This window comes from Streptomyces sp. NPDC048565 (assembly GCF_040650935.1).
Taxonomy (GTDB): domain Bacteria; phylum Actinomycetota; class Actinomycetes; order Streptomycetales; family Streptomycetaceae; genus Streptomyces.
Window position 1 is genome coordinate 1 of record NZ_JBEZIH010000014.1, and the last position, 191,686, is coordinate 191,686.

177 protein-coding genes, 2 tRNA genes, 1 pseudogene and 1 riboswitch are annotated in these 191,686 nt (G+C 70.7%); of the genes and pseudogenes, 98 read left to right on the forward strand and 82 right to left on the reverse strand.

All coding sequences use genetic code 11. The features are described 5' to 3' along the window. Positions 1-219: 219 nt before the first annotated feature. A pseudogene (locus AB0C75_RS18230) lies at positions 220-474 on the reverse strand (ATP-binding protein); the annotation flags it as partial. Between the two features lie 426 nt (positions 475-900). Between AB0C75_RS18230 and dapE the strand changes: the two are divergent. Both dapE and AB0C75_RS18240 read left to right on the forward strand, forming a co-directional pair. Further along, complete coding sequence (gene dapE / locus AB0C75_RS18235; protein ID WP_362891911.1) at positions 901-1,980, forward strand: succinyl-diaminopimelate desuccinylase; 1,080 nt, start codon at positions 901-903, stop codon at positions 1,978-1,980. An 85-nt stretch (positions 1,981-2,065) separates the two neighbouring features. Then, entirely contained in the window at positions 2,066-2,851 is a 786-nt protein-coding gene (locus AB0C75_RS18240; protein ID WP_362891913.1) for a TIGR00730 family Rossman fold protein, read from the forward strand. Positions 2,852-2,876: 25 nt separating this feature from the next. Here the strand turns inward: AB0C75_RS18240 and folP are convergent, their stop codons facing one another. Continuing rightward, positions 2,877-3,749: a dihydropteroate synthase gene (gene folP / locus AB0C75_RS18245; RefSeq protein ID WP_362891915.1), complete on the reverse strand. Its 873-nt coding sequence runs from the start codon at positions 3,747-3,749 to the stop codon at positions 2,877-2,879. Between the two features lie 196 nt (positions 3,750-3,945). Between folP and AB0C75_RS18250 the strand changes: the two genes are divergently transcribed. Together AB0C75_RS18250 and AB0C75_RS18255 are read left to right on the forward strand one after the other, a co-directional pair. Beyond that, entirely contained in the window at positions 3,946-4,335 is a 390-nt protein-coding gene (locus tag AB0C75_RS18250; protein WP_362892224.1) for a cell division protein DivIVA, read from the forward strand. Beyond that, entirely contained in the window at positions 4,332-4,916 is a 585-nt protein-coding gene (locus AB0C75_RS18255) for a DNA-3-methyladenine glycosylase I (RefSeq protein ID WP_362891917.1), read from the forward strand. The genes AB0C75_RS18250 and AB0C75_RS18255 overlap by 4 nt, the downstream gene beginning before the upstream one ends. Before the next feature lie 34 nt (positions 4,917-4,950). Here the strand turns inward: AB0C75_RS18255 and AB0C75_RS18260 are convergent, their stop codons facing one another. Next, complete coding sequence (locus AB0C75_RS18260) at positions 4,951-5,760, reverse strand: enoyl-CoA hydratase-related protein (protein WP_362891919.1); 810 nt, start codon at positions 5,758-5,760, stop codon at positions 4,951-4,953. A 328-nt stretch (positions 5,761-6,088) separates the two neighbouring features. On the opposite strand from AB0C75_RS18260, the gene AB0C75_RS18265 reads away from it, so the two are divergent. After that, positions 6,089-6,256 carry a DUF3117 domain-containing protein gene (locus AB0C75_RS18265; protein WP_003966491.1) on the forward strand — a complete coding sequence of 56 codons (168 nt, stop codon included), beginning with the start codon at positions 6,089-6,091 and terminating at the stop codon, positions 6,254-6,256. A 114-nt stretch (positions 6,257-6,370) separates the two neighbouring features. Here AB0C75_RS18265 and AB0C75_RS18270 read toward each other — a convergent pair whose 3' ends face one another. After that, entirely contained in the window at positions 6,371-7,036 is a 666-nt protein-coding gene (locus AB0C75_RS18270) for an O-methyltransferase (protein WP_362891921.1), read from the reverse strand. Between the two features lie 178 nt (positions 7,037-7,214). On the opposite strand from AB0C75_RS18270, the gene sigE reads away from it, so the two are divergent. The 5 genes from sigE (at position 7,215) to AB0C75_RS18295 (ending at position 12,136) form a co-directional block, all read left to right on the forward strand. Then, the gene (gene sigE / locus AB0C75_RS18275) at positions 7,215-7,976 is read left to right on the forward strand and encodes an RNA polymerase sigma factor SigE (RefSeq protein WP_362891923.1); all 762 of its coding nucleotides are present in this window, start codon (positions 7,215-7,217) and stop codon (positions 7,974-7,976) included. Next, positions 7,973-8,926: a zf-HC2 domain-containing protein gene (locus AB0C75_RS18280; protein WP_362891925.1), complete on the forward strand. Its 954-nt coding sequence runs from the start codon at positions 7,973-7,975 to the stop codon at positions 8,924-8,926. Before sigE ends, AB0C75_RS18280 begins: the two co-directional genes overlap by 4 nt. A gap of 100 nt (positions 8,927-9,026) precedes the next feature. Continuing rightward, on the forward strand, positions 9,027-10,760 hold the full coding sequence (locus AB0C75_RS18285; RefSeq protein ID WP_362891927.1) for a trypsin-like peptidase domain-containing protein: 1,734 nt from the start codon (positions 9,027-9,029) through the stop codon (positions 10,758-10,760). A 121-nt stretch (positions 10,761-10,881) separates the two neighbouring features. After that, on the forward strand, positions 10,882-11,349 hold the full coding sequence (locus AB0C75_RS18290; protein ID WP_362891929.1) for a sec-independent translocase: 468 nt from the start codon (positions 10,882-10,884) through the stop codon (positions 11,347-11,349). A 124-nt stretch (positions 11,350-11,473) separates the two neighbouring features. Then, the gene (locus AB0C75_RS18295) at positions 11,474-12,136 is read left to right on the forward strand and encodes a hypothetical protein (RefSeq protein WP_362891931.1); all 663 of its coding nucleotides are present in this window, start codon (positions 11,474-11,476) and stop codon (positions 12,134-12,136) included. A gap of 84 nt (positions 12,137-12,220) precedes the next feature. Here the strand turns inward: AB0C75_RS18295 and AB0C75_RS18300 are convergent, their stop codons facing one another. The 3 genes from AB0C75_RS18300 to AB0C75_RS18310 form a co-directional block, all read right to left on the reverse strand. Further along, positions 12,221-13,354 carry an Mrp/NBP35 family ATP-binding protein gene (locus tag AB0C75_RS18300; protein WP_362891933.1) on the reverse strand — a complete coding sequence of 378 codons (1,134 nt, stop codon included), beginning with the start codon at positions 13,352-13,354 and terminating at the stop codon, positions 12,221-12,223. 96 nt (positions 13,355-13,450) lie between these two features. Beyond that, positions 13,451-14,011, reverse strand: a complete 561-nt coding sequence (locus tag AB0C75_RS18305) for a DUF1003 domain-containing protein (RefSeq protein WP_362891935.1) — start codon at positions 14,009-14,011, stop codon at positions 13,451-13,453. After that, a complete protein-coding gene (locus AB0C75_RS18310; protein WP_362891937.1) occupies positions 14,001-15,275 on the reverse strand; it encodes a CBS domain-containing protein in 1,275 nt (424 codons plus the stop codon). The genes AB0C75_RS18305 and AB0C75_RS18310 overlap by 11 nt, the downstream gene beginning before the upstream one ends. A gap of 228 nt (positions 15,276-15,503) precedes the next feature. On the opposite strand from AB0C75_RS18310, the gene AB0C75_RS18315 reads away from it, so the two are divergent. After that, positions 15,504-16,256, forward strand: coding sequence for a hypothetical protein (locus AB0C75_RS18315; protein WP_362891939.1), 753 nt, complete (start codon positions 15,504-15,506; stop codon positions 16,254-16,256). Positions 16,257-16,265: 9 nt separating this feature from the next. Here the strand turns inward: AB0C75_RS18315 and AB0C75_RS18320 are convergent, their stop codons facing one another. Together AB0C75_RS18320 and AB0C75_RS18325 are read right to left on the reverse strand one after the other, a co-directional pair. After that, positions 16,266-16,784, reverse strand: coding sequence for a hypothetical protein (locus tag AB0C75_RS18320; protein ID WP_362891941.1), 519 nt, complete (start codon positions 16,782-16,784; stop codon positions 16,266-16,268). Between the two features lie 12 nt (positions 16,785-16,796). Next, entirely contained in the window at positions 16,797-17,912 is a 1,116-nt protein-coding gene (locus AB0C75_RS18325) for a magnesium and cobalt transport protein CorA (RefSeq protein WP_362891943.1), read from the reverse strand. A 412-nt stretch (positions 17,913-18,324) separates the two neighbouring features. Here AB0C75_RS18325 and AB0C75_RS18330 point away from each other — a divergent pair, with 412 nt between their 5' ends. Next, a complete protein-coding gene (locus AB0C75_RS18330; RefSeq protein WP_362891945.1) occupies positions 18,325-18,909 on the forward strand; it encodes a suppressor of fused domain protein in 585 nt (194 codons plus the stop codon). Between the two features lie 48 nt (positions 18,910-18,957). Here the strand turns inward: AB0C75_RS18330 and AB0C75_RS18335 are convergent, their stop codons facing one another. Next, the gene (locus AB0C75_RS18335) at positions 18,958-20,190 is read right to left on the reverse strand and encodes an MFS transporter (protein WP_362891947.1); all 1,233 of its coding nucleotides are present in this window, start codon (positions 20,188-20,190) and stop codon (positions 18,958-18,960) included. A gap of 156 nt (positions 20,191-20,346) precedes the next feature. Between AB0C75_RS18335 and AB0C75_RS18340 the strand changes: the two genes are divergently transcribed. From AB0C75_RS18340 to AB0C75_RS18350, 3 genes are all read left to right on the forward strand, one after another. After that, positions 20,347-20,991, forward strand: coding sequence for a DUF6758 family protein (locus AB0C75_RS18340; RefSeq protein WP_362891949.1), 645 nt, complete (start codon positions 20,347-20,349; stop codon positions 20,989-20,991). 89 nt (positions 20,992-21,080) lie between these two features. Continuing rightward, the gene (locus AB0C75_RS18345) at positions 21,081-21,947 is read left to right on the forward strand and encodes a PHP domain-containing protein (protein ID WP_362891951.1); all 867 of its coding nucleotides are present in this window, start codon (positions 21,081-21,083) and stop codon (positions 21,945-21,947) included. 111 nt (positions 21,948-22,058) lie between these two features. Then, positions 22,059-22,664, forward strand: coding sequence for a MarC family protein (locus tag AB0C75_RS18350; RefSeq protein ID WP_362891953.1), 606 nt, complete (start codon positions 22,059-22,061; stop codon positions 22,662-22,664). A 148-nt stretch (positions 22,665-22,812) separates the two neighbouring features. On the opposite strand, the gene AB0C75_RS18355 is transcribed toward AB0C75_RS18350, so the two are convergent. After that, a complete protein-coding gene (locus AB0C75_RS18355; protein ID WP_014154223.1) occupies positions 22,813-22,965 on the reverse strand; it encodes a hypothetical protein in 153 nt (50 codons plus the stop codon). Between the two features lie 212 nt (positions 22,966-23,177). Between AB0C75_RS18355 and AB0C75_RS18360 the strand changes: the two genes are divergently transcribed. Further along, entirely contained in the window at positions 23,178-24,086 is a 909-nt protein-coding gene (locus tag AB0C75_RS18360; protein ID WP_362891955.1) for an NYN domain-containing protein, read from the forward strand. A gap of 65 nt (positions 24,087-24,151) precedes the next feature. Here AB0C75_RS18360 and AB0C75_RS18365 read toward each other — a convergent pair whose 3' ends face one another. Together AB0C75_RS18365 and AB0C75_RS18370 are read right to left on the reverse strand one after the other, a co-directional pair. Then, the gene (locus tag AB0C75_RS18365) at positions 24,152-25,003 is read right to left on the reverse strand and encodes an alpha/beta hydrolase (protein ID WP_362891957.1); all 852 of its coding nucleotides are present in this window, start codon (positions 25,001-25,003) and stop codon (positions 24,152-24,154) included. Between the two features lie 105 nt (positions 25,004-25,108). Further along, positions 25,109-27,133 carry a DEAD/DEAH box helicase gene (locus AB0C75_RS18370; RefSeq protein WP_362891958.1) on the reverse strand — a complete coding sequence of 675 codons (2,025 nt, stop codon included), beginning with the start codon at positions 27,131-27,133 and terminating at the stop codon, positions 25,109-25,111. A gap of 450 nt (positions 27,134-27,583) precedes the next feature. Here AB0C75_RS18370 and AB0C75_RS18375 point away from each other — a divergent pair, with 450 nt between their 5' ends. Further along, positions 27,584-28,330: a ferritin-like fold-containing protein gene (locus AB0C75_RS18375; protein WP_362891960.1), complete on the forward strand. Its 747-nt coding sequence runs from the start codon at positions 27,584-27,586 to the stop codon at positions 28,328-28,330. A gap of 20 nt (positions 28,331-28,350) precedes the next feature. Here AB0C75_RS18375 and AB0C75_RS18380 read toward each other — a convergent pair whose 3' ends face one another. The 4 genes from AB0C75_RS18380 to AB0C75_RS18395 all read right to left on the reverse strand — a co-directional run bounded on the left by AB0C75_RS18380 (position 28,351) and on the right by AB0C75_RS18395 (position 30,250). Continuing rightward, positions 28,351-28,623 carry a hypothetical protein gene (locus tag AB0C75_RS18380; RefSeq protein ID WP_362891962.1) on the reverse strand — a complete coding sequence of 91 codons (273 nt, stop codon included), beginning with the start codon at positions 28,621-28,623 and terminating at the stop codon, positions 28,351-28,353. A 238-nt stretch (positions 28,624-28,861) separates the two neighbouring features. Then, complete coding sequence (locus AB0C75_RS18385) at positions 28,862-29,089, reverse strand: DUF3107 domain-containing protein (RefSeq protein ID WP_167526138.1); 228 nt, start codon at positions 29,087-29,089, stop codon at positions 28,862-28,864. A 135-nt stretch (positions 29,090-29,224) separates the two neighbouring features. After that, positions 29,225-29,866, reverse strand: a complete 642-nt coding sequence (locus tag AB0C75_RS18390) for a TetR/AcrR family transcriptional regulator (protein WP_099174612.1) — start codon at positions 29,864-29,866, stop codon at positions 29,225-29,227. Between the two features lie 168 nt (positions 29,867-30,034). Beyond that, positions 30,035-30,250 carry a hypothetical protein gene (locus tag AB0C75_RS18395; protein WP_362891964.1) on the reverse strand — a complete coding sequence of 72 codons (216 nt, stop codon included), beginning with the start codon at positions 30,248-30,250 and terminating at the stop codon, positions 30,035-30,037. A gap of 110 nt (positions 30,251-30,360) precedes the next feature. Between AB0C75_RS18395 and AB0C75_RS18400 the strand changes: the two genes are divergently transcribed. The 12 genes from AB0C75_RS18400 to moeZ all read left to right on the forward strand — a co-directional run bounded on the left by AB0C75_RS18400 (position 30,361) and on the right by moeZ (position 45,166). After that, positions 30,361-31,326, forward strand: a complete 966-nt coding sequence (locus tag AB0C75_RS18400) for an alpha/beta hydrolase (protein WP_362891966.1) — start codon at positions 30,361-30,363, stop codon at positions 31,324-31,326. 8 nt (positions 31,327-31,334) lie between these two features. Beyond that, a complete protein-coding gene (locus AB0C75_RS18405; protein ID WP_362891968.1) occupies positions 31,335-32,675 on the forward strand; it encodes a DUF3152 domain-containing protein in 1,341 nt (446 codons plus the stop codon). 89 nt (positions 32,676-32,764) lie between these two features. After that, positions 32,765-32,860, forward strand: coding sequence for an Ms4533A family Cys-rich leader peptide (locus AB0C75_RS18410; protein ID WP_362891970.1), 96 nt, complete (start codon positions 32,765-32,767; stop codon positions 32,858-32,860). A gap of 199 nt (positions 32,861-33,059) precedes the next feature. Further along, on the forward strand, positions 33,060-34,790 hold the full coding sequence (locus AB0C75_RS18415; protein WP_362891972.1) for an ABC transporter substrate-binding protein: 1,731 nt from the start codon (positions 33,060-33,062) through the stop codon (positions 34,788-34,790). Positions 34,791-34,958: 168 nt separating this feature from the next. Next, positions 34,959-35,981, forward strand: a complete 1,023-nt coding sequence (locus tag AB0C75_RS18420; RefSeq protein WP_362891974.1) for an ABC transporter permease — start codon at positions 34,959-34,961, stop codon at positions 35,979-35,981. Beyond that, positions 35,978-36,967 carry an ABC transporter permease gene (locus tag AB0C75_RS18425; RefSeq protein ID WP_362891976.1) on the forward strand — a complete coding sequence of 330 codons (990 nt, stop codon included), beginning with the start codon at positions 35,978-35,980 and terminating at the stop codon, positions 36,965-36,967. The genes AB0C75_RS18420 and AB0C75_RS18425 overlap by 4 nt, the downstream gene beginning before the upstream one ends. After that, the gene (locus tag AB0C75_RS18430; protein ID WP_362891978.1) at positions 36,964-38,604 is read left to right on the forward strand and encodes an ABC transporter ATP-binding protein; all 1,641 of its coding nucleotides are present in this window, start codon (positions 36,964-36,966) and stop codon (positions 38,602-38,604) included. The genes AB0C75_RS18425 and AB0C75_RS18430 overlap by 4 nt, the downstream gene beginning before the upstream one ends. 189 nt (positions 38,605-38,793) lie before the next feature. Further along, positions 38,794-40,617 carry a DUF3492 domain-containing protein gene (locus AB0C75_RS18435; protein WP_362892226.1) on the forward strand — a complete coding sequence of 608 codons (1,824 nt, stop codon included), beginning with the start codon at positions 38,794-38,796 and terminating at the stop codon, positions 40,615-40,617. Between the two features lie 37 nt (positions 40,618-40,654). Then, the gene (locus AB0C75_RS18440; protein WP_362891980.1) at positions 40,655-41,851 is read left to right on the forward strand and encodes a hypothetical protein; all 1,197 of its coding nucleotides are present in this window, start codon (positions 40,655-40,657) and stop codon (positions 41,849-41,851) included. A 160-nt stretch (positions 41,852-42,011) separates the two neighbouring features. Next, positions 42,012-42,977 (forward strand): NAD-dependent epimerase/dehydratase, encoded by a 966-nt coding sequence (locus AB0C75_RS18445; protein ID WP_362891982.1) that lies wholly within the window; start codon positions 42,012-42,014, stop codon positions 42,975-42,977. Continuing rightward, entirely contained in the window at positions 42,965-43,903 is a 939-nt protein-coding gene (locus tag AB0C75_RS18450) for a spherulation-specific family 4 protein (protein ID WP_362891984.1), read from the forward strand. The genes AB0C75_RS18445 and AB0C75_RS18450 overlap by 13 nt, the downstream gene beginning before the upstream one ends. Positions 43,904-43,987: 84 nt before the next feature. Continuing rightward, positions 43,988-45,166 (forward strand): adenylyltransferase/sulfurtransferase MoeZ, encoded by a 1,179-nt coding sequence (moeZ, locus tag AB0C75_RS18455; protein WP_362891986.1) that lies wholly within the window; start codon positions 43,988-43,990, stop codon positions 45,164-45,166. A gap of 108 nt (positions 45,167-45,274) precedes the next feature. Here the strand turns inward: moeZ and AB0C75_RS18460 are convergent, their stop codons facing one another. Both AB0C75_RS18460 and AB0C75_RS18465 read right to left on the reverse strand, forming a co-directional pair. Beyond that, positions 45,275-46,873 carry an alpha/beta fold hydrolase gene (locus tag AB0C75_RS18460; protein WP_362891988.1) on the reverse strand — a complete coding sequence of 533 codons (1,599 nt, stop codon included), beginning with the start codon at positions 46,871-46,873 and terminating at the stop codon, positions 45,275-45,277. A 266-nt stretch (positions 46,874-47,139) separates the two neighbouring features. Then, the gene (locus tag AB0C75_RS18465; RefSeq protein WP_362891990.1) at positions 47,140-49,860 is read right to left on the reverse strand and encodes a lysylphosphatidylglycerol synthase domain-containing protein; all 2,721 of its coding nucleotides are present in this window, start codon (positions 49,858-49,860) and stop codon (positions 47,140-47,142) included. 215 nt (positions 49,861-50,075) lie between these two features. Here AB0C75_RS18465 and AB0C75_RS18470 point away from each other — a divergent pair, with 215 nt between their 5' ends. From AB0C75_RS18470 to nudC, 5 genes are all read left to right on the forward strand, one after another. Then, positions 50,076-50,486 carry an MGMT family protein gene (locus AB0C75_RS18470; RefSeq protein WP_362891992.1) on the forward strand — a complete coding sequence of 137 codons (411 nt, stop codon included), beginning with the start codon at positions 50,076-50,078 and terminating at the stop codon, positions 50,484-50,486. Positions 50,487-50,728: 242 nt separating this feature from the next. Next, entirely contained in the window at positions 50,729-54,064 is a 3,336-nt protein-coding gene (locus AB0C75_RS18475) for an ATP-dependent DNA helicase (protein ID WP_362891994.1), read from the forward strand. An 81-nt stretch (positions 54,065-54,145) separates the two neighbouring features. Continuing rightward, complete coding sequence (locus tag AB0C75_RS18480; protein ID WP_362891996.1) at positions 54,146-57,613, forward strand: UvrD-helicase domain-containing protein; 3,468 nt, start codon at positions 54,146-54,148, stop codon at positions 57,611-57,613. A 10-nt stretch (positions 57,614-57,623) separates the two neighbouring features. Further along, positions 57,624-59,018, forward strand: a complete 1,395-nt coding sequence (locus AB0C75_RS18485; RefSeq protein WP_362891998.1) for a dipeptidase — start codon at positions 57,624-57,626, stop codon at positions 59,016-59,018. Positions 59,019-59,062: 44 nt separating this feature from the next. Further along, the gene (gene nudC / locus AB0C75_RS18490) at positions 59,063-60,010 is read left to right on the forward strand and encodes an NAD(+) diphosphatase (RefSeq protein ID WP_362892000.1); all 948 of its coding nucleotides are present in this window, start codon (positions 59,063-59,065) and stop codon (positions 60,008-60,010) included. Between the two features lie 79 nt (positions 60,011-60,089). Here the strand turns inward: nudC and AB0C75_RS18495 are convergent, their stop codons facing one another. Then, positions 60,090-60,332 carry a mycoredoxin gene (locus tag AB0C75_RS18495; RefSeq protein ID WP_362892002.1) on the reverse strand — a complete coding sequence of 81 codons (243 nt, stop codon included), beginning with the start codon at positions 60,330-60,332 and terminating at the stop codon, positions 60,090-60,092. A gap of 186 nt (positions 60,333-60,518) precedes the next feature. On the opposite strand from AB0C75_RS18495, the gene AB0C75_RS18500 reads away from it, so the two are divergent. From AB0C75_RS18500 to AB0C75_RS18520, 5 genes are all read left to right on the forward strand, one after another. Beyond that, positions 60,519-62,741 (forward strand): ATP-dependent DNA helicase UvrD2, encoded by a 2,223-nt coding sequence (locus AB0C75_RS18500; protein WP_362892004.1) that lies wholly within the window; start codon positions 60,519-60,521, stop codon positions 62,739-62,741. A 167-nt stretch (positions 62,742-62,908) separates the two neighbouring features. Continuing rightward, positions 62,909-63,241, forward strand: a complete 333-nt coding sequence (locus AB0C75_RS18505) for a hypothetical protein (protein ID WP_362892006.1) — start codon at positions 62,909-62,911, stop codon at positions 63,239-63,241. Between the two features lie 170 nt (positions 63,242-63,411). After that, a complete protein-coding gene (locus tag AB0C75_RS18510; protein WP_362892008.1) occupies positions 63,412-63,783 on the forward strand; it encodes a WhiB family transcriptional regulator in 372 nt (123 codons plus the stop codon). Beyond that, complete coding sequence (locus AB0C75_RS18515) at positions 63,780-64,139, forward strand: hypothetical protein (RefSeq protein ID WP_362892010.1); 360 nt, start codon at positions 63,780-63,782, stop codon at positions 64,137-64,139. Before AB0C75_RS18510 ends, AB0C75_RS18515 begins: the two co-directional genes overlap by 4 nt. Positions 64,140-64,346: 207 nt before the next feature. After that, entirely contained in the window at positions 64,347-64,550 is a 204-nt protein-coding gene (locus AB0C75_RS18520) for a hypothetical protein (protein WP_362892012.1), read from the forward strand. A 16-nt stretch (positions 64,551-64,566) separates the two neighbouring features. On the opposite strand, the gene AB0C75_RS18525 is transcribed toward AB0C75_RS18520, so the two are convergent. Continuing rightward, a complete protein-coding gene (locus tag AB0C75_RS18525) occupies positions 64,567-66,009 on the reverse strand; it encodes an AarF/ABC1/UbiB kinase family protein (RefSeq protein WP_362892014.1) in 1,443 nt (480 codons plus the stop codon). Positions 66,010-66,073: 64 nt separating this feature from the next. Then, positions 66,074-67,222 (reverse strand): ThiF family adenylyltransferase, encoded by a 1,149-nt coding sequence (locus tag AB0C75_RS18530; protein ID WP_362892016.1) that lies wholly within the window; start codon positions 67,220-67,222, stop codon positions 66,074-66,076. 181 nt (positions 67,223-67,403) lie between these two features. Here AB0C75_RS18530 and AB0C75_RS18535 point away from each other — a divergent pair, with 181 nt between their 5' ends. The 4 genes from AB0C75_RS18535 to AB0C75_RS18550 all read left to right on the forward strand — a co-directional run bounded on the left by AB0C75_RS18535 (position 67,404) and on the right by AB0C75_RS18550 (position 71,316). Then, a complete protein-coding gene (locus AB0C75_RS18535) occupies positions 67,404-68,027 on the forward strand; it encodes a M48 family metallopeptidase (RefSeq protein WP_362892018.1) in 624 nt (207 codons plus the stop codon). Between the two features lie 106 nt (positions 68,028-68,133). Then, complete coding sequence (locus tag AB0C75_RS18540; RefSeq protein ID WP_362892020.1) at positions 68,134-69,849, forward strand: TerD family protein; 1,716 nt, start codon at positions 68,134-68,136, stop codon at positions 69,847-69,849. A gap of 11 nt (positions 69,850-69,860) precedes the next feature. Then, a complete protein-coding gene (locus AB0C75_RS18545) occupies positions 69,861-70,541 on the forward strand; it encodes an AIM24 family protein (RefSeq protein ID WP_362892022.1) in 681 nt (226 codons plus the stop codon). Positions 70,542-70,560: 19 nt separating this feature from the next. Next, entirely contained in the window at positions 70,561-71,316 is a 756-nt protein-coding gene (locus AB0C75_RS18550) for an AIM24 family protein (protein ID WP_362892024.1), read from the forward strand. A 276-nt stretch (positions 71,317-71,592) separates the two neighbouring features. On the opposite strand, the gene AB0C75_RS18555 is transcribed toward AB0C75_RS18550, so the two are convergent. Beyond that, positions 71,593-72,141 (reverse strand): NUDIX hydrolase, encoded by a 549-nt coding sequence (locus AB0C75_RS18555; RefSeq protein WP_362892026.1) that lies wholly within the window; start codon positions 72,139-72,141, stop codon positions 71,593-71,595. Next, positions 72,138-73,598: a zinc-dependent metalloprotease gene (locus tag AB0C75_RS18560; RefSeq protein WP_362892028.1), complete on the reverse strand. Its 1,461-nt coding sequence runs from the start codon at positions 73,596-73,598 to the stop codon at positions 72,138-72,140. Before AB0C75_RS18560 ends, AB0C75_RS18555 begins: the two co-directional genes overlap by 4 nt. Before the next feature lie 191 nt (positions 73,599-73,789). On the opposite strand from AB0C75_RS18560, the gene AB0C75_RS18565 reads away from it, so the two are divergent. From AB0C75_RS18565 to AB0C75_RS18580, 4 genes are all read left to right on the forward strand, one after another. Continuing rightward, positions 73,790-74,932: an SDR family oxidoreductase gene (locus AB0C75_RS18565; protein WP_362892030.1), complete on the forward strand. Its 1,143-nt coding sequence runs from the start codon at positions 73,790-73,792 to the stop codon at positions 74,930-74,932. A gap of 108 nt (positions 74,933-75,040) precedes the next feature. Then, positions 75,041-75,502 carry a molybdenum cofactor biosynthesis protein MoaE gene (locus AB0C75_RS18570; RefSeq protein WP_362892032.1) on the forward strand — a complete coding sequence of 154 codons (462 nt, stop codon included), beginning with the start codon at positions 75,041-75,043 and terminating at the stop codon, positions 75,500-75,502. Positions 75,503-75,629: 127 nt separating this feature from the next. Next, positions 75,630-75,800: a hypothetical protein gene (locus tag AB0C75_RS18575; RefSeq protein WP_362892034.1), complete on the forward strand. Its 171-nt coding sequence runs from the start codon at positions 75,630-75,632 to the stop codon at positions 75,798-75,800. A gap of 205 nt (positions 75,801-76,005) precedes the next feature. Further along, the gene (locus AB0C75_RS18580; protein WP_362892036.1) at positions 76,006-77,112 is read left to right on the forward strand and encodes a PDZ domain-containing protein; all 1,107 of its coding nucleotides are present in this window, start codon (positions 76,006-76,008) and stop codon (positions 77,110-77,112) included. Positions 77,113-77,136: 24 nt separating this feature from the next. Here AB0C75_RS18580 and AB0C75_RS18585 read toward each other — a convergent pair whose 3' ends face one another. Next, positions 77,137-77,697 (reverse strand): PPA1309 family protein, encoded by a 561-nt coding sequence (locus AB0C75_RS18585; protein WP_362892038.1) that lies wholly within the window; start codon positions 77,695-77,697, stop codon positions 77,137-77,139. Positions 77,698-77,833: 136 nt separating this feature from the next. Here AB0C75_RS18585 and AB0C75_RS18590 point away from each other — a divergent pair, with 136 nt between their 5' ends. From AB0C75_RS18590 to AB0C75_RS18605, 4 genes are all read left to right on the forward strand, one after another. After that, on the forward strand, positions 77,834-80,755 hold the full coding sequence (locus AB0C75_RS18590) for a UPF0182 family protein (RefSeq protein ID WP_362892228.1): 2,922 nt from the start codon (positions 77,834-77,836) through the stop codon (positions 80,753-80,755). A gap of 42 nt (positions 80,756-80,797) precedes the next feature. Continuing rightward, positions 80,798-80,871: transfer RNA gene (locus AB0C75_RS18595), tRNA-Met, on the forward strand. Positions 80,872-81,082: 211 nt separating this feature from the next. Continuing rightward, positions 81,083-83,203, forward strand: a complete 2,121-nt coding sequence (locus AB0C75_RS18600) for a sel1 repeat family protein (RefSeq protein WP_362892040.1) — start codon at positions 81,083-81,085, stop codon at positions 83,201-83,203. Between the two features lie 121 nt (positions 83,204-83,324). Further along, positions 83,325-83,398, forward strand: a tRNA-Met gene (locus AB0C75_RS18605). Positions 83,399-83,504: 106 nt separating this feature from the next. On the opposite strand, the gene AB0C75_RS18610 is transcribed toward AB0C75_RS18605, so the two are convergent. Further along, positions 83,505-83,924 carry a Fur family transcriptional regulator gene (locus tag AB0C75_RS18610; RefSeq protein WP_362892042.1) on the reverse strand — a complete coding sequence of 140 codons (420 nt, stop codon included), beginning with the start codon at positions 83,922-83,924 and terminating at the stop codon, positions 83,505-83,507. Between the two features lie 169 nt (positions 83,925-84,093). Between AB0C75_RS18610 and AB0C75_RS18615 the strand changes: the two genes are divergently transcribed. Further along, positions 84,094-85,563 (forward strand): catalase, encoded by a 1,470-nt coding sequence (locus AB0C75_RS18615; protein ID WP_362892230.1) that lies wholly within the window; start codon positions 84,094-84,096, stop codon positions 85,561-85,563. A 78-nt stretch (positions 85,564-85,641) separates the two neighbouring features. Here the strand turns inward: AB0C75_RS18615 and AB0C75_RS18620 are convergent, their stop codons facing one another. Continuing rightward, on the reverse strand, positions 85,642-86,043 hold the full coding sequence (locus tag AB0C75_RS18620; RefSeq protein ID WP_362892044.1) for a CBS domain-containing protein: 402 nt from the start codon (positions 86,041-86,043) through the stop codon (positions 85,642-85,644). A gap of 133 nt (positions 86,044-86,176) precedes the next feature. Further along, entirely contained in the window at positions 86,177-86,977 is an 801-nt protein-coding gene (hisN, locus tag AB0C75_RS18625; protein WP_362892046.1) for a histidinol-phosphatase, read from the reverse strand. 125 nt (positions 86,978-87,102) lie between these two features. Between hisN and AB0C75_RS18630 the strand changes: the two genes are divergently transcribed. Beyond that, on the forward strand, positions 87,103-87,714 hold the full coding sequence (locus AB0C75_RS18630; protein WP_362892048.1) for a TetR/AcrR family transcriptional regulator: 612 nt from the start codon (positions 87,103-87,105) through the stop codon (positions 87,712-87,714). On the opposite strand, the gene AB0C75_RS18635 is transcribed toward AB0C75_RS18630, so the two are convergent. The 4 genes from AB0C75_RS18635 to AB0C75_RS18650 all read right to left on the reverse strand — a co-directional run bounded on the left by AB0C75_RS18635 (position 87,644) and on the right by AB0C75_RS18650 (position 91,311). Next, entirely contained in the window at positions 87,644-87,967 is a 324-nt protein-coding gene (locus AB0C75_RS18635; RefSeq protein ID WP_362892050.1) for a multidrug efflux SMR transporter, read from the reverse strand. The two genes, AB0C75_RS18630 and AB0C75_RS18635, sit on opposite strands and share 71 nt — an antisense overlap. 115 nt (positions 87,968-88,082) lie before the next feature. Next, positions 88,083-89,099 (reverse strand): ribosome small subunit-dependent GTPase A, encoded by a 1,017-nt coding sequence (gene rsgA / locus AB0C75_RS18640; RefSeq protein WP_362892052.1) that lies wholly within the window; start codon positions 89,097-89,099, stop codon positions 88,083-88,085. A gap of 4 nt (positions 89,100-89,103) precedes the next feature. Beyond that, positions 89,104-90,483, reverse strand: a complete 1,380-nt coding sequence (aroA, locus tag AB0C75_RS18645; RefSeq protein WP_362892054.1) for a 3-phosphoshikimate 1-carboxyvinyltransferase — start codon at positions 90,481-90,483, stop codon at positions 89,104-89,106. A gap of 114 nt (positions 90,484-90,597) precedes the next feature. Continuing rightward, on the reverse strand, positions 90,598-91,311 hold the full coding sequence (locus tag AB0C75_RS18650; RefSeq protein WP_362892056.1) for a M50 family metallopeptidase: 714 nt from the start codon (positions 91,309-91,311) through the stop codon (positions 90,598-90,600). Between the two features lie 86 nt (positions 91,312-91,397). On the opposite strand from AB0C75_RS18650, the gene AB0C75_RS18655 reads away from it, so the two are divergent. The 9 genes from AB0C75_RS18655 (at position 91,398) to AB0C75_RS18695 (ending at position 99,662) form a co-directional block, all read left to right on the forward strand. Further along, entirely contained in the window at positions 91,398-92,213 is an 816-nt protein-coding gene (locus AB0C75_RS18655) for an SOS response-associated peptidase (protein WP_362892058.1), read from the forward strand. Between the two features lie 18 nt (positions 92,214-92,231). After that, a complete protein-coding gene (locus tag AB0C75_RS18660; protein WP_362892061.1) occupies positions 92,232-92,885 on the forward strand; it encodes an alpha/beta family hydrolase in 654 nt (217 codons plus the stop codon). Positions 92,886-93,223: 338 nt separating this feature from the next. Continuing rightward, complete coding sequence (locus AB0C75_RS18665; protein ID WP_033298180.1) at positions 93,224-93,880, forward strand: sigma-70 family RNA polymerase sigma factor; 657 nt, start codon at positions 93,224-93,226, stop codon at positions 93,878-93,880. Then, positions 93,877-94,197 (forward strand): mycothiol system anti-sigma-R factor, encoded by a 321-nt coding sequence (gene rsrA / locus AB0C75_RS18670; protein ID WP_099174563.1) that lies wholly within the window; start codon positions 93,877-93,879, stop codon positions 94,195-94,197. The genes AB0C75_RS18665 and rsrA overlap by 4 nt, the downstream gene beginning before the upstream one ends. Before the next feature lie 142 nt (positions 94,198-94,339). Further along, on the forward strand, positions 94,340-95,728 hold the full coding sequence (locus AB0C75_RS18675; RefSeq protein ID WP_362892064.1) for an HD-GYP domain-containing protein: 1,389 nt from the start codon (positions 94,340-94,342) through the stop codon (positions 95,726-95,728). Next, a complete protein-coding gene (locus tag AB0C75_RS18680; protein WP_362892232.1) occupies positions 95,725-96,972 on the forward strand; it encodes a metal-dependent phosphohydrolase in 1,248 nt (415 codons plus the stop codon). Before AB0C75_RS18675 ends, AB0C75_RS18680 begins: the two co-directional genes overlap by 4 nt. Before the next feature lie 90 nt (positions 96,973-97,062). Continuing rightward, complete coding sequence (locus AB0C75_RS18685) at positions 97,063-98,055, forward strand: hypothetical protein (RefSeq protein WP_362892065.1); 993 nt, start codon at positions 97,063-97,065, stop codon at positions 98,053-98,055. An 82-nt stretch (positions 98,056-98,137) separates the two neighbouring features. Continuing rightward, positions 98,138-98,776 carry a peptide deformylase gene (gene def, locus AB0C75_RS18690; protein ID WP_362892067.1) on the forward strand — a complete coding sequence of 213 codons (639 nt, stop codon included), beginning with the start codon at positions 98,138-98,140 and terminating at the stop codon, positions 98,774-98,776. A gap of 148 nt (positions 98,777-98,924) precedes the next feature. Beyond that, entirely contained in the window at positions 98,925-99,662 is a 738-nt protein-coding gene (locus AB0C75_RS18695; RefSeq protein WP_362892069.1) for a D-Ala-D-Ala carboxypeptidase family metallohydrolase, read from the forward strand. A 57-nt stretch (positions 99,663-99,719) separates the two neighbouring features. Here the strand turns inward: AB0C75_RS18695 and AB0C75_RS18700 are convergent, their stop codons facing one another. Beyond that, a complete protein-coding gene (locus tag AB0C75_RS18700) occupies positions 99,720-100,694 on the reverse strand; it encodes a helix-turn-helix domain-containing protein (RefSeq protein ID WP_362892071.1) in 975 nt (324 codons plus the stop codon). Positions 100,695-100,775: 81 nt separating this feature from the next. Between AB0C75_RS18700 and AB0C75_RS18705 the strand changes: the two genes are divergently transcribed. Further along, positions 100,776-100,988, forward strand: coding sequence for a hypothetical protein (locus tag AB0C75_RS18705; RefSeq protein WP_362892073.1), 213 nt, complete (start codon positions 100,776-100,778; stop codon positions 100,986-100,988). 21 nt (positions 100,989-101,009) lie between these two features. Here the strand turns inward: AB0C75_RS18705 and AB0C75_RS18710 are convergent, their stop codons facing one another. The 6 genes from AB0C75_RS18710 to AB0C75_RS18735 form a co-directional block, all read right to left on the reverse strand. Next, positions 101,010-102,026, reverse strand: a complete 1,017-nt coding sequence (locus AB0C75_RS18710; protein WP_362892075.1) for a ribonucleotide-diphosphate reductase subunit beta — start codon at positions 102,024-102,026, stop codon at positions 101,010-101,012. After that, positions 102,026-104,461 carry a ribonucleoside-diphosphate reductase subunit alpha gene (locus AB0C75_RS18715; RefSeq protein ID WP_362892077.1) on the reverse strand — a complete coding sequence of 812 codons (2,436 nt, stop codon included), beginning with the start codon at positions 104,459-104,461 and terminating at the stop codon, positions 102,026-102,028. The genes AB0C75_RS18710 and AB0C75_RS18715 overlap by 1 nt, the downstream gene beginning before the upstream one ends. Positions 104,462-104,600: 139 nt before the next feature. Continuing rightward, positions 104,601-104,737: riboswitch (cobalamin riboswitch) on the reverse strand. Positions 104,738-104,778: 41 nt separating this feature from the next. Beyond that, positions 104,779-105,279 carry a GNAT family N-acetyltransferase gene (locus tag AB0C75_RS18720; protein ID WP_362892079.1) on the reverse strand — a complete coding sequence of 167 codons (501 nt, stop codon included), beginning with the start codon at positions 105,277-105,279 and terminating at the stop codon, positions 104,779-104,781. Positions 105,280-105,388: 109 nt separating this feature from the next. After that, positions 105,389-107,023 (reverse strand): monocarboxylate uptake permease MctP, encoded by a 1,635-nt coding sequence (gene mctP, locus AB0C75_RS18725; RefSeq protein WP_362892081.1) that lies wholly within the window; start codon positions 107,021-107,023, stop codon positions 105,389-105,391. Further along, positions 107,020-107,301: a DUF3311 domain-containing protein gene (locus AB0C75_RS18730; RefSeq protein ID WP_362892083.1), complete on the reverse strand. Its 282-nt coding sequence runs from the start codon at positions 107,299-107,301 to the stop codon at positions 107,020-107,022. Before AB0C75_RS18730 ends, mctP begins: the two co-directional genes overlap by 4 nt. Before the next feature lie 147 nt (positions 107,302-107,448). Continuing rightward, positions 107,449-108,213 (reverse strand): GntR family transcriptional regulator, encoded by a 765-nt coding sequence (locus AB0C75_RS18735; RefSeq protein WP_362892234.1) that lies wholly within the window; start codon positions 108,211-108,213, stop codon positions 107,449-107,451. A 283-nt stretch (positions 108,214-108,496) separates the two neighbouring features. On the opposite strand from AB0C75_RS18735, the gene AB0C75_RS18740 reads away from it, so the two are divergent. The 4 genes from AB0C75_RS18740 to AB0C75_RS18755 all read left to right on the forward strand — a co-directional run bounded on the left by AB0C75_RS18740 (position 108,497) and on the right by AB0C75_RS18755 (position 113,249). Beyond that, the gene (locus AB0C75_RS18740) at positions 108,497-109,777 is read left to right on the forward strand and encodes an extracellular solute-binding protein (RefSeq protein ID WP_362892085.1); all 1,281 of its coding nucleotides are present in this window, start codon (positions 108,497-108,499) and stop codon (positions 109,775-109,777) included. A gap of 118 nt (positions 109,778-109,895) precedes the next feature. Next, on the forward strand, positions 109,896-110,882 hold the full coding sequence (locus tag AB0C75_RS18745; RefSeq protein ID WP_362892087.1) for a sugar ABC transporter permease: 987 nt from the start codon (positions 109,896-109,898) through the stop codon (positions 110,880-110,882). Next, a complete protein-coding gene (locus AB0C75_RS18750; protein ID WP_362892089.1) occupies positions 110,879-111,718 on the forward strand; it encodes a carbohydrate ABC transporter permease in 840 nt (279 codons plus the stop codon). Before AB0C75_RS18745 ends, AB0C75_RS18750 begins: the two co-directional genes overlap by 4 nt. 7 nt (positions 111,719-111,725) lie before the next feature. Continuing rightward, the gene (locus tag AB0C75_RS18755) at positions 111,726-113,249 is read left to right on the forward strand and encodes a glycoside hydrolase family 3 protein (protein WP_362892091.1); all 1,524 of its coding nucleotides are present in this window, start codon (positions 111,726-111,728) and stop codon (positions 113,247-113,249) included. Positions 113,250-113,329: 80 nt separating this feature from the next. On the opposite strand, the gene nagB is transcribed toward AB0C75_RS18755, so the two are convergent. Next, positions 113,330-114,115: a glucosamine-6-phosphate deaminase gene (gene nagB, locus AB0C75_RS18760; protein ID WP_362892093.1), complete on the reverse strand. Its 786-nt coding sequence runs from the start codon at positions 114,113-114,115 to the stop codon at positions 113,330-113,332. A 555-nt stretch (positions 114,116-114,670) separates the two neighbouring features. On the opposite strand from nagB, the gene AB0C75_RS18765 reads away from it, so the two are divergent. After that, the gene (locus AB0C75_RS18765; protein ID WP_362892095.1) at positions 114,671-116,137 is read left to right on the forward strand and encodes a PAS domain-containing sensor histidine kinase; all 1,467 of its coding nucleotides are present in this window, start codon (positions 114,671-114,673) and stop codon (positions 116,135-116,137) included. Between the two features lie 169 nt (positions 116,138-116,306). On the opposite strand, the gene AB0C75_RS18770 is transcribed toward AB0C75_RS18765, so the two are convergent. Further along, a complete protein-coding gene (locus tag AB0C75_RS18770; protein WP_003953983.1) occupies positions 116,307-116,564 on the reverse strand; it encodes a WhiB family transcriptional regulator in 258 nt (85 codons plus the stop codon). Positions 116,565-116,884: 320 nt separating this feature from the next. Continuing rightward, positions 116,885-117,853, reverse strand: coding sequence for a diacylglycerol kinase family protein (locus tag AB0C75_RS18775; RefSeq protein ID WP_362892097.1), 969 nt, complete (start codon positions 117,851-117,853; stop codon positions 116,885-116,887). A gap of 149 nt (positions 117,854-118,002) precedes the next feature. On the opposite strand from AB0C75_RS18775, the gene AB0C75_RS18780 reads away from it, so the two are divergent. Beyond that, positions 118,003-118,455, forward strand: a complete 453-nt coding sequence (locus AB0C75_RS18780; RefSeq protein WP_362892099.1) for a hypothetical protein — start codon at positions 118,003-118,005, stop codon at positions 118,453-118,455. 110 nt (positions 118,456-118,565) lie between these two features. Here AB0C75_RS18780 and AB0C75_RS18785 read toward each other — a convergent pair whose 3' ends face one another. The 3 genes from AB0C75_RS18785 to AB0C75_RS18795 form a co-directional block, all read right to left on the reverse strand. Continuing rightward, positions 118,566-119,525: an RNA polymerase sigma factor SigF gene (locus AB0C75_RS18785; RefSeq protein WP_362892101.1), complete on the reverse strand. Its 960-nt coding sequence runs from the start codon at positions 119,523-119,525 to the stop codon at positions 118,566-118,568. Further along, positions 119,522-119,935, reverse strand: coding sequence for an anti-sigma regulatory factor (locus tag AB0C75_RS18790; RefSeq protein ID WP_362892103.1), 414 nt, complete (start codon positions 119,933-119,935; stop codon positions 119,522-119,524). The genes AB0C75_RS18785 and AB0C75_RS18790 overlap by 4 nt, the downstream gene beginning before the upstream one ends. Before the next feature lie 231 nt (positions 119,936-120,166). After that, a complete protein-coding gene (locus AB0C75_RS18795) occupies positions 120,167-120,427 on the reverse strand; it encodes a UBP-type zinc finger domain-containing protein (protein ID WP_362892105.1) in 261 nt (86 codons plus the stop codon). 68 nt (positions 120,428-120,495) lie between these two features. Here AB0C75_RS18795 and AB0C75_RS18800 point away from each other — a divergent pair, with 68 nt between their 5' ends. Beyond that, positions 120,496-122,097 carry a Na+/H+ antiporter gene (locus AB0C75_RS18800; RefSeq protein WP_362892107.1) on the forward strand — a complete coding sequence of 534 codons (1,602 nt, stop codon included), beginning with the start codon at positions 120,496-120,498 and terminating at the stop codon, positions 122,095-122,097. 16 nt (positions 122,098-122,113) lie between these two features. On the opposite strand, the gene AB0C75_RS18805 is transcribed toward AB0C75_RS18800, so the two are convergent. The 4 genes from AB0C75_RS18805 to AB0C75_RS18820 all read right to left on the reverse strand — a co-directional run bounded on the left by AB0C75_RS18805 (position 122,114) and on the right by AB0C75_RS18820 (position 125,608). Further along, positions 122,114-123,016, reverse strand: coding sequence for a pyridoxal-phosphate dependent enzyme (locus AB0C75_RS18805; RefSeq protein ID WP_362892109.1), 903 nt, complete (start codon positions 123,014-123,016; stop codon positions 122,114-122,116). Between the two features lie 87 nt (positions 123,017-123,103). Then, the gene (locus tag AB0C75_RS18810; RefSeq protein WP_362892111.1) at positions 123,104-123,694 is read right to left on the reverse strand and encodes an N-acetylmuramoyl-L-alanine amidase; all 591 of its coding nucleotides are present in this window, start codon (positions 123,692-123,694) and stop codon (positions 123,104-123,106) included. 115 nt (positions 123,695-123,809) lie between these two features. Continuing rightward, the gene (locus tag AB0C75_RS18815; protein ID WP_362892113.1) at positions 123,810-125,024 is read right to left on the reverse strand and encodes a globin domain-containing protein; all 1,215 of its coding nucleotides are present in this window, start codon (positions 125,022-125,024) and stop codon (positions 123,810-123,812) included. Between the two features lie 131 nt (positions 125,025-125,155). Then, the gene (locus AB0C75_RS18820; protein ID WP_362892114.1) at positions 125,156-125,608 is read right to left on the reverse strand and encodes an Rrf2 family transcriptional regulator; all 453 of its coding nucleotides are present in this window, start codon (positions 125,606-125,608) and stop codon (positions 125,156-125,158) included. A 99-nt stretch (positions 125,609-125,707) separates the two neighbouring features. Between AB0C75_RS18820 and AB0C75_RS18825 the strand changes: the two genes are divergently transcribed. Next, positions 125,708-127,135, forward strand: coding sequence for an FAD-linked oxidase C-terminal domain-containing protein (locus AB0C75_RS18825; RefSeq protein WP_362892116.1), 1,428 nt, complete (start codon positions 125,708-125,710; stop codon positions 127,133-127,135). Positions 127,136-127,147: 12 nt separating this feature from the next. On the opposite strand, the gene AB0C75_RS18830 is transcribed toward AB0C75_RS18825, so the two are convergent. Further along, entirely contained in the window at positions 127,148-128,158 is a 1,011-nt protein-coding gene (locus AB0C75_RS18830) for a questin oxidase family protein (protein WP_362892118.1), read from the reverse strand. Between the two features lie 220 nt (positions 128,159-128,378). Between AB0C75_RS18830 and AB0C75_RS18835 the strand changes: the two genes are divergently transcribed. From AB0C75_RS18835 to AB0C75_RS18850, 4 genes are all read left to right on the forward strand, one after another. Continuing rightward, the gene (locus tag AB0C75_RS18835; RefSeq protein ID WP_362892120.1) at positions 128,379-129,782 is read left to right on the forward strand and encodes a family 2B encapsulin nanocompartment shell protein; all 1,404 of its coding nucleotides are present in this window, start codon (positions 128,379-128,381) and stop codon (positions 129,780-129,782) included. Positions 129,783-129,915: 133 nt separating this feature from the next. Further along, on the forward strand, positions 129,916-130,959 hold the full coding sequence (locus AB0C75_RS18840; RefSeq protein WP_362892122.1) for a family 2 encapsulin nanocompartment cargo protein polyprenyl transferase: 1,044 nt from the start codon (positions 129,916-129,918) through the stop codon (positions 130,957-130,959). 102 nt (positions 130,960-131,061) lie between these two features. Beyond that, positions 131,062-131,655: a GNAT family N-acetyltransferase gene (locus AB0C75_RS18845; protein WP_362892124.1), complete on the forward strand. Its 594-nt coding sequence runs from the start codon at positions 131,062-131,064 to the stop codon at positions 131,653-131,655. An 80-nt stretch (positions 131,656-131,735) separates the two neighbouring features. After that, the gene (locus AB0C75_RS18850) at positions 131,736-132,404 is read left to right on the forward strand and encodes a DUF6304 family protein (RefSeq protein WP_362892126.1); all 669 of its coding nucleotides are present in this window, start codon (positions 131,736-131,738) and stop codon (positions 132,402-132,404) included. Between the two features lie 96 nt (positions 132,405-132,500). Here the strand turns inward: AB0C75_RS18850 and snpA are convergent, their stop codons facing one another. Next, positions 132,501-133,172 (reverse strand): snapalysin, encoded by a 672-nt coding sequence (gene snpA, locus AB0C75_RS18855; protein ID WP_362892128.1) that lies wholly within the window; start codon positions 133,170-133,172, stop codon positions 132,501-132,503. A 257-nt stretch (positions 133,173-133,429) separates the two neighbouring features. Between snpA and AB0C75_RS18860 the strand changes: the two genes are divergently transcribed. Further along, on the forward strand, positions 133,430-134,383 hold the full coding sequence (locus tag AB0C75_RS18860; protein WP_362892129.1) for a LysR family transcriptional regulator: 954 nt from the start codon (positions 133,430-133,432) through the stop codon (positions 134,381-134,383). A 135-nt stretch (positions 134,384-134,518) separates the two neighbouring features. Beyond that, complete coding sequence (locus AB0C75_RS18865) at positions 134,519-135,400, forward strand: SDR family oxidoreductase (protein ID WP_362892131.1); 882 nt, start codon at positions 134,519-134,521, stop codon at positions 135,398-135,400. 36 nt (positions 135,401-135,436) lie between these two features. Here AB0C75_RS18865 and AB0C75_RS18870 read toward each other — a convergent pair whose 3' ends face one another. The 5 genes from AB0C75_RS18870 to AB0C75_RS18890 form a co-directional block, all read right to left on the reverse strand. Then, positions 135,437-136,579: a hypothetical protein gene (locus AB0C75_RS18870; RefSeq protein WP_362892133.1), complete on the reverse strand. Its 1,143-nt coding sequence runs from the start codon at positions 136,577-136,579 to the stop codon at positions 135,437-135,439. 85 nt (positions 136,580-136,664) lie between these two features. Further along, entirely contained in the window at positions 136,665-137,474 is an 810-nt protein-coding gene (locus AB0C75_RS18875) for an aminoglycoside phosphotransferase (RefSeq protein ID WP_362892135.1), read from the reverse strand. Between the two features lie 80 nt (positions 137,475-137,554). Then, complete coding sequence (locus AB0C75_RS18880; protein ID WP_362892137.1) at positions 137,555-137,692, reverse strand: hypothetical protein; 138 nt, start codon at positions 137,690-137,692, stop codon at positions 137,555-137,557. A 3-nt stretch (positions 137,693-137,695) separates the two neighbouring features. Further along, positions 137,696-138,808 carry a radical SAM protein gene (locus tag AB0C75_RS18885; RefSeq protein WP_362892138.1) on the reverse strand — a complete coding sequence of 371 codons (1,113 nt, stop codon included), beginning with the start codon at positions 138,806-138,808 and terminating at the stop codon, positions 137,696-137,698. After that, positions 138,796-139,239 carry an ATP-binding protein gene (locus AB0C75_RS18890; RefSeq protein WP_362892140.1) on the reverse strand — a complete coding sequence of 148 codons (444 nt, stop codon included), beginning with the start codon at positions 139,237-139,239 and terminating at the stop codon, positions 138,796-138,798. Before AB0C75_RS18890 ends, AB0C75_RS18885 begins: the two co-directional genes overlap by 13 nt. 157 nt (positions 139,240-139,396) lie before the next feature. Between AB0C75_RS18890 and AB0C75_RS18895 the strand changes: the two genes are divergently transcribed. Beyond that, the gene (locus AB0C75_RS18895; RefSeq protein WP_362892142.1) at positions 139,397-140,707 is read left to right on the forward strand and encodes a helix-turn-helix domain-containing protein; all 1,311 of its coding nucleotides are present in this window, start codon (positions 139,397-139,399) and stop codon (positions 140,705-140,707) included. Between the two features lie 3 nt (positions 140,708-140,710). Here the strand turns inward: AB0C75_RS18895 and AB0C75_RS18900 are convergent, their stop codons facing one another. Continuing rightward, positions 140,711-141,250, reverse strand: coding sequence for an NUDIX hydrolase (locus tag AB0C75_RS18900; RefSeq protein ID WP_362892143.1), 540 nt, complete (start codon positions 141,248-141,250; stop codon positions 140,711-140,713). Positions 141,251-141,580: 330 nt separating this feature from the next. Next, on the reverse strand, positions 141,581-141,976 hold the full coding sequence (gene sodN / locus AB0C75_RS18905) for a superoxide dismutase, Ni (RefSeq protein WP_033298259.1): 396 nt from the start codon (positions 141,974-141,976) through the stop codon (positions 141,581-141,583). Positions 141,977-142,156: 180 nt separating this feature from the next. Here sodN and sodX point away from each other — a divergent pair, with 180 nt between their 5' ends. Beyond that, entirely contained in the window at positions 142,157-142,594 is a 438-nt protein-coding gene (sodX, locus tag AB0C75_RS18910; protein ID WP_362892144.1) for a nickel-type superoxide dismutase maturation protease, read from the forward strand. Here the strand turns inward: sodX and AB0C75_RS18915 are convergent. Further along, complete coding sequence (locus AB0C75_RS18915) at positions 142,498-143,127, reverse strand: CGNR zinc finger domain-containing protein (protein ID WP_362892146.1); 630 nt, start codon at positions 143,125-143,127, stop codon at positions 142,498-142,500. The two genes, sodX and AB0C75_RS18915, sit on opposite strands and share 97 nt — an antisense overlap. An 88-nt stretch (positions 143,128-143,215) precedes the next feature. Between AB0C75_RS18915 and AB0C75_RS18920 the strand changes: the two genes are divergently transcribed. Next, positions 143,216-143,977 (forward strand): class I SAM-dependent methyltransferase, encoded by a 762-nt coding sequence (locus AB0C75_RS18920; RefSeq protein WP_362892148.1) that lies wholly within the window; start codon positions 143,216-143,218, stop codon positions 143,975-143,977. 102 nt (positions 143,978-144,079) lie between these two features. On the opposite strand, the gene AB0C75_RS18925 is transcribed toward AB0C75_RS18920, so the two are convergent. The 3 genes from AB0C75_RS18925 to AB0C75_RS18935 are packed head-to-tail and all read right to left on the reverse strand — an operon-like array spanning position 144,080 to position 146,793. After that, positions 144,080-144,841: an amino acid ABC transporter ATP-binding protein gene (locus AB0C75_RS18925; protein WP_362892150.1), complete on the reverse strand. Its 762-nt coding sequence runs from the start codon at positions 144,839-144,841 to the stop codon at positions 144,080-144,082. After that, positions 144,838-145,785, reverse strand: a complete 948-nt coding sequence (locus tag AB0C75_RS18930) for an amino acid ABC transporter permease (protein WP_362892236.1) — start codon at positions 145,783-145,785, stop codon at positions 144,838-144,840. The genes AB0C75_RS18925 and AB0C75_RS18930 overlap by 4 nt, the downstream gene beginning before the upstream one ends. A 48-nt stretch (positions 145,786-145,833) precedes the next feature. Then, complete coding sequence (locus AB0C75_RS18935) at positions 145,834-146,793, reverse strand: ABC transporter substrate-binding protein (RefSeq protein WP_362892152.1); 960 nt, start codon at positions 146,791-146,793, stop codon at positions 145,834-145,836. 523 nt (positions 146,794-147,316) lie between these two features. On the opposite strand from AB0C75_RS18935, the gene AB0C75_RS18940 reads away from it, so the two are divergent. The 4 genes from AB0C75_RS18940 to AB0C75_RS18955 all read left to right on the forward strand — a co-directional run bounded on the left by AB0C75_RS18940 (position 147,317) and on the right by AB0C75_RS18955 (position 150,687). After that, the gene (locus AB0C75_RS18940; protein WP_362892154.1) at positions 147,317-148,552 is read left to right on the forward strand and encodes an NADP-dependent malic enzyme; all 1,236 of its coding nucleotides are present in this window, start codon (positions 147,317-147,319) and stop codon (positions 148,550-148,552) included. Positions 148,553-148,819: 267 nt separating this feature from the next. Further along, positions 148,820-149,785 (forward strand): zinc-binding dehydrogenase, encoded by a 966-nt coding sequence (locus AB0C75_RS18945; RefSeq protein WP_362892156.1) that lies wholly within the window; start codon positions 148,820-148,822, stop codon positions 149,783-149,785. Positions 149,786-149,905: 120 nt separating this feature from the next. Continuing rightward, positions 149,906-150,115, forward strand: a complete 210-nt coding sequence (locus AB0C75_RS18950; RefSeq protein WP_362892158.1) for a sigma factor-like helix-turn-helix DNA-binding protein — start codon at positions 149,906-149,908, stop codon at positions 150,113-150,115. Continuing rightward, positions 150,115-150,687 (forward strand): Clp protease N-terminal domain-containing protein, encoded by a 573-nt coding sequence (locus tag AB0C75_RS18955; RefSeq protein ID WP_362892160.1) that lies wholly within the window; start codon positions 150,115-150,117, stop codon positions 150,685-150,687. The genes AB0C75_RS18950 and AB0C75_RS18955 overlap by 1 nt, the downstream gene beginning before the upstream one ends. Positions 150,688-150,758: 71 nt before the next feature. On the opposite strand, the gene AB0C75_RS18960 is transcribed toward AB0C75_RS18955, so the two are convergent. Both AB0C75_RS18960 and AB0C75_RS18965 read right to left on the reverse strand, forming a co-directional pair. Beyond that, a complete protein-coding gene (locus tag AB0C75_RS18960) occupies positions 150,759-151,742 on the reverse strand; it encodes a helix-turn-helix transcriptional regulator (RefSeq protein ID WP_362892162.1) in 984 nt (327 codons plus the stop codon). Between the two features lies 1 nt (position 151,743). After that, positions 151,744-152,601 carry a DUF4097 family beta strand repeat-containing protein gene (locus AB0C75_RS18965; RefSeq protein ID WP_362892164.1) on the reverse strand — a complete coding sequence of 286 codons (858 nt, stop codon included), beginning with the start codon at positions 152,599-152,601 and terminating at the stop codon, positions 151,744-151,746. Positions 152,602-152,805: 204 nt separating this feature from the next. On the opposite strand from AB0C75_RS18965, the gene AB0C75_RS18970 reads away from it, so the two are divergent. Continuing rightward, positions 152,806-153,642: a hypothetical protein gene (locus AB0C75_RS18970; protein WP_362892166.1), complete on the forward strand. Its 837-nt coding sequence runs from the start codon at positions 152,806-152,808 to the stop codon at positions 153,640-153,642. On the opposite strand, the gene AB0C75_RS18975 is transcribed toward AB0C75_RS18970, so the two are convergent. The 5 genes from AB0C75_RS18975 to AB0C75_RS18995 all read right to left on the reverse strand — a co-directional run bounded on the left by AB0C75_RS18975 (position 153,643) and on the right by AB0C75_RS18995 (position 160,702). Continuing rightward, positions 153,643-153,822 carry a DUF6104 family protein gene (locus AB0C75_RS18975; RefSeq protein WP_362892168.1) on the reverse strand — a complete coding sequence of 60 codons (180 nt, stop codon included), beginning with the start codon at positions 153,820-153,822 and terminating at the stop codon, positions 153,643-153,645. A gap of 90 nt (positions 153,823-153,912) precedes the next feature. Next, positions 153,913-157,713: a multifunctional oxoglutarate decarboxylase/oxoglutarate dehydrogenase thiamine pyrophosphate-binding subunit/dihydrolipoyllysine-residue succinyltransferase subunit gene (locus tag AB0C75_RS18980; protein ID WP_362892170.1), complete on the reverse strand. Its 3,801-nt coding sequence runs from the start codon at positions 157,711-157,713 to the stop codon at positions 153,913-153,915. 259 nt (positions 157,714-157,972) lie between these two features. Beyond that, positions 157,973-159,049 carry a HAMP domain-containing sensor histidine kinase gene (locus AB0C75_RS18985; RefSeq protein WP_362892172.1) on the reverse strand — a complete coding sequence of 359 codons (1,077 nt, stop codon included), beginning with the start codon at positions 159,047-159,049 and terminating at the stop codon, positions 157,973-157,975. Then, on the reverse strand, positions 159,046-159,783 hold the full coding sequence (locus AB0C75_RS18990) for a response regulator transcription factor (protein ID WP_014154105.1): 738 nt from the start codon (positions 159,781-159,783) through the stop codon (positions 159,046-159,048). Before AB0C75_RS18990 ends, AB0C75_RS18985 begins: the two co-directional genes overlap by 4 nt. 232 nt (positions 159,784-160,015) lie before the next feature. Beyond that, the gene (locus AB0C75_RS18995; protein ID WP_362892174.1) at positions 160,016-160,702 is read right to left on the reverse strand and encodes a spermidine synthase; all 687 of its coding nucleotides are present in this window, start codon (positions 160,700-160,702) and stop codon (positions 160,016-160,018) included. Between the two features lie 279 nt (positions 160,703-160,981). Between AB0C75_RS18995 and lon the strand changes: the two genes are divergently transcribed. Then, the gene (gene lon / locus AB0C75_RS19000) at positions 160,982-163,414 is read left to right on the forward strand and encodes an endopeptidase La (RefSeq protein ID WP_362892176.1); all 2,433 of its coding nucleotides are present in this window, start codon (positions 160,982-160,984) and stop codon (positions 163,412-163,414) included. A 96-nt stretch (positions 163,415-163,510) separates the two neighbouring features. Here lon and AB0C75_RS19005 read toward each other — a convergent pair whose 3' ends face one another. After that, entirely contained in the window at positions 163,511-164,263 is a 753-nt protein-coding gene (locus AB0C75_RS19005) for a polysaccharide deacetylase family protein (protein WP_362892238.1), read from the reverse strand. 313 nt (positions 164,264-164,576) lie between these two features. Here AB0C75_RS19005 and AB0C75_RS19010 point away from each other — a divergent pair, with 313 nt between their 5' ends. Beyond that, the gene (locus AB0C75_RS19010; RefSeq protein ID WP_362892178.1) at positions 164,577-165,074 is read left to right on the forward strand and encodes a MarR family transcriptional regulator; all 498 of its coding nucleotides are present in this window, start codon (positions 164,577-164,579) and stop codon (positions 165,072-165,074) included. Between the two features lie 33 nt (positions 165,075-165,107). Here the strand turns inward: AB0C75_RS19010 and AB0C75_RS19015 are convergent, their stop codons facing one another. Further along, the gene (locus tag AB0C75_RS19015) at positions 165,108-165,893 is read right to left on the reverse strand and encodes a hypothetical protein (protein ID WP_362892180.1); all 786 of its coding nucleotides are present in this window, start codon (positions 165,891-165,893) and stop codon (positions 165,108-165,110) included. A gap of 368 nt (positions 165,894-166,261) precedes the next feature. Between AB0C75_RS19015 and AB0C75_RS19020 the strand changes: the two genes are divergently transcribed. The 5 genes from AB0C75_RS19020 to AB0C75_RS19040 are packed head-to-tail and all read left to right on the forward strand — an operon-like array spanning position 166,262 to position 171,966. Further along, on the forward strand, positions 166,262-169,183 hold the full coding sequence (locus AB0C75_RS19020; RefSeq protein WP_362892182.1) for a nitrate- and nitrite sensing domain-containing protein: 2,922 nt from the start codon (positions 166,262-166,264) through the stop codon (positions 169,181-169,183). Beyond that, complete coding sequence (locus AB0C75_RS19025) at positions 169,180-169,659, forward strand: roadblock/LC7 domain-containing protein (RefSeq protein ID WP_362892184.1); 480 nt, start codon at positions 169,180-169,182, stop codon at positions 169,657-169,659. Before AB0C75_RS19020 ends, AB0C75_RS19025 begins: the two co-directional genes overlap by 4 nt. Beyond that, positions 169,656-170,069, forward strand: a complete 414-nt coding sequence (locus AB0C75_RS19030; protein WP_362892186.1) for a DUF742 domain-containing protein — start codon at positions 169,656-169,658, stop codon at positions 170,067-170,069. Before AB0C75_RS19025 ends, AB0C75_RS19030 begins: the two co-directional genes overlap by 4 nt. Continuing rightward, positions 170,050-170,700: an ATP/GTP-binding protein gene (locus AB0C75_RS19035; protein WP_362892188.1), complete on the forward strand. Its 651-nt coding sequence runs from the start codon at positions 170,050-170,052 to the stop codon at positions 170,698-170,700. Before AB0C75_RS19030 ends, AB0C75_RS19035 begins: the two co-directional genes overlap by 20 nt. 24 nt (positions 170,701-170,724) lie before the next feature. Continuing rightward, complete coding sequence (locus AB0C75_RS19040; RefSeq protein ID WP_362892190.1) at positions 170,725-171,966, forward strand: styrene monooxygenase/indole monooxygenase family protein; 1,242 nt, start codon at positions 170,725-170,727, stop codon at positions 171,964-171,966. Between the two features lie 120 nt (positions 171,967-172,086). Here AB0C75_RS19040 and AB0C75_RS19045 read toward each other — a convergent pair whose 3' ends face one another. The 5 genes from AB0C75_RS19045 to AB0C75_RS19065 form a co-directional block, all read right to left on the reverse strand. Then, entirely contained in the window at positions 172,087-173,232 is a 1,146-nt protein-coding gene (locus tag AB0C75_RS19045; protein WP_362892191.1) for an NlpC/P60 family protein, read from the reverse strand. A 150-nt stretch (positions 173,233-173,382) separates the two neighbouring features. After that, a complete protein-coding gene (locus tag AB0C75_RS19050; protein WP_362892193.1) occupies positions 173,383-175,989 on the reverse strand; it encodes a PQQ-binding-like beta-propeller repeat protein in 2,607 nt (868 codons plus the stop codon). A 70-nt stretch (positions 175,990-176,059) separates the two neighbouring features. Next, positions 176,060-176,335 carry a hypothetical protein gene (locus AB0C75_RS19055; protein ID WP_362892195.1) on the reverse strand — a complete coding sequence of 92 codons (276 nt, stop codon included), beginning with the start codon at positions 176,333-176,335 and terminating at the stop codon, positions 176,060-176,062. A 34-nt stretch (positions 176,336-176,369) separates the two neighbouring features. Next, positions 176,370-177,134, reverse strand: a complete 765-nt coding sequence (locus AB0C75_RS19060) for a TetR/AcrR family transcriptional regulator (RefSeq protein WP_362892197.1) — start codon at positions 177,132-177,134, stop codon at positions 176,370-176,372. Positions 177,135-177,169: 35 nt separating this feature from the next. Beyond that, complete coding sequence (locus AB0C75_RS19065) at positions 177,170-178,105, reverse strand: diiron oxygenase (protein WP_362892199.1); 936 nt, start codon at positions 178,103-178,105, stop codon at positions 177,170-177,172. 201 nt (positions 178,106-178,306) lie between these two features. Between AB0C75_RS19065 and AB0C75_RS19070 the strand changes: the two genes are divergently transcribed. Both AB0C75_RS19070 and AB0C75_RS19075 read left to right on the forward strand, forming a co-directional pair. Next, the gene (locus AB0C75_RS19070; RefSeq protein WP_362892201.1) at positions 178,307-179,413 is read left to right on the forward strand and encodes a ferritin-like domain-containing protein; all 1,107 of its coding nucleotides are present in this window, start codon (positions 178,307-178,309) and stop codon (positions 179,411-179,413) included. Positions 179,414-179,530: 117 nt separating this feature from the next. Further along, on the forward strand, positions 179,531-180,085 hold the full coding sequence (locus tag AB0C75_RS19075) for a hypothetical protein (protein WP_362892203.1): 555 nt from the start codon (positions 179,531-179,533) through the stop codon (positions 180,083-180,085). A gap of 13 nt (positions 180,086-180,098) precedes the next feature. Here the strand turns inward: AB0C75_RS19075 and AB0C75_RS19080 are convergent, their stop codons facing one another. The 6 genes from AB0C75_RS19080 to ligD all read right to left on the reverse strand — a co-directional run bounded on the left by AB0C75_RS19080 (position 180,099) and on the right by ligD (position 186,965). Then, the gene (locus tag AB0C75_RS19080) at positions 180,099-180,404 is read right to left on the reverse strand and encodes a hypothetical protein (RefSeq protein ID WP_362892204.1); all 306 of its coding nucleotides are present in this window, start codon (positions 180,402-180,404) and stop codon (positions 180,099-180,101) included. A 148-nt stretch (positions 180,405-180,552) separates the two neighbouring features. Continuing rightward, positions 180,553-182,016 (reverse strand): penicillin-binding protein 2, encoded by a 1,464-nt coding sequence (locus tag AB0C75_RS19085; RefSeq protein ID WP_362892206.1) that lies wholly within the window; start codon positions 182,014-182,016, stop codon positions 180,553-180,555. After that, the gene (locus tag AB0C75_RS19090; protein ID WP_362892208.1) at positions 182,013-183,377 is read right to left on the reverse strand and encodes an FtsW/RodA/SpoVE family cell cycle protein; all 1,365 of its coding nucleotides are present in this window, start codon (positions 183,375-183,377) and stop codon (positions 182,013-182,015) included. Before AB0C75_RS19090 ends, AB0C75_RS19085 begins: the two co-directional genes overlap by 4 nt. Positions 183,378-183,460: 83 nt before the next feature. After that, complete coding sequence (locus tag AB0C75_RS19095) at positions 183,461-183,748, reverse strand: zinc-ribbon domain-containing protein (RefSeq protein ID WP_362892210.1); 288 nt, start codon at positions 183,746-183,748, stop codon at positions 183,461-183,463. Beyond that, positions 183,745-185,865: a PBS lyase gene (locus tag AB0C75_RS19100; protein ID WP_362892212.1), complete on the reverse strand. Its 2,121-nt coding sequence runs from the start codon at positions 185,863-185,865 to the stop codon at positions 183,745-183,747. The genes AB0C75_RS19095 and AB0C75_RS19100 overlap by 4 nt, the downstream gene beginning before the upstream one ends. A 206-nt stretch (positions 185,866-186,071) precedes the next feature. Beyond that, entirely contained in the window at positions 186,072-186,965 is an 894-nt protein-coding gene (gene ligD, locus AB0C75_RS19105; RefSeq protein WP_362892214.1) for a non-homologous end-joining DNA ligase, read from the reverse strand. Between the two features lie 59 nt (positions 186,966-187,024). On the opposite strand from ligD, the gene AB0C75_RS19110 reads away from it, so the two are divergent. The 4 genes from AB0C75_RS19110 (at position 187,025) to AB0C75_RS19125 (ending at position 191,628) form a co-directional block, all read left to right on the forward strand. After that, on the forward strand, positions 187,025-188,128 hold the full coding sequence (locus tag AB0C75_RS19110; protein WP_362892216.1) for a Ku protein: 1,104 nt from the start codon (positions 187,025-187,027) through the stop codon (positions 188,126-188,128). Positions 188,129-188,350: 222 nt separating this feature from the next. Then, positions 188,351-189,661, forward strand: coding sequence for a serine hydroxymethyltransferase (gene glyA, locus AB0C75_RS19115; protein WP_362892218.1), 1,311 nt, complete (start codon positions 188,351-188,353; stop codon positions 189,659-189,661). A 160-nt stretch (positions 189,662-189,821) separates the two neighbouring features. Further along, a complete protein-coding gene (locus tag AB0C75_RS19120) occupies positions 189,822-190,958 on the forward strand; it encodes a nuclease-related domain-containing protein (RefSeq protein WP_362892220.1) in 1,137 nt (378 codons plus the stop codon). Between the two features lie 211 nt (positions 190,959-191,169). Then, positions 191,170-191,628 (forward strand): nuclear transport factor 2 family protein, encoded by a 459-nt coding sequence (locus tag AB0C75_RS19125; RefSeq protein WP_362892222.1) that lies wholly within the window; start codon positions 191,170-191,172, stop codon positions 191,626-191,628. The last annotated feature ends 58 nt before the right edge of the window (positions 191,629-191,686 follow it).

Below are 191,686 nucleotides of genomic sequence, written 5' to 3' on the forward strand. Positions count from 1 at the left end.
CTTTTTTTTGTTTTGGCGGGGTGTTCAGCGGTGTGCTCTCCCTTTCTCAACCAACCCCCCCCGGGGGGGGGCGCCTGGGGGGCCTCGGGAGTGCGCACTCCCGAGGCCCCCTTCGCGCGCACGTGGCGCGTGTTCCGGCGTGGATCAGCCGAGGGGCAGGCCCTTGGTGGGGAGGGTGTCGTCGGTCAGCTCGCCGTCGGCCAGGGTGCCGGCCTTCTCCAGGGTCTGGCCGGCGGCGGGAAGGGCCGTGCCGACGACCTTGCCGCCGGTCTCGTTCGCCACCTGGGAGCCCTGCTTCGACGTGGAGTCCAGCGTGCTGCTGAGTCCGGCACCGTCGAGCGAGGTGAGGCCGCCGAGCGCGGGGGTCTGCGGGAGTCCCGCGGCACCGGCGGCGCCGGCCGCGCCGACCACGGGGGCCGCAGCGGCGATCAGCAGCGCGGCACGGGCGATCCGGCGGGTCAGGGGGAGGGACATGATGCTCCTTCGGCGGGACGTCAACGGGTTCTCGGCGGATGTGGAATCCGTCTGTCCGGTGATCGGACGCACTGAACAACCGGTCCGGGGGCGGGGAAGGTTGCGGGGCGTCAAGGTAAAGACTAGGTAATGCGTCGGATAATCCGCAACGGAGGAACCCGGGTGAACAGTGCATTCGGCCGGCACCTGATGAACCGTCACTTCGGGCCGTACGCAAGGGAATCCTTCCGTGCCGCGGGGCCGGGGGGAGCGGTGGTGGAAGCGGGCGTGCGATGGATGCCGAACGACCCGTACGGGTGACGGGGCGCACTGTTGAGCGAGCCGCATTCGGCCCAGGCCGGCACCCCGCGCGGCGCCGGCCGTGGACGGGAGGGCAGGAACGGGGCCGGGACGCGGGTCGCGCACCAGGTCGTTACGCTCGTGGCCATGGATGGACACACGCTTGACCTCGCCCTGGACGGCCCGGAGCTCACCGCCCGGCTGGTCGACTTCCCGTCGGTCAGCGGGCAGGAGAAGGACCTCGCCGACGCCATCGAGGCGGCCCTGCGCCCGCTGCCACACCTGACCGTCGACCGCCACGGCAACAACATCGTGGCCAGGACGCAGCTGGGCCGTGCCGAGCGTGTCGTGCTGGCGGGGCACATCGACACCGTCCCGATCGCGGACAACGTGCCGTCCAGGCTCGACGACGACGGGGTGCTGTGGGGCTGCGGCACCTCCGACATGAAGTCGGGCGTCGCCGTCCAGCTGCGCATCGCGGCGACGGTGCCCGACCCCAACCGCGACCTCACGTTCATCTTCTACGACAACGAAGAGGTCGCCGCCCACCTCAACGGCCTCGGGCACGTGGCCGAGGCGCACCCCGAGTGGCTCGACGCGGACTTCGCCGTGCTCCTGGAGGGCTCCAACGGCGAGGTGGAGGGCGGCTGCCAGGGCACGCTCCGTGTCCATCTGCGCTTCGAGGGTGAGCGCTCGCACTCCGCACGCGGCTGGATGGGGTCCAACGCGGTCCACGCCGCCGCCCCCGCGCTGGCCAAGCTGGCCGCGTACGAGCCGCGCCGCCCGGTCATCGACGGCCTCGAGTACCGCGAAGGCCTCAACGCCGTGGGCATCGAGGGCGGCGTCGCCACCAACGTCATCCCGGACGCCTGCACCGTGGTCGTCAACTACCGCTACGCCCCGGACATCACGGCCGAGCAGGCCGAGGCGCACGTCCAGGAGGTCTTCGCGGACTGTGGTGTGGCCGAGTTCGTCGTGGACGACCACACGGGCGCCGCGATGCCCGGCCTCTCGCACCCTGCCGCCAAGGCGTTCATGGACGCGGTCGGCGGCGTCGCGCGGCCCAAGTTCGGCTGGACCGACGTGTCCCGGTTCGGCTCCCTGGGCATCCCGGCGGTGAACTACGGACCGGGCGACCCGCTGTTCGCACACAAGCGGGACGAGCATGTAAAGGTCGAAAGGATCACGCACTGCGAGGAGCGCCTCCGCTCCTGGCTCAGCAGCTGACCCACGGCATTCCCCTGCGCGTAACCTTCGCCGATCTAGGCTTGACCGACACACGCACATCGCAGGTCGGCGGAGGGAGCAGGTCATGGGCAACCCGGAGGACGCACGGATCCCCGAGGGCGCGCAGATTCCCGAGGGTGCGGTGAAGCCCGAGGAACAGCGACTGGGCCCGGTGCTGCGCCGCAGGGACCAGGTCCAGCCGGGCACGACCGATCAGCGGCTGCTGGATTCGGAGGGCGACTCGGAGTGGGTCCACACCGACCCCTGGCGGGTCATGCGGATCCAGTCCGAGTTCGTGGAGGGATTCGGCGCGCTGGCGGAACTTCCCAGTGCCATCAGCGTCTTCGGTTCGGCCCGTACCCCGGTGGGCGGACCGGACTACGAGGCGGGCGTACGGATCGGCAAGGCGCTCGTCGAGGCGGGGTTCGCCGTCATCACGGGCGGCGGGCCCGGGGCCATGGAGGCCGCGAACAAGGGGGCCAGGGACGCCAAGGGCGTCTCCGTCGGGCTCGGCATCGAGCTGCCCTTCGAGTCGGGACTGAATCCACATGTCGACATCGGCGTCAACTTCCGGTACTTCTTCGTCCGTAAGACGATGTTCGTGAAGTACGCCCAGGGCTTCGTCGTGCTGCCCGGTGGCCTCGGCACCCTGGACGAGCTCTTCGAGGCGCTGACCCTGGTGCAGACGGGCAAGGTGACGCGCTTCCCGATCGTCCTGTTCGGAACGGCGTACTGGGGCGGTCTTGTGGACTGGCTGCGGGACACGGTGGTCGCGGGGGGCAAGGCGTCCGAGCGTGACCTGATGCTGTTCCACGTCACGGACGACGTGGACGAGGCGGTCCGGCTGGTCACGAAGGAAGTCGGCCGGTAGCCGGGGCGGTGCGCGGCGGTGAGGCCTACGCCAGGCCCCGCCGCGCGACCGCCGGCGGCCGGTGGCCCGCGATGGACGCCACCATGTCCAGGACCTGCCGGGTCTCGGCCACCTCGTGCACCCGGTACACCTGGGCGCCCAGCCATGCCGACACGGCCGTCGTCGCGAGCGTCCCGATCACGCGTTCCTTGACCGGCTTGTCGAGCGTCTCGCCGACGAAGTCCTTGTTGGAGAGCGAGACCAGTACGGGCCAGCCCGTGGCCGTCATCTCCTCCAGCCGGCGCGTGGCCTCCAGTGAGTGCCGGGTGTTCTTCCCGAAGTCGTGCCCCGGGTCGATCATGATCCCGTCCGGCCTGACCCCGAGCTCCACGGCCCGCTCCGCGAGACCCAGGGTCGCGCGCAGGATGTCCGCCATCACATCGTCGTAGGCGACCCGGTGCGGCCGGGTACGGGGCTCCGCGCCGCCCGCGTGCGTGCACACGAGCCCCGCTCCGTACCGCGCGGCCACCTCCGCCAGCTTCGGGTCGACGCCGCCCCAGGCGTCGTTCAGCAGGTCGGCCCCGGCCTCACAGACCGCCTCACCCACGTCGTGCCGCCAGGTGTCCACGCTGATCACGACGTCCGGGTGGCGGCGGCGCACCTCGGCAACGAAACCGACCGTGCGGCGCGCCTCCTCCTGCGCCGTCACCTCCTCGCCGGGGCCGGCCTTCACCCCGCCGATGTCGATGATCGCCGCGCCCTCCGCGACGGCCTGCTCGACCCGGGAGAGCGCGGGCTCGTCGCGGAACGTCGCCCCCTGGTCGTAGAAGGAATCGGGGGTCCGGTTCACGATCGCCATGATCACCGGCTCGCGCGGCCCGAACTCCCGCCGCCCCAGCCTGAGCGCATCGCTTCGCATGTCCCTGGTTCCTCCCTCGTAGCCCTTCGGCCCGCCTGCGACCCCTGGGGCGTGTTTCGAAAGTCCCGCCTGCCCGCCCTTCGGGCGGACGGCGCTACTTTCGAAACGCGCCCCAGGGTCTCTCCAAACGAAAGACCCTAACTGTCAGTGCCGCATGGCACGATCTGACCTGGACAGGTATTCCGTTACCCGGGAGATGCGCGTGTTCTGGTTCTTGCTGCTCACGATGGTCGTGGTCGTGGCCGCGGTCACGCTCGCGGTGGTCGGTGGAGGCAAAAGCGCGGTGCTGCAGGACGTCGAGCCCGAGCGGCTCACCGACCCGCTGCCCCTCGACCGCCCCGTCGGCCGCGCCGATGTCGAGGCCATGCGGCTGCCCCTTTCCGTGCGCGGCTACCGCATGACGGACGTGGACGAGGCCCTCGGCAGACTCGGGGCCGAGCTCGCCGAGCGTGACGCCCACATCGCCGAGCTGGAATCGGCGCTCGCCGGGGCCCAGGCCACCGCGGTGAACGGCCCCGACCTGCTCAAGCGGCCCGAAGGACCGGCCGCGGGAGACGGCCCGCAGGGCGAGGAGGGCGGGCGTTGAGCGGCGCCGTGCCCGCGGCGGACGGGCGGCCGCGCTGTCCCTGGGGCCTGTCCACGGAGGACTACCTCGCCTACCACGACACCGAGTGGGGCCGCCCCGTGCACGGGGACGACGCCCTCTTCGAGCGGCTCTGCCTGGAGGCGTTCCAGTCGGGCCTGTCCTGGCTGACGATCCTGCGCCGCCGCGAGGGCTTCCGCAGCGCGTTCGCCGGATTCAAGATCTCCGCCGTCGCGGAGTTCACCGATGCCGACAAGGAACGCCTCCTCGCCGACGCCGGGATCATCCGCAACCGCGCGAAGATCGACGCCACCCTCGCCAACGCCGAGGTGCTGGCCGGCTGGGGCGAGGGCGAGCTGGACGCGCTCATCTGGTCCCACGCACCCGACCCGGCCACGCGGCCGGCCCCGCGGACCCTCGCCGACGTCCCGGCGATCACCCCCGAGTCGGCCGCGCTGGCCAAGGACCTGAAGAAGCGGTCCATCCGCTTCGTCGGCCCCACGACCGCGTACGCCCTGATGCAGGCCTGCGGCCTCGTCGACGACCACCTGGCCGACTGCGTGGCCCGGCGCGAAGGGCTGTAGGGCCGGCTGCCGGGAGCCCTGCCGGCCGAGCGTCCTACCTGCCGAGATACTTCGGCGGCTGCTTGGCGAGGAACGCCTCGACCGCGATCGTGTGGTCCTGCGACGCGCCCGCCTTCGTCTGGAGTTCGTCCTCCTTCTCCAGGGTCTCCGCGAGCGAGCGCCCGGCGCCGTACGCCAGGGACGCCTTCAGGGCCGCGTACGCCACCGTCGGCCCGTCCGCCAGGGCGCGGGCCACCGCGTGCGCCTCCTTCGCGAGGTCGGCCGCGGGCACCACCTTGTTCGCGATGCCCAGCTCGTACGCCTCCTGGGCGGAGAGGGAGCGCGGGAAGAACAGCAGGTCGGCGGCGCGGCTCGGGCCGATCAGCCGGGGCAGGGTCCAGGAGACGCCCGAGTCCGCGGACAGCGCGACCCCCGCGAACGACGTGTTGAAGGAGGCGGTGTCGGCGACCACGCGGTAGTCGGCGGCGAGCGCGAATCCGAAACCGGCCCCGGCGGCGACCCCGTTGACCCCCGCGACCACGGGCTTCTCCATCTCCGTGAGGGCGCGGACGATGGGGTTGTAGTGCTCCCGCACCGTGCTCAGCGCGTTGCCGCCCTCCGACTCGCGCGCCTCGGCGAGCTTCGCGACGTGCTCCTTGAGGTCCTGGCCGACACAGAAGGCGCGCCCGGTGGCGGTGAGCAGAACGGCGCGCACCGCCGGGTCGTCCGCGACCGCCCGGAGGGAGTCGCGGAGTGCGGCCTTGGCGGCGGTGTTCATGGCGTTCATCGCGTCGGGACGATTGATCGTGATCGTCGCGAGCCCGTCGCTCACGTCCGTGAGCACCGTGTCAGCCGTGTCGGCCATTGCGGGGTCTCCTTCTGGGGTCCGGCAGCGTGTCCTGTCCAGGCAAGCATGGCGGACTTCAGGTGCCCCGGACATGTGCCGGGACATGTGACCTGCGTCTAACGATTGGACCTCGGCTGAGGGCCGACGGTGGCGCAGTATCGCAGCCGGATCGCCGAATTGGGTGGTTTTGAGAGAGCGCGTTGTTCAAGCGATGCCGACCGATGTTGCTCATCGGGGTCCCTGATGCGGGATAATGCGGAGGAAGCATTGTGTTCGACGCCGGTGAGGCAGCGCCTGTCATGGGGCCGCCGGCTGCGATGAGCTGGTTTCAGGAAGGGGAACGAGCATGGCGGCCATGAAGCCGCGGACGGGCGACGGCCCGCTCGAGGTGACAAAGGAGGGGCGGGGCATCGTCATGCGCGTTCCGCTCGAAGGCGGCGGTCGGCTTGTCGTCGAGCTGACTCCGGACGAGGCCGATGCACTCGGTGACGCTCTGAAGAAGGTCGTCGGCTGAGGCGGAGGCGCCCACACTTCACTGCTGCCCCGGCACGGACTCCGTGCCGGGGCAGAGTTGCGTCGGGATCCGGGTGACGGTGAAGCCCCGGCCGATGGCCGCCGGACGGGAGGGTCAGCCGCGCCGTACCGCGCACAGCAGGCCGTCGCCCACCGGCAGCAGCGTCGCCATGAGCTCCTGGCTTTCGCGCACGGCCCGCAGCAGTTCACGCAGGCGCAGCACCTCGGCCGGCTGCGCCGCCGAGTCGATCGTGCGGCCGTCGGCGAAGACGCCCTCGAAGCAGACCAGGCCGCCGGGCCGCAGCAGGCGCAACGATTCAGCGAGGCAGTCCAGGCTCTCCAGCCGGTCGCCGTCGCAGAAGACGAGGTCGTATCCGCCGTCCGCGAGCCGCGGCAGGACGTCGAGGGCGCGCCCCGGGATGAAACGGGCCCGGTTCGTGGCGAAGCCCGCGGCGCGGAAGGCCTCACGGGCGAACTGCTGGCGCTCGGGTTCCGGGTCGACGGTGGTCAGGACGCCGTCAGGGCGCATGCCCTGCAGCAGATAGATTCCGGACACGCCCGTTCCGGTACCGATCTCGGCCACCGCCTTGGCGTCCGCGGTGGCGGCGAGCAGGCGCAGCGCCGCACCGGTGCCCGACGACACCGGGCGCAGCCCTGTGTCCTGGGCCCGGTCCCGGGCCCAGAGAAGAGCCTCTTCCTCGGCGACAAAGGCGTCGGCGAATGCCCAGCTCGTCTGCCGGTTGGCGGTAATGACCCTCTCCTGTCCCCGTAGTTGGCGCAACGGTGACTGTATCCGCTGGACCCGGGAACCCGCAGATGGGACCGGGCGTTATGAAAGGGCGGAGGGGAACACATGGACCGGACCCTGCGGCCGGGCCCGGAATGTGCCTCTTGCTCCCGGGGACACCGGGACACCAGCAGGTAAAAAGGCTTATCCGGAGCTAACGGGCGAGGTGGCTATGGTAGGGGCTCCACTGGACACCACCAGAGCCGATAGGGGAGGTGCGGCTGCGCCTGTGGATCGGAGGGGCGCGCTGCGGCGGTTCCTCAGGTCGGCGGGTGAGCCGAAATCCGTGACCAACATTGCTGACCGTTCTTCCAACGATTCCGCACCGACCGCGACCTTCGCCTCAGATGCGGACTCCCAGGCGTGGACCCCGCCCTCATGGGAAGAGATCGTCAGCACGCACAGCGCCCGTGTGTACCGCCTCGCCTACCGGCTGACGGGAAACCAGCACGACGCCGAGGACCTCACCCAGGAAGTCTTTGTCCGCGTCTTCAGGTCGCTGTCGACCTACACGCCCGGCACCTTCGAGGGCTGGCTGCACAGGATCACGACGAATCTCTTCCTGGACATGGTCCGCCGCAAGCAGCGGATCCGTTTCGACTCCCTCGGGGACGACGCGGCCGAGCGGCTGCCGAGCCGGGAGCCGTCCCCGCAGCAGGTCTTCAACGACACACACTTCGACGCGGACGTGCAGCAGGCGCTGGACACCCTCGCGCCCGAATTCCGTGCCGCGGTCGTCCTCTGCGACATCGAAGGCCTCTCCTACGAGGAGATCGCCGCCACCCTCGGCGTCAAGCTCGGGACGGTGCGCAGCCGCATCCACCGTGGCCGCTCCCACCTGCGCAAGGCGCTCAAGCACCGTTCGCCCGAGGCCCGCGCCGAGCAGCGCCTTCTCGCGGACGCGGTCCTGGCAGGGGAGGGCGGCGCGGCGTGAGTGACACAGGCCCGACCCCCGCGGAGCAGCATCTGGGGGACCGGCTCGCCGCGCTTGTCGACGGCGAGCTCAAACACGATGCCCGGGAGCGAGTCCTCGCGCATCTGGCGACCTGCGCCAGATGTAAGGCCGAGGCCGACGCCCAGCGGCGGCTGAAGAGCGCCTTCGCGACCTCCGCCGCACCTTCGCCCTCCGAGGGCTTCCTCGCCCGGCTCCAGGGTCTCCCCGGGGGCCCCAGCAGCGGAGACGACGGCCCGGACGACGGTGCCGACGGCCATCGGCGCTTCGGCGACGGAGTCTTCCCCGTGCTTCAGCCCGGCGGGCCCGCGGAATCCGGGCGCTCACCCCTGGGCGGTTTCGGCTATCTCCCCACGGCCCACGGCCCGACCGCCGTACTGCCCGGCGGATCGTCCGGCACGGGTTTCCGCATCCATGACGTGAGCCGGGAGGCGGACCGTTCTCCCTGGCGCGCACGGCGCTTCGCGTTCGTCGCGGCCAGCGCGGTCTCGCTCGCGGCCATCGCGCTCGGAGGCGCGCTCCCGCTCGACCACAATCCCGAGGTACCGCTCAGCGCCGAAGGCGCCGGCAGCAGCACGACCCCGCTCGACGCCGACGAGCGGACCGGCGGCGGCAGTGCGGCGGCCGGCCGCAGCGGTGGCGGTGCCCTCGCCGCCGGAGTGGGCCGGGACGTCGGGCCGAGCGCCGCGCCGTCCTCCTCCGCCCAGCCGGCCTCGGCCCCCTCGCTGCTGAGCACCTCGGCGCTCACCGCGGGCACGTTCGCCTTTCCCGTGCTGAATGTGACCGTGCCGCCGCTGATACGCCCGACCGACGCGGGCCCGTTGTACTCCGCCACCTTCGGCGCGGACCCGGAGCCTTCCGCGACGGCCTCGGCAGCAGCCTCCACGCCGCCGCTGCACGACCGCGCGATGCCGCTCACCCCGCTGCGCTGACACCGCCCCGACCGGGAGCCTGCGCGCGGATTCGCAAACCTGGTTGAATTCCGGGAGGGACGCCCCTGTGGGGCGTGCAAGGGCCAGTTGCGGGGAGAGCATGGACGACGGGAAGCCCAGCGGGCCGAAGACGAAGTGGTGGAGCCGTCCCTCGACGGAGCGGAGCCGCCCGGCCGGACCGGAGGACGCCGTACCCACGGCGGCCGCAGAGCCGCCCGCACCCGTACCCGCCTCCGACCCGGCCGCAGGGACGGCGGACGGCGACCACACGCCGGCCGACCCGGTCGTAAGGACGGCGGACGGCGACTACATGCCCGCGCCCCCTGCCCCCGCCGCCGAGCCGCCGGCGCACCGTACGCAGCCGCTGCACGCGCCCGACGAGTACAGCACCCCGCCCTACGGCGGTCCGGGGCCATGGGCGCCCGCGCCGCCCGTGCAGCGCCCGGCGCCGACCCCGGCGCAGGGGACCCCGGTGCCGGCACCGGGGACTCACGTACCGCCGCCGTACTCCGGGACAGACGGGCACGGCGTCGCAGCCACCCCGCCACCGCCCCCGCACACCGTGCCGCAGCAGCCCACGGCGCCCCCGCCCGCGCAGGCGGCCCCAGGGCCCCAGCAGGGCCCTCAGCAGCCCTCCCAGTGGCTGCGGTACGACCCCTGGGGCGTGCCCCAGCAGCCGTTGAGCCACCCGGGCCCCGGCCAGGGGACCGAAGCCCGGCCGCGCGGAGGCCGTCGCGGGTCGTTCCTCCTCGGGGCCGTGCTGCTCGCACTCGTGGCCGGCGGGATCGGTGGCGGAATCGGTTCCTACGTCGAGCGCAACGGCGGTCTGACCACGGTCGAACTGCCCCAGGCCGACCGGGACAACGGCGGCCGGGCACCCGACAGCGTCGCCGGGATCGCTGCCAGTGCCCTGCCCGGCGTGGTCACCCTGCGCGTCAACGGCACCGCCGAATCCGGCACGGGCACCGGCTTCGTCCTCGACGACAAGGGCCACATCCTCACCAACAACCATGTGGTCGCTCCCGCGGGCTCCACCGGCGAGATCACCGTCACCTTCAGCAGTGGGGAGAGCGTGCCCGCCGAGCTCGTCGGCAAGGACAGCGGCTACGACCTGGCCGTCGTCAAGGTCAACGGCGTCTCGGGACTCAAGCCGCTGCCCCTGGGGAACTCCGACAACGTGCAGGTGGGCGACCCGGTGGTGGCCATCGGCGCACCCTTCGACCTGTCCAACACGGTCACCTCCGGCATCATCAGCGCCAAGCAGCGGCCCATCACCGCGGGCGGCGAGAAGGGCGACGGCAGCGACGTCAGCTACGTCGACGCCCTCCAGACGGACGCGCCGATCAATCCGGGCAATTCCGGCGGCCCCCTGGTCGACGCCGAGGCCCGGGCCATCGGCATCAACAGCGCCATCCGCGCCGCCGACAGCGGATCCGCTGCCGACGGCAGCCAGTCCGGCTCGATCGGCCTCGGCTTCGCGATACCGATCAACCAGGGCAAGCGGGTCGCCGAGGAGCTGATCAACACCGGCAAGGCCACCCACCCCGTGATCGGCGTCACGCTGGACATGGAGTTCACCGGCGACGGGGCCAAGGTCGGCGGCGAGGGAGCCGACGGCACAGCGGCGGTGACCGAGGGCGGACCGGCCGACAAGGCGGGCATCCGGTCGGGCGACATCATCACCGAGGTGGAGGGCCGGCGTGTGCACAGCGGTGAGGAACTGATCATCAAGATCCGCGCCCACCGTCCGGGTGACAGGCTCGGGCTCGTCCTGACCCGCGGTGGTAAAGACCTGTCCGTGACTTTGACGCTGGGTTCGGCAAGCGGTACCTGACGGCCACCGGCAGGTACCGCACGGACAGCTTCGCCGGGTACCGTGGAGCCGGTCCGGGCCCCCGATGACCTGGCGGCGGAATACACACGGAGACCACGCAGAGAACACGAGGAGCAGCAAGGTGTTCAATGACATAGGCGCACTCGAGCTGCTGACGCTCGTGGTTCTCGCCGTGCTCGTATTCGGCCCGGAGAAGCTGCCGAAGGTCATCCAGGACGTCACGCGCACCATCCGCAAGATCCGTGAGTTCTCGGACAGCGCCAAGGAAGACATCCGCTCGGAGCTCGGACCTCAGTTCAAGGACTTCGAGTTCGAGGACCTCAACCCCAAGACGTTCGTCCGTAAGCAGCTGATGGACGGAAACGACGACCTGGGGCTCAAGGAGATCCGCGAGAGCTTCGACCTGCGCAAGGAGATGGCCGAGGTCACCGACGCGGTGAACGGCCGTGAGAGCGCCTCGGCCGTCGCGTCCGCGGACATCGCCCCCGCCGCTGTGGAGGGGACCCCCGGGGCCAAGCCGGACCTTCTCAAGAAGCCCGCGCAGCCGGTCAAGGACGAGCGCCCGCCCTTCGACGCGGACGCCACCTGAGACCCGTCAATCCCGACTCGTCCGGACGGTATGGCTATTCTCCATCTGTCCGGTTGCGAGTTGCCCATGCCCACGGGGGGAGGGCCGCTCCGGATCAGAGAAGATCGAGGAGGCGGCCGGGCAGATGGAGACGACGAGTCGGGCAGGGGCGGACGATGCGCCCAACGCAGTCACCGCAGAGGGGGTGCAGGCGCCCCGGCGTTCTGTCGACGGCTATCTCAAGGCGCCGTTCCCCTGGTACGGGCTGGACGAGGCCTTCACGGGGCAGCGCTGGCTGATGCACGTCACCGCAGCCGCGGACGACACGGTGCAGCACGGTTCCACCGGGCACGGCGAGGAGCCCGTCGTACGGGCCGACGCGGGTGCGGAGAGGGCGCGTTTCGCGGTCGTCGTGACCGTGGGCAGCAGCCCTGTGCGGGACAGCGACGACGGTACGGGCGTGCTGGACGCCACCACGGTCTCGTCGGCGGCCTGGCTGGCGGGCTCGGGCCTGCTGGAATCCACCTGGCCCCCGCAGATGGACCACACCCTGCGTGGCGAATGGCTGAACCAGCAGACCGAAATCGCGTTCGAGCTCGCGGACGATCTGGACCGGGAGCCCTGGTCGACGCTGTCCCTCCCGGTGGACGGCGTGCCGGTGGACTTCCACTACCGCGAGTCCGAGTTCGGCTGGGTGCTCGCGGGCTCGGCCCCCGAGGGGGTGCACATCGGCGCGTACGGGCGCGGGATGAGCGCCTACGGCCTGGGATTCGCGGTGATCGGCGACATCGCCTCGTACGAGCACTGAGCGACGGTCCGGGCGCCACGCCCGGGCGCCACGCACAAGGGTGGGGCGGCCTCTTCCGGAGGCCGCCCCACCCTTGTGCGTGCTTCAGAACTTGTTGCGCGGGGTGAGCCCCAGCGACATACCCGACAGGCCGCGCTGACGGCCGCTCAGCTTGTCGGCGATGGAGCGCAGCGCGGAGCCCGCGGGGGAGTCGGGGTCGGACAGGACGATGGGCTTGCCCTCGTCGCCGCCCTCACGCAGCCGTACGTCGATCGGGATGGACCCCAGGACCGGCACCTCGGCGCCGACCGTCTTCGTCAGCCCCTCGGCGACCCGCTGCCCGCCACCCGTACCGAACACGTCGACGATCTCGTCGCAGTGCGGGCACGGCATGCCCGACATGTTCTCGACCACACCGACGATCTTCTGGTGGGTCTGCACGGCGATGGACCCGGCCCGCTCGGCCACCTCGGCGGCGGCCTGCTGCGGGGTCGTGACGACCAGGATCTCGGCGTTCGGGACGAGCTGCGCCACGGAGATCGCGATGTCACCCGTGCCCGGCGGCAGGTCGAGCAGCAGGACGTCCAGGTCGCCCCAGTACACATCGGCGAGGAACTGCTGCAGCGCGCGGTGCAGCATGGGACCGCGCCACACCACCGGGGCGTTGCCCGGGGTGAACATGCCGATGGAGATCACCTTCACGCCGTGCGAGGACGGCGGCATGATCATGTTCTCGACCTGGGTGGGCTTGGCGTCCGTGCCGAGCATCCTGGGCACGCTGTGCCCGTAGATGTCCGCGTCGACCACGCCGACCTTGAGGCCGTCAGCCGCCATCGCCGCCGCGAGGTTCACCGTCACCGAGGATTTGCCGACGCCGCCCTTGCCGGAGGCGACCGCGTAGACGCGGGTCAGCGAGCCGGGCTTGGCGAACGGCACCTCCCGCTCCGCCGTGCCGCCGCGCAGCGAGGAGGCGAGCTCCTTGCGCTGCTCGTCGCTCATCACGTCGAGCGTGACCTCGACCCGCGACACGCCCTCGACGAGGGCCACCGCGTCGGTCACGTTCTTGGTGATCGTCTCGCGCATCGGGCAGCCGGAAACCGTGAGATACACGGTGACAGCGACTACACCGTCAGGATCGATCTCGACCGACTTCACCATGCCCAGCTCGGTGATCGGTCGGTGGATCTCCGGGTCGTTCACTGTCGCCAGCGCTTCACGCACCGCGTCTTCCGTAGCCATACAACGATAGTACGGGTGCGCGCAGCGCTCCCTGAAAGGGCGGTGGTGGGCGACGGGAGGGCGATACGGCGCCGGGGGCTACGCGTGGGTAGCCCCTCAGCGGTCGGCTTCGTCACTCTCGGGCCGCTGGAGGATCCGGCGCTCCTCCATGTCCTTCACCATGGCCTCCAGCTCCGAACGGATCCAGTCCCGCGTGGCGACCTCCCCGAGGCCCATCCGGAGCGCGGCGATCTCGCGGCTGAGGTATTCCGTGTCCGCGATCGAGCGCTCGTTCTGCTTGCGGTCCTGCTCGTGGGTGACCCGGTCGCGGTCGTCCTGGCGGTTCTGCGCGAGGAGGATCAGCGGGGCCGCGTACGAGGCCTGGAGGGAGAGTGCCAGGGTCAGGAAGATGAACGGATACTCGTCGAACCGGACCTCCTTCGGGGCGATGATGTTCCACGCGACCCACAGGATGATGATCAGGGTCATCCAGACGATGAACCGCCCGGTGCCCAGGAAGCGGGCGATGCGCTCGGAGAACCGGCCGAACGCCTCGGGGTCGTACTCGGGCAGCAGCCGGCGCCTCGGAGCCCGCGGCTGGTCGAGCCGGGAACGCGGCGGGCGCACGATGCCCGACGCACCCGTCGCCGCCGCCCTCGCGCGGTCCTCAGCCGGCACCGGTGATCTCCTCCTCGCCCTGGAAGTCGGTCTCGCGCCAGTCGTCGGGCAGCAGGTGGTCCAGTACGTCGTCGACGGTCACCGCGCCCAGCAGCGAGCCGCTCTCGTCCACCACGGGCGCCGAGACGAGGTTGTACGCGGCCAGATAGCTGGTCACCGCGGGCAGCTCGGTGTCCGGCGGCAGGGGAACCAGATCACTGTCGACGATCGAGCTGACCAGGGTGAACGGCGGATCCCGCAGCAGCCGCTGGAAGTGCACGGTGCCCAGATATCTCCCGGTGGGGGTCTCGTCCGGCGACCGGCACACGTACACCTGTGCGGCCAGCGCGGGGGAGAGGTCCTGCTGGCGGACCCTGGCCAGCGCGTCCGCGACCGTCGCGTCGGGCCGCAGGATGATCGGCTCGGTCGTCATCAGCCCGCCCGCGGTCCGCTCCTCGTACGAGAGCAGACGCCGCACATCGGCCGCGTCGTCCGGGCGCATCAGGGCCAGCAGCCGTTCCTTGTCAGCCTCCGGCAGTTCCGCGAGCAGGTCGGCCGCGTCGTCCGGGTCCATCGCCTCCAGGACGTCCGCGGCGCGGTCCTCCTCCAGCTCGCCGATGATCTCCACCTGGTCGTCACCGGGGAGCTCCTCCAGGACGTCGGCGAGCCGGTCGTCGTCCAGCGCGGCGGCGACCTCGGCGCGGCGCTTCGGCGTCAGATGGTGCATGGCGTTGGCGACATCGGTGGGGCGCAGCCGTTCGAAGGTCGCCACCAGGTTCTCGGCGCCCTGCCCCTGCTCCTCCAGCGAGAAGCCGCTGATCGCCGACCACTCCACGGTCCGCGTCTCGCCCTTGCGGCGCAGGGCTCCGCCGCGTCCCTTGCGTACGAAGAACTTGTCGATCTCCCAGTCACGGCGGGCCGGGAGCTGCTGGATGGCGACGTCGAGGACGGTCACCTCCTCGTCCGTCTCCTTGAGGCGGACCCGCCGGTCAAGGAACTCGCCGAGGACGAGTCGCTCGGTCGGGCGCTGCTCGAAGCGCCGCATGTTAACCACGCCTGTGGTGATGACCTGGCCCGACTCGACGCCCGTCACCCGGGTCATCGGCAGGAAGATCCGCCGCCGGCTCACGACCTCGACGACCATGCCGAGCAGTCGTGGCGGCTTCCCGCCGACCCGGAGCATCGCCACCAGATCGCGGACCCGGCCGACCTGGTCACCGTACGGGTCGAACACCGGTACGCCGGTGAGGTGCGAGACGAAGACCCGGGGAGTGACTGCCGCCATCCTGTGCGCCTCCCTCTGTCCCTCACGTCCTCCTTTGCCGTGATCAGGCTAGCCCGTACCGGTCCGTGACGCCCTGACGAGCTCACCCGCGATTGTCAGCGCCGTCAAGGCGTCAATCGCGGGTGAGCTCGTTACGGGCCGTCCGTACGGAGCTCTGCCGAACGGCGTACGCGGCACGGGTACGCTGCCGTCTGCCAACCCCGACACACAGACGAGAGGCAGTGCGCCGTGACCTCTTTTGCCCCGGCCGTCCGGGCCCGCCGCCGGACCGCTTTCGCCGTGGTGCTCTGCGCGGGGCTGACCGTCGCACTCACGGCCTGCGCGGGTGACGACCCGGACGAGGGCACCAACGGTGTGGGCAAGCTGACGGCAGCACGGATCGAGAAGAAGACGCGGGCCGCCGCCGATGGCGCGGACGCCGTGCGGCTCACCGGCAAACTGGTCAGCAAGGGCGGCACGTACGCCCTGGACATGCAGCTCAGCAGCAAGGGCGGCACGGGATCGGTCACCGCCAAGAAGAACACGTTCGCGCTGCTGAGGGTCGGTGACGAGCTCTTCCTCAAGGCCGACGCGGGCTTCTGGAAGGCCGAGAAGGCCGACGACACGAGCGACCAGGCCGCCGACAAGCTCGGCGGCAAGTACGTGAAGGTCCCCGAGGACGACCCCACTTACAAGCAGCTGCGCGGCTTCACGGAGAAGGAGACGCTGCTCGACGGCATGCTGACCCTGCACGGGAAGGTCGGCAAGGGCGACCGGGACACGATCGGCGGGGTGCGCACCGTGCAGATCCTGGGTGGAAAGGGTGAGGGGGGCGCACTGGACGTCTCCCTCAAGGGCACTCCGTACCCCCTGCGGGTGGCGCGCGGTGGCGGTGGCGGGACCGTCACCCTCGCCGACTGGGGCAAGTCCTTCCCGCTGGAGGCACCGGCCGAGAACGCCACCGTCGACTACGGCGGCGAGCTGCCCAGGTCCTCCGGGTGACGGAGCCGGTCAGCGCTTCCCGCGGCGCTTCAGCAGCAGCCGGGGGAGCGCGGCCGGCGCCGTGTGCCGGGTGGTCGCCCCGGTGGGCAGCGGCGGCGCGGCCTGCGAGGTCCCCGGCAGGTCCGTGCGGGATTCACCGGGCGTCAGCCGTACGATCCGGCATTCACGCGCCCAGCGCTCCGTCATCAGGTCGGCGTCCGGGGCGTTCAGCCGCTTGCCCCTGAGCTCGCCGACCGCCGCCTCCCAGGCCTCGGAGTGCGGCTCCAGCACCTCGACGGCGGCGGACCAGACCACGAGCCTGCCGCCCTTGTCCTTGCTGCGCACGGTCACCTCGGCGACGGCGCCCGCGTCGACACCGGCGGGCAGCGGCTGCTCCCCGGGGCCGTCCCCCACGAGCACGGCCGTGCCCTCGTGCCACACGTGCCACAGCGCCCGGGAGGGGCCGGTGCCCCGTACCCAGATCAGGCCGGACTTCTTGGTGGCCTCCTCGACGAGAGCCCGGGCAAGCAACACGTCAGCAGCAGTCATGCACGCACCCTATTAGAGCCAGCCGTTGCGCTTGAGCGTGCGGTGGATGGAGAAGCAGACGGCACCGATGAGCGCCAGCACCATCGGATAGCCGTACGTCCACCGGAGTTCGGGCATGTGCTTGAAGTTCATGCCGTACACCCCGCAGATCATCGTCGGTACGGCGATGATCGCCGCCCAGGACGTGATCTTGCGCATGTCCTCGTTCTGCGTGACGGTCGCCTGCGCCAGATTGGCCTGGAGGATCGAGTTGAGCAGCTCGTCGAAGCCGATGACCTCTTCGTGCACGCGGGCCAGGTGGTCGGCCACATCGCGGAAGTACTTCTGGATGTCGGGGTCGACCAGCCGCATGGGGCGCTCGCTCAGCAGCTGCATCGGCCGCAGCAGCGGCGACACGGCGCGCTTGAACTCCAGCACCTCGCGCTTCAGCTGGTAGATCCGGCCCGCGTCCGACCCGCGCGAGCCGCCCTTCGACGGGGTGGAGAACACATCGATCTCCACCTCGTCGATGTCGTCCTGCACCGAGGCCGCCACCGCGATGTAGCCGTCGACGACATGGTCGGCGATCGAGTGCAGCACCGCGGAGGGACCTTTGGCGAGCAGCTCGGGGTCCTCCTGGAGCCGGTGGCGCAGAGCGCGCAACGAGCCCTGTCCGCCGTGCCGGACGGTGATCACGAAGTCCCGGCCGGTGAAGCACATCACCTCACCGGTCTCGACGACCTCGCTGGTCGCGGTCAGTTCGGCGTGCTCGACGTAGTGGATCGTCTTGAAGACGGTGAACAGCGTGTCGTCGTACCGCTCCAGCTTGGGCCGCTGGTGGGCGTGGACCGCGTCCTCGACGGCCAGCGGGTGGAGGCCGAACTCCCGGGCGATACCGGCGAACTCCTCCTCGGTCGGCTCGTGCAGACCGATCCAGGCGAAGCCGCCCTGCTCCCGCACGCGCAGGATCGCCTCGCGCGGGGTCAGGCCGGTCGCCTCGGTGAGCCGGCGCCCGTCCCGGTAGACGGCGCAGTCGACGACGGCGCTGGAGGCGGACGGGTCGCGGGTGGCGTCGTAGCTGTTGTACGGGGTGTTGCTCTTGCGCTGGGACGGGCGCACGGCGGCGCGCAGGTCACGGATCATCGACATGGCTGGCTCCTCTTCACGGAGGGCCGTCGGTGGGCGCGTGGAACAGCCCGGAATGGGGACGTGTGCTCACGTCCGCAAAGCGGGCGGCACCGCACGGGCACGGTGACGGCGTTCGCTACAGACAGGCAAAAACGCGGGGCTCTTCCGGTGCGCGAACTGCCGTGGTGACGGCCGGGAAGGGCGTCAGACCACAGAAGGAAGGCGTCCTGCGGAAGGGCGGTCGGTACTGCACGGTCGACTTGGATCCACCGCAGCCCCACCTCCTCCGGCCGGTCCCCCGTAGGGGATCACGTGTTGCCAGGACTGAGAGCGACGCTTCTGCGTGCTGTCCCGGCCGACGCCTCAGGCTACCAGCCAGGTGAGGAGCCAATCCCTTCCTTTGCCCGTTCGGTGCGCGTTCTATGCTCGCGGCATGGGAGAAATTCTTGATCTGGCCGAGGCCCGGCTCCGTACGGCGCTGGGCGAGCCGGACGCACGTGCCGATGTGACGTTCCTTGGCACGGACCGTATCGAGGTGCTCCGCTTCATCGACGGCGATGTGGTGCGCTACGCCACGCTCGGCATGTCCGCGCAGCCGATGGCCGATCCGACCTCGCCGCTCGCCGACCCCGTGAAGGGACCGCGCGCCGAGCTGGTCCTGTCCGTGCGGGCCGGGCTCGCCGACACCGACCAGGTGCTGCGGCCCCTCGCGGTCCTGGCGGCCTCCCCGCAGGTAGAGGGGCTGATCGTGGCCCCGGGGGCGTCACTGGACCTCGGGCAGCCACTGTGGACGGGGGCGCCCTTCAGCTCGGTCCTGGTCGCCGAGCCGGGCGGCCTGGTCGAGGACCTGGAGCTGGACGCTCCGATGGAGCCGGTGCGCTTCCTGCCGCTGCTGCCGATGACGCACAACGAGGCGGCCTGGAAACGGGTCAGGGGCGCGCAGGAGCTCCAGGAGCGCTGGCTCACGCAGGGCACCGACCTGCGCGATCCCCTGCGCGCGTCCGTGGCGCTGGACTGACGGCGCCGCTGACCCGTTTTCAGGCCGCCCGCGGCGTGACGGGCGCCGTCAGTCGGCGAAGACGGTGACGCCGTCCTCCGTGGCGTGACGCGGCTCCAGCTCCTGTGCCTCGTGGGTCAGTGCCGTACGCCGGACTCCGATGACCCCGGCGCCGACGAGCGCCGCGACGGCGGCGACGACGAACGGCATGTGGATGTCGCTCCACTCCTCGATCTTCGGAGCGAGGTAGGGAGCGGCGGCCGCGGCGAACCAGCGGACGAAGTTGTAACCGGCGCTCGCCACCGGGCGCGGCGCGTCCGAGACGCCGAGGGCCAGCTCGGTGTAGACGGTGTTGTTCATGCCGATGAAGGCACCCGAGACGATGGTGCAGACGATGGCCGTCGTGTGGTTGCCGTACCCGAGGACCAGCAGGTCCGCGGCGAGCAGCACCAGGGAGCCGCCGACCACCTTCAGCGAGCCGAAGCGCCGCTGGAGGCGCGGTGCGACGAGCACCGAGAAGACGGCGAGCAGCAGACCCCAGGCGAAGAACACCGCACCCGAGCGGTACGGCGACATGTCGAGCACGAACGGTGTGAAGGCCAGGATCGTGAAGAACGCGTAGTTGTAGAAGAACGCCGACGTCGCCACCGAGGCGAGACCGCCGTGACCGAGCGCCTTGACCGGGTCGAGCAGTGAGGTCTTCCGGGCCGGCCTGGGCTGCTCCTTGAGGAACGCGGTGATGCAGAGGAACCCGATCGCCATCAGGGCGGCGGTGCCGAAGAACGGATAGCGCCAGCTGGCGTCACCGAGCAGGGCGCCGACCAGGGGCCCGCAGGCCATGCCGAGGCCGAGCGCCGACTCGTACAGCAGGATCGCCGCCGCGCTGCCCCCGGCGGCCGCGCCGACGATCACCGCGAGGGCGGTGGAGACGAACAGGGCGTTGCCCAGGCCCCAGCCCGCCCGGAAGCCGACCAGCTCGGCGACGGACGAGGACGTGCCGGAGAGCGCGGCGAAGACGACGACCAGCGCCAGGCCGGCCAGCAGCGTCTTGCGTCCGCCGATGCGGCTGGAGACGAAGCCGGTCACGAGCATCGCGACGGCGGTGATCAGGAAGTACGAGGTGAACAGCAGGGACACCTGGCTGGGTGTGGCGTCGAGCCCCTTGGCGATGGACGGCAGGATCGGGTCCACGAGACCGATCCCCATGAAGGCCACGACCGAGGCGCCCGCCGTGGCCCAGACGGCCTTCGGCTGACGCAGCAGGCTCGTCGCCCTTTCGTCGAACGGATCCTCTCCCTGCATGGTTCTCTCGCTCTCCGCTAGATCGTTGCGTTATGCACAGAATAAGTTAGACATTCTAATAAGTGCAACTAGCATCTATCTCTGCCGGTCGGAGCCGCGCTGCGGACGGGTGATCGTCCTTGACGCGGCGACGGCCGGAGAGGACGGTTGGACGGTATGAGGGGCGAACCCAGTTGCCCGAAGTGCGGTGGCCGGGTCAGGGCGCCCGGCCTTTTCGCCGATGCCTGGCAGTGCGCGGCGCACGGCGAGGTGCACCCGATGCAGCCGGTGGTCCCGCCCAGCGTCGAGGCGCTGGGGGTGGTGGTCCACCGGGCCGAGGTGCCGGTGTGGATGCCCTGGCCGCTCCCGGTGGGCTGGCTGTTCACAGGCGCGGCGTACGCGGGCGACGACCGCAGCGGCGGCCGGGCCACCGTTGTCGCGTGCTCGGGCCCCGGGCCACTCGGAGGCATGGGGGAGCTGTTGCTCGTCGCCGAGGAGCTCGGCGTCGGGCTCGGCGCGCGCTACGCCGGCATCGACGGCCCCGACCCCGGCTCCGGGCTGAGCATCGATACGGCCCCGGACGCCAAGGTGATCGCGGCCGGCCACCCCACGGCCCTCTGGCACGTCAGGAACGCCCCCGCCGACCGGGCGGTCTTCGCCGGTGAGGCACGCGGCCTGTGGCTCTGGGCGATCGTCTGGCCCGAGCAGTCCGGGCTCCTGATGTACGACGAGCTGGTGCTGACCGACCTGCGCGAGGCGGGCGGCGAAGTGGACCTGCTGCCCTGCGGGGCGCTCACCCCCCGGCTGCTCACACCGCCCTGATCCGGGCCAGGTGGCAGGGGTCCTGAGGGGTGATGTCCGGCGGTTATCCTTGAGCGTCCCCTGTCCGTCCGCGAGCCCCGGAGTACGTCGTGCGCATCGATCTGCACACCCACTCCACCGCTTCGGACGGCACGGACACCCCCGCCGAGCTGGTGGCCGAGGCCGCGGCTGCGGGCCTCGACGTCGTCGCCCTGACCGACCACGACACGGTGCGGGGCCACGCGGAGGCGGCTGCCGCCCTCCCCGACGGCCTGACGCTCGTCACGGGCGCCGAGCTCTCCTGCCGCGTCGACGGCATCGGCCTGCACATGCTGGCCTACCTCTTCGACCCTGCCGAGCCCGAGTTCGCCCGTGAGCGTGAGCTCGTCCGGGACGACCGGGTGCCCCGGGCGCAGGCCATGGTCCGCAAGCTTCAGGAGCTGGGCGTCCCGGTCAGCTGGGAGCAGGTCGCACGGATCGCCGGAGACGGCTCGGTCGGCCGCCCGCACGTCGCGACCGCACTCGTGGAGCTCGGCGTCGTCGGTTCGGTCTCCGACGCCTTCACCCCGGCCTGGCTGGGCGACGGTGGACGCGCCTACGCGGACAAGCACGAGCTCGACCCCTTCGATGCGATCCGGCTGGTCAAGGCCGCGGGCGGCGTCACCGTCTTTGCCCACCCGCTCGCCGTCAAGCGCGGCGAGGTCGTGCCGGAGGCCGTGATCGCGCGGCTGGCCGCCGCCGGGCTCGACGGCATCGAGGTCGACCACATGGACCACGACGAGCCCACCAGGGCCAGGCTGCGGGGGCTCGCCGCCGAGCTGGGGCTGCTGCCCACGGGGTCAAGCGACTACCACGGCTCCCGTAAGACCGTCCGGCTCGGGGAGTACACCACCGACCCCGAGATCTACGGCGAGATCACCCGGCGCGCCACGGGAGCGTTCCCCGTGCCGGGCGCCGGCGGACCCGCACCCGCGTAACGGGAGCCCCCTCCGCACCTCCCCCGTCGCATCCACGTGCGCCCGGTGTCCTCATGGCGCGCCGGTGCGCACCTCCTCCTGTTCGGCCCCTCTTCTCTCGCAAGGCTCACCGTGTTCGACATCGCTGTCTTCGGATCCCTTTTTCTCACCCTTTTTGTGATTATGGATCCGCCCGGAATCACCCCGATCTTCCTGGCCCTCACCGCGGGCCGCCCCGCCAAGACGCAGCGCAGGATGGCCCTGCAGGCCGTGGCCGTCGCGTTCGGCGTGATCGCCGTCTTCGGACTGCTCGGCCAGCAGATCCTCGACTACCTGCATGTCTCCGTACCCGCGCTGATGATCGCGGGCGGACTCCTCCTGCTGCTCATCGCGCTGGACCTGCTCACCGGCAAGACGGACGAGCCGACGCAGACCAAGGACGTCAACGTGGCCCTCGTGCCGCTCGGCATGCCGCTGCTCGCCGGGCCCGGGGCGATCGTCTCGGTGATCCTCGCGGTGCAGAACGCCGACGGGACCGCCGGTCAGATCTCGGTCTGGACCGCGATCCTCGCGATGCATCTCGTGCTCTGGGTGACCATGCGGTACTCGCTGCTGATCATCCGTGTGATCAAGGAAGGCGGCGTGGTCCTGGTGACCCGGCTCGCCGGAATGATGCTCTCGGCCATCGCCGTGCAGCAGATCATCAACGGCGTCACCCAGGTCATCCAGAACTCCTGAGGTGACCGAGGCCCTGTACAGCCCGGCACACGGTCCGGTCCGCAGGGCCCGGACCGCACAGCGCCCCCGCACGGGCCTTCCGTGCGGGGGCGCTTCATCTTCAGCTCGTCATCCGCTCGAAACCAGCGACGCCAAGCGATACAAGGTGTTACGAAGCCGACGTGTCGGCCGGCCGGATGTAGATGCGCTGGCCCATTGCCGCGGCCTGCTGCACGATCCGGTTGACGGAGGCGGCGTCCACGACGGTGCTGTCCACGGCGGTACCGTCGACATCGTCGAGTCGCATGATCTCGAAGCGCATATGGCTTCCCTTCGTCTGATCCTCCTGCTGGAGAACTACTGGGAGGACGGGCTGGCCGTCCGCAAGGATGGGGAGCACAAGGCATCTGCCTGTCTCGCGCTCCTCAGGAGGTTCAACGGCTTGCCGTACGCAAACATTCCCTACGCTAAGGAAATTTTTTGGATGTCTAAGTACCCGTCGGTAATCAGCCATGCGCGGACAATGAGGTCCGTATGAGTCCGGACACATGGACGGACGAAGCGCCGGGCATCCGCGAGCAGCTGGACCGCACCAACGAGCTGCTCCAGCGCGTGCTCGCCGAGGTGTCGAAGACCCCCTCCACCCACGCGATCTTCGTGGACGCGGGGTACGTCTACGCGGCGGCCGGGCTGCTCGTCACCGGCACCGAGGACCGCCGGTCCTTCGACCTGGACGCGGAAGGGCTGATCGAGGCCTTCATCGACAAGGCCCGCACGATCTTCGCGGACAGCAGGCTGCTGCGCGTGTACTGGTACGACGGGGCGAGGCGCAGGATCCACACCGTCGAGCAGCAGTCCATCGCCGAACTCCCCGACGTCAAGGTCAGGCTCGGCAACCTCAACGCCAACAACCAGCAGAAGGGCGTCGACTCACTCATCCGCACCGACCTTGAGTCGCTCGCCAGGCACCGTGCCATCAGCGACGCGGCACTCGTCGGCGGCGACGAGGACCTCGTATCGGCCGTGGAGGCCGCCCAGGGCTACGGCGCCCGTGTCCACCTCTGGGGCATCGAGGCGGGCGAGGGCCGCAACCAGGCCGAGCCGCTGCTCTGGGAGGTCGACAGCCAGCGCACCTTCGACCTCGACTTCTGCCGCCCGTACGTGACGCGGCGCTCCGTCACGATGTACGAGGACGACGGTCCGACACCGCCGCGCGACGACGTCCGCTTCGTCGGTGCGCAGATCGCCGCGGGATGGCTCTCGTCGCGCGGCCGTGACGCCCTCGCCGATCTGCTGCCGGGGCACCCCTACCTGCCGGGTTCCGTCGACCAGGACCTGCTCGTCGAGGCCGAGCGTCTCCTCCAGCACTCGCTGCGCGGCCATGCCCATCTGCGCCGAGCGCTGCGCGACGGCTTCTGGCAGCACCTCCAGGCGCAGTACTGACGGAGCCGGACGTGGAGCCGGACGCGGAGCCGGGCACGGGATCGGGCGCGGCTTCGGACGTGGAGTCAGACGTGGTTCCAGAACGCGACGAGGGCCGCCGCGGTCTCCTTCGGCCTCGCCGTGTTGGGGGAGTGTTCGGCGCCCTCGATCACGGTGCGCCGGGCGCCGAGGCGCCTGGCCATGTCGTCGAACTGCGGCACCGGCCAGACGTCGTCGCGCTCGCCCGAGATCACATGCACGGGCAGGGGCAGCGCGGCCAGCTCGTCCACCCGGTCAGGCTCCGAGGAGAGCTGTGCGCCGGTGGCGATCAGCTGGGCCGGGTCGTGCCGCAGCCAGCGCCGGCGCATGTCATCGCCGCCGCCGGTGTCCGCGTCCTCGGGCGGGTCCATCGCGCGCATCAGCTGCCAGACCTCGTCCATGCTCCAGCGGCCCAGCGCGTCGCTGAGCAGCCGCGCCTTCTTCTGCTGGGCGGGGTCGATCTCGGCGGGGCCCGAGGACATCAGGGTCAGCGAGCGGAAGGGCGCCGGGTCCAGCAGCACCGCCGCACGGGCGATCTGGCCGCCCAGGGAGTGCCCCAGCAGATGGACACCGCCGGGCGGCATGGCATCGGCTGCGGCTGCCTGGGCCAGCACATCACGGGCCAACTCGACCTGTGTGTAAGGGCTTTCCCGTCCCGCCGCCCCGGTCTCGTACTGCCCTCGGCCGTCCACGGACAGCACCCGGAAGCCGGCCCCGGTGAGGGGTTCGAGCAGCGCGATGAAGTCCTCCTTGCTGCCGGTGTACCCGGGCAGCAGAAGGGCGGTGGAGTGTGCGCCCGTCGGCGGTGCGGCGTCCAGCACGGCGAAGTCCCCGCGCTCGGTACGCAGTACGCGGGCACGGGCACAGGGGGGCGGGGTGAAGGTGGGCGGCCTGCTCATGGGCCCGAGACTATCGCCGCCGTCCCGGACGCGCCCGGACAGCCGTACGGCCCCGGCCCCCGCAGTGCGGGAACCGGGGCCGTACGGGAGTGACTGCGGCCGGGATCAGCCCTCGGTCGTCCCCTCGGCGGACACCGCCGCGCGGGAACGGCGCCTGCGCGGCTTCGCCGGTGCCGCAGCGCCGTCCGTCACGGTCTCGGTCACCGCGGCGCTCTCCGCCTTCTCCGCGACCGCGGCGCGCGGCCGACGGCGGCGCGGCTTGGTCTCCGCCGCGTCATCGGTGGTCGTGGTGACGGCCACTGCCTCGGACTTCGGCTTGGCGGCGGCGCGCGTACGGCGGCGCGGCTTGGTCTCGGACACCGGCTCGGAGGCCGGAGCGATCTGGAAGTCGACCTCGTCGGCCGGCTTCACGACCCGGGTACGGCGGCGCGGCTTGGTGGCCACGGGCTCCGCCACGGGCGCGGTGACGGCCACGGTCTGGAAGTCGACCACCGGAGCGGCGGCGGCCTGCGTGGCGGCCGGCTGCGTGGTTGCGGTGGTGGGCTGCGTGTTCGTGGCACGTGCACGGCGACGGCGCGGCTTCGCCTCCGCGGCCGGCTCGGCCTCGGCCACCGGTGCGGCCTCGACGACCGGCGCCGGCTCGGCGGCCGGGGTCTCGGCCACGGCCACCGCGGCCTCCGTCACAGCCTCAGGGGCTACGGCGCGGGTACGGCGCCGACGGCGCGGGGTGCGCGGCTCGGCCGCGTCCTCTCCGCCAGCCTCACCGGCGGGCGCGGGCACCGTGCCGGCGGCGGACTCGTCGAGGACGCTGCCGTTCCGGGTGCGACGACGCTGACGGGGGGTGCGCGGCGCGCGCTCCTCGCGGGGAGCGGGAGCCGAGGAGGCGGCGGGGGCGGACTTGCGGCCACGGCCACCGGTCTCGCCGAGATCCTCGACCTCCTCCGCGCGCAGACCCGCACGGGTCCGCTCGGTGCGCGGCAGGACACCCTTGGTGCCGGCCGGGATGCGGAGCTCCTCGTACAGGTGCGGGGACGTGGAGTACGTCTCCGGCGGGTCCGGGAACTTCAGGTCCAGGGCCTTGTTGATCAGCTGCCAGCGCGGGATGTCGTCCCAGTCGACCAGCGTGATCGCGATGCCCTTGGCGCCCGCGCGGCCGGTACGGCCGATGCGGTGGAGGTAGGTCTTCTCGTCCTCCGGCGACTGGTAGTTGATGACATGCGTCACACCCTCGACGTCGATCCCGCGCGCGGCGACGTCGGTGCAGACGAGGACGTCCACCTTGCCGTTGCGGAAGGCGCGCAGCGCCTGCTCACGGGCGCCCTGGCCGAGGTCGCCGTGGACCGCGCCGGACGCGAAGCCGCGCTTCTCCAGCTGGTCGGCGATGTCGGCGGCCGTCCGCTTCGTACGGCAGAAGATCATCGCCAGTCCGCGGCCCTCGGCCTGGAGGATGCGGGAGACCATCTCGGGCTTGTCCATGTTGTGCGCGCGGTAGACGTGCTGCGCGGTGTTCTTGACGGTCGTGCCCTCGTCGTCGGGCGAGGTGGCGTTGATGTGCGTCGGCTGCGACATGTAGCGGCGCGCGAGGCTGATGACGGCACCGGGCATGGTGGCCGAGAACAGCATCGTCTGGCGCTTCGGCGGCAGCATGGTGATGATGCGCTCGACGTCGGGCAGAAAGCCCAGGTCGAGCATCTCGTCTGCCTCGTCGAGGACGAGGACACGGATGTGTGAGAGGTCCAGCTTGCGCTGGCCCGCCAGGTCGAGCAGCCGGCCCGGGGTGCCGACGACCACGTCGACGCCCTTCTTGAGGGCCTCGACCTGGGGCTCGTACGCCCGGCCGCCGTAGATCGCGAGAACGCGGACGTTACGCACCTTGCCAGCGGTCAGCAGGTCGTTGGTGACCTGCTGGCAGAGCTCACGGGTGGGAACGACGATCAGGGCCTGCGGCGCGTCCGTCAGCTTCTCGGGCGCGGCGCGGCCGGACTCGACGTCGGCGGGGACGGTCACTCGCTCCAGGAGCGGAAGACCGAAGCCGAGCGTCTTGCCCGTGCCGGTCTTGGCCTGGCCGATGACATCCGAGCCGGAGAGCGCTACGGGGAGCGTCATCTCCTGGATGGGGAAGGGGGACATGATGCCGACCGCCTCTAGGGCTTCGGCTGTCTCGGTAAGGATTCCGAGGTCGCGGAACGTAGTCAGGGTGCTGCCTCTTCTGTGAGACGCGGCCCGAGGCGAACGCTGGGGGTCGTACCGTGCCGGGGTTGGTCATCCGGCCGTGGATGGGCCGGGTGGCGCGGGACCACTGCCGTCGCTCGAGCGCTCGTGCCGCTGAGGGGGCCCCTCATCTGCGGTCGTACGTGGTGTACGGCCGGCGCGGAGGGCTGTCGGGTCGGAGCCGATCGGGCCACCGACCGGGCATCCTCATTCAAGGTCGCGCTCCTGGCACAGCAAAATGCTCAGTAAGCGCAATACCACTGTACCCCGGATTTGCGCATGCGTGTTGGGCGAATTCATCGGAACGGTGTGATGTCTCCCGCTGGCCAGGCCCTTCCGTACCGTCCCCGGCGGGCTATTCTGCGCTTCATGGAGACGCCTGACAACGCCACTGAAGTATCCGACGAAGCGCCCGCACCGACCGGAATCGCCGCTCAGGACTGGGCCACCGCGTCCGTCGAACCGCAGTACCGCGCCGCTGTCGTGGATCTGCTCGGCGCGCTCGCCTACGGGGAGCTGGCGGCCTTCGAGCGGCTCGCCGAGGACGCGAAACTCGCGCCGACACTCGGCGACAAAGCGGCACTGGCGAAGATGGCGTCCGCCGAATTCCACCATTTCGAGCAGCTGACCGACCGGCTCACCTCCGTCGACGAGGATCCGACCGCCGCCATGGAGCCGTTCGCCAAGGCGCTGGACGACTTCCACCGCCAGACGGCCCCGTCGGACTGGCTGGAAGGCCTGGTCAAGGCGTACGTCGGCGACTCGATCGCCAGTGACTTCTACCGGGAGATCGCCGCCCGCCTCGACACCGACACCCGCTCCCTCGTCCTGTCCGTGCTCGACGACACAGGCCACGGGAACTTCGCGGTCGAGAAGGTCCGGGCCGCGATCGAGGCCGACCCCCGCCTCGGTGGTCGGCTCGCCCTGTGGGCGCGCAGGCTGATGGGCGAGGCGCTCTCGCAGGCGCAGCGGGTGGTCGCGGACCGCGACGCGCTGTCCACGATGCTCGTGGGCGGCGTGGCGGACGGCTTCGACCTGGCCGAGGTCGGCAGGATGTTCTCCCGGATCACCGAGGCGCACACCAAGCGGATGGCCACGCTCGGTCTCGCGGCCTGACCCGTCCCGGCCGGGGGCTTCTACTGGGCCGCGGCCGATCGCACCGGGCGGCTGCCGCGTGGGCGGATCAGCAGCGACAGGGTCACCGCTCCGACCAGCACCGCGCCGGTGGGCGTCGCCAGGACATGGCCCGAGCCCAGCGTCGAATGCGTCAGATACGCGCCGAACAGGGCGCCGAGGCCACCCGTGAGGAACACCACGCGGGGGGACGGGAGCCGGCCGGGCAGGAAGCGGAGCACGACCCAGGACAGGACGAGTCCGAGCACGACGGAGCTGATGGATTCCCGGAGCACTGAGGGGTCACCTCGCTTGATGGCGCGGAGGTCGGTCGGTCGTAGGCCGTCCTACCCCTGGCCACCGGAATACAACCCTCACCCGGCCGTTGTGAACCCCACCGAGGGAAGAGTCCTGAGCGGATCCGGCGCAGGTCCTCGGCGGATCCGGAGGAGAAGAAGTGGAACGCCGGAGAAAAGGTGGAGGCCCGGCGGAATCGTCCGCCGGGCCTCCACCTCTGCTGCCGTGTCGCGCGGGCTACAGCGCGCCGAATCCCACCCGCCGGGTGCTGGGCTCGCCGATCTCCACATAGGCGATCCGATCGGCCGGCACCAGGACCTTGCGGCCCTTGTCGTCCGTGAGGCTGAGCAGCTGCGCCTTGCCGTTGAGCGCCTCGCCGACCGCGCTCTCGACTTCTTCGGCGGAAAGTCCGCTCTCCAGAACGATCTCGCGGGGCGTGTGCTGTACCCCGATCTTGACCTCCACGGCTATGTCCCTCCGACGGTCCGTCTCTGCGCGGTGAACCGCGCCGTACGCAGCACACATTAGCCCGGTGAAGGGACGGACCACGGGTGGACCGGCAACGCCCGCAGCGAACACCGGCCACGGCTCACGCCGGGCTCAGTGCTGATCGGCACCGTGCAGCGGGAATCCGGCGATGCCCCGCCAGGCCAGCGACGTCAGCAGCTGCACGGCGGAATCGCGCGGAATGCCGGACGGGCTGGAGAGCCAGTAGCGCGCCACGACCTGGGAGACTCCGCCCAGGCCGACCGCCAGCAGCATCGACTCGTCCTTGGACAGACCTGTGTCACCGGCGATGACGTCGGAGATGGCCTCGGCGCACTGCAGCGAGACCCGGTCGACGCGCTCGCGCACCGCGGGCTCGTTGGTCAGGTCGGACTCGAAGACCAGACGGAAGGCGCCGCCCTCGTCCTCCACGTACGCGAAGTAGGCGTCCATCGTCGCCTCGACGCGCAGCTTGTTGTCCGTGGTCGACGCGAGCGCCGTACGGACGGCCTGGAGCAGTGACTCGCAGTGCTGGTCGAGCAGGGCGAGGTAGAGCTCAAGCTTGCCGGGGAAGTGCTGGTAGAGCACCGGCTTGCTGACGCCGGCCCGCTCGGCGATGTCGTCCATCGCCGCGGCGTGGTAGCCCTGGGCGACGAAGACCTCCTGCGCGGCGCCCAGCAGCTGATTGCGTCGGGCACGGCGGGGCAGCCGGGTGCCCCGCGGGCGCGCCGCCTCTGTCTGCTCGATGGCTGTCACGCCGCCTCCCAAAGTCGTGTTCGAACACAGTCGTACCGTGCACGCTGCGCCGTGGGTCCATCGTACTTTTGGGTAACCCGCGTGTGCGCGGCGCGGACGCAGAATTTCACGGACCGGACGGCTGCGGTAGCCACAGATACGCAGGCCCATGCCGCAAAGCGGTGCGTTCTACCGGTAATCGTCCTCATCCTGTGGGACGACGCGGGCCTGTTCCGCCGCATCCGCCTCGTTCGCGGCCTCGCGGTCGACGTCGGTGAGCGGTTCGTCGTGTTCCGGCCGGACGGGGGCCTTCTGTTCGGCGGTGTCGGCTTCGGGTGCTTCGGGGTCCGGTTCGTCCGGCTCCGGATCCTCGAAGGTCTCCGGGTCGGTCGGGTCGACCGTCATGGTGGCTCCCTTCCCTCTCCTGAAGCCTAGGAGCAACCCATCGAGGGCGCTACGCGGTCTGTGACGGCGAACACATGAACCACCGCGTGATCGTCTCGTAACATTGCCGCATGTCTTCGACCGAGCTGCCCGGTATCCCCGCCGCCGCTGCCGCTGTGGCACCCACGGTCAGTGCCGTCCGGGTCGCGGAGGGGGAGACGCTGCGCTCCGTCGCGCTGCCGGGCCTCAGCCTGACCGTCCGTTCCCGCCCGGCGGAGACGGCGGCGCCCGCCCCCGCCCTCTTCGTGCACGGCCTGGGCGGCTCCTCCCAGAACTGGTCGGCCCTGATGCCGCTGCTGGTGGACACGCTCGACAGCGAGGCGGTCGATCTGCCCGGCTTCGGCGAGTCCCCGCCGCCGGACGACGGCAACTACTCCGTCACCGGACACGCCCGGGCGGTGATCCGGCTGCTGGACGCCGGCGGGCGCGGTCCCGTTCACCTTTTCGGGAACTCCTTGGGCGGCGCTGTTGTCACCCGGGTCGCGGCCGCCAGGCCCGATCTGGTGCGCACACTGACGCTGATCTCCCCGGCCCTGCCCGAGATCCGGGTGCAGCGGTCCGCCGTGCCGACCGCCCTGCTCGCACTGCCGGGCGTCGCATCGCTGTTCGTCCGTCTCACCCGTGAGTGGACCGCGGAACAGCGCACCCGTGGCGCCATGGCACTCTGTTACGGCGATCCGGCACGTATCTCCGACGAAGCCTTCCGTCACGCGGTGGCCGAGATGGAGCGCCGGCTTGAACTGCCGTACTTCTGGGACGCCATGACGCGCTCGGCACGGGGCATCGTCGATGCCTACACGCTGGGGGGACAGCAAGGGCTGTGGCGCCAGGCCGAGCGAGTGCTCGCGCCGACCCAACTGGTGTACGGCGGACGGGACCAGCTCGTCTCGTACCGGATGGCACGCAGGGCGTCCGCGGCCTTCCGCGACTCGCGCCTGCTGACACTGCCCGACGCCGGGCACGTGGCGATGATGGAGTACCCGGAGGCGGTCGCCCAGGCGTTCCGGGAACTGCTCGACGAACGCGGCGGGAGCTGATCCGGGGCGTGGGACGACACAGCCGAAAGGGCCCAGGGGCCACCCGGCGCGACACCGGCACAGCGACCGGCACCGGTACGGAGCGCGGCACCGGCCGGCGCGGACGGGATCCCGCCACGCCGCCTCCGCGCGAGGGCCAGAGCCCCTTCGGCGGCACCCCGCAGGTCCGCGGCGGGCACCCCGAGCAGCGTGAGCCGGGCGGTGGCTGGGGGACAGGGCCGCAACCGCGGTACGACGGCGGGCGGGACCCGGCAGGGCCTGGCGCCCAGGAGCTCTTCCGCGCAAGGCAGGCCGCCATGGCGCGGCAGCAGGCGGCGCAGCAGGCGATGGCCGGGCGGCGTACGGCCGGGCCGCAGACCGGCAGCACCCCTCTGATACCGGGCCCGCGCAGGGAGTTCCTTGAGGCGTTCGACACCGAACCCTCGCGTCCCGCGCCCCCGGTACCGCCCCAGGGCACGGGGCCGGCCTCGCAGGAGCCCGGCGAGCCCGACGGCCTCCTGGAGGCAGCCCCGGACGAGGAGGGCGCCCGGCCCAAGGGTGGCAAGGGCCGCGCCTTCACCGGGATCGCGGCCGCCGCGGTGACCACCGTCCTCGCGGTCGTGGTGGCCGGCCAGGTGGCGCAGGACTCCGGGAGCGCGGCCGACGGTTCGGGGAGCGTCGGGGTCGACCGGCAGGACGGCGAGGACGCCTCCCGCTCGGCGGGCCGGCCGGCTGCCGGGCCTACGAAGAAGCAGGAGGTCAAACCCCTGTCGTACGCGCAGAAGATGGCCACGGCCTATCTGCTGGCACCGGACCTGAAGGGGCCGGGGAAGTTCGAGGCGGTGCAGGGGCTGGCAAAGGCTCCCGGCAAGGGGCACAAGTACCGGTACCGCATCGATGTCGAGAAGGGACTCGGCCTGGAGACCGCGCTGTTCGCCGAGGCCGTGCAGAAGACCCTGAACGACGACCGCAGCTGGGCGCACGACGGCGCCATGACCTTCGAGCGGATCTCCTCCGGCCAACCCGACTTCGTGATCACCCTCGCGAGTCCCGGCACCACGGCCGTCTGGTGCGAGAAGTCCGGCCTGGACACGACCGAGGACAACGTGTCCTGCGACTCGGCCGCCACCGACCGCGTGATGATCAACGCGTACCGCTGGGCGCAGGGGGCCTCGACCTTCGGCCCCGACAAGATGCTGACCTACCGTCAGATGCTGATCAACCACGAGGTCGGCCACCGGCTGGGGCAAAACCATGTGAGCTGCCGCACCCCCGGCGCGCTGGCTCCCGTGATGCAGCAACAGACCAAGACCCTCGACCTGGACGGCATCAAATGCCGCCCCAACCCATGGGTGTATCCCGGAAATTGAACCGCCTCCGGGGCGTTCTGTCCGCATTGCGGGACGGCCGTCTCAGGGCGCGTTGACATCGGGGGAGTGGGGCGGCCATATTTCTCCGCATGTCACGCAGCCCCGCATCCTCCGAGAGCGCCGCCCTTGAGCTGGCGCTCTTCGGGGTGGCCGGGCACTGCGTAGCCGACATTCTCTGTCGCTGACGCCTGCCCGCGTGCGCGTCGGCCCCTGACGAGCCCTTTCCCGGCTCCTCGGCCCGTCTTCCCGCCGCGCCCGGGCGTCCTCCGTCCGCAGGCGCGGCACCTCGAGATCCGGTCCCCTCCCCGTCCACGGGCGGGACCCGCCGCGCCAAGGGCGGACCTGTCTCCTCCCCGCCGCAGCACACCGAGAGGTCATCTTCCGATGAGTCAGCCGTCCGTCATATCGCGCCGTGTGGCAACCACCGCCGCTGTCAGTCTCGCCCTGGTCGCCGGCCTCGCGGCCTGCGCGGGACCGCAGGACAACGGGGGAGACGACGGCGGCTCCGACGCCTCGGCGAAGCCCGGGAAGGGCGGAACCCTCACGGTCCTCAACAGCACCCCGCAGGAGGACTTCGACCCCGGACGGCTCTACACCTCCGGCGGCGGCAACGTCCCCTCCCTGGTGTTCCGTACGCTCACGACCCGCAACCGCGAGAACGGCGCGGCGGGGGCCGAGGTCGTCCCCGACCTGGCCACCGACCTGGGCACGCCCAGCAAGGACGCCACCGTCTGGACGTACACGCTCAAGGACGGGCTGAAGTACGAGGACGGCTCCGCGATCACCAGCGCGGACATCAAGTACGGCATCGAGCGGTCCTTCGCCCCCGAACTCTCCGGCGGCGCGCCCTATCTGCGTGACTGGCTGATCGGCGGGGCCGACTACCAGGGCCCGTACGAGGACAAGAAGGGCCTCGCCTCGATCGAGGTGCCGGACGAGAAGACCATCGTCTTCCATCTGAACAAGCCCGAGGGCGAATTCCCCTACCTCGCCACGCAGACCCAGACGACCCCGGTCCCGAAGGCCAAGGACACCGGCACCAAGTACGAGGAGCACCCCGTCTCCTCAGGTCCCTACAAGGTCGTCTCGAACGAGAACGACGGCGAGCGGCTCGTCCTGGAGCGCAACACGCACTGGTCGGCGAAGACCGACGAGGAGCGGAAGGCCTACCCGGACAAGATCGACGTACGCTCCGGCCTGGACTCCGCCGTCATCAACCAGCGGCTCTCCGCATCGCAGGGCGTCGACGCCGCCGCCGTCACGACCGACACCAACCTCGGCCCCGCCGAACTCGCCAAGGTCTCCGGCGACAAGAAGCTCGCGGCCCGCGTCGGCACCGGGCACTTCGGCTACACGAACTACATCGCCTTCAACCCGAAGGTGAAGCCGTTCGACGACCCGAAGGTGCGCCAGGCCATCGCCTACGCCGTCGACCGCTCATCGGTGGTCAACGCGGCGGGCGGCTCCTCGCTCGCCGAGCCGGCCACCACCTACCTGCCGAACCAGAAGTCCTTCGGCCACACGGCCTACGACCACTTCCCCGCGGGCGAGACGGGCAACGCCGCGAAGGCCAAGGAGCTGCTGAAGGAGGCCGGCCACCCCAACGGCCTGAAGATCACGCTCACGCACTCCAACGACAAGGACTTCGAGACCAGCCCGGAGATCGCCACGGCGCTCCAGGCCGCCCTCAAGAAGGCCGGCATCACCGTCGAGCTCAAGGGGCTGGAGCACAACGACTACGCCGACACCATCCACAGCGCGACGAAGGAGCCCGGCTTCTTCCTCGCGCACTGGGGCGCCGACTGGCCCTCCGGAGGCCCCTTCCTCGCGCCGATCTTCGACGGCCGCCAGATCGTCAAGGGCGGTGCCAACTTCAACACCGGCTTCCTGAACGACGCGTCGGTCAACAAGGAGATCGACGCGATCAACAAGCTCACCGACCTGGACGCCGCAGCCGCGCGCTGGGGCGCCCTCGACAAGAAGATCGGCGAGCAGGCGCTGACGGTGCCGCTCTTCCACCCGGTCTACAAGCGGCTCGTCGGCCAGGACGTCAAGAACGTGGTCATCAGTGACTGGACCGGCGTTCTCGACATCTCCCAGGCCGCGGTCAAGTAAGACCGTCCGGCGATCGGGGGCGGCGTCGCGGGGTCGGGCACGCCCTCCCCCAAGCTCTCGGCTTCGTTCGAGCAGGGGAGACCCCAACGGCCTCGATCGTCCGCCTTGCAGCTGCACGCACCCAACCCCGTTCCTTCACCCACCCCCCAATCGCCGGACGGTCCAAGCATGTCGGAAGCACTTCTGGTCCAGGAGGCGGGAGCGGCGGCGGTCGCCGCTCCCGCCTCGGGGGCCCGGCAGTTCTGGCAGCGGCTGCGCGCACAGCGCGCGGCCGCTGTCGCGGCCGCCGTGGTCCTCCTGCTCCTCCTGACCGCGATCGGCGCGCCCCTGCTCGCCGCGCTCGCAGGCCAGGACCCCGATACCTACCACCCCGACCTCGTCGACTCGGCGGCCGGCGGGGTCCCCGTCGGCTCCTTCGGCGGGATCAGCGCTGACCACTGGCTCGGTGTCGAACCGCAGACCGGCCGCGACCTCTTCGCCCGCATCGTCTACGGCGCCAGGGTGTCGCTCGGCGTGGCCGTCGCGGCCACCCTCCTCCAGGTGGCCATCGGCGTCTCGGTGGGACTCGCGGCCGCACTCGGCAAGCGCTGGGTCGACCAGGTCCTCAGCCGGATCACCGACATCAACGTCGCCCTGCCGCTCATGGTCATCGCCCTCGCGCTGCTCGCGATCGTGCCGGCCTCCTTCCCCAGGCCCGTCCTGATCGCGCTGGTCATCGGCGGCATCAACTGGGCGGGCACGTCGAAGATCGTGCGCGCCCAGGCGCTCGCCCTGAAGTCCCTCGACTTCGTCGCGGCGGCCCGGCTGGCAGGCCGAGGGCGGTGGAGCATCGCCCGCCGAGAACTGCTGCCCTCACTCGCGGCCCCCGTCATCACCTACGCCGCGCTGCTCTTCCCGGTGAACATCACCGTGGAGGCGGCCCTGTCCTTCCTCGGCGTCGGCATCAAGCCGCCCACACCGTCCTGGGGGCAGATGCTCACCGAGGCCGACACCTGGTACCAGTCGGCCCCCACCTATCTCCTGCTGCCCGCCGGGCTGCTCTTCGTCACCGTGCTCGCGCTGACCGTCGTCGGTGAGGGCGTCCGTACGGCACTCGACCCACGGGCGGCCTCCCGGCTGCGGGTCGGCACCGGACGCAAGGAACGCAAGCAGCCCAAGGGACGCGGACGTACGAAGGAGCAGACCTCGTGACCGGATTCCTGCTGCGGCGCCTCGGCGGCGCCGTCTTCGTGCTCCTCTCCCTGACCGTCATCCTGTACGCGGTCTTCTACGTCGCCCCGGGCGACGTCGCCCAGATCGCCTGCGGCCCGCGCTGCTCACCCGCCCAGGTCGCCCAGGTGACCGAGCAGCTCAGGCTCGACGACCCGGTGTACACGCAGTACTGGCACTTCCTCCAGGGCATCGTCGCGGGACGGGACTTCTCCACCGGCACGGCCACCGAGCACTGCTCAGCGCCCTGCCTCGGGGTCTCCTACCAGAGCGACCAGCAGGTCATGAAACTGATCCTGACCAAGCTCCCGGTCACCGGCTCGCTCGTCATCGGCGCGTTCGTCCTGTGGATCCTGCTCGGCGTCGGCACGGGCGTGCTGTCCGCCTGGCGCCGGGGCCGGATCACCGAGCGGGTCCTCACCTGGCTGACCCTGGCCGGCACGGCCACGCCGGTCTTCGTCATCGGACTGCTGCTCATCATCATCTTCTGCTCCACCCTGCGGTGGCTGCCCTCGCCCACCTACGTGCCCTTCACCGAGAATCCCGAGCAATGGGCCTGGGGACTCCTGCTGCCCTGGGTGTCCCTGGCGCTCATCGAGTCCGCCAAGTACGCCCGGCTGACCAGGAGCTCCATGCTGGAGACACTCGCGGACGACCATGTGCGCACCTTTCGTGCCTACGGCGTCAGCGAGCCCGCCATCATGGGGCGGCACGCCCTGCGCGGTGCGCTCGCCCCCGTGATCGCGCTGAGCGCACTGGACTTCGGCTCCATGTTCGGCGGCGCTGTGCTGACCGAGTCGCTCTTCGGGATCCCGGGCATCGGGCGCGAACTCGTCCACGCCGTCAAGGTCGTCGACCTGCCCGTGGTCGTGGGCATGGTGCTCGTCACCGGTTTCTTCGTGGTGCTCGCCAATGCCGTCGCTGACATGCTGTACGCGCTGGCCGACCGACGGGTGGTTCTGTCATGACAACTCCACTGGTCCAGGTCGAGGACCTCGTCGTCGACTTCGGAACCGTCCGTGCCGTGGACGGGCTCTCCTTCACCCTGGAGGCGGGCGCCGCCCTCGGCGTCGTCGGCGAGTCCGGCTCGGGCAAGAGCGCCTCCGCGTCCGCGCTGCTCGGGCTGCACCGGGACACCGGCGCCCGGGTCACCGGTACCGTCCGTGTCGCCGGCACGGACGTGGGGGCGGCGGACGAGGCGGAACTGCGGGCCCTGCGGGGCGCCAAGGCCGCGATGGTCTTCCAGGACCCGCTCTCCTCGCTCGACCCGTACTATACGGTCGGCGACCAGATCGCCGAGGTGTACCGGGTGCACAACTCCGGCTCCCGGCGGGCCGCTCGGGCCCGGGCCGTCGAGGTCCTCGACCGGGTCGGCATCCCCGACGCGGCCCGCCGGGCCCGGTCCAGGCCGCACGAGTTCTCCGGCGGGATGCGCCAGCGCGCGCTCATCGCCATGGCCCTGGCCTGCGAACCCCGGCTGATCGTCGCGGACGAGCCGACCACCGCCCTCGACGTCACCGTGCAGGCGCAGATCCTGGACCTGCTGCACGACCTGCGCCGTGAGACGGGCATGGGGCTGCTGCTGGTCACCCATGACGTGGGCGTCGCGGCGGAGAGCGTGGACGACATCCTGGTGATGCAGCACGGCCGCGCGGTGGAGCGCGGCCCGGTCGCCGATGTGCTGGGCGCCCCCCGGCAGCCGTACACCAGGGAGCTCCTGGCGTCGGTGCCCAGGATCGACGAGAAGCGGGCCGCGGTCCCCGGCCCGAGGACCCTGACCCCGGACACCGGACCGCTCGTCGAGGCCGACGGTCTTCGGCGTGAGTTCGGCCGGGGCGCCAACCGTGTCACCGCGGTGGACGGGGTGTCCCTCACCGTCCACGCCGGAGAGACCCTCGGCATCGTGGGGGAGAGCGGCAGCGGCAAGACGACGCTCGGGCGCATGCTCGTGCGGCTGACCGATCCGACGGCAGGACGGCTGCGGTACGCAGGCAAGGAGATCGGCTCACTGTCGGAGAGGGACCTGCGTCCCTTCCGCCGCGAGCTCCAGATGGTCTTCCAGGACCCCGTCGCCTCGCTCAACCCGCGCCGCTCGATCGGTGAGTCCGTGGCCGATCCGCTCCGTGCCGCGGGGGAGAGCGACGAGAGGCGGATCCAGGACCGGGTGCGCGAACTGCTGGAGAGGGTCGGGCTCGACGCCGGCCGGTACGCGCGCTATCCGCACGAGTTCAGCGGCGGTCAGCGGCAGCGGATCGGCATCGCGCGTGCGCTGGCTGCCGAGCCGAAGCTGATCGTGTGCGACGAGCCGGTCTCCGCGCTCGACGTCACGACCCAGGCCCAGGTGATCGCGCTCCTCGCGGAGCTCCAGCACGAACTCGGCATCGGACTCGTCTTCATCGCCCATGACCTCGCGGTCGTACGGCAGGTCAGCGATCGGGTGGCGGTGATGCGGCACGGCCGGATCGTCGAACAGGGTGCCGTCGACGAGGTGTACGGATCTCCCCAGGACCCGTACACGAAGCAGCTCCTGGCGGCGGTTCCCGCCCTCGATCCCGCACATGCCGCGGCACGCCGTGCGACCCGCTCGGAGCTGGCCGCAGCCTGACTCTGCGTCACCAAACGATCGCGTATCGCAACAGAACGCGACTCGGGTGGGAAAGTTACGCCGGTTCACCCCTTTCGGTGGTGCGACGGACAACCGTCCGTCGCACCACCGGTGTGTCCGCATACGGTCGTCCCGCTGTGACCCGCCGAGCAACGGCGGCTGTCGACAAGGGAGATCGGGGGTGTGCTCGTGCGGATCGGACTCCTCACGGACGGTGGTTATCCGTATGCGACCGGTGAGTCCAGACTCTGGTGCGACCGTCTGGTGCGCGGTCTTCCCCAGCACGAGTTCGATCTCTTCGCGCTCAGCCGCTCCGCCGACCAGGAACAGCGGGGCCGGGTCAGACTCCCCGACCGGGTCGGGCGGGTGCGGACCGCGCCGCTGTGGACCCACGACGAGGACGTCCGGCACACCGGCGGCAGGACCAGAGGCCTGACAGGCCGAATCGCCACCGGCCTGGGGCGCTCGTACGGACGGCGGGACCGGCGGCGCTTCACGGCGCACATGGCGGCGCTCGTCGGCGCGGTCTGCGCCGGACCGGAGGCAGGGCCCGAGGTCGGCGGCACCGAAGCGGGGGCGGCGGCCGGTCTCTTCACCGACGGCCTCTACGGCCTCGCCGAACTGGCCCGGGAGCGTGGGGGACTGCACGGCGCCCTGCGCTCCGAGACGACCGTACGCATCGTGGAGGCGGCCTGCCGGGCTCCCGGCACCGGGCGGACCGTCCACAGTGCCACCGTCCCCGACTACCTCTCCTTCGTGGCCGAGCTGGAGCGCGCCCTGCGCCCCCTCTCCCTCGACTGGTACGACGAGGACGGACTCGGCGCGGTCGACCTCTGTCATGCGGCGTCCGGCGGTGCGGCCGCTCTGCCGGGGCTCCTGGCCAAACGCTTCTTCGGCGTACCGCTTCTGGTGACGGAGCACGGTGTGCCGTTGCGGTCCCATTACCTGGCGGCGCCCGAGGCCCCGCTCGGTGCGCCGGTGCGCGCCCTGCTGGCCAACTTCCACGGGCTGCTCGCCTCCGAGGTCTACCGGCAGGCCTCGCTGATCACTCCCGGCAACACCCATGTCCGGCGCTGGCAGGAGCGGTTCGGCGCCCACCGGAGCAAGGTGCGCACGGTCTACCCCGGCATGGAGGCGGAGCGGTTCGGAGCCGTGGGGGAGGGCGACGACGACGGGGGGCCGGGCACGCTGGTGTGGATCGGGCGCATCGAACCCGCCAAGGACCTGATCGCCCTGCTCCACGCCTTCGCCGAGGTGCTCAGGGCCGAGCCGGACGCCCGGCTGCGGATCTTCGGCGCGCCGGTCCAGGGGGCCGAGGGCGAGGCCTATCTCGCCCACTGCAGAGCACTGGCGGCCCAGCTCTTCCCCGACGAGGCCGCGGACGCGCACGCCGTCGGCGACAACCCGGTCACCTTCGAGGAGATCGGTGGTCCCGAGGTGCCCGACCTCGCGGAGGCCTACGCCGCCGGCGGCGTGGTCGTGCTCTCCAGCGTCGTCGAGGGCTTTCCCATCAGCCTGGTCGAAGCGATGTTCTGCGGCCGGGCCACCGTCTCGACGGACGTGGGCGCCGTCGTCGAAGTCGTCGGCGGTACGGGCCTGGTGGTGCCCCCGCGCAATCCGCGGGCGCTCGCCGACGCCTGCGTCGCGCTCCTGCGCGACCCGGAGCGCCGTGCGCGCCTGGGTGCGGCGGCGCGCGCCAGGGCGCTCGAACTCTTCACCGTCGAGCAGAACCTCGCGGCATTTCGCGGCATTTACCTGGACCTGGCCGGCCACGCCCCGTCCCGTTGGACGACGCCGCCCGACCCCGAGTACCCGGCGGGCCGGCCCCGCCCCTTCGCCACACCCCCGGAGGCCCATGTGCTGGACGCTCTGCCTCCCGAGCGGATCGCCGCGGTGCTGCCCGTGGGGGCGGCGGCCAGGTCCGCCGTGGGTGCCTCCCGGGTGCCGACCTGGGCGGTCGGCGCGGAGGGCGTGTGCGCGGGCGCACGCGGGGCGGGGGACGGCGATGCGTGACGACGACATCAGCGGTCACGACCATGGAGGAGTTGAGATGGACGGACCGAACGGCGCCCCGGCCCCGGACAGCGTCGGCGGTGAGCCGGCGGACGAGGGCGGCGGAGCGGTCCGCTCCGCCGTCCGGGCGCCCGAGATCGCCTACCACCCCGCCCGCCGATCCGTGGCCAGGCGCGGCCCCGCCGACCCCGTGAAGGTGCTGATGCACCGGCACCGTGACCTCTGCGAGCGCGCCGTCGACCCGCTGGAGATCGCCGCCGGCCTGGAGGCGCACGGTCTGACCGACCGGACCGCCGCGCGCTACCGGCACCGCGACGTCTTCTCCCTCGCGGAGGAGCTCTACGCCCGCGTCCCCGGCTCGGGCAGGCCCGTACCCCGCGCCCCGGGCCCCGACCCGGGCGAGGAGGCGACCGGCTGGGCGCTCCCGGCGCTGCTGCCCGGCGCCGCCTGCCTCGCGACCTTCGGTGCCCTCAGGGTCACCGAAGGGGTGCTCGGCGGCGAGGCCAGGTTCGCGGTGACCGCCGTCGGGGCGCTGCTCGTCGTGCTCGGGCTCCGGCTCGCCCTGCGCTCGGGCCCGCTGCGCGCCCCGGAGTCCGTCGGCGGCGTCACCCTGTACGTCTGCTGGCTCCTCGGCTACACCGTGTACGGCGACGACCTGCTCGCCCAGGTCATCAGCGGCGGGCCCGACGGCCACTGGGCCGCGGCACCCGCCCCCCTGCTCGGGCTCACGCTCGCCCTGGCCCCCGCGGCCTGGTGCGCCCATCTGTTCTCCGTGCACGCGCGTCGCCGGCTCGCCGGATCCCACGGCCTTTCGGACTTCGGCGCCGGCGTGCGCCCCATGCTCTTCGGTGTCGTCGCGCTCTTCCTGTGCGCGCTGACCGCGCTGCTGTTCCTCGCCGCTCTCGGACACCCAGGCGCGGACGGTGCCGAGCTGGTGGCCCCCGTCGCCCTCGGTGGCCTGCTCTTCCTGGCCCGTCTGCTGGCCGTCCACGGCTTTCCGGAACCCGCCGCCACCGGGCTCGCCGCCGCCTGCGCCGTCGAAGTGGCGGCCCCCTTCCTCGTACTCGCCGGACGGCTGCCCGGCCTCGGGCTCGTGGCCCGGCCGGTCGACGCCCTCTACGCCGCGGCAGGACCCGGCGGCGTACCGATCATCGCCTGCGGTGTCGCCGCGTTCGGACTGCTGGTCCACGCCTCGGTCACCCTCACCAGGGCATCCGCCCACGCCACGGCCTAGGCCTGCCACGGCCCAAGTCCGGGGTGACGTTCGCCCCACCCCCGCGGAGCCGACGCCGCGGGTCTCCCGTACCGCACACCACCTTCCTCAAGGAGACACCGGACATGACCCCCCAATTCCCCGCACCGGCAGCACGCCGTCGGCACCGAGGGGGCGCGCGATGAGGGTTCTGCTGCTCGGAGCGAACGGATTCCTCGGACGCTTCGTCGCCGACCGTCTGCTCGCCGACCCCGCCGTGCACCTCACGGCGCTCGGCCGCGGCGACGACGCCGATGTGCGCTTCGACCTCGCGGGCGGCAGCCCAGGGGCGCTCACCCGCTTCCTGGACGCCGTCCACCCGGGGGTCGTCGTCAACTGCGCCGGTGCCACCCGTGGCGGTGCCCGCGACCTGACCCGCCACAACACCGTCGCCGTGGCCACCGTCTGCGAGGCCATGCGCCGCAGCGGGTGCAGCCCGCGGCTCGTCCAGGTCGGCTGCGCATCCGAGTACGGGCCCTCGCAGCCCGGCTCGTCCACCGCCGAGGACGCCGTACCACGTCCGGGAGGGCCGTACGGGGTCAGCAAGCTCGCCGCCACCGAGCTGGTCCTCGGATCCGGCCTCGACGCGGTCGTCCTGCGGGTCTTCTCGCCGGTGGGACCCGGCACCCCGGCCGGCTCCCCGCTCGGCCGGCTCGCCGAGACCATGCGCCGCGCCATGCAGACCGGCGACCCCGAGCTCAAGCTCAGCGGCCTCGGGGTGCAGCGCGACTTCGTCGACGTACGGGACGTGGCGCGCGCCGTGCACGCCGCCTCGCTCTCCGCGGCGCAGGGCGTCGTCAACATCGGCACGGGACGGGCCGTACGGCTGCGTGACGCGGCGGCGGTCCTCGCCAGGGTCGCGGGTTACTCCGGCGCACTCCATGAGCTCGACACTCCGCCGGGCAGGCTCCCCATCGGCGCCCCCCGCGCCTCCGCGGAATCCGTCGTGGAGCACCTCGCGGCGACCCCGTCCCCCTACCCCGACGGTTGCGGCGCCTGGCAGCAGGCCGATGTGCGCACGGCCAGGGACCGGCTCGGCTGGCGTCCCCGGATCAATCTGGAGGAGTCACTCGCCGACATCTGGATGGAGGCGGCATGCCGTATCTGACCAGCACGGGCTCCACGCTGCGGACCGGCGGCGCGGAACAGGTCGGCGTCGGTGTGCCCGGATACGCGCACCCGCTGCTCGCGCCGGCCGAATGGGCCGGGCTCAGCCGGCCCGGCACACCGCTGCACTGGGCCGTCCTCAACATCGACAACGGGCCGGGCGCCCGGCCCGACCCGCACTGTCTCGAGGCGGCCGGCCGGCTGCGCAACGCCCGCGAGAGGGCCCTGTGCGGAGAGGCGCCCGAGGACTCCGTCCGGGCCTCGGGCGGCAGACTGCTGGGCCACCTCGACCTCGCCTTCGGCAGCCGCTCCTTCGGCGAACTGATCGCCGACGCCCAGTCCTACGTCGACTGGTACCACGTCGGCGGCTTCTATCTGGACCGCTGCCCGGTCGGGCGCGACGCGCTCCCGTCGGTCCGCAGGCTGACCAGCACCCTCTCCGCCCTCCTGGCCGACAGCGACAGCGACAGCGCGGACGAGGGGGGCGGGTGGCTGGTCCTGGGCCATGACACCCATCCGCACCCCGGCTACGCCGAGGCCGCCGACCAGCTGGTCACCTTCAGGGGTCCCTGGGCCGACTACCGCTGGTCCCAGGTGGCCGAGTGGACGGCAGCCTACGAGCCGGGCCGCTTCGCGCACTTCGTCCACGGCGTCCCGCGCACCCACCTGGAGGAGGCCATGCGCATCGCCCGCTGGCAGGGAGCGGGCACGATCTTCTTCACGGACCGCGACGGCATGGGCCGCGATTGCATGGACCGCGACGGCACGGGCCGCGATTGCATGGACCGCGACGGCATGGGCCGCGACTGCACGAGCCGTGACGGCGCGGACCGTGACGGCACCAAGGGGCAAACCGACCCATTCGCGGCACTGCCCAGCTACTGGGACGAATTCGTCTCGCGGATCGGACCTGGTATCTCGGAATGAGGGGCGGCGTGGCAGTGTTACGGGAGAACAACCGTACGTAGATGAAGTACGTAGAAACCGACCACCTGCATTGTTGAGGTTCCTGTGTCGCTGCCACCCCTGGTCGAGCCGGCTGCCGAGCTCACCGTCGATGAGGTCCGCAGGTACTCCCGCCACCTGATCATCCCGGATGTCGGGATGGACGGACAGAAGCGGCTGAAGAACGCGAAGGTGCTCTGTGTGGGAGCCGGGGGCCTCGGCTCACCGGCTCTGATGTACATGGCCGCGGCCGGTGTCGGCACGCTCGGCATCGTGGAGTTCGACGAGGTCGACGAGTCGAACCTGCAGCGCCAGGTCATCCACAGCCAGGCCGACATCGGCAAGTCCAAGGCGCTGTCGGCCAAGGAGACCGTCCAGGGGATCAACCCCCTGGTGGACGTGGTTCTTCACGAGGAGCGGCTCGAAGCCGACAACGTGATGGACATCTTCGCCCAGTACGACCTGATCGTGGACGGCACGGACAACTTCGCCACCCGCTATCTCGTCAACGACGCCGCGGTCCTGCTGAACAAGCCGTACGTCTGGGGCTCGATCTACCGCTTCGACGGCCAGGCGTCCGTGTTCTGGTCCGAGCACGGCCCCTGCTACCGCTGCCTCTACCCGGAGCCGCCGCCCCCCGGCATGGTTCCCTCCTGCGCCGAGGGCGGTGTCCTCGGCGTGCTCTGCGCGTCCATCGGCTCCATCCAGGTCAACGAGGCCATCAAGCTGCTCGCCGGTATCGGTGACCCGCTGGTCGGCCGTCTGATGATCTACGACGCGCTGGAGATGCAGTACCGCCAGGTCAAGGTCCGCAAGGACCCCGACTGCGCGGTCTGCGGCGAGAACCCCACCGTCACCGAGCTCATCGACTACGAGGCCTTCTGCGGCGTTGTGTCCGAGGAGGCCCAGGAGGCGGCGGCCGGTTCCACGATCACTCCCAAGCAGCTCAAGGAGTGGATCGACGGCGACGAGAAGATCGAGATCATCGACGTCCGCGAGCCGAACGAGTACGAGATCGTCGCGATCCCGGGCTCCCGGCTGGTCCCGAAGAACGAGTTCCTGATGGGCAACGCCCTCCAGGACCTTCCGCAGGACAGGCGCATCGTCCTGAACTGCAAGACCGGCGTCCGCAGTGCCGAGGTCCTCGCGGTCCTCAAGTCGGCGGGCTTCGCCGACGCGGTGCACGTCGGCGGCGGCGTCATCGGCTGGGTCAACCAGATCGAGCCCGAGAAGCCGGTCTACTAGACCGGGCGCACGAAACAGGGCGCACGAAACAGTGCGCACCACATGCGGAAGGGCCGGCTCCCCGCGCGGAGCCGGCCCTTCCGCATGTCGCCCGTATGTCGCCGTATGTCAGGAGCAGGTGCGTCCGTCCGGCGGGACCTTGCCCTCCAGCAGATAGCCGTCCACGGCCTTCTGCACGCAGGTGCTGCCGCCGTTGTACGCCCCGTGGCCCTCACCCTTGTACGTGAGCTCGACCCCGACGCCCTTGCCGAGCTCGGTGGCCATCGCCTTCGCGCCGGCGTACGGCGTCGCGGGGTCCCCGGTGTTGCCGATGACCAGGATCGGCGCGGAACCCGGCGCGCTGACGTCCGGGGTGTCCCAGGCGCCCGCGACGGGCCAGCCCGTGCAGGACATCAGCCCCCAGCCCAGGTAGTCACCGAACACCGGGGAGGCCTTGCGGAATCGGGGAAGTGCCTTCCTGGTCTGCTCCAGGGTGAACCGCTCCTTGGAGTCCGCGCAGCTGATGGCGGTGTTCGCGGCATTCGAATTGTCGTAATGCCCGTCCTCGGAGCGGCCGTTCAGCGAGTCGGCGAGCGCGAGGAGCAGTCCGCCCCTCTTGCCGTCCGCCTCGTCCAGACCCTGTTCGAGCAGCGGCCAGGTCTCCTTGGAGTAGAGGGCCGACGCGATTCCGGTGGTGGCCTGGGTCTCGGTCAGTTCCCGGTCACCGAGCCCAGGGGCGGGCTTCTTCTCCAGCTTGGCCAGGAGCGCGATGATCCAGTCCTGCACCTCCTCGGAGGTGGCCCCGGGGAGCTTGCAGTCGTCACGCTCGGCGCAGTCGGCGGTGAAGTTGTCGAGGGCGAGCTGGAAGCCCTCGGCCTGGCCGAGCGAGGACTCCAGGGAGTTCTGCGTCGGGTCGACGACCGCGTCCAGGACGGCACGGCCGACGGTCTTCGGGAACAGGTGCGCGTAGACGCCGCCCAGTTCGGTGCCGTACGAGATCCCGAAGTAGTAGAGCTTGTCGTCACCGAGCACCTTGCGCAGCAGGTCCATGTCCCGGGCCGCGTTCGTCGTGCCGACGTAGGCCAGTTCGTCCCCGGAGTTCTTCTCGCAGTCCGCGATGTAGGACTTCTGGTCGGCGGCGAACGCCTTCTCCTCCTCGGCGTCGTCCGGGGTGCCGTCCAGCTCGTAGCGCTTGTCCAGCGTGCTGTCGTCCGAGCATTCGACGCCCTCGCTGCGGCCGACCCCGCGCGGGTCGAAGCTGACCAGGTCGTAGCGCGTGCGGAGCGCGTCGTAGTCGGGGCCGAAGGACGGCAGCGCGGCGACACCTGAGCCGCCGGGACCGCCGAAGTTGAAGATCAGCGAACCGATGCGCCGGTCCTTGTCCTTGGCGTCGGCGCGGATGAGGGCCAGTTCGATGGTGTCGCCCTCCGGGTCCCCGTAGTCGAGGGGAACGTCCATGAAGGAGCACTCCCACTTCGTCCCGCCCGGCAGCGGGGAGGGGGACGCGCCGCTGCCCTGCGCCTTGCTGGGCGCCGGACAGGATTTCCAGTCGAGCTTCTGGGAGGACAGCTCATCGGCCGTCGCCGTGGGGGACGCCGTCGATGCGGCCGACGGCCTCGCCTTCTCCGTACCCCCGTCGTCACCGTCGTCCGAACACGCGGCCAGGGGCAGCAGCACGGTGGCGGTGGCGACGAGGGCAGCGGCACGCAGAGCGGGGGAGGTCCTCATGAACCCATCGTGCGGCGGGGCGCGGGGGATCGCGCGGGGCGCGGTCCATGCGGGTGGCGCTCCCCGCTCATGCTTCTAGGGCGGGTTTCGAAAGTCCCGCCTGCCCGGCGGCGTCTGGCACGCACGCTCGCCGCGTTGTCGGGATCACCCCGATACACCCAGTATCGGGGCGACCCTCCGCCTTGCGATCGCACGCACCGGACGCCGCCGGGCCCGCCCTTCGGGCGGACGGCGCTACTTTCGAAACGCGCTCGTGATCAATACACCTAGAGCTCGCCCTTACGGGTCAGCTGGTTGAAGCAGATCCAGCCGGGAAGCACCGGCAGCCACAGGGTCATCACGCGGTAGAGCAGCACGGCCGGTGCCGCGACCTCCTTCGGCAGACCCACCGCGATCAGACCCAGCGTCAGCGCGCCCTCGACCGCGCCCATGCCACCGGGGGTGGGGGCCGCCGACCCGAGGGCGTTACCCGCGAGGAAGACCACCGCGATGCTGGCGTACGAGAGCTGGGGGACGTCGGGACCGCTGAACGCGCGGATCGACGCGTCGAGGCACAGCACGAAGAGACCGGTCAGCAGCAGCATGCCGCCGATGCCGGTGACCAGCTTCTGCGGGCGCTGCACCACGTCCAGCATGCGGGGGACGACGCCGGCGAACAGTGACCTCACCCGGGTGACGACGAACTTCCGCAGGAACGGGATCGCGGTCACCACCAGCACCAGCACGGCGACCGTGAGCAGGCCCGCGATGACCGTCCTCGACGGGGTGAGCGAGTCCGGAGTCTTCTCCGTGCCGGTCAGATACCCGAAGAGGGCGAGCAGCAGGATGTGGGCGCCGAGGCCGAACAGCTGGGAGGCGCCCACACTCGCGACGGCGAGCCCGGGGCGCACTCCGGCGCGTTGCAGGAAGCGGGTGTTCAGGGCGACACCGCCGACCGCGGCCGGTGCCACGATCTTCACGAACGACCCGGCGACCTGCGCCAGTACGGTCTTGCCGAAGGCCACCCGCTCGGGCACGAAGCCGAGCAGGCTCATCGCCGCGGCGACGTAGCTCAGGGCCGAGAAGCCCAGCGCCGCCGCCACCCAGCCCCACTCGGCCTCTTCCACGACCGCGCCGAAGTCGGCCTGGGTGATCTGCGAGATCACGAAGTAGGCGGCGATCGAACCCGCGATGAAGCTGAGGAGGGTACGCGGCTTGATGCGCTCAAGACGGACCGGCTCCACCGGCGCCTGCGGCCTGATCAGCAGCACCTGGCGGCGGATCTGGGCCAGCATGTCCTCCTCGCGGGCCTCTTCCAGGGCATCGTCCATCGCCCGCTTCTCGGCCTGCTTCTCCGTGCGCAGTGACTTGCGGACGGCCTTGCGGTCGCCGGTCGTCGAGCCGTGCGCCTCCGTCTTGCTCTGCTTCGACGCCTGGGAGGCCTCCAGCACCGCCTCACGCTCGCGCTGCGAACGCTCCCGGGCGAGCCTGCGCAGCGTCGCCCGGGTGGAGCGGCTCAGCGCGATCGGCTGGAGCAGCGGCAGGCAGTCGGCGACGGCGTCGGGCCCGAGCACCGCGAGCGCCCCGGCGACGGCGCGCTCGGCGCCCACCCGCAGGCCGGTGGTGGTGAGCAGCTGCGCGACGTCCATACGCAGGATCAGGTCACCGGCGGCGATCTCGCCGCCCCGCAGATCGGTGACGAACACCGTGCCCCTGCCGTCCACCAGGATGGCGTCCCCGGTGAGCCTGCGGTGTGCGATCCGCCGCGACTGGAGCGCCTGCACCTGCCGCCAGGCGCCCCGCACCAGGTCGTCGGTGATCTCCTCGTCCTCCATCGCGTCCAGCGAGCGCCCGCCGATGTGCTCGTACACGAGCATCACGGCGTCGGGGCCGAGCTCGGACGTGGCGATCAGCTTGGGCGCGTTGGCCCCGGCCGCGATCGCCGCGTACGCGAGGAGCGCCTCCTGCTCCAGGGCCTGGCGCAGGGACAGGATCGAGCGGCGCTGGGTGATGCTGCGCAGGGTGAGCCTGCGCCACACCCGGTAGAAGAACCCCTGGGCCTGCTGTTCCCGGTCGACGACCGTGACGTCCAGCGGTGGCCCGTCCTCCAGAGTGACCAGATAGCGCCGGCCCCGGTCGCTCTGGTCGATGTTGTCGGGAGCGTCCTCGGTGCGCATCGCTGCGACCGGGCGGAAACCGACGTGCCGCAGACCGGCCATCAGGTGCTGGCCGGTCGGGCGGACGTTGGGCGATCCGACCGCGTACAACGTGCCGTACGCCACGGTCCAGCCGATCAGCACGGTGAGGACGATCGAGAACGGGGTGGTGTAGCCGCCGACCAGCATCGCGAAGGCGTCCAGGAGCAGCACCACCCACAGGACGACCCGCCAGCGGGGTCTGCGGGCCATCCCGACCGCCGTCATGTAGGCGATGACGGGCGCGAGATATCCGTGCACGGGGTCGGTGAGCGCGTCCCCGGGCTGGGGCTGGGTCAGCGCGTCCCGGATCGTCCCTGACGCCGACTTGGCGACCCAGAGATCGGTGGCCAGGGTCACCCCGTGCGCCAGCACGGCGGCGAGCACCCCGTCCGCGATCCGCAGCCCGTCGCGCTTCACCAGACGCTCGATCGCGAAGGCGACCGGCACGAGGAGCACGGCGATGCTGGACACCAGACCCGCGAGCTTGATCAGCAGATCGGGCGCCTGGTCGGTGCCCTTGGAGATGTCGTCCTCCAGGCCCGTGGTGGTCCCCTGGGCGAACGCGGCGACGGAGAACAGCAGAACGATCGCGAGGACCCCGATGAGGAGCCGCAGCAGATCCGACGGGCGGTGGACCCGGGCGGGCAGCAGGGGCTCGTCGCCGGAGACCCGGTCGGTCAGGGCGGTGTCGGCCGACGCGAGCGTCGAGCCCGCCAGGTGCTTGTCGGGGGGCCCCGAGGCCTCTTCGGGACCGGGCGCGTCCGGGCGTGGCTCGGCGTCGGAGGAGCCCGCCGCCTTCGGTGGCTGCACGCCCTGCTCCTTAGCCTCTGACGAATCTTCGTCTTCTCGTATCACCGGTCACCGCCCGCATGATGGTGGCACGGCCTGCAGACAGAGGGGGGCATCAGGGTGCATTGCGCGGGCGCGATGCGCAACATTCCCGCTTCGTTCCCGTGTGCACGTTGTGTGACCGGGGCGACAGCGCGCGGGCCCCGTTGTCGGTGGCGTACGGCAGGATGGGGCGGATGAGCGAAGACCGGACCAGCGGTGGCAGGACCGGGGACGGGCCCGCCGCCCCCGTGACCGCCGAGCTGCCCCTCTACGCCGAGCGGGTCCTTGACGTGGCGGACCTGATCCCTCCCGGCCGCGTCATGACGTACGGCGACGTCGCGGAGTGGCTCGGTGACGGCGGGCCGAGACAGGTCGGCCGGGCGATGGCGCTGTACGGCTCCGCGGTGCCCTGGTGGCGTGTCGTGCGCGCCGACGGGACGCTGCTGCCGGGCCATGAGCTGCGGGCCCTCGGCCACTACCGCGAGGAGGGCACACCGCTGAGAGCGGCCCCGCGCGAGGCGGAGGGGCACGTCCCGCGTCTCGACATGAAGCGCGCCAGATGGGACGGCACGACCGGTGGCCAGGGCGACGAAGCTCACAACTGACACCTTCCGCCGTCGTGCCCGGCAGGGACGGCCGACCGGCAGGAGCGGGGGTGCGCCGGAGGGCCGCTGCGGGGGCGTGCCCCGCAGCGGCTGTCACCGTGTGACGAGCGACGCGGCCGACAGCCGGATGTACGCTCCGCCGCTGGCGTAGCGTCGTCCACACGCGGCACGCTCCGCTCCCTCATCCGTTTCCGTCACGACCGGCGCAGACCGAGTACACCCACCAGGACCGGCGATCCCACGTGAGCTCCTCCTTCACCACCCGGAACAGCCCGCACCGTCAGGCACGGCGGCGGGCCCCGGGCGCGTACCGGCTGGTGCGCACGCCACCCGGTTCCGTGGACCCCCCTCTCCTGGACGCACCGCAGCGCGCGGTGGTTGACCACGGCGACGGCCCGCTGCTGGTCCTGGCCGGACCCGGCACGGGCAAGACCACGACGCTGGTGGAGACGGTCGCCCGGCGGGTGGCGCGCGGCACCGACCCCGCCCGCATCCTCGTCCTCACCTTCAGCCGCAAGGCGGCGGTCGAGCTGCGCGACCGGATGGCGGCGCGGCTCGGTGGCCTCCGGGGCCCGCAGGCCACCACCTTCCACTCGTACTGCTACGCCCTGGTCCGCGCCCACCAGGACGCCGACCTCTTCGCCGATCCGCTGCGCCTGCTCTCCGGGCCCGAACAGGACGTCACCGTCCGGGAACTCCTCGCCGGTCAGCTCGGCCTCGAACAGGACGGTCTCGCCCATGTCCGCTGGCCGGACGAAGTGCGGGCGTGCCTGACCACCCGGGGCTTCGCCGACGAGGTGCGCGCGGTGCTGGCCCGCAGCCGTGAGCTGGGCCTGGGCCCGGACGCGCTGGCCGCCTTCGCCCGCCGCACGGGACGCCCCGACTGGAGCGCCGCCGCCCAGTTCCTCGCCGAGTACCTGGACGTGCTCGACGCACAGGGCGTCCTCGACTACGCCGAGCTCGTCCACCGGGCGGTCCTGCTCGCCGAGCGTCCCGAAGTGGCCGCGTCGCTGGCCCGGAGCTACGACGTGGTGCTCGTCGACGAATACCAGGACACGGATCCCGCCCAGGTGCGGCTGCTGCACGCGCTGGCCGGGAACCGGGGCGGCGCGGGCCCTGGTGCGGGGGGCGGCGGGGGCGTGGCCGCAGGCGCCGGGGGCGGCCGGACGCTGATCGCCTTCGGCGACCCCGACCAGTCCATCTACGCCTTCCGGGGCGCCGATGTGAACGGCATCCTCGACTTCCCGGACACCTTCCGCCGTGCCGACGGCGCGCCCGCCCCCGTCGGGGTCCTCACCACCTCACGCCGCTCCGGCGCGCGGCTGCTCGCGGCGACCCGGCTGCTCACCCGCCGCATGCCGCTCACCCGTCTGCCGTCCGCCAAGGTCCGCGCCCACCGCGAGCTGTCCGCCGTGCGCGAGGGCGGCCGTGTCGAGGCGTACACCTACCCGACGCCCTCCACCGAGCTGGAGAACATCGCCGACCTGCTCCGGCGCGCACACCTCGAAGAGGGCGTGCCCTGGCGGGACATGGCGGTCCTCGTGCGCGCCGGCGGACGCTCGATCCCCGCCGTGCGCCGGGCGCTCACCTCTGCCGGAGTGCCCCTGGAGGTGGACGGCGACGATCTCCCCCTGCGCCACGAGCCGGCGGTCGCCCCTCTCCTGACCGCCCTGCGCACCGTCGCCGGTGCGGCGCTGGAGCCCGGCGGGCTCGACACCGAGACCGCACTCACTCTCCTCACCTCGCCCCTCGGCTCCATGGACGCCGCCGACCTGCGCCGTCTCGGCCGGGCCCTGCGCGACGACGAGCGGGCCGCGGGTAACCGCCTGCCCCCGCCGTCAGGGGAGCTGCTGGCCGAGGCGCTCGCCGAACCCGAGCGCCTGGCCACCCACGACCCGGCGTACGCCCGCGGAGCGCAGCGGCTCGGCGCGCTCCTGCGCACGGCCCGTGAGCTCCTGGAGGGCGGCGGCACCGCCGAGGAGGCCCTGTGGACCCTGTGGAACGGCACCCCCTGGCCCGGCCGTCTCGAGCGGGCGGCGCTGCGCGGCGGTCCGGGCGGACGGAACGCCGACCGGGACCTCGACGCCGTATGCGCCCTCTTCGACACGGCGGCACGCGCCGAGGAGCGCACCGGAGGGCGCGGCGCGCTCAACTTCCTGGAGGAGGTCGACGCCCAGGACATCGCCGCCGACACCCTCTCCCGCCGCGCCGTACGCCCCGACGCCGTACGCCTGATGACCGCGCACCGCTCCAAGGGTCTGGAATGGCGGCTGGTGGTCGTCGCCGGGGTGCAGGAGGGCCTCTGGCCCGACCTGCGCCGCAGGGGATCGCTCCTGGAGGCGGACCGGATCGGGCGCGACGGTCTGGCCGAACCGCTCACCCCCGGGGCGCTCCTGGCCGAGGAACGCCGCCTGTTCTACGTGGCCGCGACCCGGGCCCGTGAACGCCTGATCGTCACCGCGGTCAAGGCGCCCGCCGACGACGGCGACCAGCCCTCCCGCTTCCTCACCGAGCTGGGGACCGAACCCAGGGACGTCACCGGACGCCCCCGCCGCCCGCTCGCGGTGGCCCCGCTCGTCGCCGAGCTCCGGGCCACGACCGTCGACCCCGCCGCCTCGGAAGCCCTGCGCGACGCCGCCGCGCACCGGCTCGCCCGGCTCGCCGCGCTCACCGACGAGGAGGGCCAGCCGCTCGTGCCGGCCGCCCATCCGTACCGGTGGTGGGGCCTCGACGAGCCGACCCGCTCCCAGATTCCGCTGCGCGACCGGGACCACCCCGTCGCGCTCTCCGGGAGCGCGCTCGACCAGCTCGCCAACACCTGCGCCCTCCAGTGGTTCCTGGGGCGCGAGGTCAAGGCGGACGCCCCGGCGACGGCGGCCCAGGGCTTCGGCAACGTGGTCCACGTACTCGCCGACGAGGTCGCGTCCGGACGCACCGCGGCCGACCTGGACGTCCTGATGGAGCGCCTGGACTCCGTATGGGACGGCCTGGTCTTCGACGCCCCCTGGAAGTCGCGGCAGGAGAAGGACCAGGCACGCGCCGCCCTGGAACGCTTCCTGCGCTGGCACGTCATGGACCGCGCGGGCCGCACCCCCACCGCCACCGAACACGACTTCGACGTCACCCTGGAGGCGGGCGAGTACGCCGTACGCATCCGGGGCTCCATGGACCGGGTCGAACGGGACACCGAGGGCCGGGCGTACGTCGTCGACTTCAAGACGGGCAAGGGAGCGCCGACCAAGGACGAGGTGGCCTCCCACCCCCAGCTCGCCGTCTACCAGCTGGCGGTCAGGGAAGGCGCCGTCGACGAGGTCTTCGAGGGCCGCCGCCCCGAAGCCGGCGGAGCCGAGCTCGTACAGCTGCGGCAGCCCGCCCCGAAGAAGGAGGGCGGCGACACCCTCCCCAAGGTGCAGGCGCAGGAAGCCCTTTCCGGCGAGTGGGTCTCCGACCTGCTGGCCACGGCTGCCGGCCGGGTCCTGGACGAACGCTTCACCCCCACGACCGGCCAGCACTGCACCCACTGCGCCTTCAAGGCGTCGTGCAGCGCGCAGCCCGAGGGCCGGCAGATCATCGAATGACCGCACGGCCCGGTGCCCGCGTACGACCGCCGGCCCCCGCGTACGACCGGGTTGTCGGTGCGGCCGGTTAGCCTCTGTGGAGTGTCCCCCCGTATCACCGACCCCGAGCAGCTCAAGGAGCTCCTGGGGATCCCCTTCACCCCGGAGCAGACGGCCTGCATCACCGCGCCGCCCGCCCCGCAGGTGATCGTGGCCGGAGCCGGCTCGGGGAAGACCACGGTGATGGCCGCCCGGGTCGTCTGGCTGGTCGGGACCGGGCAGGTCGCCCCGGAGCAGGTCCTCGGCCTGACCTTCACGAACAAGGCAGCCGGTGAGCTCGCCGAGCGGGTCCGCAGGGCCCTGATCGCAGCCGGGGTCACCGACCCGGACGTCATCGACCCCGACAACCCCCCGGGCGAACCCGGGATCTCGACCTACCACGCCTTCGCCGGCCGGCTCCTGACCGACCACGGCCTACGGATCGGCCTCGAACCCACCACCCGGCTCCTCGCCGACGCCACCCGTTACCAGCTCGCCGCCCGGGTACTGCGCGAGGCCCCCGGCCCCTACCCCGCACTGACCCGGTCCTTCCCCACGCTCGTCAGCGACCTGCTGGCCCTGGACGCCGAGCTCGCCGAACACCTCGTACGCCCCGAAGAGCTCGCCGAGCACGACACCGCTCTCCTGAAGGACCTGGAGACGGCCCGGCTCACCAACGCCGAGCTGCGCAAGATCCCCGAGACGTCCGAGGCCCGCCGCGAACTCCTCGAGCTGACCCGGCGCTACCGTGCGGCCAAGCGCAGCAGGGACCTCCTCGACTTCGGCGACCAGATCGCACTCTCCGCCGAGCTGGCCCTCACCAGGCCCGAGGTCGGCGCCATCCTCCGCGACGAGTTCCGCGTCGTCCTGCTCGACGAGTACCAGGACACCTCCGTGGCCCAGCGTCTGCTCCTGGCCGCACTGTTCGGCGGGGGAGGCGGGGGAGGGGGCGGCGGCACGGCGGGCCACGCCGTCACCGCGGTGGGCGACCCCTGCCAGGCGATCTACGGCTGGCGCGGCGCGTCCGTGGCCAACCTCGACGACTTCCCGCAGCACTTCCCGCAGGCCGACGGCACCCCGGCCACCCGCTACTCCCTCAGCGAGAACCGCCGCAGCGGCGGCCGCCTCCTCCACCTCGCCAACGGCCTCGCGGAACCGTTGCGCGCCATGCACGAGGGAGTGGAGGCGCTGCGGCCCGCGCCCGGAGCCGAGCGGGACGGCACGGTCCGCTGCGCCCTCCTGCGCACCCACGCTGAGGAGATCGACTGGCTCGGCGACTCGCTGGCCCACCTCGTAAGGACCGGGACCCCGCCCGGCGAGATCGCCGTCCTGTGCCGGACCACCGGTGACTTCCCCCGGATCCAGGCCGCCCTCGTCGCCCGGGACATCCCGGTCGAGGTCGTCGGCCTGTCCGGGCTGCTGCACCTCCCCGAGGTCGCCGACCTCGTCGCCGTCTGCGAGGTCCTCCAGGACCCCGGGGCCAACGCATCACTGGTACGGCTGCTCACCGGACCGCGCTGGCGCATCGGACCCCGGGACCTCGCGCTCCTGGGACGTCGTGCCCGCCTGCTCGTCCACCGCTCCGCCTCCGGCGACGACGCAGACCCGGACCAGCGTCTGGCCGACGCCGTCGAGGGAACCGACCCCGCCGAGGTGATCTCGCTCGCCGACGCCCTCGACACCTTCCTGGAGTCCGGCGGGGCCGAGGACGACCAGCTGCCCTTCTCCGCCGAGGCCCGCGTCCGCTTCGCCCGCCTCGCCACCGAGCTCCGCGACCTCCGCCGCTCGCTGGCCGACCCCCTCATGGACGTACTGCACCGCGTCCTCGCGACGACCGGCCTCGAAGTGGAGCTCTCCGCATCGCCGCACGCCCTGGCCGCACGCCGCCGCGAGACCCTCGCCAACTTCCTGGACGTCGCGGCCGGCTTCGCCGCGGTCGACGGGGAGGCGAGCCTGCTCGCCTTCCTCGGCTTCCTGCGCACCGCCGCGCAGTACGAGAAGGGCCTGGACAACGCCCTGCCGGGCGGCGAGAACACCGTGAAGGTCCTCACCGCCCACAAGTCCAAGGGCCTGGAGTGGGACGTCGTCGCCGTTCCCGGCCTCGTCGGGGGCCAGTTCCCCAGCACCCGCTCCCGGGAGGCATGGACCTCGCAGTCCCAGGTCCTCCCGCACGCCCTGCGCGGCGACGCGGACACGCTGCCCGCGCTCGGGTCCTTCGACGCCAAGGGCCTCAAGGCGTTCAAGGAGGAGATGAAGGGGCATCAGCACACCGAGGAGCTCCGCCTCGGATACGTCACCTTCACCCGCCCCCGCACCCTGCTGCTCGGCTCCGGCCACTGGTGGGGCCCGTCCCAGAAGAAGCCCCGCGGCCCGTCCGCCTTCCTGGACGCGCTGTACGAGCACTGCGCGGCCGGGTACGGCGAGATCGAGGCCTGGGCGGACGAGCCCGGCGATGACGAGGAGAACCCGGAGCTCCAGGAGCAGGACGCCGACCAGGCCTGGCCGCTCCCGCTCGACGACACCGCCATGGCCCGCCGTCGCGCCGCCCGTGACACGGTGCTGGCGCACCTGGAGGCCCTGGCGGCCACGCCCGTACCCGATGTCCACGACGAGGAGGCACCGCCGTACGACCCGCCGTACGGCGACGAGGCGCCCCCGTACGAGGAGGTGGACGCCCCCTACGACGACCCGTTCCCCGACGGTGAGCCTGACCCGTTTCCCGAGGGTGAACCGGCCCGGTCCCGCGACGGTGAACCGGGCCCGGGAGACGTACCGCCGGACGCACCCGCCGCGCACGTACCCGCCGCCCGGGTCCCGGTGGACGCCGGCCTCACTCCGGAGGAGTCTCGCGCCCTCGCCTCCTGGGACCGTGATCTCGACGCCCTCGCCGGTGAGCTGCGCCGCGCCCGTGCGGCCGTGCGCGACGTCGTCGTACCCGCCACGCTCTCCGCGACCCAGCTCCTGCACCTGGCCGACGACCCCGACGGCTTCGCGCGGGAGCTCGCCCGCCCCATGCCGCGCCCCCCGCAGCCCGCCGCGCGAAGGGGCACCCGCTTCCACGCCTGGGTGGAGTCCCGCTTCGAGGAACTGCCGCTGCCCATGCTGGGCCCGGACGAGCTCCCCGGGGGCCACGGGAGCGACGCGGAGATCGCCGACGAGCGTGACCTCACGGAGCTCAAGGAAGCCTTCGAACGTACGGCGTACGCCCGGCGCACTCCGTACCGCGTCGAGACCCCCTTCCAGATCACGCTGGGCGGCCGGGTGATCCGCGGCCGGATCGACGCGGTCTACCGCAACGGTGACACGTACGAGATCGTCGACTGGAAGACCGGCCGGCACGGCACCGCCGACCCGCTCCAGCTCGCCGTCTACCGCCTGGCCTGGGCGGAACTCCACGGCCTGCCGCCGGACGCGGTCACAGCGACCTTCCTCTACATACGCACCGGGGAGACGTCCCGCCCCACCGGGCTGCCCGGCCGTGAGGAGCTGGAGAGGCTCCTGCTGGACGAGCCACCTCCTCAGGGCCGATAGGCTCATAAGCATGAGCGACACCCCGGACAGCGCCGTCCGTACGTACACCGAGCAGCACCGCGCGGCCTTCATCGGCGACCTCGCCGAGTGGCTGCGCATCCCGTCGGTGTCCGCGCAGCCGGAGCACGACGGGGACGTGCGGCGCAGCGCCGAGTGGCTGTCCGCCAAGCTCGCGGAGACCGGATTCCCGGTCACCGAGATCTGGGAGACGCCCGGCGCCCCGGCGGTCTTCGCCGAATGGCCGTCCGAGGACCCCGACGCACCCGTCGTCCTGGTCTACGGCCACCACGACGTGCAGCCCGCGCACCTCGATGACGGCTGGAGCACCGACCCGTTCGACCCGGTGATCCGCGACGGCAGGATGTACGGAAGGGGCGCCGCCGACGACAAGGGCCAGGTGTTCTTCCACACACTCGGTGTCCGCGCCCACCTCGCCGCGACCGGCCGCACGACCCCCGCCGTACACCTCAAGCTCCTGATCGAGGGCGAGGAGGAGTCCGGTTCGCCGCACTTCCGCGCGCTGGCCGACGAGCGGGCCGCCCGCATCGCGGCCGACGTCGTGATCGTCTCCGACACGGGCATGTGGGACGAGAACACCCCCACCGTCTGCACCGGCATGCGCGGCCTCGCGGAGTGCGAGATCGAGCTGTCGGGCCCCGACCAGGACATCCACTCCGGGTCCTTCGGCGGTGCGGTGCCCAATCCCGCGACCGCCCTCGCCCGTCTTGTCGCCGCCCTCCACGACACGGAGGGCAGGGTCGCGGTCCCCGGCTTCTACGACGGCGTCACCGAACTCACCGCGGCCGAACGCGCCCTCTTCGCCGAGCTGCCCTTCGACGAGGACACCTGGCTGCGGACCGCGGCCTCGCACGCCGCGTCCGGCGAGGCCGGCTACTCCACCCTGGAGCGCGTCTGGGCCCGCCCCACCGCCGAGGTCAACGGCATCGGCGGCGGCTACCAGGGCGCGGGCAGCAAGACCGTCATCCCCTCGTCCGCCCTGGTGAAGCTGAGCTTCCGGCTGGTCGACGGCCAGGACCCCGAGCGGATCCAGGAAGCGGTCCGTGCCTGGGCCGAGGCCAGGATCCCCGCCGGTGTCCGCCACCGGATCGCCTTCGCCCCCGCGACCCGCCCCTGTCTGACACCCCTGGACCACCCCGCCCTCCAGGCGGTGGCCCGCGCCATGGGAACGGCCTTCGGGACGAAGATCCTCTTCACCCGCGAAGGGGGCTCGGGCCCCGCCGCCGACCTGCGGGACGTGCTCGGCGCACCCGTCCTCTTCCTCGGCATCTCCGTACCGTCCGACGGCTGGCACGGTCCCGACGAGAAGGTCGAGCTCGACCTCCTCATCAAAGGCGCGGAGACCACCGCCCATCTGTGGGGCGAGCTGGCCGACGCGCTGCGCTGAATCTCTGAACGCCCGATCCACCCCCGGGGGAGTAGGAAGCACCTGTGAGCACCTTCGACAACGCCACCGCAGACCGCCCGATCGGTCTCACCGCGCCCAGCGGCATCGACCGCGCCGCGCACCACCGGCTCGACGAGGCCTGGCTCGCCGCGGCCTGGAGTCACCCGACGACCAGGGTCTTCGTCGTCTCCGGGGGGCAGGCGCTCATCGACGACACCCCCGAGGGCGGCACCGAGCTCGTCATGACGCCCGCCTTCGAGGCGCCCGTCACCGAGACCCACCGCTACTTCCTGGGCACCGACGAGGACGGCGTACGCTACTTCGCGCTCCAGAAGGACTCCCTGCCGGGCCGTATGGACCAGTCCGCACGGCCCGCCGGGCTGCGTGAGGCCGGGATGCTGCTCGGCCCGCGCGACGCCGGACTGATGGTGCACGCGGTGGCTCTGGAGAACTGGCAGCGGCTGCACCGCTTCTGCTCACGTTGCGGCGAGCGCACCGTCATCGCGGCGGCCGGACACATCCGCCGCTGCCAGGCCTGCGGTGCGGAGCACTACCCGCGCACCGACCCGGCGGTCATCATGCTGGTCACGGACGACCAGGATCGCGCCCTGCTGGGGCGCCAGGTGCACTGGCCCGAAGGCCGCTTCTCGACCCTCGCCGGCTTCGTCGAGCCGGGGGAGTCGATCGAGCAGTCCGTGGCCCGTGAGGTCTTCGAGGAGGCGGGGGTCGTCATCGGCGAGGTCGAGTACATCGCCAGCCAGCCCTGGCCGTTCCCCTCCAGCCTGATGCTCGGCTTCATGGCACGTGCCTCGTCGTCCGAGATCAATGTGGACGGCGAGGAGATCGAGGAGGCCCGCTGGTTCTCCCGCGAGGAGCTCACGGCGGCCTTCGACTCGGGCGAGGTGCTGCCCCCGTTCGGCGTCTCGATCGCGGCACGCCTGATCGAGCTCTGGTACGGCAAGCCGCTCCCGAAGCCCGGCACCATCGGCTGACTGGCCCGCACCAGCGTGCGCGCGTACGACGGCCCCGGAGTAACTCTCTGCTCCGGGGCCGCTGTCATCCGCCTCGGTGTCAGGCGCCGATCTTCTGCTTGACCTGGGCCAGCGAGGGGTTGGTCAGCGTCGAGCCGTCTGGGAAAAGCACGGTCGGCACCGTCTGGTTCCCCCCGTTCGCCTTCTCCACGAAGGCCGCCGAGTCCGCGTCGTGCTCGATGTTGACCTCGGTGTACGCGATGCCCTCGCGGTCCATCTGCCCCTTGAGCCGGCGGCAGTAGCCGCACCACGTGGTGCTGTACATCGTCACAGTGCCCGGCATGTCGTCGGCGCTCCTCATGTCTCGTCCGTCTCGCTGAGTGTCGAGGCCGCGCGCACGCGCACGTCCCGCATGGAGGGAACGTACGAGACCCGACCGCCATTCCCCGGCCTGCCCGCCGGTACGACGAACGCCACCCCCTGTGGACAACCGCCGCGGTGGCCCCTCGCGACCTGGCAGCATGGCAGGGTGACAGCAGCAACGCATTCCACCCTCTTCCCACAGGTCCCCGACTCCGCGGACGCCGTGCTCGACGGGCTCGACCCGGAGCAGCGCGAGGTCGCGCTGGCCCTCGGCGGACCCGTGTGCGTGCTGGCCGGAGCGGGCACGGGCAAGACGCGGGCGATCACGCACCGCATCGCCTACGGGGTGCGTGCCGGCATCCTCCAGCCGACGACCGTGCTCGCCGTCACCTTCACCAACCGGGCGGCCGGGGAGATGCGGGGCAGGCTCCGCCAGCTCGGTGCGACCGGTGTGCAGGCCAGGACCTTCCACTCCGCGGCCCTGCGCCAGCTGCAGTACTTCTGGCCCAGAGCGGTCGGGGGTGAGCTTCCACGGCTGGTGGAGCGCAAGGTCCAGCTGGTCGCCGAGGCCGCGGCCCGCTGCGGGATCCGGCTCGACCGCAACGAGCTGCGGGACACCACCAGTGAGATCGAGTGGGCCAAGGTCACCCAGACCGTGCCCGCCGACTACCCGGCGGCGGTCGCCAAGACCCAGCGGGACGTCCCGCGCGACCCGGCCGAGCTCTCCCAGATCTACGCGATGTACGAGCAGCTGAAGCGCGACCGGTCGGTGATCGACTTCGAGGACGTGCTGCTGCTGACCGTCGGCATCCTCCAGGACCGCCGCGACATCGCTGAGCATGTGCGCGGCCAGTACCAGCACTTCGTCGTCGACGAGTACCAGGACGTCAGCCCGCTCCAGCAGCGCCTGCTCGATCTCTGGCTCGGCGACCGGGACGATCTCTGCGTCGTCGGCGACGCCGGTCAGACGATCTACTCCTTCACCGGTGCCACCCCCGATCATCTGCTGAATTTCCGCACCCGCCATCCCGACGCGACGGTGGTCAAGCTGGTCCGCGACTACCGCTCCACACCTCAGGTCGTCCATCTGGCCAACGGCCTGCTGAGCCAGGCCAGGGGCAAGGCGTCCGAGCACCGGCTCGAGCTGGTCTCGCAGCGGGACAAGGGCCCCGAACCCCTCTACACGGAGTACCCGGACGAGCCCGCGGAGGCCGAGGGCACCGCACGGCGGATCCGCGACCTGATCGCCGCAGGTGTCCCTGCCGGTGAGATCGCCGTGCTGTACCGCGTCAACTCCCAGTCCGAGGTCTATGAGCAGGCACTCGCGGACGCCGGCGTGCCTTACCAGCTGCGTGGCGCGGAGCGCTTCTTCGACCGGCCCGAGGTGCGGGAGGCTGGCGTCGCCCTGCGCGGTGCCGCCCGCGCGGGGGGAAACGACTCACTGCTCGACGGCGCCGACGACCTGCCGTCCGAGGTGCGGGCGGTGCTTTCCACGAAGGGCTGGACCTCCAAGCCGCCGGCCGGTTCGGGGGCGGTGCGGGACCGCTGGGAGTCCCTCGCCGCGCTGGTGCGGCTGGCCGAGGACTTCGAACAGGCCAGGCCGGGCGCGACGCTCTCGGCCCTCGTGGCCGAGCTCGACGAGCGGGCCGCCGCCCAGCACGCGCCGACGGTCCAGGGCGTCACCCTGGCGTCGCTGCACTCGGCGAAGGGCCTGGAGTGGGATGCCGCGTTCCTCGTGGGGCTGACCGAGGGCATGATGCCGATCGCCTACGCCAAGACGGACGAGCAGGTCGAGGAGGAGCGCCGGCTGCTCTATGTCGGTGTCACCCGGGCCCGTTTCCATCTCTCGCTGTCCTGGGCGCTGTCCAGGTCGCCGGGTGGTCGTGGGAACCGCCGGGCGACCCGCTTCCTGAACGGGCTGCGGCCGGGTTCGGCCGCACTCGGCACGCGGGGCGGGGCCGGAGGAGCCGGCGGCATCGACCGGGGCTCCCGTGCGGGCGCGGGCGGCGCGGGGGCGGAGAAGCCGGTCAGGGCGGGCCGGAGGGGACCGGTGAGGTGCAGGGTCTGCGGCAGGACGCTGACCGAGGCCGGCGAGATGAAACTGATGCGCTGCGAGGACTGTCCCTCGGACATGGACGAGGGGCTGTACGAGCGGCTGCGGGAGTGGCGCGCCGACCGGGCGAAGGAGATCAGCCAGCCCGCGTACTGCGTCTTCACCGACAAGACTCTGATGGCGATCGCCGAGGCCGCGCCGGGCAGTGAGGGTGAGCTGGTCGTCATCCCCGGTGTCGGCAACAGGAAGCTGACCAGGTTCGGGGCCGATGTGCTGGCCATTTGCGCAGGCCGGGCGGTGGGTGAGGAGCCGGAGGGCGGCGACGGCGACGTGTGAGAAAAACTCGTCGAAAAAATAGTTTGCGCCCGCAGCAGTCATCACCATAGGTTCTTAACCACGGGAACAGCGACTTCTCTGAAGCCCTGACTCCGTGCTGTACTTATCCGAATACCGCAGGATCGGCCCCGGCCGGTCCCTTGAGACGCCGAGAGGAGGCGATTGTCGTGATCAGCATCATCAACACCATCAAAATGACCGATCCGTCGGTCGTCTCCACCTGCTCGCTCGGCCTCACCCGTTCCTCGGAGCTCTCGCTTCTCGCCACCGGTGTGTCCGGCATCTCCGCGATCAGCCCGCTGTCTGCGGCGAGCCTGCCCGTGCGAGAGCGCAATGAGCGACCGACCGAGGCGCCGGAAGCAGCAGTAGCGAAGGGACGGGCCTCGGCCTATGCCTTTGCGGCAGCCGCAGCCGGTGCCGGAGCCCAGAAGCAGACGACGCAGCACCACCACACGATGTGGGCCTTCCGTGGGCCTGAACCCTGGAGTGATCCAGCCTGATCCATATCAGGCCGGCGCCTTCAGGGCCGCGGAACCCCACTCGGGATCCGCGGCCCTTTTGTTTTGTCCGAACGGATGAGACGAGACGAAGGAGCCTCGGGACAGCAGGACCTGGTACCAGCCGCCAACCGGCCAACAGGCCGGCACGACCAGACGAGGACAACGCCACCGTGCAACTCGAGACGCACGCCCCGTCCGTACCGCCTTCCGACACGATCTCCCCGCCCGGCCTCACGGAGGACTCCACCTTGATCCCCCTCACCGCGCTCACCGCGCTCGACGACGCCATCGAGAACCTCGGCGTGCCCGTCCCGTGCCGTTCCTACGACCCGGAGGTCTTCTTCGCCGAGTCCCCGGCCGACGTCGAATACGCCAAGTCCCTCTGCCGGACCTGTCCGCTGATCGAGGCCTGCCTCGCCGGCGCCAAGGAGAGGCGCGAGCCGTGGGGCGTCTGGGGCGGTGAGCTCTTCGTGCAGGGCGTCGTGGTCGCCCGCAAGAGGCCGCGTGGCCGTCCCCGTAAGCACCCGGTCGTCGCGGCGTGACCGCCGGCCTGGGGGTCATGTCCCCCACACGAACGAAGCGCATCGGAACCATCGACCGTCCCCAGACCCATGACCCCCGGAATCAGGCACCCATGACCACCACCACGAGGGAGCCTGTCGGCTCCGCCACCCCGGACGTCACCATCATCGGCGCGAACGACTCGCGTCAGAACAGGACCCGCGAGATGCAACTCATCCCAGAAGCCCTGGCCCGTGCTCATATGCACGACCGCCTGAGGGAGGCCGAGGACGCCCGTGAGGCCGGCCGCCTGGTGGCCGCCAGGCGGATGCAGCGCCGTGCGGAGCGTGCCTCGATGCGCGCCCGCCGGGCGCTCGCCATGGCCGTCATGCACTGACAGCCCAGACATCCCAGGCACAGCACCCGCAGTAGGCGGCACCAGTAGTACGCAGCATCAGCAGTTGGTACGCAGCAACACGGCTGCCGGGCCACCGCTCGGCTCCTCAGGCAGCCAACCTCCCCGACCAGCGGGGCCGGCCAGGACAGGTCGGCCCCGCAGTGCGTGCGCCGTGCGCCGTGCGCCGGGCGGCGTTATCGTCGCGAGGTGGACGAGGAGACTCATCACCCCGCGAAACCGGTTGCCCATCGTGTGGCGTGTGCCCGCTGCGGCACCACCGCGACATCGGACCCGGCACCTCCGACGTGGCTCTGCTCCGTGGAGAACGGCAGCCGCCAGTACTTCTGCGAGGACTGCGCGCGCACCCACATCAGAGCGATCGAGAGCAGACTCGACTCCGCCTGGTGGTGACCGGCCGGCGGCGCCACTACACCTCGACCGCCGCGGCCTCCTCCGCGCTGTCCTTCGCGCCCTCCTGCTCGCTGTCCTCGGCCGGTTCGTACTCCTCCTCCAGGAGGAACCCCGGCAGCCAGGACTCCAGTTCGTCACGGAGACGGACGGTCGCGCCCAGCTGGCAGAGCACCCCGATCGTGCTCAGCGTCACGCGGTGTATCAGCAGATAGGACGGCGGCAGATTCAGCTGCTTCCCCATCTGATGCGCCGGGGAGCGCGGATCAGCGATCCGGGCCGCCTGGCTGCGCAGCCAGGAGCGGGTGAAGGTGAACTCGTCCACCTGCGCCGGCTCGATGATGGGCAGCAGATAGCCGAGCACGGCGTCCGGTTCGAGATCGATGGAGTCCTTGACGAAGCCCGCCTCGCGCAACATGGCGTACACGGCGTCGGCGTCCCCGTCGAGCGTCATCCGCAGCGCGTCACCGATGATCCCTGGCAGACCGCCGGGAAGCCGGTCCACCGTGCCGAAGTCCAGCACCCCCAGGCGCCAGGGCGCCACTTCGTCGGGGCCGTCCGGGTCCCCGGCGGTCATGCCGTCCGCCGGGGGAAGCAGCCGGAAGTTACCCGGATGGGGGTCCGCGTGCAGCAGACCGGTGCGGGCCGGACCCGAGAACAGGAAACGCGCCAGCAGCTGGCCCGCCCGGTCCCGCTGCCGCGTCGTACCGTCGGCGATCACCTCCGACAGCGGAATTCCGCCGATCCACTCCGTGACGAGCACCTGCTCGGACCGATGCACCACCTGGGGGATCACGACATCGGGATCGTCCTCGAACTCCGCCGCGTGCTCCTCCTGGGCCTGGGCCTCCAGGCCGTAGTCCAGCTCCTCGGACACCCGGTCGCGCAGCTCCGTGATGAGCGGCTTGATGTCCATCCCCGGCACCAGCGGCCCCAGGAGCCGTGCGAAGCGGCTGAGTTGGGTGAGATCCGACAGCAACGCCTCACCGGCGCCCGGATACTGCACCTTCACGGCGACGTCGCGGCCGTCGTGCCACACGGCGCGGTGGACCTGTCCGATCGAGGCCGCGGCGGACGGCCGGTCCTCGAACTCGATGAACAGCTCCCGCCAGTCATCGCCCAGCTGTTCCTCCAGTACCCCGTGGACCGTGGAGGTCGGCATGGGCGGCGCCGCCTCCTGCAGCTTGGTCAGCGCCGCTCGGTAGGGGCCCGCGACATCCTCGGGCAGCGCGGATTCGAAGACGGACAGCGCCTGTCCCAGCTTCATCGCACCGCCCTTCAGCTCACCGAGGACCTTGAAGAGCTGGTCCGCCGTGCGCTGCTGGACCTCACGCGCCACCATCTCGGCGGGCTTCCCGCCGATCCGTTTGCCCAGACCCCATGTGGCACGGCCGGCGAAGCCGAGCGGCAGGGCTGCCAGCTTCGCGGTACGGGTGACCGCCTTCCGGGGAAGATCAGACATGTGCCCCTCCAGTTCCCAGACTGCCGTGCGGCGTGAGTATCCGGCTCAGCTCCGTCGGCGACGGTCACCCGGCCATTGTGTCGTGCGTGGCGCCGGCCGCGGGGGTGAGCCCCACCTCAGTGTGCCCGGCGGCACCGCAGAGACAGTCGAGGTGCGGGTCCAGGCGCTCCGGCCGCCAGTCCAGCATCGGCATGGCGGCCTCCCACCGCGCCCCCGTGCTGGACGGCAGCTCTCCGTCGAGGAACGACAGCGCATGGGCCGCGGCCAGGCCCGCCACGGCGGTCGCCAGGCCCAGGTCGCAGGCCTGCACCCAGGTGCGCCGGCCCGACCTCCACTGCGCGAGCATCCGTGGCCACTGCGGGTCCGCCTCCGCGCGGCGCAGTGCCAGGCAGCCCGCGCAGCCGGTGCCTCCTGGCAGCACCAACGGCCCGACCACTCCGGTGGCTTCGATCACTCCCGCATAGAGATGGGGCGTACCTGAGGAGATCCACGGCGCCGCGGTGTCCGGGTCGGGGGCGTAGACGGAGAGGCCGTCCCTCGGTGCCACCACGATCAGGGACAGGGCGGGTTCGCCGCTTGTCGGGGCCCGGCCCGTCCCGCCGCCCGATCGCGGAGGTCCGCCCACCGCGGATCTGCGCACCAGCTGCCGGGCCGCCGTGTCCCGGCGCTCTCCGACCGCTGACGCCGGGAGACCGCCAGGAGCGACGTCCCAGGGTTCGGTACGGCCCCCGTCGAGAACCTCGACGTGGCCGACCCCCGACCCCGACAGGACCGCGGCGATCGTCGCGCCGACCCTGCCGGCTCCGCGCACCTGTACCCGCGTCGCGCGCCGGGCCGCGAGCCTGCGCAGCCCGCTGCCGGGTGTCGGATGGACCACGGAGAGCGCTGCGGCGTCGGGGCGCTGGCGTTCCAGGGTCTCGGCCCGTCGGCGTAAGGCGTCGGCCTCGGGGCCGCCCGCGTCCGGATCGTCCAGCAGACCGGCCTCCGTGAGGCGCGATACGAGAATGTCCACATGCCGGTCCGACAGGTCCAGAGCTCTCGCCTCCTCGCGGAGCAGCGGTAGCCCGCGTGTTCCGTCGAGCAGCTCCAGAAAGCTGCCTGTGGCGATATCCATCGGTCCCAGCGTTACCGCGTGCGCGGGCGTCACGCCGAATTGCACGGTGTTCCTTCCACGCCAGGCACGGCGCAGCGCGGGCTTCAGCATCGGATGCATGACTTCTCCCAGGTCGGTGTCGGGGCTCCGTTGCCAGAATGCAACGTGGCGGCGAAACGGGCGGAAAGTTATCCACAGGCTGGGGTATTAGTCGTTCAAATGGTGCAAGTCGAGAAGTGGATCAACGCCGGTCCGTCGGGGAGGCGGGACTTACCGCGCCGCCGGCGGGTAACGTCGTGACGTGCCCGCCGACTCCTCACCTGGTCTCGCCGGGGAGACCCCTGCGCGTGGCGCCGGACGCCGGCAGGTCGGCGCAGCCGCCCAGCAGCCCCGCGCATCGGCGACGAGCGCGGTCGAGGTCCGCAGGAGCACCCGGCGCAGCAGAACGGTCTCGGCGTACCGGGAGGGCGACCGCACCATCGTGCTCATCCCCGCCCGGATGTCGGAGGACGAGGAGCAGCGCTGGGTCGGCGTGATGCTGGACAAGCTGGCCGCGCAGGAGAGCAAGCGCGTCATCGGTGACACCGAGCTCGCCGACCGCGCGGAGCGGCTCTCCGGCCAGTATCTCGACGGCCGTGCGCGGCCCGCCTCCGTGCGCTGGGTGACCAATCAGAACACCCGCTGGGGCTCCTGCACTCCGGCCGAGGGCAGCATCCGGCTCTCGCACCGGCTGCAGGGGATGCCGGAGTACGTACTCGACTACGTCCTCCTGCACGAGTTGGCCCATCTGCTGGTCCCCGGTCACGGGCCGCGTTTCTGGCAGCTCCTTGAGGCGTACCCCCGTACCGAGCGGGCGCGGGGTTACCTCGAAGGAGTGGTGGCGGCCGACCGGCTTCCGCATCTGCCCGCCGCCCGCGAGGAGTGACGTCGGCGGTTCTGTACCGGGTCTGTACCGGCTTGGCTCGATGTCGTGGTTTGCGGTTAGCCTGACGCGATGCATTCACCTTCGGGATGGGGGACGGTCGTTACGCATGGCCAGGGAATTTCAGCGCGGCCACAAGGCCAAGGTCAGTGATCTCACGTCAGGGACGGATCTGTACGTAGGCGTGCAGATCGCGGGCCCCGGCCTGACGTTCGACATCAGCTGCTTCGGTCTCGATGCCAATGAGCAGCTCTCCGACGACCGGTATTTCATCTTCTTCAACCAGCCGAAATCACCTGAGGAGTCCATTCAGCTTCTCGGTGCCCAGGCAGGTGACACAGAATCGTTCCGCGTCACCCTCGACCGTATTCCGGCGAACATCCACAAGCTGTCGTTCACCGCGACCGTCGACGGCGCGGGGCAGATGTCGCAGGTCGGCCCCGGGTACATCCGGATCGTGGCCGGTGGCGAGGAAGTGGTGAGGTACGCCTTCACCGGCTCGGAGTTCACCACCGAGCGCGCGGTCATGCTCGGCGACTTCTATCTCAAGGACGTCTGGCGGTTCGCCGCGATCGGCCAGGGCTTCGACGGCGGACTCGACGCGCTGCTCAAGAACTTCGGCGGGGAGGTCGCCGAGGAGGCTCCCGCCGAGCCCCCGCAGGGCGCCGCACCCTCGTTCGCGCCGCCCGCCCAGGCCTCCGCGCCTCCCGCCTTCGGTGCTCCGGCCGCTCCCCAGCCGCCGCAGCCCGCACCGGCGTTCGGGTCTCCGGCAGCGCCGGCTCCCGCGCCGCAGCAGCCGCCGATACACGCCGCGCCGACCATCGCGGCACCCCTGGCGCAGCCGCCGCAGGCACCGGCTCCGCAAGCACCGGCCCCTGTGGCGCCCGCGCCTTCGCCGTACGGACAGCCGCCCCAGCAGCCGCAGTTCGGCCAGGTCCCGGGCCAGGGAGCCCCGCCCGCGCCGCCGCCCTACGGTCAGCAGGCGCCTCCCGCCCCGCCCTACGGTCAGCAGGCGCCTCCTGCCCCGCCCTTCGGCCAGCAGGCGCCTCCCGCCCCGCCCTACGGTCAGCAGCCCCCGGCCGCCCCGGCGTTCGGCCAGCAGCCACCCGGCATGCAGCCCGGTATGCCGCAAGGCGTACCCCAGGGCGTCCCCGCCGGCGGCGCAGGCCTGCAGGCCGCCCTGCAGCTCTACAAGGAGACGGCCACCGGGCAGCGCTGGACCTCGCAGAACGCGAAGCTCATGCGCGTCGACCTGACGATGGGTGACGGCGCCCCGGTGCTGGCCCGTCAGGGCAGCATGGTGATGTACCAGGGCAAGGTCGACTTCGGCTACAAGGGCGCCGGTTTCGCGGGCCGCATGGTCGGCAACGCCACGGGCCAGGAGATGCAGCTGATGCGCTGCACCGGCCGCGGCCAGGTCTTCCTCGCCGAGGAAGGGACCCATCTGCATCCCATCGAACTGCAGGGTGACGGCATCTGCGTCTCCGCGGAGAACGTCCTCGCCTTCGACGAGTCCCTGCAGTACGAGGTGCGCAGGATCGAAGGACACGGGATTCCCGGCGGCGCCCTGTTCACGATGCTGTTCCAGGGCACCGGCACCGTCGTCGTCAAGACCCACGGTGTGCCGGTCGTCCTGCCTGTCACGCCGACCACCTTCGCCGACTGCAACGCCGTGGTGGCCTGGTCGTCCGCGTCCCAGGTGATCATCTCCAGCCAGGTCCGGCTGCGCCGCAACGCGTACCCGGGGCACAGCGGGGAGACCGTGAACCTCCAGTTCCGGGGAGCCCCCGGAAACTTCATCGTCGTACAGCCCTACGAGGTCTGAGGGAGCCCGTCATGAATCAGCAGCTCGCGGGCTTCGCCCCGACCCCCGTCACGGCCCGCATGGAGAACCACGGCAGCACCATGCTCAAGGTCGCCATGGCCACCGGCCAGGACCTCTACGCGCGCACCGGCTCGATGGTGGCCTACGAGGGCTTCATCCAGTACGAACCCAACCCGCCCGCAGTCCGCAGCATCGCCGCCCAGTGGATCACCGGCGAGGGCGCACCGCTGATGAAGTGCGCCGGGGACGGACTGCTCTACCTCGCCGACTACGGCGCCGACGTCGTCGTGATCAACCTCGACAACGACGCGCTCTCGGTCAACGGCACCAATCTCCTGGCCTTCGACAGTCACCTCACCTGGGGTGTGGAGCGGGTCAAGGGGATGGCTAAATTCGCAGGCCAGGGCCTGTGGAACATCGGGATCCAGGGCACGGGATGGGTCGCCATCACCTCGCGCGGCACACCGATCGTCGTCGACTGCGGCAGGGGCGAGGACGAGACCTATGTCGATCCCGACGCCCTCGTCGCCTGGTCCCCGAACCTCAAGGTGAAGGGCAAGCGCAGCTTCAAGGCGGGCTCCCTCATCGGGCGCGGCAGCGGAGAGGCGTACCAGATGGCCTTCTCCGGCCAGGGCATCGTCGTCGTCCAGCCGAGCGAGGACAGTACCGACCGCCTGCGGATCCGGAACTGAGCGGGGGGAGAAACACATCATGCAGAGTCCGCTTTTCAGCTACACCGAACAGCAGTCGCAGGACCGCTACACCGTCCAGAATCCGCAGCTCCTGCGGGTCGCGCTGGCCGGCCACGACGACGTCCTGGCCCGCAAGGGCGCGATGGTCGCCTACCAGGGACTCATGGAGTTCGACGGGGAGTACCAGTCGCACGGCCAGCGCCAGGCCCGCAGGAGCACCGGTGAGGGCCTCGACCTCATGCGCTGCTCCGGGCAGGGCACGGTCTATCTGGCCAACCTCGCGCAGTACATCCATGTGGTGGACGTCGACCACGAGGGCATGACGGTCGACAGCGCCTACGTCCTCGCGCTGGACTCCTCGCTGCACACCGAGGTCATCGCGGTGGACAGCCAGTACGGGGTCTCCGGCACCGGCAAGTACCAGCTCAGCATCACCGGGGAAGGCAAGGTCGCGCTGATGACCTCGGGCCGGCCGCTGTCGATCCAGGTCACCCCCGACAAGTACGTCAATGCCGACGCCGACGCGATCGTCGCCTGGTCGAGCGGGCTGCGGGTGCAGATGCAGGCCCAGACCCACTCCTCCGGCGTCTTCCGGCGCCGTGGCAACACGGGGGAGGGCTGGGAGCTGAGCTTCCTCGGCCAGGGCTTCGCCCTCGTCCAGCCGAGCGAGGTGCTGCCGCCGCAGAGCGCCCAGATCGGCTCGGGGGCCGCGGCCCAGTTCGGTATGGGGCAGCAGGGCGCGCACGGCCAGAACCAGAACAACGCCTGGAACTGAACCGCGAGCCGCCCGCTCGGACCGGGCCGCCCGCTCGGACCGGGCGCGGACACGAGGGGCGGTCTCCCACGGGAGCCCGCCCCTCACCCGCCGATACGTCTAGGGCGTGTTTCGAAAGTCCCGCCTGCCCGGCGACGCCTGGCACGCACGCTCGCCGCGTTGTCGGGATCGCCCCGATACACCCAGTATCGGGGCGACCCTCCGCCTTGCGATCGCACGCACCGGACGCCGGCGGGCCCGCCCTTCGGGCGGACGGCGCTACTTTCGAAACGCGCCCTAGAGGCCGCCCTGATCCAGCCGTGCACGGGTGCTCGCAAGAAGCCGCCCGACCGAGGCGTCGGCCACCCCAGCCACCTCGTCGTAGGGGAACCAGCGCAGATCGAGCGACTCTTCGCTGATGCGCTCCACCGCCCCGGCAGATGCCGTCGCCGCGTACTGCACATCGAGGTGCCAGTGGCAGGGCGCCGGGATGGGATGGCGGTCGAGCCGCACGGGCCCGCCCGGCAGCAGGATGAGCCCGGGGATCCCCGACTCCTCCGTGGCCTCGCGCAGGGCCGCCGCCGCCAGGGTGGTGTCCTGGGGCTCGCAGTGCCCGCCCATCTGCAGCCACATCCGCAGCTTCCTGTGCAGCGTCAGCAGGACCCTGCCGCGCTCGGGGTCGATCACCAGCGCGCTGGCGGTCAGATGCCCCGCCCCGCACGCTTTCCACATGCCGTCGGGGTGCTCGGCCAGATGGGTCAGATACGTCCGGCGCAGCTCGGCCTGGGCCGCGTCGCCGTCGTCGTAGCTCTTGAGTACCGAGATCGCGTCGTCGTGCAGGCTCACCGGCCGGAGTCGTCCTTGCCGTCGTCCTTCGGGCCCTCCGGGCCTTCGTCGCCGGGCCCGTCCTCGCTCTCCTCCTCGGCGTCGGGCTTCTGCGGGCCCTTCGCCGCCTCTCCGAGCATCTTGTCCAGCTCGGAGAAGTCCAGCTGCTCGTGGTGGACGAACCCGTCCGGGTCGTCCAGGTCCCTGGCCGTCGGCAGCATGTCCGGGTGCTCCCACAGGCCGTCACGGCCGTCGACGCCCCGGGCGTCAGTGAGCGAGGCCCACAGCCGGGAGGCGTCGCGCAGTCGGCGCGGCCGCAGCTGGAGCCCGATGAGCGTGGCGAAGGTCTGCTCGGCGGGACCGCCTGAGGCGCGGCGCCTGCGCATCGTCTCGCGCAGGGCGTCCGCCGAGGTCAGCCGGGACTTCGCGGCCTCGTGCACCACCGCGTCCACCCAGCCCTCGACGAGGGCGAGAGCGGTCTCCAGACGGGCCAGTGACGCCTTCTGCTCCGGGGTGTCCTCCGGCTGGAACATGCCCTGCTGAAGAGCGTCCTGGAGCTGCTCGGGCTGCGAGGGGTCGAACTGCCCGACGACGTCCTCCAGCTTGCTGGTGTCGACCTTGATGCCGCGCGCATAGGCCTCGACCGCGCCGAACAGATGCGAGCGCAGCCACGGGACGTGCGCGAAGAGCCGCTGGTGGGCCGCCTCGCGCAGCGCCAGATACAGCCGCACCTCGTCCTGCGGCACGCTCAGGTCCTTGCCGAACCGCTCGACGTTCAGCGGAAGCAGCGCGGCCTTGCCGGCCGGCGCCAGCGGAAGGCCGATGTCGGTCGAGCCGACGACCTCACCGGCGAGCGTGCCGACGGCCTGGCCGATCTGCTGGCCGAACATGGCGCCGCCCATGGACCGCATCATGCCGATCAGCGGGCCGGCCATGGCCTGCATCTCCTCCGGCAGGACATCGCCCATGGCGAGGCCGACACGCTCGGCCACCGGGTCGACCAGCTGCTGCCACGCGGGCAGCGAGGCCTCGACCCACTCGGCGCGGCTCCACGCCACCGTCGACACGGAGCCCGACGGCAGCGAGGTCACGCCGTCCAGCCAGAGGTCGGCGAGACGGAGCGCCTCGTCGACGGAGGCCCGCTCCGTGGGTCCGACGCTCGCGTCCTTGCTGCCGTCCGTGGTGCCCTGCGACACCGTCTGGCGGGCGATCTGCTTGGCCATGTCCCAGTTGACCGGGCCGCCCTCGTAGCTCAGCATCTGGCCGAGCTGCTGGAAGGCCGCACCCAGGTCGTTCGGGTTCATCGAACCGAACATCGCCGCGAACGGGTTGTCCCCGCCCGCGCCCGGCCCGATGCCGAACGGGTTCGCCGGCCCGCCCGAGCCCTGCCCACCACCGGTGGGGTCCTTCTTCTTGCCCTCGTCGCCGTCTTCCGGCTCCTCCGGCGGAAGGCCGAATCCGAATGGGGTGTCACTCACGGGTTTCCTCGGCTCGTAGGGCCGCCGGCTGGAACCGACGGCGGCTGCCCGACATCACCATCCAGCGTAGACACCGAAGCCCGCTCGGGCCCTCAGTGCTCCGCCGGCTCCCGGCCTGCGGCAGGATGGACGCCACCTGGTACGTACGCGTCATTCGGGTACGTACTGAAGACAACCGCTGGAGACGCCCGGTGAGTTCCCCAGATCCGCAGGTTCGCGCAGCGCGAAACCTGGCCGACCCCTCGCCCGAAAGCAAGCCCACGAAAAATTCTTCCCGAAGTCGCGGCCCCGTCGTCGCGGTCACCGGTGCCGCGAGCGGCGTGGGTGAGCTGCTCACCGCCCATCTCGCAGCATCCGACCGGATCAAGCAGGTCATCGCCATGGACGAACGCCGCGGGGACGTCCCCGAGGCGACGTGGCACATCCTGGACGTGCGGGACCCCGCCATCGCCGAGAAACTGCGCGGCGCGGACGTCGTCGTGCACCTGGCGCTCGACCTCGACCTGGAGACCGATCCCGCCGCCCGTACCGCGTACAACGTGCGCGGTACCCAGACCGTGCTGACGGCCGCGGCGGCCGTGGGTGTCCACCGGGTCGTGCTGTGCACATCGGCGATGGTCTACGGCGCTCTGCCCGACAACGACATCCCGCTCTCCGAGGACGCGGAACTGCGGGCCACCGCTGAGGCCACCGGTGTCGGCGACCTGCTGGAGATCGAACGGCTCGGCCGCCGCGCACCCCGCGCCCACCCCGGCCTCAACGTCACGGTCGTGCGTCCCACCGTCCTGGTCGGGGGTACGGACACGGCGCTCACCCGGTACTTCGAGTCGCCCAGGCTCCTGGTCGTAGCCGGCTCCCGCCCCGCCTGGCAGTTCTGTCACGTCGACGACCTGGTCAGCGCCCTGGAGTACGCGGCTCTCGAAAAGATCGAGGGGGAGTTCGCGGTCGGCTGCGACGGCTGGCTCGAACAGGAGGAGGTGGAGGAGCTCTCCGGTGTGCGCCGCATGGAGCTGCCCTCCGCCGTTGCCCTCGGTGCGGCGGCCAGGCTGCACCGGATCGGCCTCACACCGTCACCGGCGGGCGACCTCGCCTACACGATGCACCCCTGGGTGGTCAGTGTGAGCCGGCTGCACGACGCGGGATGGCGCCCCCGCTGGACCAACGAGGAGGTCCTGGCAGCGCTCCTGGAAGAGGTGGAAGGACGCCACACGGTCGCCGGCCGGCGACTGGGACGCAAGGACGCCACGGCGGCGGGCGCGGCGGGTGCGACCGTGGCACTGCTCGGCACCGCGGCGCTCGTACGGCGGGCCCGCAAGGCGCGCCGGCGCTTCTAGCGGGGCCGCGGTCAGGCCTCTGCCTGGTAGAAGGCTCCAAGCCGGCCGGTGAGGCACCGGTCGAAACCGCTATTACGGGGAGCGTGCGGCGTGCGGCACGATGGCCCCATGGCACGCACCCACGATCACCCCGGCGAGCACGCGGCCCAGGACCCCATCCGGCTGCTGGACATCCGCGACACGCCGCTGTCCGTCGACGAGATCTTCCGCGCGGTCGGTGACGACACCGCGGGAGGCACGTCGCTCTTCGTCGGCACGGTGCGCAATCACGACGGGGGACAGGACGTCGGCTCCCTCGGATACTCCTGTCACCCGACGGCCGGCGACGAGCTGCGCAGGGTGGCCGAGAAGGTCGTGGCGGAGTACCCGGTGCGGGCGCTGGCCGCCGTCCACCGGGTGGGTGAACTGTCCGTGGGCGATCTGGCGGTGGTCGTCGCCGTGTCCTGCGCCCATCGGGGTGAGGCCTTCGCGGCCTGCCGCAAGCTGATCGACGACCTCAAGCGCGAGGTCCCGATCTGGAAGCACCAGCGTTTCTCCGACGGTACGGAGGAGTGGGTCGGCGCCTGCTGAGCGCAAACCGCCCCCAGGGGCATCAGCCCCGATTTGCGTAACCGCACCCCTGCCGTGAGCGTTGGTCCTCCAGGTGGTTAATCTGCTGATCGTCAGTTGCGGTCGCTCATGGGGTAGGGAGGTCGTGATGGCAGCACTCGCGTGGCTGTTGATTCCACTCATAGCTGCTCTCGGTGCAGCGATATGGGGAGGGTGGGCAGCCCGTAACCGAACGATCGGCGACGGTACCGAACTCGCCGGCTACGCCAGGTTCCGTGAAGCGATGGAGAAGTCGCACTCCGGTTCCGAGGCGCTCTGAGACCCGAGCAGCTGTACGCAGTTGCCAACACCGCAACGCACCCGCTCCAACGCACCCGCTCCAACGCACCCGCTCCCCGTAGGCGCAGTCCACGCAGCGAGCGAATCCGCGACGCCTCCCGGTCCTTTCGGACCTCACCGCCCGTCCGCCTCGTACGGACCGGCCCCGACGGTGCACTGACAGGCTGTTCCCGTACTGTCGTTCCATGCCACGCCGCACCGCGACGATGCTCGCCTCCACCCTCATCCTGATCGCGCTGCTCTGCGCAGGCGTGTTGATCCGCGTGCCGTATTCGGAGATGTCGCCCGGCCCGACCGTGAACACGCTCGGCGACGCCCGTGGCGAGCCGGTCCTGCACATCAGCGGCCGCAAGACGTATCCGACGTCCGGCAACCTCAACATGACGACGGTGCGCGTCACGGGCGCGGACTTCGACATGAACATCGTCGAGGCCGTCTACGGCTGGCTCGCCCACGACAGCGTGGTCGTCCCCCACGACACGCTCTACCCGGACGGCAAGACCGAGGAGCAGTCGACCCAGGAGAACGCCGAGGAGTTCAGCCAGTCCCAGGAGAGCGCGAAGGTCGCCGCTCTGGAGGAGCTGAAGATCCCCGTCACCTCGCGCGTGGTGGTCTCCACGGTCGTCAAGGACAGTGCCGCCGAGGGCGTGCTGCACGCAGGCGATGTGATCAAGGCGGTCGACGGCACGGCGGTGAAGCAGCCGGAGGACGTCGCCAAGCTCGTCACGAAGCACACGCCGGGCGAGGACGTCGTCTTCACGGTGATCCCGGCCAGGACCGCGGCCGCCGCCGAGAAGGCGGGCAAGGAGCCCAAGGGCTCCCACGACATCACCCTCACCACGCGCAAGGCTCCCGCGGACCCCTCGAACGGTTCCGGTGACCGGGCCATCGTGGGGATCCAGGCCGGGACGGACCACACGTTCCCGTTCGAGATCGACATCAAGCTGGCCGATGTCGGCGGCCCGAGCGCCGGACTGATGTTCTCGCTCGGCATCATCGACAAGCTGACGCCCGGAAAGCTGACGGGCGGAAAGTTCATCGCCGGCACCGGCACCATCGACGACAACGGCAAGGTGGGTCCCATCGGCGGGATCAACATGAAGCTGGTCGGCGCGCGCGACGGAGGCGCCCGGTACTTCCTGACCCCGGACGAGAACTGCGCCGCCGCGGCGTCCGACACGCCGAGCGGCCTCACCCTCGTGAGGGTGAAGACGCTCGCCGACGCCAAGAAGTCCCTGGAGAAGATCCGTACGGGGGACACGGCCGGCCTGCCGAGCTGCTCGAAGAGCTGAGGCGGCCGGCCCCCGCCGGGGACGTCAGGACTCGAAGGTGGCCGCGAGCGCCTCGGCCAGCCCGGGAACAAGACCCGCGCCGGTCAGGACCTCGGTCGGGGAGTCCTTCTCCCGCAGGCGCACGGCGGAGTCCCGTGTCCCGTCCCGCAGCACCGCCACGGTCATTCGCACCTCCTGCCGGTCGGGATGCTCGGCGACCCACTTGGTCAGCTGGTCGTCGGTCAGCCCTTCGGGTACGGACGCCTCCGCCGACGGCGGCAGCATCAGCCGCTCGACCGTCATGGCGCAGCCGACCACGGCGTCGGGCCAGGCGATCGTGGCGAGGAATTCGTCCAGCGCGGTGCCTGCGGGGAGCTCCTCCTGCTCGACAGGGGTGAGGGTGGCGGTCGGGGACGCGGTGTCGTCGAGGCCGAGCTGGGCGGCGAGGCCCGGCTCCTGGGCGCGCAGCCGGGCGGTGTCGACCAGGGCGAACAGCCTGGCCGGCTGGTCCCAGCCGAGACCTGCGGCATAGGTGTCGATTTCGAGGACGGCGACGGTCAGTGGACTCGCGGCCATCGGAGGGCCTGAGGGGGAAACGTTGGGCATGCTCAATATCCTGCCTCCTTGGGCCCCGGGAACGGGAACTAGGTAAAGCCTCAGTAAGTTGCATAGGTGGGCTCTACGATCGCTGGGCCCGCTCCACACGACCGCGAACTTCGAGGTGCGCACGTTGGCTTTCCAGATGCCGGACCGCGGCGGAGGCCCGACCGGGCCACGGATCAGAGTCGGCCGCCCGTCCCGGCGCGTCCGTACCCTGCTCATGACATTGGGTGTCCTGGCGGTTCTCGCCATGGCGTTCGTCATGTTCTCGGGGTTCTGGACGGACTGGCTCTGGTACAGGTCGGTTGATTATTCGTCTGTCTTCACCACCACCCTGTGGACCAAGATCGGGCTGTTCCTCGTCTTCGGGCTGCTGATGGCCGTGGTCATCGGTGTGAACATCTGGCTCGCGCACCGGCTCAGGCCGCCGCTGAGCGCGATGTCGCTGGAGCAGCAGAGCCTTGACCGCTACCGGATGAGCATCGCCCCGTACAAGAAGTGGGTGCTGCTCGCGGTCACCGCGCTCATCGGGCTGATCGCCGGCGCCTCCGCGTCGGGCCAGTGGCGTACGTGGCTGATGTATGTCAACGGCGTGCCGTTCGGCCAGAAGGACCCCCAGTTCAAGCTGGACGTCTCCTTCTACTCCTTCGATCTGCCGTGGTACCGCTTCCTGCTCGGATTCGGCTTCGCCGCCGTGGTGCTGTCGCTGATCGCGGCGGCGCTGACCCACTACCTCTACGGCGGACTGCGGATCACGAGCCCCGGTGCACGGGCCACGGGGGCGGCCACCGGTCATCTCTCCGTGCTCCTGGGCGTCTTCGTCACGCTGAAGGCCGTGGCGTACTGGCTCGACCGGTACGGCCTGGCCGTGAAGTCCAGCGACTTCAAGGCCACGGACAACTGGACCGGCCTGCGCTACGTCGACGCCAACGCCTATCTGCCGGCGAAGACGATCCTGTTCTGCATCGCCGTCATCTGCGCGGTGCTCTTCTTCGCGACGCTCTGGCGGCGCACCTGGCAGCTGCCGGTGATCGGCTTCGGCCTGATGGTGCTCTCGGCGATCCTGATCGGCGGGCTCTACCCGGCGATCGTGCAGAAATTCCAGGTCCAGCCGAACGAGCAGGCCAAGGAAGCGCCGTTCATCCAGAAGAACATCGACGCGACGCGTGACGCCTACGACATCGACGACGCGAAGGTCGACGACTACGCGGGCACCAGCAAGTCCGACGACAGCACCAAGCTGAGGGCGAGCGCCGACTCCGCCGCCAGCTACCGCGTGATGGACCCGAACGTCGTCTCGCCCGCGTTCCAGCAGCTCCAGCAGAAGAGGAACTACTACCAGTTCCCCAAGACGCTGGACGTCGACCGCTACAAGGGTGAGGACGGCAAGGAGCAGGACACCGTCATCGGCCTGCGCGAGCTGAACCTCCAGGGCCTCCCCAAGCGGAACTGGATCAACGACCACTTCACGTACACCCACGGCTACGGCGTCATCGCGGCCCGGGGCACCACGACGGGCACCAACCCCTCGGGATCCCCCGACTTCACGGAGTCGGGCCTGCCCACCACCGGTGAGCTGGGCAAGTACGAGCAGCGCGTCTACTACGGCGAGAAGACCGAGCAGTACTCCATCGTCGGCGGGCCCCAGAAGGAGCTCGACTACGAGGAGGACGGCGAGAAGACCACCAGTTACAAGGGCGACAGCGGCGTCAGCCTCTCCAACGCCTTCAACCGGGCGGCCTACGCGGTGTCCTTCAGCGAGCCGCAGATCCTGTACTCCGGAGCCATCGGCGACGGTTCGCGGATCCTCTACAACCGCACGCCCAAGGAGCGCGTCGAGGCGGTGGCCCCCTGGCTGACCATCGACGGCGATGCCTATCCGGCGGTCGTGGACGGCCGGATCCAGTGGGTCGTCGACGCCTACACGACGACCAACGGCTACCCGTACGCCTCGCGTACGACGCTCGGTGACACCACGGCCGACTCGCTGACCACCAACCAGCGCGCGGTCGTCGCCCAGCAGAACCAGGTCAACTACATCCGGAACTCCGTGAAGGCCACCGTCGACGCGTACGACGGCAAGGTCAAGCTCTACGAATGGGACACCGAGGACCCGGTGCTCAAGACGTGGCGCAAGGCGTTCCCGGGCACGGTGGAGCCACGGGCCGACATCCCGAAGGAGCTCATGGACCACCTGCGCTACCCGCAGGATCTGTTCAAGGTCCAGCGTGAGCTGCTGACTCGGTACCACGTCGAGAACCCCGCGCAGTTCTACAGCGGCAGTGACGCCTGGCAGGTGCCGGACGACCCGACCAACAAGGAACCAGGGTCCGTTCCGCCGTACTACCTGAGCATGAAGATGCCGGACCAGGACGCGCAGAAGTTCTCCCTGACCACGACCTTCACCCCGAAGGGGCGCCCGAACCTGGGCGCCTTCATGGCGGTCGACGCGGACGCGGCCAGCAAGGACTACGGCACGATCAGACTCCTGAGAGTCACCAGTACGGTCAAGGGACCAGGCCAGGTACAGAGTGAGCTCAACGGTAACGACGACGTCGCCGAGTTCGTGAGAAACCTCAAGGGCACGGACTCGGACATCGAGTACGGCAATCTGCTGACCGTGCCACTCGACGGAGGTTTCCTCTACATCGAACCGGTCTATACGCGCGGTGGCACGCAGAACTACCCGCTGCTGCGCAAGGTGGCCGCCTCGTACGGGTCGAAGATCGTCTTCGAGAACAGCCTCGGAGAGGCGCTCAACGAGGTCTTCGGGGTCGACTCCGATACGACCACGCCACCGACGGAACCGGATGAGCCAGGCGACACCACGGAGCCACCGGCCACCGGGGAGGCCGCGCTGAAGAAGGCCATCGCGGACGCCCAGAAGGCGTACACGGCCGGCGAGGCGGCGCTCAAGGAGCAGGACTGGGAGGCCTACGGCAAGTCCCAGACCGATCTGCAGGAAGCCCTCGAGCGGGCCGCGGCGGCCCAGAAGAAGGGATCCGGCGGCTCCTCGGGAACCGAGGGCGCGGTGAAGCCGGAGGGCGACGACCAGGGCAGTTGAGAAAGTTCGACCCCGCGCCGTGATAGTGTTTCAACACAACGGCGCGGGGTGGAGCAGCTCGGTAGCTCGCTGGGCTCATAACCCAGAGGTCGCAGGTTCAAATCCTGTCCCCGCTACTAGAAGGTGAAGGCCCGGATCCTATGGGATCCGGGCCTTCGTCGTGCCGCGAGGCTTTTCTCAAGTTGTCGTAGTGAAGTGCGGTTCGCGGGGAACGAGTTGGACTCATTCGTGTTTCACTTGTCTCTCTGTGGGCATGTCGACAAAACGCCGAAGTGACTTCACTGGCCGCGGTATACCAGGTGTACGCGGGTTGCAGGTGGTGCGACGATGGTATTTATGGGGGACAGGGCAACTCTGTTGGAGACAGGGCGGTTTGTGCAGCGACGTGGCCGGACGGCGGATAACGTGGCAGATGCGGCATTCGCCGCTGCCCTGGCCGGGACCGCTGACCTCGCCGACGGCGCCTACGAGGCCGATGTCTTCACCGCGGGCATCGACGGCGCGGCCGACGCCGCCGCGAGAGCCGACACGGCCGATGACGCGTACGTCGCCGGGAACACCGACGCGGCAGATGCGGCAGACGCAGGGAACGCGGCGGGCTCGGCGGACACCGCCGACACGGCCGACACCACGGATGCCACGGATCACGCCGATGAGACCGAGGCGCGGCACCGGCGTGCCGCGGACGCCGGTGACACGGCGTCGATGAGCGTGCTGGGCGCCCTCCTGCTGCGTCGCGGCGACCTGGACGGCGCCGAGGTCCACCTGCGCGCGGCCACCGCCGAGGGCGACCGGGCGGCGGCCAACAACCTCGGCGTACTCCTCCACCAGAGGGGATACGCGGACGAGGCGGCCGGTTGGTGGCGCATCGCCGCCGTCGCCGGATCCGCCGCGGCCGCGCACGCCCTAGGCCGCCACTTCCGGGAGCGAGGCGACGAGCCCGGCGCCGAGTACTGGCTGTGCCAGTCCGCCGAGCAGGGGCACGCGCTGGGTGCGTACGCACTGGCCGACCTGCTGGAGCACCGTGGTGACGCGGGCGCCGAGCGCTGGCTGCGCGCCGCCGCTGAGCAGGGGCACAGGGAGGCCGCGTACCGCCTGGCGCGCACGATCGAGCGCAACGCCGTCGGTGACGCTCACGACGCCTTCGGTCTCGGCCGCGTCGTGAGCGAGAACCGCGCGAGGCTCGGCACCGGTGCGCCGGCGAAGCCGGACAGCCCCGTCGCCGGTCCCGACTCAGGACGCGTCGGCGAGGCCGAGCAGTGGTTCCGCCAGGCCGCGGCGCGCGGTCACCGCCGTGCCGCCCTGCACCTCGGCGCCATCCTCGAACAGCGCGGCGAGCTGAAGGAGGCCGGCCGCTGGTATCTCACCGCGGCCAAGGACGGCGAGCCCCGGGCGGCCTGCGCCCTCGGCTTCCTGCTGCGCGACGCGGGCGACGTGGAGAGCGCGGCCGTGTGGTGGCTGCGCGCCGCCCAGGACGGCGACGGCAACGCCGCCAACGCCCTGGGGGCCCTGCATGCGGCCAGGGGTGAGCAGCAGACCGCTGAGCGCTGGTACCGCGCCGCCACGGATGCGGGCGACGTCAACGGCGCGTACAACCTCGGTCTGCTCTGCGCCGCCCAGGACCGGATCCCGCAGGCCGAGCAGTGGTACCGCAGGGCCGCCTACGCAGGGCACCGTGAGGCGGCCAACGCGCTGGCCGTGCTGCTGCTCCAGGCCGGGGACGCGACCGGGGCCGAGCCCTGGTTCTCCAAGGCGGCGGAGGCAGGCAGTGTGGACGCCGCCTTCAACCTCGGCATCCTGCACGCCGGACGGGACGAGGACCGCACGGCGCTCGGCTGGTACGAGCGGGCGGCGGCGGCAGGGCACACCGATGCCGCGCTCCAGGTCGGCATGGCCCTGCTGCGCGACGGCGATGAGCGGGAAGCCGAGCGCCATCTGCGGTGCGCCGCGGGCGGCGGCAGCGCCGAGGCCGCCTTCCGGCTCGCGGGCGTTCTCGACCTGCGCCAGCCGGCGCCGGGGCCTCCCGCGCTGGGAGAGGCGATGCCGGAGAAGACCGAGTGCGAGGAGTGGTACGAGCGGGCGGCCGAGCAGGGCCACCGCCGCGCCCAGGTCAGGGCGGGGATGCTCGCGGCAGCGCGCGGTGACATGGCGAGCGCCGCACGCTGGTACCGCGAGGCCGCGGAGTCGGGCAGCCGCAACGGGGCCTTCAACCTCGGTCTGCTCCTCGCCCGTGAGGGCAGCGAGCGCGAGGCGGCCCTGTGGTGGAGCCGCGCCGCAAACGACGGGCACGGCCGTGCCGCCCTGCGCCTCGCGCTGCTCTCCGCGCGCAGGGGTGAGCTGACCGAGGGGCAGCGCTGGTGCGCCCGTGCGGTGGAGCTGGGGCCCGCGGAGGTCGCCGAGCGGGCCGCCCGGCTGCTGGAGGCGCTGCATCAGGAGCTCACCGCGTGACCAGGGCCGGCCGGTCCACGGGCGGGTCGGTCCAGGGGCCGGCCGGTCCAGGGGGAATGGGTGTCCGGCGAATGAATTTGCTCCGGCCGGTGCGGGTACCGTAGAGTTGCAATCACAACGGCGCGGGGTGGAGCAGCTCGGTAGCTCGCTGGGCTCATAACCCAGAGGTCGCAGGTTCAAATCCTGTCCCCGCTACTGAAAGACAGAGGCCCGGATCCTTCCAAGGATCCGGGCCTCTGTCGTATGCCCCCGCAAACATCGCCCGCCCCGAGGCCATGTCGGCGCAGGGGCGGGTACGGCCTCAGGCGGTGGCGGCGCAGTTCGGGCAGATGCCGCGGTAGGTCACCTCGACCTCCGATACGGCGAAGCCGAAGCGCTCGTCGTCCGGCAGGTCCGCCAGTGGATTGCCGGCCGGGTGGACGTCCTTGATCGCTCCGCAGCGCCCGCACACCAGGTGGTGGTGGGGGCGGTGGGCGTTCGGGTCGTACCGCTTCGCCCGGCGGTCGGTGGAGACCTCGATGACCTCGCCGAGGGACACCATCTCGCCCAGCGTGTTGTACACGGTCGCGCGGGAGATCTCGGGGAGGCGGTCGACGGCCCTCGCGTGGACCTCGTCCGCGGTGAGATGCACATGGTCCCCTTCGAGCACCTCAGCCACCACGCGCCGCTGTGCCGTCATGCGCCAGCCACGTCCACGAAGTCGTTCCAGGAGGTCACTCATGGGGCCCAGCCTAACAGTGGAGGGGCCCGAGTCCCGAGTCGATGTGACTTTAGATGTCAGCTTGACTTGGACTAAGTCCATTGTAGGATCGGTAACGAACTGGCCAGGACAGGCCCCGGTCGTGCACGCGGCCGAGAACACCCCGCACAGGAAAGACGCTGTGCGGAATTTGACGCAGGAGGCGCGCGTGACCCAGGGACCGCTCACCACGGAGGCCGGCGCTCCGGTGGCCGACAATCAGAACAGCGAGACCGCCGGCCCGGGTGGACCGGTTCTCGTCCAGGACCAGGCGCTCATGGAGAAGCTCGCCCACTTCAACCGTGAGCGCATCCCGGAGCGCGTCGTCCACGCCCGTGGCGCCGGTGCGTACGGCACCTTCACGCCGACCCGGGACGTCTCGCAGTGGACGCGGGCGAAGTTCCTCTCGGAGGTCGGCAAGCAGACCGAGACCTTCCTGCGCTTCTCCACCGTGGCGGGCAACCTCGGCTCCGCCGACGCGGCGCGTGACCCCCGAGGCTGGGCGCTGAAGTTCTACACCGAAGAGGGCAACTACGACCTCGTCGGCAACAACACCCCGGTGTTCTTCATCCGGGACGCCATCAAGTTCCCCGACTTCATCCACACCCAGAAGCGCGACCCGTACACCGGATCGCAGGAGGCGGACAACGTCTGGGACTTCTGGGGTCTGTCGCCCGAGTCCACGCACCAGGTGACCTGGCTCTTCGGTGACCGCGGCATCCCGGCCTCGTACCGGCACATGGACGGCTTCGGCTCGCACACCTACCAGTGGAACAACGAGGCCGGAGAGGTCTTCTGGGTCAAGTACCACTTCAAGACCGACCAGGGCATCAAGAACCTCACCGCCGACGAGGCCGCCCGCCTCTCCGGGGTGGACCCGGACAGTCACCAGCGCGACCTGCGCGAGTCCATCGAGCGCGGTGACTTCCCGACCTGGACGGTGCAGGTCCAGATCATGCCGGCGGCGGAGGCGGCCACGTACCGCTTCAACCCCTTCGACCTGACCAAGGTGTGGCCGCACGCGGACTACCCGCCGATCGAGATCGGCAAGCTGGAGCTCAACCGCAACCCGGACAACGTCTTCGCCGAGGTCGAGCAGTCGATCTTCAGCCCGTCGCACTTCGTGCCCGGCATCGGCCCGTCCCCCGACAAGATGCTCCAGGGCCGTCTCTTCGCGTACGGCGACGCCCACCGCTACCGCGTCGGCATCAACGCCGACCACCTGCCGGTGAACCGCCCGCACGCCACCGAGGCGCGGACCCACAGCCGTGACGGCTACCTCTACGACGGCCGTCACAAGGGTGCGAAGAACTACGAGCCCAACAGCTTCGGCGGTCCGGTCCAGACGGACCGGCCGCTCTGGGAGCCGGTCCCGGTCACGGGCGGCACCGGCAACCATGTGACGCCGGTCCACACCGAGGACGACGACTTCGTGCAGGCAGGCAACCTCTACCGGCTGATGACAGAAGAGGAGAAGGACCGGCTGATCGACAACCTCTCCGGGTTCATCTCCAAGGTCTCGCGCGACGACATCGCCGAGCGCGCGATCGACAACTTCCGTCAGGCCGACGGAGACTTCGGCAAGCGGCTGGAAGCCGCGGTCCAGGCCCTGCGCGGCTAGGCCAGGCGCTTGCCGTCGGTGGCGGGCCGGATTCCCGGGAGGTCCCTCTCCCGGGAATCCGGCCCGCCGTTCTGTCGGTCAGACGGTCATCTCGGCGCGTGGGCGCCGCACCGGTGCCCAGCACCTGATGATGTCGCGCACCGAGACGATGCCCACGGGGCCGTCGCCGTCCAGCACGATCAGATGGCGGAAACCGCCGTGTGTCATGGCGCCGGCGGCCTCCTCCAGGGTCCAGACGGGAGAGGCGAAGACGACGTCGGTGGTGGTGTGGGTGGACGCGGTCTCGGTATCGGGATCAAGCCCCGCGCCGACGGCGTCGAGGATGTCGCGCTCGGTGATGATGCCGAGACCGCAGGTGTCCGGGTCGTGGACGACAGCTGCTCCGACCCGGCGCGCCGACATCAGCCGGGCCGCCTGACGGAGCGTGTGGGCCGGGCCGATGCTGAGGACCAGGGTGCTCATGGCGTCACGGACAAGCATGCGGGGAGCCACCTCCTTGGCGAAGTGATCTGCGAGAGCCTCTTCGTGAGGCGATTCACAAGTTCACAAGTGGGGGGACTTTTAGAGTCGCACCCGGGGAGGGGCTCAACAAGAGGGTGGACGCCTTCGAACTTCAGTACCGTTGGTTGAGATAGCCGAGCAGCTCGTCGTGGAGCAGGCCGTTGGACGCGGCCGCGTTGCCGCCGCCCGGTCCGGAGACCCCGTCGAGGCTGGTGAAGAGACCGCCCGCCTCCTGGACGATGATCGCGTTCGCCGCCATGTCCCAGAGGGAGAGCTCAGGTTCCGCACAGATGTCCACCGAGCCCTCGGCGACCATCATGTACGGCCAGAAGTCGCCGTAACCGCGCGTGCGCCAGACGGCCCGCGTCAGATCCATGAAGCCGTCCAGGCGGCCCTGCTCCTCCCAGCCGGTCATCGAGGCGTAGGCGAAGGAGGAGTCCGCGATGCGCTCGACCTTCGACACATGCAGCCGGGTCGCGGACGTCAGGCTGCGGCCGGAGAAGGCGCCGGCGCCCTTGGCCGCCCACCAGCGGCGGTTCAGCGCGGGTGCCGACACGACGCCGACCACCGGCTGGAAGCCGTTCTCGCCGGCCTCCATCAACGAGATCAGGGTCGCCCAGACGGGGACACCCCGTACGTAGTTCTTGGTGCCGTCGATCGGGTCGACGACCCAGCGCCGCGGGCCGGTGCCCTCGATGCCGTACTCCTCGCCCAGGATCGCGTCGCGTGGACGTGCCCGGTGCAGGTGCCCACGGATCAGCTCCTCCGCGTTCTTGTCGGCCTCGCTCACCGGCGTCATGTCCGGCTTGGTCTCGACCTTGAGGTCCAGAGCCTTGAAGCGGTCCATCGTCGCCGCGTCGGCGGCGTCCGCCAGGACGTGGGCCAGGCGCAGATCATCGTGGTAGTCGGGCATGCCGTCACAGTATCCACCGCCACCTGCCCGGGCTACACGGCCCCGCTCCCGCGGCGCGCGGACCCTTGACAGCGTCCCTGGGCGCGTCGACTCTGACCGGCAGGTCCCCGGCGTGGGAGGCGACGATGCCATCGGCGCGAGAAGCACTGCTGGACTCCGCGCATGCGGCGCTCCGCACCCGGCCCTGGACGGCCGTGCGCATGGTCGACGTGGCGGCCGGTGCCGGGTTCTCCCGGCAGACCCTCTACAACGAGTTCGGGAGCAAGGACGGTCTGGCCCGCGCACTGATCCGGCGCGCGGCCGACGGCTATCTGGCCGGCGTGGAACGGACCCTTGTCGCCGACCGGGCCCGAGGGGACGGGCCGGCGGAGCTCGCCCGCTGGACGGTCCGCGCGGCCCGTTCGAACGTCCTGGTCAAGGCCCTGCTCACGGGCGTCTGGGGCGAGCACCTGCCCGGACCGGGAGAGCGGCCTCCCGCCGGGAGGTGCGCAGGTGCGGCACTGCCCACGCCTGTCGAGCTGCTCACGCTGGTGCGGGACAGGGCCGTGGCCGCGCTGGGGGAAGGACCGTCGCCACGCGATCCGGCGGAGCTGGAGCTGATCTGTGAGATCGCGCTCAGGCTCGCCCTCTCCTACGCACTGGTGCCCGCGGGCCCCGTGCCGGGGCTCATTGCGCCGAGCCGGACAGCTGAAGTCCGATCACGCCGACGATCACCAGTGAGATCGACACCAGCTTGAGCGTGGAGACCACGTCGTCGAGGAAGACCATCCCGTAGATCGCGGTCCCCGCCGCTCCGATGCCCGTCCACACCGCGTACGCCGGGCCGACGTCGAGCTTCTTGAGGGCCAGGGTCAGCAGACCGAAGCTGCCGAGGGCGAACGCACAGAAGGCGACCGTCGGCCAGAGCCGGGTGAATCCGTGCGAAAGCTTCAGACACACGGCGAAGCCGGTCTCCAGCAGGCCGGCGACCACGATCAGCAACCACGCCATCGTCAGGTGCCTCCCACGTAGGTGATGCTTCGTTTGCGCTTGCGCGATTATGCCCTTACCAGGCGCGGGAGGGCGCAAACGTGCGTGTTCGGCGGTGGCGTGCGCCGTCGTGGCCTCAGTCTCCCTCGCGCCGCTCGCGGGTGGCGAGCAGTCTGCGCAGCGAGTCGAGCCGCGCCGGATCGGCGTGCCCGTCGGCGACCCACGCGTCCAGGGCGCACTCCGGCTCCTGACCGTCGTGCGTGCAGCCGCGCGGACAGTTCTCCGTGCCGGGCTGCAGATCGGGAAAGGCGTTGATGACCCGCGAGGGGTCGACGTGGTGCAGCCCGAACGACCGCACGCCCGGAGTGTCGACCACCCAGCCCCGGCCGTCCGGCAGTGGCAGGGCGAGCGCCGACGTGGTGGTGTGCCGGCCGCGCCCCGTGACGGCGTTGACCAAGCCGGTCGTACGTCGCCGGTCCTTCGGTACCAGGGCGTTGACCAGCGTCGTCTTGCCGACCCCGGAGTGTCCGACGAAGGCGGTCACCCGGTCGTTCAGCAGCTCCCGCACCCGGTCGGCGGCGTCCCCGTCCTCCAGCTCCTCGCGGCTGGTCACGATGTAGGGGACACCCAGCGGGGTGTACGCCTCCAGCAGTTGGTCGGCGGGGGCGAGGTCGGACTTGGTCAGCACCAGGAGCGGGGTGAGCCCGCCGTCGTACGCCGCGACCAGACAGCGGTCGATCATGCGGGGGCGTGGTTCGGGGTCCGCGAGCGCGGTGACGATGGCCAGCTGGTCGGCGTTGGCGACGACCACCCGCTCGAACGGATCGTCGTCGTCCGCCGTTCGGCGGAGCACCGACGTGCGTGCCCCGATCCGCACGATGCGCGCGAGGGTGTCCTTGTCGCCCGAGAGGTCGCCCACCAGGGAGACCCGGTCGCCCACCACGGCGGCCTTGCGGCCCAGTTCACGTGCCTTCATGGCCGTGACAGCGCGGTCGTCGACCAGGCAGGTGAGCCTGCCCCGGTCGACGGTGAGGACCATGCCGTCCTGGGCGTCCTCGTGCTTGGGGCGTGTGTGTGTACGGGGCCGGTTGCCCTTGGGGTTGGGGCGGACGCGGATGTCGTCCTCGTCGGGGTTCTTCCCGTAGCGGCGCATGCCCTCAGACCCCGCGCCGGCCGGCCGGGGTGCCGGGCGCACCGGCCGTCACGCCGACGGCACCGGAGGGTTCCCCGAGCATGCCGGTCCACATGTCGGCGAAGTCCGGCAGGGTCTTGGCCGTCGTGCCGATGTTCTCGATCTCCACCCCGGCCACGGCGAGGCCAATGATCGCGCCCGCCGTCGCCATTCGGTGGTCGTCGTACGTGTGGAAGGTGCCGCCGTGCAGCGGCCGGGGCTCGATGTGCAGACCGTCGGCGGTCTCCGTGACGTCGCCGCCGAGTGCGTTGATCTCCTTGGTGAGCGCCGCCAGCCGGTCCGTCTCGTGCAGCCGCAGGTGGGCGACGCCGCTCAGGGTGGACGGGGAGTCGGCGAGGGCCGCGAGTGCCGCGATGCCCGGGGTCAGCTCACCGACCTCGCTCAGGTCGACGTCGATGCCGTGGACCGAGCCCGAGCCCCTGAAGGTGAGGCCGCGCTCGGTCAGCTCGCACGCGCCACCCATTGCGGTGAAGATCTCGCGCAGCGCGTCACCCGGCTGGGTGGTACGCACCGGCCAGTCGGGGATGGTGACCCGGCCGCCGGTCACCAGCGCGGCGGCCAGGAACGGCTGGGCGTTGGAGAGGTCGGGCTCGACGGTCAGATCGCGGCCCAGCAGGGCGGAGGGGGAGACCCGCCAGACATCGGGCTCACCGCCCGACTCCGGCTCGTCGACCTGGGCGCCGACCGAGCGCAGCATGTCGACGGTCATCCGGATGTGCGGCATCGAGGGCAGCGCCGAGCCGGTGTGGCGCACCTCCACGCCCTGGTTGAACCGGGGCGCGGACAGCAGCAGCGCGGACACGAACTGGGAGGACGAGGAGGCGTCGATGGACACCGGGCCGCCGTCCAGCGCGCCCGCTCCGTGCACGGTCAGCGGCAGCGTCCCCCGGCCGTCGTCGTCGATCCGGGCGCCCAGCGACTTGAGCGCTCCGATCACGCCGTGCAGGGGCCGCTCGTAGGACCGCGGGTCCCCGTCGAAGTGGACGGGGCCGTCCGCGAGGCAGGCCACGGGCGGCAGGAAGCGCATCACCGTGCCCGCGTTGCCCACGTCCACCTGGGCCGGACCGTGCAGACCCGCGGGGATGACCCGCCAGGCCTCGCCCGAGCCGTCCGGGCCGACGCCCTCCTCGATACCGACGCCCATCGCGCGGAGCGCCTGGGCCATCAGCAGGGTGTCCCGGGAGCGCAGCGGGCGGCGCAGCCAGCCCGGCTCGGAGGACAGCGAGGCGAGGACCAGGGCGCGATTGGTGACCGACTTCGATCCGGGCACGGTGACGGTCGCGTTGACGGCCCCGGTCGCTCGGGGGGCGGGCCAGAGGGCAGGGTGCACGGAACTTTCGGTCATGGGCCTTACTTTAGTGGCTCAGCGCAAACCCAGATCCTGAACAAATGGGCCGAAACCGGCACGTAATACAAGGGTGGTAGGGGCGGCCGCCCGCGCTCGCCCGCTCGCCTGTTCTCACAGCCCGAGGAGCCAGCGCCCTCCGCCGATCAGCGAGCAGAGCGACACCGCGTGGAAGAGGAAGAGCCATATCGGGGCCGGTGCGTGCGTCAGCCGGGCCAGCTGGTCCGCGTCGGAGTCGGAGGCACCGCCGTACCGGCGCTTGGACTGCAGCTCGAAGGCCGGGCGCACGCCGCCGAGCAGCAGGAACCAGACCACGGTGTACGCGAACGCCGACTGGACGTCGGCCGAGGTCAGCCAGGAGACCAGCAGGAAGGTCGTACCCGTGAGGATGACCGTCAGCGCCCCGTACAGATTGCGGATCATCACCAGCATCACCGCCAGGAGTGCGGTCGCCAGCCACAGGAGCAGCGTGATCCGGCCGTTGGTCAGCAGCCAGGCGCCGCCGAGCCCCAGCAGCGGTGGCGCCGTGTAGCCGGAAGCGGCGGTCAGGATCATGCCGATGCCGGTGGGCTTGCCGCGGCTGACGGTGAGGCCGCTGGTGTCCGAGTGCAGCCGGATACCGGACAGCTGCCGCCCGGTGAGCAGAGCGACAAGGCCGTGCCCGCCCTCGTGCGCGATGGTGATCGCGTTGCGGGAGAGTCGCCATATGAGGTTCGGCACCACCGCGATGAGCGCCGCCGTGGCCGTGACGACCACCAGCCACTGCTCCGGGGCGGGCTGGGTTCCGAATACGCGATCCCAGAGATCGCCGAGGTCGGTGCTGTCCATGGTGCGGGCGGCTCCTTGCAGGTGCTCGAGCAGGTCTTGAGGAATGGGCATCCACTCGACCGGCGGGTCGTGGCAGTCTGGCACTTATGTGCGGACGGTATGCAGCGAGCCGACGGCCGGAAGATCTGACCGGGCTCTTCGGTGTGGAGAAGTGGGAACCGACGGAGACCTTGGCGCCCGACTGGAATGTCGCGCCGACCAAGGAGGTCTACGCGGTGTTGGACCGTCCTGTGAAGGACGCCGATGACCAGCGGCCGGTTCGCCAGTTGCGTGCCCTGAAATGGGGGCTCGTGCCGTCCTGGTCGAAGACGCCCGAGGGTGGCGCCCGGATGATCAACGCCCGAGCGGAGACCGTCCACGAGAAGCCGTCCTTCCGCCGGCCCTTCGTGTCTAGGCGCTGCATCCTTCCCGCCGACGGCTACTACGAGTGGGTCACCGGGGCCGACGAGCGCCAACTGGAGGAGAAGGGGAAGAGGAAGCGGCCCCGCAAGCAGCCGTACTTCGTGACCCCCGCCGACGGCTCCGTCTTCGCCATGGCCGGGCTGTACGAGTTCTGGCGCGACCGGACCCTCCCCGACGACCATCCGGCGGCCTGGTGGGTGACCTGCTCGGTGATCACCACCGAGGCGGAGACGACCCCGCTCGCCGTCGCCCCCGCCGATGGGCCCGCTTCGCTCTCAGACATCCACCCCCGGATGCCCCTGATGCTGCCCCCTGACCGCTGGGACGACTGGCTCGACCCGTCGCACACCGACATCGAGGAGCTGAAGGCGCTGCTGGAGCCGCCCCCCGGCGGACTGATGCGCGCCTATCCGGTGGCCACCGCCGTCAGCAACGTCCGCAACAACGGCCCCGAACTTCTGGAGGAGCTGGCCGCGCCTGAGGTGAGCACGCTCTTCTGACCCGGCAGGATGGGTGCGATGAGCCGTACAGCAGCGACAGCACGCAGGACAGAGAGTGTCGGCACGGATGCCGGAGAGGCCAGGATCACCTGGTACCCCGCGCAGGGGGCCCGTCTGGTGCTCGCCGTCAGCCATGGGGCGGGAGGCGGCATCGAGGCCCGTGACCTCCAGGGCCTGGCCGCCGTGCTGCCGGGCCACCGGGTGACCGTGGCGCTGGTGGAGCAGCCCTGGCGGGTGGCCGGGAAGAAGCTGGCGCCGGCGCCACGGACCCTGGACACCGGCTGGCGCGGGCTGTGGCCCGCGCTGACGGCCCCCGGGCTTCCCGTCGTCGCCGGGGGACGCAGCGCGGGGGCGCGGGTGGCCTGCCGTACGGCCGCGGAGCTCGGCGCCCACGCGGTGCTCGCCCTGAGCTTCCCCCTGCATCCCCCGGGCAAGCCGGAGAAGTCCCGTGCGGACGAGCTGCTCGGCGCGGGCGTCCCCACGCTCGTGGTGCAGGGCGGCCGCGACCCGTTCGGGCGGCCGGAGGAGTTCCCGCCGGGGGAGCACGGGCTCTTCGAGGTGCCGTACGCGGATCATGGCTTCGCCGTACCGAAGAAGGCGCCGCTGACCGTGGATCAGGCCATGGACCTCCTCGTCGGCGCGGTGGCCGATTGGCTGGACGGGCTCTCCTGACCACGTTGCCCCGCTCACACTCCCGGCGGCCCGCACAGGCCTGGGAATGCGCCGTGGGAGGCGGCTGTTGTGACTGATGTCGGTACAACGCCGATGTCGGTATGCCGCCGGTGGCGGCAAGCGCAGTCGTACGTGGAGAGGGAGTCCGTCGCATGGGTTCGACCATCTGCCCGAGCCGCTCGAACGCCGCAGGACTGGAGTGGACGGTGCTTCACGCGGCCAAGAGCACTCCGGCGCGCGCCCCGGGCGGAGCCGATCGACAGCCCGCTCAGAAGCAAGGTCGACTATTCTCCGAGGCGAGCGGGTCCGGTTTCGGCTCCGCGACAGCGTTGGAGGAGGTGGGTCCGGTCACAGGGACCGACACAGGGACCGACGACGGCCGTGCGCAGGAGACGACCGCCGAGCGCAACGCGCGCTTCGAGCGGGACGCCCTCGGATATCTGGACCAGATGTACTCGGCCGCGCTGCGCATGACGCGCAACCCCGCGGATGCCGAGGACCTGGTCCAGGAGACCTACGCCAAGGCGTACGGCTCCTTCCACCAGTTCCGTGAGGGCACCAACCTCAAGGCGTGGATGTACCGCATCCTCACCAACACGTTCATCAACTCGTACCGCAAGAAGCAGCGCGAACCCCAGCGGAGTGCCGCCGAGGAGATCGAGGACTGGCAGCTGGCGCGTGCGGAGTCGCACATGTCGACCGGTCTGCGCTCGGCGGAGTCCCAGGCCCTTGACCACCTTCCGGACTCCGATGTGAAGTCCGCCCTGCAGTCGATCCCCGAAGAGTTCCGCATCGCCGTGTATCTCGCCGATGTAGAGGGCTTTGCCTACAAGGAGATCGCGGACATCATGGGGACACCCATCGGTACGGTGATGTCCCGGCTGCACCGGGGACGCCGCCAGCTGCGCGGCATGCTCGAGGACTACGCGCGCGAGCGCGGGCTCGTCCCGGCCGGAGCCGGTGAGTCGGACGACAGGAAAGGCTCGGCCTCATGAGCTGCGGAGAGCCGCACGAGACGGACTGCTCAGAGGTTCTCGATCATCTCTACGAGTTTCTCGACCATGAGATGCCCGAGGGCGACTGCACCAAATTCGAGGTGCACTTCGAGGAGTGCTCCCCGTGCCTGGAGAAGTACGGCCTCGAACAGGCCGTGAAGAAGCTGGTCAAGCGCTGCTGCGGACAGGACGACGTCCCGGCCGACCTGCGCTCGAAGGTGATGGGACGGATCGACCTGATCCGTTCCGGGCACGCCGTGCCCGAGCAGGACGTGGCCTTGGGCGGCGCCGACCGTCCGGCCGCGGCCGCGGAGTGACGGCTCCCGCCGCTCCGCGCGCCGAACGCTGAACCCCGGTCATGTCACCCGAATGTGCGAATCCGGCCCCTTCGGGCCCTGCCCGACCTCCAACTCGCTAGCCTGGCGCCTCCATTGACCAGGCTGGGGGCGGGCGGTACGGGTGAGGGGCACACCGGGGGCAGCGCGCGTCCACATCCTGTGCGCGGTGGTCTGCGCCGCACTCTGCGCCCTTCCCGCACTGTCCCCCGGGGCCGCCACGCCCTGGGGCACGCTCGGCCTGCTGGCCGCGCTCCACACCGCCTGTGAACTCCCCGGTCGCTGCCGTGGCTTCGGCACCTCCGTGCCGATCAGTGCCGGATCGTTCTTTCCCCTGCTGCTCGCGGCGGCCTTCCTGCTGCCACCGTCCGCCGCCGTCCTCGTCGCCGTACCCGGTGCGCTCGCGGGCCGGGTGGAGCGGCCGCCCGCCACGGCACGCCGTGTCTGGCGGGCCGCTCAGCTCGCCCTGACCGTGGGCGCCGCCTCCTGGACGTACGGCTTCCTGGGCGGCCCCGCCACGCTCGGCGGCTCCTCGGCAGGCGCGGGACCCGACCTTCCGTACGCCCTCCTCCCGGCCTGCGCGACCGCGCTCGTCTTCAGTCTGGTGCTGGCCGCGCTGGACGGCGGAATCCTCGTCACGGCCGAGCGCGTGGCCGTCAGGCACGCCTGGCGCGGACTGCCGGCCCGCTCGGTCGGGCCGCACCTGGTGCACGCGCTGGCCGGGCTGATGATGGCCGTCCTGTGGCACAGCTCCTACGGGCCGCTGTCCGCACTGGTCGTCCTGCTGCCCATGTACATCTCCTGCTGGGTCTTCGCGCAGTACCACCGTCAGCACGCCGCCCACCGCGCCACCATCAGGGCGCTCGTCCAGGCCGTCGACATCAAGGACGGCTACACCCGAGGACACAGCGAGCGGGTGGGCCGTGCCTCCGAGCTGATCGCCCGGGAACTGGGCATGGAGGAGGAGCGGATGGAAGCTCTCCGCTTCGCCGGCATCCTGCACGACGTCGGCAAGCTCGGCGTCCCGACCCGGGTCCTGCGCAAGGACGGTCCGCTCACCCCCGAGGAGCGCCGCGTCATCGAGCTGCATCCGGAGTACGGCCACGAGATCGTCCGGGGCATCGGCTTCCTGGACGAGGCACGCGCAGCGATCCTGCACCACCACGAAAGGCTCGACGGCAGCGGCTATCCGTACGGCCTCGTCGGGGACCGGATCCCCGAGTTCGCCCGGGTCGTCGCCGTCGCCGACGCCTTCGACGCGATGACCTCGACGCGCTCCTACCGGCGCGGCCGGCCCGTCCCTGCGGCGGTCGACGAGCTGAGGCGCTGCGCCGGGAGCCAGTTCGACCCCCGTATGGTCCGCGCGCTGGCGCGTGCCCTGGACCGGCACGGCTGGTCCGCCGCGGCCAACACGGTCACGTCGGACGAGGGCCCGGCGGGGCTGCCGAGGCAGCGGGCGTGGGCACGGCCGCCCGCCGCCGGGTCACCGGAGCGGCCGGGACAGCCCCGGTGACCCCGGTCCACCCGCAGCCGACGGCCCTCGCGGTCCGCGGCGCCGCACTGGTCCTCGCGCTCGTCGCGCTCGGGCACACCCTGTGGAACGGCGTCGTCGAGCCCGGTCACGCCCTCGCCTTCGGGGTGCTGATCACCGTCGGAGAGCTGGCACGCTGGGGCGCCCTCCCCGATGAGCGGGAGCCGGCGCCGCTCGGGGCGGCCGGATCACTCGCGTACGCCCTGCTCGGGCGCAGTGCGGGAGAGGAGACGTCGCACGGTGTGCTCCAGGTGGTCACCGTCGTCGTCGCCGCGCAGCTCCTCGCCTCCGTGCCCCATATGGCGCGGGGCAGTGGCCCTGGCCCCGACCAGGCGGCCCGCCGTGTGCTGGCCGTCGGGTTCGCCGCCGTGTGCTTCCAGCCGCTGCACCACGCGGGCCGGACGGACCGCTGGTTCGGCGAGGGACCGTACTTCGCGCTCTTCCTGCTCGTGCTGCTCGTCCTCACCGCCCTCTGCGACGCGGTACTGACAGCCCTCACCGCCGGGACCTCCCGGCCTTACGGGCCGCAGCTGCGCGATGAACTCCGTGCGCTCAGCGGCATCGGTTCGGCGGTCTGCGCGACCGGTGCGGTGATGGCGCTCGGGGTCGCCGTCGCGGGGCTGTGGGCGCTGCCCGTCCTGTGTGTGCCGCTGCTGCTCACCCAGGTGTCGTTCCGCAGATACGCCGCCGTGCGTACGACGTACCGGCAGACCATCGCCTCGCTGGCCCGGTCCACGGAGATCGCGGGCTACACCCCGCACGGGCACGCGCGCAGGGTGGCCGGGCTCTCGACGGCCGTCGGGCGTGAGCTGGGGCTCACAGGGCCCGAGCTGACCGTGCTGGAATACGCGGCGCTGATGCATGACATCGGGCAGCTCTCGCTCGTCGACCCCGTGGCCGACGGGGCGACCGTCGTCCTCCCGGCGGCCGAGCAGCGCAGGATCGCGCTGCTCGGAGGCGCGGTGGTCCGGCAGACCGGGGTGGACCCCGCGGTCGCCGTGGTGGTGGAGCAGCAGGCGGATCCGTACCGGGAACAGCAGACGGCCGCGCGAATCGTCCGGGCGGTCAACGCGTACGACGACCTGTGCGGGGAAGGGGTGAAGGGGTCTCTGGGCGCCTTGGAGCAGCTCAGGCTCGGCACCGGCCTCGACTACCAGCCACAGGTGGTGGAAGCACTGGCCAGAGTCCTGGCGCGAGGCGGTCTGACCCCGGCCGGTACTGGGTAACCCATGGGTAATGAGCGAGCGTCCGGCCGGGCATGGTTGGATGCGAAGAGAGCGGAAAAAGAGGGTGTCCAGTCGGGACAGGCGGGAATCGTGAGGATCTTCGGGAAGGTACGGCATCGGCCGTCCGCCTCATGGCGGCAGGCCACGGACCGCGCGTTCACGCTGATCGGCGACGGCCGGTACGAGGACGCGGGGGCGCTGCTGACGCGCGCGGCGGACCTGGAGCCCTGGCTCTCCGAGTCCTGGTTCAACCTCGCGCTGCTGCACAAGTTCCGGCACGACTGGGAACAGGCGAGGGCCGCGGGACTGCGCGCCGTCGCCCTGCTCGACCGGGAGTCCGGCGCCCCGGACTGGTGGAACGTCGGCATCGCCGCCACCGCGCTCCAGGACTGGCCGCTGGCGCGTCGGGCCTGGCAGGCCTACGGGCTGCGGGTGCCGGGCAGCGGTCAGCACAACGCGGCGGCCAACAGCGAGCCGACGGGCATGGACCTGGGCAGCGCGGCCGTGCGGCTCTCGCCCGAGGGCGAGGCCGAGGTCGTCTGGGGCCGCAGGCTCGATCCGGCGCGGATCGAGGTGCTGTCGATCCCGCTGCCGTCCTCGGGGCGCCGCTGGGGCGAGGTCGTGCTGCACGACGGGGTGCCGAACGGCGAGCGGATCACCGCGGCCGGGCCCTCCTATCCGGTGTTCGACGAGATCGAGCTGTGGGCGCCCTCCCCGGTCCCCACCTGGGTGGTCCTGCTGGAGGCCGCCACCGAGGCCGACCGGGACGCGCTGGAGCGGCTCGCCTCCGATGCCGGATTCGCCGCCGAGGACTGGTCGTCCTCCGTGCGGCTGCTCTGCCGTGCGTGTTCGGAGAGCCGGATGGAGAGCGACGAGGGCGACGGCGCGCACCAGGACCCGCACGACCACAGTGAGCCGGGCCACCCCGGGCCCCTGGGGCACCGCACCGCGGGTGACCTCTGGGTGCCGGAGCGTGAGTGCGGCATAGCCGCACCGGCCGGGCTGGTGCGCGGTCTGCTGGACGGCTGGGTGGCGGACAGCCCGGACAGCCGTGAGTGGCGGGATCTGGAAGAAGTCTGCTGACCGGTGCCCGTAGGCTGTACGCGCACCGTTTCCGGTGCGGGTATTTCACGGGTTCAGGGTTGCAGGAAGGCGAACGGCGGACATGTCGCAGCAGGAGACGGACGAGCAGACCGGTGTGGACGACGAGGGATACCTCGTGGACACCGAGGACTGTGAGGCGCGCGAGGAGGCGCACCGGGAGCGCGGCACGTCCCGCCCCATCACGGTGGTCGGCAATCCGGTCCTGCACAAGGAGTGCAGGGACGTCACGGAGTTCGACGACGAGCTCGCGCGGCTGATCGACGACATGTTCGCCAGCCAGCGGACCGCGCAGGGCGTGGGCCTGGCCGCGAACCAGATCGGTGTGGACCGCAAGGTCTTCGTCTACGACTGCCCGGACGACGACGGGGTGCGGCACGTCGGAGCGATCTGCAACCCGGTGCTCGAGGAGCTCGCGCCGGAGCAGCGCAACCTCGACGACTCCAACGAGGGCTGCCTCTCGGTGCCCACGGCGTACGCCGCGCTCGCCCGCCCCGACTACGCATCCGTGCGCGGCCAGGACGCCCAGGGCAACGCGGTGCGGGTGCGGGGCAGCGGTTACTTCGCGCGCTGCCTCCAGCACGAGACGGACCATCTGTACGGCTACCTCTACATCGACCGCCTCTCGAAGCGGGACCGCAAGGACGCGCTGCAGCAGATGGCCGAGGGCGAGCCGCGCTACGAGGTCGTCCCGAACGACTGATTCCGCTCCGCACGACGAAAGAGCCCCGCCGGCCGGCGGGGCTCTTTCGTCAACCACCGTTCTCCGGTGGGTAGTTGACGCGCGTCGACCCGTCCGCCAGGCTCGTCCCCACGTCACACCTCCACACCTCACGTGCAGGGAGAACCCCATGCTCAGACGTACCGCACATCTGCTGCTCGGCCTTGTCATGACCATGGCCTTCGCCATCGGCGGCGCCGTCCTCACCTCCGGAACCGCGCAGGCCGACGGCTGTTTCACCTGGACCCGCACCCTGAAGACAGGTGCCACCGGCAACGACGTCACCCAGCTCCAGATCCGGGTGGCCGGCTACCCGGGCTACAACGCCGTACTGGCCATCGACGGCTCGTACGGCCCCGCGACCACGGCCGCGGTCAAGCGCTTCCAGTCCGCGTACGGCCTGGCGGCCGACGGCGTAGCCGGACCCGCCACACAGGCCAAGCTCTACGCGCTCCAGGACAACGACTGCACGCCCGTGAACTTCACCTATCCCGAGCTCAACAAGTGCAACAGCACCTGGGCGGGCGGGGCGGTCGCGGCGGGCACGGCCAAGGCCAACGCCCTGAGCAGCATGTGGAAGCTGCAGGCCCTGCGGCACGCGCTGGGCGACCAGTCCATCCGGGTCACCAGCGGCTTCCGGTCCACCTCCTGCAACGCGTCGGTCGGCGGAGCGTCGAACAGCCGCCACCTCTACGGCGACGCCGTCGACCTGGGTGCCGGACCGCACTCCCTGTGCACCATCGCCAAGCAGGCCCGCAACCACGGCTTCCGGGGGATCCTCGGCCCGGGCTACGCGGGGCACAGCGACCACATCCACGTGAACCAGGGACCGACCCACTTCTGGTCCGCCTCGCAGTGCGGCGTCTGACCGCACGCCCCCGGTGACCGGGCCTCTGGGCCGGCCCTCCCCTCCAGGCACTCTCCGTCAGGCCGCCTCGCTCTCGTCGGCCGGCCCCCGGAAGGTGCGGCGGTAGGTGTTCGGAGTCGTGCCCAGCGACCGTACGAACTGGTGGCGCAGCGCCGCCGCGTTGCCGAAGCCCGTCCGGCTCGCGACCGTGTCCATGGTCTCGTCCGAGGTCTCCAGCAGGTGCTGCGCCAGCAGTACGCGCTGCCTGAGCAGCCAGCGGTACGGCGTGGTGCCGGTCTCCTGCTGGAAGCGGCGGGCGAAGGTCCGGGGCGACATGTGCGTCTGGGCGGCCAGCTGTTCGACGGTCATCTCCTGGTCGAGATGCCCTTCCATCCAGGCGAGGGTGTCTCCGACCGTGTCGCACCGGGTGCGGGGGAGCGGGCGCTTGATGTACTGCGCCTGCCCTCCGTCCCGGTGCGGGGGGACCACCATGCGGCGGGCGATGGTGTTCGCGACGTCGGGGCCGTGCGCCTGGCGGACCAGGTGCAGGGCGGCGTCGATGCCCGCGGCGGTGCCGGCCGACGTGATGACCGGGCCGTCGTCCACGTAGAGCACGTCCGGCTCCACGCAGGCCTTCGGGAAGCGGCGGGCCAGCTCTTCGGCGTGCCGCCAGTGGGTGGTGCAGCGGCGGCCGTCCAGGAGTCCGGCCGCACCGAGGACGTAGGCGCCGGAACAGACGCTCAGCACCCGCGCGCCGCGCTCCACGGCCCGGCGCAGGGCGTCCAGGACCTCCTCGGGATAGGTCCGCTCCATGAAGTGGCTCCCCGCCGGTACGGCGATGAGGTCGGCCTCCTCCAGACGGTCGAGACCGTAGGGAGTGCTGATGGTGAAGCCGGCGTGAGTCTGGAGGACCGGCCCCTCGGCCGACACGACCGCGAAGTCAAGGACCGGCAGCCCCTCGTCGGAGCGGTCGAGTCCGAACACCTCGCACAGGACGCCGAGTTCGAAGGGGTGGACCTCATCGAGCAGCAGGGTGGCGACGTTTTGCAGCATGGGGTCAGTGTGGCAGCAATTCGAGGGTGCATGACAGTCCTGCCACTGCCGGATTCCTGGCGCACGGACGACAGTGGAGCCATGAACACATTCCTGAGCTACCTGTCCATAGCCGCACTTTTCACCCTCGTCCTGCTGCCCGCCCTGGTCGGGTTCGCGCGGGAGCGCCGGATCGACCGCGAGCTGCGGGAGGCGGAACGGCGCGGGGAGGCCGCGCCCCCGGAGGCGGCGGGCGCCGCGCGGCCGGTCACGGCCAAGCGGCGCCCGTACGTCAGGTCCTGGGCGCGGATCTAGCAGGTCCAGGACGTCCCGGGGCTAGAAGTCGTCGTCGAAGCCGACCGAGCCCTCCACCGCCACCTGGTACGCGGAGGGACGGCGCTCGAAGAAGTTCGTCAGCTCCTGGACCCCCTGGAGCTCCATGAACGAGAACGGGTTCTCGGAACCGTAGAGCGCGGGGAAGCCGAGCCGGGTGAGCCGCTGGTCGGCGACGCACTCCAGGTACTGGCGCATCGACTCGGTGTTCATCCCCGGCAGACCCTCGCCGCACAGATCGCGGCCGAACTGCAGCTCCGCCTCGACGGCCTCCTTCAGCATGTCGGTGACCTGCTGCTGAAGGGCGTCGTCGAAGAGCTCCGGCTCCTCCTTGCGGACGGTGTCCACGACCTCGAAGGCGAAGTTCATGTGCATCGTCTCGTCACGGAACACCCAGTTGGTGCCCGTGGCGAGACCGTGAAGCAGACCGCGTGAGCGGAACCAGTACACGTACGCGAAGGCGCCGTAGAAGAACAGCCCCTCGATGCAAGCGGCGAAGCAGATCAGGTTGAGCAGGAAGCGCCGGCGGTCGGCCTTCGTCTCCAGCCGGTCGATCGTCTCGACCGAGTCCATCCACCGGAAGCAGAACTGCGCCTTCTCGCGGATCGAGGGAATCTCCTCGACCGCGTCGAAGGCCGCCGCGCGGTCCGCCGGATCGGGCAGGTAGGTGTCGAGCAGCGTCAGATAGAACTGGACGTGCACGGCCTCCTCGAACAGCTGACGCGACAGATAGAGCCGCGCCTCCGGCGAGTTGATGTGCTTGTACAGCGTCAGCACCAGGTTGTTGGAGACGATCGAGTCCCCCGTCGCGAAGAACGCGACCAGCCGGCCGATCATGTGCTGCTCACCGGGCGAGAGCTTGGCGAGGTCGGCGACGTCGGAGTGCAGGTCGACCTCCTCCACCGTCCAGGTGTTCTTGATCGCGTCCCGGTAGCGCTCGTAGAAGTCGGGGTAGCGCATGGGCCGCAGGGTCAGTTCGAAGCCCGGGTCGAGCAGGTTCTTGTCTTCGTTCGTCGTCATTACTGGCAGGCCTCGCAGGACTCGGGGTTTTCGAGGGAGCAGGCGACCGCGTCCGCGTCGGGAGCGGCGGCCTGCTGCACGGGAACAGTGGCGGTGGCGGTCTTCCCGGCCGCCGCGCGGGCGATCCGGGTCGCCGGGCGCGACCGCAGGTAGTACGTCGTCTTCAGCCCCTGCTTCCAGGCGTACGCGTACATCGAGGAGAGCTTGCCGATCGTCGGCGTCTCCAGGAACAGGTTCAGCGACTGGCTCTGGTCGAGGAACGGCGTACGGGCCGCAGCCATGTCGATCAGACCGCGCTGCGGGATCTCCCACGCCGTGCGGTACAGCGCCCGCACGTCCTCGGGGATCCAGCCGAAGCCCTGCACGGAACCGCTGGCCTCGCGCAGCGCCTCACGGGTCCGCGCGTCCCAGACGCCGAGCTTCTTCAGCTCGTCGACCAGATAGGCGTTGACCTGGAGGAACTCCCCGCTGAGCGTCTCGCGCTTGAAGAGGTTGGAGACCTGCGGCTCGATGCACTCGTACACACCGGCGATCGAGGCGATGGTGGCGGTGGGGGCGATGGCCAGCAGCAGGGAGTTGCGCATCCCGCTCTTCGCGATCCGGTCCCGCAGGGCGTCCCAGCGCTCCGGCCAGTTCAGCTCGGTGGCGTAGTGGTCGGGGTGCAGCACACCACGGGCGGCACGGGTCTCGGACCAGGCGGGCAGCGGGCCCCTGGGGGTCCCCCCTGCACCGGAGCCTGTCGAAGGCGCTTGGGGGAGCTCGGCCAGCTCGCAGGAGGCCTCGTAGGCGGCCAGCATGATCCGCTCGGAGATCCGCGTGGACAGCGCGCGGGCCTCGGGGGAGTCGAACGGCAGGCGCAGCTGGAAGAAGACGTCCTGGAGGCCCATCGCGCCCAGACCCACCGGGCGCCAGCGGGCGTTGGAGCGGCCTGCCTGCTCGGTCGGGTAGAAGTTGATGTCCACCACGCGGTCCAGGAAGGTCACCGCCGTACGCACGGTGGCGTCCAGCCGCTCCCAGTCGATGGAGCCGTCGGCGACGAACGCGCCCAGGTTGACCGAACCCAGGTTGCAGACGGCCGTCTCGCCGTCGTCGGTGACTTCGAGGATCTCCGTGCAGAGGTTCGAGGAGTGAACCACGCGGCCCGGCTCGGCGGTCTGGTTCGCCGTGCGGTTCGACGCGTCCTTGAACGTCATCCAGCCCTGTCCGGTCTGCGCGAGCGTCCGCATCATCCTGCCGTACAGCTCACGCGCCGGGATCGTCCTGCGGGCGAGGCCCTTGGCCTCGGCGGCGCGGTAGGCGGCGTCGAACTCGTCGCCCCAGAGGTCCACGAGCTCGGGGGCGTCGGCCGGGGAGAACAGCGACCACTGCGTGTCCGCGTCGACACGGCGCATGAACTCGTCCGGGATCCAGTGCGCCAGGTTGAGGTTGTGCGTACGCCGCTGGTCCTCTCCGGTGTTGTCGCGCAGCTCCAGGAACTCCTCGATGTCCGCGTGCCAGGTCTCCAGATAGACGGCCGCGGCACCCTTGCGCCGGCCGCCCTGGTTGACCGCCGCGACCGAGGCGTCCAGCGTCTTCAGGAACGGCACGATGCCGTTGGAGTGCCCGTTCGTGCCACGGATGAGTGAACCCCGGGCGCGGATACGGGAGTACGAGAGCCCGATGCCGCCCGCGTGCTTGGAGAGGCGTGCCACCTGGTGGTAGCGGTCGTAGATCGAGTCCAGCTCGTCCTTGGGCGAGTCCAGCAGATAGCAGGAGGACATCTGCGGGTGGCGGGTGCCGGAGTTGAAGAGGGTGGGGGACGAGGGCAGATAGTCCAGCCGGTTCATCAGGCCGTACAGCGCGGCCACTTCCGCCAGGGCGCGCTCGGAGGTGTCATCGGCGAGCCCGGCCGCGACGCGCAGCATGAAGTGCTGCGGGGTCTCGACGACCTCGCGGGTGAGCGGGTGGCGCAGCAGGTAGCGGCTGCGCAGGGTCCGCAGCCCGAAGTAGCCGAAGCGGTCGTCGGCCCCGTCGGCGAGCGCCTGGTCGACCAGCGCGTCGAGTGCGGCGGCGTGCAGCGTGACGAACTCGGCCGTACGATCCGCGATCAGGCCCTCGCGGTGCCCGACGGCGACCGATGCCGAGAAGGAGACGGCGCCCTGTCCTGCGGCCTCGTCCGCGATGGCCCGGGTGAGGAGCCGGGCGGCGAGCCGCGAGTAGGCGGGGTCCTCGGAGATCAGGCCGGCGGCGGCCTCGGTGGCCAGCGAGCGCAGCTCGGCCTCGTCCGACCGGGCGTTGCGGCCGCGCAGTGCGGCGGCGGCCACCCGTCCGGGGTCGGTGTCGGGCAGATCGGCGGTGAGGCCGGTCAGGGTCCGCAGCAGTGCGGTCCCGGGCGCGTCGGTCGTGCGGCCCTCGGATTCCGTGACTGAAACCGGGTCGGCTGGCGCGATGGTCACTGGGGCTATCCCTCGCTCGGCTCAGGGCCTGCGGGAGCGGGGCAGCCGGGCAGGGCCGCGCCCGGAAGACAGGGCGGCACGGCGCACCGGCGTCCACCGGCCCTCCGCGGGGCCCGGACGTCTCGGCGCCCGGTTCGGTCGAGCCGGGCGCACTGTCGACAGGTCTTCGGACTTCGGGTACGCGCGATGCGCACCGATCACACCGTTGCGGGACAGTTCCGGATTCGCACCGGATTCCCCTGCGGCGACAGCGAGGTCGAGCATACATGTGGGGGCTGCCGATTGAAGAAGCCCCCACATGTTGTGTCGTGGTGGGTTCAGAGCTCCAGGCGGAATGTCAGGAGTTCGAGGCCCGGCAGGGGGAACCAGTCCCGCTCCGGAGTGCGTACGAAGCCGAGGCGACGGTAGATCCGGTGGGCGCCCAGCATGGCCGACTGCGTCGAAAGGACGATCCCGCGCAGCCCTCCGGCGGCCCGTGCCCGCTCGATACAGGCCCGTACGAGCGCCTCGCCCGCCCCTCGGCCACGCGCGCCCGGCGAGACCGCCAGCATGCGGAATTCGGCCTCGTCCCGGGTTGCGATGTCCGACCACGGGCTGCCGGGCGCGACGTAGGTGACACCGCCCAGCAGCCGGCCGTCGGCATCCACCGCGACCAGTACCTCGGCCTCTGTGGCCCGTCGCTCCACGGCGCGCAGCTGTTCCAGATAGGGATCGTCGGCGCCGAAGTCCAGGAGCCCGTCACCGATGTACGCCTGGGCGGTGATCTCACCCAGATCCGCGAACTCGGCGGTCCGTACAGGTCTGATCGATAGGTCCATGGACGGCAGTGTGCCGCAGGCGACGGGAACGGCGCCCCGTTTTTTCGCACGTCGTCCCGGCAGGACGGGGCCCTGCCGGGACGACGTCGAGCGAGAGGCGTGCGGGAGGTCAGTGACCGCCCGGGGAGCCCGCCGTGGCCGGCGGCAGCTCGGTCTTGACGCCGGGGTCGCCCGCGTCCGCCGTGTAGTCGGACGGGGCGGTCTCGTCCACGCCCGCCGGTGCCTTCACCGCGTTGAGGACGAACGTCAGCACGATCGTGACAATCACATTCAGGACGAAGGCGGTGAGGCCGATGTAGCCGATCTCGCCGATTCCGGGGATCTCCTCCGAGGAGCCGCCGAAGTGCTTCTGGGTGGGGCTGGCGACGCCGTACGCGGCCACCGTGCCGTAGACCATGCCCACCGCCCAGCCGGCGATCAGGGCCCAGCGGTGGAACCACCGGGTGAACAGACCGCCCACCAGGGCCGGCATCGTCTGGAGGATCCAGATGCCGCCCAGCAGCTGGAAGTTGATCGCGACCGTCTTGTCCATGGTGAGGACGAAGGCGAGCGCGCCGACCTTGACCAGCAGCGAGACCAGCTTGGAGACCTTGGTCTCCTGGGCCGGTGTCGCGTCCGGTTTGAGGAAGTCCTTGTAGATGTTGCGGGTGAAGAGGTTCGCCGCGGCGATCGACATGATCGCGGCCGGCACCAGGGCGCCGATCCCGATCGCTGCGAAGGCCACACCGGCGAACCAGTCGGGGAACATGTTCTCGAACAGCTGCGGGATGGCGAGCTGGCCGTTGTCCACCTTGATGCCGGCGGCGATCGCCATGAAGCCGAGCAGGGCCAGCAGACCCAGCATCAGCGAGTACAGCGGCAGGATCGTGGTGTTGCGCCGGATCACCTCACGGCTGCGGCTGGAGAGCGTGGCCGTGATCGAGTGCGGATACATGAAGAGCGCCAGCGCCGAGCCCAGAGCCAGGGTGGCATAGCCCCACTGGCCCATCTCGCCGGGAACCAGCGCACCGCGTGGCTGGCCCGTCGCCTGGTCCTTCTGGGCGAACGCCTCGCTCGCCTTGGAGAAGATCTCGTCGAACCCGCCGAGCTTGATCGGGATGTAGATGATCGCCACGGCGATGACCAGATAGATCAGGCCGTCCTTGACGAACGCGATGAGCGCGGGCGCGCGCAGCCCCGAGGAGTAGGTGTACGCGGCGAGCACGGCGAAAGCGATCAGCAGCGGCAGGTCCTTGACGAACCAGTGCGTGGTCTCACCGCCGCCGACGCCCATCACGTCCAGCACGGCCTGGATGCCGACCAGTTGCAGCGCGATGTACGGCATCGTGGCGAGGATGCCGGTGATGGCGACCGCCAGCGAGAGACCCTTCGAGCCGAAGCGGCCCCGGACGAAGTCCGAGGTGGTGACGTAGCCGTGCTTGTGCGACACCGACCACAGGCGGGGCAGGAAGGTGAAGATCATCGGATAGACGAGGATCGTGTACGGGACGGCGAAGAAGCCCGCCGCGCCCGCCGCGTAGATCGCCGCGGGCACCGCCACGAAGGTGTAAGCCGTGTAGAGGTCACCACCGAGCAGGAACCAGGTGACCCAGGTACCGAACGAGCGTCCGCCCAGGCCCCATTCGTCGAGGCTGGCCTCGTTCTCGGCCTTGCGCCAGCGCGCGGCCATGAAACCGACGACCGTGACGGCCACGAAGAAGAAGATGAATACGGCGAGTGCGACGCCGTTCACGCCGTCGTTCATGCTGACGCACCCCCCTTGCGGGCGCGCTGGTCACGCTGCCACAGCTTGTACGCGGTCATCGTGAGAGCGGTGGAGATGAGCACCCAGAGCATCTGGTACCAGTAGAAGAACGGGATGCCGATGAAGGTCGGTTCGACCTTCGCGTACGAGCTGACCCAGAGCATCGCGACGAACGGAGCGATCAGACAGAGGCCGATGACCACTCTGATGGGTGTCACCGTCGGTGCTGTCGGTGACGTCGGTGTTGCTGGTGGGTTGGCATCGGTTTCTTCTGGCATGTGGCGACTCCGTCCCCTCGCTGATCACCTGTGCAACGCGCAGGAAATCTAAGCGAGTATTCCGGGCATCGTCACCCCCTGTCCGCATTTCGGTCCTGCAACGGTTGAGGCCGCCGGAAACATCGGCTTCCGGCAGCCCGATCCGTCTCAGTCCGTGGGACGCTTCAGGCGGGCCACGAACTTGTACCGGTCACCCCGGTACACCGAGCGCACCCACTCCACCGGTTCACCCTCACCGTCGACCGAATGGCGGGACAGCATGAGCATCGGAAGGCCGACGTCCGTGCCGAGCAGGCCCGCCTCGCGCGGCGTGGCGAGCGAGGTCTCGATGGTCTCCTCCGCCTCGGCGAGCCGGACGTCGTACACCTCGGACAGCGCGGTGTAGAGCGAGGTGTACTTCACCAGCGAACGGCGCAGCGCGGGGAAGCGCTTGGCCGACAGATGGGTGGTCTCGATGGCCATCGGTTCGCCGCTGGCGAGCCGGAGCCGTTCGATCCTCAGCACCCGGCCGCCGGTCGTGATGTCCAGCAGCCCGGCGAGCGTGTCGTCCGCCGTCACATAGCCGATGTCCAGCAGTTGCGAGGTGGGTTCCAGGCCCTGGGCGCGCATGTCCTCCGTGTACGAGGTGAGTTGCAGGGCCTGGGAGACCTTCGGCTTGGCGACGAAGGTGCCCTTGCCCTGGATGCGCTCCAGCCGGCCCTCGACCACCAGCTCCTGGAGCGCCTGACGCACCGTGGTGCGCGAGGTGTCGAATTCGGCGGCCAGGGTCCGCTCGGGTGGCACCGGGGTGCCGGGCGGCATGGTGTCCGTCATGTCGAGGAGATGGCGCTTGAGCCGGTAGTACTTCGGGACGCGTGCCGTGCGCGCACCCGCACCGCTCTCGCTCGTGCTGCTGCCCCCGTCGGCACCCATGGCCCGCCTTCCCGACTGCTGCGTTGCTGCCGTCACCGGCTCCTCCGTCTGTCGCGGCTCACATGGTGGCACGGCCCGGTCACGGGTCGTCGCCCTCCCTCAGGTGTCGGTCCTGTAACGGACGCGAGTGCACTTCTTATACACCCTTGACACCCCTAAAGGTCTAGGCCAAGCTCCCGGTACTGGTCTAAACCATTAAAGACCAGGTCCCAGCCCCAGCAGTACTACTCGTCGGTGTCTTCGCGGTGGGCGGGGGGTTGCAGCACCCTGAGGAGGGTTTGGCGTGAAGCGCAAGCTCATCGCGGCGATCGGCGTCGCGGGCATGATGGTCAGCATGGCGGCGTGTGGCTCCGACGACGGCGGCAGCGACAGCAAGAAGTCCGGCCCGGACAGCTACAAGGGGGAGACCCTGACCGTCTGGGCCATGGACGGCTCGACGCCCGATCAGTGGCAGAAGGACCTCACCGCCGCGTTCGAGAAGAAGACCGGCGCGAAGGTCGAGTTCGAAGTCCAGCAGTGGAACGGCATCCAGCAGAAGCTGACGACCGCCCTGTCGGAGGAGAGCCCGCCGGACGTCTTCGAGATCGGCAACACCCAGACCGCGGCGTACGCCAAGACCGGTGGCCTCGCCGAGCTCGGTGACCTCAAGTCGGAGATCGGCGGCGACTGGGCCGAGAACCTCAACGAGGCCTCCATCGTCGACGGCAAGCAGTACGCCGCCCCGTGGTACTTCGCCAACCGCGTGGTCCTCTACAACAAGAAGGTCTTCGCGGACGCCGGTGTCACCGAAACCCCCAAGACCCGTGACGAGTTCTTCGACGCGCTCGACAAGATCAAGGCCAAGGGCAAGGCCGAGCCGCTCTACCTGCCCGGCCAGAACTGGTACTTCTTCGACGGCCTCACCATCGGCAAGGACGCCGACCTCGTGAAGAAGGACGGGGACAAGTGGGTCTCCAACCTCGCCGACCCGAAGATCGGCGAGGCGATGGACCTGTACAAGCAGTACCAGTCCTACTCCAAGGCCCCCAAGGACAAGGACGAGGCGACGCCGCAGCAGGCGGACGTCTTCGCCAAGGGCAAGACCGGCGCCTTCATCGGCATGGGCTGGGAGGCCGCCACGGCGATCAAGGCCAACCCGGCCATCGAGAAGGACATCGGCTACTTCACCATTCCGGGTGACACCGCCGAGAAGCCCGAGGGTGTCTTCCTCGGTGGCTCCAACCTCGCGGTCGCCGAGGGCAGCGCGAAGCAGGACCTCGCCAAGGAGTTCCTGAAGCTCGCGCTCTCCGACACGTTCGAGGGCCAGCTCGCCAAGCTGAACGGCGTCATCCCCAACAAGGAGTCGCTGAACTCCAACCTGACCGGCAACGAGGTCGCCGAGGCGGCTGCGCCCTCGGCCAAGGTCGGCGGCACCACGCCGCTGATCCCCGAGTGGGCGGCGGTCGAGAACGCGCCGAACCCGGTCAAGACCTTCATGACGGCGGTCCTGAACGGCAAGTCGAACGCCGAGGCCGCCAAGCAGGTCGAGGCGGAGTTCAACAAGCGCCTCGCGCAGAAGCAGTAAGGCTGCTCCATTCGCCGGTCGGCCCGAGGGCCGAAATGCCGGGGGCCGGACTCCATGACCGAATGACGGAGTCCGCCCCCCTGCCGTGTCCCATGGTGCCGAGAAAGAGATGGCGAGCATGACCGTGCAGACCGAACGGCCGCCCTCCGGTCCGACGGAGACAGCGAAGCGGGCCGGTGCCGGCCCCGGCCCCGGCAGACCCCGGGCAGGCGGCAGATCGGCCGCACTCGCCCCGTATCTGCTGCTGCTCGCTCCCGTGGCCGCGACCCTGGTGTTCCTGGGCTGGCCGGTGGTCAAGAACACCGCGCTGTCGTTCCAGAACCTCAACATGAGGCAGCTGATCCAGCACCTCACCGAGTGGAACGGGATCGACAACTACAAGGAGGTCCTCGGCAGCGAGAACTTCTGGAACGTCACCGTCCGGTCGATCGTCTTCGCGGGCACCAACGTCGTCCTGATCATGGTGTTCGGCACCCTGGTCGGTCTGCTCCTCGCCCGGCTCGGCAAGCGGATGCGCGTGACGCTGCTCATCGGCATCGTCCTCGCCTGGGCCATGCCCGTCATCGCAGCGACCACCGTCTACCAGTGGCTCTTCGCCTCGCGGTTCGGTGTCGTCAACTGGGTGCTGGACAAGATCGGTTTCCACTCCATGGCGGAGTACAACTGGACCGGCAGCCAGGCCTCGACCTTCTTCGTGATCACCGTGCTGATCGTCTGGCAGTCGATCCCGTTCGTCGCGATCAATCTGTACGCCGCCACGACGACCATCCCCAAGGAGCTGTACGAGGCCGCCGCGCTCGACGGAGCGGGTCCCTGGAAGAGCTTCACCTCGGTCACCATGCCGTTCCTGAAGCCCTTCCTCCTCGCCACGACGTTCCTGGAGGTCATCTGGGTCTTCAAGGCCTTCGCGCAGGTCTTCGCGATCAACGAGGGCGGCCCCGACCGGCTCACCGAGATCCTCCCCGTGTACGCCTACATCGAGGGCATCGGAAACCAGCACTACGGCATGGGCTCCGCCATCGCGCTGCTCACGATCCTGATCCTGCTGGCCCTGACCTTCTACTACCTCAGGATCGTCTCCAAGCAAGAGGAGGACGAGCTGTGAAGCGCTCGGCTTCGTCCAGGTTCAGCCGCGTCTGGCCCAACGCCACGGCCGTACTGCTGGTCATCTGCTTCGTCTTCCCCGTGTACTGGATGTTCGCGACGGCCTTCAAGCCGACGCCCGACATCGTCTCCGAGGACCCGGTCTGGTTCCCGACGAACATCACGTTCGAGCACTTCAGGACCGCGATCGACGCCGAGAACTTCTGGACGATGGTCCGGAACTCGCTCACGGTCACCGTGCTCGCCGTGGCGTTCTCCCTCATCCTGGCGCTCGCGGGATCGTTCGCCCTCGCCCGGATGCGCTTCAAGGGCCGGCGGGGCTTCATCATCGGCTTCATGGTCGCGCAGATGGCGCCCTGGGAAGTCATGGTCATCGCGATCTACTTCATCGTCCGCGACGCCGACATGCTCAACAGCCTGATCCCGCTGACGCTCTTCTACATGGTGATGATCCTGCCCTTCACCATCCTGACGCTGCGCGGCTTCGTCGCCGCGGTGCCCAAGGAGCTGGAGGAGTCGGCCATGGTCGACGGCTGCACCCGGCCCCAGGCCTTCGTGAAGGTCATCCTCCCGCTGCTCGCGCCGGGCCTGATGTCCACCTCGCTGTTCGGCTTCATCACCGCCTGGAACGAATTCCCGATGGTCCTGGTGCTCAACAAGCAGGCCGAGGCGCAGACCCTGCCCCTGTGGCTCTCGCAGTTCCAGAGCCAGTTCGGCGACGACTGGGGCGCGACGATGGCCGCGTCCTCGATCTTCGCCATCCCGATCCTCGTCCTCTTCGTCTTCCTGCAGCGCAAGGCCGTCAGCGGTCTCACCGATGGCGCAGTGAAGGGATAACACGGCCATGAGCACCCTCGTATCCACCACGGACACCGTCACCCGCGACGCCCTCGCGGTCCTCCAGCCCGGCTTCACAGGCACGACCGCCCCCGACTGGCTCCTGCGCAGGGTCGGCGAAGGCCTGGCCTCCGTCGGGCTGTTCGGCCGGAACATCCACTCGCCCGAGCAGCTCGCCGCGCTCACCGCCCGGCTGCGCGCCGAGCGGGACGACGTACTCGTCGCGATCGACGAGGAGGGCGGTGACGTCACCCGCCTCGAGGTCCGCAGCGGCTCGTCCTTCCCCGGCAACCTCGCTCTCGGCTCCGTCGACGACACGGACCTGACCAGGGCCGTCGCCCGGGAGCTCGGCCGCAGACTGGCCGAGTGCGGGGTCAGCCTCAACTGGGCGCCGTCGGCGGACGTCAACTCGAACCCGGGCAATCCGGTCATCGGCGTACGCTCGTTCGGCGCCGACACCGAGCTCGTGGCCCGGCACACCGCCGCGTACGTCGAGGGCCTCCAGGCCGCCGGTGTCGCCGCCTGCACCAAGCACTTCCCCGGTCACGGGGACACGGCGGTCGACTCGCACCACTCGCTGCCCCGCATCGATGTGGACCTGGACACCCTGCACGCCCGTGAGCTGGTGCCCTTCCGCGCGGCCATCGCGGCGGGTTCCAAATCGGTGATGAGTGCACATATCCTGCTTCCCGCACTCGACCCGACCCGGCCCGCGACCCTGAGCCCCCAGATCCTCACCGGTCTGCTGCGCCAGGAGCTGGGCTACGACGGACTGATCGTCACCGACGGCATGGAGATGGACGCCATCGCCGGCACGTACGGCATCGAGCGCGGATCGGTCCTCGCCATCGCGGCGGGCGCCGACGCCATCTGCGTCGGCGGTGGGCTGGCCGACGAGGACACCGTGCTGCGGCTGCGCGACGCGTTGGTGGCGGCGGTGCGGACCGGTGAACTGCCCGAGGAGCGGCTGGCCGACGCGGCCGCACGTGTACGGGCCCTCGCGTCGTGGACGCAGGGGGCCAGGGGGGCTGACCCGGAGCCGGGTGCGGATGTGCAGGAGGGGACCGCGCCCGGCTCCGGAGTCGATGTCGGGCTGGCCGCCGCCCGTCGGGCCGTCACGCTCACGGGATCGGGCGAGCCGCTGGACGGGCCGGCGTACGTCGCGGCGTTCACCCCGGTCGCCAACATCGCGGTCGGTGACGAGACCCCGTGGGGCGTCGCGGCCGAGCTGGCCCGGATACTGCCCGGCACCGGGACGGACACCTACGGCGCGGGGAGCGAGGCGCCGGCCGCCGAGGTACTGAGGGCGGCGGGGGAGCGGCGGATCGTCGCCGTGGTCCGTGACGTGCACCGGCACATGTGGATGGGCGAGGCGCTGGACGCCCTGCTGGCGGCGCGTCCCGACACGGTCGTGGTCGAGATGGGCCTGCCCGACGCGCCGCCCCGGGGCGCCCCGCACGTCGCCACGCACGGCGCCGCGCGGGTGTGCGGCGTCGCGGCGGCGGAGGCGATCACAGGCACGGCCCCCTGAGGGCCTGTCGGGCGAGACATGAGGGCCGGGTCACCTTCCACAGGTGACCCGGCCCTCACGCGTGCGTACCGTACGGGGCTCTACAGGCCCTGCCACTGCGGCTTCGACGCATAGGTGGCGCGGAAGTAGTCGGCCAGTTTCAGCTTGGACGCCGCCGCCTCGTCGACCACCACCGTGGCGTGCGGGTGCAGCTGGAGCGCCGAGGCCGGTACGACAGAGGCGACGGGCCCCTCGACCGTCCGTGCGACCGCGTCCGCCTTGCCCTCGCCGGTGGCCAGCAGGACCGGGTGGCGGGACTCCAGGATCGTGCCGATGCCCTGGGTGATGACGTGGCGGGGCACCTGTTCGATGTCGTCGTCGAAGAAGCGCGCGTTGTCGATCCGGGTCTGCTCGGTCAGCGTCTTGATGCGGGTGCGCGAGGCGAGGGAGGAGCACGGCTCGTTGAAGCCGATGTGCCCGTCGGTGCCGATACCGAGCAGCTGGAGGTCCACCCCGCCCGCCTCGGACAGGGCCTTGTCGTACTGCTCGCAGGCCGCCTGTACGTCCTCGGCGGCGCCGTCAGGGCCCATGAAGGACTTCTCGGACAGGCCGAGCGGCTCGATGACCTCGCGCAGCACGACCGAGCGGTACGACTCGGGGTGGCCGGCGGGCAGCCCGACGTACTCGTCGAGCTGGCAGATGCGGGCGCGCGACGCGTCCACGGAGCCGGAGCGGACCTTCGCGGTGAGGGCCTGATAGATGGGCAGCGGGGTCGATCCTGTGGCCACGCCGAGCAGGGCGTCGGGCTTGCGGCTCAGCAGGGCCGCGATGGCCTCCGCGATCAGTTCGCCGCCTGTCGTGGCGTCCGGGACGATGACAACTTCCACGCTGTGCCTGCCGATCTGAAGAGTGGCGTCATGTGGTATAGACCAATATGGGGCCCCAATCTAGCAGAACGCCGTGGCCCGGAGGTGAACCGTCCACGGTTGCGTCACTGCTTGTCGCCCTGTCGGCGGACGGCTCCGTCCGCGGGGGGAACACCCCCGGAAACACCCGCGGGCCGCGGCGCCAGGACGGGACCCTCGGCCCGTCCGGCACCGCAGCCCGGAGCTACGGGCCCGCCTCTCGGCAGGCCCTGCCTGGCCGGCGGTGTGCGGTGCCTCCGGCCACTGGAGGCACCGGCGCAGTCAGGGCAGAGAGCGCCGGATACCTCGGTCCGCTCTCCTGTGCGGGGAGAGCGGAGGTCTGTTCGTGCGGCAGGGGTCAGGTCTGACCGTAGCGCCCCCACGTGGTGCATTGTGGACTAGACCAATAGTCCATGTCCATCCGTGTGCGCGGACATTCTCCTGTCCTGGCCCGCGCTCCCACAGTGTCACGTATCCATGGGCCGTTCGGTTCGGATCCACCTCGTCTTCACAGGTACGCTCGCGTCTGTGCCCTCCATGAACGACCTTGTCCGACAGCACACAGCCCTGAGTGACACCGACCTCGAGTGGCTCCATCTGCTGGTCTCGGAGTGGCAGCTGCTCTCCGACCTGTCCTTCGCCGACCTCGTCCTGTGGGTGCCGACCCGCGACGGGACCCGCTACGTCTCCGTCGCGCAGATGCGGCCCAACACCGGCCCCACCTCCTATCAGGACGACATGGTCGGCCACCTCGTGCCGCGCGGCCGCAGGCCGCTGCTCGACGCCGCCCTCGACGAGGGCCGCATCGTGCGTGAGGGGGATCCGGAGTGGCGGGAGGAGGTGCCCGTCCGGGTCGAGTCGATTCCCGTGCGCAGGGAGGGCCGGATCCTCGGGGTCATCGCCCGCAACACCAACCTGCTCACCGTGCGCACGCCGTCCAGGCTGGAGCTCACCTACCTCCAGTCCGCCTCCGACCTGGCCCAGATGATCGCCGCCGGCTCCTTCCCCTTCCCCGGCCAGCAGGTCGACATGGACGCGTCGCCGCGTGTCGGCGACGGGCTGATCAGGCTCGACGCCGACGGAGTCGTGCAGTACGCCAGCCCCAACGGCCTCTCCGCCTACCACCGGCTCGGCCTGGCCTCGGACCTCGTGGGCCACAACCTCGGCGCGACGACCGCCGAACTCGCACCCTCGCGCGGCCCGGTGGACGAGGCTCTGGTCAAGGTGGCGAGCGGGTACGCGCCCCGGGAGTTCGAGGTCGAGGGCGCCGGCGGGGTCATCCAGCTGCGCGCCATTCCGCTCAAGCCCAAGGGTGTACGCATCGGTTCGCTGGTGCTGCTGCGTGACGTCACGGAACTGCGCCGCCGTGAGCGGGAATTGATCACCAAGGACGCCACCATCCGGGAGATCCACCACCGGGTGAAGAACAACCTCCAGACCGTGGCAGCCCTGTTGCGGCTCCAGGCGCGCCGGATGGACTCCGAGCGGGGCCGTGAGGCGCTCAACGAGGCGGTGCGGCGCGTCGGTTCGATCGCCATCGTCCATGAGACGCTGTCCCAGAATCTGGACGAGCGGGTCGAGTTCGACGAGATCGCCGACCGGGTGATCGCGATGGTGGCCGAGATCTCACCCGGAAAGGTCACCTGCCGGCGCACGGGGCGCTTCGGGATTCTCGATGCGGAAGTGGCCACTCCGCTCTCGATGGTGCTCACCGAAGTCCTGCAGAACGCCCTGGAACACGCGTTCACCGTGGCCGAGTCCGGCACGGTGGAGGTGTCCGCGTCGCGCGGCGGCTCACCGGCCGACGGCCGGCTGCTGATCGCCGTGACGGATGACGGGCGCGGGCTGCCCGAGGGGTTCGATCCCCAACGGGCCGGAAATCTGGGGCTCCAGATCGTGCGGACCCTGGTGGAGGGCGAGCTGGGCGGCACCTTCGGCATGGTTCCCGCCCCGGTGCGCGGCACTCAGGTGGTGCTCGACATCCCGGTGCCGGCCGACAAGTAGCGGGCCCCGCACAGCAGTAGGCCCGGACCGTGGTGACGGTCCGGGCCTACTGCGTGGTGCTCACGGTGCGATGCGCTTCGGGGGTACTGCGCGCTGCGACTCGAAGGCGGGGCTGTGCGTACGCTCTGTACGCGCCGCCTGGCTGAGGCTCGTGGTACGGGGGCGTCGGTCAGGCGCTGGCGTTACGCGCCCGGTTGCGAGCGGCGCGGCGCTTCATTGCGCGGCGCTCGTCCTCGCTGAGGCCACCCCAGACGCCGGAGTCCTGGCCGGACTCGAGCGCCCACTGCAGGCACTGCTCCATGACGGGGCAGCGACGGCAGACGGCCTTGGCTTCCTCGATCTGCAGCAGCGCAGGACCGGTGTTGCCGATGGGGAAGAACAGCTCGGGGTCTTCCTCACGACAAACGGCGTTGTGACGCCAGTCCATGGCTGCTACCTCTCCTTGGTATTACATGCTGGTGCTTGTGAATGTGAACGCTTTCACGAATCCCCCCGCAGACGAAGGTCCGACGTCCAGATGAACTGGATGTGGTCCTTTTGTGGTGAGGAGGGGTTCTGGCTCTCAGTGGAGGCCGGTGTTCCGGGCCGTCCCGATCGCCATATAGAGATTCCCAAACCTCGACGACGGATACAACCCCTTCTGGAAAGTTTTTTTTGATTCCTCGGTGTCGACTAGGTCACAGCCGTACTTCTAAGGGGTGGGGGCCAGCCCAAACGTTCGAGTTAAAGGACTTTCGGCGCTTCCACTCACACAATCACACGCAGTGCACGGCGTACGCCTGTGAACGTCACGCTCGTGCGCAGCCCCAGGTGGTCACCGTCCATCTGGAAGGGTAGTGGGGCCTTTGAATGCAAGGTGAAGTCTGTGAGGTCGTGCAGGGACACGGCGTGCTTGCCGTGCGGGCCCTTCTCCGGGCTCGAAGTGAGCAGCTGGGTGGCGTACCGGGTCACGGCGGGAGTGGAGAGGCGCTTGAGGCCGAGGATGTCCAGGGCGCTGTCGAAGGACGCCTTCGGAGAGGCGTATATCGGACGGTTCCCCAGGTAGGTCCAGGGTGCGGTGTTGCAGATTATCGACAGCGCGAGGTCGGTGACCGGGTCCTGGCCGGGGACCTCCAGGGTGATCCGGCCGTTGCGCCGGTGCGGGTCGTCCATGAACTGCCTGAGTACCTGGCGCACGTACAGCGCGTGGGTCGACCGCTTGCCGCGCTCTCGCTGCTGTTCGACCCGGCCGATGACGCCCGCGTCGAAACCGAGTCCCGCGCAGAAGGTGAACCACCGGCCGGGGACGGCTTCGTCCGCCGTGCCCGGGGTGCCGGCCGCCAGGCCGAGGCCCACCGTGCGCTCACTGCGGGCCGCGAGTGCGTCGAGGATGGCGCCCGTCGCCTCCACGGCGTCGTTGGGGACGCCCAGGGCGCGGGCGAACACATTGGTCGAACCGCCGGGGACCACGGCGAGGCTCGGCAGCCCCTCGGGGTCGGGGCCGTTGTGCAGGAGTCCGTTGACCACCTCGTTGACCGTGCCGTCGCCGCCGAGTGCGACCACCAGGTCGATGTCGTCGGAGTCGGCGGCACGCCGCCCCAGGTCGCGGGCGTGCCCGCGGTATTCGGTGGTCACGGCGTCCAGCTTCATCTCGCTCGCCAGGGCGTGAATCAGCACGTCACGGGTCCGCGCGCTGGTAGTGGTGGCAGCTGGGTTGACCACGAGAAGTGCGCGCATGCCCGCCAGGGTACCTACCGCGCGGTACCGCCCTGAAGTCCCGATCCACCGGGTCCATGACTGCTCACGCGGAGTGACGGGCCGCCCCCGGGGTGCCCGCTCCGGACCCGGCTTCGCATCCGGGCGCCCGGGATGCGAATCTGAAAGGCGTGAGCACTCAGCAGAACGCGCCCTCTCCGTCGCCGTCGGCCGGCCAGGAGAAGCCGGGCCGGATCGCCGCACTGGCCGCACTCAACGCGCTCGAAGGCGCGGCTCTCGTCGTCGGCGGGATCTACATGCTGGCCGTCGGACTGTTCGGCAGGCCCGACAGCATGCAGCAGGCCGAGATGGGTGGACTCACGCTGGTCGCGCTCGGTCTGATCCCGCTGTTCGCCGCCCGCGGGCTGCTGCGGCGGCGCAGCTGGAGCCGTGGCCCCGCGCTCATCACCCAGCTCATGGCGCTGCCGGTGGCCTGGACGCTGCTGCGGTCCCAGGGCGCCCTGATCCCGGCGGGCATCGTCCTGGCGGCGGTCGCCGTGACGTCACTCGTGCTGCTGTTCGACCCCACGACGCTGGCGGCGCTGGGTATCCGTCGGGGGCCGCGCACGACCCCCGACGCCTGACCCGGCCTGGGCGGACCCGCAGGGCCCGCTCATGGCCGGCCCTGCTCATGGCTCGCCGAGCCCTGCTCGTGGCTTGCCGAGCCCTGCTCGTGGCGGACGGGCCGGCCCTGCTACTCCTCGACGAGCAGCCGCTCGCGCAGCTGAGCGAGCGTGCGGGCCAGGAGGCGGGAGACGTGCATCTGGGAGATGCCGACCTCCTGTGCGATCTGCGACTGGGTCATGTTGCCGAAGAAGCGCAGCAGCAGGATCCGCTTCTCGCGGGGCGGCAGGTCCTCCAGCAGCGGCTTGAGCGACTCGCGGTACTCGACGCCCTCCAGCGCCTCGTCCTCCGAGCCCAGGGTGTCCGCGACCGCGGGTGACTCGTCGTCCGTGTCCGGGACATCGAGCGAGAGGGTGCTGTAGGCGTTGGCCGATTCCAGCCCCTCCAGGACCTCCTCCTCCGAGATGCCCAGGCGCTCCGCCAGCTCGTGCACGGTGGGGGAGCGGCCGTGCTGCTGGGAGAGCTCGGCGGTGGCCGTGGTCAGCGAGAGCCGCAGCTCCTGGAGGCGCCGCGGGACCCGCACCGCCCAGCCCTTGTCCCGGAAGTGCCGCTTGATCTCGCCGACGACCGTGGGGGTCGCGTACGTCGAGAACTCGACGCCGCGGTCCGGGTCGAACCGGTCGACCGACTTGATCAGGCCGATCGTGGCGACCTGTGTCAGGTCGTCCAGCGGCTCGCCGCGGTTGCGGAATCTGCGGGCCAGGTGCTCCACGAGCGGCAGATGCATCCGGACCAGCCGGTTGCGCAGTTCGGCCTTCTCCACCGAGCCGTCGGGAAGCTCCCGGAGCTCGATGAAGAGTGCCCGTGCGCCGCTGCGGTCGTGTGGATCGTGGTGTCCGTGCTCGCTCATCCGGCCGCCCCGCTCCGCCTGTGACTGCTCCGCCGCGGCCGGGCGCTCCTGGGCACCGTCGCCGTCCGCCCCGCCTTCCGGGTGCGGCCGGGCCTGCTGCTCCGGGAGGGCTGCCGGGCGCACCGGCCCCGACCGGATCGTCTCGTCCCGCACAGGACCGTCCCCGTTCCCGTCGCTCACGCCGACCCGGGTCCCGCGCCGCGCTGTTTGTAGAGGCTGATGCTGACCGTACGGTCGTCGGCGACCGTGGAGTCGACCTTGCCGGCCAGCGCGGAGAGCACCGTCCAGGCGAAGGTGTCGCGCTCGGGGGCGCGGCCGTCCGTCGTGGGGGCCGAGACGGTCACCTCGAGGGAATCGCCGACGAGTCGGAAGACGCAGCTGAGGACGGAGCCCGGCACGGCCTGCTGGAGCAGGATCGCGCAGGCCTCGTCGACCGCGATGCGAAGATCCTCGATCTCGTCGAGAGTGAAGTCCAAGCGCGCTGCGAGACCGGCCGTGGCCGTACGCAGCACCGACAGGTAGGCACCCGCAGCGGGCAGCCGGACCTCTACGAAGTCCTGGTTCCCGGGCTCGCCTGCGATCTGGGACACCCTCACCTCCAAGGTGGCACAAACTCGTTCGAGGGCTCCGGGACGCGTGCCCGGGGCCATACGGTCCGTCGTCGGTTCTCTGGTTCGGCGACGTTGTCGCGACCCATGATGCCGTGTCGCCGAGACCGCGACCCTATGATTACTCATGGTAAGCATATGAGTACACACAGTGGCTAGTGGTCTGCGGCGGTCAATTGCGAAGAACCGGCGCCGGTTTGACGTACCCAGGCGTCAGACGATCGAACCGTCCACGAAGCACCAGCGCCAGCTCTCGGCGCAATCGAAGCTGCGCATCACCGGATGGCCGGTCGCCTCGAAGTGCGCTGTGGCGTGCTTCAGCAGCGAGGAGTCGCAGCACCCCACATGCCCGCAGGCGAGGCAGAGCCGCAGCTGCACGAAGTGCGTGCCGGCCTTGAGACACTCCTCGCAGGTGTCGCTGAGCGGGGCGGGTTCGGGGCGCGGCAGTCCGGATACGTGAAGGCACTCACTCATGATGGCCACGTTACGACCGGGCGAGGTCGTTACGTCGGATGTGGGGACGCCGGATGTGAGGACGCGAGATGGACGCATTGCCGCTGGTGGCACTCGTGGCGGCAAGTGCGGCGGTCGCCGGTGCCGCCCGCCGTACACCGGTGCCCCCGCCGCTGCTGCTGGTCGCCACCGGCCTGCTGGCCTCCTATCTGCCGGGAGTGCCGAGCTACACGCTGGACGCGCACATCGTGCTGCCGCTGCTCCTGCCGCCGCTGCTGTACACGGCCGCGGTCGACAGCTCGTACCTCGACCTGCGGGCCAATCTGCGGCCGGTCGCGCTGCTCTCCGTCGGGTACGTCCTCTTCGCGACGGTCGCCGTGGGGTGGCTGGCCCATTTCCTCGTGCCGGACCTGCCGCTCACCGCCGCACTGGTGCTCGGCGCGGTGGTCGCCCCGCCGGACGCCGTCACGGCCGCCGCGATCGCCCGCAGGGTCGGGCTGCCCGCCCGGGTCACCACGATCCTCCAGGGCGAGTCCCTGGTGAACGACGCCACCGCGATCACCGCCTTCAAGGTGGCCCTGGCCGCCGCGGTCGGCGAGGGCATGAGCTGGGGCGCGGGGGTCGGCGAATTCCTGCTGGCGTCCGTCGGGGGCATCGGCATCGGTCTGGTGCTGATGGTGCCGCTGCACTGGCTGCGTACGCACCTCGGGGAGGCGTTGCTCCAGAACACCCTGTCGCTGCTGATCCCCTTCGCCGCCTATGCGGCGGCGGAGCGGGTGCACGCGTCCGGGGTGCTCGCCGTGGTCGTCGTCGCGCTCTATCTGGGGCACCGTTCCTGGCAGGTCGACTTCGCCACACGGCTCCAGGAGGCGGCCGTCTGGAAGATGATCGCGTTCGTCCTGGAGTCCGCCGTCTTCGCGCTCATCGGGCTGCAGCTGCCCTTCGTGCTCAGAGGGCTGGGCTCGTACGGCGTCGCCGAGGCGTTCGGCTACGCGGTCCTCGTGTTCGTGGCGGTGGTCGTGGTGCGCTTCGTCTGGGTGTACCCGGCGAGCTACCTGCCACCGTTGCTCTCCAAGCGCATCAGGAAGCGCGAGGGGCCGACGCCCTGGAGCTCGCCCCTGATCGTCGGCTGGGCCGGGATGAGGGGCGTCGTCTCGCTGGCCATCGCCTTCTCCATCCCGATGGTCGCGCACGACGGGGAGGCCTTCCCCGCGCGCAATCTGGTGCTGTTCCTGACCTTCACCACCGTCATCGGGACGCTGGTCGTGCAGGGGCTGAGCCTGCCCCTCCTGGTGCGCGTGCTGAAGCTGCCCGGGCGCAGCGCGCGCGACGGGACGCTGGCCGAGGCGCAGGCGCAGAACGCGGCGTCCACGGCCGCGGACGCCGCCCTCGACGCGTTGCTCGCCGACCCGCGCAACGCGTTGCCCGACCCGCTCCTGCAACGGCTGCGCGCCGTCATGGAGCGGCGCCGCAACGCCGTGTGGGAGAGGCTCGGCGCGGCCAACCCGGTCACCGGGGAGTCGGCGGACGAGACCTACCGGCGCCTGGCGCGCGACATGATCGCGGCCGAGCGGGAGGTCTTCGTACGTCTCAGGGACGAGCGGCGGATCGACGACGAGATGCTGCGGGCCCTGCTGCGGCGTCTCGATCTGGAGGAGGCCGCCGCCTACCGGGAGTCGGACGGCGCGTGACCGTGCCGCGGGCGGCTCACGACGGCTCGGGACGGCCGGTGATCACCGCGGTGACCGTGGACCCCGGTGCGAAGGCGCCCTCCCCGGCCAGCACGGTCAGCCCGTACAGGAGCTTGGCCACGTAGAGCCGCTCGACGGGCAGCCCGTGCCGGTCCTCGAAGTCGTCGGCGAAGGCGTGCAGCTCCGGTGTGGTGCGGGCGTACCCGCCGAAGTGGAAGCGCTCGTCAAGCGACCACCGCCCGGCCGGGGCGCCGAATGCCTCCCGCTGGAGGTCGCGTACCGCCGCTGCCAGGAACCCGCCGCGCAGGACGGGGACGCCCAGGGCGCGCTGCCCGTCGCCGAGCCCCGCGGCCAGTCCCGCGAGGGTGCCGCCCGTGCCGCAGGCGACCGCCACCGTGCCGGTCCGGCCGCGCAGTTCGCGGCCGAGCGCTGTGCAGCCCTGTGCGGCGATTGCGTTGCTGCCGCCCTCCGGGACGACCAGGCACTCCCCGAAGAGGCTCAGCAGGCCGTCCAGGGTGTCGGGGGAGGCCTTCGCGCGGTAGGTCGCCCGGTCCACGAAGTGCAGACGCATGCCGTCGGCCGCGCACTGTGCGAGTGACGGGTTCAGCGGGCGCCCTGCCAGCTCGTCGCCGCGTACGACACCGACGGTGGGGAAGCCCAGCAGACGCCCGGCGGCGGCCGTCGCCCGGAGGTGGTTCGAGTACGCCCCGCCGAAGGTCAGCACCGTACGCCCGGCGGCGGCCCGGAGGTTGGGAGCGAGTTTGCGCCATTTGTTGCCCGGCAGGTCCGGGTGGATCAGGTCGTCGCGCTTGAGCAGCAGCGCCACGCCGTGCTGTGAGAAGCGCTCGTCCTCGGCCGGCTGCAGGGGTGAAGGGAGCACCGGCTGCAGCCGGGAGAGGTCGAGCGCTTCGCCGGTCATGCCCTCATTGTGTGCTGTCCGGGTCGCGTGCTGCCCGGACGGTGTGCTGCCCGTGTGCTGTCCGGATCGGCTGCCGTCGGGTGACGTCTACTTCAGCCGGTCATGGACGCGGCCCCGCATACCGGGCATCGAGAAGCCGTGTGGATCGATCTTGCCGGGCTGCCACTCCAGATGCCCGATCACCGAGGGCGCCTCCCACTCGTGGAAACGGCAGACCGCGGCTGCCGCCGCCTCGATGGCTTCGCGCTGGACGGCGGGCCACGGGTCCTCCCCGTCGCCGAGGTTCTCGCACTCGAAGCCGTAGAAGTGCCGGTTCCCGTCGGTGACGGCCTCGTTGACCGCCGGGAGCCGCTTCTCGGCGATGACGGAGCGCAGGACGTCGTCGTCGCCGAGGCCGGCGTGGTTGGTGCGGCCGTAGCCGACCAGATGGACCCGGCCGTCCTTGGCGATGACACCGTGGCAGAGCGGGCCGGGCAGGTCCGTGCGGCCGTCACGGCAGATCTCGACGGTGCGGTCGGTGCCCTTCGTGGCGGTGTGGTGCAGCATCACACCGTGCACCGGCCCCCAGGGGCCCTTGTGGCTGCGGGTGTGGGTGCTCCAGTCGCCGACCTGGACGACTGTGAGCCCCTCGTTCTTGAGGGCCTTGACGAAATTGCTGGCGGACATGGGTGAGGACATGGCCGACTCCTTCGCTGGCAGGGGAGCGTGTCCGTACAGCGCTTGTACCGGAACATGAGGCTCCGGTAAACCTGTACGGACCCTGTTCGCGTCGTGTGCGATTTGATCCGGACAGTCAGTCCTGGGCCAGCCACAGGTCGGGGCCGAACACCTCGTAGTGGATGTCGGCCGACGCCACTCCCTTCGTCAGCAGCTGCGAGCGTACGGCGCGCATGAACGGGAGCGGGCCGCAGAGATAGGCGCGGGTGCCGGGGGCGACCGGAAGGGTGTCCAGGTCGACCGTGCCGGTGCGGTCGGCGGGATGTCCGGGCTCCGGGGCCTCGTACCAGAAGTGCGCGGAGGCGTCCGGGAGCTTTCCGGTGAGCGCCGCGTGGTCCGTGCGCAGCGCGTGGTCGGCGGGCGACCGGTCGCCGTGCACCACGGTGACGGGTGAGCTGTGCCCCTCCTGCGCCAGGTGATCCAGCATCGACAGGATGGGGGTGCAGCCGATACCGGCCGAGGCGAGGAGCAGCGGGACGTCGGAACCGTCGAGCACCAGGTCGCCGTACGGCGCCGAGACGCGCAGCCGGTCGCCCGCGCGCAGCCGTGCGTGCAGGTGCGCGGAGACCTCGCCGTCCGGGCCCGTCCCGCCGCGTACTCGTTTGACGGAGAAGGAGCGCAGGTCCGCTTCGGGCGCTCCGGGCGCTCCGGGCGCTCCGGTGAGACTGTACTGGCGTATCTGCCTGGCGCCGTCGGGGAGTTCCACCTGTACGGAGACGTACTGGCCGGGCCGGAAGGCGGGAGCGGGCGCGCCGTCGGACGGGACGAGCCGGAAGGTGGCCACGTCGGCGGTGTCCTCGGTGCGGGAGGCCACCGTCCACTCGCGCCAGACGTCGCCCGCCGTCACTCCCCGCTGTGCGTAGAGCCGTTCCTCGATCGCGATCAGGGCGTTGGCCATCAGCCAGTAGACCTCGTCCCAGGCCGCAGCGACCTCGGGGGTGACGGCGTCGCCCAGCACCTCGGCGATGGCGGCGAAGAGGTGGGTGTGCACGATCTCGTACTGCGGGGCGGTGATGCCCAGGGAGGCGTGCTTGTTGGCGATGCGGCCCAGCATCACATCCGGCCGGATGTCCGGGTGCTCGACGAGCTGGGTGGCGAAGGCGGCGATCGACCCGGCGAGCGCCCGGCGCTGGGTGCCCGAGGCCTGGTTGCCCCGGTTGAACAGGTCCCGGAGGAGCTCGGGGTGGGCGTCGAACAGCTTCCGGTAGAAGAGGTCGGCGATGTCCCCGATGGCCGCCCCCACGGCGGGGAGTGTGGCTCGGACGGTGGCGGTCGATGTCTCGGAGAGCATCGGTTGACTCCTCGGGTGTGAGGGCGGACCGCGGTGCGGTCGCCAGTTAATTGGCATCTTGGATGCGTATTTTCAAGCGGCGTGAACCGCCCGGCACGCGCGGGGCGTGCGTGGGGGCGGGCGCGGGCGGATCAGCCGGGAGCGGGGCGGCCGCGACTGATGCCGATCAGCAGCGGGCCGGTGGGGGAGGAGACGAGATCGCCGACCGTGAGCGGGTCGAGAGAGGCGTAGAACGCCTCTTCGGCCCGGCGCAGTGCGGAGCGGAGCACGCAGGCGGAGCGCAGGGGGCACGGCGTGCTGCCCTCGCATTCGACCACCTCGGCCGGCCCTTCCAGCTGCCTCACCAGGGTGCCGATCGAGGCCGAGCGGCCGGCGGTGGTGAGGGAGAGCCCCCCGCCCCGCCCGCGCCGCGCGTCGATCAGACCGAGGTGCTGGAGGCGGGCGACGACCTTCGCCGCGTGGGTGTACGGCACCTGCATGGTGGCCGCCACCTCGCGGGTGGTCGGCGGGTCCTCGTTCTGCTCCGTGACGGTCAGGCGCATGAGTACCCGGAGCGCCACGTCGGTGAATCTCGTCAGCCGCATGACGGCAGGCTATTTAAGTTGCATATGAGATGCAACTTAGGGCGCCCGTTACGTCCGCGACCGGCCGCGTCATCATGGAAGGGTGCGGCCTCGCGACGGATGCGGGGTACGCGTGGGCGAGAGAGGTGGTCAGCGGCCGTGCCGAAGCCGAACGCAGCCGACGGAATACCGGCGGACAAGGTCATCACCGACCCGGACAGTCTGGGCCGCTACGCGCACGACGAGGCGGAGTGGGCCCCGGCGGGGCTGCCCCTGGCCGTCGTGCGGCCCCAGGACACCGAAGAGGTGCGGGCCGTCGTCGCGTACTGCGTCGAACACCGGATCCCGGTGATCCCACGCGGCGCCGGTACGGGCCTTTCGGGCGGGGCCAACGCGGTGGACGGCGCGGTGGTCCTCTCCTTCGAGGACATGAACCGGATCCTGCGCATCGACCCGGTGGAGCGCATCGCCGTCGTCCAGCCGGGCGTCGTCAACGACGATCTGCGTGCCGCGTGCGCCGAGCAGGGCCTCTGGTACCCGCCGGACCCCGCGAGCTCGCCCTGGTCGACCATCGGCGGCAACACGGCCACCAACGCCGGAGGCATGTGCTGCGTCAAGTACGGCGTGACCCGCGACTACGTACTCGGGCTCGAAGTGGTCAACGGTCTCGGTGAAACCGTGCGGGTCGGCAGGCAGACCGCGAAGGGTGTCGCCGGCTACGACCTGTGCGGTCTGTTCGTGGGCTCCGAGGGCACCCTCGGCGTGATCACCGAGATCACCGTGAAGCTGCGCGGCGCGCGGCCCGCCGAGCGCACGGTGGCGGGTTTCTTCGACTCGGTCGTCACCGCCGGCGACGCGGTGAGCCGGGTGAGCGCCGCGGGCATCGTGCCCTCGGCGCTCGAACTCCTCGACCGGCACTGCCTGAAGGCCGTCGACGAGTGGAAGAACATGGGGCTGTCGTCGGACGCGGACGCGATCCTGCTCGGCCGCGTGGACACCCCGGGAGCGGCGGGCGACGCCGAGGCCGAGGCGATACGGGCCTGCTTCGCGGAGGCCGGCGCGGCCTGGGCCGAGGTCTCCACCGACCAGGCGGAGGCGGACGCCCTGTTCCAGGCCCGCCGGCTCGCCTATCCCGCGCTGGAGCGACTGGGGCCCGTGCTCACCGAGGACGTGGTCGTGCCGCGGTCCCTGGTGCCGCGGATGCTCGCGCGCATCGAGGAGATCGCCGGCGCGCACGACGTCCTCATCGCCAACATCGCCCACGCCGGGGACGGGAATCTCCACCCCCTGATCATCACCGAGCCCGGCGACGACGCGGCCAGGGCGCGCGCCCAGCTCGCCTTCGACGACATCCTCGACGCGGCGATCTCCTTCGGCGGCACGGTCACCGGTGAACACGGCGTCGGCCTGCTGAAGATGGGCGGCATGGACCGCGAGGTGGGCCCCGTCAACCTCGCCATGCAGCGTGCGGTCAAGGCGGCCCTCGACCCCCACGGCATCCTCAACCCGGGCAAGGTCGTCGTGTCGGGAGCGCCGCTCGCGCACTGACCGCCCGGGCCCCTACCGCAGGGGTTCGCTGAGCTCGACGGCGCGCAGAGCCGCGGCGAGCGCCCGCTCGTCGCCGATGTCCAGGGCCGTGTCGGTCAGCTTGATGACGTGCTCGTCCCCGTGCGCCAGGGCCCGCTCCACGACCTCCTCGGGCGTGACCCGCCCCGGTGGTACGTACGCAACCGGGGCATCCGGCGCGTACATGGCGGTCACCGCGGCGGAGGCCGTCCAGGCGGCCCGGAGGCTCGGCACCCACAGGGCCCGCGGGAGCGCGGGGAGGGTGCGCAGGACGGCGTTGGGGGCGGTGGCGGCGTGGACCAGCATCGTCTCCTGGCCGTGGCCGTGTGTGGCGTACCGGTGGGTGGCCGCCCGGACCAGTTCGGCGAGCCGGTGCCGCGCATCGGCCGGGTCCGTGACGCCGGTGGCCCACACCGGAAGACTCCTGACGCCGCCGAGCCGGGCGGGGAAGCCGCCCGTCCGTTCGGCGACGGGCTCCACGGCGTCGAGAGCCGCTTCGGCGCTTTCGGCGCCGGGCACGGGGACGAGTCCCGTGACGGGGTGGTGGCGGGCCGCCCAGTAACCAAGGCCGTGGGCGAGTTCGGTCAGCCGCGGTTCGGTGACATCGCCCGCCAGGAGTGTGCGTACGGCATGCCCCACGCGGATCACCGGGTGCGTCGATCCGCCGTACATGCCGGGCAGGAGGCGGGGCCACCACAAGGCGAGCACCTCGCGCCAGGGGCGCTCGGCGAGCTCGCGGCCGAAGTGTCCGATCCAGTCGGCCGCGCGTCGCGGGTCGCCCAGGGCCTCGCGCCAGTCGGCGTCCGTGACCGGCTCCACGCCGTCCGGGAACTCCTCGAGCCTGGACGCGTAGACGTCGAGCCAGCGGTGCACGGCCGCCGCCTGACCGCGGGCGGCGAGGGCCTCGACGGCCATCGGTGCGTGGTTGGTGAGCCGACCGAGCCGCTCGGGACCCGAGGTGTGCAGCCGCTGGAGTGCCTCGTCGAGGGTGCCTGTCGTATCCATGGCGAGAACGCTAGGCAGCTGTGCGCGGCGCCGTAACGGGCGGAGGTCCCAGGCGGCGGGCGGGCTGAAGTCCTAGGTCCGATGGCGTGGTTGTGCCCGGGCGCGGGCAATGTTCCCGTCCCGGGCCCGATTAGTCACACTCTTTTGTGTAATAGCGCGTCGTGTCCTTCAGCTGGAAGTCTTCTTCTCGCAGGTCAGCCCATGATCGAGAGGATGTCGGATGTCCGTTGGTGAAGAGGTTCGCGACACGCAGCCGCCGCAGCAGAGTCTCGGCACAGCGGCTGCGCGGAACCTCGCGACGACGACCAAGTCCGCCCCGCAGATGCAGGAGATCACCTCGCGGTGGCTGTTGCGCATGCTGCCGTGGGTGCAGGTGCAGGGCGGCACATACCGGGTGAACCGGCGGCTGAGCTATTCGGTCGGGGACGGCAGGGTGACCTTCGTCCAGACGGGGGACCGGGTCGCGGTCATCCCCGCGGAGCTCGGCGAACTCCCCGCCCTGCGCGATTTCGGCGACGAGGAGGTCCTGTCCGAGCTGGCGCGCAGGTGCGAACAGCGCGATGTCGCGGCCGGCGAGGTGCTCGTCGAGTCGGGCGATGCGGCCGACCGGGTCCATCTGCTGGCCCACGGCAGGATCGAGAAGATCGGAGCCGGCCCCTACGGCGACGAGACGGTCCTCGGAGTCCTCGCCGACGGCTCGTACTTCGGCGACCAGGTCCTGCTCGATGCCGACGCGACCTGGGACTACACGGCCCGCGCGGTGACCGCCTGCACGCTCCTGACCCTGCGCCGGTCGGACGTGCTCAATCTCGCGGCCCGCGCGGACTCGCTCCGCGACCATCTCGCGGGGCTGCTGGCCATCCCGCACCAGCGGACCAACCACTACGGCGAGGCGGAGATCGACCTGTCCGCGGGACATGTGGGGGAGAGCGTCGTCCCGCACACCTACGTCGACTACGAGTCGGCGCCCCGTGAATACGAACTGAGCGTCGCCCAGACCGTGCTGAAGGTCCACAGCAGGGTCGCCGACCTCTACAACCAGCCGATGAACCAGACCGAGCAGCAGTTGAGGCTCACCGTCGAGGCGCTGCGCGAGCGCCAGGAACACGAGCTCATCAACAACCGGGAGTTCGGCCTCCTCAACAACTGCGACTACGGGCAGCGGCTCCAGCCCCACGACGGAGTGCCCGGCCCCGACGACATGGACGAACTGCTGTCGCGGCGGCGTGGATCGAAGCTGTTCCTCGCCCATCCGCGCGCCATCGCCGCGTTCGGCCGCGAGTGCAACAAGCGCGGCCTGGTGCCGGAGAGCGTGGAGGTCGGGGGACACCACGTGCCCGCGTGGCGGGGGGTGCCGATCTTCCCGTCGAACAAGATCCCGGTGACCGACGCCCGCACCACATCGATCATCTGCATGAGGACCGGTGAGGCGGAACAGGGCGTCGTCGGGCTCCAGCAGACCGGCATCCCCGACGAGCTGGAGCCGAGCCTCTCGGTCCGCTTCATGGGCATCGACGAGCAGGCGATCATCTCCTACCTCGTCACCGCGTACTACTCCGCCGCGATTCTGGTCCCGGACGCCCTCGGCGTCCTGGAGAACGTGGAGGTGAGCCGCTGGCGGTGACGCGCTCCCCGGGGCCCGGACGGCGGGGGCAGGGGCGCGTTGCGAAACACGCCCCTGCCCCCGCCGCCCGGACCCGGCAGGCCGAGGCCGCGACCAAGGCGCCCCGTGGCGCCCGGAAGGAGTGACCGTGACCATGACCAGTACGGATGCCGCGATGGAGGGGCACAAGGCCGCCGCGCTCCTGGAGCACACGCGTAACGCCGTCGACCCGCACCTCAGGGCGGCCGTCGAGACCCTGCCCGGGGCGATCCGCCGGGTCGCCCTGTACCACTTCGGCTGGCAGGAAGCCGACGGCACTCCCGCCTCCGGGCAGGCCGGCAAGGCCATCAGGCCGGCGCTCGTGCTGGCCGCCGCCCGTGCGCTGGGCGGGGACCCGGAGGCGGCGATGCGGGCGGCGGTCGCCGTCGAACTCGCGCACAACTTCACCCTGCTCCACGACGACGTCATCGACGGGGACACCACCCGGCGGCACCGGCCCACGGCCTGGGCGGTGTTCGGTGTGCCCGACGCCGTCATCACCGGTGACGCCATGCTCTCCCTCGCCGTGAGACTGCTGGCGGACGACCCGCACCCGGCGTCTGCACAGGCCGCGGTGCGGCTCTCCAGCTGTGTCATCGAGCTCTGCGCGGGACAACAGGCGGACTGCGCCCTGGAGGACCGTGGTCCCGACGACGTCACGCTCGACGAGTGCTTGGCCATGGCCATGGCCAAGACCGGAGCTCTGCTCGGCTGCGCCTGCGCCCTCGGCGCGCTCTACGCCGGAGCGGGGGAACACGCGGTCCGCGCCATGGACGGCTTCGGCCGGGAGGCGGGTCTCGCCTTCCAGCTCATCGACGACCTGATCGGCATCTGGGGTGACACGTCCCGTACGGGTAAACCGGTGGGTGCGGACCTGACCGCCCACAAGAAGTCCCTTCCGGTGGTCGCGGCGCTCACCTCGGACACCCCGGCCGCCGCCGAGCTCGCCGCGCTCTACCAGGGCGCCATGGAGACGGCGGGGGAGGTCGGAAGCGCCGCCGACGCGGTCGACCGGGCCGGCGGTCGGGACTGGGCCCAGTCCACAGCCGCGGACCGGATGGCCAGGGCGGTCCACCATCTGTCCCGTGCGGTACCCGCGTCGGCCGGCGGCGGAGATCTGCTGGCCCTGGCCGAATTCGTCACTCGCAGAACCCACTGAATCAGGGTCGCCCGTGACCTGCCCCGAGGTTCAACTCTAGGATTCCGTACGTCGGTTGGGAGCAAGGACCAACTCCACGGGACGAAGAGGGCGGTGCCGGTCATGGGCGTACGAGTACGGCAGGCTGACCAGCGGGACAGGGACCGGATCGTACGGATCCTGGAGGAGGCGTTCCACCACGATCCGGTGAGCAGCTGGGTCTTTCCCGACGAGGACCACAGGCGCGCGGTGCACGGGAAGTTCCTCGGGGTCTTCGCCGACGTCGCGCTGGACAACGGCCGTGTCGACCTGCTGGAGGACGGCGCGGCGACGGCCCTCTGGCTGTCCGTTCCGGCGGGCGCGCCGGAGGGCGAGGACGACACCCCCGCGCTCATGCGGGAGACCGCGGACCCGGACAACGAACGGGCCGAGCTGGTGGGGAGACTGACCGGCGCCGTCCATCCTCATGACCGCGCCCACGCTTATCTGCTGATGATCGGTGTCTCTCCGGAGCGCCAGGGGGAGGGTATCGGCGAAGCGCTGATGAGAGGGGTTCTGGAGCAGTGCGACCGGGAGGGGACCCCGGCCTATCTGGAGGCGAGCAGTCCGCGCAGCCGCGTTCTGTACGAGCGCCTCGGCTTCACCTTCATGGGGCGGACCGTCGACCTCCCCGAGGGCCCGCCGATGTGGCCCATGTGGCGTGAGCCCCAGGCCTGATGACGGGGCCCGGACGCCCGGGACGCTGAAGGGGAGGGCGCCGGGGGGAGGACGCGGGGGCACGGCTACAGTCCCTGCTCATGACAGATGAGTCGTGGGCAGGCTGGTACCGGGACCGCGATGGTTCCGAGGCGGTCATTCTCACCACGGACGGGCAGCAACTTCGTATCCGCGTCCGGGGCACGGACTTCGAGGGCGATAGCTTCGACCGTCTGGCCCCCGTGACGGGTGTGCCGGTCGCGGAGGGGTTGTTCGCCCTGGTGGACGGGGTACTCGACGACTGCGTCCTGGAGTGGGACCTCCCGGTCCCGGTCCTCGTGTCCGGCACGGCCCGCCACACCACGCTCAGCTGCCTGCTGTCCCTGCGCAGGACGGACCCGGATCTCTTCCTGGCGCTCCATCTGGACGGGGCGGTGTACGAGTCGAACCGTGCCGAGGGTGACTTCGCCGCCGCGCTGGCCACGATCCAGCGGATCCTGCCCCCGGACGTACATCTGCGGACATGCATAGCCTGCGCCTTCTCCGACTACTTCCCGGCCCCGGTCCGCGGTCTGTCCGGCGGGCTCGCCTGCTTCCGCGGCGCGAAGGACGCCTACCGTGATGTGGTGGGCGGGGACGATGTCGCAGGCCTCTGGGACCGGCGCACCGGATTCGTCCAGGAGATATGGAGCTGCCGGGAGTTCGAACCCCGTCCGGCGCACGGCGCGGGCACGGGGCACCGGGGCGCCTTCCCGCTCGAACTCGCCTGACGACCCAGGGCCCATTGACCCCGCCGTCCCCGAGGGGCCGCCCCGCTCATGCGGAACGGCCCCGGTGTCAGGACAAGCGTGCCAGGTCGTGCTGTGTCAGGACGTGGCGCGGGCGAGGGCGCCCACCAGGCCGTTCTGCCAGAGGGAGTTCACCTGCGAGCTCTCCGTGGCGTTCGGGTAGGAGTTCGTGCAGGACGGGCCGGGACCGCCGCCCGACATGAGCTCGCTGCACGGGCCTTCGTAGTGGTCCGGAAGTCCCAGCACATGCCCGGTCTCGTGGGTGGTCACCCGGGTCGAGTCGTACTGCTCGTTCTGGGCGTAGTCCAGGAACACGTATCCGCTGCCGTGTCCGTCCGTGCTCGCGTACGAGCCCCGGGCGTCGTTGCCCTCGCGGTAGTCGAAGTCGGCGTTCGAGCCCTCCTGCAGCTTGACGTTGCTGACGGAGCTGTTCCAGATGCTGGCGGAGCTCGCTATCTGGCTGCGGAAAGTGGGGGCGTTGGAGGCGTTGTAGACCACGGTGACCGCCTGGGCACCCGGGTGCGCGGCCCGCTTCTCGGCGACCGACTTCATGACGGCGTCGAAGAAGGCCTTGTTCGACGCGGCGTTCTCGGCCGACCCGGCGTAGGCGGCGTAACCGGCCTGCGTCGCGGTCACCGGAGCGGTGGGGGCGTGGGACGGGGCGGCGGCGACCGCGGGGGTGGCGCCGAGCGCGGCGACGAGGCCGAGGCCGGCCACGGCTGACATGACAGCTGTCCTGGGGTGACGCATGGGGGGTGTCTCCTACCTGTCCGATGAACCCCGTCCGGAGGCCGGACGGGGAACGGGTGGGGGGTACGGACAGAGTGTCGGGGCAGCCGGGCCCGCGGCGGATGATGTCAACCGGTGATAGCGCCTCCCTATCGCCTCGACAGCGAACACACAGAATCCGCACGTGCCGGCTCGCCCCGACACCCTCTGAATCGGCCTGGTTGATGGCGGTTGGGGCATCTGGTGCTCGGCGTACGAACAGCCATACCCTCGCGGTCATGGAGCTCGAGGTGAGGCACCTCAGGGCGCTCTGCGCCATCGCCGACACGGGCAGCCTGCACCGGGCCGCGCGGCGGCTCGGCGTCAGCCAGCCCTCCCTGACGACCCAGCTCCAACGCATCGAGAAGACCATGGGCGCGGAACTCTTCCGCCGTGAGAGGACCGGCTGCCGGCCGACCGTCCTGGGACGCGCGGTCCTCAGCCGCGCCCGTCCTCTGGTGGACGGCATGTCCGTCCTGATCGGCGCCGCGACGGCGGAGGCCGAGGCGGCCAGAGCCGGCGGCCCGGGTCTGCGCATCGGATCCACCGCGAGCCGCGTCATCGGCGGTTGGCTCCGCGGACTGCGGGTACGGCTGCCCGGCACCGACATCTCGCTCCGGGTGGATGTGTCGGCCAAGGCGCTGCTGGGGGCGGTGGCGGCCGGCCGGCTCGACGTGGCCTTCGTGCACGAGGTGGAGGGCTTCCCGCTCGCCGTCCCGGACGGACTGACCCAGCGGGTACTCCTGGAGCGTGAACCGCAGTTCATCTCCCTGGCCCGGGACCATCCGGCGGCCGGACGGCCGGTGGTGGACCTGGACGACCTCGCAGGTGACCGTTGGATGGTCGACCCCTCGGTGGACGGTGAATGGGACGGCGTGCGCCGGGTGCTCGGGGCCGCGGGCCTCGACCCGCCCGTCCTGCACGGCGACTACCTCACCGCCGCGTCCCTGGTCGTCCTCGGCGAGGCCGTCGCCCCGTGCCAGCCGACCTCGGGCCCGCGCGAGGACATGGCGATCCGCCCGCTGCGCGGTGACCCGCTGGCGGTGCGACTGCTGCTGGTCTCCCGTCCCGGAGCGGACACCGGCGCCGTGTACGAGGAGCTGGAGGCGGCCTACCGCGACGCGGCGCGCCGGGCAGAGGCGTACCACCGATGGCTGCTGCACCACCGCAGTCCGCTGGCCCACCTGTCATGAGCGCCGGGGCGGCACGACCCCGCCGCCCCGGTCGCGCGTCACTCCCTGTCGCGGGTGAGGTTGTTAGCGTGGCCCGATGACCGAACAGCTGCCGCACCTCACCGAAGTGACCATGCGGGAGAAGGGTGGGGCGCGATGATCAGCCCACTCGTCGCGGTGACCGGTGCGAGCGGGGCCGTGGGCGGCCGGGTGGCCGCGCGGCTGGCCAGGACGGGTGTCCCCGTGCGTCTCCTGGGCCGTGATCCCTCACGGCTGCCCCGCCTCGCCGGCACCACCGCCGCGCCGCCCGCCGATTACGGCGACGGAGAGGCGATGCGCCGCGCCCTCGACGGCGCGCACACGCTCTTCCTGGTCTCGGCGCACGAGAGCCCGGACCGGGTGATGGCGCACACCACAGCGGTGGACTCCGCACTGGCCGCAGGCGTCGAACGCATCGTGTACGTGTCGTTCCTCGGGGCAGCGCCGGACGCCACATTCACCTTCGCGCGCGACCACTGGTACACGGAGGCGCACATCCGGATGACCGGCGCACGCCACACTTTCCTGCGGGACAGCTGGTATCTCGGCGGGATCCCCGGGATGACGGGCGCCGACGGCGTCCTGCGCGGTCCCGGCGGCGACGGACGGGTCTCGGCGGTTTCCCACGACGACATCGCGGACTCGGCGTCAGCGGTGCTGCTGGACGAGTCGGACACCCACGACGGCGCGACGTACGACCTCACGGGCCCGGAGGCGTTCACCCTGGCAGAGGCCGCGGGCGAGCTGAGCCGACGTACCGGCCGCGCGATCCGGTACGTGGCCGAGACGACGGAGGAGGCCTACGCCTCCCGCGCCCACTACGGCGCCGAGGACTGGGAGCTGGAGGGCTGGGTCACCTCGTACGAGGCGATCGCGGCCGGCGAGCTGGCCACGGTCTCGGACGCCGTCCGCACCCTCACCGGACGCCCGGCGCAGAACCTGGCGACGTACCTCCAGCAGAACCCGGACAGCTACAGCCACCTCCTGCCGGGCTCCTGAACGGGGCGGCCACCCTGTGGAGCGCGATGCGACGGCTCAGTCGTTCCTCTGGGGGGTCGGCAGGAGTGGGCGGACGGAAGTGGCTGAACCATCGGAGCTGGAATTGCGGACTTCGTTCTCCGACGCGGGCTCGGGTATGGGGGCCGTGAGGCGTGGGAGGTGCCGCAAAGCGATGGGGATTCTGCCTGTCGTCAAGTAGGGGGTCTGGACCACGAGGTAGATCAGCGGAGCGAGGAGAATCAGGTAATCGGCGCTGAGCCCAAGGGCCCTGGATCCCGCGATCAGCCCGAGCCCGGTGAGGAAGGCCAGGAAGTGGGCCATGACCATCCGCCACGGGACGGGCCCCTCTACGGGCACGGACGCGGCAGGCGCACATTCTGCTGAGGGAACCATGCTCAAGGGCTCCTGGCGGCCAAGCGCTTCAATCAGGTGCACGATGTGCTGGGCAAGCATCGTTACCTTGGAACGATCACGAAGACTGGCTACGAATGCGCCCTCCAGCTGCTGGGACATGCCAGCACATTGTGCCAACAAGGCTGCTCGCGGTCCTGGTTCATGTGAGACACCGAATTGGGCGTACGTGATGAGCGCCGCGCTGAGCCTCTTCACGTTCCTGCCGAGCTCTGCCGTCGTCACGGAGGTTGCTTGGCAGTCGTCTGCCTGGGTCTGGCAGGCCACGAGAGTGCTCACGGCAGCCCACTGCGCATAGGCAGGGGATCGTCCTCGTCTGACAGCTACCAGGTCCAGCTGGACGTAACACGCCGTGAGCAGCAAGAACGCATACGACGGTAACCATATCTCCAAGGCCATGTCCCAGCGGTGCTCCACGAGCGTGGTGAGTAATGCACCGGTGCCGATGGTGGTGAGACACAGGAGAAGGAGGGAGACGGAGACCACCCGACGGCCCCGCTCGGCCAAGTCCCAGACCTTCAGTTCGGCTTCGCCCCACTGCGTCGGATGTTGGACTCCCATCCCGTCCAGCGCGCCTTCGGCCTCGTTGATCAGATTTTCTACCCGTGAGGCCGTGCGGTCCCGCAGAAAGGACCATCGGTTGAGCAGTCGTCCTGGCATTCTGACGGGACGTGCCACGAGTGCGAAACCGAACAGAGTCGCAGTGGGGATCGCCACAGTCGCCAGAGCTGACACGGTCGCATAAAAGAGAATGAGAAGTTTCAACACCGATCCATTTCAGTCCCTGCGGGGTACTCGGGGCAATGCGTGCGTTCCGGGGGAAAGCCCGGACTCAGTCGGTGACCCTTGGATTTCAGGAGCGATTGCTTCGGTGCTGTTGCCAGAGCCGTGCGGCGTCGAGCAAGTGTCTTGTCCAGTCATCTGGGGCGGATCCTGCGATCTCTTCCCAGAGGTTCGCGCTGGCGTGGGCGAATGCGTTCACTGCGCGGGGTGGTGCCGATGTCCAAGCGGGAAGAAGCGCGACCGACTCTTCTGCGGCAGGTGGTGTGTGGCCCGCCGCGATGAGCCAGATGATCCAGTGGGCGGGATCGAGCCAGGCGGCTCCGCGGGTGGCCCAGCCCCAGTCGACGAGGTGGGCCCGGTCGCCGGTGATGAGAACGTTGTGGTTGTTCCAGTCGGTGTGGAGCAGCGCGTTCCCTGCAAAAGCTTCCGCGTCCGCGGCGTCGGCGACGTAGTTGGCCAGACGTTGTTCGGCGTGCCGGAGCTCGATGCCGGGACAGGGGAGAGAGGCGAGCTCTCGGAGGGCCCCGGTGACCCTGGGCAGGTCGGGGGAGCCTGGGGAGTAGTCGGCATGGTGGCCGGCGATGGTCTCGAAGCCGAGGACGTCCCAGCCGTCGGCGATGACGTGGAAGAGCAGGCGCGGGGCGAGCGGGGTCACGTACGGGTTGATGTGCGCCTCACGTTGCTGCGTCCAGACCCAGCGGTGGTCGGCGCGCAGGCCCTTGAGGAAGACGACTCCGCCGGTGGTGTGCACGAACGCGGAGAGGGAGCTGTTGAGGCCGGCACAGACGTTTTCGATCCTGAGGATCGGTCCGGTCTCGGCCTCGATGGCGATGCGCGCGCCAGAGGGGAGACCGTCGAAGGTGATGGAGGGTGCGGGCATGGCCGTCAGGTTTCCAGATCTACCCGCCAACGGGGGCTTCCGGTGTAAGTGCTGCCGGAAGCCCCGATTGACGGGTGCGGTTAGTTGTACGGGTTGTCGTCCCCGCAGCCGGGGGTGGTGGCCACAGCGAAGGCGTCCACGTCCTCGATGAGCATGATCTCCACATCAGGCTCGGACGGCGGGTGGATGGGGGCGATCTCAACTGCTACGGCGGTCATGGTTCAGCTCCTTGTTGTCGCATGTTGGCAGTACCTGTCCAGTGGTGCCTTCGCCGCCTGGTAGACCTTGGCCAGCGGCCGACAGACCCGGCAGGTGCCGGACAGTTGGCAGCCGGTGCAGCCACCGGTGCGAAGCATCAGGGAGTCGGCGATGTCGCCCAGGCGGCTCAGGCCCTGGACTCCCGTGGTCATGAGGGGGATCGCTTCGTCGCGGCCGACCTTGCAGATGGAAGCCATGCCGTGCGGATCGACGTGGAAGAAGGTGTGGCCGGCGTTGCAGCCGTTGAAAGGATCACGATCTGCGAGGTGGTCCGGGGCCTGGGTAGCGAGGGTTTCCGCGCCGCCGTAGATGGTCGGCGACATGTGGGTGTACTCGCGGTACGGCAGCCGGTAGCGATCGGCGAAAGCGCGCATCAGGTCGGCTTCATGAGCGTTCTGTCGCGTGATGATCAAGGCGAGGTCGAGGGGCAGTCCGGCTTCGTGGGCTGCGTCCAGTCCTTTGACGAACATGCGGTACGCGCCTCGGCGCCGGGTCAGCCCGTCGTAGGAATCCGAAGTGGCGCCGTACAGGCTGAGTGTGATCCGGTTCGGCCTCAAGCGGGTCAGCAAGGCGAGATTCCTCGGTGTGGCAAGGCGCGAACCGTTGGTGAGGATCTCGATCATCATGCCCAGTTCGTACGCCAGCCGGTACGTCTCGGGGAACAGCTTGTCGATCATCGGCTCACCGCCCGTGAGCTGGAGCCAGAGCACCCCGGAGTCCCGGATGGCGTGGAGCAGGCGCTCACGTTGCGGCCAGTCCAGGCCGGCGAATTGCTTCAGGCCGAGGTAGCAGTGTTCGCAGTCGTAGTTGCAGCCGAGGTTCAGCTCGTACGAGGCGCGCCCGTATCCGTAGGGGGACCGGCCGCGGGCCAGCACAGTCTCTTCGAGACGTCGGCCGCTCAGATCGATTTCCCAGGCCTTGCGGGCCACGTCGGCCAGCCAGACGGGCGCTGCTGAGGTGCTTGGCGCGGTGCGCAGTTCCTCGTACCGGTGAACAGGAAGGCGTGCTGCCTTCGGGCTGCCCGGCCGTACGAGGAGGTGGTGGTCGAGATACGGGGCTGCGATCAGCTCGTGCATACGGACTCCTCGTTCGGGCTGCTGAGGACCAGGCGGGCCCAGACGGTCTTGCCGATCGGGTGACGGTCGTGGTGGCCGGTGTCTTCCGAGAGCGCAGAGACGAGAAGCAGGCCCCGGCCGCCTTCGTCGTCCTCCCCGGCCTTGACGGGGTGGGGAGGGGTGCGGCTGGCATCCGAGACTTCGACCAGGCAGCGCGGGCCGTCAGCGGTCAGCCGTACTTCGAACAGGTGCCCTCGTCTGCCGCCGTGCTCGACGGCATTGGCAGACAGCTCTCCGCAGACGAGAACCACCCGGTCGATGTCCTCCTGACCGAATCCCCAGATCGCGAGCGTTCTGGAGACGAGGCTGCGGGCCAGGGGCACGCATTTGCGTACCGGGCTGAACTGCATCTGCCACCGCAACGGGGTGGTCTGTCGGTCGTGCGTCGTCATCGCGTGCATCGTGTCCCCTCGTCGCGGGCGGGCTGTGGGACACAGTTCACCGCTGCGGCGATCACAGAATCAGGTCACAGTGATTACCCAGCGTGGGTAATCTCATCAGTAGTCGGTCCCATGCCAGACCGCCCGGACGGGCGAGTGAGGGGGATGAGTGGCACGCTCGCAGGCCCACCGGGCTCTTCCGGCCGATCTGCTGGCCAGCGCGGCATGGCAGGAAGCCTGTCGCACTCGGGACTTCGCCCGCATCTTCCGGCTGGTCAAAGTCAAGGCAGGGATCTACCCGTCGCGAATCGCCGCACTGTGTGGCATGACACCGAGCAGAGTCGGCGAGATCATGGCCGGGCGGCGCGGCTTGGCACACATCGACGTGATCGAACGCGTCGCCGACGGCCTGCGCATCCCCGGTGCAATGCTCGGGCTGGCCCACCGTCCTTGGGAGATCCCTGCCCCCTCCCGCACCGAGGAGAGGCTGCCTGAGTCCCATCCTGCTGTACCGCGCGAACCGCAGCGCACCGAACCCGCAGAAGATTTGGACGACCTTCTCGCCCTGGTCGACGGCCGTGCCACCCGTTCCACCCTCACGGCTCTACACTCCTCGGTCCAGGACTACTGGCGGCGAGACAACGCACACGGCGGTGCGACCCTGCGGCCGGCGGTCGTGGGGCACCTGCGCTATGTCGCCCGGCTGCTCGACTCTGCCGAGGGTGGCTTACGGCACGACCTCCAAGGGGTTGCAGCCGAGCTGGCACGGCTTTCCGGCTGGGCCTACTTCGACGCCCGTCAGTACAGCACCGCTCGCACCTACTTCACTCAGGCGCTCAAGCTCTCGCACACGCGAGGCGATGGCCTCTTCATGGCCAATGTGCTGTCCTGCATGAGCCTTCTGGCCACCTACGACGGCAACCCGAACGATGCCGTGGCCCTTGCATGCCGCGCCCAGGACGCGGCCCGCGCCGGTGGTGAACAGCCGCTCGTCATGTCGATGCTGTATCTCCGGGAAGCATTCGCCCACGCCACTCTGGGAGACACCCAGGGTTGCCATCAAGCCTTGGATCGCTCCCGTGACCAGTACGAGGGCTCACGCGGATATGAGGCCGAGGCGCCTGACTGGGTCCAGTACTTCGACGAGACGAAGCTCCTCGTCGACACCGGCATCGCCTACGCTCGCCTCGGCGAGCCCGCCCGAGCCGAACCCCTCATCACCGAGGGGCTGCGCCGAGAGAACGCCGATCAGCAGCGAGGCCGTGCCTTTCACGCCTACTGGCTGGCGAGCGCCCAGCTCCAGCTGGGTAAACTCGACGAGGCATGCAGCAGCGCCGGTCTCGCCCTCGACCTGGTCGCGGCCATCGACTCACCACGAGTGAGCAGTCACGTCCAGGAACTTCACGGCCGAATGCTGCCTTACGCACGCGAGGCCCCTGTCCTTGCCTTCGAGCAGCGCATGCGTGACGCCTTCGGCTGACCCCTACGAGTTTCCGGTCGTCTCGTCCAGCAGCAGATACAGCAGGCCGACCAGACTGCCGCTGCTGACCACCTCACGGCGGTCGATCATGCCTCGGATCTCGGAGATCGGAATCCACTCGATCCGGTCGGACTCGTTCAGCTCGGTCGGTGGGCCTGTATACGAGGCGGCCTCAGCGCGAAAGACGAAGTGCTCTGAATCCGTGATGCCGTTCGCTGGTTGCGCGTAGACCAGAGGCTTGACGCCCTCCACCCGCCAGCCGGTCTCTTCCTCCACCTCGCGAGCGGCAGCCTGCTCAGGGGTCTCGTCAGCCTCGATGAGGCCCATCGGAAGTTCCCAGCCCCAGGTGTCGGTGATGAACCGGTGCCGCCACATCATCAGCACGCGCTTCTGGTCGTCAACCACGGCCGCTACGGCCAGGTGCCGCATCCGAACCACATGGTGTTCCCACCGCCGGCCGTCAGGCTGCTGGACGTCCACGAGCCAGAGGTTCACCCACGGGTTGTTGTAGATCTGCCGCTCACCATGGACGGTCCACTGCATGAGCCCAACTCCCTTGTCTCAGTGAAGTATCCATCATGTCACTTTGACGAGAATTCGTCCGCCTGCTCGGTGCATCATCGGCCAAGCCGGAGAGAGGGGGGAAGATGGGGGACAGCGGCCATCCGCGCCGGCGTGCTCGGTTTGTTCTGCCGGGGTAACCCGTTGCGCTGTCCGTAGCCAGCATCCTGCGGATCGACGCGCATCGGGGCAGCAAAAAGAAGACCGCACCCGGTCCGCGGGGGACGCCGGATTCGGCGGCCCGGGGGCCGGGTGCGGACAGGTGGCCGACACGGCCTGCGACAACCGCAGGCCGGACGGATCGGCCATGGGTCAGGCCTTCTTGGTCTCCCAGAAGATCTTGTCGATCTGGGCGATCAGGTCCAGAGCCTTCTGGCCCGTGGCCGGGTCGTTCGAGCCCTTGGCCGCGGAGAGCGCCTTCAGGGTGTCGTTGACCAGCTGGTGCAGCTCCGGGTACTTCTCGAAGTGCGGGGGCTTGAAGTAGTCGCTCCAGAGCACCGAGACGTGGTGCTTCGCGAGCTCGGCACGCTGTTCCTTGATCAGAACGGCGCGCGTGCGGAAGTCCGCGTCCTCATTGGCCTGGTACTTCTCCTGGACGGCCTTGACGGACTCGGCCTCGATGCGGGCCTGGGCCGGGTCGTACACGCCGCAGGGCAGGTCGCAGTGGGCGCTGACCTTCACCTTGGGGGCAAACAGGCGGGAAAGCATGGAGCTGTCCTTCCTCGTGATCGTCTTCTCAGGTGGGACATTACTCCGTGGGAAGCCGCTTTTTGCCGCTGCCCCCTAGGGCTTAGGCCAAAAGTCCGGGGTGAAGATGGGACCGGTGGCCGAAAATACGGAGCGGTGGGCCAGCCGTTGTACTGGAGGATGGACCGGGAGGTGCCACAGATGCCGGAACCAGCACAGGAGCCATGGAGCGGACGGGCGGCGCGTAAGCCGTTCCAAGTGGTGGAGGTGACGGGGCCGTCGATGGTGCCCACGCTCCACCACGGGGACTGGCTGCTCGTGCAGCGCGGGGCGCCGGTGCGCCCGGGGGACGTGGTGATCCTGCGTCACCCGCTCCAGCAGGACCTGCTGATCGTCAAGCGCGCCGTCGAGCGACGCGGCGGCGGATGGTGGGTGCTGGGGGACAACTCGTATGCGGGCGGGGACAGCACGGACTACGGGACGGTGCCCGAAGAGCTCGTGCTGGCCCGGGTGCGGGCCCGCTACCGGCCGCTGAGGAAGGATCAGCGGTCGGTGCTCGGGCTGCTGGGCTGGGCGGCGTCCGCGGTGCGGCGCGTCTCCGCGGAGCGGTCGGCCGCCAGCCGCTTGCGGGCGCGGTAGGCCGCCACGTTGGCGCGGGTCGCGCAGCGGTCGGAGCAGTAGCGCCGCGAGCGGTTGGTCGAGGTGTCGAGGTAGGCGTTGCGGCACGGAGCGGCCTCGCACAGGCCGAGCCGGTCCACACCGTGCGTGGTGAGGTGGAAGGCGAGGCCCATCGCGGCGATGGCGGCGAAGCCGGCCGTAGCGTTCGACGGATGATCGGCCAGGTGCATGTGCCAGTCCGGCTTGCCGTCCTCGTCACGGGTGTCGTGCCCGGAGATCTGCGGGCTGACCGGGAACTCCAGCAGCAGCGAGTTGAGCAGGTCGACCGCGAGCGTCTCGTCGCCGCCGTCGGCCGCCTCGAAGACGGCGCGCAGCCGTGCCCGCACGGAGCGGAAGCGCGTCACGTCGGAGTCCGTGGCGCGCCGGGCGATCTGGGTGCTCGTGCCGAACAGTTCGCGGATGCACTCGACCGTGGTGAGGGCGTCCTTGTTACGGGCGGGTTCCTCGGTGTTGACCAGACGCACGGCGTAATCCGAGTAATAGGCCAGTTCCACTTGTAGTCCTTACGGCGTCGGTCTATGGTCGCTGTATCGACCAGTGTAATGGTCGATCTCGAATACTGGGTATTACGTGGAGGGTGAGATGGCGGAGGCGGCTACGGGGACCGACTGGCAGTCCTGGCAGAAGAGCTGGGACCGTCAGCAGGAGTGGTACATGCCGGACCGCGAGGAGCGGTTCCGGGTGATGCTGGACATGGTCGAGGCCGTCGTGGGGCCCGAACCGAGGGTGCTGGACCTGGCGTGCGGTACGGGCAGTATCACGGACCGGCTCCTCGGGCGGTTCCCCGGTGCCTCCAGTACGGGTGTCGACCTGGACCCCGCACTGCTCGCCATCGCGCGTGGCACCTTCGAAGGGGACGACCGGGTCACCTTCGTCACCGCCGATCTGAAGGACGCCGCCTGGACCGAGCGGCTCCCGCACGCGTCGTACGACGCCGTGCTCACCGCCACCGCCCTGCACTGGCTGCACAGCGAGCCGCTCGCCGCCCTGTACGGGCAGGTCGCCGGAGTGGTCAGGGGTGGCGGGGTCTTCATGAACGCGGACCACATGATCGACACCGACACCCCGCGCATCAACGCCGCAGAACGCGCCCGTCGGCACGCGGCCATGGACCGGGCCAAGGCCGAGGGGGCCGTGGACTGGCGCGAGTGGTGGGACCTGATGGCGAAGGACCCGGTGCTCGCGGAGCCCACCGCCGAGCGGTTCGCGATCTACGGCGAGCACGCGGACGGCGACATGCCCTCCGTCCACTGGCACGCCCGCACCCTCCGCGAGGCCGGCTTCGGCGAGGCACGCGCGGTCTGGGCCTCGCCGTCGGACAGTCTGGTGCTCGCGGTGAAGTAGGGCAGCACACGCCGAAGACGGCGGGGAGGGCGGTACGGACCACCCGGTCCGCACCGCCCCCCCCGCTGTTCGTGAAGGCGTTCCCCGCCGTCCGTGACCGCGTTACAGCACCTTCGACAGGAAGGACTTCGTCCGCTCGTGCTGCGGGTCCGTCAGGACGTCGCGCGGGTGCCCGGACTCGACCACGACTCCGTCGTCCATGAAGACCAGCGCGTCGCCGACCTCGCGGGCGAAGCCCATCTCATGAGTGACGACGATCATCGTCATGCCGTCCTCCGCGAGGCCGCGCATGACGTCCAGGACATCCCCCACCAGCTCGGGGTCGAGGGCCGACGTCGGCTCGTCGAAGAGCATCAGCTTCGGCTCCATGGCCAGGGCGCGGGCGATCGCCACGCGCTGCTGCTGTCCGCCGGAGAGCTGGGACGGGTAGCTCCGCGCCTTGTCGGACAGGCCCACCCGGTCCAGGAGCCGCTCGGCGCGGGTCCGGGCGACGGCCTTGGCCTCGCCCTTGACCTGGATCGGGGCCTCCATGACGTTCTCCAGTGCCGTCATGTGCGGGAACAGGTTGAAGCGCTGGAAGACCATGCCGATGTCCCGGCGCTGCAGGGCGACCTCGCTGTCCTTGAGCTCGTAGAGCTTGTCGCCCTTCTGCCGGTAGCCGACCAGGTCCCCGTCGACGTACAGCCGCCCGGCGTTGATCTGTTCCAGGTGGTTGATGCACCGCAGGAACGTCGACTTGCCGGAGCCCGAGGGGCCGATCAGGCAGAAGACCTCGCGCGGGGCCACCTCCAGGTCGATGCCCTTGAGGATGTGCGCGGGGCCGAAGGACTTGTGGACGCCCTCGGCCTTCACCATGGCGGTCATGCGGAAACACCTCCCGAGGGGCGGTTGCTGAAGGAGGCGAGATTGACCTTGACCCGCTGGAACGGCGTGAGCGGCAGGCTCCGCAGGGAGCCACGGGCGTAGCGGCGCTCCAGGTAGTACTGACCCACGCTGAACACGCTGGTCATCACGATGTACCAGATCGAGGCGACGAAGAGCATCTCCATCACCGCGTAACTGGTCGAGCCGATCTGCGAGGTGGAGCGCAGCAGCTCGTTGTAGGTGACCGCGTAGACCAGGGACGAGGTCTTCAGCATGTTGATGAACTCGTTGCCGGTCGGCGGGATGATCACCCGTAGGGCCTGCGGGAGCACCACCCGGCGCATCGTCTTCGCCTGGGTCATGCCGAGCGCGTGCGAGGCCTCGGTCTGGCCCTCGTCCACCGACTGGATACCCGCCCGGACGATCTCCGCCATGTACGCGGCCTCGTTGAGGGCGAGCCCCAGCAGGGCGCACATGAACGGGGTCATCACATCGGTCATCTCGTCCTTGTAGATGAACGGGATGTTGAGGACCGGGAAGATCAGGGCCAGGTTGAACCAGAGCAGCAGCTGGACGTAGACCGGGGTGCCGCGGAAGAACCAGATGTACAGCCAGGCGACCCAACTGGTCACCGGGTTCCCGGAGAGCCGCATGACGGCGAGCACCACGCCGAGGATCACGCCGACGGCCATGGAGAGCACGCTGATCATCAGCGTACGGCCCGCCCCCGCGAGGACGGTGTCGTCGAACAGCTTGTCCCGGACCGCGTGCCACTGGACGTCGCCCTGCGAGAAGGCGAAGACCAGGGCGGCGATCAGGGCGATGACGACCACGCCGCTGATCCAGCGGCCGTAGTGCCGTACGGGTATCGCCTTGATGGTCCCGGGTGCGGTGCTGGTGGCCGCGGAGACGGGTGCGGCGGTGGCCGATGGGCCCCCGGGCACCTTGTCGAACTTGTCAGTCACGGTGACTGCCCTTCGATGGTGCGCCGGTCACTTGCCGCCGTTGATGGCGGCCTTGTCGATCGCGCCGGTGCCGGCACCCCACTTGTCGAGCACCTTCTTGTAGGAGCCGTCCGCGATGATCGCGTCCACGGCCTCCTTGAGCACGTCACGCAGTTCGGTGTTGTCCTTGTTCACGGCGATGCCGAACGGACCGGCGTCGACCTGCTCGCCGACGACCTCGAAGTCCTTGCCGTTGTTGGCCTTGCGGGCCAGGTCCAGCGCCACCGGGTAGTCGTTGACACCGGCGACGGCGCCACCCGCCTTCACCCGGGTCTGCGCCTCGGTGTCGTTCTCGAAGGACTGGATCTTGACGGCCTTCTTGCCGGCCTCCGTGCAGGCCTTGGACTGCTTGTTCAGGGCCTTCTCGTACGTGGTGCCGCGCTGTACCGCCGCGGCCTTTCCGCACAGGTCCTCGATGGACTTGATGCCCTCGGGGTTGCCCTTCTTGGTGTAGACCGCGGTACCGGCGAGGAAGTAGTCGACGAAGTCGACGCCCTTACCGAGCTTCTTGCCGCTGTCGTCCAGGCCCTGCTGGCGCTGAACGGTGTCCGTGATGGACGACATCGCGATGTCGTGGCGGCCCGTGTTGAGCGCGGTGATCAGGCCGTCGAAGGAGCCGGAGGTGAACGTGAAGGTCACGCCGAGCTGCTTGCCGAGCGCCTGGGCGAGGTCGGGGTCGACACCGACGATCTCACCGTTCTCGGAGGACTCCATCGGGGCGTACTCGGCGTTCGTGCCGACCTTGATGACACCGGACTTCCGGTACTTCTCCGGAAGCTTGTCGAAGAGCGGGGCGCTGTTCCCGGAGGTGTCGTCGTCGGTCTTCGTCGAATCGCTGTCGGTCTGGTCGCCGCAGGCGGTCAGCAGCAGGGTGCCGGCGACCGCGACTGCGCAGACCGCGGCAATCCGGGACTTCGCGGTCGTACGACAGAGAGTGCTTGCGGTCATGATCGGAATCCTCCGGCGGTGAGGGAATGCTGGCCAGGTGGGTGCGCACGCACCTTCGAGTGTCGCCACCTCGTGTGATTAGGGCATCTTGCCATTCGGACGCGCCCAATCAGGGGGCTGGCCATGTCAAAATCGGGTAACGGGCGACCCCCGAACCTCAATGGGCCGGCACGGCAAGGCCGGACCATCTGCAGGAGAGTGCGTGTCGCTCCGGAGGATCTCCGGTGCGTCTCGACCTACGGACGACCTTTGTGACTCTTAGTGGACTTGTCCAGATATTCGGTCATGCGTCACGTCACCGAGTCGATACCGACTCGTAAGAGCCCAGGTGCGTCCGGTAAGAAAGACCTTTACACCCCTCATCCGGGGCTCAGGGCGCGTGTGCGGCGCGCCCGCGCGTATGTGCCTCCCCGGCCGGAGCGGTCCAACCGCTCAGCGCCGGGAACGTACGCGGTGCCCGCCCACCCCTCCTCAACCAGGAGTGGCCACCCTCAACTGATGAAGACTTTAAGGGGTCAATACCATGGCAGCGGAGATCGTCAATCCTCGCAGCGACAGCAAGACGCACGGCACGGCCGACGCGGCAGGACCGATCGGTGCGGACGAGCCCTTCGATCCGGCTTTCGCCCTGCACCGCGGCGGGAAGATGGCCGTGCAGGCCACCGTCCCGATCCGTGACAAGGACGACCTGTCCCTCGCGTACACGCCCGGTGTGGCGAAGGTGTGCAGCGCCATCGCCGAACAGCCCGAGCTCGTGCACGACTACACCTGGAAGTCGCAGGTCGTCGCCGTCGTGACGGACGGCACGGCCGTCCTCGGCCTGGGGGACATCGGTCCCGAGGCCTCCCTCCCGGTGATGGAGGGCAAGGCGATTCTCTTCAAGCAGTTCGGCGGGGTCGACGCGGTGCCGATCGCGCTCGCGACGACCGATGCGGACGAGATCGTCGACACCGTCGTGCGCCTGGCGCCGTCCTTCGGCGGAGTGAACCTGGAGGACATCTCGGCGCCCCGGTGCTTCGAGATCGAGCGCAAGCTCCAGGAGCGTCTGGACATCCCGGTCTTCCACGACGACCAGCACGGCACGGCCGTGGTGACCCTCGCAGCCCTGCGTAACGCGGCGAAGCTGTCCGGACGGACGCTCGGTGAACTGCGCGGCGTCATCTCCGGCGCCGGTGCGGCTGGTGTGGCCATCGCGAAGTTCCTGCTGGAGGCGGGCATCGGTGATGTCGCCGTGGCCGACCGCAAGGGCGTTGTCAGTGCCGACCGCGACGACCTCACGGCCGTCAAGCGTGAGCTGGCGGAGCTGACGAACCGGGCCGGCATCACCGGCTCGCTGGAGACGGCGCTGGCCGGCGCCGACGTCTTCATCGGGGTCTCCGGCGGTACGGTTCCCGAGGCGGCCGTGGCGTCCATGGCGCCCGGTGCGTTCGTGTTCGCCATGGCCAACCCGAACCCCGAGGTCCACCCCGATGTCGCGCACAAGTACGCGGCCGTGGTGGCGACCGGGCGGTCGGACTACCCGAACCAGATCAACAACGTGCTGGCGTTCCCCGGGATCTTCGCGGGTGCGCTCCAGGTGCGGGCGTCCCGGATCTCCGAGGGCATGAAGATCGCCGCGGCGAACGCGCTGGCGGATGTCGTCGGTGACGAGCTGGCTGCGGACTACGTGATCCCGTCGCCGTTCGACGAGCGGGTCGCTCCCGCGGTCACCGCCGCGGTGGCGGCTGCGGCCCGGGCGGAGGGGATCGCGCGGCGCTGACGCCGTGCCGCGGTCGGGGCGGGGGGGCGGGACCGCTGCGCGGGGCCTGTTCCCCGCCCCGACCCTTCCCGAAACCGGGGCTCCGCCCCGGACCCCGGTGCGCTCAAGCGCGGTGCCCTCAAGCGCCGGGCAGGCTGGGTTTTGCCCCTTGTGTGTGGCGTGGGCTGAGGTTGTCCTCGAACGCCGGGGGCCTGCCTCGTGTGGCGCGGTGCGTGTCACACTCTCGGACGGTTACCTCACGTCGCGTCACGGCCTATCGTCGTGGCCATGTTCGCCGCCTACGCCGCACGCATCGACCGCGACCAGCCCCTCGACGGACTTGAGCTGGGCGAACGCCCTTCGCCCGAAAGCCGTCCCGGATGGACCACCGTCCAGGTCAGGGCCGCGTCGCTCAACCACCACGACCTCTGGTCCCTGCGTGGGGTGGGCCTCGCAGCGGACAAGCTGCCCATGATCCTTGGCTGCGACGCGGCGGGCATCGACCAGGATGGCAACGAGGTCGTCCTGCACTCCGTCATCGGCCAGACCGGACACGGCGTCGGACCCGACGAGCCGCGCTCCATCCTCACCGAGCGCTATCAGGGCACCTTCGCCGAGCAGGTCACCGTGCCCAGCTGGAATGTGCTGCCCAAGCCGAAGGAACTCACCTTCGAGCAGGCCGCCTGTCTGCCGACCGCCTGGCTGACGGCGTATCGGATGCTGTTCACCAACGCCGGTGTGCGGCCCGGGGACTCCGTGCTCGTGCAGGGCGCGGGCGGCGGTGTGGCCACCGCGGCGATCGTGCTCGGCAAGGCCGCCGGGCTGCGGATGTTCGCCACCAGTCGTGACGAGGCCAAGCGGAAGCGGGCCGTCGAACTGGGGGCCGTCGAGGCCTACGAGCCCGGTGCGCGACTGCCGAAGCGCGTCGACGCCGTCATCGAGACCGTCGGGGCGGCGACCTGGTCCCACTCGGTCAAGTCACTGCGGCCCGGCGGCACCCTGGTGATCTCGGGTGCCACCAGCGGCGACCGGCCCTCGCACGCCGAACTGACCCGGATCTTCTTCCTGGAACTCAAGATCGTCGGATCCACGATGGGCTCCAAGGACGAGCTGGAGGACCTCCTGTCCTTCTGCGCGGCCACCGGTGTGCGGCCCGTGATCGACGAGACACTGCCGCTGGACCGGGCCCGCGAGGGCTTCGAGCGTCTCGCCGCCGGGGACCTGTTCGGGAAGATCGTGCTCACCACGTCGTGAAGCGGCCGGTCAGGGAACTGCTGACGCCGGAAGGGCTGTTGCTGAGGCCCTGGCGGCCCCTCGCCACCGACCCTGTCAATGACGGTTGACAGGGCATGGATGTCAACGTAAGTTGACGCCATGACCGAAGCAACGGACCTCGCCGCGCGTGCCGGTGATCATGACCCGCGCGTCGGGCTGCGGGCAGTCGCCGCGCTGCGGAAGCTGCTGGAGCAACTCGAAGCCGTCCAGGTGAGAAGCGCCCGCGTCCAGGGGTGGTCGTGGCAGGAGATCGCTGCCGAGCTGGGTGTCAGCCGGCAGGCCGTGCACAAGAAGTACGGGAGGCATTGATGTTCGAGCGATTCACCAAAGGCGCCCGGGCCACCGTCACCGGCGCGGTGACACAGGCCGAGCGGGCCGGCGCGGACCGGGTCACCGAGGAGCACCTGCTGTTCTCCCTGCTGGACCAGGAGGGCAGCCGGGCCTCCTTCGCCGTCGCCGCCCTCGGACTCACCGACCGGCGCGTCCTCATGGAGGAGGCCTTCGCCGAGGCCCGCCGTCGTGGCGGGCTCACCAAGGCCGACACCGAGGCGCTCGCCGGTATCGGTATCGACATCACTGAGATCGTGGCCCGCGTCGAGGACGCCCACGGCGAAGGGGCCTTGGCCGGTGGTCGCGGGAGCGGCCGGAGCTGGTCGGGACACCGGCCGTTCGCGGCCGGCTCCAAGAGTGTCCTGGAGAAGTCCCTGCGTGTCGCCCTCGGCCGGCGTGACCGCTTCATCGGCGAGGAGCACCTGCTGCTGGCCCTGACCGCCTGTCCGGGGGTCGTCGCCGATGTGCTCGCCGACAACGGCGCGACCTACGCGACGGTGGAGCGCGCACTGTACGGAGATGGGGAGCACGGCCAGGCTCAGGCGAGTTGACCGGGAGGGGCGTCGCTGTCCGGCCGGGGGCTTCTCCGGCTGGACAGCGACTTGGGTCAGGACGGGGTCCATCAGGGTGTGTCCGGGCCGGTGGCCTTCTTCGTCTTGTCGGCCGGTGTGCGTAGCAGCGCGTCGATGTGTGTCGCGGCGGCGGCCAGGTGGTGGCGGGCCTCCGAGAGCTGGTCATCGGTGACACCGTGGTCCCGGGCCGCGTCGCGGATGTCGTCGCGGAAGCGGTCCAGCAGGCGGTCGAGGTCGCGGGCCGGATCGCCGGTCGCCGTGGCGTCGGTGGCCCATTCGATGTCCGGCTCATCGGGTGCGGGGCGGCTGTACGCCGGCCAGGCGCCGGTCCTGGCGAAGTTGCCCAGCTGTCCCGTGATCTCCGCCAGTCCGTCGCGCACCCCTGTGGGCCAGTCGCCCCGCGCGAAGTGCTCCTGGACCTGACGCGCGGCGTTCTGCATCTGCTCCCGCGCCTTCTCGTGCGCCTCCTTGGCCTGACGACGGGCCTGATCGGCCTCCTCGCGGGCCCGGCGGGACTCGTCCTTCGCCCGGCGAGCCTGTTCCTTCCACTCATGCTTGGCCTTGCGCAGCTCTTCCTTTGCCGTGCGCCAGGCTTCCTTGTCCCCGAAGCCGGCGTCCCAGCCGCCGCCCTTGCTGCCGGTGGTGTGGCGGGACTCGGAGGCCGCCGCGCGCATCTCGCTGCGGAGCTGGCCGGCCGCGCCGCGCACGTCGTCACGGATCTCGGCGGCCAGCTCGGAGACCGACTCGCGGATCTCCAGCTCCAGATCGGCCAGTTCGCCGCCGCGGCCCGCCAGCTCGGCTCGCCCGGCGTCGGTGATGGAGTAGACCTTGCGGCCGCCTTCGGTGGCGTGGGTGACCAGGCCCTCCGCCTCCAGCTTGGCCAGTCGCGGATACACGGTGCCCGCCGAGGGGGCGTACAGCCCCTGGAAGCGCTCCTCCAGAAGCCGGATCACCTCGTATCCATGGCGGGGTGCCTCGTCCAGCAGCTTGAGGAGATACAGGCGCAGGCGGCCATGGGCGAATACGGGGGCCATCTCAGAGCACCTTTCCGGTCGGCTCGGCATCGTGTGCGTGGTCCTGGGCGGGTGGTCGGCGCAACAGCGCGATCGAACCCGAGACGGTGGTCGCCTTCAGCTTCCCCGTGCCGGCGCCCAGTGTGCCGGTGATCTTCTTCGCGCCCCACTGGCCGCCCACGCGCAGGTCCTCGAAGGCATTGGAGACCGTGCCGCTCGCGGTGTTCGCCTCCACCTCGGCATCCGCCGGATGCGGAAGCCGGATGGCGATCTCGCCGGAGACAGACACCAGCCTGATGTCCGTCGGCTTCGGCGAGGTGTCGAGATCGAGCACCATGTGCCCGGTGACCGACTCGGCCCTGACCGAGGTGCCGGCGCCCTCGACGACCGTCAGATCGCCCGACACGGACTGGAAGCGGAGGTCGCCGGTGACATTCTGTGCCTCCAGGCCCCCGGACACGGTCTCGGCCCGGACGACACCGGAGAGGCCCACAAGGGTGCTGTCGCCCGAGATGCCCCGCAGCTCGGTGCGTCCCTGGATCCCCGAGACGACCGCGTCGGCTCCGATGGCCCCTACCTCCACCGCCGCACCGGCCGGTACGGCCACCGAGACGGTGGTGCTGCGGCGCGGACCGCGCCGGTCGAGCCAGGTGAGCAGGCCCTGCCACGGCAGATCCTCGTAGGCGACGGTGAGGATGCCGCCCTCCAGGGTCACGACCAGCGGCGGTCCCTCGATCGCGGACACCTCCAGCCGGGCGGTCGGCTCATCGGTGCCGACGACATTGATCATGCCGTCGACGATGCGCACATTGAGTGCTGTCACGGGGTCGTCGAAGGTGAGCTTCTGAGGCTCGGCGACGGTCCACGTCGACTCAGGCATGGGTCTGACCTCCCACTGGGTGGCGTGACGCAACATATCGCGTCTTCTTGAGAACACGATATATCGCGGATGGGAGAAGTCAAGAAGGAATCGAATGGATGCCCAGGGGTGGAGGGCGAGGAGGGGGGTGAGGGTGAGGGTGAGGAGGGGGTGCGTACGCCGCAAATGGTTCATATGTCAGCGAATTGCCTTAGCGTGTGGGGCATGACCGCGACATCCGTGGGCGCCCTGCTCCTCTGCCGGGCCGACCCCGAGACCGTACGACCCGTGGCCCATCTTCTGCAGGAGCGCATGCTGCTCGTGCCCGCCGGGGACGGCTGGAGCGTGCTGGTCCCCGAGGGGAAGCCCTGGCGGTCCACGGGCTCGGCCGACGGTACGGCCGAGCCCGTGGACCGTGTCGTCGGCGGCTGGGCCACCGCCCTCGCCGTGGGCTCCGCCTGGCCGGTGCTCGCCCTGTGGTGGGACGATGACCGGTCCGGCTACACCCTCGCCTCGGGCTTCCGCCGGCCCGTCGGCTACATCTGGCTGGCCGACGGCACCCCGGCCGCCGAGGAGGAAGCCATGCGGACGTCCGCCATCCGGCTGGGCCTCGACCCCGTCCTGGACGTCCAGGAGCTGGAGGCGCTCACCCGCGATGACCCGGATGCGGACGCCGACGCCAGGCTGCGCGGACTGCTCGCCGTGCTCACCCGGGCCGGGGTCGACATGCCGCCGGGGCTCACACCGGGCGAGCCCGCCGACCGGCTGCGCTCGGTGGCCGGCATCCACCCGGAAGCGGAACAGGTCGAATGGGCCGGCTGGCGCGACGCCGTGCGCGTCGAACTCGACGCCGTCGAGAGCGGCAGCCTCGGCCCCTGGATGCTCGGCCCGAGGGCCCGCGCGGTGGCGTCGGCGCAGGTCGCCACCGGTCTGCCGCTGACCCTGTGGGGCGCGCGCAGGCGCAGTGCCGGCTGGATCACCGCCGGCCTGATCCTTCTCGTACAGGGCCTACTGGGGTTCGCGTACAACCGCTTCAGAGGCGCGGAGGGCTCCGGACGGTGACTACTCGTCCTCGTCGTCGTCCAGCCGGGCCAGCCAGGTCGCGAGGCGCTCGACGGGGACCTCGAAGTCGGGGTTGAGGTCGACGAACGTACGGAGCTGCTCGGAGAGCCACTCGAAGGTGACCTCCTCCTCGCCGCGCCGCTTCTCCAGTTCCTCGATGCCACGGTCCGTGAAGTACATGCGACCAGAATAACGAGGCCGGAAAGCCGGATGGCCCGGCCCCGCGAGAAGCTCGCGGGGCCGGGCCATCCGGTGACGTACAGCCGCTGGTCAGGCCTCGAAGACCTCGGCGAGCAGCTGTGCCTGCTCGGCCTGGTGGCGCTTGGCAGAGCCGACCGCGGGGGACGAGCCGTGCGGACGCGAGATGCGGCGCAGACGCTCACCGTGCGGGACGTCCGAACCGACGGCCAGGTCCAGGTGGTCGATCAGGTTGAGCGCGATGAACGGCCACGCACCCTGGTTCGCCGGCTCCTCCTGGGCCCAGAGGTACTTCTCGGCGTTCGGGTACTTGGCGATCTCGGCCTGGATCTCCGCACCCGGCAGCGGGTACAGACGCTCGAGACGGATGATCGCCGTCTCGGTGTCACCGCGCTTCTCGCGCTCGGCGTCCAGGTCGTAGTAGAGCTTCCCGGAGACGAAGACGACCTTGCGGACCTCTTCGGCCTTGACCGAGTCGTCGCCGATGACCGGACGGAAGCCGCCGGTGGTGAACTCCTCCGCCTTCGACGCCGCCGCCTTGAGGCGGAGCATCGACTTCGGCGTGAAGACGATCAGCGGCTTGTGGTGCGGGTTGTGCACCTGCCACCGCAGGAGGTGGAAGTAGTTCGAGGGGAGGGTCGGCATCGCGACCGTCATGTTGTCCTGCGCGCACATCTGCAGGAAACGCTCCGGGCGGGCGGACGAGTGGTCCGGGCCCTGGCCCTCGTAGCCGTGCGGGAGGAGCAGGGTGACGCCGGACGTCTGGCCCCACTTCTGCTCGGCCGAGGAGATGAACTCGTCCACGACGGTCTGCGCGCCGTTGACGAAGTCGCCGAACTGGGCCTCCCAGATGACCAGGGACTCCGGACGGGCCAGCGAGTAGCCGTACTCGAAGCCCATCGCCGCGTACTCGCTGAGCAGCGAGTCGTAGACGTTGTACCGGGCCTGCTCGTCGGAGAGGTAGAGCAGCGGGGTGTAGTCCTCGCCGGTCTTCTGGTCGACGAGAACGGCGTGACGCTGGCCGAACGTGCCACGGCGGGTGTCCTGGCCGGCGAGCCGGACCGGGGTGCCCTCCATGAGCAGCGAGCCGATGGCCAGGGTCTCGCCCATGCCCCAGTCGATCGTGCCGTTCTCCACGGAGGCGGCACGGCGCTGCATCTGCGGCAGGAGGCGCGGGTGGACGGTGATCCCGTCGGGGATGTTCACCTGCGACTCGGCGACCAGCTTCACGACCTCCGAGGACACCGCGGTGGTCACGGCCACGGGGAACTCGGCCTGCACGTCCGGGACGTGCGGCTGGGCCGGCGCCGACGTGGCCTCGCGGACCTCCGCGAACACCTTCTCCAGCTGGCCCTGGAAGTCCTGGAGAGCCTGCTCGGCCTCTTCCAGCGTGATGTCGCCGCGACCGATGAGGGACTCGGTGTAGAGCTTGCGCACCGAGCGCTTCTTGTCGATCAGCGTGTACATCTGCGGGTTGGTGAACTCCGGGTTGTCGCCCTCGTTGTGACCGCGGCGGCGGTAGCAGATGAGGTCGATCACGACGTCCTTGTTGAACGTCTGCCGGTACTCGAAGGCGAGGCGCGCGACACGCACCACGGCCTCCGGGTCGTCACCGTTGACGTGGATGATCGGCGCCTCGATCATGCGCGCCACGTCCGTGGCGTACATCGAGGAGCGCGACGCCTCCGGGGCGGCGGTGAAGCCGACCTGGTTGTTGATGACGACGTGAACCGTACCGCCGGTGCGGTAGCCGCGCAGCTGCGACATGTTGAGGGTCTCGGCGACGACGCCCTGGCCCGCGAAGGCCGCGTCGCCGTGGAGCGCGACGGGCAGGACCGTGAAGTCCGTGCCGGCCTTGTTGATGATGTCCTGCTTGGCGCGGGCGATGCCCTCCAGGACCGGGTCGACCGCCTCCAGGTGCGAGGGGTTGGCGGCCAGCGAGACCTTGATCTGCTCGCCGTCCAGACCGGTGAAGGTGCCCTCGGCGCCCAGGTGGTACTTGACGTCACCGGAGCCGTGCATCGACCGCGGGTCGAGATTGCCCTCGAACTCGCGGAAGATCTGCGCGTACGACTTGCCGACGATGTTCGCCAGGACGTTCAGCCGGCCGCGGTGGGCCATGCCGATGACGACCTCGTCCAGGCGCGACTCGGCGGCGGAGTCGATGACCGCGTCGAGCAGCGGGATGACGGACTCGCCGCCCTCCAGCGAGAAGCGCTTCTGGCCGACGTACTTGGTCTGCAGGAACGTCTCGAACGCCTCGGCGGCGTTGAGGCGGCGCAGGATCCGCAGCTGCTCCTCGCGCTCCGGGGCCGGGCGCGGACGCTCCACCCGGTCCTGGAGCCACTTGCGCTCCTTCGGCTCCTGGATGTGCATGAACTCGATGCCGGTGGTGCGGCAGTACGACTCACGCAGGACACCGAGGATGTCGCGGAGCTTCATCATCGTCTTGCCGGCGAAGCCGCCGACCGCGAAGTCCCGCTCCAGGTCCCACAGGGTGAGACCGTGCTCGGTGATGTCCAGGTCGGGGTGCTTACGCTGGCGGTACTCCAGCGGGTCGGTGTCGGCCATGACGTGGCCGCGGACCCGGTAGGAGTGGATCAGCTCGAAGACCCGCGCGGCCTTGGTGACGTCGTCGTCGTGCGAGGCGTCGATGTCCTTGAGCCAGCGGACCGGCTCGTAGGGGATGCGCAGCGCCTTGAAGATCTCGTCGTAGAAGCCGTTCTCGCCGAGCAGCAGCTGGGACAGGACACGGAGGAACTCGCCGGACGCGGCGCCCTGGATGACCCGGTGGTCGTACGTCGAGGTCAGGGTCATGACCTTCGAGATGCCCAGCTTGTTCAGGGTGTCCTGCGACGTGCCCTGGAACTCCGCCGGGTAGTCCATCGCGCCGACGCCCATGATGAGGCCCTGTCCGGGCATCAGACGGGGCACCGAGTGGACGGTGCCGATGCCGCCGGGGTTGGTCAGCGAGGCGGTGACGCCGCTGAAGTCGTCCATACCGAGCTTGCCGGTGCGGGCGCGGCGGACGATGTCCTCGTAGGCCTGCCAGAACTCGAAGAAGTTGAGCGTCTCGGCCTTCTTGATGGCCGCGACGACCAGCTGGCGGTCGCCGTTCGGCTTCACCAGGTCGATGGCCAGGCCGAGGTTGACGTGCTCGGGCTTGACCAGGGTCGGCTTGCCGTCCTTCACCGCGAAGGAGTGGTTCATCGCGGGCATGGCCTTGAGGGCCTGCACCATCGCGTACCCGATGAGGTGGGTGAAGGAGATCTTCCCGCCGCGGGCTCGCTTCAGGTGGTTGTTGATGACGATGCGGTTGTCGAAGAGCAGCTTCACCGGCACGGCGCGGACCGACGTGGCCGTCGGGAGCTCCAGGGAGGCGTTCATGTTCTTCGCGACGGCGGCCGAGGGGCCGCGCAGCGTCACGTACTCCGGGCCGGCGGGGGCCTCGCCCGTGGCGTCCGCCTTGGCGGCGGGGGCCGGGGCCGCCTTCGCCGGCGCGGCCGGAGCCTTCGCGGGAGCTGCCGGAGCGGCGGCCGCGGGCTTGGCCGGCGCGGCCGGAGCAGCGGCCGTGGTCCTGGCCGGGGCGGTGTTGTTCACGGTGTTCGCGGCGGTGGTGGCCGGAGCCGGGGCCGGGGTCACCGCTCCCGCGGTTGCGGGGACGGGCTTGTCCGCCGTGCCGGATGTGCCCGGCTTGTAGTCGGCGAAGAAGTCCCACCAGGCGCGGTCGACCGAATTCGGGTCCTGGAGGTACTGCTGGTAGATCTCGTCGACTAGCCACTCATTGGGGCCGAAAGCGGCGGCCGGGTTGGACCCGGAGCCTGCTTCTTGTTCGGTCGAGATGCTCGAGTTACTGGGGGACTGAGACGACACGGCGGCAACCGCCCTCTTCCGCTTCACAAGGTGATGGACAGCGGAAATCAAGGCTACGCCTCCCGAGCCGTAACGTGCAGGCCGGGCCGGTCTTCGTCGTGCACATCACATCTGAAGCCGGGTTTCGGCGCATGAAATGGCGGGAAACAAGCAGGGTTCCACTGCCCTTCGGGTACGCGAGGCCAGTACTGAGGCCCCTTGGACCGTATCTCTTTCCCGGCCGGGAGGGAGAACGGGGCCCTCCGCTTCGAACACGGCGTCAACCGTGGATCTGTGAGCTCCCCGGAAGGGTGACCTGGATTCGGCAGCCACGGGTGGATTCGGCCACCCCGATGCGGCCGCCGTGCAGATCCACCGCCCAGCGGGCGATGGCGAGCCCGAGACCCGTGCCGCCGTCGGACCCCGGTCCGTGCGGGGAGGGCGCCTGGCCACGGTTGAAGCGCTCGAAGACCCGGTGGCGCTCCGCCTCCGGGATGCCGGGCCCTTCGTCGATCACCTCCAGCTCCAGCGACTCGGGGTGATCCCCGCGCCGGGCCAGGACGGTGACCCGGCCGTGCGGCGGGCTGTGCTTGACGGCGTTGTCGATCAGGTTGGCGACCACCTGGTGCAGGCGTTCCGCGTCCGCGTGGGCCGTCAGCTCGGGCGGTGACACGTCGAGGTGCAGATGGACGTCGGTACGCGAGTGGTTGCCCGACCCCGAGGAGAGCCGGCGCTGCGAGGCGGCGAGATTGGCCTCCTTGAGCACACCCGACAGATACGGCCAGACCTCGAAGCGGCGCGCCTTGATCGTCACCACGCCGTTGTCCAGCCGGGAGAGGTCCAGCAGGGTCTCCACCAGCCGGCCCAGGCGTTCGGTCTGTTTCAGCGCCGTACGCATCGTCTCGGGATCGGCGGCGGACACCCCGTCGACCACGTTCTCCAGGACGGCTCTGAGCGCCGCGATCGGTGTGCGCAGCTCGTGCGAGACGTTGGCCACCAGCTCCTTGCGGTGCCGGTCCTCCGCCTCCAGGTCGTCCGCCATGCGGTTGATCGTCTGCGCCAGGTCACCGAGCTCGTCCCGCCGTCCGGCGCCACTCACCCGTCTCGTGTAGTCGCCGTGCGAGATCGACCGCGCGACGGCGCGCATCTCGTCCAGCGGCGCGGTCAGACCGTGGGCCACGAACTGGGTGATCAGCAGGGTGGCGATCACCGAGAAGACCGTGATGAAGCGGAATTCGGTCCTGGTGCGCAGCGCGACGATCAGCAGCCCGGTCGTGATGAACACCGAGACCACCACGAGCGTGCCCAGCTTGGCCTTGATGGAGAACGGCCGCAGTCCTGAGCCGGGCCACGTCATGGCGCGGGTGTCTCCAGGGCGTAGCCGACGCCGTGCACTGTACGGATCCGCTCGGCGCCGATCTTCCGGCGCAGGGCCTTGATGTGGCTGTCGACCGTACGGGTCCCGGAGGCGTCCGCCCAGTCCCAGACCTCGGCCAGCAGCTGCTCCCTGGACAGCACGGCGCGCGGTGTGTTGGCCAGGCAGACCAGCAGGTCGAACTCGGTCGGGGTGAGGTGTACGTCGTCGGCGCGCACCCGGACACGGCGCTGCGCGTGGTCGATCTCCAGCTCGCCGAGGCGCAGGATGCCGCTGCGCGGCGTCACCGCGGCCAGGGCGGCCCGCTCCACGCGGCGCAGCAGGACGTGCACCCGTGCGGCCAGCTCCCGCATGGAGAACGGCTTGGTCATGTAGTCGTCGGCGCCGACGCCGAGTCCGACCAGCATGTCGGTCTCGTCGTCGCGTGCGGTGAGCATCAGCACCGGCACAGGGCGCTGGGCCTGCACCCGGCGGCAGACCTCCAGGCCGTCGAAGCCGGGAAGCATGATGTCGAGCACCATCAGGTCGGGCTGCCAGGCCTCGGCCGCGTCGACGGCCGCCGGGCCGTCCAGCGCGGTCTGCACCAGGAAGCCCTCGGCCCGCAGCCGGGCGGAAATGGCGTCGACGATTGTCGCGTCGTCCTCTACCACCAGCACCCGGCGCTGAGCCCCGGGGGTGGCCGCGACGCCGTTGTGGGTGGTGTGTGTCTGTTCCATCGCCCCGCCCCTGCCCGTTCTCGCGGGGGCCATTCCCCCGGAGGCACGGTTATCGCTTGTGGTTTTCGTCGGTGATCCCTTGTGCCGGTCAGAGCGTAAAGGCAGAAGGCGCCTCTCGGCTACGCAGGGTGTTGTCCGTCGTGAAGGTGTTACCCACGGGATAGGAGACGGATCGGCGGACCTGCGCCGCCGGATCCATGATGGGGCAGGGATGTGGACACCTGGTGAGGGTTCAGTCGTCCCTGAGTGCGAGATGGACCACGTCCGGCACACCTCGGGCAACGGCTACTTCTTCGGTCGTTACTGCGCGGAATCCGGCATTCCGCAAAGCGCGGTCGAACGCGGGGGACGGCTGGGCGGACCACACGGCGAGGACTCCGCCGGGCGTCAGACGCGCCCGGCAGGCCGCCAGTCCGGCCGGTGAATAGAGGTTTCCGTTGTCATCGGTGACCGTCCAGTCGGGGCCGTTGTCGATGTCCAGGCACAGTGCGTCGTAACGCTCCGTGGTCGTATGGAGGTGGTCGACGAGGTCCGTACGGAGGATCTCGGTGCGGGGATCGGCGAGCGCGGCCCCGGAGACACGGGCGAGCGGCCCGTCGAGGTGCCAGTCGACGATGGCCCGCTCCCGCTCGACGACCGCGATCCGTCCCCAGCGCGGCTCGGTGGCGGCCCGCACCAGTGAGAAGCCGACGCCGAGGCCGCCGATCAGTACCGACGGGTCCGGCCTCCCGGCGGGCAGGGCGGCGAGCGCCGCGTCGATCAGCAGTCGCTCGGAACGCCCGTCGGAGGTGTCCATCAGGAAGCAGCCGTTGGCGATGATCTCGAAGTCGTCGCCGCGCTCGCGCAGGACGACTTCGCCGAACGGCCCTTCGCGCCGGTCCAGGACGACGGGGCGGTGGGCGTCTGTGGCGGGCGGCATGGGCGCGTTCTCCGGTCTCCGGGCAGGCGTCGGTTCACTCGTGCAACGGTCCATTTTGCCCGGGGCCGGTCCTGCGGGCCAGCCGGTTGTTCCGGTCTCACCCGCAGGGTCGCGGAGATCTCGCGGGCGGTCCGGGGAATGGGCGGGCTCCGTGCCGCGCTGGCGTAGAGACGGCAGGTCGTACGGCTGATCGCTGAGAGCGAACGCAGGGCGGGGAACATCTCGCTGCTCACAAGCATTGAGTCCACATAGCTCAACTTGCCTGCCGAAGGGGAGATCATGACTGCTGAGTCGAATGCATCGAAGGCGTTCACGCCCGTCGACCTGCCCGTGCTGCCGCTCGACGACGAGGTCGTGCTGCCCGGCATGGTGGTGCCGCTCGACCTGTCGGACGCCGAGGTGCGCGCCGCCGTGGAAGCCGCCCAGGCCGTCGCACGGCCGGGGGGCGGCAAGCCCGAGGTGCTGCTCGTGCCGCGTATCGACGGGAATCACGCCGGGACCGGCGTCCTGGGGACCGTCGAGCAGGTCGGTCGGCTCTCGGACGGGGACCCGGGCGCACTGATCCGGGCCCGTGACCGGGTGCGGATCGGCGCGGGTACCAGTGGGCCCGGCAACGCGCTGTGGGTGGAGGGCACCCGGATCGACGTATCCCTGCCCGACCCCGTCCCGGGCTCCGTCGCCGAGCTCGCCAAGGAGTACAAGGCCCTCGCCACCAGCTGGCTGAAGAAGCGCGGTGCCTGGCAGGTCGTGGACCGGGTCCAGCAGATCGACGACATCTCCGCGCTCGCCGACAACTCCGGGTACTCGCCCTTCCTGACCATCGCCCAGAAGATCCAGCTGCTGGAGACCGCCGACGCGGTCGCCCGGCTGAAGCTCGCCGTCCAGTGGCTCGGTGAACACCTCGCCGAGCAGGATGTGGCCGAGTCCATCGCCAAGGACGTCCAGGAGGGCGTCGACAAGCAGCAGCGCGAGTTCCTGCTGAGGCGTCAGCTCGACGCCGTACGCAAGGAGCTCACGGAGCTCAACGGTGAATCCGGTTCCGGCGCGGACGAGTCCGACGACTACCGGGCCCGTGTCGAGGCCGCCGACCTCCCCGGGCACGTCCGCGAGGCCGCGCTCAAGGAGGTCGAGAAGCTGGAGCGTGCCTCCGACCAGAGCCCCGAGGGCTCCTGGATCAGGACCTGGCTCGACACCGTCCTCGAACTCCCCTGGGCCGAGCGGACCGAGGACGCGTACGACATCAAGGGCGCCCAGGAGATCCTGGACGCCGAGCACGCCGGCCTCCAGGACGTGAAGGAACGCATCACCGAGTACCTCGCGGTGCGCAAGAGGCGTGCCGACCGTGGTCTCGGCGTCGTCGGCGGCCGGCGCGGCGGTGCCGTCCTGGCGCTCGTCGGACCGCCCGGTGTCGGCAAGACCTCGCTCGGCGAGTCCGTCGCGCACGCCATGGGGCGCAAGTTCGTCCGGGTCGCGCTCGGCGGCGTCAGGGACGAGGCGGAGATCAGGGGTCACCGGCGTACGTACGTCGGCGCGCTGCCCGGCCGGATCGTACGGGCGATCAAGGAGGCCGGTTCGATGAACCCGGTCGTCCTGCTCGACGAGATCGACAAGGTCGGCTCGGACTTCCGGGGCGACCCGGCGGCCGCCCTGCTCGAAGTCCTCGACCCCGCGCAGAACCACACCTTCCGCGACCACTACCTGGAGGTCGAACTCGACCTCAGCGACGTGGTGTTCCTGGCGACGGCCAATGTCCTCGAAGCTATCCCCGAGGCCCTGCTCGACCGCATGGAGCTGGTCACGCTGGACGGCTACACCGAGGACGAGAAGGTCGTCATCGCCCGGGACCACCTGCTCCCGCGCCAGCTGGAGCGGGCCGGTCTGGAGAAGGCGGAGGTCGGTCTCGACGAGTCCGCGCTGCGCAAGCTGGCCGGCGAGTACACCCGGGAGGCCGGGGTGCGGAATCTGGAGCGCGCCGTCGGGCGGCTGCTCCGCAAGGTCGCGGCCCAGCACGAACTGGGCGACCGCGAACTGCCGTTCACGGTGACCGACGCCGACCTCAGGGGCCTGATCGGCCGGCCGCACCACGTGCCCGAGTCCGCCCAGGACCCGGCCGAGCGCCGCACCGCGGTGCCGGGCGTGGCCACCGGACTCGCGGTGACAGGGGCGGGCGGCGACGTGCTGTTCGTCGAGGCGTCGCTGGCCGACCCGGAGACCGGGGCCTCCGGACTCACACTGACCGGTCAGCTCGGTGACGTGATGAAGGAGTCCGCGCAGATCGCCCTCAGCTTCCTGCGTTCGCACGGTGCGGAGCTGGAGCTGCCGGTCGCGGACCTCAAGGACCGGGGCGCGCACATCCACTTCCCGGCGGGCGCGGTCCCGAAGGACGGCCCGAGCGCCGGCATCACGATGACGACGGCGCTGGCCTCCCTGCTCTCGGGGCGGCTGGTCCGGACGGACGTGGCGATGACCGGTGAGGTGTCGCTGACCGGGCGGGTGCTGCCGATCGGCGGCCTGAAGCAGAAGCTGCTGGCCGCGCACCGGGCCGGCATCACGACCGTGGTGATCCCCAAGCGCAACGAGGCCGACCTGGACGACGTCCCGGCCGAGGTCCTCGACACCCTGGAGGTCCACCCGGTCAACGATGTCCGTCAGGTGCTGGAGATCGCGCTCGCCCCGGCGTCGGTGCGCGACAGGATCCCGGCCGCCGCGTAGGCGCCATGCTGTGACGGGCGTGGCATCACGCCGACGGCCGGTAACGGTCGGCCCGCCCTCCACCCGGAGGGCGGGCCGACTCGTGTGCGGGGCGGGTCAGGGGCGGTAGACCGTGCCGGGCTCGGGCTCCGCGGGAGCCATCAGCTGGGGGACCGTCACCAAGGTGTAGCCGTCCTTCCGCAGGGCGTCGATGATGCCCGGCACCGCGGGGACCGTGCCCTTGTAGATGTCGTGCAGCAGGATGATCCCGTCCTTGTCCGCCTGGTCGAGCGTCCGCTTCCTGATCAGGGCGGAGTCCGTCGTCGAGTAGTCCTTGGCGGTCGTGCTCCAGAGGATCTGGGAGAGGCCGAGCTCCTTGCTGATCCCGGAGACGGTGTCGTCGGTGCGGCCCTGCGGAGGACGCATCAGCCGGGGCTTCCTGCCCGTGATCTCCGCTATCGCGTCCTGGGTCTTCGCCAGCTCGGCGCGTATCTCGTCGGGCTTCTTGTCCGTCAGGATCTCGTGCGACCAGGTGTGGTTGGCGATCTCGTGCCCCTCGGCCTGCATGCGGCGGACGGTGTCGGGGTGCTTGAGCACATGGTTCCTGCCCAGCAGGAAGAAGGTGGCCGGCACCTTCTTCTCCTTGAGGATGTCCAGGAGACGCGGGGTGTCGTCCCCGGGCCCGGCGTCGAACGTCAGCGCGATGCACTTGGCCTTGCGGCAGTCCACGGTCCCGAAGGCCCCCTTGGCGTCGGAGGCGGCGTCGGCGCGTGCGGATCCCGGAGCCGTGGTCTGCATGGAGCAGCCGCTCAGCGTGAGTGTGAGCACCGTCACCAGCGCGGCAGCCAACCGCTTGGCCGACGGGGTCATCTTTCCGTGCACAACGGACACAGCGCGTCACATCTCCTGAGCTCTGCCGCACACCGGCGGTGCGGTACGCCGAGGACTATACATAGAGTGTATACGCGCAGTGTGTAGTGGGATGTGAGGCAGCGTCGCACCACTGGGCCCCGCTGATCCGGAGCTTGTCGCCGGGCCCGTCCTGCCGTTCCGCGTCAGCTCAGCCGTTCGCCGGTGCCGCCACGAAAGAGGGTCCGCCGGTCGGAGGGCGACTCCTGCGAAATACTGGCCGAGCTGCGGCGATGACCGGAGTTGGAAGAGACTTCCATCGGCAGGAAAGCGTATGAGGGGTGCTGACGTGCACGGGAGCGGAGGCGGCGGTGAACCCGGTGCAACGGCCGGAAGCGGTGTGGACCATGAATTCCTCGCTTTGGAACGCGAGTTGGCGGTCTTTCTGCGCCGGGCGCGGGCCAATTCCGGGGAGATGGCGCGCGAGGTCCATCCGGACCTGGAGGCCGCGGCCTACGGCCTTCTCGTACGGCTGGAGTCGGCCGGACGCCAGCGCGCCACCGATCTCGCCGCCTACTTCGGCGTGGGCAAGGCGACCATGAGCCGCCAGCTGAGGGCCCTGGAGGGTCTCGGCCTGGTGGCACGGGAGACCGACCCGGCGGACGGCCGCGCCTCACTCGTGCACCTCACCGACGAGGGCCTGGCGCGCTTCCGCAGTGTCCGTGACGCCCGCCGCGGCCGTTACGCCCGCAAGCTCGCCGACTGGAACCGCGCCGAGGTCGCCGAACTCGCCCGGCTGCTCCATCACTTGAACGAGCGCGCCGAGGACTGAGGCGTGCCGCAGTGGCAGCCGGGAGCGGGCCCGTCAGAGCGTCACCAGCATCGCTGTCGCATCGTCATGCGTCTTGCCGCGCCGCAGATGTACGCGGTCGGTGTCGGCCCGCTCCAGCTCCCGTACGCGGTCGATGAGCCCCTGGGGCCCCTCCTTGCGGAGCAGCCCCAGGGTGGCCGTCCAGTCGCCCTCCCGGAACTTCTCCGTCCAGCGGCTCGCCCCGTCGGTCAGTGCCGCCAGTGCCCTCACTTCGTCCTGCGGGGTCTCGCCGGTGACGGCGCGTGAGGACACCAGTGGGTCGGCCGCCGCGGTGAAGAAGCCGCCCTCCTTGTTCCGTACGCGGGCGTCCGCGATCTCCTGCGAGGCGAGCGAGCCCGGCGGCAGCCGGTCGATCCGGTCGTCGAGCAGCGGCCGGACCGTGCCGTCCGGCGCCTCGACGAGCAGGGCCGAGTCGGAGAGCACCAGGTGCTCGACCCGCTCGTCGTCCCAACGAGCCAGGACCACCGTCGCCTGAGGCGTACGCGGGTGAGAAAGGTCACACAGGGGGCCGTGTGACGCGGCGGTGCGCCGGATGGACTCCGAGAGGATGTCGGCCAGGGTCAGATCCCGCCGCGAAGCGGACAGTTCGGCCAGGGCGCCGCCCAATCGTGCGGTGAACCAGGGAACCGAGTGCACGCAGCCGTCGCTGCCCGGAGGGGGCGTGACGCCGTCGAGGAGGACGAGGGCCCCGCCCTGGCCTGCCGCGGGGGCGACGGCCGAGGCCCAGTCCTCGTTGGGGCGTTCGGGGCTGCCGGGCTCGGTGGCGAGTTCGATACGCATCGGATCAGTCTGCACGACGCCTTCACCGGCCCCGCGTGAACCGGTCCTCCTGTCGTACCAGCAGGTCAGGTGACCGCCGTTGGCGGAATCCGGGGCTCCGTGCATATGCGGGCGGGCATACTGCCAAAGGCTGGCCCGAAGTTCCACCCGGTGGCCCGTGCATGGCCTGCCGCGTCCGTGGGGAGACTTGTTCGCCAACTCCGGAGTGATGTTCACTCCTTCGAGTGGCGGAGCGGTTGATGCACGGCCCCCTCTCAAAAGCACTGGAATGGTCAGAAGCCGTACGGCGCACCAGGGCGGGGTTCCCATTCACGTGACCGTGCGTCACCTCTGCTTCAAGGGCGGACGAGTCAAGATTGCGAGCACCGGTGCAGAAGAAGCGGCCTCGGAGCAAGGACAGCACGCGCGAGGAGTCCGAGGCGATGCCTCAGGCAGCGGGTGCCTCCAAGCGGACCGTGCGGGTACGCAGCCGGCTCGTCGCCGGCGTCGCCGTCGTGGGGATCACCGTCATCGCGGCGGGTGCCCCGGCGGCCCTGGGCGCCTCATCCGATCTCAACGAGTCCCAGCGGCTGGTCACGCTCGCCGAGCTGAACCAGCAGGCGATCACCCTCGCGCACGCGCTCGCGGACGAGCGGGACGAGGTCACCACCTACATCGCGGGCGGCCGTAAGGACGACGAGGACGGCACCACGGGCCCGGCGGCCCGTGTCGACCAGCAGGTGGACGAGATCGAGGGCGCCGCTCCCGAGGCGCTGCGCCGGGACCTCGCCGCCCTTCCCTCGCTGCGCAGGACCGCCCTCACGGGCGAGGGCTCGGCGATGGAGGCGTACCAGGCGTACTCCGAGGTGATCGCCAAGCTGCACGGCATCGCCGACGAGCTCGCCGAGAAGACCCCGCCGCGCGCCGCCGACGCCTCCCGCGCCCCGCTCGCACTCGGCGGCGCGGTGGAGCAGGCCTCCGCCACCAAGGGGCTGATCCTGGCCGCGCTCGCCGTGCCCGGCACGAAGCCTCAGCAGCAGCAGATCGACCCGCTCACCGGCCTGCCGATCGAGACCCAGGCGGAGGGCGACAGCGACGACGACCGCAACCGCGACGAACTGAGCGCGGCGGCCCAGCAGGCGCGGGTGCGTGAGCTCGCCTCGCTCGCCGAGTTCGACCAGGCGGCCGGTTCGTCCGCCCGGGACCGGCTCGCCTCCACGGTCACCGGCCCCGAGGTCACCGGCGCGGAGAAGTACCTCACCCGGTTCACCGACCGCCCCGAGCTCTCCGACTCCGACCGTGCGGCCGACCCCAAGAAGGCCGAGGCGGCACTCTCCGCCCGGATCGACCGCATGCGCGGAGTCGAGTCCGCGCTGGGCACCGCGCAGGTCAAGCGGCTGGAGGGACTGCGCGACGACGACGTCACCGCGCTGGAGCTGCGCCTCGCCCTGCTCGGCGGCTGCCTGCTGATCGCCGTAGGTGTCTCCACCACCGTCGCCCGTACCCTCACCCAGCCGCTCGCCGTGCTGCGGATCGGGGCCGGCCGGATCGCCGCCGAGCCCGAGACCGCCGAGCCGGTCCGCTACACCGGGCGCAACGACGAGTTCGCCCAGGTCGTACGGTCCATCAACACCCTGCACGGCAAGCTGCACGGAATGCAGCAGGACATCACAGGACGGGTCGGCGGCCTTCAGGCCGAGCACGGTGAACTGCTCGCGGGCCGGGAGGCCCTCACGCGTGAGCGGGCCGAACTCCAGACCGGGGTCCAGGAGCTCACCGGGCAGCTGGAGCGGCTGCGGAACACCGTCCACCACACCTTCGTGAATCTGTCGCTGCGCACGCTGGGTCTCGTCGAGCGCCAGCTCGCCGTCATCGAGGGCATGGAGGAGCGCGAGCAGGACCCGGAGCGCCTCGCGACCCTCTTCAAGCTGGACCACATGGCCACCGTCATGCGGCGTCACAGCGAGAACATGCTGGTGCTCGCCGGGACCGACCACAACCAGGGGCACGCGGGCCCGATCCCGCTCGTCGACGTACTGCGCGCGGCGGTCAGCGAGATCGAGCGGTACGAGCGGGTCACGATCCAGTCCCTGCCGCCGCACGCCCAGGTCGCGGGCTTCGCCGCCGACGACCTGAGCCACCTGGTCGCCGAACTCCTGGAGAACGCGACCTCCTTCTCCCCGCCCGACTCCCATGTCGAGCTCTCGGGCTGGCTGCTGGAGACCGGGGAGGTGATGCTCTCCGTGCAGGACGAGGGCATCGGCATGTCGGCGGTCCGGATGGGCGAACTCAATGCCAGGCTGGCCGACCCGGCGTCCTTCGAGGCGGGCGAACAGGCCGCGGACGGGGCCGGGCTCGGTCTTCAGGTGACCTCGCTGCTGGCCGCCCGCCACGGCGTACGGGTGCAGTTGCGCGAGCAGAAGGGGAGCGGGGTGACCGCGGTCGTCGTCCTTCCGCAGGCGCTGCTGCCCAAGGCGCCGCCCGCTGTCACCCCGCCGCCCGTGCCGCTGCCGGGGGACGCGCCCACGCTCAATCTCCCGGGTTCGGTCGCCGAGGCCAACTCCAACGCGCTGCCGCCCCGTTCGGCCGACCAGGCCGGCGATCCGATGATCGAGGCCGCCGAGCGGACCCTGCGGGAGACGGCCCCGGAGCACGCGACGCCGGCCGCTGTCGACGAGCCGGCCGCTGTCGAGCCCGGGCCGGCCGCCGCCGAGCCCATGGCCGCGGCCCCCGGGCCCGCGGCCGAGCCCGAGCCCGCAGCGCCGGTCGCCGACCCCGAGCCCGTGGCGGACGGCCCGGAACCCACGCCCGAGCCCGCGGCGCCTGCCGCCGAGGCCGAGGAGTCCGAGGCCGAGACCACGATGCAGGTACGGCTGCCCGCGCAGCCGGACGCGCCGAGCCCGTACGCCATCGGGCCCGACCGCCATGAGCGCGCCGCCGACACGAACCCCGTGCCGGCCCCCGCGTCCGCCCCCGCAGCCGACGCCCTTCCTGGCCCCCGGCAGCCGCTGACCGGACTGGGCGAGGAGGTGCCCGACCCGGCGCCCTCGCCCGAGCGCCTCACGGACAAGGGGCTGCCCAAGCGCACCCCGAAGATCGCCGCGTCGCCGTCCGCCCCGGTCACCGAGCGCAAGGGCAGCCTGGACAAGGAAGCCCTGCGCCGCAGGCTCGGCGGGTTCCACCAGGGCGCGAAGGACGGCCGCCGCGATGTCGAGGCGGAGATCGCCGAGACGGGGCAAGAGACCGACCATGACCGTACCGACGGTCGCATCGATGAGACGGGGGACACAGTCGAGGAGGCACGCAGTTGACTGCGCCCAGCACATTCGGGCTGAGTTCCGAGGCCCGTAACCTTCACTGGTTGCTGAGCAATCTCGTGGAGGAGGTGCCAGGGGTCCACTCGGTCACCGTCGTCTCGTCCGACGGACTGATGCTGCTCTCCTCGGACGCCGGTCTCGCGAAAGGCGGGGCAGCGGGACGGCGGACCGGCCCCCGGGGCTCCAGCGCCGACCTCGCCACCATCGTCTCCGGCATCGGGTCCCTCACGATCGGCGCCGCCAAGCTGATGGACGGCGGCGGCGTCAAGCAGACGATGGTCGCGATGGACGAGGGCAGTGTCTTCGTCATGTCGATCAGCGACGGCTCCCTGCTCGGTGTGCACGCCACCCCCGACTGCGACATGAGCGTCATCGCCTACCACATGGCGCTCTTCGTCGGCCGTGCCGGACACGTACTCACCCCCGAACTCCGCAGCGAGCTGCGCAAATCGATGGAGAGCGCCCAGTGACGTCAGCTGCTGAACCCGTACGAAAACTCCCCGTCAGGGGCGCCGACCGCAAGGCCGCACGGGTCCGTCCGTACTCCCTCACCGGCGGCCGTACCCGCTTCGGCCACGTCCTGCTCGTCGAGACGTTCGTCGCCGCGCTGGACGCCCCCGAGGAGCGCCGGGAGCTCACGAACGGCAATCTCGCCTCGCGTGTCATGCCGGAGCTCAAGGCCATCGTGGAGCTCTGCCGCCGCATGCGTACGGTCGCGGAGATCTCCGCGATGCTGAAGATGCCGCTCGGCGTGGTCCGGGTGCTGCTCAGCGACTTGGCCGACCAGGGAAAGATCCGCGTCTACGGGACCGGTCACGGCACCGGACAGCCCGACCGCGCGCTGCTCGAAAGGGTGCTCAATGGACTCCGCCGTCTCTGAGGCGCCGCTCTTCACTCCGCGTCAGCGGGAGCCGCAGGACGGGCCCGAAGAGACGGTGCAGAACTGGCAGCTCGACCACACCCGCGCGCCGATCGCGACCAAGATCGTGGTCGCGGGCGGATTCGGCGTGGGCAAGACGACCTTCGTCAGCTCGGTCTCCGAGATAGACCCGCTGCAGACCGAAGCCCTGATGACGCGGGCCAGTGAGGAGACCGACGACCTCACCGCCACGCCCGACAAGGTCACCACGACCGTCGCGATGGACTTCGGCCGGCTCACCCTGGGCGACGACCTCGTCCTGTACGTCTTCGGGACGCCAGGGCAGCAGCGCTTCTGGTTCATGTGGGACGACCTGGTGCGCGGTGCGATCGGCGCGATCGTCCTGGCGGACACCCGCCGCCTCGCCGACTGCTTCGCCGCCCTCGACTACTTCGAGAGCTGCGGCCTTCCCTACGTCGTCGCCGTCAACCACTTCGAGGGAACCATGGGCTACGAGGAGGGTGATGTCAGGGAGGCCCTGACGATACCTCCGCACGTGCCTGTTGTGGTCATGGATGCGCGTAGGAGGATCACCGTCGTGGAGTCGCTGCTTGCCCTGGTGCGCCACGCCCTCGACGTCGCCCCCGAATAACGACAGTCGCAACGGAGAACCGCGATGCGGAAGATACTCATAGTCGGGGCCGGCCAGTCCGGACTCCAACTCGCCCTCGGACTCCAGTCCCAAGGGTACGAAGTCACCCTGATGTCCAACCGCACCGCGGACGAGGTCCGGTCGGGCCGGGTCATGTCGACGCAGTGCATGTTCCACACGGCCCTCCAGCACGAGCGCGACCTCCAGCTCAACTTCTGGGAGTCGCAGGCCCCGCGGATCGAGGGTCTCGGTGCCTCCGTCGCAGGCCCTGACTCCTCGCGGATCATCAACTGGGTCGGCAAGCTGGACGGCATCGCCCAGTCCGTCGACCAGCGCGTGAAGATGGCCGGCTGGATGGAGACGTTCGCGCAGCGCGGCGGGCAGCTCGTCATCCATGGTGCCGCCGTCTCGGACCTTGACTACTTCTCGCGCACGTACGACCTGGTGATGGTCTCCGCCGGCAAGGGCGAGCTCGTCTCCATGTTCGACCGGGACGCGGCCCGTTCGCCGTACGACGCCCCGCAGCGCGCGCTGGCGGTCGCCTATGTCCACGGTCTCGGCCCGCGCCCCGAGCACCCGGAGTTCGACGCGGTGCGGTGCAATCTGATCCCGGGGGTCGGCGAGCTCTTCGTCATGCCGACCCTGACGATGTCGGGCCGTGCGGACATCCTGTTCCTGGAGGGCATCCCCGGCGGCCCGTTCGACGCCTTCCAGGGCATCAAGGATCCGTCGGAGCACCTGGCCAAGACGCTGGAGCTCATGGAGAAGTACGTCCCGTGGGAGTACGCACGCGCCACCAAGGTCGAGCTGACCGACGCCAACGCCACGCTGGCGGGCCGTTACGCCCCGACCGTACGCAAGCCCGTCGGCCGGCTGCCCGGCGGCGGTCTGGTCCTGGGGGTGGGAGACGTGGTCGTCGCCAACGACCCGGTCACCGGGCAGGGTTCCAACACCGCGTCCAAGTGCGCGCACTCCTACCTGCACTCGATCCTGGAGCACGGCGACCGGCCGTTCGACGAGGAGTGGATGGAGGCCACGTTCGCGCGGCACTGGGAGAACACCCAGCACGTGGTGAAGTGGACGAACGCCATGCTCGCCCCGCCGCCCGAGCACGTGCTGAACCTGATCGGCGCGGCCGGTCAGCTCCAGCCGGCCGCCGACCGGTTCGCCAACGGGTTCAACGACCCGGCGGACTTCGAGAACTTCTTCTACGAGCCGGAGAAGACGAACGCGTACCTCGCCGAGCTCTCGGGCGCTCAGGGCTGACACGCGCACGGAGACCGTGCCGTCACGCCCGTCACGAGGGTGCGGCGGTCCGGCTCTCAGGTGCTCGGCGCCAGGCGCCCGGTGTCCGGCTCTCAGGCACACGGTGCCAGGCGCCCGGTGTCAGTCGTCCTGGGCGTCGAAGCCGGTGTCGGCCCCCGAGGTGGCGCCCTCGGGCAGTTCCGGCAGGGTGTACGCGCTGAGCGGCTCGCCGTCCGGGTCCGGGCGTACGGCCCCCAGCAGCGGGTTCGAGGCCAGCGGCGAGACCTTCACGGTGGCGCCGGGCCTGGGCGCCTGCACCACGAGACCGTTGCCGATGTAGAGCGCCACATGGGTGGCCTTGGGGAAGTAGACCACCAGGTCACCGGGGCGCAGTGAGCCGACCGGCACCTTCGGCAGCTGCCGCCACTGTTCCTGCGAGGTACGCGGGATGTCCCGGCCGGCGGCCGACCAGGCCTCCGAGGTGAGCCCGGAGCAGTCGTACGACTCGGGGCCCTCGGCGCCCCACACATACGGTTTGCCGATCTGCTCGATGGCATAGCTGACGGCCTCACCGCCCTGCTCGGTCGGCGGGCGTACGGAGCTGAGCGCCCCGGATGCGGTCAGCGCGCCCTGGGCCGCTCCGATGTTCTTCTCCTCCAGCTCCGACAGCGCGGCGAGCTGTTCGGCCGACAGCGAGGCCAGCATCGCCTCGATGCCCTTCAGCTGGGACTGCACGGAGTCGCGCTGCTTCTTCTGCCGGTCGGTCAGCACCCGTTGGCGCTCCTGTGCCTCCCGGGACCTGGCCTCCAGGGCCTCGGCTCGCTTCTCCGCGCCGGTCAGCCGGTCCACCGTGGCCGATCTGCCGGCCTGCGCGTGCTCGATGACATGGCTCTGCTCCAGGGCGCGGGCCGGATCCTCGGCCAGCAGCAGCTGCATGTACGCGGAGAAGTCGGTGCGCCCCTGGTACTGGTCACGGGCCAGCTGTCCCGCGTCCCGGCGGCCGGTGTCCAGCGCGGCCCTGGCCTTGGCCAGTTCGGCGCGCACCTTCTTGGCCTCGGCGGTCCGCTTCTTCAGCTCTTCCTCGGTGCCCTTGTACAGCTCGCCGGACTCCTCGGCCTTCCGGTAGAGCGTCTGGAGCTGCTTGAGGAGTCCGGCGACGCTCTGTGGCGCCCCGGCCGCCGGGGCGGGCGCCGGCTCGGGCCCTGACGGCACGGCGACGGCGGGGGAGGCGGCGACGACCGCGGCGAGGGCCGCGGTGCAGAGGGTGCGCGCGAACCTGCGTGACACGACATCACCTCCGGTGACAGGGGCGGGCCGATTAATCGGACTACCCCACAAGTGCTCGGATCTCGTCCATCCGGTCACTCGGTGTCGGGTGATGCAAGGACCGCCCGGCGTGCCGTCCGGCGGTTGCCCCGAACGGTGGACGCCTGGACGTCACTCGGCGGGGAAGGCGTAGAAGGCCCGCTCCCGCTGGACGACGGCCGTCTTCACGGTTGCCAGCACCCGGTAGGGCGCGTTGACCGTGGCACCCTTCGGGTCCTGGGCGCCGATGTCCTGGAACTTCCACAGCCGGCGCCCGTCCGCCGCGGCGAACGCGGTCACCTGAGAGGCGTCCGCCGCGAGCAGCGTCTTCCCGCCCGAGCTCAGCGTGAGCGCGGGAGCGCCGCCGCCGGGCGGTACCTCGGTGGAGCGCCGCCAGAGCGGCTTCCCCGACGCCCGCTCGACCGCGCCGACCTCCTGGTTGCGGTTGGTGGTGTGGAGCCGGGCCCCGGCCGGGAGGGGGGTGCCGAAGACGGAGGACTCGGTGCCGTTCAGCGTCCAGACCGGCTTGCCGGAGGCCGTCTCGAAGGCCTGGAGGTCGTCGCCCACCGCGCCGTACAACTGACCCTCCGCGTCGCCGGCCGCCGCGCCCTGCGGTGCGACCGCGCCGAACTTCCGCTCCCACAGCAGCTTGCCCGTCGTGCGGTCGAAGCAGCGGAAGGTCGCCTTGCCCTTGGCGGCCTTGGTGTCGGCGGGAGTGAGGGTGTCGGCGTCCTGGCGCACGACGACGCCCTCGTCCATGACGGCGGTCAGCTGGTAGGCCGGGGTGCCGGGGCTCCGTCCCTCGGGTACGGAGACGCGCCAGAGCTCCTTGCGCAGCACGACGTCGTACGCGAAGAAGTACGCCTTGACCGTCTGCGTGTCCTTCCCCTGCTTCTTGCCCTTCTTCGGCTTCGGCGCCTTCACGGTGACGGTGTGGGAGCCGGTGAACCAGAGGACGTTCCCCGACTGTCCGGTGATCGGGGCCACCTTCATGTTCGGTACATCGTCGAACTGGTCCACGAAGCGCACCCGGTGCTCGATCTTCCCGTCCTTCGGCGACAGCCAGAGGAATTCGGTCGGGCTGGCCAGGAAGCAGAGGCCGGCTCCGGCTGTCAGGACCGTCTGGGCCCCGGCGGCGTCAGCGCGTTCCCAGATCCGCCGTCCTGTCCGCAGGTCGACGCCGGTCGCCCCTGCGGTGTCCGTCAGCACGAGCAGCTTGTCCTGCCAGACGCCCGCGGTGAGCGGGGCGGGCGCGGCGGCCGGGTGGGTGTAGATCCACCGGGGGGCTGGCGCCCGGCCGGGGACGGTGGTGCCGGGTTCGGCGGCCGGCTTGTCGTCGGCGGCCGCGTCGGAATCGTCGGACCGTATGACAGAGACGGCGCCGCCGCCCAGCACGAGGCCTGCCGCCCCGGCACCGACGGCCGTGAACAGCGCGCGCCGGCTGGTGACCGGGACGGAGGCGGTACGCGGCGCGGCGGCCGGTGCGCCTGCCGGGGCCCCGGCAGGCAGGGCCGCGGGCAGTGCCTGGGGGAGCGCGGGGGGCGCGGCGGGTGCGGCCTGCGGGGCGGCGGCTGTGGCCGGATAGACGTACGGATAGGGCTGTGCGGGTGCGGGTGCGGGTGCGGGTGCGGCGGGGACGGGCGCGGGTAGGGGTTGCGGTGCGGCGCCGGTCGCCTCCTGGGCGAGGGCCAGCTGGGTGGTCGCCCGGTCGGACCGTGGTGCGCGCGCCCCAGCCGCGAGGAAGCGCGTGGTGCGGCTGTCCTCGCCGATGTCACCGCTGTTGCTGTCGCTGCCGTCGCTGTCCTGGACCGGGTCCGCCGATGTCTCCGCCTCGACCGGGCCCTCCGGTGGCTCCAGTGCCCGCGCCCGGGCCGCCTGGTCCACCACAGCGGCCGACAGCGGCTCGGGAAGCCAGCCGCCCTTGGCGAGGCCCGCCGCGCCCTCCAGGGCGAGTTCGGCGGCGACCGAGCCCGCGCCGGGCCGGTCGTCCGGGTCCTTGGCCAGACAGCGCGCGATCAGCGTGCGCAACTCATCGGGTACGGCGCCGAGTTCCGCGGAGCCATGGGCGATCCGCTCGGCCGCCTCCTCCACGGGCCCGTCGGCGAGCGGGGTGGTCCCGGTCGCCGCGTACGCCAGCAGCAGGCCCAGGACGAACAAGTCGGAGGCCGGGCCCACTTCCTTGCCCTCGACCTGCTCGGGGGTGAGATAGCCGAGCCGTACGGACAGCTGGCCGCCCTCCCTGGCCTCGGCGGATGCGGCCGCGCCCAGGGGGCCGAACGCGGTCAGCCGGGGTCCGTCCTCGGCCAGCAGCACCGTCTCCGGCGCGAGGCCCTGGAGCACGGCCCCGGTGGCGTGCACCCGGGAGAGCGTCTCGGCCAGGCCGGCGCCCAGTATCCGTACGGCACGCTCGGGCAGCGGACCGGCGATGCCGATCGCATCGGCGAGCGTCACCGCCGGCACGTACGCCGTGGCGGTCCACAGGCCGTCCTCGTCCTGCGGGTCGAGCGGCGGCTGCACCCAGCCCCCGGCGAGCCGGTCCGCGGTGCGGGCCTCGGACCGGAAGCGGCGCCGGAAGGCGGGCACGGAGGCGAGGGCGGGCCGGGCGGCCGTCACCACGGTGAGAGCGTCACGGTCCTCGCCCCTGGCCAGGTAGTGCACGGCGCTCGCGCTCTCGCGGAAGCGCGCCAGCGCGGTGTACGGGCCGAAGTGGCGTGGATCGTCCTGACGCAGCGCCTCCATGGCGCACCCCCTTGTGACCGTGCCCTCGGCACCTGACCGCCGATCTTACGGGCGCAGCCCCGCACACCGCTCAGGACCCGCTGCGGGGTTTCGTCCAGGGCCACTTGGGGGTGAAGCGCTCACGGCCTTCGGGGGCGTACTCGTACACCCAGCCGCGCTGGAGCCCGAGGCGTTTCGAATAGCCCGCCGGTGCGCGCCGGTAGGCGTACACGGTGGCGGGGCCGCCGTCGGCGTCCGGCACCGGGACCTCGTACCACTTGGGCGGATGACCGGTCGGCCCGAGCAGCACGGGCAGCACCCGGCCGTCCAGGGGGCCGCCGCGGAAGGGCGTGTTCTCGCTTTTCACCAGGCCAGTCTGACCCAGGGGCGGGGCGCCGGTCTCAGTCCGGCGGCAGCAGGTGCGCCGCCCGGCCCGCCACCGGGATGATCAGCGTCGCGAGCCGCCCGGCCGGGCCGTCGGCGGTCTCCTGGCTCAGCAGGTCCGCCACCACGGCCTCGGTCTCCTCGTCCGATGCGGCCGTCGCGGCGAGCAGGGCCATCAGATGGTCGACCAGCCAGGCCCGCAGGTCCGTTGCAGCCGGCTGCTTTTCCTCGTCCAGCCAGATCAGGGACGCCGCCTCCACGGACGCGATCCAGGTGCGCACCATCATGCTCAGGCGTGGCCCGGCGGCCCGCTGGCCCTGGCGGCCGCTCCGGCCCAGATGGAGCAGGATCTGGTCGGCCGCGGCCCGGCGTACGCCGTCCACGATCGTGGTCGTCCGTGAGGTCTCGGCCACACTGCCGCCGCGCAGCAGAGCGCTGAAGCCGGCGTCGTGCTGGTCGACGAAGCCGAGGTACCGGTCGAGGACCCGGCTGACGCGCTCGGTGGGCGGGCCGACGGAGGGTTCCGCGAAGCAGAGCGTCAGCTGCTCGGCGGCCGACCCGAGGGCGGCCTCGTACAACTGCTGCCTGCCGCCCGGGAAGTAGCGGTAGACCAGCGGGCGGGAGACGCCGGCAGCGACCGCCACCTCGTCGATCGACACGTCGTCCGGTGCCCGGTGTGCGAAGAGGGTGAGCGCCGCGCCCAGCAGTTGGGTACGGCGCTCCTCGACACCGAGCCGGCGGTAGGCGCGGGCCGGCGGTGCTGCGGGCGCGGATGAGGTCATACTCCGAAGCCTAAGCGCTGCCCTTCGCAGCGGCCTCAGGCCAGCAGGCCCGAGCTCTTCCAGAGCCTGCGGCCCACGCCGTTGAGCACGCCGATGTCGTCGAAGAAATCCGTGAGCCTCTTCGCTCCCGTCTGCATGACCTCCGCCCGGTGTCCGCTCGCCTTCACCTGGGCGACGGCCTCGTGGCGGTCCAGGCCCACGTTCGCGTACACCTGCGGATTCACGAAGCAGACGGAGAAGACGCGGGCCGCCTCCCCGCAGTTGAGCCGGGTCAGCCTGCGCTCCCAGGGCGGCGCGGTCACCATCTGGCGGCGCAGCTCCTCGCGTGCGTAGCGCACATGCCGCGCCTCCTCGACGACATGGATGCGGGTCACCCCGCGCACGAGCGACTGGACGCGCTCGTCGGGGAAGGTGAGCCGCTGCATCCAGTCCAGGATCTCCTCGCCGAGCAGGGTCGCGGCGAAGGAACCGGGGGTGGTGGAGATGGTCTTCAGCACCCGCGCCAGGTTGTGGTAGCGCCGGGGGACCGGATAGGCGGGCGCCCCGCCCCAGTCGATCATGCGGGCGAACATCATGGAGTGCCGGCACTCGTCGGCTATCTCGGTGAGGGCGTAGCGGACGTGCTTGCTGGTCACGGACTTGTCGTAGATGTGCCGGACGAGCAGCTGCATCAGGATGATCTCGAACCAGATCCCGAGCGAGGCCAGCGACGCCGCCTCGTGGCGGGCCAGGTCCATCCGCTGCTCGGCGGACATCGTCCGCCACAGCGGGGTGTCGTAGAGGGAGACCAGCTCCGGCGGCCAGAACCACTTGCCGTCCTCGACGCCCGCGTCCCAGTCGAGGTCGGTGTCCGGGTCGAAGGAGTGCTTGGCCGATGCCTCCAGCAGGCGGGCCGCGACCTGTTCGCGGTCCTTGAGCGGGCCGAGCGCGTCGCGCAGCGCCCGGATGTCCTCGTCGGTCACGGTCGTCATGGCTGAAGGCACCTCGATCAGGGGTTACCGGCAGGGTTACCGGCGGTCAAGTTTCCGCTCACGAATTATGAGACTGCCTGTCAGCAAGGCAGTCAATCCCCCGTGCGCGACTTGTTGACCGCGCGTCTACCAACGTGTGAACCTGCCAACTGACGTCAGCACCACGGAATGCACCATCCTCGCCAGGCGAAGGAGCCCTCCGTGTCGACACACGACCTCTACACCACCCCGCCGTCCGCGCCGACATGGCAGGTGCCTGCCACGGGGGCGGCCCGCTTCAGCTGGGACTACGACGACGGCCGCGAACGCCTCCTCGCCCTCTACCAGAAGGGCAAGGACAAGCAGTGGGACGGCAACAAGCGCATCGACTGGAGCCTGGAGGTCGATCCCGCGGACCCGCTCGGCACCCCCGACGAGGCGCTGACCCTCCACGGCACCCCGCACTGGGCGAAGATGACCGAGCGGGACCGGGGCGAACTGCGCAAGCACTACACCTCCTGGCAGTTCAGCCAGTTCCTCCACGGTGAGCAGGGCGCCATGGTCTGCGCCGCCCGGATCGTGGAGTCGGTCCCCGACCTGGACGCGAAGTTCTACTCCGCGACCCAGACCATGGACGAGGCGCGGCACGCTGAGATCTACGGGCGCTTCCTGCACGAGAAGATCGGGATGCTCTACCCGGTCAACGACAGCCTCCAGGGGCTGCTGGGCGACACCCTGCGCGACTCCCGCTGGGACATGCCCTATCTCGGGATGCAGGTCCTCATCGAGGGGCTGGCGCTCGCCGCGTTCGGCATGATCCGTGACACCACGACCAGGCCGCTGCCCAAACAGATCCTCGCCTACGTCATGCAGGACGAGGCCCGGCACGTGGCCTTCGGGCGGATGGCGCTGCGCGACTACTACAAGCAGCTGAGCGACGCCGAACTGCGCGAGCGCGAGGAGTTCGTCATCGAGGGCTGCCACCTGATGCGCGACCGGCTCAGCGGCGTCGAGGTCCTGGAGAACTTCGGCATCGGCAAGCAGGAGGCCAAGGAGCTCTCCGAACACTCGGAGTACCTCCAGCTCTTCCGCAAGCTGCTCTTCAGCCGGATCGTCCCCTGCGTCAAGGACATCGGCCTCTGGGGCGAACGGCTCCAGAAGGCCTACGTCGACATGGGCGTGTTCGAGCTGGGCGACTCGAATCTGGACCTGCTGATGGCCCAGGACGAGGAGATTGCCGAACAGCTGGACCGTGACCGCTTCGCGGTGGAGGAGCGGGAGCGGGTCGCGGAGGTCGCGGACGCGATAGCGGAGGGCGGCGGGTCATGAGACCCGGCTCACTTCGACGGGGCTTCGCCTTCCGACGGCGGGGCCGTTCTGATTTCATGCCCGACACGTAGCGGCGAGGAATGCGCACGACGAGGGCGAGCGGGGCCAGGTGTGACCATGACCGACCACTGGGGCTGGGTGCATATCCACGGCGCCACCGTGCAGTTCAGCGCACGCACCTACCCGACCCCCGAGGAGGCGCGGGCCGGGCTCCAGACCCACCTGGACGACCGGGCGGGTGAGGCTGCCCGGCAGTTGCGGGATCTGCCCGTCCGCGAGTCGTACCGCACTTCCGTGCACCTTCCCGGACACACCTGGCGCGTCCAGGCGAGCTGCGACGAGGTCCGCATCTTCACCGGTGACGACTACCGCACCTACCGGCGTCCCTGCGAAGCTCCGGAGCCCACCCCCACCCCCACCCCCGCACCCGCCGCGGCCCGGAAGGAGCGACAGGTGTCGATGATGGCCGAAACCCCGCTCCTCAGGCGCATCCAGGGGATGGGAGGCCTCATCATGCTCGGCGGGGTCGGCGCGGCCTGCAGCAGCAACTTCGAGGGCGACCGGGTGGGGACCCTGCTCTTCTTCCCCCTCGGGGTGCTCCTTCTCGTCTCCCCGGTGATCCTGGACCTGACGGGACTGCGCCCGTGGTGGAAGCGGCGGGGGCGGCGCTGATCCGAGGGCCCGGCTAGTCGTTCTCTTCGGGGAGGTCGATGGTCTTGCCGTTCTCGTCGATGCTCCGGGTCTGCCAGTACTTGTCCCACTTGTCGTCCACGTGCTCAGGAACCTTGCCCTCCGGGTAGCGGGCGTAGCCCTTGGGCGGCTCCTCGTCGTCGGACGCACAAGCGCTGCCGGCGCTGCCGACCCGCAGAACCGGGTATTCGTCGCCCCCGCACACAGCGTCCTGCATCGAGCAGGCGGAGGTGAACAGGGTGACCGTGACGCCGGCGAGGGCGAGCCCGAGTGTGGTGCGGAGTCGGTTGGTCGTGCGCATGGTGGGGCTCCCTCTGGTGAGTGGCTGACAGGTCCTAGCCTGCCGTGGCCGGAGGGGAGGAGCGTGAGCACGCGTACTCATATCCGGTGTGCGTATCTGTGCACGGGCGGCGGGCCGGCAGACGTGAACTCCCCGCCGGGCCATGGGGTCAGTCGCTGTCCTCCAGCGCCGCCTCCATCACCGCCCGCGCGATCGGGGCCGCGTTGCCGCCGCCGCTGACGTCGGCCCGGTCGGCTGCCGCGTCCTCCACGACCACCGCGACGGCGACCGCCGGGCGTCCGGAGTCCGGTGACTGCGCCCAGGCGATGAACCAGGCGTACGGCGTACCGGAGTTGTCGACCCCGTGCTGCGCTGTGCCCGTCTTGCCGCCGACCCTCACGCCGTCGATGGCAGCGTTCGTGCCGGTGCCGTCCTCCACGACGTCGGTCATCATCCGCTGGAGCTGCCGGGCCGTCGCCGGGTCCATGGCCTGGCGGTACGAGTCCGAGTCCTGCTTCCGCACCGTGTCCCCGTCGTCGGTGGTCACCCGGTCCACCAGATGTGGGCGCTTCAGCTCGCCCCCGTTCGCCACCGCCGAGGCCACCATCGCCATCTGGAGCGGGGTCGCAGTCGTGTCGAACTGGCCGATCGAGGACTGGGCCAGCTGGTCGTCGCTCATGTCCGAGTCGAAATTGCTGCGGGCCACCCCTGAGGGGATCGTGAGGCCGTCGTCGTTGAAACCGAATCTGCCCACCGCATCCAGCATCCCGTCGAGCCCCACCTCGACACCGAGATGGGCCATCACCGTGTTGCAGGAGACCCGGATCGCGTCCGCCAGGGACGCCTTCGCACAGCCGCGTGACTCGTCGGGCAGGGTGGTCGAGGTGCCGGGCAGCACGTACGGGGACGGGGTGTCCGTCTCCTCGTCCGGATCGGTGACCACCCCCGAGTCCAGCGCGGCCGCCGCCGTCACGATCTTGAAGGCCGAACCGGGGGGATACGTCTGCCGGATCGCCCGGTTGAGCATCGGCCGGCTCTGCGCGCGGTTGAGCCGCCCCCATGCGTCGGTGACGGCGGAGCCGGTGCCGGAGAGGAGCTCGGGGTCGTACGAGGGGGAGGAGACCAGCGCCAGGATCCGCCCCGATGAGGGGTCGAGGGCGGCGACCGCGCCGCGCCGGCCGTCCAGGCCCTCGTACGCCGCGCGCTGCATCGAGTCCTTGATGGTGGTGACGACATCGCCGCCCGGCTGCCGGCTGCGTGTGATGTCCCCCCACAGCGGGAGCGGGGCCAGGATCGGTGCGGTGCCGGTCAGGACGGCGTCCTCGGCGTTCTCCAGCAGCGAGGTGCCGTACGTCTGCGAGGCGTAGCCCGTCACCGGTGCGTACAGCGGACCGTGGCGGTAGGTGCGCTCGTACGCGAGCTGCTGCCCCGTGTCCTTCGAACCGGTGACGGGCTCGTCGCCGACCAGGATGTTGCCCCGGGGCTGGTCGTAACGGTCGATGGTGGTGCGGCGGTTGGCGGAGTTGGTCGTGAGCTCATGGGCCTCGAAGAGCTGGACCCGGGCGGCGTTCGCCAGCAGGGCGAGGAGCAGGAGCAGGCAGAATCCCGCCGCGTGCCGGATCTGGCGGGTCACGGTCGCTCCTCGGCCGGTGCGGTGCCCGTATCGGGGTCAGGGGTGCGGGCCACGTCGCTGACCCTGATGAGCAGCGCCACGATGATCCAGTTGGTGACCACGGACGATCCGCCCTGGGCGAGGAAGGGCATCGCCATCCCCGTCAGCGGGATCAGCCCCATCACCCCACCCGCGATCACGAACACCTGGAGCGCCAGGATCGAGGCGAGGCCGACCGACAGGAGCCGCCCGAAGGGGTCGCGCAGGGCCAGACCCGCACGGAAGCCCCGGGCCACCAGCAGCGCGTACAGCAGGAAGACCGCGGTGAGTCCGGCCAGACCGAGCTCCTCGCCCGCGGTGGCCAGGATGAAGTCGGACTTGGCGGCGAAGCCGATGAGGATCGAGTGGCCGAGCCCGAGGCCGGTGCCGAGCATGCCGCCCGTCGCGAACGCGAAGAGGGACTGGGCGAGCTGGCTCGGCCCCTGGCCCGCGTTGATCGTGGCGTACGGATCGAGCCAGTCCTCCACCCTGCTGTGCACATGGGGTTCGAACGAGCCGACCACGAAGGCGCCCGCCGCGGCGAGGAGCAGACCGACGGCGATCCACCCCGTCCTGCCGGTGGCGACGTAGAGCAGGATCACGAAGAGGCCGAAGAACAGCAGCGAGGTGCCCAGGTCCCGTTCGAGGACGAGGACGCAGACGCTGAGCAGCCAGATCGCGACGATGGGGCCCAGCACCCGGCCGGTGGGGAACTGGAGCTTCCAGATCCTGCGCCCGGTGTACGCGAGCGCGTTGCGGTTCGCCGCGAGGTAGGCGGCGAAGAACACGGCGAGCAGGATCTTGGCGAACTCCCCGGGCTGGAAGGAGAATCCGCCGATCCTGATCCAGATCTTGGCCCCGTTCACCGCGGGGAAGAAGATCGGCACGATCATCAGGACGAGGGCTGCGGCGACCGACAGGTAGGCGTAGCGCTGGAGTACCCGGTGGTCGCGCAGGAAGACCACCACCGCGATGAAGAAGGCGACCCCGAGCGTGGACCAGATCAGCTGTGTGGTTGCCGCCTGATCGTTCGGGGTCTCCAGATCGAGCCGGTAGATGAGCACCAGGCCAAGACCGTTGAGCAGGACGGCGATGGGCAGCAGCAGTGGATCGGCGAACGGTGCGCGGAAGCGGACCGCGAGATGCGCGAGCAGGGCGAGGAGCCCGAGACCGGCGCCGTAACCCGCGACGTCGGGAGGTACGGCGTTGTTCCTGGCGAGGCCGACGGCGGCGTAGCCGTAGACGGAGATGAGCACGGCCCCGATGAGGAGCGAGAGCTCGACCCCGCGCCGCTTGGGCAGGCGTAGCTCGGGCGGGCGTGCCTCCGCCGTCGTTGCGGTCATGCCCCGCAACGTAGCAAGAGGCGGGTGTTATTTCCCTTATGTCAGCTTCGTGGCACCGTCCGCCCGGGGCTGCGCAAACGCCCTCAACCGTGCTGCCGCTGCTGCGCCGCGCCGTACGGGTTGCCGTCCTGCCCTCCCTGGGCCTGCGCGAGCAGCTGGTCGGCGTGCTCCTTCGGTATCTGCCGTTCCCCGCCGCAGAAGGTGCACTGCGTCGCGTACTTCGTGGAGAACGGGAACAGCGGCACGAAGAACAGGGTGAACTTGGTGACCCGCTTGCGCAGGGTGTGTGCGGCCGGATTGCCGCACCAGCCGCACACCATGGTCAGCACCGCCAGTTGGTAGAGGTAGCCCCGCGTACCAAAAATGATCATGCTGTGGTTCCTTTTCCCGTGTCTCCCGGAAGCGCCCGCCGGCAGAGTGCCAGCAGCTTCTCGTCCGCATGAGTGTCGTGACCGCCGTACGCGCCTTCCACCGCGTTGTGGCGGCGTACGGAGAGGAGTTCGGCACGCAGTACCTGTGCCGTGTCCGACCCTGCACCAGCCGGACCCATCCGCGCCAGACATTCCGCGACCCGGACTCTGACGTGACGGTTCTTCTCCCATGCGGTCAGCAGCACGGGCACGGCCTCGCCGGTCCGCCCCGAGATCTCCCAGAGGGCGATCGCGGCGTCGACGCGGAGCCAGAGCTCGTCGTGCGCCAGCAGGGCCCGCAGCCTCGGCGTCACCGCGGCGGCCCGGCTCCCAAGACCGCCCAGCGCGCTCACCGCCGTCCGGCAGTCGTTCACCTGCTCGGCCCTCATCCCCTCGGCAAGCACCGGCAGCACCGTGGCCACGTCGCCCGTGACAGCCCACAGGGCCTGGGCCGCCTCCGTGGCCTCCGCGGTCCCCGGCCGCAGGATCAGCCGCCGCAGCTCAGGAACGGCGCAGTGGGCGGCCGGCCCGAACGACGCCAGCGCCCGCAGGGCCGCCGTACGCAGCCACTCGCCCCGGTACTCGGGTGCCCCCCGCAGCACCCGCAGCACCTCGGGAGCGGCCTCGCCCGCGCGCAGCGCCGTCAGCCCGGCGAGGAGCGGGCTCGCCCGGTCGAACGCGCCCTCGTCCAGGCCGACCTCGCCGAGCCTGCGCCGCAGCGTCCCCGCGAGCGGGGCCGCCGCGTCACCGAGGCAGCGGATCGCGAACCCCACGTCGTGCGGCACCTCCGGGCGCTCCAGGGCCGCCGCCAGCGCGGGCAGCGCCCTGGGGTCGCCCAGCCTGGTCAGCGCCTTCACCGCCGAGCCCAGGCCAGGTGGCCCGCTCGGCCACTCCCTGACCCACGATCCGGGGTCCGCCGCCACCCGCCCGGCCAGCGCGTCGGCCGCCGGAGCCGCCAGGTCGAACAGCTCCTCCAGCACCTGCGACGCGGCCTCGGCGAGCCGAGGCTCAGGATCCGTGAGCTGCGCGCCGACCAGCCGCACCAGGCCCTCGTAGGAACCGCGCCAGGACCGCATCAGGCCCCCGCTCAGCCGCACGGCGTCGACGCGCTGCCAGGGGTCGGGGCTGCACAGCTGGTCGGCCAGCAGCGCCGTACGGTCCTCCACCCGGTCGTCCAGGCCGGCGTGCAGCGTCCGCAGCAGGTCGGCGGCCCACGGGGTACCGCGGCCCGCGGACTCCTCGGCCGCCAGCTCCCGCAGCCGGCCCACCGCCATCGGCGATGCGGCCCGGCCGGCCCCGGCATCGTCGCTCCCCGGCGCCTTCGCGGCGGGCGGCTCCGGCCTGCCGGTCCGGGAGCGCAGCTCCCGCAGCAGGCCCGACACCACCCGTACGACATCACCGGGCAGCGCGTCGGGGGCGCATCGGGCCAGCTGCGCGAGGGCGGCGAGCCGCAGGCCGGGTGGATACGCCTCAGCGGCGAGCCTGCTCAGCCAGTCGGCCGCCCGGTCCGCCAGCGGCCGGTGGCGCAGGGCGACCCGGCCCGCGGCCTCGACCAGCGCGAGCCGCACCTCGTCGTCGGCCTCCACCGGCAGCCGCTCCCGCAGCAGCGTGAGCACCCTGCCGGGCCTGCCGTGCAGGCTGGCCAGGGCCAGCGGTGCGGCGAGCCGTACGCCCGGATCCTCGTCGGCGACCAGCTCGAAGAACACCGCGGACCCGGCGGACACGGCGGCCGCGGCCATCGCGTAGTTCGCCACGTCCTCGATCTCGTCCTCGTCCAGCTCGCTCTCGTCGTCCTCGTCCAGATCGATGCCGCCGATGCTGGTGAGCAGCTCGACGATGCCGCCCCGGTCGTGTATCCCCGGATCCACGGCCAGCTCGAAGAGGAACGGTATGCAGGCGAGCGTGCACGCGTACACATCGCCCTGGTGGTGCACCGCGCCGTACATCCCGTCGAGCGCGCTCTCCCGCTCCGCCGGGTCGGCGGACGCGAGTCCGTACAGAAGCCCCGGCACATCGCCGGCCGGGCCGTAGGCATGCTCCATCGAGGCCCAGTCGACCTCGTCGATCCCCGTGAACACGCCACACCCTCCCCGTGTATCGGCCCGACCGGCGCATGAGGGTGGGTCGGGCTTGTCTCCGCGCGGCCGCAACCGTGCCCGCGAAGCAGTGTCTGCGCAGAGTGTGCACCACGGCCACGACAATCCACCCGCCACTTGCGGCCTTTCCTCGCCGTGGACGCGATGGCTGTGAAGGGGCTGTGCGAGCCCTGTATTCTCCGCTCCGCTCAGTCCCGGGGCAGGGGGCGCGCCTGCCCGGGGTCGGTCAGCGGGGCGAGCAGATCTCCGTGCCGCTGGAGCCGCGCGGCCATGTCGCCGGCGAGGAAGCGAAGATCGCCCGGTGTCCCGCACGCCTCGATCTCGTCCCAGGTGACGGGTGCGGAGACGGTCGGACTGTCCTTCGCCCGCAGGGTGTACGGGGCCGCGGTGGTCTTCGCGGCGGCGTTCTGGCTGAAATCCACGAACACCTTCCCGGGGCGCAGCGACCGCGTCATCCGGTGGACGGCCAGCTCGGGCAGCGCCTCCTGGGCCTGGACCGCCAGACCCTTCGCGTAGGCCGTCACCTCGTCGGAGGGGGCGGGCTCCAGGGGTACAAGGAGATGCAGCCCCTTGGAGCCGGAGGTCTTGCCGTACGAGGGCAGCCCGTCGGCCGCCAGCCGCTCCCGCAGCCACAGGGCGACCGCACAGCAGTCCACGACGCTCGCAGGCAGCCCCGGGTCCAGGTCGAACACCATCCGGTCGGCCACGGCCGGGGAGTCCTGCCGCCACTGGTGGGTGTGGAACTCCACCACCAGATTCGCCGCCCACATCAGCGACGGCAGGTCCTGGGCGAGCACCTGCCGGGCGTCGGGATCGTCGCTGCGGGGGACCGGGGCCGTGCGCACCCAGTCGGGTGTACCGGGCGGCGGATTCTTGGTGAAGAAGCGCAGCCCCTCCGGGCCGTCCGGGTACCGCAGGAAGGACAGTGGGCGGTCGCGCAGATGCGGCAGCATCACGCCCGCCGCCGTGGCCGCGTAGTAGTGCAGCACCTCGCCCTTGGTCGTACCGGTGGCCGGATACAGCACCTTGTCGAGATTGCTGAGCGCCAGGCGCCGCCCCTCCACCTCTGTGATCGGCGTCATACGATAAGAATCACACGAAATCGCATCATTGCGGCTGTGGCGGGCGTAAGGGGTGAACGGTGAGGTCCATCTGGAACGGCTCGATCTCGTTCGGACTGGTCAGCATTCCGGTCAAGCTCATGAACGCCACCGAGAACCACACGATCTCCTTCCGGCAGATCCACACCGAGGACGGGGGCCGGATCCGCTATCGCAAGGTCTGCGAGCTGGACGAGGAGGAGGTGCCCGCGTCCGAGACCGTCAAGGCGTACGAGGACGCCGACGGCACGGTGATCCCCGTGACCGACGAGGACCTGGCCTCGCTGCCGCTCCCCACCGCCAAGACGATCGAGATCGAGGGATTCGTGCCGGCCTCGGCGATCGACCCCCTCCAGCTGGACTCGGCGTACTACCTCTCGGCCAACGGCGTCCCGGCCGCCAAGCCGTACGCCCTGCTGCGCGAGGCACTCAGGCGCAGCGGCAAGGTCGCGGTCGCGAAGTACGCGCTGCGCGGGCGGGAGCGGCTCGGCATGCTGCGGGTGGCCGACGACGTGATCGCGATGCACGGCCTGCTGTGGCCGGACGAGATCCGGGCACCCGAGGGCGTCGCCCCCGAAGCCGGGGTCAAGGTCCGCGACGCGGAGCTGGACCTCGCGGACGCGCTGATGAACACACTCGGCGACGCCGACATGGACACGCTCCACGACGACTACCGCGAGGCGGTCGAGGAACTGGTCGCGGCGAAGGCGGCCGGCGAACCGGTGGCGGAGGAGGAGGCCGGGGAGCCCGAGGGCAAGGTGATCGACCTGATGGCGGCGCTGGAGAGCAGTGTGCGGGCGGCGAAGGAGTCCCACGGGGAGGAGAGGGCGGACGGCGGGCGCGGGGGAGAGGTCGCCGACGTCCACCCCATCGGGAAGAAGAAGACCGGAGCGGCAGCGAAGAAGGCGGCACCGGACAAGGCCGCACAGAAGAAGACAGCGGCGAAGAAGACCGCCGCGAAGAAGGCCCCTGCCGAGAAGGCCGCGAAATCGGCTCCCGCGAAGACGGCAGCCAGGAGGACCGCGCCCGAGAAGTCCGAATCCAAGAAGTCCGAAACCAGGAAGTCCGCGGCGAAGAAGTCCCCGGCCAAGAGCTCCGCGGCGAAGAAGACGTCCGGAGGCACACGAAAGCGCACCTCGGCCTGATGCGTGCGCGCGCCCCGGGCGTGCGCGGTGTCGCAACCGGCCGCCCCGCAGTAAAGTGCCCACTGCCGCGACTGGCGCGTACCCCGCACGGGGTGCTCCGTGGAAACGACCACGAGGGAGCGGCACTCCCCGGGCGCGCCCGGGGCGTCATCGCCGGAGAGCCGTCCGCCTGGGCATTCCGGGTCCATGTCGCCCGCGTGCGACCGACCCGGGAGGAACCCCGTGGCCGTACAGCCGACCGATGCAGGCCGTCCCGCCCCGACCCGTACCGCTGCGAACCGCCCCGCCCTCGCAGCCGCCGATCCGGAGCTCGCCGCCCTGGTGGACGCCGAGGAGCGGCTCCAGGCGGACACCCTGCGCCTGATCCCCAGTGAGAACTACGTGTCCGCCGCCGTGCTGGAGGCCTCGGGCACCGTCCTGCAGAACAAGTACTCCGAGGGCTACCCCGGCAAGCGCTACTACGAGGGCCAGCAGGTCATCGACCAGGTGGAGACCCTCGCCGTCGAGCGGGCCAAGGCGCTGTTCCGGATGGACCACGCCAATGTCCAGCCCTACTCCGGGTCCCCGGCCAACCTCGCCGTCTATCTGGCGTTCCTGGAGCCCGGCGACAGCGTCCTCGGGATGGCGCTGCCGATGGGCGGACACCTCACCCACGGCTGGGGCGTCTCGGCCACCGGTACGTGGTTCCGGGGCGTGCGCTACGGCGTGCGGCGCGACACGGGGCGCGTCGACCTCGACGAGGTGCGTGACCTGGCGCGGGCCGAGCGGCCCAAGCTGATCTTCTGCGGCGGTACCGCCGTGCCCCGGACGATCGACTTCGAGGGGTTCGCCGAGATCGCCCGTGAGGTGGGAGCCGTGCTGGTGGCAGATGTCGCCCATATCGCGGGGCTGATCGCCGGAGGCGCGCACCCCTCGCCCGCCCTCCACGCCGACGTGGTGTCCACCACCACCCACAAGACCCTGCGCGGGCCGCGTGGCGCGATGCTGCTGACCACGGCCGAGCACGCCAAGGCCGTCGACCGCGCCGTGTTCCCCGGTCTCCAGGGCGGCCCGCACAACCAGACCACCGCCGCCATCGCGGTGGCGCTGAAGGAGGCAGCGGGGCCGGACTTCGCCGCGTACGCCCACCGGGTCGTCGCCAACGCCCGCGCGCTGGGCGAGGAGCTGGCGGCACGCGGCTTCGACCTCGTCTCCGGCGGTACGGACAACCACCTGCTGCTGGCCGACCTCACGGGCAAGGGCGTCTCCGGGAAGATCGCGGCCAAGGCCCTCGACCGGGCCGGGATCGTCGTCAACCACAACACCGTCCCCTACGACCCCCGTAAGCCCTTCGACCCGTCCGGCATCCGTATCGGCACCCCCGCCCTGACCTCCAGGGGCATCGGGTCCGCCGAGATGGGGACGGTCGCACAGTGGATCGGTCTTGTGGTCGATGCCGCTCGTACAGGTGATGAATCGACCGTTTCCAAGGTCAGGGAAGAAGTGCGGACCATGATGGAGGCATATCCGGCGCCGGGACTCCCGCCGGCCTGACCGGGATGCCGGAGCAGCCCGGGGCACAGAGGGCCCGGACTGCTCCGGAACGCCGTGCTCCCGCGATCCCGCGCGCCCGCTCTGCGCCCTGTGCGGGAGCCGGACCGCCGTACAGGCTGGGAGAGCAAGGATGGCCGGGGGTGCGAACAGAGGGGGCACGATGCAGGATCTCAAGGTCACGTCATGGCAGCTCTTCGGGCACGACCGGCTCTATGTGAATCTGCCGGACGGCACCGCGATCGGATGGGCGGACAGGGGCAGCGGCACGATCACGGTCCTGCACCCGCGCTACCGCGACGCGGTGACCGACGCACTCGCACGCCAGGTCCCCGGCCTGCCGGCCCTCGTCGACGAGGAGGCCCCGGCCGGACACCCCGCCCCGCCGGCGCCGCCGCCGGTCCCGCGGATCCCGCCCATGCGGGGGATGCGGAAGCGGGGCGCCGGGCCGGGGGAGACAGCCTTACGGCAGCCGACGCCGGAGCCCGAGCCCGAGCCCGTACGGGAGGTCGCGCCGGAGCCCGGGACCGTGGCCGCGCCGCAGCGGGCGCCCGTACCAGAAGCGGAGGTGATCGGTCCGGATCTGGTCGAGGCTGAGGCCCCGGCTGCCACGGCTCCGGCCGGGCCTCCGGCGGCCGAGACCGAGCGGCGGCGACGCCGGCCCGCCGTGCTGCCCGCGCTGACCCCCGCGAGCGACCTCGCGTCCCGGCGGCCGGGGGCCGCGCTGCGGGAGCAGCTCGGCGAGGGCGGGACCGGGGCGCTCGTACGGGTGGCCACCGGGGCGCTGCGGCGGCACAAGGACGCGGACCCGCGGCGCGGCGCCCTCTCGGGGGAGCGGCGCGTCGGGGCCGAGCTCAAGCGGCTGACCCGGCACGGCTGGCGGGTCCTGCACTCCGTGCCCCTGCCGGACGGCACGGAGATCGGGCATCTGCTCATCGGTCCTGGCGGGGTGTTCGCGGTGAGCACCGAGTACCGCCCCGGTACCTCGGCACGGATCGGTGACGACACGCTGCGCATCGACGACGGCACCCCGCAGCCGTACGCGCTCGACGGCCGGCCGGAGGCCCGGCGGGCCAGGGCGGCGCTGGAGGCGTACTGCGCCTTCGACGTGCCCGTGCAGACCGTGCTGGTGTTCACCGGTGTCACCGAGCTGGAGGTGGTCGCCACCCCGGCCGGTGTCCGGGTCTGCCGGGAGCGCCAGGTGTCCGCCCTCGCCCCGCTGACAGGCGTGTTCACCCCCACCCAGGTGGAGCGGGTCTACGACGTCGCGCGCAACGGGGAGGCCTGGCTGGACGCGTGAGCCCGGGACACGGCCGGTGGATTTCCCGGTGCTGCCGCGGAGCTGAGGCGGCGGACTTCGTCACCGTCGGAACCGGTCCGGCGGCTCGGTTGACGCCACACGCCGCCCTGGAGCAGGGAGCGAGCGCGTCTCCAGTGGCACTGCAGCCGCGCCCGGCAGCCTGGTGGGGACGGCGGCAGCCATGGGGGCGGCCGTCGCGAAGGGAGTTGCCATGTCTCAGCCCGTCGGGACCCTCCGTCCGCAGGTCACCGGTGACCTGTATGCCGAGGTGCAGACCTTCTACGCCCAGCAGATGCGACGGGTCGACGCCCTCGACATCGAGGGCTTCGCCGCCACGTTCACGGAGGACGGCGAGGTCGTGCACGCGGGCGGCCAGCGGCAGAGCGGCCAGGTGGAGATGATCGCCGGGATGCGCGCCAACCTGCCCCGCTACCAGGACATCGCCGTACGCCACTGGTTCGGCCATCTGCTCATCGAGTCCGACCCGGCGGACGAGGACACGCTGCGTGTCTCGTACTACACGCTGGTCACCCAGACCGACCGGGAGGGGAAGGTGGCCTTCCAGCCGACCTTCACCGTCGACGACGTACTGGTTCGCCGCGACGGCCGACTGCTGACCCGGTCCCGTGTCATCCACCGTGACAGCCCGGTCGCTCCGGCCGCCTCCTGAACACCGCATCCGGCGCATGGACGAGGGGCCCTTCGCGAAGGGCCCCTCGTCCATGCGC

Bases quoted from the DNA above. Each gene is read 5' to 3' on its own strand.
- dapE (WP_362891911.1), top strand. From the start codon at position 901: ATGGATGGACACACGCTTGACCTCGCCCTGGACGGCCCGGAGCTCACC.
- AB0C75_RS18240 (WP_362891913.1), top strand. From the start codon at position 2,066: ATGGGCAACCCGGAGGACGCACGGATCCCCGAGGGCGCGCAGATTCCC.
- folP (WP_362891915.1), bottom strand. From the start codon at position 3,749: ATGCGAAGCGATGCGCTCAGGCTGGGGCGGCGGGAGTTCGGGCCGCGC.
- AB0C75_RS18250 (WP_362892224.1), top strand. From the start codon at position 3,946: ATGCGCGTGTTCTGGTTCTTGCTGCTCACGATGGTCGTGGTCGTGGCC.
- AB0C75_RS18260 (WP_362891919.1), bottom strand. From the start codon at position 5,760: ATGGCCGACACGGCTGACACGGTGCTCACGGACGTGAGCGACGGGCTC.
- AB0C75_RS18265 (WP_003966491.1), top strand. From the start codon at position 6,089: ATGGCGGCCATGAAGCCGCGGACGGGCGACGGCCCGCTCGAGGTGACA.
- sigE (WP_362891923.1), top strand. From the start codon at position 7,215: ATGGTAGGGGCTCCACTGGACACCACCAGAGCCGATAGGGGAGGTGCG.
- AB0C75_RS18285 (WP_362891927.1), top strand. From the start codon at position 9,027: ATGGACGACGGGAAGCCCAGCGGGCCGAAGACGAAGTGGTGGAGCCGT.
- AB0C75_RS18295 (WP_362891931.1), top strand. From the start codon at position 11,474: ATGGAGACGACGAGTCGGGCAGGGGCGGACGATGCGCCCAACGCAGTC.
- AB0C75_RS18300 (WP_362891933.1), bottom strand. From the start codon at position 13,354: ATGGCTACGGAAGACGCGGTGCGTGAAGCGCTGGCGACAGTGAACGAC.
- AB0C75_RS18310 (WP_362891937.1), bottom strand. From the start codon at position 15,275: ATGGCGGCAGTCACTCCCCGGGTCTTCGTCTCGCACCTCACCGGCGTA.
- AB0C75_RS18320 (WP_362891941.1), bottom strand. From the start codon at position 16,784: ATGACTGCTGCTGACGTGTTGCTTGCCCGGGCTCTCGTCGAGGAGGCC.
- AB0C75_RS18325 (WP_362891943.1), bottom strand. From the start codon at position 17,912: ATGTCGATGATCCGTGACCTGCGCGCCGCCGTGCGCCCGTCCCAGCGC.
- AB0C75_RS18330 (WP_362891945.1), top strand. From the start codon at position 18,325: ATGGGAGAAATTCTTGATCTGGCCGAGGCCCGGCTCCGTACGGCGCTG.
- AB0C75_RS18335 (WP_362891947.1), bottom strand. From the start codon at position 20,190: ATGCAGGGAGAGGATCCGTTCGACGAAAGGGCGACGAGCCTGCTGCGT.
- AB0C75_RS18340 (WP_362891949.1), top strand. From the start codon at position 20,347: ATGAGGGGCGAACCCAGTTGCCCGAAGTGCGGTGGCCGGGTCAGGGCG.
- AB0C75_RS18355 (WP_014154223.1), bottom strand. From the start codon at position 22,965: ATGCGCTTCGAGATCATGCGACTCGACGATGTCGACGGTACCGCCGTG.
- AB0C75_RS18360 (WP_362891955.1), top strand. From the start codon at position 23,178: ATGAGTCCGGACACATGGACGGACGAAGCGCCGGGCATCCGCGAGCAG.
- AB0C75_RS18365 (WP_362891957.1), bottom strand. From the start codon at position 25,003: ATGAGCAGGCCGCCCACCTTCACCCCGCCCCCCTGTGCCCGTGCCCGC.
- AB0C75_RS18370 (WP_362891958.1), bottom strand. From the start codon at position 27,133: ATGTCCCCCTTCCCCATCCAGGAGATGACGCTCCCCGTAGCGCTCTCC.
- AB0C75_RS18375 (WP_362891960.1), top strand. From the start codon at position 27,584: ATGGAGACGCCTGACAACGCCACTGAAGTATCCGACGAAGCGCCCGCA.
- AB0C75_RS18395 (WP_362891964.1), bottom strand. From the start codon at position 30,250: ATGACGGTCGACCCGACCGACCCGGAGACCTTCGAGGATCCGGAGCCG.
- AB0C75_RS18400 (WP_362891966.1), top strand. From the start codon at position 30,361: ATGTCTTCGACCGAGCTGCCCGGTATCCCCGCCGCCGCTGCCGCTGTG.
- AB0C75_RS18410 (WP_362891970.1), top strand. From the start codon at position 32,765: ATGTCACGCAGCCCCGCATCCTCCGAGAGCGCCGCCCTTGAGCTGGCG.
- AB0C75_RS18415 (WP_362891972.1), top strand. From the start codon at position 33,060: ATGAGTCAGCCGTCCGTCATATCGCGCCGTGTGGCAACCACCGCCGCT.
- AB0C75_RS18420 (WP_362891974.1), top strand. From the start codon at position 34,959: ATGTCGGAAGCACTTCTGGTCCAGGAGGCGGGAGCGGCGGCGGTCGCC.
- AB0C75_RS18430 (WP_362891978.1), top strand. From the start codon at position 36,964: ATGACAACTCCACTGGTCCAGGTCGAGGACCTCGTCGTCGACTTCGGA.
- AB0C75_RS18440 (WP_362891980.1), top strand. From the start codon at position 40,655: ATGGACGGACCGAACGGCGCCCCGGCCCCGGACAGCGTCGGCGGTGAG.
- AB0C75_RS18445 (WP_362891982.1), top strand. From the start codon at position 42,012: ATGAGGGTTCTGCTGCTCGGAGCGAACGGATTCCTCGGACGCTTCGTC.
- AB0C75_RS18450 (WP_362891984.1), top strand. From the start codon at position 42,965: ATGCCGTATCTGACCAGCACGGGCTCCACGCTGCGGACCGGCGGCGCG.
- AB0C75_RS18460 (WP_362891988.1), bottom strand. From the start codon at position 46,873: ATGAGGACCTCCCCCGCTCTGCGTGCCGCTGCCCTCGTCGCCACCGCC.
- AB0C75_RS18470 (WP_362891992.1), top strand. From the start codon at position 50,076: ATGAGCGAAGACCGGACCAGCGGTGGCAGGACCGGGGACGGGCCCGCC.
- AB0C75_RS18485 (WP_362891998.1), top strand. From the start codon at position 57,624: ATGAGCGACACCCCGGACAGCGCCGTCCGTACGTACACCGAGCAGCAC.
- AB0C75_RS18495 (WP_362892002.1), bottom strand. From the start codon at position 60,332: ATGCCGGGCACTGTGACGATGTACAGCACCACGTGGTGCGGCTACTGC.
- AB0C75_RS18525 (WP_362892014.1), bottom strand. From the start codon at position 66,009: ATGTCTGATCTTCCCCGGAAGGCGGTCACCCGTACCGCGAAGCTGGCA.
- AB0C75_RS18530 (WP_362892016.1), bottom strand. From the start codon at position 67,222: ATGCATCCGATGCTGAAGCCCGCGCTGCGCCGTGCCTGGCGTGGAAGG.
- AB0C75_RS18540 (WP_362892020.1), top strand. From the start codon at position 68,134: ATGGCCAGGGAATTTCAGCGCGGCCACAAGGCCAAGGTCAGTGATCTC.
- AB0C75_RS18545 (WP_362892022.1), top strand. From the start codon at position 69,861: ATGAATCAGCAGCTCGCGGGCTTCGCCCCGACCCCCGTCACGGCCCGC.
- AB0C75_RS18550 (WP_362892024.1), top strand. From the start codon at position 70,561: ATGCAGAGTCCGCTTTTCAGCTACACCGAACAGCAGTCGCAGGACCGC.
- AB0C75_RS18570 (WP_362892032.1), top strand. From the start codon at position 75,041: ATGGCACGCACCCACGATCACCCCGGCGAGCACGCGGCCCAGGACCCC.
- AB0C75_RS18575 (WP_362892034.1), top strand. From the start codon at position 75,630: ATGGCAGCACTCGCGTGGCTGTTGATTCCACTCATAGCTGCTCTCGGT.
- AB0C75_RS18580 (WP_362892036.1), top strand. From the start codon at position 76,006: ATGCCACGCCGCACCGCGACGATGCTCGCCTCCACCCTCATCCTGATC.
- AB0C75_RS18585 (WP_362892038.1), bottom strand. From the start codon at position 77,697: ATGCCCAACGTTTCCCCCTCAGGCCCTCCGATGGCCGCGAGTCCACTG.
- AB0C75_RS18590 (WP_362892228.1), top strand. From the start codon at position 77,834: ATGCCGGACCGCGGCGGAGGCCCGACCGGGCCACGGATCAGAGTCGGC.
- AB0C75_RS18600 (WP_362892040.1), top strand. From the start codon at position 81,083: ATGGTATTTATGGGGGACAGGGCAACTCTGTTGGAGACAGGGCGGTTT.
- AB0C75_RS18610 (WP_362892042.1), bottom strand. From the start codon at position 83,924: ATGAGTGACCTCCTGGAACGACTTCGTGGACGTGGCTGGCGCATGACG.
- AB0C75_RS18620 (WP_362892044.1), bottom strand. From the start codon at position 86,043: ATGCTTGTCCGTGACGCCATGAGCACCCTGGTCCTCAGCATCGGCCCG.
- hisN (WP_362892046.1), bottom strand. From the start codon at position 86,977: ATGCCCGACTACCACGATGATCTGCGCCTGGCCCACGTCCTGGCGGAC.
- AB0C75_RS18630 (WP_362892048.1), top strand. From the start codon at position 87,103: ATGCCATCGGCGCGAGAAGCACTGCTGGACTCCGCGCATGCGGCGCTC.
- AB0C75_RS18635 (WP_362892050.1), bottom strand. From the start codon at position 87,967: ATGGCGTGGTTGCTGATCGTGGTCGCCGGCCTGCTGGAGACCGGCTTC.
- rsgA (WP_362892052.1), bottom strand. From the start codon at position 89,099: ATGCGCCGCTACGGGAAGAACCCCGACGAGGACGACATCCGCGTCCGC.
- aroA (WP_362892054.1), bottom strand. From the start codon at position 90,483: ATGACCGAAAGTTCCGTGCACCCTGCCCTCTGGCCCGCCCCCCGAGCG.
- AB0C75_RS18650 (WP_362892056.1), bottom strand. From the start codon at position 91,311: ATGGACAGCACCGACCTCGGCGATCTCTGGGATCGCGTATTCGGAACC.
- AB0C75_RS18655 (WP_362892058.1), top strand. From the start codon at position 91,398: ATGTGCGGACGGTATGCAGCGAGCCGACGGCCGGAAGATCTGACCGGG.
- AB0C75_RS18660 (WP_362892061.1), top strand. From the start codon at position 92,232: ATGAGCCGTACAGCAGCGACAGCACGCAGGACAGAGAGTGTCGGCACG.
- rsrA (WP_099174563.1), top strand. From the start codon at position 93,877: ATGAGCTGCGGAGAGCCGCACGAGACGGACTGCTCAGAGGTTCTCGAT.
- def (WP_362892067.1), top strand. From the start codon at position 98,138: ATGTCGCAGCAGGAGACGGACGAGCAGACCGGTGTGGACGACGAGGGA.
- AB0C75_RS18695 (WP_362892069.1), top strand. From the start codon at position 98,925: ATGCTCAGACGTACCGCACATCTGCTGCTCGGCCTTGTCATGACCATG.
- AB0C75_RS18700 (WP_362892071.1), bottom strand. From the start codon at position 100,694: ATGCTGCAAAACGTCGCCACCCTGCTGCTCGATGAGGTCCACCCCTTC.
- AB0C75_RS18705 (WP_362892073.1), top strand. From the start codon at position 100,776: ATGAACACATTCCTGAGCTACCTGTCCATAGCCGCACTTTTCACCCTC.
- AB0C75_RS18710 (WP_362892075.1), bottom strand. From the start codon at position 102,026: ATGACGACGAACGAAGACAAGAACCTGCTCGACCCGGGCTTCGAACTG.
- AB0C75_RS18720 (WP_362892079.1), bottom strand. From the start codon at position 105,279: ATGGACCTATCGATCAGACCTGTACGGACCGCCGAGTTCGCGGATCTG.
- mctP (WP_362892081.1), bottom strand. From the start codon at position 107,023: ATGAACGACGGCGTGAACGGCGTCGCACTCGCCGTATTCATCTTCTTC.
- AB0C75_RS18730 (WP_362892083.1), bottom strand. From the start codon at position 107,301: ATGCCAGAAGAAACCGATGCCAACCCACCAGCAACACCGACGTCACCG.
- AB0C75_RS18735 (WP_362892234.1), bottom strand. From the start codon at position 108,213: ATGGGTGCCGACGGGGGCAGCAGCACGAGCGAGAGCGGTGCGGGTGCG.
- AB0C75_RS18745 (WP_362892087.1), top strand. From the start codon at position 109,896: ATGACCGTGCAGACCGAACGGCCGCCCTCCGGTCCGACGGAGACAGCG.
- AB0C75_RS18755 (WP_362892091.1), top strand. From the start codon at position 111,726: ATGAGCACCCTCGTATCCACCACGGACACCGTCACCCGCGACGCCCTC.
- AB0C75_RS18765 (WP_362892095.1), top strand. From the start codon at position 114,671: ATGAACGACCTTGTCCGACAGCACACAGCCCTGAGTGACACCGACCTC.
- AB0C75_RS18770 (WP_003953983.1), bottom strand. From the start codon at position 116,564: ATGGACTGGCGTCACAACGCCGTTTGTCGTGAGGAAGACCCCGAGCTG.
- AB0C75_RS18775 (WP_362892097.1), bottom strand. From the start codon at position 117,853: ATGCGCGCACTTCTCGTGGTCAACCCAGCTGCCACCACTACCAGCGCG.
- AB0C75_RS18795 (WP_362892105.1), bottom strand. From the start codon at position 120,427: ATGAGTGAGTGCCTTCACGTATCCGGACTGCCGCGCCCCGAACCCGCC.
- AB0C75_RS18800 (WP_362892107.1), top strand. From the start codon at position 120,496: ATGGACGCATTGCCGCTGGTGGCACTCGTGGCGGCAAGTGCGGCGGTC.
- AB0C75_RS18805 (WP_362892109.1), bottom strand. From the start codon at position 123,016: ATGACCGGCGAAGCGCTCGACCTCTCCCGGCTGCAGCCGGTGCTCCCT.
- AB0C75_RS18810 (WP_362892111.1), bottom strand. From the start codon at position 123,694: ATGTCCTCACCCATGTCCGCCAGCAATTTCGTCAAGGCCCTCAAGAAC.
- AB0C75_RS18815 (WP_362892113.1), bottom strand. From the start codon at position 125,024: ATGCTCTCCGAGACATCGACCGCCACCGTCCGAGCCACACTCCCCGCC.
- AB0C75_RS18820 (WP_362892114.1), bottom strand. From the start codon at position 125,608: ATGCGGCTGACGAGATTCACCGACGTGGCGCTCCGGGTACTCATGCGC.
- AB0C75_RS18825 (WP_362892116.1), top strand. From the start codon at position 125,708: ATGCGGGGTACGCGTGGGCGAGAGAGGTGGTCAGCGGCCGTGCCGAAG.
- AB0C75_RS18830 (WP_362892118.1), bottom strand. From the start codon at position 128,158: ATGGATACGACAGGCACCCTCGACGAGGCACTCCAGCGGCTGCACACC.
- AB0C75_RS18835 (WP_362892120.1), top strand. From the start codon at position 128,379: ATGTCCGTTGGTGAAGAGGTTCGCGACACGCAGCCGCCGCAGCAGAGT.
- AB0C75_RS18840 (WP_362892122.1), top strand. From the start codon at position 129,916: ATGACCAGTACGGATGCCGCGATGGAGGGGCACAAGGCCGCCGCGCTC.
- AB0C75_RS18845 (WP_362892124.1), top strand. From the start codon at position 131,062: ATGGGCGTACGAGTACGGCAGGCTGACCAGCGGGACAGGGACCGGATC.
- AB0C75_RS18850 (WP_362892126.1), top strand. From the start codon at position 131,736: ATGACAGATGAGTCGTGGGCAGGCTGGTACCGGGACCGCGATGGTTCC.
- snpA (WP_362892128.1), bottom strand. From the start codon at position 133,172: ATGCGTCACCCCAGGACAGCTGTCATGTCAGCCGTGGCCGGCCTCGGC.
- AB0C75_RS18860 (WP_362892129.1), top strand. From the start codon at position 133,430: ATGGAGCTCGAGGTGAGGCACCTCAGGGCGCTCTGCGCCATCGCCGAC.
- AB0C75_RS18865 (WP_362892131.1), top strand. From the start codon at position 134,519: ATGATCAGCCCACTCGTCGCGGTGACCGGTGCGAGCGGGGCCGTGGGC.
- AB0C75_RS18875 (WP_362892135.1), bottom strand. From the start codon at position 137,474: ATGCCCGCACCCTCCATCACCTTCGACGGTCTCCCCTCTGGCGCGCGC.
- AB0C75_RS18880 (WP_362892137.1), bottom strand. From the start codon at position 137,692: ATGACCGCCGTAGCAGTTGAGATCGCCCCCATCCACCCGCCGTCCGAG.
- AB0C75_RS18885 (WP_362892138.1), bottom strand. From the start codon at position 138,808: ATGCACGAGCTGATCGCAGCCCCGTATCTCGACCACCACCTCCTCGTA.
- AB0C75_RS18890 (WP_362892140.1), bottom strand. From the start codon at position 139,239: ATGACGACGCACGACCGACAGACCACCCCGTTGCGGTGGCAGATGCAG.
- AB0C75_RS18900 (WP_362892143.1), bottom strand. From the start codon at position 141,250: ATGCAGTGGACCGTCCATGGTGAGCGGCAGATCTACAACAACCCGTGG.
- sodN (WP_033298259.1), bottom strand. From the start codon at position 141,976: ATGCTTTCCCGCCTGTTTGCCCCCAAGGTGAAGGTCAGCGCCCACTGC.
- sodX (WP_362892144.1), top strand. From the start codon at position 142,157: ATGCCGGAACCAGCACAGGAGCCATGGAGCGGACGGGCGGCGCGTAAG.
- AB0C75_RS18920 (WP_362892148.1), top strand. From the start codon at position 143,216: ATGGCGGAGGCGGCTACGGGGACCGACTGGCAGTCCTGGCAGAAGAGC.
- AB0C75_RS18925 (WP_362892150.1), bottom strand. From the start codon at position 144,841: ATGACCGCCATGGTGAAGGCCGAGGGCGTCCACAAGTCCTTCGGCCCC.
- AB0C75_RS18935 (WP_362892152.1), bottom strand. From the start codon at position 146,793: ATGACCGCAAGCACTCTCTGTCGTACGACCGCGAAGTCCCGGATTGCC.
- AB0C75_RS18940 (WP_362892154.1), top strand. From the start codon at position 147,317: ATGGCAGCGGAGATCGTCAATCCTCGCAGCGACAGCAAGACGCACGGC.
- AB0C75_RS18945 (WP_362892156.1), top strand. From the start codon at position 148,820: ATGTTCGCCGCCTACGCCGCACGCATCGACCGCGACCAGCCCCTCGAC.
- AB0C75_RS18950 (WP_362892158.1), top strand. From the start codon at position 149,906: ATGACCGAAGCAACGGACCTCGCCGCGCGTGCCGGTGATCATGACCCG.
- AB0C75_RS18955 (WP_362892160.1), top strand. From the start codon at position 150,115: ATGTTCGAGCGATTCACCAAAGGCGCCCGGGCCACCGTCACCGGCGCG.
- AB0C75_RS18960 (WP_362892162.1), bottom strand. From the start codon at position 151,742: ATGGCCCCCGTATTCGCCCATGGCCGCCTGCGCCTGTATCTCCTCAAG.
- AB0C75_RS18965 (WP_362892164.1), bottom strand. From the start codon at position 152,601: ATGCCTGAGTCGACGTGGACCGTCGCCGAGCCTCAGAAGCTCACCTTC.
- AB0C75_RS18970 (WP_362892166.1), top strand. From the start codon at position 152,806: ATGACCGCGACATCCGTGGGCGCCCTGCTCCTCTGCCGGGCCGACCCC.
- AB0C75_RS18975 (WP_362892168.1), bottom strand. From the start codon at position 153,822: ATGTACTTCACGGACCGTGGCATCGAGGAACTGGAGAAGCGGCGCGGC.
- AB0C75_RS18985 (WP_362892172.1), bottom strand. From the start codon at position 159,049: ATGACGTGGCCCGGCTCAGGACTGCGGCCGTTCTCCATCAAGGCCAAG.
- AB0C75_RS18990 (WP_014154105.1), bottom strand. From the start codon at position 159,783: ATGGAACAGACACACACCACCCACAACGGCGTCGCGGCCACCCCCGGG.
- AB0C75_RS18995 (WP_362892174.1), bottom strand. From the start codon at position 160,702: ATGCCGCCCGCCACAGACGCCCACCGCCCCGTCGTCCTGGACCGGCGC.
- lon (WP_362892176.1), top strand. From the start codon at position 160,982: ATGACTGCTGAGTCGAATGCATCGAAGGCGTTCACGCCCGTCGACCTG.
- AB0C75_RS19005 (WP_362892238.1), bottom strand. From the start codon at position 164,263: ATGACCCCGTCGGCCAAGCGGTTGGCTGCCGCGCTGGTGACGGTGCTC.
- AB0C75_RS19010 (WP_362892178.1), top strand. From the start codon at position 164,577: ATGAGGGGTGCTGACGTGCACGGGAGCGGAGGCGGCGGTGAACCCGGT.
- AB0C75_RS19015 (WP_362892180.1), bottom strand. From the start codon at position 165,893: ATGCGTATCGAACTCGCCACCGAGCCCGGCAGCCCCGAACGCCCCAAC.
- AB0C75_RS19035 (WP_362892188.1), top strand. From the start codon at position 170,050: ATGGACTCCGCCGTCTCTGAGGCGCCGCTCTTCACTCCGCGTCAGCGG.
- AB0C75_RS19040 (WP_362892190.1), top strand. From the start codon at position 170,725: ATGCGGAAGATACTCATAGTCGGGGCCGGCCAGTCCGGACTCCAACTC.
- AB0C75_RS19050 (WP_362892193.1), bottom strand. From the start codon at position 175,989: ATGGAGGCGCTGCGTCAGGACGATCCACGCCACTTCGGCCCGTACACC.
- AB0C75_RS19060 (WP_362892197.1), bottom strand. From the start codon at position 177,134: ATGACCTCATCCGCGCCCGCAGCACCGCCGGCCCGCGCCTACCGCCGG.
- AB0C75_RS19065 (WP_362892199.1), bottom strand. From the start codon at position 178,105: ATGACGACCGTGACCGACGAGGACATCCGGGCGCTGCGCGACGCGCTC.
- AB0C75_RS19075 (WP_362892203.1), top strand. From the start codon at position 179,531: ATGACCGACCACTGGGGCTGGGTGCATATCCACGGCGCCACCGTGCAG.
- AB0C75_RS19080 (WP_362892204.1), bottom strand. From the start codon at position 180,404: ATGCGCACGACCAACCGACTCCGCACCACACTCGGGCTCGCCCTCGCC.
- AB0C75_RS19090 (WP_362892208.1), bottom strand. From the start codon at position 183,377: ATGACCGCAACGACGGCGGAGGCACGCCCGCCCGAGCTACGCCTGCCC.
- AB0C75_RS19095 (WP_362892210.1), bottom strand. From the start codon at position 183,748: ATGATCATTTTTGGTACGCGGGGCTACCTCTACCAACTGGCGGTGCTG.
- ligD (WP_362892214.1), bottom strand. From the start codon at position 186,965: ATGACGCCGATCACAGAGGTGGAGGGGCGGCGCCTGGCGCTCAGCAAT.
- AB0C75_RS19120 (WP_362892220.1), top strand. From the start codon at position 189,822: ATGCAGGATCTCAAGGTCACGTCATGGCAGCTCTTCGGGCACGACCGG.
- AB0C75_RS19125 (WP_362892222.1), top strand. From the start codon at position 191,170: ATGTCTCAGCCCGTCGGGACCCTCCGTCCGCAGGTCACCGGTGACCTG.